197 protein-coding genes, 10 tRNA genes, 1 pseudogene and 1 riboswitch (2 of these 209 running past the window's edge) are annotated in these 230,686 nt (G+C 58.6%); of the genes and pseudogenes, 117 read left to right on the forward strand and 91 right to left on the reverse strand.

The features are described from left to right. A protein-coding gene (gene glrR / locus AR456_RS03420) for a two-component system response regulator GlrR (RefSeq protein WP_021819949.1) crosses the window boundary here: on the forward strand, nucleotides 1–1,165 show its 3' portion. Its footprint begins 227 nt before the window's first position; only the last 1,165 of its 1,392 coding nucleotides appear in the window; its start codon lies beyond the left edge, outside the window; the stop codon is at nucleotides 1,163–1,165. Here glrR and xseA read toward each other — a convergent pair. The 5 genes from xseA to AR456_RS03445 all read right to left on the reverse strand — a co-directional run bounded on the left by xseA (nucleotide 1,128) and on the right by AR456_RS03445 (nucleotide 6,731). Next, on the reverse strand, nucleotides 1,128–2,486 hold the full coding sequence (xseA, locus tag AR456_RS03425) for an exodeoxyribonuclease VII large subunit (protein ID WP_021819950.1): 1,359 nt from the start codon (nucleotides 2,484–2,486) through the stop codon (nucleotides 1,128–1,130). The genes glrR and xseA overlap by 38 nt on opposite strands. A gap of 110 nt (nucleotides 2,487–2,596) precedes the next feature. Then, nucleotides 2,597–3,670, reverse strand: a complete 1,074-nt coding sequence (locus tag AR456_RS03430; protein WP_021819951.1) for an AbrB family transcriptional regulator — start codon at nucleotides 3,668–3,670, stop codon at nucleotides 2,597–2,599. Between the two features lie 94 nt (nucleotides 3,671–3,764). Beyond that, nucleotides 3,765–5,270 carry a tripartite tricarboxylate transporter permease gene (locus tag AR456_RS03435; RefSeq protein ID WP_021819952.1) on the reverse strand — a complete coding sequence of 502 codons (1,506 nt, stop codon included), beginning with the start codon at nucleotides 5,268–5,270 and terminating at the stop codon, nucleotides 3,765–3,767. Nucleotides 5,271–5,298: 28 nt separating this feature from the next. After that, nucleotides 5,299–5,751, reverse strand: a complete 453-nt coding sequence (locus tag AR456_RS03440) for a tripartite tricarboxylate transporter TctB family protein (protein WP_021819953.1) — start codon at nucleotides 5,749–5,751, stop codon at nucleotides 5,299–5,301. Next, nucleotides 5,748–6,731, reverse strand: coding sequence for a Bug family tripartite tricarboxylate transporter substrate binding protein (locus AR456_RS03445; protein ID WP_021819954.1), 984 nt, complete (start codon nucleotides 6,729–6,731; stop codon nucleotides 5,748–5,750). The genes AR456_RS03440 and AR456_RS03445 overlap by 4 nt, the downstream gene beginning before the upstream one ends. Nucleotides 6,732–6,955: 224 nt before the next feature. Here AR456_RS03445 and AR456_RS03450 point away from each other — a divergent pair, with 224 nt between their 5' ends. The 6 genes from AR456_RS03450 (at nucleotide 6,956) to AR456_RS03475 (ending at nucleotide 14,526) form a co-directional block, all read left to right on the forward strand. Beyond that, the gene (locus AR456_RS03450) at nucleotides 6,956–7,624 is read left to right on the forward strand and encodes a response regulator (protein ID WP_021819955.1); all 669 of its coding nucleotides are present in this window, start codon (nucleotides 6,956–6,958) and stop codon (nucleotides 7,622–7,624) included. Continuing rightward, nucleotides 7,621–9,042 carry a sensor histidine kinase gene (locus AR456_RS03455; RefSeq protein WP_021819956.1) on the forward strand — a complete coding sequence of 474 codons (1,422 nt, stop codon included), beginning with the start codon at nucleotides 7,621–7,623 and terminating at the stop codon, nucleotides 9,040–9,042. Before AR456_RS03450 ends, AR456_RS03455 begins: the two co-directional genes overlap by 4 nt. Beyond that, a complete protein-coding gene (locus AR456_RS03460) occupies nucleotides 9,039–10,112 on the forward strand; it encodes an ABC transporter substrate-binding protein (protein ID WP_021819957.1) in 1,074 nt (357 codons plus the stop codon). Before AR456_RS03455 ends, AR456_RS03460 begins: the two co-directional genes overlap by 4 nt. A gap of 149 nt (nucleotides 10,113–10,261) precedes the next feature. Continuing rightward, nucleotides 10,262–11,731 carry an IMP dehydrogenase gene (gene guaB, locus AR456_RS03465; RefSeq protein ID WP_021819958.1) on the forward strand — a complete coding sequence of 490 codons (1,470 nt, stop codon included), beginning with the start codon at nucleotides 10,262–10,264 and terminating at the stop codon, nucleotides 11,729–11,731. A gap of 126 nt (nucleotides 11,732–11,857) precedes the next feature. Then, complete coding sequence (gene guaA / locus AR456_RS03470; protein WP_021819959.1) at nucleotides 11,858–13,435, forward strand: glutamine-hydrolyzing GMP synthase; 1,578 nt, start codon at nucleotides 11,858–11,860, stop codon at nucleotides 13,433–13,435. 566 nt (nucleotides 13,436–14,001) lie between these two features. Then, nucleotides 14,002–14,526 (forward strand): helix-turn-helix transcriptional regulator, encoded by a 525-nt coding sequence (locus tag AR456_RS03475; protein ID WP_021819960.1) that lies wholly within the window; start codon nucleotides 14,002–14,004, stop codon nucleotides 14,524–14,526. Nucleotides 14,527–14,806: 280 nt separating this feature from the next. Here AR456_RS03475 and AR456_RS03480 read toward each other — a convergent pair whose 3' ends face one another. Continuing rightward, nucleotides 14,807–15,199 (reverse strand): RidA family protein, encoded by a 393-nt coding sequence (locus tag AR456_RS03480; RefSeq protein ID WP_021819961.1) that lies wholly within the window; start codon nucleotides 15,197–15,199, stop codon nucleotides 14,807–14,809. On the opposite strand from AR456_RS03480, the gene AR456_RS03485 reads away from it, so the two are divergent. Then, nucleotides 15,198–16,223 carry a LysR family transcriptional regulator gene (locus AR456_RS03485; protein WP_236995534.1) on the forward strand — a complete coding sequence of 342 codons (1,026 nt, stop codon included), beginning with the start codon at nucleotides 15,198–15,200 and terminating at the stop codon, nucleotides 16,221–16,223. The genes AR456_RS03480 and AR456_RS03485 overlap by 2 nt on opposite strands. Nucleotides 16,224–16,698: 475 nt before the next feature. On the opposite strand, the gene AR456_RS03495 is transcribed toward AR456_RS03485, so the two are convergent. Both AR456_RS03495 and AR456_RS03500 read right to left on the reverse strand, forming a co-directional pair. Continuing rightward, nucleotides 16,699–17,307: a histidine phosphatase family protein gene (locus AR456_RS03495; protein WP_031208394.1), complete on the reverse strand. Its 609-nt coding sequence runs from the start codon at nucleotides 17,305–17,307 to the stop codon at nucleotides 16,699–16,701. 52 nt (nucleotides 17,308–17,359) lie between these two features. Then, nucleotides 17,360–18,847, reverse strand: coding sequence for an SLC13 family permease (locus AR456_RS03500; RefSeq protein WP_031208397.1), 1,488 nt, complete (start codon nucleotides 18,845–18,847; stop codon nucleotides 17,360–17,362). Nucleotides 18,848–19,658: 811 nt separating this feature from the next. Here AR456_RS03500 and AR456_RS03505 point away from each other — a divergent pair. The 3 genes from AR456_RS03505 to AR456_RS03515 all read left to right on the forward strand — a co-directional run bounded on the left by AR456_RS03505 (nucleotide 19,659) and on the right by AR456_RS03515 (nucleotide 22,784). After that, the gene (locus AR456_RS03505) at nucleotides 19,659–20,567 is read left to right on the forward strand and encodes a LysR family transcriptional regulator (RefSeq protein ID WP_021819966.1); all 909 of its coding nucleotides are present in this window, start codon (nucleotides 19,659–19,661) and stop codon (nucleotides 20,565–20,567) included. 229 nt (nucleotides 20,568–20,796) lie between these two features. Then, nucleotides 20,797–21,474, forward strand: coding sequence for a response regulator (locus AR456_RS03510; RefSeq protein ID WP_021819967.1), 678 nt, complete (start codon nucleotides 20,797–20,799; stop codon nucleotides 21,472–21,474). Next, entirely contained in the window at nucleotides 21,471–22,784 is a 1,314-nt protein-coding gene (locus AR456_RS03515; RefSeq protein ID WP_021819968.1) for a sensor histidine kinase, read from the forward strand. Before AR456_RS03510 ends, AR456_RS03515 begins: the two co-directional genes overlap by 4 nt. A 12-nt stretch (nucleotides 22,785–22,796) precedes the next feature. Here AR456_RS03515 and dsbG read toward each other — a convergent pair whose 3' ends face one another. From dsbG to dsbD, 3 genes are read right to left on the reverse strand one after another with little or no spacing between them, the layout of a single operon-like run. After that, nucleotides 22,797–23,576: a thiol:disulfide interchange protein DsbG gene (dsbG, locus tag AR456_RS03520; protein WP_021819969.1), complete on the reverse strand. Its 780-nt coding sequence runs from the start codon at nucleotides 23,574–23,576 to the stop codon at nucleotides 22,797–22,799. 27 nt (nucleotides 23,577–23,603) lie between these two features. After that, complete coding sequence (locus AR456_RS03525; RefSeq protein WP_021819970.1) at nucleotides 23,604–24,425, reverse strand: redoxin family protein; 822 nt, start codon at nucleotides 24,423–24,425, stop codon at nucleotides 23,604–23,606. A 3-nt stretch (nucleotides 24,426–24,428) separates the two neighbouring features. Continuing rightward, nucleotides 24,429–26,351, reverse strand: coding sequence for a protein-disulfide reductase DsbD (gene dsbD, locus AR456_RS03530; protein ID WP_021819971.1), 1,923 nt, complete (start codon nucleotides 26,349–26,351; stop codon nucleotides 24,429–24,431). Between the two features lie 289 nt (nucleotides 26,352–26,640). Between dsbD and AR456_RS03535 the strand changes: the two genes are divergently transcribed. The 4 genes from AR456_RS03535 (at nucleotide 26,641) to AR456_RS21445 (ending at nucleotide 29,332) form a co-directional block, all read left to right on the forward strand. After that, a complete protein-coding gene (locus AR456_RS03535) occupies nucleotides 26,641–27,861 on the forward strand; it encodes an MFS transporter (protein ID WP_021819972.1) in 1,221 nt (406 codons plus the stop codon). A gap of 8 nt (nucleotides 27,862–27,869) precedes the next feature. Next, nucleotides 27,870–28,256 carry an NUDIX domain-containing protein gene (locus tag AR456_RS03540; RefSeq protein WP_021819973.1) on the forward strand — a complete coding sequence of 129 codons (387 nt, stop codon included), beginning with the start codon at nucleotides 27,870–27,872 and terminating at the stop codon, nucleotides 28,254–28,256. Between the two features lie 224 nt (nucleotides 28,257–28,480). Then, on the forward strand, nucleotides 28,481–28,948 hold the full coding sequence (gene bfr / locus AR456_RS03545) for a bacterioferritin (RefSeq protein ID WP_021819974.1): 468 nt from the start codon (nucleotides 28,481–28,483) through the stop codon (nucleotides 28,946–28,948). A 51-nt stretch (nucleotides 28,949–28,999) separates the two neighbouring features. Continuing rightward, complete coding sequence (locus tag AR456_RS21445; RefSeq protein ID WP_021819975.1) at nucleotides 29,000–29,332, forward strand: hypothetical protein; 333 nt, start codon at nucleotides 29,000–29,002, stop codon at nucleotides 29,330–29,332. Here AR456_RS21445 and AR456_RS03555 read toward each other — a convergent pair. Together AR456_RS03555 and AR456_RS03560 are read right to left on the reverse strand one after the other, a co-directional pair. Next, on the reverse strand, nucleotides 29,288–29,866 hold the full coding sequence (locus AR456_RS03555) for an AAA family ATPase (RefSeq protein ID WP_021819976.1): 579 nt from the start codon (nucleotides 29,864–29,866) through the stop codon (nucleotides 29,288–29,290). The two genes, AR456_RS21445 and AR456_RS03555, sit on opposite strands and share 45 nt — an antisense overlap. Next, nucleotides 29,863–30,156 (reverse strand): hypothetical protein, encoded by a 294-nt coding sequence (locus AR456_RS03560; RefSeq protein WP_021819977.1) that lies wholly within the window; start codon nucleotides 30,154–30,156, stop codon nucleotides 29,863–29,865. The genes AR456_RS03555 and AR456_RS03560 overlap by 4 nt, the downstream gene beginning before the upstream one ends. 154 nt (nucleotides 30,157–30,310) lie before the next feature. Here AR456_RS03560 and AR456_RS03565 point away from each other — a divergent pair, with 154 nt between their 5' ends. Further along, complete coding sequence (locus AR456_RS03565) at nucleotides 30,311–31,090, forward strand: AraC family transcriptional regulator (RefSeq protein WP_021819978.1); 780 nt, start codon at nucleotides 30,311–30,313, stop codon at nucleotides 31,088–31,090. A gap of 261 nt (nucleotides 31,091–31,351) precedes the next feature. Here AR456_RS03565 and AR456_RS03570 read toward each other — a convergent pair whose 3' ends face one another. Both AR456_RS03570 and AR456_RS03575 read right to left on the reverse strand, forming a co-directional pair. Then, nucleotides 31,352–31,918, reverse strand: coding sequence for a putative glycolipid-binding domain-containing protein (locus AR456_RS03570; protein ID WP_021819979.1), 567 nt, complete (start codon nucleotides 31,916–31,918; stop codon nucleotides 31,352–31,354). Between the two features lie 63 nt (nucleotides 31,919–31,981). After that, entirely contained in the window at nucleotides 31,982–32,287 is a 306-nt protein-coding gene (locus AR456_RS03575; RefSeq protein WP_021819980.1) for a hypothetical protein, read from the reverse strand. A 431-nt stretch (nucleotides 32,288–32,718) separates the two neighbouring features. Between AR456_RS03575 and AR456_RS03585 the strand changes: the two genes are divergently transcribed. Further along, the gene (locus AR456_RS03585) at nucleotides 32,719–33,162 is read left to right on the forward strand and encodes a DUF4399 domain-containing protein (protein WP_051995770.1); all 444 of its coding nucleotides are present in this window, start codon (nucleotides 32,719–32,721) and stop codon (nucleotides 33,160–33,162) included. 47 nt (nucleotides 33,163–33,209) lie between these two features. Further along, nucleotides 33,210–33,971: an META domain-containing protein gene (locus AR456_RS03590; RefSeq protein WP_081694696.1), complete on the forward strand. Its 762-nt coding sequence runs from the start codon at nucleotides 33,210–33,212 to the stop codon at nucleotides 33,969–33,971. Nucleotides 33,972–34,029: 58 nt separating this feature from the next. On the opposite strand, the gene AR456_RS03595 is transcribed toward AR456_RS03590, so the two are convergent. Together AR456_RS03595 and AR456_RS03600 are read right to left on the reverse strand one after the other, a co-directional pair. After that, nucleotides 34,030–35,187, reverse strand: coding sequence for a GGDEF domain-containing protein (locus AR456_RS03595; RefSeq protein ID WP_021819984.1), 1,158 nt, complete (start codon nucleotides 35,185–35,187; stop codon nucleotides 34,030–34,032). A 470-nt stretch (nucleotides 35,188–35,657) separates the two neighbouring features. After that, nucleotides 35,658–36,377: a YebC/PmpR family DNA-binding transcriptional regulator gene (locus AR456_RS03600; protein WP_021819985.1), complete on the reverse strand. Its 720-nt coding sequence runs from the start codon at nucleotides 36,375–36,377 to the stop codon at nucleotides 35,658–35,660. Between the two features lie 688 nt (nucleotides 36,378–37,065). Here AR456_RS03600 and AR456_RS03605 point away from each other — a divergent pair. Together AR456_RS03605 and AR456_RS03610 are read left to right on the forward strand one after the other, a co-directional pair. Continuing rightward, a complete protein-coding gene (locus AR456_RS03605) occupies nucleotides 37,066–40,110 on the forward strand; it encodes a bifunctional diguanylate cyclase/phosphodiesterase (RefSeq protein ID WP_021819986.1) in 3,045 nt (1,014 codons plus the stop codon). A 168-nt stretch (nucleotides 40,111–40,278) separates the two neighbouring features. Beyond that, nucleotides 40,279–40,593: an antibiotic biosynthesis monooxygenase family protein gene (locus AR456_RS03610; protein ID WP_031208414.1), complete on the forward strand. Its 315-nt coding sequence runs from the start codon at nucleotides 40,279–40,281 to the stop codon at nucleotides 40,591–40,593. Nucleotides 40,594–40,644: 51 nt separating this feature from the next. Here the strand turns inward: AR456_RS03610 and AR456_RS03615 are convergent, their stop codons facing one another. Beyond that, nucleotides 40,645–41,469, reverse strand: coding sequence for an acyl-CoA thioesterase (locus tag AR456_RS03615; RefSeq protein WP_021819988.1), 825 nt, complete (start codon nucleotides 41,467–41,469; stop codon nucleotides 40,645–40,647). A 210-nt stretch (nucleotides 41,470–41,679) separates the two neighbouring features. On the opposite strand from AR456_RS03615, the gene tadA reads away from it, so the two are divergent. After that, a complete protein-coding gene (tadA, locus tag AR456_RS03620; protein ID WP_021819989.1) occupies nucleotides 41,680–42,138 on the forward strand; it encodes a tRNA adenosine(34) deaminase TadA in 459 nt (152 codons plus the stop codon). Between the two features lie 19 nt (nucleotides 42,139–42,157). Here the strand turns inward: tadA and AR456_RS03625 are convergent, their stop codons facing one another. Beyond that, on the reverse strand, nucleotides 42,158–44,140 hold the full coding sequence (locus tag AR456_RS03625; RefSeq protein ID WP_021819990.1) for a diguanylate cyclase: 1,983 nt from the start codon (nucleotides 44,138–44,140) through the stop codon (nucleotides 42,158–42,160). Between the two features lie 12 nt (nucleotides 44,141–44,152). Then, nucleotides 44,153–45,610, reverse strand: a complete 1,458-nt coding sequence (gene mltF, locus AR456_RS03630; RefSeq protein ID WP_021819991.1) for a membrane-bound lytic murein transglycosylase MltF — start codon at nucleotides 45,608–45,610, stop codon at nucleotides 44,153–44,155. Nucleotides 45,611–45,770: 160 nt separating this feature from the next. Here mltF and purL point away from each other — a divergent pair, with 160 nt between their 5' ends. Further along, nucleotides 45,771–49,688 carry a phosphoribosylformylglycinamidine synthase gene (gene purL, locus AR456_RS03635; RefSeq protein ID WP_021819992.1) on the forward strand — a complete coding sequence of 1,306 codons (3,918 nt, stop codon included), beginning with the start codon at nucleotides 45,771–45,773 and terminating at the stop codon, nucleotides 49,686–49,688. Between the two features lie 120 nt (nucleotides 49,689–49,808). Here the strand turns inward: purL and AR456_RS20820 are convergent. Further along, nucleotides 49,809–49,992: pseudogene (locus AR456_RS20820) on the reverse strand (BCCT family transporter); the annotation flags it as partial. A 128-nt stretch (nucleotides 49,993–50,120) separates the two neighbouring features. On the opposite strand from AR456_RS20820, the gene AR456_RS03640 reads away from it, so the two are divergent. The 8 genes from AR456_RS03640 to nadA all read left to right on the forward strand — a co-directional run bounded on the left by AR456_RS03640 (nucleotide 50,121) and on the right by nadA (nucleotide 57,800). Further along, entirely contained in the window at nucleotides 50,121–50,918 is a 798-nt protein-coding gene (locus AR456_RS03640) for a crotonase/enoyl-CoA hydratase family protein (protein WP_021819994.1), read from the forward strand. Between the two features lie 195 nt (nucleotides 50,919–51,113). Next, nucleotides 51,114–52,967, forward strand: coding sequence for a DNA repair helicase RadD (locus AR456_RS03645; RefSeq protein ID WP_051995786.1), 1,854 nt, complete (start codon nucleotides 51,114–51,116; stop codon nucleotides 52,965–52,967). A 238-nt stretch (nucleotides 52,968–53,205) separates the two neighbouring features. Then, nucleotides 53,206–54,240, forward strand: a complete 1,035-nt coding sequence (locus AR456_RS03650; RefSeq protein WP_236995567.1) for a segregation and condensation protein A — start codon at nucleotides 53,206–53,208, stop codon at nucleotides 54,238–54,240. Beyond that, nucleotides 54,237–55,244: an SMC-Scp complex subunit ScpB gene (gene scpB, locus AR456_RS03655; RefSeq protein ID WP_021819997.1), complete on the forward strand. Its 1,008-nt coding sequence runs from the start codon at nucleotides 54,237–54,239 to the stop codon at nucleotides 55,242–55,244. The genes AR456_RS03650 and scpB overlap by 4 nt, the downstream gene beginning before the upstream one ends. Then, entirely contained in the window at nucleotides 55,241–56,092 is an 852-nt protein-coding gene (rluB, locus tag AR456_RS03660; RefSeq protein WP_021819998.1) for a 23S rRNA pseudouridine(2605) synthase RluB, read from the forward strand. The genes scpB and rluB overlap by 4 nt, the downstream gene beginning before the upstream one ends. 104 nt (nucleotides 56,093–56,196) lie before the next feature. Beyond that, a tRNA-Lys gene (locus tag AR456_RS03665) sits at nucleotides 56,197–56,272 on the forward strand. Between the two features lie 46 nt (nucleotides 56,273–56,318). Further along, a tRNA-Lys gene (locus AR456_RS03670) sits at nucleotides 56,319–56,394 on the forward strand. A gap of 377 nt (nucleotides 56,395–56,771) precedes the next feature. Further along, a complete protein-coding gene (gene nadA / locus AR456_RS03675; RefSeq protein ID WP_035588756.1) occupies nucleotides 56,772–57,800 on the forward strand; it encodes a quinolinate synthase NadA in 1,029 nt (342 codons plus the stop codon). Between the two features lie 78 nt (nucleotides 57,801–57,878). Here nadA and AR456_RS03680 read toward each other — a convergent pair whose 3' ends face one another. Continuing rightward, complete coding sequence (locus AR456_RS03680) at nucleotides 57,879–58,415, reverse strand: DinB family protein (protein ID WP_021820000.1); 537 nt, start codon at nucleotides 58,413–58,415, stop codon at nucleotides 57,879–57,881. Beyond that, nucleotides 58,412–59,953 (reverse strand): M48 family metalloprotease, encoded by a 1,542-nt coding sequence (locus AR456_RS03685; RefSeq protein WP_021820001.1) that lies wholly within the window; start codon nucleotides 59,951–59,953, stop codon nucleotides 58,412–58,414. The genes AR456_RS03680 and AR456_RS03685 overlap by 4 nt, the downstream gene beginning before the upstream one ends. Before the next feature lie 380 nt (nucleotides 59,954–60,333). Between AR456_RS03685 and AR456_RS03690 the strand changes: the two genes are divergently transcribed. Together AR456_RS03690 and AR456_RS03695 are read left to right on the forward strand one after the other, a co-directional pair. Continuing rightward, nucleotides 60,334–60,582, forward strand: coding sequence for a sulfurtransferase TusA family protein (locus AR456_RS03690; protein WP_031208427.1), 249 nt, complete (start codon nucleotides 60,334–60,336; stop codon nucleotides 60,580–60,582). Next, nucleotides 60,579–61,670, forward strand: a complete 1,092-nt coding sequence (locus tag AR456_RS03695) for an AI-2E family transporter (protein ID WP_021820003.1) — start codon at nucleotides 60,579–60,581, stop codon at nucleotides 61,668–61,670. The genes AR456_RS03690 and AR456_RS03695 overlap by 4 nt, the downstream gene beginning before the upstream one ends. 50 nt (nucleotides 61,671–61,720) lie before the next feature. Here AR456_RS03695 and AR456_RS03700 read toward each other — a convergent pair whose 3' ends face one another. Beyond that, complete coding sequence (locus AR456_RS03700; protein WP_021820004.1) at nucleotides 61,721–62,215, reverse strand: peroxiredoxin; 495 nt, start codon at nucleotides 62,213–62,215, stop codon at nucleotides 61,721–61,723. Nucleotides 62,216–62,506: 291 nt separating this feature from the next. Between AR456_RS03700 and dapA the strand changes: the two genes are divergently transcribed. From dapA to purC, 4 genes are read left to right on the forward strand one after another with little or no spacing between them, the layout of a single operon-like run. Then, nucleotides 62,507–63,391 (forward strand): 4-hydroxy-tetrahydrodipicolinate synthase, encoded by an 885-nt coding sequence (gene dapA / locus AR456_RS03705; protein ID WP_021820005.1) that lies wholly within the window; start codon nucleotides 62,507–62,509, stop codon nucleotides 63,389–63,391. A 52-nt stretch (nucleotides 63,392–63,443) separates the two neighbouring features. Continuing rightward, entirely contained in the window at nucleotides 63,444–64,409 is a 966-nt protein-coding gene (locus AR456_RS03710) for a hypothetical protein (RefSeq protein WP_031208429.1), read from the forward strand. 37 nt (nucleotides 64,410–64,446) lie between these two features. After that, nucleotides 64,447–65,241, forward strand: coding sequence for an MBL fold metallo-hydrolase (locus AR456_RS03715; RefSeq protein ID WP_021820007.1), 795 nt, complete (start codon nucleotides 64,447–64,449; stop codon nucleotides 65,239–65,241). Between the two features lie 34 nt (nucleotides 65,242–65,275). Further along, nucleotides 65,276–65,989 (forward strand): phosphoribosylaminoimidazolesuccinocarboxamide synthase, encoded by a 714-nt coding sequence (purC, locus tag AR456_RS03720; protein WP_021820008.1) that lies wholly within the window; start codon nucleotides 65,276–65,278, stop codon nucleotides 65,987–65,989. A 340-nt stretch (nucleotides 65,990–66,329) separates the two neighbouring features. Here the strand turns inward: purC and tsaA are convergent, their stop codons facing one another. Further along, nucleotides 66,330–67,061: a tRNA (N6-threonylcarbamoyladenosine(37)-N6)-methyltransferase TrmO gene (gene tsaA, locus AR456_RS03725; protein ID WP_021820009.1), complete on the reverse strand. Its 732-nt coding sequence runs from the start codon at nucleotides 67,059–67,061 to the stop codon at nucleotides 66,330–66,332. 182 nt (nucleotides 67,062–67,243) lie between these two features. Here tsaA and AR456_RS03730 point away from each other — a divergent pair, with 182 nt between their 5' ends. After that, nucleotides 67,244–67,771 carry a GNAT family N-acetyltransferase gene (locus tag AR456_RS03730; RefSeq protein ID WP_021820011.1) on the forward strand — a complete coding sequence of 176 codons (528 nt, stop codon included), beginning with the start codon at nucleotides 67,244–67,246 and terminating at the stop codon, nucleotides 67,769–67,771. Nucleotides 67,772–67,927: 156 nt separating this feature from the next. Here AR456_RS03730 and nadC read toward each other — a convergent pair whose 3' ends face one another. Then, nucleotides 67,928–68,791, reverse strand: coding sequence for a carboxylating nicotinate-nucleotide diphosphorylase (gene nadC / locus AR456_RS03735; RefSeq protein ID WP_031208430.1), 864 nt, complete (start codon nucleotides 68,789–68,791; stop codon nucleotides 67,928–67,930). Between the two features lie 192 nt (nucleotides 68,792–68,983). On the opposite strand from nadC, the gene ampD reads away from it, so the two are divergent. The 6 genes from ampD to AR456_RS03765 all read left to right on the forward strand — a co-directional run bounded on the left by ampD (nucleotide 68,984) and on the right by AR456_RS03765 (nucleotide 77,198). Continuing rightward, nucleotides 68,984–69,550: a 1,6-anhydro-N-acetylmuramyl-L-alanine amidase AmpD gene (gene ampD / locus AR456_RS03740; protein ID WP_021820013.1), complete on the forward strand. Its 567-nt coding sequence runs from the start codon at nucleotides 68,984–68,986 to the stop codon at nucleotides 69,548–69,550. Nucleotides 69,551–69,908: 358 nt separating this feature from the next. After that, nucleotides 69,909–72,581, forward strand: coding sequence for a pyruvate dehydrogenase (acetyl-transferring), homodimeric type (gene aceE / locus AR456_RS03745; RefSeq protein WP_021820014.1), 2,673 nt, complete (start codon nucleotides 69,909–69,911; stop codon nucleotides 72,579–72,581). Between the two features lie 76 nt (nucleotides 72,582–72,657). Continuing rightward, the gene (gene aceF / locus AR456_RS03750) at nucleotides 72,658–74,658 is read left to right on the forward strand and encodes a pyruvate dehydrogenase complex dihydrolipoyllysine-residue acetyltransferase (protein WP_021820015.1); all 2,001 of its coding nucleotides are present in this window, start codon (nucleotides 72,658–72,660) and stop codon (nucleotides 74,656–74,658) included. Between the two features lie 291 nt (nucleotides 74,659–74,949). Beyond that, the gene (gene adk / locus AR456_RS03755; RefSeq protein WP_021820016.1) at nucleotides 74,950–75,606 is read left to right on the forward strand and encodes an adenylate kinase; all 657 of its coding nucleotides are present in this window, start codon (nucleotides 74,950–74,952) and stop codon (nucleotides 75,604–75,606) included. Between the two features lie 126 nt (nucleotides 75,607–75,732). After that, complete coding sequence (tsaB, locus tag AR456_RS03760) at nucleotides 75,733–76,449, forward strand: tRNA (adenosine(37)-N6)-threonylcarbamoyltransferase complex dimerization subunit type 1 TsaB (protein ID WP_021820017.1); 717 nt, start codon at nucleotides 75,733–75,735, stop codon at nucleotides 76,447–76,449. Next, the gene (locus tag AR456_RS03765) at nucleotides 76,446–77,198 is read left to right on the forward strand and encodes a class I SAM-dependent methyltransferase (RefSeq protein WP_031208431.1); all 753 of its coding nucleotides are present in this window, start codon (nucleotides 76,446–76,448) and stop codon (nucleotides 77,196–77,198) included. The genes tsaB and AR456_RS03765 overlap by 4 nt, the downstream gene beginning before the upstream one ends. A gap of 346 nt (nucleotides 77,199–77,544) precedes the next feature. Here the strand turns inward: AR456_RS03765 and plsB are convergent, their stop codons facing one another. Further along, nucleotides 77,545–80,058 carry a glycerol-3-phosphate 1-O-acyltransferase PlsB gene (plsB, locus tag AR456_RS03770; RefSeq protein ID WP_236995536.1) on the reverse strand — a complete coding sequence of 838 codons (2,514 nt, stop codon included), beginning with the start codon at nucleotides 80,056–80,058 and terminating at the stop codon, nucleotides 77,545–77,547. 40 nt (nucleotides 80,059–80,098) lie between these two features. On the opposite strand from plsB, the gene AR456_RS03775 reads away from it, so the two are divergent. Then, nucleotides 80,099–81,244 (forward strand): phospholipase D-like domain-containing protein, encoded by a 1,146-nt coding sequence (locus tag AR456_RS03775; protein WP_236995537.1) that lies wholly within the window; start codon nucleotides 80,099–80,101, stop codon nucleotides 81,242–81,244. Here the strand turns inward: AR456_RS03775 and AR456_RS21210 are convergent. Both AR456_RS21210 and AR456_RS03780 read right to left on the reverse strand, forming a co-directional pair. Beyond that, the gene (locus AR456_RS21210; RefSeq protein ID WP_156405779.1) at nucleotides 81,192–81,509 is read right to left on the reverse strand and encodes a hypothetical protein; all 318 of its coding nucleotides are present in this window, start codon (nucleotides 81,507–81,509) and stop codon (nucleotides 81,192–81,194) included. The two genes, AR456_RS03775 and AR456_RS21210, sit on opposite strands and share 53 nt — an antisense overlap. Next, on the reverse strand, nucleotides 81,484–82,155 hold the full coding sequence (locus AR456_RS03780) for a YecA/YgfB family protein (RefSeq protein WP_031208433.1): 672 nt from the start codon (nucleotides 82,153–82,155) through the stop codon (nucleotides 81,484–81,486). Before AR456_RS03780 ends, AR456_RS21210 begins: the two co-directional genes overlap by 26 nt. Nucleotides 82,156–82,286: 131 nt before the next feature. Between AR456_RS03780 and AR456_RS03785 the strand changes: the two genes are divergently transcribed. From AR456_RS03785 to AR456_RS03795, 3 genes are all read left to right on the forward strand, one after another. Continuing rightward, nucleotides 82,287–82,808 carry a SprT family zinc-dependent metalloprotease gene (locus AR456_RS03785; protein WP_236995538.1) on the forward strand — a complete coding sequence of 174 codons (522 nt, stop codon included), beginning with the start codon at nucleotides 82,287–82,289 and terminating at the stop codon, nucleotides 82,806–82,808. Nucleotides 82,809–83,046: 238 nt separating this feature from the next. Further along, nucleotides 83,047–84,996: an acetate--CoA ligase gene (acs, locus tag AR456_RS03790; protein ID WP_031208434.1), complete on the forward strand. Its 1,950-nt coding sequence runs from the start codon at nucleotides 83,047–83,049 to the stop codon at nucleotides 84,994–84,996. Nucleotides 84,997–85,183: 187 nt separating this feature from the next. Continuing rightward, on the forward strand, nucleotides 85,184–85,846 hold the full coding sequence (locus AR456_RS03795) for a response regulator (protein WP_021820024.1): 663 nt from the start codon (nucleotides 85,184–85,186) through the stop codon (nucleotides 85,844–85,846). Between the two features lie 11 nt (nucleotides 85,847–85,857). Here AR456_RS03795 and AR456_RS03800 read toward each other — a convergent pair whose 3' ends face one another. Further along, the gene (locus AR456_RS03800; RefSeq protein ID WP_021820025.1) at nucleotides 85,858–86,814 is read right to left on the reverse strand and encodes a LysR family transcriptional regulator; all 957 of its coding nucleotides are present in this window, start codon (nucleotides 86,812–86,814) and stop codon (nucleotides 85,858–85,860) included. A gap of 210 nt (nucleotides 86,815–87,024) precedes the next feature. Here AR456_RS03800 and AR456_RS03805 point away from each other — a divergent pair, with 210 nt between their 5' ends. Together AR456_RS03805 and AR456_RS03810 are read left to right on the forward strand one after the other, a co-directional pair. Beyond that, nucleotides 87,025–88,521, forward strand: a complete 1,497-nt coding sequence (locus tag AR456_RS03805) for a CoA-acylating methylmalonate-semialdehyde dehydrogenase (RefSeq protein ID WP_021820026.1) — start codon at nucleotides 87,025–87,027, stop codon at nucleotides 88,519–88,521. A 380-nt stretch (nucleotides 88,522–88,901) separates the two neighbouring features. Further along, nucleotides 88,902–89,004, forward strand: a riboswitch (TPP riboswitch). Next, nucleotides 88,995–90,383: a sodium:solute symporter family transporter gene (locus AR456_RS03810; protein ID WP_021820027.1), complete on the forward strand. Its 1,389-nt coding sequence runs from the start codon at nucleotides 88,995–88,997 to the stop codon at nucleotides 90,381–90,383. Its footprint overlaps the riboswitch before it by 10 nt. Before the next feature lie 30 nt (nucleotides 90,384–90,413). Here the strand turns inward: AR456_RS03810 and AR456_RS03815 are convergent, their stop codons facing one another. Further along, nucleotides 90,414–91,079: a hypothetical protein gene (locus AR456_RS03815; protein ID WP_021820028.1), complete on the reverse strand. Its 666-nt coding sequence runs from the start codon at nucleotides 91,077–91,079 to the stop codon at nucleotides 90,414–90,416. Nucleotides 91,080–91,215: 136 nt separating this feature from the next. Then, on the reverse strand, nucleotides 91,216–91,500 hold the full coding sequence (locus tag AR456_RS21740; RefSeq protein ID WP_081694699.1) for an XRE family transcriptional regulator: 285 nt from the start codon (nucleotides 91,498–91,500) through the stop codon (nucleotides 91,216–91,218). Between the two features lie 279 nt (nucleotides 91,501–91,779). On the opposite strand from AR456_RS21740, the gene AR456_RS03825 reads away from it, so the two are divergent. The 5 genes from AR456_RS03825 to AR456_RS03845 all read left to right on the forward strand — a co-directional run bounded on the left by AR456_RS03825 (nucleotide 91,780) and on the right by AR456_RS03845 (nucleotide 98,556). Next, complete coding sequence (locus AR456_RS03825; protein WP_021820030.1) at nucleotides 91,780–93,204, forward strand: APC family permease; 1,425 nt, start codon at nucleotides 91,780–91,782, stop codon at nucleotides 93,202–93,204. A gap of 182 nt (nucleotides 93,205–93,386) precedes the next feature. After that, nucleotides 93,387–94,589: an L-2-hydroxyglutarate oxidase gene (gene lhgO, locus AR456_RS03830; protein WP_021820031.1), complete on the forward strand. Its 1,203-nt coding sequence runs from the start codon at nucleotides 93,387–93,389 to the stop codon at nucleotides 94,587–94,589. Nucleotides 94,590–94,882: 293 nt separating this feature from the next. Beyond that, nucleotides 94,883–95,845 (forward strand): TAXI family TRAP transporter solute-binding subunit, encoded by a 963-nt coding sequence (locus AR456_RS03835; RefSeq protein ID WP_031208435.1) that lies wholly within the window; start codon nucleotides 94,883–94,885, stop codon nucleotides 95,843–95,845. After that, nucleotides 95,845–96,498, forward strand: coding sequence for a DUF1850 domain-containing protein (locus tag AR456_RS03840; protein WP_021820034.1), 654 nt, complete (start codon nucleotides 95,845–95,847; stop codon nucleotides 96,496–96,498). Before AR456_RS03835 ends, AR456_RS03840 begins: the two co-directional genes overlap by 1 nt. Before the next feature lie 51 nt (nucleotides 96,499–96,549). Further along, on the forward strand, nucleotides 96,550–98,556 hold the full coding sequence (locus tag AR456_RS03845; protein WP_021820035.1) for a TRAP transporter permease: 2,007 nt from the start codon (nucleotides 96,550–96,552) through the stop codon (nucleotides 98,554–98,556). An 89-nt stretch (nucleotides 98,557–98,645) separates the two neighbouring features. Here AR456_RS03845 and AR456_RS03850 read toward each other — a convergent pair whose 3' ends face one another. Continuing rightward, entirely contained in the window at nucleotides 98,646–99,323 is a 678-nt protein-coding gene (locus AR456_RS03850) for a YbaY family lipoprotein (RefSeq protein ID WP_021820036.1), read from the reverse strand. Nucleotides 99,324–99,577: 254 nt separating this feature from the next. On the opposite strand from AR456_RS03850, the gene purE reads away from it, so the two are divergent. Both purE and AR456_RS03860 read left to right on the forward strand, forming a co-directional pair. Beyond that, nucleotides 99,578–100,084 carry a 5-(carboxyamino)imidazole ribonucleotide mutase gene (gene purE, locus AR456_RS03855; protein WP_021820037.1) on the forward strand — a complete coding sequence of 169 codons (507 nt, stop codon included), beginning with the start codon at nucleotides 99,578–99,580 and terminating at the stop codon, nucleotides 100,082–100,084. Nucleotides 100,085–100,104: 20 nt separating this feature from the next. After that, nucleotides 100,105–101,223 carry a 5-(carboxyamino)imidazole ribonucleotide synthase gene (locus tag AR456_RS03860; protein WP_021820038.1) on the forward strand — a complete coding sequence of 373 codons (1,119 nt, stop codon included), beginning with the start codon at nucleotides 100,105–100,107 and terminating at the stop codon, nucleotides 101,221–101,223. A 197-nt stretch (nucleotides 101,224–101,420) separates the two neighbouring features. Here the strand turns inward: AR456_RS03860 and AR456_RS03865 are convergent, their stop codons facing one another. After that, complete coding sequence (locus AR456_RS03865; RefSeq protein ID WP_021820039.1) at nucleotides 101,421–102,419, reverse strand: YeiH family protein; 999 nt, start codon at nucleotides 102,417–102,419, stop codon at nucleotides 101,421–101,423. 98 nt (nucleotides 102,420–102,517) lie between these two features. Here AR456_RS03865 and AR456_RS03870 point away from each other — a divergent pair, with 98 nt between their 5' ends. Further along, on the forward strand, nucleotides 102,518–103,429 hold the full coding sequence (locus AR456_RS03870) for a LysR substrate-binding domain-containing protein (protein ID WP_021820040.1): 912 nt from the start codon (nucleotides 102,518–102,520) through the stop codon (nucleotides 103,427–103,429). Nucleotides 103,430–103,564: 135 nt separating this feature from the next. Here the strand turns inward: AR456_RS03870 and AR456_RS03875 are convergent, their stop codons facing one another. After that, nucleotides 103,565–104,368 (reverse strand): TraX family protein, encoded by an 804-nt coding sequence (locus AR456_RS03875; RefSeq protein ID WP_021820041.1) that lies wholly within the window; start codon nucleotides 104,366–104,368, stop codon nucleotides 103,565–103,567. Nucleotides 104,369–104,459: 91 nt separating this feature from the next. Here AR456_RS03875 and AR456_RS03880 point away from each other — a divergent pair, with 91 nt between their 5' ends. The 8 genes from AR456_RS03880 to AR456_RS03915 all read left to right on the forward strand — a co-directional run bounded on the left by AR456_RS03880 (nucleotide 104,460) and on the right by AR456_RS03915 (nucleotide 113,817). Continuing rightward, nucleotides 104,460–105,422 carry a LysR family transcriptional regulator gene (locus AR456_RS03880; protein WP_021820042.1) on the forward strand — a complete coding sequence of 321 codons (963 nt, stop codon included), beginning with the start codon at nucleotides 104,460–104,462 and terminating at the stop codon, nucleotides 105,420–105,422. 239 nt (nucleotides 105,423–105,661) lie between these two features. After that, entirely contained in the window at nucleotides 105,662–106,204 is a 543-nt protein-coding gene (locus AR456_RS03885; RefSeq protein WP_021820043.1) for a TRAP transporter small permease subunit, read from the forward strand. Further along, nucleotides 106,201–107,523, forward strand: coding sequence for a TRAP transporter large permease (locus AR456_RS03890; protein ID WP_021820044.1), 1,323 nt, complete (start codon nucleotides 106,201–106,203; stop codon nucleotides 107,521–107,523). Before AR456_RS03885 ends, AR456_RS03890 begins: the two co-directional genes overlap by 4 nt. Before the next feature lie 219 nt (nucleotides 107,524–107,742). After that, complete coding sequence (locus tag AR456_RS03895; RefSeq protein WP_021820045.1) at nucleotides 107,743–108,801, forward strand: TRAP transporter substrate-binding protein; 1,059 nt, start codon at nucleotides 107,743–107,745, stop codon at nucleotides 108,799–108,801. Nucleotides 108,802–108,921: 120 nt separating this feature from the next. Further along, complete coding sequence (locus AR456_RS03900; RefSeq protein ID WP_021820046.1) at nucleotides 108,922–110,301, forward strand: glutamine synthetase family protein; 1,380 nt, start codon at nucleotides 108,922–108,924, stop codon at nucleotides 110,299–110,301. Between the two features lie 84 nt (nucleotides 110,302–110,385). Further along, entirely contained in the window at nucleotides 110,386–111,771 is a 1,386-nt protein-coding gene (locus AR456_RS03905) for an aldehyde dehydrogenase family protein (RefSeq protein ID WP_031208441.1), read from the forward strand. Nucleotides 111,772–111,778: 7 nt separating this feature from the next. Further along, on the forward strand, nucleotides 111,779–112,957 hold the full coding sequence (locus AR456_RS03910) for an iron-containing alcohol dehydrogenase (protein WP_021820048.1): 1,179 nt from the start codon (nucleotides 111,779–111,781) through the stop codon (nucleotides 112,955–112,957). 107 nt (nucleotides 112,958–113,064) lie between these two features. Then, complete coding sequence (locus tag AR456_RS03915) at nucleotides 113,065–113,817, forward strand: glutamine amidotransferase-related protein (protein ID WP_021820049.1); 753 nt, start codon at nucleotides 113,065–113,067, stop codon at nucleotides 113,815–113,817. A 2-nt stretch (nucleotides 113,818–113,819) separates the two neighbouring features. Here the strand turns inward: AR456_RS03915 and AR456_RS03920 are convergent, their stop codons facing one another. Next, nucleotides 113,820–116,018, reverse strand: a complete 2,199-nt coding sequence (locus AR456_RS03920) for a heavy metal translocating P-type ATPase (RefSeq protein WP_216635837.1) — start codon at nucleotides 116,016–116,018, stop codon at nucleotides 113,820–113,822. Nucleotides 116,019–116,120: 102 nt separating this feature from the next. Between AR456_RS03920 and cadR the strand changes: the two genes are divergently transcribed. Then, nucleotides 116,121–116,570 carry a Cd(II)/Pb(II)-responsive transcriptional regulator gene (gene cadR / locus AR456_RS03925; RefSeq protein ID WP_021820051.1) on the forward strand — a complete coding sequence of 150 codons (450 nt, stop codon included), beginning with the start codon at nucleotides 116,121–116,123 and terminating at the stop codon, nucleotides 116,568–116,570. Nucleotides 116,571–116,611: 41 nt separating this feature from the next. On the opposite strand, the gene msrA is transcribed toward cadR, so the two are convergent. The 9 genes from msrA to AR456_RS03975 form a co-directional block, all read right to left on the reverse strand. Then, nucleotides 116,612–117,112, reverse strand: a complete 501-nt coding sequence (msrA, locus tag AR456_RS03930; RefSeq protein ID WP_021820052.1) for a peptide-methionine (S)-S-oxide reductase MsrA — start codon at nucleotides 117,110–117,112, stop codon at nucleotides 116,612–116,614. A gap of 2 nt (nucleotides 117,113–117,114) precedes the next feature. After that, nucleotides 117,115–117,561 carry a peptide-methionine (R)-S-oxide reductase MsrB gene (gene msrB / locus AR456_RS03935; protein ID WP_021820053.1) on the reverse strand — a complete coding sequence of 149 codons (447 nt, stop codon included), beginning with the start codon at nucleotides 117,559–117,561 and terminating at the stop codon, nucleotides 117,115–117,117. Nucleotides 117,562–117,890: 329 nt separating this feature from the next. Continuing rightward, nucleotides 117,891–118,658 (reverse strand): transporter substrate-binding domain-containing protein, encoded by a 768-nt coding sequence (locus AR456_RS03945; protein ID WP_021820055.1) that lies wholly within the window; start codon nucleotides 118,656–118,658, stop codon nucleotides 117,891–117,893. 136 nt (nucleotides 118,659–118,794) lie between these two features. After that, a complete protein-coding gene (locus tag AR456_RS03950) occupies nucleotides 118,795–119,523 on the reverse strand; it encodes an ABC transporter permease (protein WP_021820056.1) in 729 nt (242 codons plus the stop codon). Further along, nucleotides 119,523–120,230, reverse strand: a complete 708-nt coding sequence (locus tag AR456_RS03955) for an ABC transporter permease (RefSeq protein ID WP_021820057.1) — start codon at nucleotides 120,228–120,230, stop codon at nucleotides 119,523–119,525. Before AR456_RS03955 ends, AR456_RS03950 begins: the two co-directional genes overlap by 1 nt. Nucleotides 120,231–120,251: 21 nt before the next feature. After that, nucleotides 120,252–121,022 carry an ABC transporter ATP-binding protein gene (locus tag AR456_RS03960; protein ID WP_021820058.1) on the reverse strand — a complete coding sequence of 257 codons (771 nt, stop codon included), beginning with the start codon at nucleotides 121,020–121,022 and terminating at the stop codon, nucleotides 120,252–120,254. A 262-nt stretch (nucleotides 121,023–121,284) separates the two neighbouring features. After that, nucleotides 121,285–122,313 carry a succinylglutamate desuccinylase gene (locus AR456_RS03965; protein ID WP_021820059.1) on the reverse strand — a complete coding sequence of 343 codons (1,029 nt, stop codon included), beginning with the start codon at nucleotides 122,311–122,313 and terminating at the stop codon, nucleotides 121,285–121,287. Nucleotides 122,314–122,549: 236 nt separating this feature from the next. Next, nucleotides 122,550–123,629 (reverse strand): SMP-30/gluconolactonase/LRE family protein, encoded by a 1,080-nt coding sequence (locus tag AR456_RS03970; protein ID WP_021820060.1) that lies wholly within the window; start codon nucleotides 123,627–123,629, stop codon nucleotides 122,550–122,552. Nucleotides 123,630–123,770: 141 nt separating this feature from the next. Continuing rightward, nucleotides 123,771–124,334, reverse strand: a complete 564-nt coding sequence (locus AR456_RS03975; RefSeq protein ID WP_021820061.1) for a lipocalin family protein — start codon at nucleotides 124,332–124,334, stop codon at nucleotides 123,771–123,773. Between the two features lie 149 nt (nucleotides 124,335–124,483). Here AR456_RS03975 and AR456_RS03980 point away from each other — a divergent pair, with 149 nt between their 5' ends. Further along, on the forward strand, nucleotides 124,484–125,356 hold the full coding sequence (locus AR456_RS03980) for a class I SAM-dependent methyltransferase (RefSeq protein WP_021820062.1): 873 nt from the start codon (nucleotides 124,484–124,486) through the stop codon (nucleotides 125,354–125,356). Nucleotides 125,357–125,489: 133 nt separating this feature from the next. Here the strand turns inward: AR456_RS03980 and AR456_RS03985 are convergent, their stop codons facing one another. After that, entirely contained in the window at nucleotides 125,490–126,566 is a 1,077-nt protein-coding gene (locus AR456_RS03985) for a tartrate dehydrogenase (protein ID WP_021820063.1), read from the reverse strand. Between the two features lie 153 nt (nucleotides 126,567–126,719). On the opposite strand from AR456_RS03985, the gene AR456_RS03990 reads away from it, so the two are divergent. Further along, entirely contained in the window at nucleotides 126,720–127,628 is a 909-nt protein-coding gene (locus tag AR456_RS03990; protein ID WP_021820064.1) for a LysR family transcriptional regulator, read from the forward strand. Nucleotides 127,629–127,836: 208 nt separating this feature from the next. Continuing rightward, nucleotides 127,837–129,159: a glycosyltransferase gene (locus AR456_RS03995; protein WP_021820065.1), complete on the forward strand. Its 1,323-nt coding sequence runs from the start codon at nucleotides 127,837–127,839 to the stop codon at nucleotides 129,157–129,159. A gap of 8 nt (nucleotides 129,160–129,167) precedes the next feature. On the opposite strand, the gene AR456_RS04000 is transcribed toward AR456_RS03995, so the two are convergent. The 4 genes from AR456_RS04000 to AR456_RS04015 form a co-directional block, all read right to left on the reverse strand. Continuing rightward, nucleotides 129,168–129,932 carry a TVP38/TMEM64 family protein gene (locus AR456_RS04000; protein WP_081694701.1) on the reverse strand — a complete coding sequence of 255 codons (765 nt, stop codon included), beginning with the start codon at nucleotides 129,930–129,932 and terminating at the stop codon, nucleotides 129,168–129,170. 102 nt (nucleotides 129,933–130,034) lie between these two features. Beyond that, on the reverse strand, nucleotides 130,035–130,856 hold the full coding sequence (locus AR456_RS04005) for a M90 family metallopeptidase (protein WP_021820067.1): 822 nt from the start codon (nucleotides 130,854–130,856) through the stop codon (nucleotides 130,035–130,037). Next, entirely contained in the window at nucleotides 130,856–132,430 is a 1,575-nt protein-coding gene (locus AR456_RS04010) for a bifunctional GNAT family N-acetyltransferase/carbon-nitrogen hydrolase family protein (RefSeq protein ID WP_021820068.1), read from the reverse strand. The genes AR456_RS04005 and AR456_RS04010 overlap by 1 nt, the downstream gene beginning before the upstream one ends. A gap of 131 nt (nucleotides 132,431–132,561) precedes the next feature. After that, nucleotides 132,562–133,467 carry a DMT family transporter gene (locus AR456_RS04015; RefSeq protein WP_021820069.1) on the reverse strand — a complete coding sequence of 302 codons (906 nt, stop codon included), beginning with the start codon at nucleotides 133,465–133,467 and terminating at the stop codon, nucleotides 132,562–132,564. 280 nt (nucleotides 133,468–133,747) lie between these two features. Here AR456_RS04015 and AR456_RS04020 point away from each other — a divergent pair, with 280 nt between their 5' ends. After that, nucleotides 133,748–134,893 carry a DUF3541 domain-containing protein gene (locus AR456_RS04020; protein WP_021820070.1) on the forward strand — a complete coding sequence of 382 codons (1,146 nt, stop codon included), beginning with the start codon at nucleotides 133,748–133,750 and terminating at the stop codon, nucleotides 134,891–134,893. Here the strand turns inward: AR456_RS04020 and AR456_RS20830 are convergent. The 5 genes from AR456_RS20830 to nhaD form a co-directional block, all read right to left on the reverse strand. Continuing rightward, nucleotides 134,793–135,641 (reverse strand): PEP-CTERM/exosortase system-associated acyltransferase, encoded by an 849-nt coding sequence (locus AR456_RS20830; RefSeq protein ID WP_081694702.1) that lies wholly within the window; start codon nucleotides 135,639–135,641, stop codon nucleotides 134,793–134,795. The genes AR456_RS04020 and AR456_RS20830 overlap by 101 nt on opposite strands. 233 nt (nucleotides 135,642–135,874) lie before the next feature. Beyond that, on the reverse strand, nucleotides 135,875–138,706 hold the full coding sequence (locus AR456_RS04030) for a bifunctional diguanylate cyclase/phosphodiesterase (RefSeq protein WP_021820073.1): 2,832 nt from the start codon (nucleotides 138,704–138,706) through the stop codon (nucleotides 135,875–135,877). Further along, nucleotides 138,706–139,815: a porin family protein gene (locus tag AR456_RS04035; RefSeq protein WP_236995540.1), complete on the reverse strand. Its 1,110-nt coding sequence runs from the start codon at nucleotides 139,813–139,815 to the stop codon at nucleotides 138,706–138,708. The genes AR456_RS04030 and AR456_RS04035 overlap by 1 nt, the downstream gene beginning before the upstream one ends. 67 nt (nucleotides 139,816–139,882) lie before the next feature. Next, nucleotides 139,883–140,341, reverse strand: a complete 459-nt coding sequence (locus AR456_RS04040) for a type 2 periplasmic-binding domain-containing protein (RefSeq protein WP_021820075.1) — start codon at nucleotides 140,339–140,341, stop codon at nucleotides 139,883–139,885. Between the two features lie 321 nt (nucleotides 140,342–140,662). Continuing rightward, complete coding sequence (gene nhaD / locus AR456_RS04045) at nucleotides 140,663–142,063, reverse strand: sodium:proton antiporter NhaD (RefSeq protein ID WP_417935333.1); 1,401 nt, start codon at nucleotides 142,061–142,063, stop codon at nucleotides 140,663–140,665. A 346-nt stretch (nucleotides 142,064–142,409) separates the two neighbouring features. Between nhaD and AR456_RS04050 the strand changes: the two genes are divergently transcribed. Then, nucleotides 142,410–143,120 carry a DUF3581 family protein gene (locus AR456_RS04050; RefSeq protein WP_021820077.1) on the forward strand — a complete coding sequence of 237 codons (711 nt, stop codon included), beginning with the start codon at nucleotides 142,410–142,412 and terminating at the stop codon, nucleotides 143,118–143,120. A 145-nt stretch (nucleotides 143,121–143,265) separates the two neighbouring features. Here the strand turns inward: AR456_RS04050 and chrA are convergent, their stop codons facing one another. The 11 genes from chrA to dctP all read right to left on the reverse strand — a co-directional run bounded on the left by chrA (nucleotide 143,266) and on the right by dctP (nucleotide 162,404). Further along, on the reverse strand, nucleotides 143,266–144,456 hold the full coding sequence (chrA, locus tag AR456_RS04055) for a chromate efflux transporter (RefSeq protein ID WP_021820078.1): 1,191 nt from the start codon (nucleotides 144,454–144,456) through the stop codon (nucleotides 143,266–143,268). Between the two features lie 149 nt (nucleotides 144,457–144,605). Next, the gene (gene recD / locus AR456_RS04060) at nucleotides 144,606–146,675 is read right to left on the reverse strand and encodes an exodeoxyribonuclease V subunit alpha (protein ID WP_021820079.1); all 2,070 of its coding nucleotides are present in this window, start codon (nucleotides 146,673–146,675) and stop codon (nucleotides 144,606–144,608) included. Beyond that, complete coding sequence (gene recB / locus AR456_RS04065) at nucleotides 146,672–150,538, reverse strand: exodeoxyribonuclease V subunit beta (protein WP_021820080.1); 3,867 nt, start codon at nucleotides 150,536–150,538, stop codon at nucleotides 146,672–146,674. Before recB ends, recD begins: the two co-directional genes overlap by 4 nt. Further along, a complete protein-coding gene (gene recC / locus AR456_RS04070) occupies nucleotides 150,535–154,170 on the reverse strand; it encodes an exodeoxyribonuclease V subunit gamma (protein ID WP_021820081.1) in 3,636 nt (1,211 codons plus the stop codon). Before recC ends, recB begins: the two co-directional genes overlap by 4 nt. Nucleotides 154,171–154,259: 89 nt before the next feature. Beyond that, entirely contained in the window at nucleotides 154,260–154,796 is a 537-nt protein-coding gene (locus AR456_RS21720) for a methylated-DNA--[protein]-cysteine S-methyltransferase (protein ID WP_269465164.1), read from the reverse strand. After that, entirely contained in the window at nucleotides 154,771–156,180 is a 1,410-nt protein-coding gene (locus AR456_RS04080) for a DNA-3-methyladenine glycosylase 2 family protein (RefSeq protein WP_021820083.1), read from the reverse strand. Before AR456_RS04080 ends, AR456_RS21720 begins: the two co-directional genes overlap by 26 nt. Nucleotides 156,181–156,363: 183 nt before the next feature. Continuing rightward, entirely contained in the window at nucleotides 156,364–157,887 is a 1,524-nt protein-coding gene (locus tag AR456_RS04085) for a malonate--CoA ligase (protein ID WP_021820085.1), read from the reverse strand. After that, nucleotides 157,884–159,239 (reverse strand): malonyl-CoA decarboxylase, encoded by a 1,356-nt coding sequence (locus AR456_RS04090; RefSeq protein ID WP_021820086.1) that lies wholly within the window; start codon nucleotides 159,237–159,239, stop codon nucleotides 157,884–157,886. Before AR456_RS04090 ends, AR456_RS04085 begins: the two co-directional genes overlap by 4 nt. 70 nt (nucleotides 159,240–159,309) lie before the next feature. Continuing rightward, nucleotides 159,310–160,659: a TRAP transporter large permease gene (locus AR456_RS04095; RefSeq protein WP_021820087.1), complete on the reverse strand. Its 1,350-nt coding sequence runs from the start codon at nucleotides 160,657–160,659 to the stop codon at nucleotides 159,310–159,312. Further along, nucleotides 160,659–161,261 (reverse strand): TRAP transporter small permease, encoded by a 603-nt coding sequence (locus AR456_RS04100; RefSeq protein WP_202903955.1) that lies wholly within the window; start codon nucleotides 161,259–161,261, stop codon nucleotides 160,659–160,661. Before AR456_RS04100 ends, AR456_RS04095 begins: the two co-directional genes overlap by 1 nt. A gap of 93 nt (nucleotides 161,262–161,354) precedes the next feature. Then, on the reverse strand, nucleotides 161,355–162,404 hold the full coding sequence (gene dctP / locus AR456_RS04105; protein WP_021820089.1) for a TRAP transporter substrate-binding protein DctP: 1,050 nt from the start codon (nucleotides 162,402–162,404) through the stop codon (nucleotides 161,355–161,357). Nucleotides 162,405–162,788: 384 nt separating this feature from the next. Here dctP and AR456_RS04110 point away from each other — a divergent pair, with 384 nt between their 5' ends. Both AR456_RS04110 and AR456_RS04115 read left to right on the forward strand, forming a co-directional pair. After that, the gene (locus tag AR456_RS04110; protein ID WP_021820090.1) at nucleotides 162,789–163,469 is read left to right on the forward strand and encodes a GntR family transcriptional regulator; all 681 of its coding nucleotides are present in this window, start codon (nucleotides 162,789–162,791) and stop codon (nucleotides 163,467–163,469) included. A 162-nt stretch (nucleotides 163,470–163,631) separates the two neighbouring features. Next, complete coding sequence (locus AR456_RS04115; RefSeq protein ID WP_021820091.1) at nucleotides 163,632–165,119, forward strand: protein adenylyltransferase SelO; 1,488 nt, start codon at nucleotides 163,632–163,634, stop codon at nucleotides 165,117–165,119. 94 nt (nucleotides 165,120–165,213) lie between these two features. On the opposite strand, the gene AR456_RS04120 is transcribed toward AR456_RS04115, so the two are convergent. Then, a complete protein-coding gene (locus tag AR456_RS04120) occupies nucleotides 165,214–169,158 on the reverse strand; it encodes a hybrid sensor histidine kinase/response regulator (RefSeq protein WP_021820092.1) in 3,945 nt (1,314 codons plus the stop codon). Nucleotides 169,159–169,554: 396 nt separating this feature from the next. On the opposite strand from AR456_RS04120, the gene AR456_RS04125 reads away from it, so the two are divergent. From AR456_RS04125 to ttcA, 6 genes are all read left to right on the forward strand, one after another. Continuing rightward, nucleotides 169,555–169,812 carry a DUF4212 domain-containing protein gene (locus AR456_RS04125; RefSeq protein WP_021820093.1) on the forward strand — a complete coding sequence of 86 codons (258 nt, stop codon included), beginning with the start codon at nucleotides 169,555–169,557 and terminating at the stop codon, nucleotides 169,810–169,812. A gap of 37 nt (nucleotides 169,813–169,849) precedes the next feature. After that, nucleotides 169,850–171,646: a sodium:solute symporter family protein gene (locus AR456_RS04130; RefSeq protein ID WP_021820094.1), complete on the forward strand. Its 1,797-nt coding sequence runs from the start codon at nucleotides 169,850–169,852 to the stop codon at nucleotides 171,644–171,646. A gap of 54 nt (nucleotides 171,647–171,700) precedes the next feature. Then, complete coding sequence (locus AR456_RS04135; RefSeq protein WP_021820095.1) at nucleotides 171,701–173,545, forward strand: putative nucleotidyltransferase substrate binding domain-containing protein; 1,845 nt, start codon at nucleotides 171,701–171,703, stop codon at nucleotides 173,543–173,545. Between the two features lie 40 nt (nucleotides 173,546–173,585). Then, a complete protein-coding gene (locus tag AR456_RS04140; RefSeq protein WP_021820096.1) occupies nucleotides 173,586–174,221 on the forward strand; it encodes a 3'-5' exonuclease in 636 nt (211 codons plus the stop codon). Beyond that, entirely contained in the window at nucleotides 174,218–174,457 is a 240-nt protein-coding gene (locus AR456_RS04145) for a hypothetical protein (RefSeq protein WP_021820097.1), read from the forward strand. Before AR456_RS04140 ends, AR456_RS04145 begins: the two co-directional genes overlap by 4 nt. 198 nt (nucleotides 174,458–174,655) lie before the next feature. Then, a complete protein-coding gene (gene ttcA / locus AR456_RS04150; protein ID WP_031208467.1) occupies nucleotides 174,656–175,558 on the forward strand; it encodes a tRNA 2-thiocytidine(32) synthetase TtcA in 903 nt (300 codons plus the stop codon). 205 nt (nucleotides 175,559–175,763) lie between these two features. On the opposite strand, the gene fnr is transcribed toward ttcA, so the two are convergent. The 10 genes from fnr to ccoN all read right to left on the reverse strand — a co-directional run bounded on the left by fnr (nucleotide 175,764) and on the right by ccoN (nucleotide 185,268). Continuing rightward, nucleotides 175,764–176,501: a fumarate/nitrate reduction transcriptional regulator Fnr gene (gene fnr, locus AR456_RS04155; protein WP_031208468.1), complete on the reverse strand. Its 738-nt coding sequence runs from the start codon at nucleotides 176,499–176,501 to the stop codon at nucleotides 175,764–175,766. Between the two features lie 157 nt (nucleotides 176,502–176,658). Beyond that, nucleotides 176,659–177,345, reverse strand: a complete 687-nt coding sequence (locus AR456_RS04160) for a sulfite exporter TauE/SafE family protein (protein WP_021820100.1) — start codon at nucleotides 177,343–177,345, stop codon at nucleotides 176,659–176,661. Beyond that, the gene (gene ccoS, locus AR456_RS04165; protein WP_021820101.1) at nucleotides 177,342–177,566 is read right to left on the reverse strand and encodes a cbb3-type cytochrome oxidase assembly protein CcoS; all 225 of its coding nucleotides are present in this window, start codon (nucleotides 177,564–177,566) and stop codon (nucleotides 177,342–177,344) included. Before ccoS ends, AR456_RS04160 begins: the two co-directional genes overlap by 4 nt. Beyond that, nucleotides 177,563–180,019: a heavy metal translocating P-type ATPase gene (locus AR456_RS04170; protein ID WP_335337926.1), complete on the reverse strand. Its 2,457-nt coding sequence runs from the start codon at nucleotides 180,017–180,019 to the stop codon at nucleotides 177,563–177,565. Before AR456_RS04170 ends, ccoS begins: the two co-directional genes overlap by 4 nt. Nucleotides 180,020–180,027: 8 nt before the next feature. After that, complete coding sequence (locus AR456_RS04175) at nucleotides 180,028–180,555, reverse strand: FixH family protein (protein ID WP_021820103.1); 528 nt, start codon at nucleotides 180,553–180,555, stop codon at nucleotides 180,028–180,030. Beyond that, nucleotides 180,555–181,982 (reverse strand): cytochrome c oxidase accessory protein CcoG, encoded by a 1,428-nt coding sequence (ccoG, locus tag AR456_RS04180; RefSeq protein WP_021820104.1) that lies wholly within the window; start codon nucleotides 181,980–181,982, stop codon nucleotides 180,555–180,557. Before ccoG ends, AR456_RS04175 begins: the two co-directional genes overlap by 1 nt. Nucleotides 181,983–182,005: 23 nt before the next feature. Continuing rightward, nucleotides 182,006–182,965 carry a cytochrome-c oxidase, cbb3-type subunit III gene (gene ccoP / locus AR456_RS04185; protein ID WP_021820105.1) on the reverse strand — a complete coding sequence of 320 codons (960 nt, stop codon included), beginning with the start codon at nucleotides 182,963–182,965 and terminating at the stop codon, nucleotides 182,006–182,008. Next, nucleotides 182,962–183,201: a CcoQ/FixQ family Cbb3-type cytochrome c oxidase assembly chaperone gene (locus AR456_RS04190; protein ID WP_021820106.1), complete on the reverse strand. Its 240-nt coding sequence runs from the start codon at nucleotides 183,199–183,201 to the stop codon at nucleotides 182,962–182,964. The genes ccoP and AR456_RS04190 overlap by 4 nt, the downstream gene beginning before the upstream one ends. Before the next feature lie 2 nt (nucleotides 183,202–183,203). Next, complete coding sequence (ccoO, locus tag AR456_RS04195; protein ID WP_021820107.1) at nucleotides 183,204–183,821, reverse strand: cytochrome-c oxidase, cbb3-type subunit II; 618 nt, start codon at nucleotides 183,819–183,821, stop codon at nucleotides 183,204–183,206. 22 nt (nucleotides 183,822–183,843) lie between these two features. Continuing rightward, nucleotides 183,844–185,268: a cytochrome-c oxidase, cbb3-type subunit I gene (gene ccoN / locus AR456_RS04200; protein ID WP_021820108.1), complete on the reverse strand. Its 1,425-nt coding sequence runs from the start codon at nucleotides 185,266–185,268 to the stop codon at nucleotides 183,844–183,846. A gap of 167 nt (nucleotides 185,269–185,435) precedes the next feature. Here ccoN and AR456_RS04205 point away from each other — a divergent pair, with 167 nt between their 5' ends. The 10 genes from AR456_RS04205 to AR456_RS04250 all read left to right on the forward strand — a co-directional run bounded on the left by AR456_RS04205 (nucleotide 185,436) and on the right by AR456_RS04250 (nucleotide 194,600). Next, nucleotides 185,436–186,158 (forward strand): alpha/beta family hydrolase, encoded by a 723-nt coding sequence (locus AR456_RS04205; RefSeq protein WP_051995771.1) that lies wholly within the window; start codon nucleotides 185,436–185,438, stop codon nucleotides 186,156–186,158. Nucleotides 186,159–186,367: 209 nt separating this feature from the next. After that, nucleotides 186,368–186,443: transfer RNA gene (locus AR456_RS04210), tRNA-Val, on the forward strand. 44 nt (nucleotides 186,444–186,487) lie between these two features. Further along, nucleotides 186,488–186,564: transfer RNA gene (locus tag AR456_RS04215), tRNA-Asp, on the forward strand. 28 nt (nucleotides 186,565–186,592) lie between these two features. Next, nucleotides 186,593–186,669, forward strand: a tRNA-Asp gene (locus AR456_RS04220). Nucleotides 186,670–186,728: 59 nt separating this feature from the next. After that, a tRNA-Val gene (locus tag AR456_RS04225) sits at nucleotides 186,729–186,805 on the forward strand. 3 nt (nucleotides 186,806–186,808) lie between these two features. Further along, a tRNA-Asp gene (locus tag AR456_RS04230) sits at nucleotides 186,809–186,885 on the forward strand. A 349-nt stretch (nucleotides 186,886–187,234) separates the two neighbouring features. Beyond that, entirely contained in the window at nucleotides 187,235–189,256 is a 2,022-nt protein-coding gene (locus tag AR456_RS04235; protein ID WP_031208474.1) for an NADPH-dependent 2,4-dienoyl-CoA reductase, read from the forward strand. A 437-nt stretch (nucleotides 189,257–189,693) separates the two neighbouring features. Continuing rightward, complete coding sequence (locus tag AR456_RS04240) at nucleotides 189,694–191,616, forward strand: PrkA family serine protein kinase (RefSeq protein ID WP_021820111.1); 1,923 nt, start codon at nucleotides 189,694–189,696, stop codon at nucleotides 191,614–191,616. Nucleotides 191,617–191,680: 64 nt separating this feature from the next. Then, complete coding sequence (locus AR456_RS04245; RefSeq protein ID WP_021820112.1) at nucleotides 191,681–192,964, forward strand: YeaH/YhbH family protein; 1,284 nt, start codon at nucleotides 191,681–191,683, stop codon at nucleotides 192,962–192,964. A 67-nt stretch (nucleotides 192,965–193,031) separates the two neighbouring features. Next, nucleotides 193,032–194,600, forward strand: a complete 1,569-nt coding sequence (locus AR456_RS04250) for a SpoVR family protein (RefSeq protein WP_021820113.1) — start codon at nucleotides 193,032–193,034, stop codon at nucleotides 194,598–194,600. Nucleotides 194,601–194,724: 124 nt separating this feature from the next. Here AR456_RS04250 and AR456_RS04255 read toward each other — a convergent pair whose 3' ends face one another. Beyond that, a complete protein-coding gene (locus AR456_RS04255) occupies nucleotides 194,725–195,057 on the reverse strand; it encodes a high-potential iron-sulfur protein (RefSeq protein ID WP_021820114.1) in 333 nt (110 codons plus the stop codon). A 277-nt stretch (nucleotides 195,058–195,334) separates the two neighbouring features. Between AR456_RS04255 and AR456_RS04260 the strand changes: the two genes are divergently transcribed. After that, nucleotides 195,335–195,610: an Lrp/AsnC family transcriptional regulator gene (locus AR456_RS04260; protein WP_021820115.1), complete on the forward strand. Its 276-nt coding sequence runs from the start codon at nucleotides 195,335–195,337 to the stop codon at nucleotides 195,608–195,610. Nucleotides 195,611–195,749: 139 nt separating this feature from the next. Then, nucleotides 195,750–196,634 carry a DNA/RNA non-specific endonuclease gene (locus AR456_RS04265; protein ID WP_021820116.1) on the forward strand — a complete coding sequence of 295 codons (885 nt, stop codon included), beginning with the start codon at nucleotides 195,750–195,752 and terminating at the stop codon, nucleotides 196,632–196,634. A 180-nt stretch (nucleotides 196,635–196,814) separates the two neighbouring features. On the opposite strand, the gene AR456_RS04270 is transcribed toward AR456_RS04265, so the two are convergent. The 3 genes from AR456_RS04270 to AR456_RS04280 all read right to left on the reverse strand — a co-directional run bounded on the left by AR456_RS04270 (nucleotide 196,815) and on the right by AR456_RS04280 (nucleotide 197,234). Then, a tRNA-Leu gene (locus tag AR456_RS04270) sits at nucleotides 196,815–196,901 on the reverse strand. Nucleotides 196,902–196,940: 39 nt separating this feature from the next. Continuing rightward, a tRNA-Leu gene (locus AR456_RS04275) sits at nucleotides 196,941–197,027 on the reverse strand. Between the two features lie 120 nt (nucleotides 197,028–197,147). Continuing rightward, nucleotides 197,148–197,234: transfer RNA gene (locus AR456_RS04280), tRNA-Leu, on the reverse strand. Between the two features lie 276 nt (nucleotides 197,235–197,510). Between AR456_RS04280 and rnr the strand changes: the two genes are divergently transcribed. From rnr to hemH, 10 genes are all read left to right on the forward strand, one after another. Next, a complete protein-coding gene (rnr, locus tag AR456_RS04285) occupies nucleotides 197,511–200,009 on the forward strand; it encodes a ribonuclease R (RefSeq protein WP_021820117.1) in 2,499 nt (832 codons plus the stop codon). 44 nt (nucleotides 200,010–200,053) lie between these two features. Continuing rightward, a complete protein-coding gene (gene rlmB, locus AR456_RS04290; protein ID WP_257721109.1) occupies nucleotides 200,054–200,815 on the forward strand; it encodes a 23S rRNA (guanosine(2251)-2'-O)-methyltransferase RlmB in 762 nt (253 codons plus the stop codon). A 239-nt stretch (nucleotides 200,816–201,054) separates the two neighbouring features. Next, nucleotides 201,055–201,429 (forward strand): 30S ribosomal protein S6, encoded by a 375-nt coding sequence (gene rpsF, locus AR456_RS04295; RefSeq protein ID WP_021820119.1) that lies wholly within the window; start codon nucleotides 201,055–201,057, stop codon nucleotides 201,427–201,429. A 32-nt stretch (nucleotides 201,430–201,461) separates the two neighbouring features. Then, nucleotides 201,462–201,689, forward strand: a complete 228-nt coding sequence (gene rpsR, locus AR456_RS04300; RefSeq protein ID WP_021820120.1) for a 30S ribosomal protein S18 — start codon at nucleotides 201,462–201,464, stop codon at nucleotides 201,687–201,689. Nucleotides 201,690–201,699: 10 nt separating this feature from the next. Further along, nucleotides 201,700–202,560 carry a hypothetical protein gene (locus tag AR456_RS04305; protein ID WP_021820121.1) on the forward strand — a complete coding sequence of 287 codons (861 nt, stop codon included), beginning with the start codon at nucleotides 201,700–201,702 and terminating at the stop codon, nucleotides 202,558–202,560. Between the two features lie 15 nt (nucleotides 202,561–202,575). After that, a complete protein-coding gene (rplI, locus tag AR456_RS04310; RefSeq protein ID WP_021820122.1) occupies nucleotides 202,576–203,022 on the forward strand; it encodes a 50S ribosomal protein L9 in 447 nt (148 codons plus the stop codon). 151 nt (nucleotides 203,023–203,173) lie between these two features. After that, complete coding sequence (gene dnaB, locus AR456_RS04315; protein WP_021820123.1) at nucleotides 203,174–204,562, forward strand: replicative DNA helicase; 1,389 nt, start codon at nucleotides 203,174–203,176, stop codon at nucleotides 204,560–204,562. A 72-nt stretch (nucleotides 204,563–204,634) separates the two neighbouring features. After that, on the forward strand, nucleotides 204,635–204,928 hold the full coding sequence (locus AR456_RS04320) for a hypothetical protein (RefSeq protein WP_021820124.1): 294 nt from the start codon (nucleotides 204,635–204,637) through the stop codon (nucleotides 204,926–204,928). A 291-nt stretch (nucleotides 204,929–205,219) separates the two neighbouring features. Next, complete coding sequence (locus tag AR456_RS04325; RefSeq protein WP_031208478.1) at nucleotides 205,220–205,522, forward strand: DUF6482 family protein; 303 nt, start codon at nucleotides 205,220–205,222, stop codon at nucleotides 205,520–205,522. Nucleotides 205,523–205,858: 336 nt separating this feature from the next. Then, nucleotides 205,859–206,998, forward strand: a complete 1,140-nt coding sequence (gene hemH / locus AR456_RS04330) for a ferrochelatase (protein WP_021820126.1) — start codon at nucleotides 205,859–205,861, stop codon at nucleotides 206,996–206,998. Nucleotides 206,999–207,079: 81 nt separating this feature from the next. Here the strand turns inward: hemH and AR456_RS04335 are convergent, their stop codons facing one another. From AR456_RS04335 to AR456_RS04360, 6 genes are read right to left on the reverse strand one after another with little or no spacing between them, the layout of a single operon-like run. Next, on the reverse strand, nucleotides 207,080–207,466 hold the full coding sequence (locus tag AR456_RS04335) for a Na+/H+ antiporter subunit G (RefSeq protein ID WP_021820127.1): 387 nt from the start codon (nucleotides 207,464–207,466) through the stop codon (nucleotides 207,080–207,082). Between the two features lie 18 nt (nucleotides 207,467–207,484). Continuing rightward, complete coding sequence (locus AR456_RS04340) at nucleotides 207,485–207,754, reverse strand: K+/H+ antiporter subunit F (RefSeq protein WP_021820128.1); 270 nt, start codon at nucleotides 207,752–207,754, stop codon at nucleotides 207,485–207,487. Continuing rightward, entirely contained in the window at nucleotides 207,748–208,245 is a 498-nt protein-coding gene (locus AR456_RS04345) for a Na+/H+ antiporter subunit E (protein WP_021820129.1), read from the reverse strand. The genes AR456_RS04340 and AR456_RS04345 overlap by 7 nt, the downstream gene beginning before the upstream one ends. A gap of 28 nt (nucleotides 208,246–208,273) precedes the next feature. Then, complete coding sequence (locus AR456_RS04350) at nucleotides 208,274–209,779, reverse strand: monovalent cation/H+ antiporter subunit D (protein ID WP_021820130.1); 1,506 nt, start codon at nucleotides 209,777–209,779, stop codon at nucleotides 208,274–208,276. Next, nucleotides 209,776–210,120: a Na+/H+ antiporter subunit C gene (locus tag AR456_RS04355; protein WP_021820131.1), complete on the reverse strand. Its 345-nt coding sequence runs from the start codon at nucleotides 210,118–210,120 to the stop codon at nucleotides 209,776–209,778. The genes AR456_RS04350 and AR456_RS04355 overlap by 4 nt, the downstream gene beginning before the upstream one ends. Before the next feature lies 1 nt (nucleotide 210,121). Beyond that, nucleotides 210,122–212,968 carry a monovalent cation/H+ antiporter subunit A gene (locus AR456_RS04360; RefSeq protein ID WP_021820132.1) on the reverse strand — a complete coding sequence of 949 codons (2,847 nt, stop codon included), beginning with the start codon at nucleotides 212,966–212,968 and terminating at the stop codon, nucleotides 210,122–210,124. Nucleotides 212,969–213,247: 279 nt separating this feature from the next. Between AR456_RS04360 and AR456_RS04365 the strand changes: the two genes are divergently transcribed. Together AR456_RS04365 and rloA3 are read left to right on the forward strand one after the other, a co-directional pair. Then, nucleotides 213,248–214,519: a lytic murein transglycosylase gene (locus tag AR456_RS04365; RefSeq protein ID WP_021820133.1), complete on the forward strand. Its 1,272-nt coding sequence runs from the start codon at nucleotides 213,248–213,250 to the stop codon at nucleotides 214,517–214,519. Nucleotides 214,520–214,621: 102 nt separating this feature from the next. Further along, nucleotides 214,622–215,260 carry a retropepsin-like aspartic peptidase RloA3 gene (gene rloA3, locus AR456_RS04370; RefSeq protein WP_021820134.1) on the forward strand — a complete coding sequence of 213 codons (639 nt, stop codon included), beginning with the start codon at nucleotides 214,622–214,624 and terminating at the stop codon, nucleotides 215,258–215,260. Nucleotides 215,261–215,378: 118 nt separating this feature from the next. Here rloA3 and AR456_RS04375 read toward each other — a convergent pair whose 3' ends face one another. Then, nucleotides 215,379–216,092, reverse strand: coding sequence for a 16S rRNA (uracil(1498)-N(3))-methyltransferase (locus AR456_RS04375; protein ID WP_031208484.1), 714 nt, complete (start codon nucleotides 216,090–216,092; stop codon nucleotides 215,379–215,381). Nucleotides 216,093–216,193: 101 nt separating this feature from the next. On the opposite strand from AR456_RS04375, the gene phaR reads away from it, so the two are divergent. The 6 genes from phaR to coq7 all read left to right on the forward strand — a co-directional run bounded on the left by phaR (nucleotide 216,194) and on the right by coq7 (nucleotide 220,792). Next, the gene (gene phaR / locus AR456_RS04380) at nucleotides 216,194–216,652 is read left to right on the forward strand and encodes a polyhydroxyalkanoate synthesis repressor PhaR (protein WP_021820136.1); all 459 of its coding nucleotides are present in this window, start codon (nucleotides 216,194–216,196) and stop codon (nucleotides 216,650–216,652) included. Between the two features lie 75 nt (nucleotides 216,653–216,727). After that, nucleotides 216,728–218,014, forward strand: a complete 1,287-nt coding sequence (purD, locus tag AR456_RS04385; RefSeq protein WP_021820137.1) for a phosphoribosylamine--glycine ligase — start codon at nucleotides 216,728–216,730, stop codon at nucleotides 218,012–218,014. A 171-nt stretch (nucleotides 218,015–218,185) separates the two neighbouring features. After that, on the forward strand, nucleotides 218,186–218,620 hold the full coding sequence (locus AR456_RS04390) for an acyl-CoA thioesterase (protein WP_021820138.1): 435 nt from the start codon (nucleotides 218,186–218,188) through the stop codon (nucleotides 218,618–218,620). Continuing rightward, nucleotides 218,620–219,492, forward strand: a complete 873-nt coding sequence (locus tag AR456_RS04395) for a phosphoribulokinase (protein ID WP_021820139.1) — start codon at nucleotides 218,620–218,622, stop codon at nucleotides 219,490–219,492. The genes AR456_RS04390 and AR456_RS04395 overlap by 1 nt, the downstream gene beginning before the upstream one ends. Before the next feature lie 147 nt (nucleotides 219,493–219,639). Next, a complete protein-coding gene (locus tag AR456_RS04400; RefSeq protein ID WP_021820140.1) occupies nucleotides 219,640–219,981 on the forward strand; it encodes a histidine triad nucleotide-binding protein in 342 nt (113 codons plus the stop codon). 166 nt (nucleotides 219,982–220,147) lie between these two features. Then, a complete protein-coding gene (gene coq7 / locus AR456_RS04405; protein WP_021820141.1) occupies nucleotides 220,148–220,792 on the forward strand; it encodes a 2-polyprenyl-3-methyl-6-methoxy-1,4-benzoquinone monooxygenase in 645 nt (214 codons plus the stop codon). Between the two features lie 184 nt (nucleotides 220,793–220,976). Here the strand turns inward: coq7 and AR456_RS04410 are convergent, their stop codons facing one another. The 3 genes from AR456_RS04410 to AR456_RS04420 form a co-directional block, all read right to left on the reverse strand. After that, nucleotides 220,977–221,396, reverse strand: a complete 420-nt coding sequence (locus AR456_RS04410; protein WP_021820142.1) for an OsmC family protein — start codon at nucleotides 221,394–221,396, stop codon at nucleotides 220,977–220,979. Nucleotides 221,397–221,506: 110 nt separating this feature from the next. Next, the gene (murU, locus tag AR456_RS04415; RefSeq protein ID WP_021820143.1) at nucleotides 221,507–222,172 is read right to left on the reverse strand and encodes an N-acetylmuramate alpha-1-phosphate uridylyltransferase MurU; all 666 of its coding nucleotides are present in this window, start codon (nucleotides 222,170–222,172) and stop codon (nucleotides 221,507–221,509) included. Further along, entirely contained in the window at nucleotides 222,169–223,200 is a 1,032-nt protein-coding gene (locus tag AR456_RS04420) for an aminoglycoside phosphotransferase family protein (protein WP_021820144.1), read from the reverse strand. The genes murU and AR456_RS04420 overlap by 4 nt, the downstream gene beginning before the upstream one ends. A 182-nt stretch (nucleotides 223,201–223,382) precedes the next feature. Between AR456_RS04420 and AR456_RS04425 the strand changes: the two genes are divergently transcribed. The 8 genes from AR456_RS04425 to AR456_RS04460 all read left to right on the forward strand — a co-directional run. Beyond that, nucleotides 223,383–225,845, forward strand: a complete 2,463-nt coding sequence (locus AR456_RS04425; protein ID WP_021820145.1) for an LPS-assembly protein LptD — start codon at nucleotides 223,383–223,385, stop codon at nucleotides 225,843–225,845. A 23-nt stretch (nucleotides 225,846–225,868) separates the two neighbouring features. Beyond that, on the forward strand, nucleotides 225,869–226,510 hold the full coding sequence (locus AR456_RS04430; RefSeq protein ID WP_021820146.1) for a SurA N-terminal domain-containing protein: 642 nt from the start codon (nucleotides 225,869–225,871) through the stop codon (nucleotides 226,508–226,510). After that, nucleotides 226,510–227,526 carry a 4-hydroxythreonine-4-phosphate dehydrogenase PdxA gene (gene pdxA / locus AR456_RS04435; RefSeq protein ID WP_021820147.1) on the forward strand — a complete coding sequence of 339 codons (1,017 nt, stop codon included), beginning with the start codon at nucleotides 226,510–226,512 and terminating at the stop codon, nucleotides 227,524–227,526. The genes AR456_RS04430 and pdxA overlap by 1 nt, the downstream gene beginning before the upstream one ends. Before the next feature lie 76 nt (nucleotides 227,527–227,602). Further along, nucleotides 227,603–228,418: a 16S rRNA (adenine(1518)-N(6)/adenine(1519)-N(6))-dimethyltransferase RsmA gene (rsmA, locus tag AR456_RS04440; protein WP_021820148.1), complete on the forward strand. Its 816-nt coding sequence runs from the start codon at nucleotides 227,603–227,605 to the stop codon at nucleotides 228,416–228,418. After that, nucleotides 228,415–228,804 carry a Co2+/Mg2+ efflux protein ApaG gene (gene apaG, locus AR456_RS04445; RefSeq protein ID WP_021820149.1) on the forward strand — a complete coding sequence of 130 codons (390 nt, stop codon included), beginning with the start codon at nucleotides 228,415–228,417 and terminating at the stop codon, nucleotides 228,802–228,804. The genes rsmA and apaG overlap by 4 nt, the downstream gene beginning before the upstream one ends. Nucleotides 228,805–228,842: 38 nt before the next feature. Continuing rightward, a complete protein-coding gene (locus AR456_RS04450) occupies nucleotides 228,843–229,658 on the forward strand; it encodes a symmetrical bis(5'-nucleosyl)-tetraphosphatase (RefSeq protein ID WP_021820150.1) in 816 nt (271 codons plus the stop codon). A 57-nt stretch (nucleotides 229,659–229,715) separates the two neighbouring features. Beyond that, the gene (gene glpE / locus AR456_RS04455) at nucleotides 229,716–230,054 is read left to right on the forward strand and encodes a thiosulfate sulfurtransferase GlpE (protein WP_021820151.1); all 339 of its coding nucleotides are present in this window, start codon (nucleotides 229,716–229,718) and stop codon (nucleotides 230,052–230,054) included. A 3-nt stretch (nucleotides 230,055–230,057) separates the two neighbouring features. Beyond that, nucleotides 230,058–230,686, forward strand: the 5' portion of a protein-coding gene (locus tag AR456_RS04460; RefSeq protein WP_021820152.1) for a tRNA nucleotidyltransferase/poly(A) polymerase-related protein. 487 nt of this gene lie beyond the right edge of the window; 629 of the gene's 1,116 nt are visible here — the first part of the coding sequence; the start codon lies at nucleotides 230,058–230,060; the stop codon falls past the right edge of the window.

Here is a 230,686-nt window from a genome sequence, read left to right on the forward strand (position 1 = left end):
TCAAGAGATTCAGCGCCGTATGCCGGGCCTTCCTGTCATCATTCTGACTGCTCATGGGTCGATTCCCGATGCAGTCAGCGCCACCCGTCAGGGAGTTTTCAGCTTCTTGACCAAGCCGGTGGATCGCGACGAGCTGTTCAGTGCCATCGACGATGCTCTGTCGCACCTGTCCGGTAATGGTGAGGGTGATGACAGCTGGCGAGAAGACATCATCACGCGTAGTCCAGAGATGGAACGCATCCTCGAACAGGCACGCATGGTGGCGGGTTCTGATGTCAGCGTACTGGTTACCGGGCCTTCCGGTTCCGGTAAGGAGTTGCTGGCCAACGCCATTCACAAGGCCAGTTCACGGTCCGATAAGCCTTTTGTCGCCATCAACTGCGGTGCATTACCGGAGCAGTTGCTGGAAAGCGAACTGTTTGGTCATGCGCGTGGGGCCTTTACCGGAGCCATCAGTGAGCATGGTGGCCTGTTCCAGGCAGCTGACGGCGGTACGCTGTTCCTCGACGAGATCGGTGATATGCCGTTGGCGTTGCAGGTCAAATTGCTACGTGTGTTGCAGGAGCGTCAGGTGCGTCCATTGGGTTCGACATCATCGATACCGGTGGATGTTCGGATACTCTCGGCGACCCATCGTGACCTCGACCAGGCCATGCACGAGGGAGAGTTCCGCGAGGATCTGTACTACCGCCTCAATGTCGTCAACCTCAAGCTGCCGCCGCTCAAGGACCGTGCCGAGGACGTGCCGCTGTTGGTCAAGCACCTGGTGGCTCAGGCGGCCTCGCGTCACAAGCCGTTCGTCAAGGGCTTCTCGCCGGAAGCACTCAACCTGCTGGCGACCAGCGCCTGGCCTGGTAATGTGCGTCAGTTGGTCAACGTGGTCGAGCAGTGCGTGGCACTATCCAGCGCGCCAATGATTCCCGAAGCGTTGGTCGCGCAGGCACTGGCGGCGGAGGATAGCGCGCTACCGACGTTCAATGACGCACGTGCCGGATTCGAGCGCAGTTATCTGGTCAAGGTGTTGAAGATCACCGAAGGCAATGTCACTCAAGCAGCGCGTATTGCTGGACGTAATCGCACCGACTTCTACAAGCTGCTGTCACGTCATGAGCTGGAGCCTTCGGCCTTCAAGCCTGGCGCTCAGGCGGGGGCGATACCGCACTGACAGATAGCGTCACTTCACCCTCACCAAGACGTGCGGTGAGGGTTTCTCCCGGCCGAGTCTGGTCCGCCTTGCGGATCACTCGGCCGTTTTCGTTGCTGAGGATCGCATAGCCGCGCCCGAGGACCGACAGCGGACTGACAGCCTGCAATTCACGCATGCGGGAACTGAATTGTTCGCGATGGCGCTGCAGGTCCGAGCGCTGTGCGGCGAGGAGCCGCTGGGTCAGACGACGATGGTTATGACGTGCCTGAAGTAACTCAGCGCTCGGGGAGCGTAATGTCAGGCGTCGAGCAAGATCCTTATGGTGCCGCTGATGATTGCCGAGCGAACTGTGCAATGCCCGAGCGAGGCGCTGTTGTAGCTGTTCGAGGGTGTCACGTTGGCGTTGCAGTCCTTCGCCAGGATGGCGCAGGCGTAGTCGCAGATGATCGAGACGCTGGGCCTGTTGGCCGAGCTGATGCTGCTGGATGCGCGACAGGCGTTGGGTGAGTTGTTGGAGACGCTGGCTCAGCTCCTGGGCTGAAGGCACCAGACGCTCGGCGGCTGCAGAGGGCGTCGGTGCACTGGCATCTGCAGCCAGGTCGGCAAGACTGGTATCCACTTCATGGCCGATGGCTGCCATCACCGGTAAGCGTGAGTAGTGAATCGCGCGTGTCAGGTGTTCGTCGTTGAAGGCCCACAGGTCTTCAAGGCTGCCTCCGCCACGCGTGATCAATACCACATCGCGCTCGGGGTCCAGTGATGTCTGGCGATTGAGCAGCCCCAGAGCGGCGATGATCGCCGGGGCGGCTTCAGCACCCTGCACCGGTACTGGAATCAGCGTCACCTGCGCCAGAGGCCAGCGCTTGCCGAGCACGGCAAGGACATCGCGAATCGCTGCGCCAGTTGCTGAGCTCAATACCAACAGGTGACGGGGAGGAAAGGCAAGGGAACGTTGGTTGGTGAACATGCCCTGTTCGCTGAGGCGAGTCTTGAGCGCCTCGAGCGCCACCAGAAGGGCGCCGATGCCGGCGGCCTGCACGGCTTCGGCAATCAACTGATAGTCGCCGCGAGGCTCGAACAGTGACACTCGGCCACGCACTCGTACCAGGTCTCCGTCGCGCATCGGCGTGGAGACGAAACGCGCCTGGTTGCGGAACAACACACTGCGTACCTGGGCACGGTCATCCTTGAGCGTGAAGTAGACGTGCCCGGAGGCCGGGCGCGACACTCCGGAGAGTTCGCCCTCGACCCAGCAGTCGCCGAGGTCGGCTTCCAGAGCCCGACGTGCCCCACGGTTCAGATCACTGACCGAGAGTATCTGTGGCGATGTATCGCTCATGCAGGCAAATCCCGTACATCGGTTCAAGCCCGCAGCCTACCACGATATTCGGCACAGGTCGGTCGTCAGGCCGCACTGGTATCGCCGCGACCGGGCAATGTGAAGGTGGTTTAGCGTGCCAGATAGCGGCGTGCGATGCCCAGCAGCAGCGGCAGCGCCAGAATCAATACGGTGATACGCAGCAGATGGTGAGAAGTGACGAAGGCTGGCTCGATATTGAGCGATAGTGCCACCAGGCTGAGTTCCGGCGCCCCACCCGGCATATAGGCCAGCAATGCCGCGGCCATCGAGTACCCCGTCAACAAGTGGCCCAGCCAGGCGGCCAGTACAGCCAGCGCGGTCAGCATCAGCGCCTGGATGATGGCGAGCCCCAGCTGGCGGGCCATGTCACGCAGCGCTACGCCGACAAAGCGCACTCCAACCGAAGTGCCGATGATCACCTGGGCCAGCGCCACCAACAAAGGCGGAAGGGCAGCGTGGGTTATGCCACTGAAGTGCAACAGCGATGACACCAGCGCCGGTCCAAACAGCAGGCGATTGGGCAATCGCAACAGGCGACCGACCCAGACCCCGAGAGCCGCTGCGGCAATCAGCCAGCCGATATCCTCGAGCGCAGGAATGGCTAGCCACTGAGTGGCCGAGGCGGCATTGCTGTTGACCAGGTCGATGTGGCCGATGGCGCTCAGAATCGGTGGGATCGCCAACAGCAACACCAGGATACGCACCGCATGACTGATACCCACTGCGCGTATGTCTGCGCCTGACTCGTGAGCCATCAACAGCAACACCGAGAGTCCCCCGGGAGCGCCGGAGTAGAGCGCCGTGTCCAGCGACTGTCCGGCTACCCGCCACGAGAACCATACTGCTACCACCATCATGATGGCAGTGGCGGCCAGCATGATCGCCAGACTCTGTACCCAGCCAGCGAGATCGCCTGACAGATCCGGGGTGAAGGCCGATCCCAGCATGACACCGATGATGACCAGTACCCCCTGGCGCGCTTTCCCGGGAGAGCCGAGTCGAATTCCTGACAGGCTGGTCAGCGTCGTGGCAATCATCGCGCCGAGCAGCCACGGCAACGGCAGGTGACAGAACCAGGCAATACTGCCTCCGATGACGCCCAGGGCTAGAGTCGGGAGATAACGCAATAGTCCGTGGGCGGCGCTCGGTGAAGGCAGGTTCATTGTGGCTCCATTTGAATAATGAATGACAGAGCTCCCGGAGGAACCCTGTCAGCAGGTCTGCCGGGAGTCGAGGCTCCCGGCATGGCAAGTGCCATCAGCTGGCGCGGGAAACGTATTTCGCCTTGATGCGACCCATCAGCCAGGGCAATACCAGCAAGGCCACTGCGGCGATCCATAGCCCCAGGGAGATTCCCGACTGCCAGAGGATACTGGTATCGCCACCACTGATGGCCAGGGCACGACGCAGATTTTCCTCCATCAAACCGCCCAGCACATAGCCGAGAATCACCGGCGCCAGTGAAAATCCGAGTTTGCGCAGCAGATAGCCGAAGATACCGATGATCAGCATCAAATAGATGGCCGTCAAATCGGAGTGCAGCTGATAGACGCCGACGAAGGAAAGGATGGCAATCGCAGGGATCAATACCCAGCGTGGAATCGTCAGCACGCGTGCGAAGAGCCCCGCTAGTGGCAGATTCAGCGCCAGCAGTACGATGTTACCGATGTACAGCGAGGCAATCAGACCTCCTGCGACTTCGGGGTTCTCGCTGAACATCATCGGCCCGGGCGTGATGTTGTAGAGCATCAGCGCACCGAGCAATACCGCAGTGGTGCCGGAACCTGGAATGCCGAGTGTCAGCATCGGTACAAATGAGCCAGCAGCGGAGGCGTTATTGGCCGCTTCCGGTGCCGCCAGACCTCGCCAGTCCCCCTTGCCGAAGGTCCCGTCACGATCGCTCAGGCGCTTTTCGGTGGTGTAGGAAACCGCACCTGCCACCGAGGCACCGGTACCCGGCAGTACACCGATGATGAAGCCCAGCAGGCCGGAGCGCAGCATGGTCCACTTGCACAGCATGATTTCCTTCATGCCGACGAACACCCGGCCGAGAGGCGGTAGCTCGGAATCGCCATCCTTGCGGTTGGCATGTTCGAGCATCAGCAGTATCTCACTGATTGCGAACAGACCGATGATCATTACCACGAAATCGATACCATCATAGAGCTCGGGCATATCGAAGGTGAAGCGCATTACTCCGGTGCCGGAGTCGACACCGACGGTGGCAATCAGCACCCCCAGTACAGCACCGATGGCGGTCTTGACCGGGTCCTTGCCCATCATCACCGACATCGACGAGAAGGCAAATACCATCAAGGCGAAGAACTCGGCCGGCCCGAACAGTACTGCGGTGCGAGCCAGCAGCGGAGCGAATAGCGTCAGCCCGAGAATGGCAATGGTGGCACCAACAAACGAACTGACTGCAGACAGCCCGAGTGCTGGTCCGGCCAGGCCCTTCTTCGCCAGCGGGTGACCATCCAGAGTCGTCATTACGGCTCCGGCATCGCCGGGAACATTGAGCAGAATGCTCGACATGCGTCCGCCGTATTCAGCACCGGTATAGATGCCGGCAAGCATTATCAGCGCGGATTCCGCTGGCAGCCCGAGGGTGTAGGCCAGTGGCATCAGAATGGCGATGCCGTTGATCGGGCCGATTCCAGGTAGCGCGCCGAACAGGGTGCCGAGTAGTGCGCCGAGGAAGGCCAGACCGAGGTTGAGTGGCGTAAGAGCAACGCCGAAGCCATCAATCAGAAAATCGAACATATCAGTATCTCCTTGCCTGGCAGGCTGTTCAGCCGAACCAGCTGCCGCCCGGCAGGGTGATGCCAAGGCCCATGGTGAAAAGCCAATAGCTGCCGATGGCCATCAGCACGCCGGTGATGACGGCCTTGAGCCAACTGGCCGAGAACAGGCGTGCAAGTGCGGCGATTACCAGACCGGAACTGATCAGGTAGCCGAGCCGTTGAAACAGCAGCGCATAGAGCAGCAGCAGCCCCAGTACGGCGAGCAACTTCACCGCCACCCAGGGAGACGGCCATTCGCCGTTCTCACCGGGGCGTATCAACAGCACCAGCGACAGTATCGAGAGCAGAATGGCCAGCCCGATAGGGAAGGCTCTCGGCCCTACCGGGTCATAACTGAACGGTACTTCGAGAGATAGCGCCTGGCTGGCGATGAACGCCGCCAGGCCGATCAGGGCGATGGCCAGGCCGCGATCCGCGGCCCGGTTGTCGAACAAGCTCATTTTGTCAGACCTACTTCCTGCGCCAGGCCCTTGAACTGAGTGACCTGTTGTTTGACGTAGCTGTCGAACTCGTCACCGAACAATGCCATCGGGAACAGGCCCTGGGCTTCACGCAGATCGGCAAATGAGTCGGACTCGGAAAGCTTCTGGAGGCGTTCACTCCAGGCGTTGTAGGCCTCGTCGCTGACTTCGGGACCCATGTAGTACCCGCGCCAGATCGGCCATGTCACGTCATATCCCTGTTCCGCAGCGGTGGGGATGTCGGCATAGGGTCCGCCGACACGCTCCTCGGACAGTGCGGCGAGGACGCGGATGTCACCGCTCTCAAGCTGGGAACGCAGTTCTGACAGATCGCCGGTGAAGACCTGAATATGATTGCCGAGTAGGGCTGCCAGCGATTCGCCGCCACCCTCGAAGGCTACATAGCGCAGCGAGCGCGGATCGATGTCAGCCGCACGAGCCGTCAGCGCAGCCTTCATCCAGTCCTGACTGCCGACAGTGCCGCCGGCGCCCAAGGCTACTGAGCTCGGATCTTCCTTGAGTGCATTCATCAGTTCATCAAGGTTCTGCCAGGGGGCATCGGCTTTAACGACAATGGCACCATAGTCAACACCGATGGCGCCGAGCCAACGCACCTCGTCGGCGTCATACTGGCCGAACTTGCCCAGCGCCAGATTGACGGCCGCGCCGGTACTGGCGGCGACGATCAGATTGGGATCGTCGGTACGTACGCCATTGATGTGGTTGTAGGCGACCGCGCCGATACCACCCGGCATGTAGGTCACCAGCATCGGGTCTTCGATCAGGCCGGCTTCCAGCAGACCATTGGCAGCGAGTCGGCAGGTAAGGTCATAGCCGCCGCCGGGCTTGGCCGGTGCAATGCACTCGTTGTTGTCAGCGGCTTGAACGCTACTGGAAAGCAGTAGGCTGCCGAGCAGGACGCTACCGAGTGCCAGCGATAGTGATGTATAGGGTTTCATGGCAGGCTCCTTGAAGACTTATTGTTATCGGTGATGGGTTATGGCTATTGCGAGTTGCCGGTTTTACGACAGACTCGATGCTAGTGGGTGGACCTTTCATCAACCTGTCATCAAACGCGGATGCGGCTGCTACTTTAGTCGCATGACGTAGGGCTCAAGGGCTTTTATGCCGGGTTTTGCAACGATGCTGGTGAAGGATTCCGTGAGAAGCTGATGAGGAACTTATGAGATTGCTGCTGGTAGAGGACGACGCGCTGATCTCGCGTTCGCTGGAGCAGGCATTGACGCGTCTCGGCAACAGCGTGGACGTCTTCGACAGCTGCCGCGGAGCGCACGCCGCCTTGCAGGGGACCGCCTTCGATCTAGTGGTGCTCGATCTGGGATTGCCGGATGGCGATGGTCTGTCGCTACTCGAGGGGCTGCGCCGTCAGGGCGATATGACGCCGGTATTGGTGCTTACCGCGCGTGATGGGCTGGATGACCGTGTCCGCGGGCTCGACCTCGGTGCCGATGACTATCTCGCCAAGCCATTTCAACTGGCCGAACTGGAAGCGCGTGTTCGCGCGTTGTTGCGTCGCAGTCAGCAACGTTCGGACAACTGTCTGAGTCTGGGCTGCCTGCGCTTCGATCCAGCCACTGGTAGTACCTGGCTCGATGATGATCTCCTCGATCTTCCCCATCGTGAACGCCTGTTGCTCGAAAGCCTGTTGCTGCATACCGGTAATATCGCGCCGCGCGAGATTCTCGAGAATCGCCTGTTTGGTTTTGGTGAAGTGGGAACCAATGCTCTCGAGGTCTATATCAGCCGGCTACGCAAGCGGCTCAAGCAATCCGGGCTACATATCCGCACTTTCCGCGGGCTCGGCTATCGCCTCGAGGAGGACGGCGAGTGATCACTGTCACTCGTTCGATCAAGTGGCGCATGGCCCTGTGGTTATTGATCAGTGTGCTCGGGCTTGGCGCGCTGCTGATGCTGGAAGCCTGGCAGAGCAGCCGACAGGCCGCCGAACGAGCCTTCGATGCACAGTTGGCGGCCGCGGCACTGACCATCAGCGAAGCCGTGCAATGGCGTGACGGTGTACCCGAAGTGATCATTCCTCCCGCGGCGCTGCAGATTCTGGCGACCTCCAGTGAAGAGCGGGTCTTCTATGCGGTGCTGGATGCCGATGGCCGACAATTGTCGAGTAATTGGCCACAGTCGCCGGTACCCGAGGCGTTGCAGACAAGGCTTGGCGAGTCGCGCAGTACAGATCCTGTTGTGGTCGATCAGTCATCGGCCAACGGTCGCTTGCGTCTCTACGGGCGCGAGGTTTCTTCGGCGGGGTGGGTCGATCAGCAACCGGTACAGGTATGGGTTGGCCATACCTTGAGTGGACGCGAGCAGTTGAGTGGGGCGCTGTTCCGGCAAGCGGTATCGCGTTTTCTGGCCATGGTGGTGCTTGCCGGAGTGTTGATGGCATTGACCATACGTTATGTGCTGGCGCCTCTGCGGCGTTTGCGCCACCAATTGCGTCTGCGTGATGCGGACGACATGCGCCCACTGGAAGCCCAGGTGCCGCGCGAGATCCGTGAACTGGCGGAAACGCTGAACCACCTGTTTGCGCGGCAGCGACAGGGACGTGAGGACCTGCTGCGCTTCACCGCAGATGCCAGCCACCAGCTCAAGACACCGCTGGCGGGCCTCCAGACCACCAGTGAGCTGGCGCTGCGCAGCGATGACCCAGCCCGCTGGCGCGAGGCCCTCGACCAGGTTCACGATAGCGCCGCGCGTACCAGTCGTCTGGCTGGGCAGTTGTTGTCGCTGGCACGCCTGCGTCATATCCAGGGTGACTCCCGACAGACGCCTCTCGAACTGACGGCGTTGGTGCGTGAGGTTGCGCTGGACTGGGCAGGGCGCGAGCAGGCGCGACATCATGATCTTGGTCTGGAGCCATTGCCGCCATCACCGGTGATGGTGGTGGCCGAGGATTGGGCGTTGCGTGAGTTGCTCGGCAACCTGCTCGATAATGCGCTGCACTATACGCCCGCCGGCAGTCATATCTCATTGAAGATGTATTGCGAGGGCAACGAAGTCTGTCTGGCGGTGCAGGATGATGGACCTGGCGTTGCTGCCGAGGCGCTGGAAAGATTATCTCAGCCATTCGAACGAGGAGGGCGTCAGGACACCGAGGGGTCCGGACTGGGGCTGGCCATTGTCGAAACCATTGCCCAGCGTCTTGGTGGACGGATCAGGATCACCAATCAGGTGCCTACGGGTCTGAGTGTAGCGCTGTGGTTGCCAGGCGACCGCATGGCGAAGGAGCAGGGATGACAGTACCGGACTTGATGCGCTGTGGCGTACTGCTGCTGGTTGCACTGGCATGCGACAGCGCGGTGGCCGAGGAGTCGAGAAGCGACGTGACTCCACTGGTGATCTCCGCAGCGCTGGACGAGGATGTCTTCACGCCGTTGCTGGATGCGTTTCAGGCAGCATATCCACTGATCGAAGTCGACTTCCGTGAGGGTTCGACGCTGGAGGTCGATAACAGTGTCAGTGCGGACTCGCCGGCGCCGGATGTGGTCATCAGTTCCGCGATGCCCCTGCAGATGGCACGGGTCAACGATGGTTGGGCGAGACGCATCGACTCTCCTCAGGCCCGTATGTGGCCGGATTGGGCCAAGTGGCGTAACGAAGTGTTCGGCTTTACCTTCGAACCGATCGTGATGGCCTATCGATTGGACCTGGCGCGTCACATGTTGCCACCCCAGAAGCATGCTGATCTGCACCGGTTGTTGACGTCTCACGCCGATCTGCTGCGTGGTCGTGTCACCACCTATACTCCCCAGGCCAGTGCCATTGGCTATGCGTTGGCACAACAGGATGCCCGATACTCCACCAGGTTCTGGGAACTGGTTGCCGCCATGGGCCAATTGGACGCCAGCCTCGAGAATGATACTCGAAGTATGCTGGAAGGCATTGAAGAAGGGCGCTACTGGCTGGGTTACAACCTGATCGGCTCCTATGCTATGGCCTATGCCCAGCACCACCCCGACGTCATCGTTCAGGTGCCCATGGACTACTCGCTGGTGATGATGCGCATGGCATTTGTGCACCGTGATGCCGAGCATCCCGAAGCCGCTGAAACCTTCGTCAATTTTCTGCTCAGTCAGGACGGGCAGCATGTGCTGGCAGGGCAGACGCCATTGTTCAGCCCGCTGACCGATATGGCAGGGCCGTGGACTGCCAAACGCCTGCGCGATCAGGTCGGCGAACACCTCTATCCGATCCCACTGGACGCCACGCTACTGGCCTTTGTCGATCCCGCGCGACGTGAAGTGTTCATGCGCCAGTGGCAGGAGACTTTCGTCTTGCCCGAGCAGACGTCGGAAGCGACGCCCTGAAAGCGAGTGGCGGTGAATCCAGCCACTGCGGGAGTGGAGCGGTGAATGCAAGATGGATGGTTCGGCACATTGCCAGAAAACGGCAAAAAACGTTATAATGGGCGATTAACTTCTTCCCTCCCTCACCAGCTCAGTGGGTGTTGCCGATTATGCTACGTATGGCCCAAGAAGCGCTTACGTTTGACGACGTATTGCTCGTTCCCGGCTACTCCGAAGTTCTGCCCAAGGATGTCAGCCTCCGGACCCGCCTGACCCGAGACCTCTTCCTCAATATCCCCCTCGCTTCCGCTGCCATGGATACTGTCACCGAAGCTCGTCTGGCCATCGCCATGGCGCAGGAAGGTGGCATCGGCATCATCCACAAGAGCATGAGTATTGCTCAACAGGCCGCCGAAGTGCGCAAGGTCAAGAAGCACGAGAGTGTTATCGTCAAGGACCCGGTAACTGTCGGGCCCAACGCCAAGCTGGCTGACCTGCTGTCGATGGCGAAGGAGCACGGTTTCTCTGGTTTCCCTGTCGTAGAGGGCGAATTGCTGGTGGGGCTGGTGACCGAGCGTGACATGCGCTTCCAGCCCAATCACGGCGATAGCGTAGCCGACATCATGACGCCGCGTGAGCGCCTGGTGACAGTAGCGGAAGGTACGCCTCTGGATGTCATCAAAGGCAAGATGCAGGAGCACCGTATCGAGAAGATGCTGGTGGTCAATGAGGCCTTCCATCTGCGTGGCCTGGTGACCTTCCAGGACATCGAGAAGGCACGTACCTTCCCCAGCGCCGCCAAGGACGCCGATGGGCGTCTGCTGGTCGGTGCTGCTGTCGGTACTGGTCCGGAAACCCCGGATCGCATCGCGGCGCTGGCTGAGGCAGGCGTCGATGCCATTGTTGTCGATACCGCCCATGGCCATTCCCGCGGCGTGATCGAGCGTGTGCGCTGGGCCAAGGAAAACTATCCGCAGATCCAGGTCATCGGCGGCAATATTGCCACCGCAGCAGCAGCCCGTGCGCTGGCGGAAGCTGGCGCGGATGCGGTCAAGGTGGGTATCGGCCCCGGTTCAATCTGCACCACTCGTATCGTCGCCGGTGTCGGCGTGCCGCAGATCACCGCGGTATCCAACGTCGCCGAGGCGCTCAAGGAATTCGACATTCCATTGATCGCCGACGGTGGTGTGCGCTTCTCCGGTGATATCGCCAAGGCCGTTGCCGCGGGTGCCAGCTGCATCATGGTTGGTGGTCTGCTGGCCGGTACCGAGGAAGCACCTGGTGAGGTCGAACTGTTTCAGGGTCGTACCTACAAGGCCTACCGTGGCATGGGCTCGATGGGGGCTATGTCACAGACCCAGGGCTCCAGTGACCGTTACTTCCAGGACAAGGATGACGGTGTCGAGAAACTGGTACCGGAAGGCATCGAAGGCCGCGTTCCCTACAAGGGCATGATGAGCGCCATCGTTCACCAGCTGATGGGCGGTCTGCGTGCTTCCATGGGCTACACCGGCTGCTCCAGTGTGGATGAGATGCGTACCATTCCGGAGTTCGTCAAGATCACCGGTGCCGGGTTCAACGAGTCCCACGTTCACGACGTTCAGATCACCAAGGAAGCGCCGAACTATCGTGTTGGCTAAGTAAGCAACGCGCTGGCTGTGGCTGCCGTAGCAGATACTCCGAGCTGGAAGCGGCGATTCCGCTTCCAGCTTTTCGCTTCTGGTCCTTCTCTTGCTGGTCCTTCATTATCAATAGGGTAATCCTTCATGAGCGACATTCACGCCCACAAGATCCTGATTCTCGATTTTGGCTCCCAGTACACCCAGTTGATTGCCCGTCGTGTCCGTGAAATCGGTGTCTATTCCGAGGTTCGCGCCTTCGATATCACCGAGGAAGAGATTCGCGAGTATCGACCCAATGGCATCATCCTCGCCGGTGGTCCGGAGTCGGTGACCGAGCTGGACTCCCCGCGTGCTCCCGAGTGCGTATTCGAGATGGGCCTGCCGATTCTCGGCATCTGTTACGGCATGCAGACCATGGCCGAGCAGCTCGGCGGTAAGGTCGCTGGCTCCAACAAGCGCGAATTCGGTTACGCTCAAATCCGTCTCGACTCCGAGAATGCACTGTTCAAGGACATCAAGGATCACGTCGATGCCGAGACCGGCAAGGGCCTGCTCGATGTGTGGATGAGCCACGGTGACAAGGTGGCCGAAGCGCCGGCAGCCTTCACCGTAACGGCCTCCACGCCAAGCTGCCCGATTGCCGCGATGAGCTGGGAAGAGAAGCGATTCTACGGTGTGCAGTTCCACCCGGAAGTCACCCACACCCTGCAGGGCCAGCGGATTCTCGAGCACTTCGTGGTCGATATCTGCCAGAGCGAATGCAACTGGACACCGGCGCAGATCATCGAGGACCAGGTAAATCGCGTTCGCGAGCAGGTTGGCGATCGTCATGTGCTGCTGGGGCTTTCCGGCGGCGTCGACTCTTCGGTGGTTGCAGCCTTGTTGCACAAGGCCATCGGCGACCAGTTGACCTGTGTGTTCGTCGACAACGGCCTGTTGCGCAAGAACGAAGGCGACCAGGTGATGGAAACCTTCGCTCAGCACATGGGCGTGCGCGTGATTCGCTCCGATTCCGAAAAGCTGTTCCTCGACAAGCTGGCTGGCGTCAGTGACCCGGAGCAGAAGCGCAAGGTGATCGGTAACACCTTTATCGAAGTATTCGATGAAGAGTCGTCGAAGATCGACGGCGTTGAATTCCTCGCCCAGGGCACCATCTACCCCGACGTGATCGAGTCCGCCGCCTCCAAGACCGGCAAGGCGCATGTGATCAAGTCGCACCACAACGTCGGCGGCCTGCCCGAGGACATGAAGCTCAAGCTGGTCGAACCACTTCGTGAGCTGTTCAAGGACGAAGTCCGCAAGCTCGGCCTCGAGCTCGGCCTGCCGTACGACATGGTCTATCGTCACCCGTTCCCGGGACCGGGTCTGGGCGTGCGTATCCTCGGCGAGGTCAAGAAGGAATACGCCGATATCCTGCGCGAAGCCGATGCCATCTTCATCGAGGAACTGCACGCCTCCGGTTGGTACCACAAGACCAGCCAGGCCTTCGCCGTCTTCCTGCCGGTGAAGTCCGTCGGCGTAGTAGGAGACGGTCGCCGTTACGAATGGGTCATCGCCCTGCGCGCCGTCGAGACCATCGACTTCATGACAGCTCGTTGGGCACATCTGCCTTACGAACTGCTGGAGAAGGTCTCCAACCGCATCATCAATGAATTGTCTGGCGTATCACGCGTCACTTACGACGTATCAAGCAAGCCGCCTGCGACCATTGAGTGGGAATGATCAGCATGCGCTGACAGCATAGCTGTCCAGGAAAGCCGCTGGTGAGTGATCGCCAGCGGCTTTTTCGTGGGCGATGGAGTGCGATACGTTCAGGTCAACCGGTGGAAAGCGCCTGGTGGTTATCTGCTGTAACGCGTGTGGCGATCACGCCTGCCAGAGGCTTTCGCTAGAGGTATAGAGAGTCCTGCGGAATAGGTTTTGCCATAGGTGCAAATGTAAAGCTTTGGACTTTTCGACCGATGGTTGTCAATTGACAACCATCGGCTCTGTTCTCATACTACTGGAGGGAATCAATGTCTCGCCCTGCCCATTCCAGAAAGGAGATTGAGGAAGCCTTGAAGTATGCAGAGGCTCAGGGGTGGCGCATTGAAGTGGGTGGGAGTCATGCCTGGGGCAGAATCTACTGCCCATACAATGACAATGAATGTCGTTGTGGCGAGTTTTGCATCGCGAGTGTATGGAGTACGCCGAAAAATCCCGGTAATCACGCTCGGGCACTTCGCAGGGTGGTGGACAGGTGCTCCACTCACAAGCGCCAGAGTGAGACAGAACCGGAGGACTGAGCCATGGAATACATTTTTACGCTTAAATACCAGTTGGCCGATCACGACAGTGATCTGGATACACTGGTGGAGCGCCTGGGAGCTGCCGGTTGTGATGACGCTCTGGTGGGCATCGGCCAGCCAGGCAGGCTAGCGTTGGAGTTCGCTCGCGAGGCGGTCGATGCGGATGAAGCGGTACTCAGTGCCATGTCCGATGTCAAGAGTGTGGTTCCTTCCGCCCGTTTGATCGAAGCTTCGCCGGACCTTGTTGGCTTGACCGATGTGGCGGATATCGTTGGCGTTTCTCGACAGGCGATGCGCAAATTGATGCTCGCCCATCGAGCGACGTTTCCCGTGCCGGTTCACGAAGGTAGCGCCTCGATCTGGCATCTCGCAGAGGTGCTTGACTGGCTCAAGGCGCGAGGGAGCTACCAGATTGATGCTGGCGTACTGGAAGTGGCGAAAGTGACACTGGCGGTGAATATCGCCAAGGAAGCGATTCGTCATCCGTTGCGCGGCTCCAGTAGTGTGGAACTGTTAACCGCATAGCCAACCGCTCAGTCGTTTTGGTAGCGGATCGTACGGGCGACACCTGGTCTCACATCCTGTCCCCAGCAGGGGCGCTTCCGTGTCGAGCGTGTCGCTTGCGCTTCTCGATCCCGACCTCCACTTTCTCTAGATTCCACTTCCTCCAGATTCCACGCACCACACGTCGAGGTAGCGATGTGGGGGGCTCCACGGCGCTCCATGCCGTGGTTCGTTGTTTCGGCCAGGGGCACAATCCAGTACAACTGCTGCCGCCGATTTCCAAGCCCTGGCCGAGGGATACTCATCCAGGAATACGGGCGATGACCTTGATCTCGAAGTCGAATCCTGCAAGCCAGTTGACGCCGATCGCCGTCCAGTTCGGGTACGGCTCCTCCGGGAAAACCTCGCTTTTAACCGTCATGATCGTGTCGAACTGATTTTGAGGATCGGTATGAAAGGTCGTTACATCGACAATATCGTCGAGCCCGCATCCACCCGCCAGTAGAGTCGCCTCGAGATTGGTGAAGGCCAGACGGACTTGAGACTCAAAGTCCGGCTCGGGTGAGCCATCGCTGCGGCTGCCGACCTGTCCGGACACGAACAGGAGGTCACCTGATCTGATTGCTGCGGAATAGGAATGTGCTGCATAGAGTTCATGCCGGTCGGCGGGGAAAACAGCGTCACGTGCGCTCATGTTGATGCTCCTTGTGCTGGATGGACTCAAGCACTCTAGTCATCAAGTCTGTTTGGATAAACTGTCAAAATCATGCATTACTGTTTTCATAATCGAAACAATTACTGAAGGCGGCGACATGGACAGATTTGATGGTATGCGAGCATTTGTCCGGGTGGTTGAGGCTGGTAGCTTTACCAAGGCAGCCGAAAGCCTGGGCATGAGCCGCACCAAGGTGACTCAACTGGTGCAGCAGCTGGAGGCGCACTTGCGTATCAAGTTGCTCAACCGCACGACACGGCAAGTGAACGTCACAACGGATGGCGCTGCTTATTATGAGCGGGTGGTGCGGCTGCTGGCCGAGCTGGACGACATTGAAAGCAACCTGCCAGGTGCCTCCATGGTGCCGCGTGGTCTGCTGCGTGTGGATGTACCTAGCCCTTTCGCCAACATAATCCTGGTGCCAGCGCTGCCCGCGTTCCACACTCGTTTCCCGGATATCCAGCTCGATATAGGGGCGAGCGACCGTAAGGTCGATGTGATTGGCGAGGGCGTCGACTGCGTGGTACGCGGAGGTGAAATCAAGGATGGCTCGCTGGTGGCGCGCCATATTGGCGACCTGCAGTTGGCTGTGTATGCTGCACCGTCCTATCTGATGCAGGCAGGCACTCCTTCCCACCCGGATGATTTGCGCGATTCCAACCATCGCATTGTCCACTACCGCTGGGAAAACGGGCTGCCATATGCGATGTACAAGGGCGGCGAGAGTGTGAAGATCGGGGGGCACTATGTGCTGACGATCGATGATGGAAATGCCTATTTGACTGCCGGGCTGTCCGGACTTGGCGTATTGTGGTTACCGGAGTACATGGCGAGAGAACACGTTGCCAAAGGCACGCTGGTGCAGCTGTTCACTGACTGGCGGATCGAGCCGATGCCTCTCTACGTGGCATATCCGCCCAACCGCTATGTCCGCAAGCCGCTTCGGGTGTTCATCGACTGGGTTCTCGAACTGATGGAGTGGCATGCATCAGGCGCGAGCTAGTTTCCATAGCAGGGCAGAGCCATCACTTCATCGACTTCCAGGGGGGTAGTGAACAAGAACTCTGGTGACTATTGGCTGTTGTCCAGGTGGCCGGATGACATAGGCGCTGGCGGACGGGGTGTGTGGTTTGTCATGATCGGAACCAGCGCGCCGGAGACCACATGTGCATGGGGTAGGCAAGCAGACAGGTAGCCGATCTCGAGCCAACGCCAAAGACCACGGTCGCGTGGCCCGCATTGTTGGTCTCATCTCCACCCAGAACCTTCACGCCTCTGGCCTTTGCAAAGACCAACCAGGTTTTCGCCGTATAGGCATTCATCCTGATCTGTTTTCGCTGATAATTGTGCAGATAATGCAGCATGACTGCCTGAAAAAGCCGCTGGTGAGTGATCGCCAGCGGCTTTTTCGTGGGATGAGCATGGAAGCTCGGGGCTGCCCTTCCATGCTTTATGCCTACCTATCGCGGGGCCTCTACCTAATCCGCCGCTTCTGTATCGGGGGCAAAGGCGCCGATGTTGTAGGCCTCCAGGCGAGGCGGCAGAGAAGGGTCTTCGTCATTGAAGTCGAGGATGGTCAGTGTGCCGGGCGTGACTGGCAGAAGTTGCTCGGGCTTCAGGCCGAGAAAGCCATATACGGCGGCGCGGACAACACCGCTGTGCACGATGGCCAGCAGATCGCCTTTACCTGCTGCAACCCGTGAACTCAGGGTGGTGATGATCCGGCTGACAAAATCGCTCCAGGCTTCTCCTCCTTTCGGAACATAAAGCCCTGCTCGCCATTGGTGATACAGGTCTGGATGTTCCGCCATAAGATCGTCTTTCCGCAATCCTGTCCATGTTCCCATGTTCAGCTCTCTCAGTTGTGCATCCAACTGAGGCTCGTCGTAACCGATCAGCCTGGCTGTCTCCTGCACTCTCCCCAGGTCCGATGCCACCACACGCTGAGGAGCGAGTGTCTGGAGCGTTGAGATGATTGCCTTCGCCTGCTCAATACCTCGGGGGGACAGGGGCGAGTCGTCATGGCCCTGCAGGCGCTTCTCCATGTTCCAGAGGGTTTCTCCATGGCGCAACAATATTAGTCTCATATGAATTATCTTCCTGAAATATTGAGTTCAAGGTTGCTGGGCGTGTTGTTGGTTAAAGTCCGTAGCCAAGTACCTGGAACCAGGTGAATACGGAGATTGAAATCAAGGTGGCACCAATGGCGCACGTGATGATCCCGTACATCAGCTGTTGCAATACCGTGAAGTACCCTGTGGAGAAGTAGAGCGTATTGACCTTCGAATGCGGTGGCAGGGTGATCGTATACGTCAGCGTGAAGGAGGCCGCCAGAGCCAGTGTTACCGGGTCCATGCCGAGCGACTTCGCCAGGGCGATAAAGGCGGGAATCAATATGATGGTTCGAACCGTTTTGGAGGTGAAGATCATATGGCTGAATACGCTTATGAAGATCACCACGACGTAGACCATGGAATGATTCATGCTATCAAGGCCCAGCCCGTAGACCACCTTGTTGATCAGCCACTGCGCACCACCGGTGGATTCCAGCGCATTACCAGCAGCATAGGCTCCAGCTGCAAAGATCATCAGGTCCCATTTGATGTTGGCTTCTTTCCAGGTCAGCAAGCCTATATGCGGCATCAAACAAAGGATGGCGGCAATCACGGCAGTGGCATAAATCGATAGCGAGAACCCGCCGAACCATGCCTCCTGATAGTCTCCCGTCGCCCAGGAAAGGGCGGTGAAGAAGAAAATCATCATTGCCTTGCGCTCGTCTCTGGAAATCTTGCCAAGCGCATGCAGCTGTTCACTGAGCTTTGTGGTGGCTTCCTCGAACCCTGCCTCATTGCGGAAGTTGAAAATCTTCAGGCCGACGAGGAAGGTCAGCATCATGGTGATCATCGCCGTCGGCATGCCAGCCAGCAGCCAGTCCATATAGCCGATCTGGCCAGTCGTCTGCTCTTCAATGAACTTGACCGCAATGATATTGGCGGCGGTACCGGTCATGACGCCCGACGTTGCCAATGCATCCGACTGAACACCGAGAAGCATCATCAGTTTGCCGAAATTACTTTCCCCGGGAATGGCGCGATACATTTCCAGCAGAATGATGCACAGCGGCACCATCAGGCTGGCACGTGCGGTCGTTGAGGGAATGATGAAGGCGATGGCAAAGTTGACGACAATAAGAATGAATAGCGTGCGTGTGGGCGTACCGCCAAACTGGTTCAGCATCCACAGGGCGAAACGACGCGCGAGGTTGGATTTAACCATCGCCGAGGTAAGCACGAAAGCTGATACCATCAGCCAGATGACGTTGAACCCCAATGTGCCAAAGGCCGTATCATCCTCTACCGTATTGGTCAGGATCAGGGCAACAATCGCCATCATCGAGGTGAGATAAATCGGGATCGACCCCGATACCCAAAGCGTCAGTGCAGTGGCGAATATCGCCAGTGACTTTTGTCCATTGGGCTCCATGCCTTCGGGTGTTGGCATGAAATACAATAGACCGAATACGGCGATTGCGAAAAATACGCCGTATTTCTGCAGGAAGGTCTTGGGTTTTTTCGTCTCTGGTGGCACGGGAGTGGTTCCCGTTGACTCCTTTGTATCCTCTATCATGATTATTCTCTACTTTATAAAAAGTTGGAATTATTATGGTTTTCTCGATGCTTGATACCGCACAACGAGAGCCTGAGGCTTTTACTTGATCTGGCGAATATGTAAAAGCCTATCGATTACCTGATCCACTCTGGTCAGTGGTTTCATGTGTATTTTCATCCAGGATTTATTCTTGAATCCAATCCATTATTTTTTTTAACAATATAAAATTATGTTATGTGTTATCGTCAGTTGAACTATCTATATTGGACGCTGTGATCAGTCTCGCAGTGGCTACCGGCCGAGTGATCGACAGGGCATGGATGCAGAAGCTGCGCCCAGCAGCTGATGGTTCCGCCACGGCATAGTATTTGGCACGGCATGGTACTCGAGACGGCATAGTACTCGGCACGGCATAGTACTCGGCACGGCATAGTACTCGACACGACATAGTATTTGGCACGGCATCTATTTTCCACGGCATAGTATTCGGCACTTATTGCTGACCCGAAGACGCACCGCCAGCCAGGTCGTAATCGGCCGCTTGATGGCCAGCGTCGCCTCCCTTGTGTTCAGCAGTGTCGAGGTGTCCACTGGATACGCTATCGCCCGAGGCAAAAGGGCTTGCTGAGGGGCATCGGTTCGCCATCGTTTCATATAAGCCAATGGCTGTACGGAAGGATGCTGTATATCCTGGTCAGACAGGGCAGCTAGAATATCAGCGTTTCGTCAGAAGCACCGTCATCAGCAGTCGTTGGATTGGGATGGCAATGCTGTTGGAGGAGTGAATGACCTTTCAGCAGGATATCGTGCGTTGCAGGAGGATGGGGACATGAATATTGTGCAGTTGAAAACCTTTCTGGTGCTGGCGGAATGCCTGAATGTCACCGAAACCTCCGTGCGTATGAACTGCACCCAGCCTGCTGTCAGTGCCAGAATCCGCAATCTCGAGGAAGAGTGCAATGTGCTACTCTTTGACAGGATAGGCAAACGGGTTTACCTGACGAAACAAGGCGCTGTGTTTCGTGATTATGTGAAGAATGCGGTAGATATTCTGCAGACTGCCACTGATCACCTTAAGCAGATGGATGATCCGCTTTCTGGCTGTGTAAAGTTTGGTGCCACCAATTTTATCGGTACGTATTTTTTGCCGCCGTTTCTTGGTTTATATCGCAGGGATTACCCAAACATAAGCTTTGAGGTTAATATCTCTTGTTCGAGTGACATACTCGGAAGATTGGAAGACAATTCGGTTGAATTTGTGGTGCTGTCCGATCAGATATCGATCGATGAGAGTCGCTATCATGTTCAGAATATCTGTGATGACGAGATGATTCTGGTGGTTGCGCCTGACCACCCCCTCGCAGAAAGTCAGCAGTGCACAGTTGATGAGCTGGAAAACTATAACTTTCTCTTGAAGGGAGATGGTTCGTCGACTCATGGGTTTGTCCTGGAAAAGATTCATGCCATGGGCGGGAGGCTGGGCTCGGTAATGCATATCTCCAGTACGGAAGCCATCAAGCAGGGCGTGATGTATGGACTTGGCATATCCTTCCTGTCCAGGTTTACGGTCAGCCACGAAATGGAAACGGCAAGATTGTGTGAAGTACCGCTGGAGTCTGTGTGCTTCAAAAGGAAGATTCGCTTTATCTATCGCGAAGAAAAGCGCCTTTCTGCGCCATCCGAGCGTTTCCTCGCAACGCTGTTGGAGAGCATGATGGCTGAGTCTCCCCGGAAATAGCGAAGAGCAAGGCGGGGCCTTGAGTCGAAGCGGCTTCCGGGCTACGCGAACCATGCTCGCTCTGGTTTCCTGTGCTGTTGGACCGAGCGGGGAGTGGCTGCGTGAATCTCAATGCTGCTGCAGGGCTGGGTGCGACATGAAGGTTGGCGCTCATCCTCGCTTAATCAACGAGGATGATACTGGTCGTCGTCTTTCTGCTGGACGGGTGTGATGTTGTGAGCTTGATGTTATGAGAATACTGCTCGTTGAGGATGATGCACTGGTCGCGGCGGGGATCGAGGCTGGGCTGGCGTTGAGTGACTTCGTGGTTGATGGTGTGACGACACTGGACGCCGCTCGAAGTGCGTTGACGACGATCGATTATGATGCGGTGATCCTCGATCGGCGCCTGCCCGATGGTGATGGACTGACGCTGCTCACTCAGTGGCGGCGTGCCGGAGTTGCCACACCGGTGCTGATGCTTACGGCGAAGGATGCCGTGGCCAGTCGCGTCGAGGGGCTGCAGGGCGGCGCCGATGATTATCTCGTCAAACCCTTCGATCTCGATGAGCTGATTGCGCGGTTGCAGGCCCTGCTGCGCCGGGTTGCGGGCCAGGTGGATCGCGCTATTCATCACGGGCGTATCGCCTTCGATCCGATCGACCGCAGCGTGAGCCTGGATGGCCAGCCCGTGGTGCTGGTGCGCCGCGAGCTGATGCTGCTTGAGGCGTTGATTCGTGCCCGCGGGCGGATTCTGAGTACGGACCAGTTGAAGGACCGCCTGTACGGTATCGACGATGAGGTCGAGAGCAATGCGCTCAATGTGCATATCTACCAACTGCGTCGCAAACTCGGGCGTGATGTGATCGAAACCGTCCGGGGTCTGGGGTATCGCCTCGGCGCTGTCAGCAAGGAACCTTCAGCATGAGCTTGCGCCTGCGACTCGTTGCCACGTTGGGCATCACTCTGGTGCTGTTGTGGGGCGTCATGGCCGCGTGGTTGATGCGCGATGTCTCGACACAGATCGAACGTTCGCTGGATCAGCGCCTGACACAGTCGGCACACATGGTGGCGGGACTGTTGAGGAATGTGCCTGCCTCGGCGCTTGGTGGCGGCGATGCAACACCGGCCATCCCGTCGCCGGAGGGGGTGGCGTGCCGGGTCTCGTCGTTGCGGGGCCAGGTGATTGCCGGGACCCACCCGGAGCTGAACGAGGTGCTCAAGGCCGGTGGCGAGGGCTACAGCTATCGCGATCACAACGGCCAGCGCTGGCGTGTCTATACGCTGATCGATGACGACAAGCGCATCAGTGTGGCGGACAGGGTGCGTGAGCGGGAATCGCTGATGTCTCAGATGCGCCGCGCTGCGCTCTATCCTTTCCTGTTTGCGCTGGTGGGGAGTCTCATTGTCCTGTGGTGGGGCGTGACGCGTGGGCTCTTGCCGTTGTCCCGGCTGCAGCGGCGGCTCTCCGGGCGTGACGATGGCGATCTTTCGCCGTTGCCGGTGTGTGGTCTGCCCAGCGAGGTTCGGCCACTGATCGATGGCTTCAATACATTGTTGGGACGCACCGAGCGCATGCTCGAGATGGAGCAGCGCTTCACCGACGATGCCGCGCATGAATTACGTACCCCGCTGACCGCAATTCGCACCCATCTGCAGATTGCCGGTCGCGTCGAGGGCGACCGACGCCGGCAGGCGATACAGCATGCCGAACTCGGCGTGGAGCGCTTGACCAGAACCCTCGATCAGTTGCTGATGCTGGCGCGGATGGAGAGTGAGGAGGTGGCCCGCGGCAAGCTCGAGCCCGTTACCATCGGCGAGGCACTCGAAGCGGCGATGAACGAGACCGCCAGCAGTGAACGCTGTTGCGTGAACGGCGTGAACACTGAAGTACGTGCCGCGGTTTCGGGGGCGCTGTTGATAACGGCGCTGCGCAACCTGCTCGAGAATGCCATGCGCCATGGTGCGCCCGGTGGCGTGATCGACATCGACATTCATTCGGATGCCGACAGCTTGAGCATCGCGATCGCCAGCCAGGGGGAGACCATTCCACCCGAACGTCTGGCGCGGCTGGCGGAACGCTTTCTGCGTGGCAGCCATCCACAGGGTAGCGGTCTGGGGCTGTCGATTGTCGAAGCCATCGTCACCCGTGCCGGTGGCCGCATGACGATGGTTTCAGGCAATGGCGTCGGGCTGCAGGTGACGCTCCAGTTTCCCGCCACCCTCAGCGTCAGCTGAGGCGTTTACCGCTCAGGGAGCCTCACTGCCGGTGATCGCACGCAATTGATCCGGCCTGGGCGCGCCCATGACGCGGTGAACGCCGTCGTCATCGCGATAGAAGGTCACGGGGGTGGCGTAGAGCTGGGCATCGCGCATCAGTTGCGTGTTCTCGTTGGCCCATTGTTCGCTTTGAGCATTACCCTCATTGTTCGGCATGGCATCGCTGCGATAGTGCTCAGCGATGGCGGCACTCGGATCGTCGGCGGCGAGCAATGCAGCGGCTTTCTGAAGGCTATCTGCCTTGAGAATCCCCACCATCAGATGGCGGACCTGCACCTCTCCGCTTTCCACCCAGGGTTGTATGTCTTCCCAGAACTTACGGCAGTACGGGCAGTTGGGGTCGCTGAAGGTATAGACGATGCGTGGCGCATCGGCATCGCCGTCGCGTACCCAGTGGTGATCGGCCATCTGCTGCCACAGTTGCGTATTCTTCTCGCCGTATACGATCCGTTCCAGGGTCGCCGAGGCTATGTTCTGCCCCTGAGCATCGATCAGCGTACCAAGCACTGCATGCTCACCATCCGGCGTGAGGTAGGCGGCAACCGGCTGGCCATTGATGCTGGCGGCATAGCCCTTGAGTCCACCGGGGGCGTCGAATTCGCCATGAATCGTCACGCCCTCCTGTTCGATCTGCTGGATGGGCGCCGGCCATTCCTGCGCCAGCGCCGGTAGGCTTGCCGCCAGCGTGAGGCCGGCGGTGATCGCGAGGGCGGTCTTGAAGGGTGTGGCTACAGGTTTTCTGGCTTGCATGGTGATCATCTCCTTGGGGAAAGGGCGTCATTGCAGACGTTCGAGGCTGCGATCCAGAGTGGCGCGGGACAGCTCACCGAAGTGGCTGTCGACGAGGTTGCCGTCGGCGTCGTAGTAGAGCGTGGTGGGCATGGCCACGGCACCGACCTGCTGGCCGAAGCTCATGTGCGGGTCTTGATACAGATGCTGGAGCGTGAGCGACTCCCGTTCGAGAAAGGTGGCGATGCTGCTGGCGCTTTCGCCCTGATTGACGAAGACGAAGGTGACGTCATCGAGCTGCTGCTGCGCCTGTTCGAGCATCGGCATCTCGCGGCGACATGGTGGACACCAACTGGCCCACAGGTTGACGACCATCGGTTGCCCGGTTTCCTGCTGCAGGCGCGGCAGGGACACCTCGGCACTGTCGAGCGTGATCAGAGGTGTTGCGGGAAGAGATGCACCGCGTGGCATCATCAGGGTCAGTGCGCCTGCCGTCAGCGACCAGGCCAGGGCCCCCGCGAGCATGGCCATGCCGAGTGGGCGCCGCTCGCAGGGGTGACGCCAGAGGCGCCATCCCAGATAGCTCAGTGCTGCGACCAGCCCGGCAAGAGGCTCGAAGCCGCGGTCACGAATATCGAACCAGGACCACAGCGAGTCATAACTGTCCCAGTAGCAGGCAATGAAGATGATTCGTGCGCTGATGATGCCGATCAGCAGGGCGTTGAACAGGCTGTCGCCGATGCGTATCTTCCGCTTGCGGCCGACCCAGGTACCCACCAACAGGGCGGTGAGCATCGCCAGTACCAGCAGTAACTGGCCGAGGCTCACGCCCATTGAGCCAAGGGCGATACTGCGATCCAACAGATTCATCGATCAGCCCTCCGTCGCTGTGTCGGAGGCCTGTCTGGCCCGGGTGTAGCGCTGCAGGAAGTCCTCGGCACTCAGTTCACCAATGATGCGCTCGCTGCGAACTTCCTCGCCGTCCGGCCCGAACCACATCAGGGTCGGTGGGCCAACCACGCCGAAGTGCTGCATGATCGCCTTGTCATCTGCGTCATAGTCCGTCACGTCAACACTCAGGCGTTGCACATCCTGTAGTTCGGCCTGCACACCAGGGTCGCCGAACACCTCGTGTTTGATGACTTCGCACGAGACACACCACTCGGCGGTGAACTCGACCAGCGTCATCCGGCCATTGCTGGACTGTGGGGCAACGCGGCTCTGCAGTGTGGCGAGGTCATCGATCGTGTCGAACGACAGGGTCTGAGGGGCTGCAGCGCTGGAAGCAGCAATGCCTGGCGTATATACGGCCAACGGACGCAACGGATCATTGCCGCCACCAGCGGCACCGATCAGTACCAGGCTGCTCCACAGTCCGATGACCAGAGCGCTGGCCGTGGCGAGCTGGGAGAGAACTCCGTCTTTGGCGATGCTCCGGGCAAGAAAGCGCAGGGCGACGGCAAGGCCAAGCCCCACTGCGCCCCACAGACCAAGGACGATGGCATCGGGAAGGATGCGGGCGACGAACCAGATTGCCATGCCCAGCAGCACAAAGCCGAAGAAACCTCTGACGCGGGCCATCCAGGCGCCGGGTCTGGGCAACAGGTGTCCACCGACGGTGCCGATCAATACCAGCGGAGCCCCCATGCCCAGGCCCAGAGCCAGCAGTGCGGCGCCACCCAGCCAGGGATCGCCGGTTTCGGCAATGAACAGTAGTCCTCCTGCCAGCGGTGCAGTCATGCAAGGACCAACCAGTACTGCCGATATCACGCCCATCAGCGCGACACCCTTGAGTCGTCCTCCGCGCTGTCGGGCCATCCAGCTATCCAGGCGCTGGCGCAAGGCATTCGGCAGCTCCAGGTTGAATACGCCGAACATCGCCAGGGCGAGAAGCACGAACAGGGCCGAGAACAGGCCGATGAACCAGACATTCTGAAACAGCATCTGCAGGTTGGCGCCGGCCATGGCGGCGGCGACGCCCAGTAGTGCGTAGGTGATGGCCATGGGTAGAACATAGGCGAGCGAAAGCACAAACCCCGTCGTCCATCGCCGCTGCCCTTGCCGCTGCTGCTGTCCCATGATCAGGCTCGACAGGATCGGGATCATCGGCAGCACGCAGGGCGTGAAGGTGAGCAACAGGCCCATGCCGAAGAAGGCTGCCAGCGTCCAGAACCTGTCGCCTTCGGCAAGCTGTGCGGCGAGGCGCTGGTCGTCAGCCAGATTCTCGCCAGCGGAAGCGGGAGCTGTGGTCGCGTTGGCTGTGTTGGTATCTGCTGGGGCGGATGGTGCAGAAGTCTCCGGGCCGGATGCTATGCTGTTCGGTTTGTCGCCGAGACCACTGTTCAAACCGCTGTTGGGATCGCTATCGAGATCGAAGGTGCGTGTCTGCGGTGGGTAACAGAGCCCGGCATCGGCACAGCCCTGCCAGCTCAGCGTGACCTGGTCGCTGCCCTCAAGTTGTGTCGTCATGTTGAGGGCGTAGCGATACACCTCGGAGCGGCCGAAGTATTCGTCCTCGATCACCTCTCCCTCGGGGAGGTCAAGCGTCAGTTGCTGGCCATCGGTCTCGGCATTCAGGCTGTGACGATAGAGGTAGTAACCGGGGGCAATCTCCCAATCGACCGCCAACTGCCGACCGTCCTGGCTCAATGTCGGCTGGAATGCCTGTTCGGGCGACAGGAAGTCCTGCTGCTGCCCGAAGAAGTTCTGGGCCGAGGCAACGCTGACAACGACCAGCGCGCCGATCATCAATGCCGATGACACAAGGCTGCGTTGCCATCTCTGTCTTGCTCGCATTCCTGCTCTCCTGAATAAGCTGACGCGCTAGCGTCGCTCGCCAGGATGAGCTGAAGATGAAGTCGGCATGTCGTTGCGTGGATGATCCGAGGCAACTGTGCGAACCCGCGAAAAAGGGAATAAATTCCTTTCTGGAATGAACTTTATGAAATATATGAATTATTGTTATTCCTGGATTGTTTTTATACTCGAGACTGATCGGCGAGGGCGCTGACGTTTGCGATATGTCGGGCCCTTGCGGAGTTTCTATCGTTTGGGATTTCTATCGCTTCTATCAGCCGAGGCAACGATGACGGAATCGTCAACAGCATGGAAGGTCAATCTGTGGGTGAGTGGCTCGGGGTCGTTCATCAATATCGTCGCCATGACCATCATGTTGCCGTTTCTGCCGCGTTACCTGGAGACGCTGGGCAGCTATTCCGAGGGTGAGACCTATATCTGGTCGAGCCTGATCTATTCCGCGACCTTTATCACTGCTGCCTTGTTCGCGCCGCTGTGGGGGCGGCTGTCGGATCGTTATGGGTGCCGGATCAACCTGATCCGCGCCAGCATCGGCATGTTCATCTGCATGACGCTGATGGGGCTGGCGACCAGTGCCGAACAGATGCTGGTGCTGCGTCTGCTGGTGGGTGTGGCGGGTGGCTATACGTCGGGGGCGACCATCCTGATGATCAGGGAGGCACCCGAGGCTCGGGTCGGGTATGCCCAGGGCGTGTTGTCGGCCTGCATCCTCGCGGGCAGTCTGATGGGACCAGTGCTGGGCGGCTTTCTGTCGGCCTGGGTTGGCATGCGCGAGGCGTTGCTGATTACCGGCGGCATGATTCTGCTCAATGTACTGGCCACGGGACTACTGATCCGCGAAAGCCATGTGCCAGGCTCGGTGACCAGCACCGCCAAGCGTCGTGTGCCGCTGAGCGCTGGGGTGTGGGTGTTGTTGATGGCCACTTCGGGCGTGGTGGTGGCCAACCTGTCCATCAAGCCGATCATCTACAACATCGTCAGTGGGGTTAACCACGCTCCTCTGCAGGCCACGGCGGCGGCGGGTATTGTGTTGTCGGCGACGGCGCTGGGTTGCCTGCTGTCGTCGTTGTGGCTGGGATCACTGGCGGATCGTTATGGTGCCCCACGCGTGGCCATGTATGGCCTGGTGCTTGGTGCATTGCTGATCATTCCCCAGGCATTGGCCACTGATGTGTATGTACTGACCCTGCTGCGCTTTGCCATGGGGTTGGCGTTGGGCGGCGTGTTGCCTTGCCTGAAAGCTGCGCTCAAGCATGCCTATAGCGATGTCGCCAGCCTGGGGCGGGTGATGGGGCTCTCGACATCATTTCAGTATCTCGGCCAGGTGGTCGGACCGCTGACGGGTGGCATTGTGGCAGCCACCTGGGGCAGTGCTCACGTATTCCATGTGACGGCGATAGTGGCATTGGCATGTGCGCTGCTTATTGCTGTTGAGAGGAGCTATTCCCGAAAGTCGCTCGTATCCGAGAAAACAGATAGCTGCTTATAAGGAGGTCCATGTTTCCTGTATCGATAAAAGGAGTATTGTTGTTGCCATCCTCGGAGGTGGTACTGGCTCTCAATGATCGTGACGAGTGGGAGCTACCGGGCGGGCGTATCGAGGTAGGAGAGGGTTCTGAGCTGTGCCTTGCAAGGGAGTTCAGAGAAGAACTCAGCGTAGATGTTGAGGTCAGTGCGATTATCGACACCTATCTGTTCGAGGTGATCCCGGCCAGATATGTGTTCATCGCCACTTACGGTTGCCATCTGATGGGCCACTTCAAGCCACTGGTGAGTCATGAGCACCAGAGAATCGCGACATTCCCGGTCGATGAGTTACCCACGAACCTTCCTGCTGGCTACGCGAAATCCATTCAGGCATGGCGATCCATGTCCTCTGAGTAGGGTATTAGGCTCTGCTAAGCTAGTTCTGGCTTCGCGGTCTAGATTCGCGGTATGAATCACCCAAGTGCTTGTCCAGAAGGGATTCGTCGAGATGGAAATTTAATGCGAATCGTACGCATGGTGTTTTCAACTTATTGAATTTATTGAAAAATTTGATATGTTGATGACTTGGCTATAGGATGTCCATCAAGTTTTTTACCATCCACCTTGATGGAAGCATTCATATGCAAGGCAAGCAGCAGATCATCGATGCCCTGAACGGGCTGCTGGCAGCGGAGCTCGCTGCCATGGACCAGTACTTCATCCATTCCGAAATGTACGCCGACATGGGCCTGAGCAAGCTCTACGAACGCATTGCCCATGAGTTCGATGACGAGAAAGGGCATGCCAAGGTGCTGATCGAACGCATCCTGTTCCTTGAAGGCAAGCCCGATATTCGTGCTCGCACCGAAGTGCGCGTTGGCGAGGACATCGAGGAGATGCTGGGCTTCGATCTGCAGCTCGAATACGAAGTGCGTGACGCTCTGAAAGATGCCATCGCCCTGTGTGAGCAGGAGAAGGACTATCAGACCCGGACCGTGCTGATGCCGTTGCTGACCGATACCGAGGAAGACCATGCCTACTGGCTGGAGCAGCAGCTGCGTCTGATCAAGATGCTGGGCATGCCCAACTACATGCAGGCCCAGATGTAGTTGACCTCGTTTCTAGAGGGCTGAAGACAATGCCGCCATGATGGAAACATCATGGCGGCATTGTTGTTTGAGGCATTGTTGTTTGAGGCATTGTTGTTTGAGGCATTGCTGCATCAAGCGATGGCTGGCCCACTGCATTACGAGATCATGCTCGCCGGCTGGCTGCCCCAGCCTTCACGTCCTCATGAGCGGGTTAATGTCGGCGAGTCATGGTGGAGTAGGCCATCCCGCTGGCGGGTAGCCGCTCGGACGAAGGCGGTGGGGTCCTGGCTCGGTATCCGCCTGGCGTCGCTATGGATCGGGCGCATTCCCGATCGTATTCATGCCGGGGTTTACCTGTTATTGCTGATGGTGGTGCTGGCGGTGATGATCATCAGGCACTGAACCGATTCGGGCCTTCACGAAGGCGGCGCGTTCGCTGACGCTGCTCAGTGGCAGGGGGATCAGTTCGTAATCCAGGCTGGTATAGGTGCTGACCATGGCCTGATAGGTTGCCTCAGCTTCCGTAGCATCCTGCCGACGTTGCTGGTCGTGGGTGAAGATATCCGGCCAGTGAGGAGCGATGAATACCTGCCGATTGTAGCGGTAGCGCTGAGCGGCACGATGGACGTGAGGAGGGACGGGCAGCCCGCATAAGGTCAGGTATCCGATAACGTCCGGTATGCCACGATCAACAATAATAGGGCCTGGCATGGCGCGAGCTTCCCTGTGCGAGCGAAGCTCCCAGCCCAGCATCAGTTGAGCAAATGCCTCGCGATCGGCCCATGGTAGTGCCTGCCCTTCGATACTGACCTGGTCCTGGATGATTGCTCGGCCTGCCTCGGGCATGTATGGCATGCCCTCACGCGCCAGTGCAGCAATCAGACTACTCTTGCCGGAACCTGGGCCGCCAGTAATCACGAAGATATGTTCGCTCATCGCTTGTCCTTGCATGTTGCTGTGTGGTCCAGAGGAGAGAGGGCGTTCTCGACCAGTCGGGCGAGGGTAGCATCGCGAATCGCGAACACCTCGAACAGGCCCAGGGCCTGCAAGGCCGGTAGTAAACCGAGAATGTCGCGTTCGGCGCGGGCGTGTTTTTCGGCATCCGTGGACGCATCGCTCAGGATGCGGGCGTTGGCCAGAAAGGCACCGACGCTGCCCTTGCGGATCGTGACGCCACGGCGTTCGACCTGTTGCTGATCATCGGCAAGAATATCTTCGGCGCGCATGGTGTTTTCTCCTGTGACGGTGATGTGTTGTGGCACTTGTGTTGTGGCACTTGTGTTGTGGCACGGGAATAGCGGTTGTCTTGCTGCATCGTATCTGTCTATCGATGGCGTATGTGCGGTATAAAAGCCATTCAATAACGTTTTGGCGCCATATATGGCTTTCCACTGGATTTCTCTCGACACGGCTTCCTCATCTGATGGCCCGCCACTGGTGGCAGTGGCTGGGCAGTCCAATGCGGTGCGTGACACTGGCCGCCATCGGCATGCGCGAGGTCAGTTACTCGGTGCCCAGAAGGGCCTGTTGTCGGTTGGTGTCGGCAGTGATCGCTGGGTGGTGCCTGCTACCCATGCTGTCTGGGTGCCTCCAGGCATCGATCATGAGCTTCGCTCGCATGGCCCTTTCAATGGCTGGAGTCTGTACGTTGCAGCGGCACATTGTGAGGAGCTTCCCGCTCAAGCCTGTGTTCTGGAGATATCAGGATTGCTGTATGAGGCGACGGCTCGCGCAGCAAGTTGGCAAGGAGGTGGCCTGGGTGATGTGGAGCTGCGGCTGGCGAGCGTGATCCTCGATGAAATTCGCACATCGCCGCAAGCAGAGCTGGGACTACCGATGCCTCATGATGCCCGTTTGCAGAAGATTGCCCAGGCGCTGTCGGATCAGCCCGGTGATACCCGGCATATGGAGGCCTGGGCTGACTGGGTGGGCGTCGCTCCGCGCACACTGACACGTCGCTTCGTTGCCGAGACCGGCTTTACCTTCACCGCGTGGCGGCAACGGGTGCGTCTGTTGAAGGCGTTGGAGTGGCTGGCCGATGGTAGGGCGGTCACTGCTGTTGCTCTGGATCTCGGCCATGACAATGTCAGCGCGTTTATTGCCTTGTTTCGTCGCACTTTTGGCGTTACGCCGGGACATTACCAAAGCCTGATGCGCTGAGGTCGTGGTTATAAATGGATCGACGGCTGTACATGCTACGAGTGTGAGGAAAGTCCGTCGGGTCCCTCTATTCAGACCGATGAAGTGCAGGAGATCTCGGTGCCTGGCGTCTTCGCCTGCGGTGATGCGGCGTGCATGGCCGGCAACGTAACTCTCGCCGTGGGTGATGGTGCCCAGACGAGGATCTCCGCACATCGTCGACTGGTAGTTGCCTGATCAGCAAGCAGGTGCGCATGCGGTGCAGCCATTCCAGTAGCTTTATCATGGCACGGCCTCGAAGAGTCCTTCATAACGGGTGACGAGGCCATCATTATCCAGCTGCAACCTGGCCTCGAATCCGCAGGCGATACCTTCATCAATATAGCGCCAATTGCCCTTTCTCAAGTATTGATAGCGTTGACGGGAAGGCTGAATGTCCAGCGTATCGGCATCAATGAACAGGGCTGTGATTGCTGCACTGTCGCGTAGTTGGGGAATTAGGTGCGGAATTAGTTGAGGAATCAGTTGCTGAATGGCAACCGAGTTGCAGAATGGTGATACCGACAGGTCAATTTCCTCGCATGACGCCAGTTCCCTGCGGTGGCAACCATTGATCCACCAGCCATCAGCATGACGCTCGATATGCAACTGCTGTGAGGATGGTCGCAGCCGCTGCAAACTCAGATGTCGGGTACGCCATTGACGATCAAGGTGCCACTGATAACAGAGCGTAAGCGGACTCTTGCCAAAAGTGGCAACGGTTGAGGTAGCACGATATCCCCGGATGCTTCGTTCCAGTTCGAGAGTCTCGAGGCCGGGCTCATCCAGTCGACGCCATCGATAGATCATGATCGATCCTGTGGTCAGCCCCTGACGTTGGACATCAAGGGCTGGCCAGCTTTCGCGACTCAGTCAGGATTCACTGTCGAAAAGTTCGGATTTGGCTTCACGCATGACATCTTCACAAGCCGCCTGTTGGGCGAGAGTTGTCATCAGTCCCTGGGATAGGGTGAAGCCCTTGGCCAGGCAGGTATCTATTTCATCCCGGCTGAGGTCAGGTTGTACGTTGAGCGCTAGTGCCAGAGTACGAGTATTACCATCGAGCCGATCGGCCAGACTGCGAAGGTACCATGCCAGACGTTCCTGCCAGCGTGCTGTAGAAGGCGCACTTTCGCTGACATTGAGTGTGCAGCGCCATTGAGGTCTGTAAACCTTCATGGGACTTCCCTCCATTGGTCTCGCGTGGTGTGTAGTATCCTCGTTGTGCTCGGGTGTGATGCCCTGTGGTTCATGGTGTTGCTGATGTGCATGGGACAGCCCACGACATCTCTACTCATACATGTCCAGCGCGGCAGGCAGCCCTCGAAAGTGGGGGGAAAGAGCCATGCCGTTACTGGGATATATATGCACGGAGCCGATACAAAATACAAGTTGCTATCGGTCGAAACTCCCCTGGTAAAGCGCCTCCTGGTAGAGCGTAGCCTGTTCCTGGCCAGGGAAGGGTTTGAAGTGTAGCTGATCTCGTTGACTCAGGCCGCGGGTGAAAGAAGAGGCGTTGCTCTTGCCTGTGCGTCCATCTCTGTTGTTACACTCAAGGTCCGTTGCGCTGGCTGGCGCAGTGAACTCATGGCTCATATGGAGGTGCCATCATGACGTTGACCACAAGGATAATTCCGGTGTTGCTGGGTGCTGCGCTGACATTGCCCGCCGTGACACAAGCGGCAGATCTGGAGCGCCTGTCGGCTCCCGAGGAAGCTCGGGTGTATTTCATCTCGCCTGAAGATGGCGATACCGTTTCGAGTCCAGTGACTGTGCGCATGGGGCTTGAAGGCATGGGTGTCGCACCAGCAGGTGCCGAAATCGGTGAAACCGGGCACCACCACTTGTTGATTGATACCGCACTGGATGAAGTCGACCTGTCGGCACCATTACCGGCGACTGACAACATGGTCCACTTTGGCGGCGGGCAGACCGAAACCAGCATTGAGCTGGAGCCGGGCGAGCACCAGTTGCAGTTGCTGTTCAATGACTACCGACATGTCAGTTTTGATCCGCCGCTGGCATCAGACGTCATCACAATTACCGTGGAATAGATGGCTGCGTCAGGTGTTGGCTGGGCCAGCGGATCAAGAGCAACAGGATGAAAGGGATGATTCGGCTGGCCGGCCTGGCGGTGGTTTTGCCATTGCTGGCAGGTTGTATGCCTGGTTCGAGCGAAGGCGACGATAGCGCTCTGGGTCAGCTTCCTGCCAGCTTTCGCGGTCATTTTCCGTGCGAGGATTGCAAGGAGATACGCGAAGAGTTGGCGCTGTTCGATGACGGCGCCTTGTTGCTGAAGCGTGTCTATCTCGGGCCGGGAGAGACCCGGCGTGATGTTATTCGAGGGAGCTGGCAATCACGCCATGCACGCCAGTTGTCGTTGCTCAATGAACATGGTGAAGAGGTCGCTCGTTGGCAGCTTGCCGACAACGGCGATCTGGTAATGAACTCGTCTGCGCAGGACAAGGATGAGTCACGTCTGGCGCGGTTACCGCAGTATGTTGGTGAACCGCTGGAAGATCGCTATTGGCGTGTGCTGGAGATTGATGGCCAGCCAGTGGATGTCAGCGATGCATTCACGCGCGAACCCCACCTGGTATTGCATTCCAGTGAGTTACGTATCGCCGGCAGCAACGGCTGTAACCCTCTGATGGGCAGCTATCGGCTGAGTGACGGGCAGCATATCGATTTCGAGCAGATGGCTTCGACACGCGGTGCCTGTGCACCGGATGTGATGGCGGTGGCTGAGGCGTTCGAGAAGGTACTGCTTGCCACAGCCAGCTGGCGGATACTGGCGGACCATCTTGAACTGCATAACGATGCCGGCGAGGTACTGGCCAGCTTCGAGGTTGTCCACCTGTAGTTCGACACTGGTCGTTACCGGGGATGGTTGTGGCCCTGGATGACGGGTGGCCAGGAGTTCATGGATGCTGGTCCTGCTGGTGGTCGCCATCCTCGAACATGTCATCCTGATGTCCGTATTCAGCCTGCCCTCGCCTTGATTCAACATGCTGGCAGATAATGCGATCACGCCCTTCGGCCTTGGCGCGATACAGCAGGTGATCGGCACGATTGATGACCACATCATAGGGAATGCCGGGTGGCAGGTTGGTGACCCCCATGCTTATGGTCAGCGGGATCTGCTCTCCGTGGTGCTGTGTGGGATTATCATGCAGGTACTGTCGGAAGCTCTCCATGACCGGCATGATCTTCTTGACGCTGGTTCCGGGAAAGATCAGCAGAAACTCCTCTCCTCCCCAACGACAGAGCACATCCGAGCTGCGAAAGTGCCTGGTCAACATGTCTGATATTTGAACCAGACAGGCATCGCCGACCTTGTGTCCGTAGCGGTCATTGATTTGCTTGAAATGATCGATGTCCAACAGCGCGATGCTGCATGGCGATTTGTTGCGCTGTTGCTGTATGGAAACCTGGCGCAGGTAGTCACTGGAAAAACGGCGATTGAACAGTCCGGTCAGCGAATCACGGGTTGCCATAGTGGTCAGGCTGCGTTCCTGCATCTCGTAGACACAGCGCACCAGCATGGCGAACAGAACCATTGCTGATAACGCCACACTGAGATTGAGTGTGGCGGCAATGGAAGGCAGGTTGGAGCCGCTGGGAAGTGGTAGTAGCGAGTCCGGTAGGCGCTCGAGTGCCAGAAATTCCAGCATGCCCAGAAAGCCGATCAGCAGCGACCGCCACTTGGGCATGTTCGGGCTCAGGGTAACCAGACAGGAAAGTGGCAACAGGTAGTAGTGGAAACCGGCAGCAGTGCCCAACGTGACAGTGACGATGCCTGCATGGGTATAGGCCTCGATGCTGATCAGATAGATAGCCTGGTTATGGTTGCCTCGGAGGTTGGCCAGCAGCGCACCCAGCCACATGAGTACCCCGCCAACATTGAGCCAGGCAAGGCCTGGGTGGTCATAGGCGAGGAACAGGAAGATGAAACAGAGATGGGCGATGGCGCCGATCACACTCGCCCAATGGATCAGGAAGAACTTGCGATAGTTCTGACTGTGGACCCGGTGTGGCTTACCTTGGGAAATATGGGCAGTAAATGAAGGCTCTCGCATGCATGGTCGCTCCGGTGGTGACTGGCCCTGTTTCGATCCGTCAGGAGGAGTACGCTCCTCGGGCGATACAGACTTCATGCCATGGCACTGATTCCATGAGCCGAGTATCAAGGTTAGATAATATACATCAAGTATAGGAACAGTCGGTCGACATCAGAAACTCAGCAGGGCAGGCGTTGCCGGGGGAACCGCCGATATCATGCAAGCGGTGCAACTCGATGCGGACGCTATCGAGAAAATGCTCAGTTGCACAGTCGGTTGTTTACGGAAGACCATGTGGATTACGGGAGAACTAGTTGATTACGGAAGAACTAGTTGATTACGGAAGAATGGGTGGTCAACTGAAAAATTGAGTGGAAGACGGCAGGTGCGGATTCTGCGCCTGTATGGCAGCAAACCACCAGTCCAGAGTCTGCCCGGGGCCGATCATCGGACAACCGGGCAGGGGCGCATTTCTGTTGATCTCTTGATCAGGACAGTTCGGCGCTATGGTAAACGTTCTGTACATCGTCCAGTTCGTTGAGCATGTCCAGCAGCTTCTCGAACAGCGCGATATCATCGCCTTCGACAGGCGTTGTTGCTTGAGGAAGGTATTGGATTTCCTCGATCTCGAGGTCGATATCGCTGAAAGCATCGTGCAGTGCCTGACGCGTTTTGGCGAAGTCGGTCGGCGGAGCAAAGACGGTAATCTGACCATTTTCGCTTTCGATGTCGGTGACATCAACTTCCGCTTCCATCAAGGCTTCCAGTACTGCTTCCTCATCTTCACCGGCGAAGGCAAAAATCGCGAGGTGGTCGAACATGTGGCTGACACTTCCGGGAGTGCCGATCTTGCTCTTGGTCTTGGTAAAGCAGGCTCGTACATCGCCGAAGGTGCGGTTGGGGTTATCGGTCAAGCACTCAACGATCACCATGGCGTTACCGGGGCCAAAACCCTCGTAGCGTGCTGCGGCATAGTCTTCACCGCCAACACCCGCGGCTTTCTCCAGCGCCTTTTCGATCACGTGAGAGGGAACTTGATCCTTCTTGGCACGATCCAGCAGACCACGCAGGGAAAGGTTGCCGTTGGGATCGCTCCCGCCTGCTTTGGCGCAGACATAGATCTCGCGACCGTATTTGCTGTACACCTTGGTCTTGGCGGCGGCCGTCTTGGCCATGGATTCCTTGCGGTTCTGGAAGGCCCTACCCATTGCATCATCCTGTAGCGTAGAAACACGAGACAGAATTCTACGAAACACAGCCGGGAGCGAACAGCGTTATTTCCTTCCAGTCCCCGGAAAATGCCGCTGATATCGACGAAAGTGTGACCTCCGGGGGGGATTTCTCTATCGAGAGCTCAGTCTCTTCTGCCGCTTGTACGTCGCCGGGCGGCCCCAAGCTGGCCGTGCCGATATTGATCGGCAGCAATCCTGTGTTGGAATGGTAAGGTAAGCTTGGGCTCTTCTTCGCTGTATTGTCTGTGGGAGCTGTCTGTGGAAGCTGCCTGTGGGACGGCGGTCTCCGCTATGTTGTGAAGAAACCTTCAGGAAGGATGCAGGAACGATAGGCGCGATGGGTGTTATCCGGCACCTGGATCTCGGGGAGAGCCGAAAGACCACTGTCGTTGGGCGTTGCTTATAGTGCTCGTCGCTCTCAAGGCTCATTGTTCTCGAACGAGCGTGGGAAATGACCGATTCATGGTGTCGCCGCAGACATGGCTGGGTGATGGCAATATCGTGGTGTGGAAACTGTCGGAAGTAGCGCTTCTGAAAAAAAACGCCTGGAGTCGATGTAGGTCAACATATGAAGTATGTATATAGCTACTTCGCTCGGTAACCGGTTTCGGAGAAGGCGATGACTATCTTGCTGAGTCATTTGGGCTGCCCATGAGGAGTCGCTATGCCCACAGGCAATAACACGACTACCTCGATATCGAGGCGATATCGGCAGGCTGTTCTGTTGTATGGGCTATCGCTGTTGTTGCTGGTCGTGGGGCTCTCCTGGGTTATTCGTGCCCAGTACCTGGCCGAACTGCAGGCTGCCGAGCAGCGCCTCAGTGCCAAATCGGCGTTGATGGTTGAACTGATCGAGAGCACCTTTTCCACCAGCAGTCAGTCTCTGCTTGGGCTGGCCGATATGTTGGACTCCACTGCTGGCGGCCCATTGCCGGGGCATGCGGCACTTAGTGAGCTATTGAACAAGCGCAATAGCACGCTGCCCTACATTGACGATCTGATCATCACCGATTTAACCGGCCGCATCGTGGCGCGTTCGGCGCCTCGGCTCGGCCAACCGCTGTCGATACACCAGTTCGATATCTATCGGAACCTGCAGCGGGCTGAGGATGGATTCGTGGTATCACCGGTTTACTGGGCCAGTAGTGCCGAAGGCTATCGTATATTGATTGCGCGTTGGCTGAAGGATGGTAGCGGCCAGATCAGGGCCGCGGGCCTGGCGCGCCTGACTCCGGTGATGCTGAGTAACCTGCTGGGTGAGCTGGATCTGGTCGATGGTGAAAGTATCGCCATCGTCGATGAAAAGGCGCAACTGGTTGCGCGCCTCCCCGAGTCAAACTTCGCGCTGGGCGACGTGATCAATGGTCCAGATACCGCGCTCTACGTGAATGAAGAAGCCGCCACGACCCGTTTTATGGAGTATTCGCCGATTGACGGGGATCTGCGTTTGTATGTCTCCATGCGAGCCGGAAACCTGCCTCTGTGGGTGGTGCTGGGGCAGGGCATCCATGAATTGGTGATGGGCCTGGTGATACGCCTGTGGCCTCTGGTGTTTACAGGCCTGCTGCTGGCACTGATGGGGATGATATTGCTGCGGCATCTGTTTGCACAATGGCGTATAGAGCAGGCACTGCGTAGTGAAGTGGTTGAACGACAGAGGGCCGAGCAGGAGGCGCAGAGCGGTGAGGCGCATTTGCAGACATTGATGAACTCGATGCAGGATTTGATCCTTGTTCTGACTGTCGAGGGCCGTTTCACCTACGTCCACGCTGGCAATGAGTCACAGTTGTTGGCGCCTCCCGCCGAAATGATCGGCATGCACTATTCTGATCTGCTTCCTGAACATATCTGTGAACGTGTCGATGCGACTTTTCGGCAGGTATTGCAGGCAGGTTCACCACAGCGCGTCGACTATCGTCTCGAATTCGATGAGTCTCCAGCCTGGTTCTCCGCATTGTTGAGTCCAGTGCTCGATTCCGAGGGGAAAATCGATGCGGTGCTGGTCGTTGTCCGTGATGTTACCGAAGACCGCGACCAACAGGTTCAATTGAGCATTGCTGCCACCGCTTTCGAAACTCATCTCGGCATGATGATCACCGATGAGCATGGCGTCATTCTCAAGGTCAACCGAACGTTTACAGAAATTACCGGGTACAGCGAAGATGAAGTACGAGGGCGGAACCCACGTATGCTCAGCGCAGGTCGGCACGACGGCGATTTCTACCGACGGCTATGGGAGCAGGTCAGTCGTCATGGCTCATGGCAGGGGGAAATCTGGAATCGTCGCAAGAATAATCAGGTCTATCCGCAGTGGCTGACGATCAGTGCTGTGCGCGATGCCAACGACAACCTTACCCACTACGTTGGCACTCTCAGCGACATCACTGAACGCAAGGCCGCAGAGCGCGAAATCCACCAGCTTGCCTTCTATGATCCGCTTACCGGGCTACCCAATCGGCGTCTAATGCTCAACCGTCTCGAGGAAGCGCTCGCGAGCGGTGAGCAAAAAGAACAGTACGGCGCCATGCTGTTCCTTGATGTGGACAACTTCAAGCAGATCAACGACAGCCTTGGCCATCATGGCGGTGACGATATCCTGCAGGCTGCTGCGGAGCGTATGGAGTCCGTCTTGCGTGACGGTGATACGTTGGCCCGGCTGGGAGGCGATGAATTTGTTGCTGTGCTGCGTGATTGCGGCAGAGACCCACGCGCTGTGGTGGAAGTTGTGCAGGATATTGCCCAGCAGATGCTGGGAGCGTTGGGCATGCCCTTTGTTCGCCATCAACAGCCCCTACTCCTGACCGCGAGTATCGGTATTACGCTGTTCCATGGCCGAACCTCGACAGATGAGCTGCTGCGTCAGGCAGACATGGCACTTTTTCAGGCCAAGTCACTCGGTACCAACCAGGTGTGTTTCTTTGATCCAGAGCTTCAGGCACGCCTGCAAGAGCGTACCCAGTTGGAAAACGATCTTGGTCAGGCATTGGAGGAGCGACAGCTGTTCCTGGTCTATCAATGTCAGGTCGATGAACATGGCGATACCGTCGGCGCTGAAGCATTACTGCGTTGGCGACACCCTGAGCGTGGTCTGGTGTCTCCGGCGGAGTTCATACCTCTGGCGGAGTCGCGTCAGCTGATTCACAAGATCGGCCTCTGGGTGATCGAGTCGGCTTGTGAGGTGCTGGTTAAATGGGCACAGCAACCAGCGCTTGCTGACCTGACGTTGTCGGTCAATGTCAGCCCTCTCCAGTTCCAGGCGCTGGCTTTTGTCGATCAGGTACGGGAGATTCTGAGCCGGACTCGGGCACCTGCGCATCGGCTCAAGCTGGAAGTGACCGAATCGCTGTTTGTCGATGATCGCGATGACATCTGCCTGATGATGGAGGAACTGAAGAACCTCGGCGTCACCTTCTCACTCGACGACTTCGGTACCGGGTACTCTTCGTTGGCGTACCTGAAACGGCTGCCTCTGGATCAACTCAAGATCGACCAATCCTTTGTGCGTGACCTGCTCGAGAGCTCGACCAGCTCAGCTATCGTCGCCAGTACCATCGCCCTGGCGCATAGTCTTGATCTGGATGTGATTGCTGAAGGCGTGGAACGAGAAGACCAGCGTGCCTGGTTGCTGGAGCATGGTTGCCGACGCTTTCAGGGCTATCTATTCGGCACACCAGCAACCCTCGATGAAGGTGACCTTATCCAGCGCTGAGCCGGGTAGTTACGAGCAGCTCGAGTTGGAAGTCGGAAGATTCGAGCATGACAGCCAGTGGAGGAGCATTGACTGATGTCGCAGGACAGGCTTGAGGAGAGCACTGTAGAGGAGAGTGCTGTAGAGAAGAGCTCGGAAGGGGAGAGTTCTGCATCAGTGGCCGATGGGCTGGCCCGAACACCGCAGCCACCTTATTACGCGGTGATCTTTACGTCGCTCAAGGCCGAATACGGTCACGGCTATGCTGAGATGGCAGAGCGTATGCTGGAGCTGGCAGCCCAACAGCCGGGATTTCTCGGCGTGGAATCGGCTCGGGAGCAGCTGGGGATCACCGTTTCCTACTGGGCCAGCCGCGAAGCGATTGCTGCCTGGAAGGCCAATATCGAACATCGCGAAGCGCAACGCCTTGGTCGCGAACGCTGGTACAGCGCCTTTCGTACCCGCATCTGCCGGGTCGAACGTGAGTATGGCATGAGCGGGTAGCGGATGGCCGGGAGAGTCCGGCCAACCGGGATTGAGGCTAGTGGTGTGCGTTCAGTCGGCTGCCGGGCGGTTGCGCAGGCGAGTCAGGCCTTCCTGAGCACTGGAGGCGACCAACTGACCCTGGCGGTTGTAGATGCTGCCGCGTGCCAGGCCACGGGCGCCACCCGCCCAGGGACTATCCATGTCGTACAGCAGCCAGTCGTTGACGGTGACGTCATGATGGAACCACAGCGAATGGTCGAGACTGGCGATCTGCAGTTGCGGGTCGCCGAAGCGAATGCCGTGTGGTACCAGTGACGTTGTCAGTAGATTGAAGTCTGAACTGTAGGCCAGCAGATAGCGGTGTAGAGCCGGATGGTCGGGGAGTTCGCCATTGAGTCGGAACCAGAGGCGCTTGCGGGCAGGTTGTCCAGGCTCGGCGCTGTCCTCAAGGTGCAGAAATTCGATGGGATGACCAGCAAAGCGACGAATCAGGCTTTCATCATCCAGCGCTTCCGGCATCTCCAGCTCGGGCATTTGTGCTTGATGGGCGAAGCCGTCCTCTTGCCCATGGAAGGAAGCGCTACAGAAGAAGATCGGGCGGCCTTTCTGGATGGCGGTGATGCGACGGGTGGTGAAGCTGCCGCCATCACGCACGCGATCGACTTGATAGACCACCGGCATGCTGGCGTCGCCGGGGCGCAGAAAATAACCGTGCAGCGAGTGAACCTGGCGCTGTTCCGGAACGGTCTGGGTCGCGGCTGACAACGCTTGCCCCAGCACCTGACCACCAAACAACTGAGGTAGCCCCAGATCCTGGCTGCGGCCTCTGAACAGGTTTTCCTCGAGCATTTCCAGGCCGAGTAGATCGACCAACCCGTTGAGGGCGTCCGACATTGGGGTATCCTCCTGGTGGGGTATCTGTCAGGTTCGCACGATATCTTGAGCATGGCTTCCGTGTGTCATGCCGGCCGGTGGCTGGATGAGGCACAGTGTTGCTCAACCACGGATGGGTGCAACATATCGGTAGCATTGCCTACCAGGCTATCATACGGACGTTTCAGTCATTATACGTGGGTTTCAACACTTGCTGGGGAGTCGTCAACCTTGCGCAGCGATGAATTCTATATGCACCGCGCGTTGGAGCTTGCCCAACAGGCGGCCGACGCCGGTGAAGTGCCGGTCGGTGCAATAGTGGTGGATGCAGCCGGTGAGATCATCGGCCAGGGCATCAATGCACCGATTGCGCAGAATGATCCCAGCGCTCATGCCGAGGTCCAGGCCTTGCGCGATGCCGGCTCGCGTCTCGGCAATTATCGTCTCGAGCAATGCACGCTGTTTGTCACCCTTGAGCCCTGCATGATGTGCAGTGGTGCGATCGTTCACGCTCGGCTCAAGCGGGTCGTCTATGGTGCGGCAGAGCCTCGGACCGGCATGGTGGAATCGAAGGCCAACCTGCTTGCACAGCCATGGCATTTTCATCAGGTTGAAGTATGTGGAGGTGTGCTTGCCAGTCGGGCCTCGCGATTGCTCAAGAACTTCTTTGCCGAGCGGCGACAGGGATAGATAAGGCTCGCTGATCTGATCAGTGACTTGAAGCGAGGTCGTCCGTGGCCAGCTCCACCCGGTTGCGGCCATTGCGTTTGGCTTCGTAGAGGGCCAGGTCGGCCTGATGGAGCAGGTCTGCGACCACCAGAGTTCCGCTCTTGTACACTGCCACCCCGATGCTGATGGTAATTGGGCGGCCATCGGCGTGTTCGAGCCCCGAGTTGAACACACCTTCACGCAACAGCTCGGCGATTGCCAAGCCTCGGTCCTGATTGGTATTCGGCAGCATCACTACGAATTCTTCTCCACCATAGCGTGCAAACATGCCATCCCCCGGCGTCAATTGCTGCCCCAGTTTGGCGAGGTGGACCAGGGCGTGATCGCCCGCCTGGTGGCCCAACTGGTCATTGACCGACTTGAAATGGTCGATGTCGCACAGCAATACACACAGGGGAGTCTGTTCGGCGTAGGCTTCGATAGTGTTCATGAAGTGGCGGCGATTCGGGGCGCCGGTCAGTTCATCGTGGCGTGCCAACCATTCGACTTCGCTCTGCAACTGAGTACGTTTGCGTACCTCGCGGCGCAGCTCCTCATTGGAGCGGTTTACAGAGCGGTGCTGCAGGGCCATCTGGTGGCGGCCGAACAGCACCAGGTAGAGGAGGTAAGCGAGCACCAGGCCAACCGTGAGGCTCACAGAAGGCTGCCGGGAACGCTCGCTCAACAGCAGTTCGCGATTCGGCTGAGCGATAAGAGTGAGGGTGGTATGGCCGAATACCACGTCACTTTCCACTCGCCAGGGACCTGGCTGACCGAGTACCTGCCACTCCTTGAGTGGCTCATCATCATTCCACAGCCCCAGATAGAGGCGCTGCTTATCAAAAAGTCCTTCATGATAGAGGGTGTCCGCCATCAGCGGCAGACCGACAACCATCGCCGCAACCCCCATCGGAGAGCCGTCCTGATAGGAGTTGATTGGCAGGTAATAGATCAGACCAGGAACGTTCTGCAGTAACGGCATGACGCCTGTCTGCTCTTCGGAGCGTTGTTCGAGGGCGCGTTGCAGCACCTCGATATTGGGTCGCTGTGTTTCCAGCACCTTCATGCCGACAAGGCCCATGTTGGCGGGATCCTGTGGATAGACATAGGATATTTCACCACTCTGCGTGACATAGCTGATGTTGAGAAAGTAGCGGAAATCCCGGTAGTAGCGCTCGGCCTGAGTGCTCCACTCACGCTCCTGTGGGGGGCGTCCGAGAATGCCCCAGAAATCGGCAAAACGTCGCATGGCGGTCAGGTGGGCATGGACCTCGGTACTGAGGCGCTCAGCCATGCGCTGGTAGCGGACATCGACGCTCTGGCGCAGCTTGGCGTCAGCGAGACTGCTCTGTTGGTACCAGAAGGCGATGGTCAGCACAGCGAGGATGGCGGAGGGCCACAGGGCGCGAGTCAAACTGCTGCGAGTGTGTCGCCATCCCTGGACGACGCCGATGAATTGGGCCAGCAGCAATAGTGCAATCAACGATACGGTATAGGTGCTGCCACTGCGGACCAGGGGCGCAAAGCCATTGCCGGTTACTTGCAGGCCGACATTGGTCAGCAGGAGCAACGCGGCCAGCGTCTGTAGGAGTGGGGCTCCGAGGTTGGCGCGGGTGCGTGCCAACAGACTTAGCGTCAGCGTGATCAGCGCGGCCAGTTCGAGTCCGGGAGGGCGCCAGTCGTCGATATTACTGCCCGATATCAACTGCTCTGCCCAGAGGTTGAATGAGGATACGGAAATCCAGTGCTCGGGAATCAGATAGCTGGCGAGCATGATGCCAAGCACCAACAGCAGTGGCAGCGTAGTTACCAGTGACAGACGTGTACCACGCCCGTACCACAGGACCTGACACAAGGCGAGCGCAAAGCTGGTGATCCAACTGGCATGGAATCCCTGATACTTGATGGAAACGGGCTCGATGACGAGGCCCATAAAGGCAAGTAGTGTAGAGAGCAGACTGATTAGAAAAGCGGCTCGAATCATCCCCGTACCTGGTTATGGCTTGGGAGGAACGACCTCAAAGGTCTCGTTCTCCGGGTGGTTGGCCAGTCTGGCGTTCAGTTGATGGAATTGTTGTTGACTGCGGTCAACATAATCAAGAACTTCCAGGTAACGGCGAATGTTGCGCACGTAGATCACCGGCTCCCCACCCCGTGCATAGCCGTGGCGAGTTCTGCTATGCCACTCACTTTCCTGAAGAAGCGGCAGGGCGTCGCGGACATCGTCCCACAGATTCGGGTTGCCACCACGTTTGCGGGTAATATCGCGAGCATCGTACAAGTGGCCAAGGCCGACATTATAGGCCGCCAGAGCCATGAATAGCCGATCCTCACCAGTGATGTCTTCCGGCAGACGTTGCTCGATACTGCGCAGGTAGCGAGCGCCACCCTCGATACTTTCGGCGGGATCCAGACGGTCCGCGACGCCGACTTCATCAGCCGTAGCATTGGTCAGCATCATCATGCCGCGAACGCCGGTCGGTGATGTTGCGGTCGGGTTCCAGTGCGATTCCTGGTAGCCGATGGCAGCCAGCAGCTTCCAGTCGAAATGCTCGCGTCGGGCGGCTTCGCGGAACAGGGCGTCATAGCGTGGAAGGCGCTGATGGACATGCTGGATGAAAACACGCGCGCCGACATACTCGAGATAATCATCATGCCCGAAGTAACGGTCGATCAATTGATCGAGTTCGCCGCTGGTCTTGAGGTCATCGAAAAAGGCATTGGCGGCACGTATCAGCCCCAATCCCTGATTGGAGGGGAAAGCCCAGGCCATGGATAGCGGATCGCCAACCTTGAAGCCATCCTCGACCTCGGGAAAGAACAGACGGTTGAGGCGAAACTGATGCTCGAAGATCACCGCAGCATCGAGTTCGCCGTCCTCGATACGCCGCAGCAGTGCTGCCGCCTCCAGGTCACTGGCTTCCTTCCAGCCTAACCCTGGTTGTTGTTGCTGCAGTTCGTGCATGACGCGGCTGATACCCGTTCCACGCAGGATGCCGATCTGCAGGCCGACGAGATCGTCGATATGACGGGGGGGAGGCAGGGAGCGTCGGTAGACCACGATCGGCTGCATCGGCATGATCGCACGCGAGTACATCAGCTCCGGGTCGTCAGGGTCCAGCGGCAGGGCAGCGGCACCAATATCGCCTTCCTGGCGGACAGCATCGAGTACCGAGGGCACAAAATGATCGTCATTGAGATCCAGACTGACACCCAGATAGTCGGCAAAGCGGCGCATCAACTGATACTCGAACCCAGTTGGACCATGGCGGCCCTCATAGTAGGTCAAGGGAGTATTACGCGTATGAATGGTAATGAAGTCGCGTGACTTGACGCCCTCCAGAGCCTTGCCTGGCAGGGGCGTCGGGTCGATCGGCCATAGAGCCAATGCCATGCCCGTAAGGGTCAGCGCGATACGCCGCCAGCGCTGAATGAGAGGAGATGCGGTCGTCATGGACCCCTTGTCGTCAATGACAAAGTCGACACCTTACCCAGCGGATGGCTGACTGTCATCTCATGCCGATTTCTCGACTCGCCTGTTTCCAGTATCATGTGTCGTCTTCGTCGCTCGTCGCGGCCCATCTTCCATCGCTGAAATTCAGAGGCTCCAGGCTATGCTCGAACTGCGAGGTGCGCCCGCTCTATCTGCCTTCCGCCATGCCAGGCTGCTGGCCACCCTGCGTGAATCCGTGCCCGAAATCGATACTTTGTACGCTGAGTATGTGCATTTTGCGGACGTGGATGGCGATCTTGATGCTGCTGAACTGTCTCTGCTGGAGCAGTTGCTGGACTACGGTCCCGCTCGAGAGTCGTCGTCGACAGACGGAATGCTGTTGCTGGTTGTGCCACGGATCGGAACGCAATCGCCCTGGTCCTCCAAGGCGACGGATATTGCACATAACTGCGGCCTGACCCGGATCAATCGGCTGGAACGCGGTATCGCCTGGCGCGTAGGTGTGCGCGGCTCGTTGAAGGAGTCGCACTTCGAGGCGATTGTGGCAGCGCTGCATGATCGTATGACGGAAAGCGTGCTCAGCAACAGTACCGATGCCGCACAGCTGTTTGTCCATCGTGATCCCGCGCCACTGGGACAGGTGGATATTCTGGGTGGTGGTCGCAAGGCGCTGGAAATGGCCAACGACCAACTGGGGCTGGCGCTGGCCGAGGACGAGATCGACTATCTGGTCGATGCCTTTGCTGGATTGGGCCGTAATCCCTCCGATGTCGAGCTGATGATGTTCGCTCAGGCGAACTCGGAGCATTGCCGACACAAGATTTTCAATGCCGATTGGGTGATCGACGGTGAAGCGCAGACGCATTCGCTGTTCAAGATGATCAAGAACACCTATCAGGCATCACCGAACAACATCCTCTCGGCATATAGCGACAATGCTGCAGTAATCGCCGGTTCCGAGGCGCGTCGTTTCTTCCCTACACCGCTGACCGGCAAGCAGGATGAACGCGCTACCTACGGTGGTGATGTCGAGCCTATCCATATTCTTACCAAGGTCGAGACCCATAACCATCCTACGGCGATTGCCCCGCACCCCGGCGCGGCTACCGGTGCCGGTGGTGAAATTCGTGATGAGGGCGCGACCGGTATCGGCGGCAAACCCAAGGCGGGGTTGACTGGTTTCACCGTGTCCAACCTGCGAATTCCCGAGTTTGTTCAGCCCTGGGAAGCCTTCGATTATGGCAAGCCCGAACGTATCGTCACTGCCCTGGACATCATGCTTGAGGGGCCGATTGGTGGTGCCGCCTTCAACAATGAGTTTGGCCGCCCCAACCTGACCGGGTATTTCCGTACTTATGAGCAGGATGCCGTGGGTGCCAACGGCATCGAGCGTCGTGGCTATCACAAGCCGGTAATGGTTGCAGGTGGTTATGGCAACATCCGTGAGAACCATGTTGCCAAGGGCACGATTCCCGTCGGCGGCAAGCTGATCGTGATGGGCGGTCCGGCGATGCTGATCGGCCTTGGTGGTGGTGCTGCATCCTCGATGGCCTCGGGTGCTTCCAGTGCCGATCTGGACTTTGCCTCGGTACAGCGCGATAACCCCGAAATCGAACGTCGTGCGCAGGAAGTCATTGATCGCTGCTGGTCACTGGGTGACAACAACCCGATCTGCTTCATCCATGATGTGGGAGCAGGTGGTCTGTCCAATGCCTTGCCCGAACTGGTCAAGGATGGTGAGCGCGGTGGCCTTTTCCAACTGCGTGATGTGCCCAATGCCGAGCCGGGCATGAGCCCGCTGGAAATCTGGTGCAACGAAGCCCAGGAGCGCTACGTGCTGGCGGTGGCGCCGGAGCAGTTGGAGATCTTCGATTCACTTTGTCAGCGTGAGCGTTGCCCCTACGCGGTGGTTGGCGAGGCCCGTGAGGCTCATCACCTGGAAGTCGTAGATGGCCATTTCGACAGCAAACCGGTAGATCTGCCGATGAGCGTGCTGTTCGGCAAGCCGCCGAAGATGCAGCGCGAGTTCCAGCGTCAGCAACTGGAGCTGCCGGGAGTGATGCTCGATAATCTCGACCTGCGCGAGGCGCTGGATCGGGTATTGCGTCTGCCAACCGTAGCCTCGAAGAGTTTCCTGATCACCATCGGTGACCGTTCGATCACCGGTATGGTGGCTCGCGACCAGATGGTCGGCCCCTGGCAGGTGCCGGTGGCTGATGTTGCAGTGACCACGGCGAGCTTCGACACCCATGCTGGTGAGGCCATGGCGATGGGTGAGCGTGCCCCGGTGGCGCTGATCGATCCTGCGGCCAGTGCGCGGCTGGCGGTCGCTGAGGCAATCACCAACATGGCTGCGGCACCGATTGCTGATATCAGCGACATCAAGATGTCTGCCAACTGGATGAGCGCTGCCGATCATCCCGGCGAGAACCAGGCACTTTACGATGCAGTACATGCCGTGGGCATGGAGTTGTGCCCGGCACTGGGGATTGCGATTCCAGTCGGCAAGGACTCGATGTCGATGCGTACCGCCTGGCAGGACGAAGGCGAAGACAAATCGGTCACCTCTCCGATGACGCTCAACATCACCGGCTTCGCTCCGGTGGTTGACGCGATGCGTACTTTGACACCACAGATTGACCTGTCCCGTGATGAGAGTGATCTGCTGCTGATCGATCTCGGCGGCGGTCGTAATCGTCTCGGTGGCTCGGCACTGGCTCAGGTCTATGGTCAGGTCGGCAATGAATGCCCCGATGTCGATGACCCTGAGGATATCAAGGCTTTCTTCAGTGTTATCCAGGGCCTCAATGCCGATGGCAAGTTGTTGGCCTACCACGATCGCAGCGATGGCGGCCTGCTGGTGACACTGCTGGAGATGGCCTTCGCGGGGCGTGCTGGTCTCGAGATCAAGCTGGACTGGTTGGTAGATGAAGCTGCTGATGCCTTCAATGCGTTGTTCAGTGAGGAGCTGGGTGCAGTCATCCAGGTCAATCGTGTGGATACCGAGGAAGTGCTGGCGCAGTTTGCCGCTGCCGGTATCGAGACCTGTGGTGTCATTGCACGCCCGCGTTACGATGATCAGATTCGTGTCACGTTGTTCGAAGACCCTCTGCTCGAGACGACCCGTCAGCTGACCCAGCGTAGCTGGTCGGAAACCAGCTATCGTCTGCAGGCGCTGCGTGACAATGCCGACTGCGCCAAGAACGAGTTTGATAACCTCCTCGATACTCGCGACCCGGGACTTTCGGCAACCACCAGCTTCGACGTTGATGACGACATCACGGCACCCTTCGTCAACGTCGCGCGTCCGCGTGCCGCCATCCTGCGTGAGCAGGGGGTCAATGGTCATCTGGAAATGGCCTGGGCCTTCGACAAGGCAGGGTTCGAAGCGGTTGACGTGCACATGAGCGATATCCTCACTGGTCGAGTCAGCCTTGACGAGTTCAAGGGCCTGGCGGCCTGTGGTGGCTTCTCCTACGGCGATGTTCTCGGCGCAGGCGGTGGCTGGGCGCGCTCGGTGTTGTTCAATTCTCGGGCACGCGAACAATTTGCGGACTTCTTTGCCCGTGATGACAGCTTCTCCCTTGGGGTGTGCAACGGTTGTCAGATGTTGTCGCAGCTCAAGGAACTGATTCCCGGGGCCGAGAACTGGCCGCGCTTTGTGCGTAACGAATCGGAGCAGTTCGAGGCGCGTGTAGCGATGGTCAATGTCGAGAAGTCGCCGTCGATCCTGCTGGCAGGCATGGAAGGCTCTCGTCTGCCGATTGCCGTGGCGCATGGCGAAGGTCGTGCCGAGTTCCGTGATAGTGCGCACCTGCGCAGTATGCAGAGTTCCGGGCAGGTAGCGTTGCGCTATACCGACAACTATGGTCAGAGCACCACGCGTTACCCGGCCAACCCCAATGGCTCGCCGTCAGGGATTACCGGCCTGACCACTCCGGATGGTCGTGTGACTGTCATGATGCCGCATCCGGAGCGGGTAGTGCGTGCGGTGACCAACTCCTGGCGCCCAGCGGAGTGGCAGCAGGATGGCGCCTGGCTGCGTTTGTTCCGCAATGCGCGGGTATGGCTGGGCTAAGCTAAACCAGGCGTGGTTATCTGCCGCAGAAATGCTGCTGCTGTCAACGAAAACGCCGCCCCTCGGGGCGGCGTTTTCTTTTGGGGCAAGAGGGTTACCAGCATACTGACGCTCATTGCTTCAGCGTCGTGCCAAGTGTGCTTCGCGTGGCTCCGACAGCGAACCCTTGATGATTGTGTAGCAGGCAGAGGAGTACAAGGGTAAAGGGCAAACCCGTTGCCACTGTGGCTGCCTGGAGCCCACCAGGACCACCGCCCAGCAGCAATGCAATGGCGATGGCGCCCTCGATGATGCATTGGAAGATGCAGAGGTCCGACCGTGAAGTAGCGCAATATGGCTTCCCCACCCTGGAGGCGCAGTCGGCTTTGCTCTAGTGTGAATAGGTTACTCTTTACGTATCAATCCTATGCTTTTGCCTGTGGAGTTCGCCATATGCCTGCCACAACAAGGACCTTTCACGACCGACTGCAGGTGGTGCTGGAGGACCACGTCGCGGAAGTGACCCTGCAACGCGCCGACCGCCATAACGCCATGGATTCACCGATGATCGATGCGCTACTCGAGGCACAGACGTGGCTGGGAGAGCAGGTCGGGGTGCGAGCAGTGGTGCTGTGTGGTGATGGCGAGAGCTTCTGTTCCGGACTGGATGTCGCCGGCATCGTATCCAGCCCCGAGCGTGTCGCCTGGTTGCTGACCTCCGATGGCACCAGTATGAATCCAGCCCAGCGTCTGGCTCTGGGGTGGCGCAATCTGTCGGCGCCCGTCGTCGCTGCGCTACACGGCCATGTTTACGGGGCTGGATTGCAGATGGCACTGGCCGCTGATATCCGTATCATTCACCCCGACGCCAACCTGGCGTTGCCGGAAATCGAATGGGGCCTGATGGCGGACATGGGCATTACCGTTACCTCGGCCGCCCTGCGCCAGGATGTGATCCGTGACCTGATGCTGACCGGCCGCCACATGAGCGGTGAAGAAGCGGTAATTCTGGGGCTGGCCAGCCGGTTGGACGATGAGCCGTTGCTGGCGGCCTCTGAGCTGGCTCAGGCCATTGCTCGCCGCTCGCCAAGGGCGGTAGCTGCGGCACGTCGTTTGTTGCGCGAAGCACCGGAACTCAGCGAGTCGCAGCGGTTGGCACGAGAGGCAGAATTGCAGCGAAATCTGCTGGGCGGTCCCGAACAACGTGAGGCGACGCGGGCCAGATTGGAAGGGCGGCCGCCCCGTTTCTAGGCCTTGCCTGAAGAACTTCTGCGCATACTCAGACGGCGTTGAAACAGTCCTCAAATGCTCATTTACTCGCTTTTAAACTGCGCGTTTTTGTCCTGTTTTTCCTTGTCTGAGGATCACACGCCGGTTGTTGGACAACCTCTTGTTATCAGGAAAATCCAGGCAAGTCCTGTGAATTGTTGAGGCTATTTGAACAAGATGCTTTCCACCGCTGATCACCCTCCGGTGGCGACTGCTCATGTGTCGCCGCCGAGTCTGCGTCCGTATCAGCGTGAGGCGGTGGCACGAGTTGTGGAGTACTTCCGCGGCAGTGATGCGCCGGCGGTGGTGGTGTTGCCCACCGGTAGCGGCAAGTCATTGGTGATTGCCGAGCTGGCGCGCCTGGCTCGGGGGCGGGTGCTGGTGCTGGCGCATGTGCGTGAGTTGGTCGAGCAGAACCATGCCAAGTATCTCGCCTATGGTCTCGAGGCTGATATCTTCAGTGCCGGCCTGGGTCGCAGGGAGAGTTCGCGCCAGGTGGTGTTCGGTTCGGTGCAGTCGGTGGTTCGTCATCTGGGCACTGTCAGTGATACCGAGTCTGCGCACGGGCCTTTCACGCTGCTGGTGATCGATGAATGTCATCGAGTGTCACTGGAAGAGGACTCCAGCTATCGGCGTGTGATCGAGCACCTACGTCAGCACAATCCACACCTCAAGGTGCTGGGACTGACCGCCACGCCTTACCGCCTGGGGCAGGGCTTCATCTATCAGCAGCATTATCACGGCATGGTGCGCGGTGACGAGAATTGCTTCTTCGCTGCCTGCGTGTTCGAGCAACCATTACGCCTGATGGTGCGACAGGGCTATCTCGCCCAGCCGCTCAAGGTGGATGCTGCTGTAGAGCGCTATGATTTCTCGTTGGTAGCTCCCGGCAGCAGCGGCTTGTTCCGGGAAGAGGAACTCAACCGAGTCGTTGCCGGAAGTCGCGCGACGCCCGGCATAATCGCTGAAGTGATCGAGCGGGCTCGTGAGCGCTGTGGAGTAATGATCTTCGCTGCCACTGTTGCCCATGCCGAGGAGGTTCTCGGCTACCTGCCTGCCGAGCAAGCGGCATTGGTTACCGGTGACACTGTCAGCGAGGAGCGAACACGCTTGATCGAGGCGTTCAAGGCGCGCCATATCAAGTATCTGGTCAATGTCTCGGTGCTGACGACCGGTTTTGATGCACCGCATGTCGATCTGATCGCGATTCTGCGGCCCACCGAGTCAGTAGGCCTCTATCAACAGATCGTTGGCCGTGGGCTGCGTCTGGCGGAAGGCAAGCAGGATTGCCTGATTCTCGACTATGCCGGCAACCCCTGGGACCTGTATGCCCCGGAGGTAGGCTCTCCACGCCCGAACTCGGACAGTGAACCGGTACAGGTCGAGTGTCCTGCCTGCGGCCATGCCAACCTGTTCTGGGGCAAGCGCGATGGTGAGGTGATCATCGAGCACTATGGGCGCCGTTGCCAGGGGCTGGTTGATGCATGGGGAGCGAATGATCAGCACGAGGCAGTCGGTGCGCCTGGCGTGGCGCGACAGCAGTGCAGCTTTCGTTTCCGCTTCAAGACCTGTGGCGAGTGTGGTGCCGAGAATGATATCGCGGCGCGCCGTTGCCATGGTTGTCAGGTGTTGCTGGTGGATGCCGATGACAAGCTGCGTGATGCGCTGAAGCTCAAGGATGCCCGGGTGTTGCGCGTTTCCGGGATGCAACTTGAGGCCGGCGTCAATGGTCGAGGCCTGCCTCGCTTGAAGGTTACCTATCATGATGAGGATGGCACGACGTTGAGCGAGTGGTTTGCGCTGGAGACTGCGGCCCAGCGGCGTGCCTTTGCCGCGGCGTTTCTGCGTCATCATGTGCGGGCACCTGGCGTCAGTTGGTCTCCAACCACTGCACAGCAGGTCTGCGATGAGCAATGGCGTCTGCGTGCCCCTGATTTTGTCGTTGGCCGGCGCGTCGGACGCCACTGGCAGATCCGCGAGAAGCTGTTCGACTACGCGGGACGTTATCGCAAGGCGGACAGCGCGGGCTGACTCGGAGTGTGAGACTCGATGTGCCGTGGGGATGCACATGGTCAGCGGCACAAGGGGTTGGTAAACTGCCCGATTGATTTCAGCCCGCTGGCCACCTATGCACTGGCCATTCATGCATCAGGGAGAGCGCGACTGCGTGAGCGATTCGCCGACGACTGACCAGCCCGTAGGGCATGAGTCCACTGAAGATGCGGTTGCTTCGACGGCGGAGCAGGGTACTGATGTGTCGGATGCCACAGTGGATGTCTCCACTGAGCAGGCCAGCGATGCCAATACCGATGCGCAATCGCAGGTGCTGGGGCGGATTTTCGATGAGCCGATCACCGAGCTGCCCGAGGACCTGTACATTCCCCCCGAGGCATTGCGGGTCTTTCTCGAGGCCTTCGAAGGACCTCTCGACCTGTTGTTGTATCTGATTCGTCGCCAGAACCTGGACATTCTCACCATCAATGTGGCCGCCATTACCCATCAGTACATCGAGTATGTCGAGCTGATGAAGGCAATGGAGATCGAACTGGCTGGGGAATATCTGCTGATGGCAGCGATGCTCGCCGAGATCAAGTCGCGAACCTTGCTGCCGCGCCCGCCCCGCAGCGACGAGGATGGCGAGGAAGAGGATCCACGTGCTGAGTTGATTCGTCGCCTGCAGGAGTACGAGCAGCTCAAGATTGCTGCCGAAGCGCTGGCGGACCTGCCACGTATTGGTCGCGATTGGTTTCCGGCGCGGGCCGGTCTGCCGCCGCTGGAGTCGCGAGTTATCCACCCCGACGTGGAGCTTGAAGAGCTGCTGGGTGCTCTGGCAGGTATCCTGCATCGTGCTGAGCTCAATCGCGCCCACCATATCGAGGGTGAGGTGCTGTCGACCCGCGAGCGTATGCTGGCGATCATGGAGCTGTTGCATCATGAGCGTTACACGCCTTTCGAAGCGTTGTTCACCTTCGAGGAAGGTCGCGCCGGTGTCATCGTAACCTTCATGGCTATTCTGGAATTGGCCAAGGAGGCGATGATCGAGATTGTGCAGAACGAGCCATTGTCGCCGATTCATGTCCGCGCCAGGCTGGCCGAGGATACACAAGGCCCGGAGGATGAGGTGTTCGAGTTGGAGGGCGAAAGTGCCTTCGATGACGACCCGTCGATGACACAGTTCGACAGCGAGCTGGAGAACGAGACGACCAGGGAGCTGGCCAGCGGAGATAGCGGCTGGGCCGAAGGCGACTCGAGCGAAGCGGCACTGGACGAGGATCGTCAGTCTGAGGGAGACGAACGCGGATGAGCGTGATGGAAGCACCGGATGCTTTGGATGACATCCTGGAAGCTGCGCTGTTGGCGGCCGGTGAACCATTGGGTCTGGATCGCCTGGAGGTCCTGTTCGACGACCATGAGCGTCCTCCGCGCAAGGCCATGCGTGAAGCTATCGAACGCCTGGCTGAGCGGCATGTGCGTGGTGCCATGGAGCTGATCGAGACCGCATCAGGCTACCAGCTACGCATTCGCCCGCGGTTGGCCAACTGGGTTTCTCGCCTGTGGGATGAGCGGCCGCAGCGCTACTCGAGAGCGCTGCTGGAAACCCTGGCGTTGATCGCCTATCGCCAGCCGGTCACGCGTGGTGATATCGAGGACGTGCGTGGTGTCGCCGTCAGCGGTTCGATCATGCGCACCTTGCTGGATCGTGGCTGGGTGCGGGTAGTGGGGCATCGCGATGTGCCCGGGCGCCCCGCGGTCTATGCGACGACGCGCAGCTTCCTCGATGATTTCGGGCTCAAGACACTGGACGAATTGCCGCCCATGCATGAACTCAAACAGTTCGAGACGTTCGAACTGGAGGAAGATATGCCGCCGCCTCCATCACCGTTGCTGGAACAGGCCGACGAGGACGGTGAGCCGCATCAGGAAACAGAAGCGGCTGAACACACCGAGGGCAAATCGCGCAGCCTGGACGATGAGCTCGGAGAATTGCCCGAGGTTCCGGATATCGATCTGGTTGGCTCACCTACTGGCGATGGTCCAAGTTCGAGTGATGACGGCCGCGCTGGTGAAAGCCGGATGGATGACGGTCAGCACATGGAAGACCCGAATTCAGAACAGTCGAATCGAAGTGATCATGATGAGACCCCCGAGGCCAGGAGCGCCGAGGATGACCACGCCGGGATGGCGTCGCAGCGGGAAGGATTGAGCTTTGCTGATCTCGAGGTTCGCCTTTCCGAAAGGGCTCGCAGCCGCGTCGACGATGATGCTGCTCCGAGCGAAGCCCCCAATGACAGTGAGAAAGACCAATGAGTAATACCAGTGAGAAGCTGCAGAAGGTTCTGGCCCGTACCGGTTTGGGTTCGCGTCGCGAGATGGAAGCGGCCATCGCCGATGGCCGCGTCAAGGTCAATGGCAAGGTCGCGACACTGGGTGACCGTATCGAGGCGCGTGACTCGGTAACCTTCGATGACCGTCCGGTGGCCTTGCGTACTGCCGAGGAAGTGCCGCGTCGGGTGATCATGTACAACAAGCCGGAAGGCGAACTGTGCACCCGCAAGGATCCGGAAGGCCGTCGTACCGTATTCGACCGGTTGCCGCGCCTCAAGGGGGAGCGCTGGATTGCCATCGGTCGTCTGGACATCAATACCAGTGGTCTGTTGCTGTTCACTACTGACGGTGAATTGGCCAACCGTCTGATGCATCCCTCCACTCAGGTCGAGCGCGAATATGCGGTCCGTGTGATGGGTGAGGTCAAGCGTGAGCATATCGTCGCGATGGTGGATGGTGTGATGCTTGAGGATGGTCCCGCTCGCTTCAGCGACGTCCAGGAGTTCGGTGGCGAGGGGATCAATACCTGGTTCCATGTGGTCATCATGGAAGGCCGGAACCGCGAGGTTCGTCGCCTGTGGGAGTCTCAGGGGCTGACAGTCAGCCGACTCAAGCGAGTGCGGTACGGCAATATCTTCCTCGACAAGCGTGCTCGTGCCGGAGAGTGGGTTGAACTCAGCCAGGATGAGATCGACGATCTGGCAGGTACCGCTGGTATGGAAGCGCGCAAGGTGCCTGAACTGACACCGGATGAGAAGAACCGTTGGAGCCGCGACAAGAACAAGCGTCGTCCTGTACAAACCATGAAGAAGACTCGTAACAAGCGCTAGACGGTAAGCGCCAGCGGCTCGAATTCCCGGTATTTGAACAAGTTTTTCGAAAAAGTTCTTGCGCTGTACCGGGTCAATCCGTATTATCTGCACCCGTTCGGTAAGGGTCGTTAGCTCAGTTGGTAGAGCAGTTGGCTTTTAACCAATTGGTCGTAGGTTCGAATCCTACACGACCCACCATCCGAACCTGTACATGGCGCTGGCGACTCTCTGTCGTGTCATGATTGGGTCGTTAGCTCAGTTGGTAGAGCAGTTGGCTTTTAACCAATTGGTCGTAGGTTCGAATCCTACACGACCCACCAGATTCAAGGCCTCGTCCTCCGGGACGGGGCCTTTTCTGTATGCTGGCTACGAGCTACGAGCTACGAGCTACGAGCTACGAGCTACGAGCGGGTCGGCTGTGTTTGCTCGCGGCAAACGGCAGTGGGAAAGCGAAGTTTCATGATACTCTCCTCAGTCCATCTTGAGTGGTGGTTGAATCTCTCGCAGCCTGACGTCATTATCCTGTTATGTTCATCTGCTAGCTCAATTCGCCGCTGCAAGGTGGATTGCGGTAGAATGGTGATGCCCGCCGCTGCGGAAGACGCTCTGGCGGGACTGGCGTGCCGATCAACGGAGCGTTGAGGCGGTACTGGCCCTCTCGCAGGGGGATTCCCTGCTGGTCACAGTGGTAGACACGATGACAATCATGACATCTCGGGCCGAGATCAGAGAGCATCTCGCCCGCCCCTATTGCCCTACGCGTATTCCTGCCGAAGATGCGGCGCACGTTGATGAGATCAAGCGTCTTCTCGTCGAGCAGAATGCCGTGCTGGTTGCACACTACTACACCGACGACGCCATCCAGCAACTCGCTGAGGAAACCGGTGGTTGTGTGGCTGACTCGTTGGAAATGGCGCGTTTCGGTGCCCGGCATGAAGCCTCTACGCTGGTGGTCGCCGGCGTGCGCTTCATGGGAGAAACCGCCAAGATCCTGTCCCCGGAAAAGCGTGTACTGATGCCGACCCTCGAAGCGACATGCTCGCTGGATGTCGGCTGTCCGGCGGATGAGTTCGCTGCTTTCTGCGATGCGCATCCGGATCGCACGGTGGTGGTCTACGCCAACACCTCCGCGGCGGTGAAGGCGCGTGCAGATTGGGTGGTAACTTCCTCCATCGCTGTGGAAGTGATCGAGCACCTGCAGGCGAAAGGCGAGAAGATCCTGTGGGCCCCGGACAAGCACCTGGGTGGCTACATCCAGAAGAAGACCGGTGCCGACATGCTGTTGTGGGATGGTGCCTGTATCGTCCATGAGGAGTTCAAGTCGAAGGGCGTTGAAGACCTCAAGTCGGTGTATCCCGATGCGGCGGTGCTGGTACATCCGGAGTCACCTGAGTCGGTGGTATCGCTGGCTGATGTGGCCGGTTCCACTTCCCAGTTGATCAAGGCGGCGAAGGAGCTTCCCAACCACGAGTTGATCGTGGCCACAGATCGCGGCATCTTCTTCAAGATGCAGCAGGCAGTGCCCGACAAGATTCTGTTCGAGGCCCCGACCGCCGGTAACGGAGCGACTTGCCGCAGCTGTGCACACTGCCCGTGGATGGCGATGAATGCCCTCGATAATCTGGCGGGAGCGCTGCGCGAGGGAAGCGGCGAGATTCACGTCAGCGATGAGTTGCGTCACCAGGCCCTCAAGCCCTTGACCCGAATGCTTGAGTTCCAGGCCTGACTGCCCCCTCAGAATCAACACCGCCCGCAGACTCTGCGGGCGGTGTTGGTTCCGGGGCAAGCTCGTAGCCGTTTCCAATCAATGACTTTCGGGAATCAGAGGCAGCAGGTCGGTGACACCGATATCGATACCGGCCTGATACAGCAGGGTGGAGAGTTGCCCACGATGATGCGTCTGGTGGTTGAAGAAGTGCATGACGAGGCTCCCGTATTGCCGAGTGGCCGGTACTCCCATGGTGTTGCGGTACTCAAGAGTGTCGTCGAGGTCGCTGTCCGAGAGTTGTGCGGCCCAGTTGACAATTTTCTCGTCCAACCAGGTTCGGTGACTATGCAATGCGTCGAAGTCCTCGAACAGTCTCTGGTCCAGGCGGGCCGGTGAGGGCAATGCCAGCACTTCTGTCAGAGGTCCTGAGCTATGGGGATGGCAGGCAAAACGCTTGAGCCAGATGGTGTCACCCACCACCAGGTGGTTCAGGGTGCCCATGATGGAGCGGAAATAGGCACCGCGATCCATGTTCAGCTCTTCGGTGGGCAGGCGGGCTGCAGCATCAAGGATCCTGAGATTCATCCATTGGCTATAGTACGCCAGTAGTTTGAAGTGCTCCGTGAGGCTCATCGGAATTTCTCCATCGTCTCGCGATAGTCTCGAAAGTCCTCCTGCCTTTCACGAATGCGGATTTCGGCGTTGAGGTCGCTGGTCCGTCTTGCCACCTGCTCAGCTACTTCCAACTGCCGAATTGCGCGATCAATATCGCCATTGAGCTGCATCTGCTCGGCACGTGCGAGGTGTCCCCAGGCTTCATGGCCACTGTGCCCAGCAGCTTCGGACAGCAGCGAGAATACCGCAGGATCTTCGGGACGTAGGCGAGCGAGATTGGAGAGAAGGTTCCAGGCACGATCTGGGTCACGTTGCAGTAGAGCTTCGCCGAGTAACAGCGAGGTCGGGGCGTAGCCCGGCATCAGGCGCAACTGGCGGTCAGCACGTAGAATGGCATCATCCACTCGACCATTGTCGAGCGCCAACTGCACCGCTGTGGCGGGGAGGATGGCGATGTCGGGGTGGGCATTGCTCAAGTCATCGATGGTTGCCAGGGCGCTATCGATATCTCCACGCTGGGCGTCGATCAGTGCCTGGAGGTAGCGCTGAGCGTCCTCTGGAGCATTGTCCTGACGCATGATGGCCTGAGCCTGGCCTGCGTCACGCGAGTGAATGGCCTTCAGTGCGCGGGCACGCACAAGGTGGTACTCCAGGCTATCGCCGCGTAGTGTGCCGGTGGCGATCTGGTTGGCTCGATCCTGAGCATCACTGATGCGCTGTTCGGTGATGGGGTGGGTGAGCAGGAAGTCGGGAGGAGCGTCGCCCTGCAGGCTCATCATGCGCTGCATCGAGCGGAACATATCGATCATCGCTTGAGGGTCATAACCGGCGTTGGCCATGGCCCGTAGACCAACACGATCGGCTTCTTCTTCATAGCGTCTTGAGTAGCGCAGTTGGTCCTGGATCATCGCAGCCTGAGTGCCTGCCATGGCGGCGATTCCCGCATCACCCGCACCGCTGGCGGCCAATACCAGGCCGGCCAGCATCGCCGCCATGGCCGGCACCTGAGTTTGCTCGGCTCGTTGTTGGCTGCGCGCATAATGGCGCTGTGAAAGGTGCCCTAATTCGTGTGCCATGACGGATGCAACTTCGGCCTCGTCGTGGCCAAATGCAAATAGTCCCGCATTGACACCGATCACTCCTCCCGGAACGGCAAAGGCGTTGAGTGAGGCGTTGGCGACCAGCACTACTGCGGTGTTGATTCCAGCGAGGTCACTGTAGGGAATCAGGCGTGAGACCAGGCCTTCGACATAACTCTGGGCAATGGGGTCGCGCCATTCCGGGACATGGGCGCGGAACTGGCGTAACCAGGCGCGTCCAAGGCGCGTCTCCTCACCACTGATGGCGTTGCTGCCGGTCGACATCAATGACGGTAACTCGAAGGTCCTGGGAGAGTCCTGATAGGATTGCTTCAGGTACGACTGATCCAGCTCAGGTTGAGCCTGATCGGGTTGCAACCGGTACTGAGCCTGGCCCTGGGATGCCGGAACCATGCCAAGCAGAACAACCAGCGCCAGGCTACCGGCAGTGGGGCGCTTCAGAGATCGTTCAAGCATCGCAGTCCTCATGGACAGTGTGACTCACGTAGAGAGTTCCAGCGGCACCTTGCAGCAGGTGAGCTCCCATATATCCGCTGAGACATTGATTCCACCACAAAAGTGCCTTTAAATCCTCGCTGTTGCCTCGCCAGCATAGGGGCTTTCAGTGCATCATGCCGGAAGCGGTGGCAAGGTGACACCCAGGAGGGGGCTTGTTCGTACCTGGTATGGCAACATCGCCAGCGACTCTTCTGAAATACTCAGCGGCTCTGAAATACCCAGCGGTTCTGAAATATAATGGACGTGTGAAATATCGCATCAGGACCTTCCCGTCACAGGAGGTCGATCGGGCGATCCGCTTTCTTCTTACTCGATACAGCATTCTCGATGGAGAAATCATGGCAGTGCAACCGGACGATGTGCTAGACGCCTGCGGGCTACCCTGTCCGCTCCCGCTGCTCAAGGCTAAGCAGGCGCTGGCGCGCCTGGTCCCTGGTCAGCTGCTCGAGGTCAGGGCGACCGATGCTGGTTCCTGGCGAGACTTTGCAACTTTCGCAGAGCATAGCGACCATATCCTCGAGAACCGCGAACAGCGCGGTGAGACTTATCACTATTGGTTGCGCAAGGCAGGGACGACGGATACATGACGCTGCGCAAGGTTGTAAGCCGCTGGATTGATCACTACCTGTCCGATGAGGAAGCGCTGCTGCTGCTGGTGCTGCTGGTTGTTGGATTTGCCACGGTGATCTGGCTGGGCAAGATGCTTGCGCCCTTCCTGACGGCGCTGGTGATTGCCTTTCTGTTGCAGGGCGCGGTGAATGCCATGACCCGGCGTAAAGTGCCGCATCTGGTGGCAGTGTTCACTGTCTACCTGGCGTTCATCAGCGTGATGTTGGCGTTGGCGCTGGTGCTTGTGCCCTTGATCTGGAACCAGATGGCCAGTCTGGTCCAGGAGGCTCCACGCATGTTTGCCAGTGGGCAGCGAATGCTGGATGAACTCCAGGCGAGGTATCCGCAGTTCATTACTCCGGATCTGGTCCAGCACTGGATCGGTGTGCTCAGCCAGGAAGCCACCCAGCTCAGTCAGCGTATCGTTACTCTGTCGCTGGCATCGCTGGGCAATGTGTTGAGCTTGATTGTCTATCTGGTACTGGTGCCGATACTGGTCTTCTTCCTGCTCAAGGACCGCGAGCGTCTGACCGGCTTTCTGGGGTCACTGTTGCCGGCGCGGCGTGAGTTGATGACTCGGGTGTGGAAGGAGATGGATGGCCAGATCGCCAACTATGTGCGTGGCAAGGCTATCGAAATCGTGATTGTCGGCGTGGTGTCCTTCTTTACCTTCATGTTCTTCGGGCTGCCGTATTCGGCATTGCTGGCGGTGGTGGTCGGCCTTTCCGTGCTGGTGCCCTATATCGGTGCAGCAGTGGCGACGCTTCCTGTGGCAGCTGTTGCCGGCTTCCACTTCGGTCTCGGTGACCAGTTCCTGTATGTATTGGTGGCCTATGGCGTGCTTCAGGCCCTCGATGGCAATGTTCTGGTCCCGGTGTTGTTTTCCGAGGCAGTTAACCTGCACCCCGTCTCGATCATTCTCGCGGTACTGTTCTTCGGTGGGATATGGGGATTCTGGGGCGTGTTTTTCGCCATCCCGCTGGCGACGCTGCTCAAGGCTCTGGTCTACGCCTGGCCACGTGGCATCAAGCAGCGCAGCATGGCGAAATTGCCAGAAGGTCCCTGACAGCATGATGCCCGGCCTTGTATCGGGCATCATGCTGTCAGGGGGCAGGGCTACTCTCCGCGATGCAGCGCCTGGGCGGCTGCAAGGACTTCCTCGACATGTCCCTTGACCTTCACCTTGCGCCATTCCTGAGCCAGGTGCCCTGCGCTATCGATCAGGAAGGTGCTGCGTTCGATGCCCAGGTGCTCCTTGCCATAGAGCTTCTTGAGTTTGATGACATCGAATAGCTGGCATACGGCCTCTTCCTTGTCGGTGACCAGCTCGAAATTGAAGCCCTGCTTGTCCTTGAAGTTCTGTTGAGCCTTGAGCCCATCGCGGGAAACACCCAGAATCACGGTATTGGCTGCGTCAAAGTGGGCCTTGTTGTCGCGAAAATCTCCGCCCTCGGTTGTACAGCCTGGCGTACTGGCCTTTGGGTAGAAGTAAATCACTACCTGCTTGCCACGCAGCTCCGACAGGCTGATCTGTCGATCACCCGTCACGGTGGCGGTAAAATCCTTGATGGGACTGCCAACAACGGGTGGGGCACCGGTTTCTGTAGGCATGACGACTCCTTGGCGGATATTTTGGGGTGTGCGGTTACGCGCTCGCGGTTCACGATTACACGCAAGGTCGGTGGTGATGTAAAGGCTGGTCAATCAGGGCTGGCACGCTCCGTGCACGTATTTGTTGAATGTTTGCGGCCTCTCGGCTGTACAGCCTATGACAGCCTGAGTACCATTTGTTGCCTGGCCTTGGCAATGCGTGCATGAGGCTGGACACCCAGACCATGAATCATTACGTGTGGAGCGGCACTCGCACTGCATCTGCAAGGACAATCGAGAGGAATAACGAGGATGATCACGGGAAGTATCGTCGCGCTGGCGACACCAATGAAGGCCAATGGTGATATCGATTGGGACGTGCTGCGAAAACTGGTGGCCTTCCATCTCGATAACGGTACTGATGCCATCGTCGCGGCTGGCACTACCGGCGAACCGACCACCATGTCCTTCGCAGAGCACTTCGATGTGATTCGCACCGTAGTGGAGGAGGTCGATGGCCGTATTCCGGTGATTGCCGGTACTGGCTCGAACAACACCACCGAAGCTATCGAGTTGACCCGTTATGCCCGTGAAGTCGGTGCTGACTACTGCCTGACTGTTGCACCCTATTACAACAAGCCGACCCAGGAAGGCTTGTTTCAGCATTTCAAGGCGATTGCCGAGGCGAGCGACCTGCCGGTGATCCTGTACAATGTGCCCGGTCGTACATGCTCGGACATTTACAACGAGACGGTGCTGCGCCTTGCCGAAGTCGACAATATCATTGGTCTCAAGGATGCCACCGGCAATCTGGAGCGCGCTGAAGATCTGATCGCGCGCCTCAAGGGCAGTGATTTCATGCTGTATTCCGGTGACGATGCGACAGCTTGTGACTTCATGTTGATGGGCGGTCATGGAAATATCTCGGTGACTGCCAACGTGGCACCCAAGGCCATGCATGAGTTGTGCGTTGCGGCCGTGGCCGGTGAGCACGAGAAGGCTCACCAGATCAATACGCGTCTGGTGCCGTTGCACACCAACCTCGGCATCGAGGCGAACCCTATTCCGGTGAAGTGGGCACTGCATCGTATGGGGATCATCGATACCGGTATTCGTCTGCCGTTGACGTGGCTGTCCGAGAAGTATCATTCCACCATCAGCGAAGCGCTTCAGCTGGCAGGCCTGATCGAGGAATAGGGATTCCCGGGCCTTGATGAAGTGGATCAAATCAATCAACCAAGGTGGACGCATGAATTCTGCGCTGAAAGGATTGCCGTTGGCGGTGATGGCAGCTGTGGCCCTGGCGGGGTGTGCCAGAGAAGGGCATTTTGATGATCGAAACGAAGAATATGTCGACTCGCGCCTGAGCACGCCGCTGACACTTCCTGACAGCCGTGACGCCAGAGGCTATCGCGATATCATGCCGGTGCCGCAGGTATCTGGTGAGTTCTACGCCCGTGAAGAAGGCTTCGAGGCTCCCGTGCCGCAGAGTCTCTCGGCCACTACGGCGGTCCAGGCGGGCGGTGTTGCCGTGCGTGAAACCGACGACGACAGCTGGTTGGTGGTTGGTGCTGAGCCTGCCGTGGTCTGGCCGGAACTGGAGCGTTTCGTCTCCCAGCGTGGCCTGTCAGTGACCCAAAGTGATTCTGCGCGTGGTCTGATCCAGACAGCGGATGCTGATCTGACGTTGCGCTCTGGTTTGCGTGCCGGCACCAGTGAGATTCGCTGCGACACCGGCGGCCAGATCAATAGCCTGTGCTTGAACTCTCTACAACGCCATTTCGAGGCGCGCAGTGCCTCGGCCAGTATCGCTTCGGGAGCGCAGCAGTCCGCGCCTGGAGCAGCAACTGTCGACTATCGGCGTCAGGGTGACAACTGGGTCATGGTGGTGCCGGTCGATATCGACCGAGCCTATGCCGAGATCAACTACCAGTTGGCCAACAATTTCGAGATGCAGGATCGTCGTGAGTTGGTTTCCACTGATGCGGCGAGCAGAAGCTTTGTGCTTGATTACATCACCGAGAGTGATCGTACCCGTGGCCTGATCGACTCGATCACTTCCTTTGAGCTGGGAGAGTCAATGCGTCGCATCGAGTTGAGCCTGGCACCACAAGGGTCGGCTAGTGTTGCCGCGGTACGTAGCCTCGACGATGAGCCGCTGTCAGCTGATGATCAGCGTGAGCTTCTCGAACGAGTCGCGGCCCTGTTGCTGTAATGTCTGCAAAGGTGTGCTCTGACGGCGCTGAAAAAGAATGAACTCGCGAGACATCACACCTGGCTCAGGGTTGCGTTTTGCTTCGCTAGGTAGCGGCAGCAAGGGTAACGCAACCCTGATCTGCGATGGCGAAACTCGGCTGCTGGTGGACTGTGGCTTTACGCTGAAGGAAGCCGAACAGCGTCTGGCCCGGCTGGGACTGCATGCGCGCCAGTTGAGTGCCATCCTGGTGACTCATGAGCATGGTGACCATGTACGTGGTGTTGGTGCCATGGCGCGACGCTATGATCTTCCGGTGTACCTGACACCTGGCACCTGGTTGTCGGGAAAGTTGGGTCGTTTGGCTCGGCGTCACTGGATCACGCCTCAGGCAACCTTCGCCATCAATGGTATCGAGATTGAACCGATCACGGTGCCTCATGATGCTCGCGAGCCTGTGCAGTTCTGTATTGGTGCCCGCCAGCGGCGGTTGGGACTGCTGACCGACCTCGGCTATGCCAGCGCGCATGTGTGTCAGACTTTCAGTGGCTGCGACGCGCTGCTGCTGGAGTGCAATCATGATCGCAGAATGCTGGCAGAAGGCCCTTATCCGCCCAGCCTCAAGAGGCGTGTTGGCGGTAATTGGGGGCATCTGGCCAATGTTCAGGCGGCTGAGTTGTTGCCGCGCCTGGGCCTTGATCGGTTACAGCACATCGTCTGCTCGCATCTCTCCGAACAAAACAATCGCCCCGAGCTGGCACTGGAGGCATTGACGCCTCTGCTCGACGGCGACGATTCTCGCCTGACCGTGGCCGCCCAGGATGATGGCCTGGATTGGCAGGTGATTCATTGACCTATTGATATCCGTTTCGCCTGTGGAGGCTCCCATGGAAAAGCGTCAAGAACTCTATGCCGGCAAGGCAAAATCCGTCTATGCCACTGATGATCCCGACCGTCTGGTATTGCACTTCCGCGATGACACCAGCGCCTTTGACGGCGAACGCATGGAATCGCTGGCGCGCAAGGGCATGGTCAATAACCGCTTCAATGCCTTCATCATGGGCAAGCTGGAAGAAGCGGGAATTCCTACCCATGTCGAAGGGCTGCTGTCCGACACCGAGTGTCTGGTCAAGAAGCTCGATATGATTCCTGTCGAGTGCGTGGTACGTAACGTCGCCGCCGGTGGCCTGGTCAAGCGCCTCGGTGTGCAGGAAGGTCAGGAGCTTACGCCACCCACCTTCGAGCTGTTTCTCAAGAATGATCAGTTGCACGACCCGATGATCAACGAGTCGCTGGCGGTCACCTTTGGCTGGGCGACTGCCGAGCAACTTGCCGAAATGAAGGCGCTGACCTACCGCGTAAACGACGTGCTCAAGCGACTGTTTGCCGACGGTGGTCTGCTGCTGGTGGATTACAAGCTGGAGTTTGGTCTGTTCAATGGTCAGATCGTGCTGGGGGACGAGTTCTCACCTGACGGTTGCCGCCTGTGGGACGCGGAGACTCGTGAGAAGCTTGATAAGGACCGTTTCCGTCAGGGGCTCGGTGGCGTGATCGAAGCCTACGAGGAAGTAGGGCGCCGTATCGGTGTGGAGTTCAAGTAGCCGGGGATCCACTGAATAATTCCATCCGTGGAATCATTCAGTGATACCAGCCGACAACAAGTGATGGGTTGGTTCATATTTTCAATGACTTGCAGCCGCCAGAAGGCGGGCAAGCATTGAAAATGCCTGGTGCGCCCCTGCACCAGCGGGATGCTCTGAGTTGATCAGATCACCCCTGACTCTTCCCGCCGAATTCGTTGTGCCGTTGGCCTGCCTTTACCTTGCCTGAACGCGAGGTGGTGGCAGGCCTTCTGCTTTTCCCGCTTCACTATTGCCTTAGGCACTGACAGCCTCCAGGCTCCAGCCATCGGTTCGAAGGTATTGCTCTCGTGTACGCTACTCACGTGGAGCGAGGCTCTATGGCTTCGACCTGCAGTACGACATTCTGTCCTGCATCGAGTGCCCGGAAGCGGACATTGATATCGCGTAGGTAGACACCGTACAAGCGGGAGTCATTACTCCGCCCGCGGTAGGCAGGCCTTGGGTCCTGGGCCAATACGCCCTCGATCAGACGGCGCAGGCTATCGCCATCCGCACGTAGCGCCAGGCTGTTCAGCGCCTGACTGGAAAAGGCGACCTGGATCAGCTCAGGGGCCTGAGGCGCAAATCCGGTGCGTGCTTCGGGGCGAGCTTCCGCCCAGGGGAGGTAGGGTTTGATATCGACCACAGGAGTGCCATGCACCAGATCGGCGCCACGTAGTGTCAGCGTTACACCGTCGTGGGTTGAAATATTGATCAGCTCCACCAGCGATAGGCCAAGACGGTTGGGGCGATGGGTGCTGCGACTGGCGAATACTCCTATTCGAGCATTCCCACCTAATCTGGGCGGGCGTACCAACGGTTTCCAATCCAGCGGGCTAAGATGAAAGATGAAGGTCAGCCATAGGTGGCTGAAACCCTCCAGACCACGCACTGCCAGTGGGTCATTGTAAGGTTCGATCAGCCGTAGTTGAGCAATGGTTTCCGTGATTAACCCAGGCTGCCGCGGCACGCCAAACTTGTCGGGGAAATCGCTGGCAATCGTGCCAATCGGAGTGATCGGGAAACTCGTGTCATGACGGGCTGCTGACATGGGCTATCTCGTGATCCTTGGGTGTCTGTTCCGGATGATGATGGCCGGTGAAATGACGATGTTTGGATTGTGCTGGGGCGAATCGCAGGCAGGTTGGATGCAGCTGTTGACGAGAGAGTGTCAGTCGGTGGATCCTGCTCGCCGCGTTTACCGAGCGTGATCATCCTTCGCGAGAGAGCTCCATGTCATACTCACAGCAAGACTCACTATTGTCGCCGTTGCGCAAGGCTCAGTCACGTTTGCTCTATCGTCAGGGCCGAGCCAGGGATGCTGCTGATCAGGCTGAAGTCTTCCATCACGCGGTGATGCAGGGTGCCAGTCAACATTATTCATTGGCGCAACGCGAGGCCTGGGCTGGCGCACTGCCCCGCGATGGCAGTGCGTGGCTGGCGCGCCAGGCACTGTATACCACCCTGGTAGCCGAGTGTGATGGACGTTGTGTAGGGTTTCTCGAACTGGATGCGACGCGTGCCCACATCGTCACCCTTTACGTCTGGCCATCGTTGGGTGGAAGAGGGATCGGCATGCAATTGCTGGAGCTGGCCGAGAGCCAATTGCGTGATGCAGGCATGCGCCGAGTTATCATCGAGGCCAGCCTGTGCCTCGCCGACAGTCTGGCCCACCGAGGTTGGAAGAGCCACGGCGAAGAGTGGGTCGAGCGTGCCGGAGAGCGGCTTCCACGGCACAGTATGAGCAAGGGTTTACACTGAGCTACGAGCCGCTCGAGCGGTAAGCGGTAAGTTATAAGCGGTAAGTAGCCCCGGTAGCGGCGAGCTTCGAGCACGCTGCGCTTGAGCTTGAACCCCGAACCTGAAGCGACCTCCAACTGTTGGACGATTCGTAGCCCGAGGCTCCTGGCCCGTAGCTTATGTCCTGTTGTCTTCCTGCACCTCAATCACTCGCATCGAAAGGTCGATGGCCTTGACGTCTTTGGTGAGGGCGCCGCTGGAGATGAAATGAACACCGGTCGAGGCGATGGCCTTGAGCGTGCTTTCATCAACGTTGCCCGAGGCCTCCAGCTTGACACGGCCAGCGACGCGCTCGACGGCGGTACGCATGTCGTCCAGTGAGAAGTTGTCGAGCATGATCATGTCCGCTTCAGCGGCCAGCGCCTGTTCGAGTTCATCGAAGTTCTCTACCTCAACTTCCACCGTCAGATCTCGAGCGATGCTACGCGCTTCCTTGACTGCCGCTTCGATGGACCCGCAGGCGGTGATGTGGTTTTCCTTGATCAGGAAGGCATCGTACAGACCAATACGATGATTGGTGCCACCACCACAGGCCACGGCATACTTCTGAGCCACTCTCAGGCCCGGCAGGGTCTTGCGAGTGTCGAGTAGTTGCACACCGGTGCCTTCCAGCTGGTCAACGAAGTGACGAGTGCGCGTCGCTGTGGCGGAGAGCGTCTGCAGCAGATTGAGTGCCGCGCGCTCTCCGGTCAGTAGGCTACGTGCAGCCCCCTCAAGCTCGAGAAACGGCTGGTCTGGCTCAATGCGGTCACCATCGGCGGCATGCCAGGTCAGGGCCACGCGAGGGTCGAGGCGACGAAACAACTCATCAACCCAGGCCACGCCACACAGAATGGCGGGTTCGCGGCTGATGACACGAGCGCGGCTTACCTGAGACTCGGGGATCAGTTGGGCAGTGATGTCCACTGGGCCAACGTCCTCGGCCAGCAGGCGAGCGGCACAGTTGCGAATGTCTTCGGCGAGGGCGTCATGAAAGTCCATGCGGTAAGCTGTCCTATGCGGCGTTAAGGCACCTTTGATCAAGGTGCCATTATAGGCTGTCGTGGGTACTGGCGTCAGTGGTTTGTAGCCGTCGTTGGCTTGTTCCAGGAGCATCTTGTCTCGATAGTACCTGTTCAGCATAACGGATACCGGTACATCGAACTCATAAGGTCGTGGCAGGAGAGGGTAGTGATGAAGTGTAGAGAAGGTTGGCTCGACAACGTGCGGAGAGTGGTCTCGCCTAATGTCAATGAGCGGCCGGAAGGCGAGGTCTCGGCCGTGGTGCTGCACTCCATCAGCCTGCCGCCAGGGCAGTTCGGGGGCGACTATATCGAAAGGCTGTTTACCAATCAGCTCGATCCGCAGGCACATCCATATTTTACCTCGATTGCCGGTCTTGAGGTATCCGCGCACGTTCTGGTGCGTCGGGATGGCGAGTGTGTGCAGTTTGCCCCCTTTGAGGCTCGCGCCTGGCATGCTGGGCGTTCGCATTGGCACGATGGGCATACCTTGCGGCGGGAACTCAATGACTTTGCCGTGGGTGTCGAGCTTGAAGGTGATGAGGTAACTCCCTATACAGCAGCGCAGTACCGTAGTCTGGCTGCGGTACTGCATGCGTTGTTTGACGCCTATCCGGCAATCAATCCAGCGCGTATCACCAGTCACGCACGAGTTGCACCGCTACGCAAGACGGACCCGGGTCCTGCTTTCGACTGGGCGTATCTCCGACACTGTATGTGTCAATGCACCGATTCGTGATTCGTGACGGCTCAAAAGGTGAAACGGCACAGGGCAATTTGTTACACCAGATCAAACGTTGGTTTGTTTACAAGTTGCTGACTTCCGTTGGATATCGTGAGGGAAAGCGCTCTAACTCGTTGTGCTGCGGTGCAATATAGGTATCTTGAAAAATATTTCCATGTCTGGTTGAATTGGCACCTCAGGGACTTCTACGGTATCTTTCTGCCAGTTCTAGCCCTATTGATACGAAAAGTTCGTAAAATTACTACATGCCTGACGTTGCGCTGCGGTTCGAGGAAAGTGATCCTTTCCCCGCGCGCCCACTGGCCTCGTTTGCGGGGCTGTGACCCCTCATCGTCATTCGGAGAGACGTTCTATGAGTCTTGGTACAAGAGAAGATCTCGATCCGGTCGAAACCCAGGAATGGTTGGACTCCCTGGAATCTGTGCTGGATCGTGAGGGCGAGGATCGTGCCCGGTACCTGATGACGCGGCTGGCTGATCGCTATCGCCGCGATGGTATGCAGGTGCCCTTCTCGGTCACGACCCCGCACCGCAATACCATTCCGGTGCACAACGAGGCCCCGATGCCGGGCGATCTCTTCATGGAGCGTCGCATTCGCTCCTTGATTCGCTACAACGCCATCGCTCAAGTCATTCGTAACAACCGCGCCAACCCCGGACTGGGGGGGCACATCGCCAGCTTCATGTCTGCGGCGACCCTCTACGATGTAGGTTTCAACCACTTCTTCCGTGCTCCCAATGGCGACTTCGAAGGCGATCTGGTCTATATCCAGGGCCATGTGGCGCCGGGTATCTATGCGCGTGCCTATCTCGAAGGACGCCTGACCGAAGAGCAGATGGACAAGTACCGTCAGGAAGTGGACGGTGATGGTCTTTCCTCTTATCCGCACCCGTGGTTGATGCCGGACTTCTGGCAGTTCCCGACGGTCTCCATGGGTCTTGGTCCGATCCAGGCGATCTACCAGGCCCACGTCATGAAGTACCTGAACGCGCGTGAGCTGCATGATATGCAGGACCGCAAGATCTGGTGCTTCATGGGTGACGGCGAGTGTGACGAGCCGGAATCGCTGGGTGCGATCCACCTTGCCAGCCGCGAGAAGCTCGATAACCTGATCTTCGTCGTCAACTGCAACCTGCAGCGTCTTGATGGCCCGGTGCGTGGCAACTCCCGTGTCATGGACGAACTGGAAGGCGTGTTCCGTGGTGCCGGTTGGAACGTGCTCAAGGTGGTCTGGGGCCGCCTGTGGGATCCGCTGTTCGAGAAGGACAAGAAGGGCGTCCTGCAGAAGCGCATGGACGAAGCCGTCGACGGTGAGTACCAGAACTACAAGGCCAATGGTGGCGCGTATACCCGCGAGCACTTCTTCGGTAAATACCCGGAGACCGCCGAGCTGGTCAAGGACATGTCCGATGAGGACATCTGGAAGCTCAACCGTGGTGGCCACGATCCGTTCAAGGTCTATGCGGCTTACCATCAGGCAACGACCAACGCCAACGGCCGTCCGACGGTGATCCTGGCGCACACGGTCAAGGGCTATGGTATGGGTGGTGGTGATGGTGAGGCTGCCAACGAGGCTCACCAGGTCAAGACCATGGAACTCGAGGCGCTCAAGCGCTTCCGTGACCGCTTTGGCATCCCGATCTCCGACGAACAGCTCAAGGATGTGCCGTACTACAAGCCGGAGGATGACTCCCCGGAAATGAAGTACATGCACCTCCAGCGTGAGCGTCTGGGTGGTTACCTGCCATCGCGTCGCAGTGACTTCGAGGCGCTGGAAATTCCGGCACTCGACGATAAGACTTTTGCCTCCCAGACCGGTGGTTCCAAGGGACGTGAAGTTTCTACCACCATGGCCTTCGTGCGTATTCTCAACGGTCTGGTGAAGGACAAGAAGATCGGCAAGCAGGTGGTTCCGATCATCCCTGATGAGGCGCGTACCTTCGGTATGGAGGGCATGTTCCGTCAGTTGGGTATCTATACCTCTGAAGGTCAGAAGTATGAGCCCATGGATAAGGGCCAGATCATGTTCTACCGCGAGGATCAGAAAGGTCAGATCCTCGAGGAAGGCATCACCGAGGCGGGTGCCATGTCAGCCTGGATGGCGGCAGCGACCTCGTACTCGAACAATAACTGCACGCTGTTGCCGTTCTATATCTACTACTCGATGTTCGGTTTCCAGCGTATCGGTGACCTGGCCTGGGCGGCGGGTGATCTTCAGGCTCGCGGCTTCCTGGTCGGTGGTACTGCCGGTCGGACCACACTCAACGGTGAAGGTCTGCAGCACCAGGATGGTCACAGTCTGCTGCAGGCGGCAATGATCCCCAACTGCCGCACCTACGATCCGACTTACGCCCATGAGGTTGCCGTCATCGTCCAGGATGGCCTGAAGCGTATGTTCTCCGACAAGGAAAACTGCTTCTATTACCTGACGGTGATGAACGAGAACTACGAGCAGCCTGAGCTGGAAAATATTCCGGCCGAAGATATCGTCAAGGGCATGTACTTGCTCCGCGAGACTGACGGCAAGAAGGGCCATGTCCAGCTGTTGGGCTCCGGCACTATCCTGCGTGAAGTCGAAGCGGCCGCCACAATGCTCGCCGAGGATTGGGGGGTCGGTTCCGACATCTGGAGCGTGACCAGCTTCAATGAGCTGCGCCGCGAAGCGCTGACCCTGGATCGTCAGGCGTTCATCAATCCTGAAGCTGAACCGGGCAAGCCGCACGTCACCAGGTGTCTGGAAGGCCGCAAGGGACCGGCGATTGCCTCTACCGATTACATGAAGCTGTACGCTGATCAGGTTCGTGCCTGGGTGCCGACCGACTATCATGTGTTGGGTACCGATGGTTATGGTCGCTCTGACACCCGCGAGAAGCTGCGTTCGTTCTTCGAGGTGGATCGTTACTTCGTCACCGTGGCCGCGCTCAAGGCGCTGGCGGATCGTGGCGAGATCGACCGCAAGGTTGTGGCCGACGCGCTCAAGAAGTACGGCATCGATCCCAACAAGCCGAACCCGCTTGAGGTGTAAGGCATCGGCCGAATGATTCGGTGGCACGGCGGGCCGGTGAGGCCCGCCCCCGTCAAGCATTTGAAGGAGCGCGACCTTGAGTAGCGAAATCATCAAAGTACCCGACATCGGTGGTGATACCGGTGTGGAGATCATTGAAGTGGCGGTGTCGGTCGGTGATGTCATCGAGCCGGAAGACACGCTGATCACTCTCGAATCCGACAAGGCCAGCATGGACGTTCCTGCACCGAAGGGTGGCAAGGTGGTCAAGGTGCTGGTCAAGGAAGGCGACACGGTTTCCGAAGGCGACGACATCGTCGAACTGGAAGTGGAGGGCGCGGGTGATGCCGAGCCGGCTGCGGCGGACGAAGCTGAGCCCGAAGCTGCTGAGCCCGAAGCTGCTGAGCAGGACGAGCCTGGTGCCAGTCCATCGCAGGCCGCATCCTCCGGTGGCAGTCAGACGGTCGAGATCAAGGTGCCCGATCTTGGTGGTTCCAGTGATGTCGAGATCATCGAGATCCCGGTCAGTGAAGGCGACGATGTCGCGGAAGAAGACACCTTGATCACCCTGGAGTCCGACAAGGCCTCCATGGATGTGCCCAGCCCCCATTCCGGCAAGCTGGTCAGCCTGTCGCTGAAGGTAGGCGATACTGTGTCTGAAGGCGATGTCATCGGCACTATGGAAATTGCCGGTGAGGGTGGCGAAGCGGCCCCTGCGCCTGCCGAACAGCCAGCAGCGGCTCAAGCGGCTGAGGCTGAGCAGGATGATCAGGATGATGACGAGGGAGAGGAGGCTGCCGAAGGCGGTCGCCAGGAAATTCGCGTCCCTGACTTGTCCGGCTCCAGTGATGTGCCGATCATCGAGATGGCGGTGGCCGTTGGCGACGAGATAGATGTTGAGGATGCGCTGATCACTCTGGAGTCTGACAAGGCTTCCATGGATATACCGAGCCCGTTCAAGGGCAAGGTTGTTGAGCTGGCCGTCAAGGAAGGCGATACCGTCTCCGAGGGCGACCTGATCGGCTATGTCGAAGTGGCTGGCGCAGCACCGAAGAAGAAGGCGGCGAAGAAGGAATCGGCGCCAACTTCCCAGCAGACCGCTGCTCCGCAAGCTGAGGCTCCCACTCAGCAGGCTCCAGCCCAGCAGAGTCAGGCTGCGGCGACCGGCACACCGGGCAAGAACGTTCATGCCGGACCGGCGGTACGCATGCTGGCCCGTGAACTCGGCGTCGATCTGAGCCTGGTGACTCCGACGGGTCCCAAGGGTCGCGTGCTCAAGGATGACGTACACAACTACGTCAAACAGGTCATGTCTGGCCAGGCCAGTGCTCCCAAGGCGGCTGCGCCTGCTGCGGGTGGTTCCGGTATTCCGCCGATCCCGGATCAGGACTTCAGCCAGTTCGGCGAGATCGAAGAGAAGCCGATGGGCCGCCTGCTCAAGATGGGCGCGCAGAACCTGCACCGCAGCTGGGTCAATATCCCGCATGTGACGCAGTTCGACGATGCTGATATCACTGAGCTGGAAGCCTTCCGCAAGTCGATGAAGGCCGAGGCTGAGGCTCAGGGTGCCAAGCTCACTCCGCTGCCATTCATGATCAAGGCCTGTGCTTACGCGCTGCAGAAGTACCCGCAGTTCAACGTCAGTCTCAAGGCCGACGGCGAGACCATCGTGCACAAGAAGTACATCCATATCGGTATTGCGGTCGATACCCCGGATGGTCTGATGGTGCCGGTGATTCGCAACGCGGACCAGAAGTCACTGATCGATCTGGCCAAGGAATCGGTCGAACTGGCGAAGAAGGCGCAGACCAAGAAGCTCAAGCGTGACGAGATGACCGGTGGCTGTTTCACCATCTCTAGCCTGGGCTCCATCGGTGGTACTGCCTTCACGCCGATCGTCAATCCGCCTGAAGTGGCTATCCTTGGCGTGTCCAAGGCGTCCATGAAGCCGGTTTGGGATGGTGCTGCCTTCCAGCCGCGCCTGATGATGCCGCTGTGCCTGTCCTACGACCACCGTGCGGTGAATGGCGCCGACGCGGCTCGTTTCACCACGTTGCTGGGACAGTTGCTGGGTGATGTACGACGCCTGTTGCTGTGAAGCAGCGCTCACAGGCATGAAAAACGGCGCCGAAAGGCGCCGTTTTTCGTTGGGAGTCATGTGCTCGTCAGGCGCTGTTTCTCCCTTCGTCGACACGCCATGATGACACTTGTGTTACTGCGTGACCAAAGTGCTATATGTTGGTTAATGCTCTGATATTAAAATAGATTTAATGACTGCTGGATGCCTGCGACAAATTGGCTCGGTTGTGTCGTCATGGTGGCACGGGTATTGTTCGGCATATCTCTTTCTTCATTTTGACATTTTTCCAAATTTCGAGGAGCTTTACTGATGCGTTTGATCCTTTTGGGCGCGCCAGGTGCCGGCAAGGGTACTCAGGCCCGCTTCATCTGCGAGCGCTATGGAATCCCACAGATTTCCACCGGTGATATGCTGCGTGCTGCGGTCAAGGAAGGAAGCGAACTTGGCCTCAAGGTCAAGGAGATCATGACCACTGGCGGTCTGGTGTCCGATGACATCATCATCGCCCTGGTCAAGGAGCGTATCGCTCAGCCGGATTGCGCTAAAGGCTTCCTGTTTGATGGTTTCCCGCGGACCATCCCTCAGGCCGACGCCATGAAGGACGGCGGCGTGAAGATTGATCACGTGTTGGAGATTGCAGTCGACGACGAAGAAATTGTCGGTCGCCTGTCAGGCCGTCGTTGCCACCCGGCTTCCGGACGTGTCTATCACATCGAGCACAATCCGCCGAAGGAAGCAGGCAAGGATGACATCACTGGTGAAGCGCTGATCCAGCGCGAAGACGACTGCGAGAGCACCATTCGCCATCGCCTGTCGGTCTATCATGAGCAGACCGAGCCGTTGGTGGGGTACTACAAGGATTGGGCGGCTGAGGATGCCGACCAGGCGCCACGCTATCATCGCGTGGAAGGTGTTGGTAGCGTCGAGAACATCACCTCTCAGGTGCTTGCTGCTCTGGAAGGTTGAGCTCCCACTGTCGAGACCCTGGATCGTCGAGAGCCGGGATCGTCGAGAGTACGACATGTGGCCCGCCCCAAGGTGGGCCACGGTCGTTTATAATGCGCGCACATTTTTTCTACAGGCGAGTTGGTCATGTCTCTGGTTCTTGCTCTGGATGCTTCTTCCAGCGCCTGCTCAGCCTCGCTGCTGCGGCGCAGTGCCGATGGTGATGAGCTGGTATCGCGTTATGCGCTGACGCCTCGCGAGCACACTCGCCGTCTGATGCCGATGATCGATGAGGTGTTGGCGGAGGCAGGGGTAGGCCCCTCGCAGTTGGATGCGGTGGCCTATGGCCATGGTCCGGGGTCGTTTACCGGCCTGCGGATTGCCGCTGGCGTTGCTCAGGGCCTGGCCTATGGGCTGGAGCGCCCTCTGATCGGTGTCTCGACGCTTCAGGCGTTGGCACTTGGCGGCCATCTCCGACATCGTTTCCGCTATATCTTCACCGCTCTGGATGCGCGCATGGGCGAAGTCTATGCGGCTGCCTGGCGTATCGAGAATGAACGTCCCGTCGCCCTGATGGCCGAAGCGGTGCTGCCGCCGGAGCGTCTGCAGTTACCTCGTGAGCACGAGGATCATGATTGGGTGGGCCTCGGTTCAGGATGGGGGCTGTGGGATGGCGTGCCCGCCGAAATTCAGGCGGCGCTGGGGCTCTGTGTGACCGATATCGAACCTCAGGCCTGCGACATGGTGATTCTTGCTGCCGATGCCTTCGAGGCAGGTGACCACCAGCGTCCGCATGATGCTCAGCCGGTCTACCTGCGCGACCAGGTTGCATGGAAGAAGATGGCGGAGAAGAAGCCGCAGTGAGTGTCGTTATAGGCGAGGGGCTGGAGGCGGTGGCACAGCGCTATGGCATTTCCAGAGCCTGTGTCGATACAACCTGTCTGCAGCTGTATCGTGATGATCAGGGCTGTCTGGCGCTGGGTGGTGAGCCTGCTGAGTTCGGTAAGCCGCTGGTGGTGGATTTCGTTGGCGGACGAGTCGGTCATCGGCGTCGCTTTGGCGGCGGCAGAGGGCAGTTGGTCGCTCGTGCCTGCGGCTTGGGTAAAGGTGTGACACCGTCGGTCGTCGATGCTACTGCCGGGCTGGGGCGTGATGCCTTTGTGCTGGCCAGTCTGGGGGCCGAGGTGCTGTTGATCGAACGGGTGGCGCCAATTGCCGCCTTGCTCGAGGACGGACTATTGCGTGCACAGGCCGCTGCCGAAGTGGCCGAGATCGTTGCACGCATGCGGCTGCGTCACGGCGACAGCAGCCGCGAACTGGAGGCCATCGTTGCCGATAGTGGCCTTGTCCCTCAAGTGATCCATCTGGACCCGATGTTTCCTCACCGCGACAAGTCGGCGCTGGTGAAAAAGGAAATGCGTCTGTTCCGCGAATTGGCTGGCGATGACGATGATGCCCCTCGCTTGCTGGAAGCCGCACTTGACGTTGCCACGCATCGAGTGGTGGTCAAGCGTCCACGCAAGGCACCGCCCATCGAGGGACCAGAGCCACGCCATCGGCTGGAGGAAAAGACCAGCCGCTACGATATCTATGTGCACCGGAGTTTGAGGTGAGCAAAGAGCTGTAAGTTATAAGAGGGAAGGGAACAGAGGGAAGGGAACAGAGGGAAGGGAACAGAGGGAAGAGAACAGAGGGAAGAGAACAGAGGGAAGAGAACAGAACAGAACAGAACAGAACAGAACGGATTGTAGCTTGACAGCCTCCTTCCCGATTTGCAGTCTGTCTTCCTTCTTCCTTCTTCCTTCTTCCTTCTTCCTTCTTCCTTCTTCCTTCTTCCTTCTTCCTTCTTCCTTCTTCCTTCTTCCTTCTTCCTTCTTCCTTCTTCCTTCTTCCTTCTTCCTTCTTCCTTCTTCCTTCTTCCTTCTTCCTTCTTCCTTCTTCCTTCTTCCTTCTTCCTTCTTACGCCTTCTCCTGCGGCCCCGTCACCGCCGCCAGTCGCCGCTGGAGAGAGGCGTCGAGAAGTTGCATGGCGTTGGATGCGGCATGCTGCAAGTCGCTGCCGAACACCAGTTGCTGCTCTTCCTCCCATACCCATCCGTCGGCGATCAGACTATCGACCAGGCTCTCGAACAGACGGAGGTCAAAGAATTCCGGTGCGGCGCGACCGCTCAACAGGGCCAGACGCTCGGCCAGCGAGCGCGAGCGCTGGCACAGTTCATCACGCGACAGGCTGCCGGAGGGTGAGGCCAGCAAGGTGTCGACCAGCAGGGTGTTGCGCTCCAGCGAGGGCTGAATCATCTGGCCGAGCAGACGTAGTCGCTCGCGAGCCTCGAGGCTGTTGCAAGGCTGGTACTGGCCGGATTGCTCGGTCAGCAACTCTACAGCGACCAGGTGTTCGACAATCCGTATCAGTTGTTGACGTAGATCATCGCCGACAGGGACCGCCAGCTCCCTTGCCAGCATTGGCCATAGCGGGCTGAGCAGGTTGGTCAGTTCGTCGATGCTACGGGTGTCGTAACTGCGGAAGCTGAAGGCGACCAGCGCCGGCAGCGCAAAGAGATGCAGGACGTTGTTGCGGTACCAGCCAAGCAACGCTGCCTGGGAGGCATCGGCGGTGATGATTTCGCCCAACGACTGCTCTCGGCGATCTATCATGCCCAGCGTCACCACCTGGTCGATCCAGGCGTCGGCATTGCCTTCCGGTAGGGTGGGGCCGGGCCTGGAGGGTGTTGGTGAAATCAACGAGCAGAGCAGGTCCAACTGCCCCTTGAGCATGCCGTACTCCAGCGCTCGGTGGGGAGTCGCCAGCAGTGCCAGACCTACCAGGTTGACTGGGTTGAGTGCCGCCACAGCATTGATGCGTTGGCAGAGGCTCTGGCCCAGCTCGAATACAGCGTCCTTGAGCCAATCAGGACGCTGGTCATTTTCCTGACGCCATTGGGGCTGCTGTGCATCGAGGAAACTGGCGATATTCAGCGGTTCACCGATGTTCACCGATACGCGACCATACTCTTCACGCAGCCGGCCGAGCACTTTCAACAGGCCGAGTGGTGTTTCCCTGTGCTTGCGTCCTCCGCCAAGTTCGCGTTGGTAACTAGCATTCTCGAGAATACGCTCGTAGCCGATATAGATCGGCACGAAGACCACAGAACGTGCATGTTGCTGCTGGGTGCGCAGGAAGGAACGCAGCGTCATCGACAGCATGCCGGGGCGCGGTGGCAGCATACGGCCACTGCGTGAACGACCGCCTTCGATGAAGTATTCCATCGAATAACCGCCGGCCAGAAGGCGATGCAGATATTCGTTGAAGACCGCACCATAGAGGCGATTATCGCGGAAGCTGCGGCGCAGGAAGAAGGCACCGCCGCGGCGTAGTACCGGGCCGACGACCGGCATGTCCAGATTGCGCCCGGCGGCAATGTGCGGTGGCATCAGGCCATCACGGAACAATACATAGGACAGCAGTAGGTAATCGATATGGCTGCGATGGCAGGGGACATAGACCAGGGTGCTGTCGCCGGCCAGCTGTTTGACTCGCTCAAGGCCGGTGACATCCACTCCGTCGTAGAGACGGTTCCATAGCCGTCGTAGAGCGCTGGCCATGAAGCGCAGTACCGGGTAAGTCATGTTGGAAGCAATCTCGTTGCCATAGCGTCGTGCGCGACGCTGCAGACGCGGGAGTTTGCCATGACTGCGTTCGTTCGGGGTGCTCTGCAGTTCGCTGATGGTATGGCGAACTTCTGGGCTGCTCACCACCCCTTCGATCAATGTACTGCGGTGGGAGAGGTCGGGTCCGAGAACGCGAGTTCTGACGCGACGAAAATGCACCCGCAGCAGGCGTGCTACCTTGCGATTGGTCAGCTCCGGTTCGCGATCATCGAGGATATCGGCCAGCTGTAGCGGCGCACCGAACTGGATTTCGACATCTCGTCCATTGACCATTACCGACAGTGCACGCCTCAAACGTCCCGTCAATTGCCAGTTATCTGCCGCGAGCAGATGCCAGAAGCCAAACTCCTTGCCCGGTGCTCGTCCCCAGAACACACTGACCGGAACGATCTGGACGTTTTCGTTGGCGGCAATCAGCTCGGTAAAAGGAGCAACCACCGCCGGACGACCGGGCCACCGACGCAAGCGGCGAGCAGGCAGCGCCACACATCGAGCTACGCTAACCTGATCAACAGAGAGACGTCCTTCCGCGGCAGGCATCTGGTGCTGGCGAGTGTAGTTCTCGAGCAATAGAGCATCACTCAAAGCCGGCCTCGGCAGAACATAGATGGTCGGCAGACTCGGGTCGAGGTGCAGATCTGCTACTTCGGGCTCTGCAAGACGAATCTCCGTCCATGCAGAAAGTAGGTGACGCAAGGGCGCGCGAAACAGGCCAGGCATGAAGAATCCGTGCAGATGAACGTGTGCTGGTTGTTCGGGGGTAAGCCAGCGCCGATGTAATGTCGCCAGTATAACGGGCATCATGCAGGTGGTCAGTGTTTCCTCTCAAGGAAGTAGACACCAGGTGAATAGTAAACGGAGTTCTGTGGTCGGACGTGCCAGTGCCCAATGGAGAGATGGCAATCGTGTGGTGCTGTTGCCGGAGTCCAGATGCTTTCTTCCAGCACTGTTCGAGGCGTTGGAGGAAGCGCGTGAGAGCATCCTGATTGAACTCTATCTAATGGAATCGGGACAACTGGCAGACCGCCTTGTCGATGCGCTACTGGTTGCAGTACAGCGCGGTGTGTCGGTGTATCTGCTGCTGGATGGATTCGGCTCCATGAAGTTGGGAAACACCGAACGCCAGCGTTTGGTTCAAGGCGGTGTCTGGTTACGTGATTTCAACCCATTGGGCTGGCACTCGCTGGCACGTAATGTCAGCCGAGATCATCGCAAACTGGTGGTCATTGATCGGCGCATTGCCTTCACCGGTGGCTTCGGCGCTGTCGATGAGTTTCTCGAGGCCTGGTTCGAGGTGGCAATCAAGATTGAAGGCCCTGTCGTGGCGGACTGGATACGGCTATTCCGTAATGTCTGGCAGTCGCCGTTGACGCGTGGCGCGCAGGCAGCTCCACCGCTTGCAGAACCGAGCGAGATTTCGGCTTTGCCCGGTGGTTCCCGAGGTCGTGCTATCTGGGGCCAGGGGTATCGCTTTCAGGCAATACGCTTGTCTCTGCAGGATCGTATCACTGGCGCAGAGCGTCGACTGTGGATGTGTACACCTTATTTCGTACCAACGCTAAAGCTACGTTGGCGCCTGCAGCGGGCGGCAAGACGCGGTATCGATGTCCGTCTGCTGGTCCCGGGGGACACTCACGACCACCCTGGCGTACGCTATGCCGGACAGCGCTTCTACTCGCGTTTATTGCGGGCAGGGGTGCGCATTCATGAATTCCAGCCCAGCTTCATCCATGCCAAGTTCGTGCTGGCCGATGACTGGAGCAGCCTCGGTTCCTGTAACTTCGACCACTGGAGTCTGCAGTGGAACCTTGAGGCCAATCAGGAAGTGGAATGCGCCGTTTTTGCGAGTGAAGTACATCAGCTCTTCGAGCGCAATTTTGCCATGAGCAAAGAGATTCACCTGTCGGAGTGGCAGGCGCGCCCCTGGTGGCAGAAGGTCAGAACCTGGCTATACGGCACATTGGATAGCTGGGTGACAAGGTTGAGGTGAGCCGAAAGTTGCAAGAGAACAGAGGGAAGAGGTCAGAGGGAAGAGAACAGGTCTTGACCGTCCCTTTCTCGGCTCGCAGCCTGTCTTCCTTCTTCCTTCTTCCTTCTTCCTTCTTCCTTCTTCCTTCTTCCTTCTTCCTTCTTCCTTCTTCCTTCTTCCTTCTTCCTTCTTCCTTCTTCCTTCTTCCTTCTTCCTTCTTCCTTCTTCCTTCTTCCTTCTTCCTTCTTCCTTCTTCCTTCTTACCTGCGTTTCTCCCCCTTACCACTTTTCCCTTTCCCACCCTTGCCGACAGGACGCTTGGGGCGTGGTTTGGGTTTGGCAGTATCGGGTGGCACTCGGTAGTGGAGGTAGAGATCGAGTACCAGTTCCGGGAGCTGGGCGACGAAGCTTTCCATGCGTTGTGTGTCGCGGCCCATATCAGCCATCTCTGGTTCGTCGTCGAACAGCGCGGAGAGCAACATGAACGGCAGCAGGAGTGTTGCCGAGGTCTCCTCGTCGCCTTCAAACCAGGCGGGTTCGTCGAGGAATACGCCTTCCATGAAGCCGGCACACCAATCGCCAATCGGAGTTTCCTCCGCAGCAACACCGTCCAGCGTCAGTTCGAAGGGTAATTCCGGCAAACCGCCAGCCTCGAGCACGTCGATGGCGTTGCGGCGTAGTTGCTCCAACAGGCCGAGGATGGTCTCGCGTTCCTGGTCATTGGCGAACTCGGGGGTGCCATGGAACAGTTCGGCAATCCAACTGGTAGCCGGCACTTCGCGAGGGGCGACAGCGAGCGCCACAAGGAAACCGTGGGCTCCAATCAGGTCCAGCGCATCTTCGCCGGCGCGCTCGTGAAGAAAGTCATCCAGCAGATCCATACCTTCATCATCAAGCAGAGGCTGGGGCAGCGGCGTATCGGAGTCGGACATGGTGCGCTCGCAGGAATCGGCAATCGGGGAAAGAAACGAGGGTGGCGAACAGCCAGTGGCCACCGTAACATGATGGCGCATTGTAGCATTGCCACCCTCCCGCGTGCCCAGCGATTGCCATGACACCAGCCTTGCCATCCCCTGATCGAGACGTCACCGCGCAACTGGACCTGCCGCAGTTGCAGGCACTGGTACGGCAGCGGGTCACCGATGCCATGGCCCTGTGCCACTCGCTGTATCCCGATCTGCCGATACCGGCTATATGGTTTGATCTACGCGGCAAGTGTGCCGGGCAGGCGCATTTCGGACGCGGCGGATTACGTTTCAATCCAGCGCTGCTTGCAGACAATCGCATGGAGTTTCTGGTCGAGGTGGTGCCCCATGAGGTCGCTCATTGGCTGGTATGGCACCTGGAGGATGGGCCGTCATTTCGCCCGCATGGCCGTGAGTGGCAGACCATCATGGTGAAATTGTTTGGGTTGGTGCCCAGCGTCACGCATGAGTTTGATACTCGACGTGCCAGTCCCGCTCCCCATGTTTATCGCTGTGACTGCCAGGAGCATCACTTCTCGGCGCGACGACATGCCAATGCTCGCAATGGCCGAGAGTATCGTTGTCGGCGTTGCCGTGGTCGTCTACGGCATAGCGGGTGAAGTCATGGTATGGAACTGTATCGGCCGGTGGCTTGCGAATTTTCTGCTACAACGTGCTGGAACAGGAAGAAATAAATATCTAAGTCTTTGTTACAAAAAAGAAAAATACTCATACCAATGTCTAAGGGGATTCCCTCGGTAGGCGACGTTATGCTGGGGGTCGTCTTTATGGTGCCGGTCGTGCATGGTTGACGGTCGGCAGACATGTTTCGAAGGCTACTCCAAGGACAACTGCACCATGAGCGATCATCCCCACGTTTATCCTGTTTCTGATGACGTTGCCAGCAAGGCATGGGCTGACAAGGCCACCTACCGAAAGCTCTACCAGCAGTCAGTGGAGGATCCACAGGGTTTCTGGAAGGAGCAGGCAGCGCGTCTCGACTGGATCAAGGCACCCAGGACCATCAAGAACACTTCCTATGCCAGCGGCAATGTCGACATTCGCTGGTTCGAGGATGGCACGCTCAATGTCAGCGCCAATTGCCTGGATCGACATCTAGCGACTCGCGGTGATCAGACGGCCATCATCTGGGAAGGCGATGACCCCAATGAATCGGCTCATATCACCTACCGTGAGCTGTATGAGCGTACCTGTCAGCTGGCTAATGCGCTGAAATCCCTGGGGGTAAAGAAGGGCGATACCGTCACCCTGTACATGCCGATGATCCCTGAAGCCGCCATGGCCATGCTGGCTTGTGCGCGTCTCGGTGCAGTGCACTCGGTGGTCTTCGGTGGCTTCTCTCCCGATGCGCTCGCGCAGCGCGTCAAGGATGCGGCTTCACGCGTTGTTATTACCGCTGATGAGTCGGTGCGCGGTGGTAAGCAGGTTCCGCTCAAGGACAACGTGGATGCTGCTCTGACGCGTGATGGCACTGACGTGGCCGAGACGGTGCTGGTGGTCAAGCGCACCGGCGGCGACATCGAGTGGAACGAAGGCCGCGATGTCTGGTATCACGAATTGGTCGATGGTCAGTCTACCGACTGCCCGGCAGAAGAGGTCAATGCCGAGGATCCATTGTTCATCCTCTATACCTCCGGGTCTACCGGGACTCCCAAGGGGCTCAAGCATACCTCTGGTGGTTATCTCGCCTATGCCAGTCTGACGCATCAATATGTGTTCGATTATCGTGACGCCGAGGTCTATTGGTGTACGGCGGATGTGGGCTGGATTACCGGCCACAGCTACATTGTCTACGGGCCACTGGCCAATGGTGCCACCACCCTGATGTTCGAGGGTGTGCCCAGTTATCCGACCCATGGACGTATGGGCGATATCGTCGACAAGCATCAGGTCAGCATTCTGTATACGGCGCCGACTGCGGTGCGTGCGTTGATGGCACATGGCGACAATGTCATGGACTCCAGCAAGCGCGACAGCCTGCGTTTGCTGGGCTCGGTTGGTGAGCCGATCAACCCCGAGGCCTGGGAGTGGTACCACCGGGTGATCGGTAACGGAAAATGCCCGATCGTTGATACCTGGTGGCAGACCGAGACGGGCGGCATCATGATCACGCCGCTGCCCGGCGCCACTGATCTCAAGCCTGGCTCGGCAACACTACCGTTTTTCGGTGTGCAGCCGGCACTGGTCGACAATGAGGGGAATCTGCTCGAGGGGGCCGCCGATGGCAACCTGGTGATTCTCGATGCCTGGCCGGGGCAGGCCCGTTCGATCTGGGGGAATCACGAACGTTTTGTTCAGACGTATTTCTCCACCTATGAAGGCATGTACTTCACAGGAGACGGCTGCCGACGTGACGAGGATGGCTACTACTGGATCACAGGCCGTGTCGATGACGTGCTCAATGTTTCCGGGCACCGTATGGGCACTGCCGAGATCGAATCCTCGCTGGTGGCACATGACGCCGTGGCTGAAGCCGCAGTGGTCGGCTTCCCGCACGACATCAAGGGGCAGGGTATCTATATCTATGTGACCCTGACCGATGAGGTCGAGCCGAGCGAGGAATTGCGCAAGGAGCTGACGCAGTGGGTGCGCAAGGACATCGGTCCGATTGCCTCACCGGATCATATCCAGTGGGCGCCAAGCCTGCCCAAGACTCGCTCCGGCAAGATCATGCGCCGCATCCTGCGCAAGATTGCGGCCAACGAATGTGATGGCCTGGGCGATACCAGTACTTTGGCTGATCCATCGGTAGTCGATGATCTGATCGAGCATCGCGCGATCCGCTGATCTCTCGTCAGAACTCGCAATCCAGCGCCGGCCTTGGGGTCGGCGCTGTTTTTTGTGGCTGGCGTTGACTACGATCCCTCTTCTAGTCTTGGGAAGCTGCCACCCATGGGGTAACATGCTGTCAAACAAGAGTCTTGCGTTGCGGCGTGTGGCCTGTATCGCTGCATCGGAATCCGGAGGAGAATCCATGGCCTTTGCCCAGAAATTCATCGTCGCCGATGACCATCCGCTGTTCCGTGCTGCTTTGACTCAAGCACTGCGACAGTTGGCTCCTCAGGCCGAAATTGTCGAAGCTGACACTATGGAAGCGACTACCGAAGTCGTGACCCGTCATCCCGATGCCGACCTGATCCTGCTTGATCTACACATGCCGGGAGCGCATGGCTTTTCCGGCCTGATACAACTGCGCGGGCAAACACCGGACATTCCGGTTGCGGTCGTCTCCGGGAGTGATGAAGTACATGTTGTGCGCCGTGCCATTGACTACGGTGCGTCAGGCTTTATTCCCAAATCGTCGTCGTTGGCGTTGATAGCCGAGGCGGTAGGGGAAATTCTCGAGGGTGAGGTGTGGTTACCTGAGGAGATGGCCGATGCGCTTGGTGATGCTGATGAAGAAGACACACGTTTTGCCGAGGCTATTGCATCTCTGACACCTCAGCAGTTTCGTGTCCTCAACATGCTGACAGAAGGCTTGCTCAACAAGCAGATAGCCTACGAACTGAATGTGTCTGAAGCTACTATCAAGGCACATGTCACCGCCATTCTTCGCAAGTTGGGTGTGCATTCACGTACCCAGGCTGTGATTGCCGCGCAGAAGCTCGAGGTGGAACCCCCGCGCGTGGAATCCTGAATCGAGGTAGATCAAGGCCCTGTCGTCGATTCGGTCGGCAGGGTTAATTGATCATGAATGCCCATCAGAAAGTTCTGGTTGATGGCCAGCGCTTCGCGTAGGAAATCCCATACCAATCGAACTCTGGAAAGCTGTCGTTGCTCCTGACGCGCAGTAATCCAGAACGCCCGCACTACATCGACTTCATTCTCCAGTATCGCTTGCAACTGTGGGCGCTCGGCACACATGAAACACGGCAGGATACCCAGTCCGGCACCGCTGAGAGTAGCACTGAGCTGAGTGGTGACGCTGGTGCTGCGCATGGTGAAATGCGCGCGGTGACCTTGCTGAGCCTCACTGCCCAGTAGAGGATCGAGGTAGTTGAGCTGGTCGCTGAAGATCAAGTCATCGACATAGCCGATCAGGCGGTGTTGGCTCAGCTCGCCAAGTTGCTGCGGCAGGCCGTGGCGTTCCGCATAAGGCCGGCTGGCATACAGCCTGAGGCGATAGTCACAGAGGTGAGAGGTGACCAGACTGGGATTGCTGGGGCGCTCAATGGTGATCGCCAGGTCCGCTTCATGACGATTGAGGTTCACCATACGTGGCAGTGTCAGCAGGTCCAGGGTCACGCCGGGATGTCGCTCGGCAAAGGCCGTGAGCAGGGGAGCGACGACCCAGGTACCGAATCCTTCGGTGACGCCCAGTCGCACCTGTCCTTCGAGCTTCATATTCTGGTTGGCCAGACTATCCACTGCCTCATCGGCATGCTGAGCCATCAGCTCGACGTGAGCCTTGAGGCGTACACCCGCTTCGGTGAGTCGATAACCATGGGTGCTGCGCTCGAATAGCTGCGTGTTCAGGCGTTGTTCGAAACGGCGGGTGCGTCGCGACAGCGTAGAGTGATCAAGCTCCAGGCGTCGGGCGGCATCGGCCAACCGTGAGTGTCGCGTCACTTCGAGAAATATCTGCATATCCTGCCAGTCGAGCATGAAATCTCCGGTAGCAGCGGTTGTGCATGAGTGCACAAGCAGTGTGCCTGGCAGGGCATTGTTTCACCATCCGACCTCTGGCTAGACTCCTGTCATTCAGCGGCCGTGCTGATCTGCACGCGGCGGCGCCTGCGGTCGAAACGCTGTCTATGCTGATGGTAATGCGATCAGCACATCAAACACGACAATGACAATTATCGGAGTACGTTCATGTCCATTCGTGAAATTTCCATGATCATCGATGGTGCGGCTGTCACCTCCAGCAGTGGCGAGTGGCGTGATGTGGTCAATCCCGCGACGCAACAGGTCGTCGCTCGGGTGCCATTCTGTAGCCTCGATGAAGTCGATCGCGCGATTGACAGCGCCCGTGACGCCTTTGTCAGCTGGCGCAAGGTACCGCTGGCGAAACGTATGCGTATCATGCTCAAGCTCCAGGCGCTGGTTCGCGAGCATACCGGCGAACTGGCGGCACTGATCAGTGAAGAGCACGGAAAGACACTGCCCGATGCCGAAGGCGAAGTGGGCAGAGGCCTGGAAGTCATTGAACACGCCTGCTCGATTACTTCGCTGCAGATGGGGGAAGTGGCCGAGAATGCTGCCAGCGAGGTAGATGTCTATACCCTCAATCAACCGCTGGGAGTCGGAGCGGGGATCACTGCCTTCAATTTCCCGGTGATGTTGCCCTGCTTCATGTTCCCGATGGCAATTGCTACCGGCAACTGCTTCGTGCTCAAGCCCTCCGAGCAGGACCCCAGTTCGACCATGCGTCTGGTGGAATTGGCGTTGGAGGCTGGTGTGCCTGCGGGTGTGCTCAACGTGGTGCATGGTGGACCCGAGGTTGCCAATCGGCTCTGCGAGCACCCGGATATCAAGGCAGTATCGTTCATCGGCTCGACCCAGGTGGGTACTCAGATCTATCGTCGTGCCGGTGAGACCGGCAAGCGTTGCCAGGCAATGATGGGCGCCAAGAACCATTGCGTGGTCATGCCGGATGCCAATCGCAGCCAGTCGATCAATAATCTGCTCGGCTCGGCGTTTGGTGCGGCAGGGCAGCGTTGCATGGCGAACTCAGTGGTGGTGCTGGTCGGCGAGGCTCGCCAGTGGTTGGAAGACATCGTCGCTGGAGCGCAGGGTATGAAAGTGGGGCCAGGTACTGATCGACAAGCAGATCTGGGACCGTTGGTGTCACCCCAGGCGAAGGCGCGGGTCGAATCGTTGATCGCTGATGGCGAGCGCGAAGGTGCGAAACTACTGGTGGATGGGCGCAACTGTAAGGTCGAGGGATATCCAGAGGGCAACTTCGTTGGCCCGACAGTGTTTTCCGGCGTGACTGCCGACATGACTGTCTATCGTGAGGAGATCTTCGGGCCGGTACTCTGTGTGGTGGAAGTCGAGACGCTGGATGAAGCGATTGCTTTCATCAATGCCAACCCCAATGGCAATGGCACGTCGATCTTTACCAGCTCCGGATGGGTAGCGCGGCGTTTCGAGACCCATATCGATGTTGGTCAGGTCGGTATCAACGTACCGATCCCGGTGCCGGTGGCATGGTTCAGTTTCACGGGATCGCGGGGCTCGAAACTGGGCGACCTGGGCCCCAACGGCAAGCAGGCCATCCAGTTCTGGACCCAGACCAAGACAGTCACTGCTCGCTGGTTCGAACCGGAGAATGTCTCCAGCGGCATCAATAGCACGATATCGTTGTGAGCGACGAGCGACGAGCCGTGTGGGTTGTAAGAGGTGAGAGGTGAGAGGTGAGAAGTAAGAGGTGAGAAGTAAGAGGTGAGAAGTAAGAGGTGAGAAGTAAGAGGTGAGAAGCAAGAAATGAGAAGCAGGAAGTAAGAAAGTCACCCCGCTCCGCGGCTTTTACCTGTGAGCCAAGGAGCGGCACTGCAAAGCTCGAGGCTCGTAGCTCTCGGCTGGTGATGGTAGCATCGACGGGCGGTTTCATTATGTCTGCCCGGCGTTTGACACAGGTGGGCAGATATACCAGAAACGCTGTCTGGTGTGTTCGACAAGAACCGTCGAGATGTATGCCTCCAGGCATATGAATTCATGCTTATGCATGGAGTGAACTGACAATTCGATTCTGTCGCCAGGGGAGTCCCGAAGGGACTGAGAAAGCCACCGTGCTGACCCTGGAACCTGATCCGGTTGATACCGGCGGAGGAAGAGCGACCATGACCTACTTGACGATAGCCGTCCTTGGGGCGGCTTTGCTTGGTTTTATCCTGCTTGGGTTGGCAGCCCGCCGCCCGGAAACCCGGGCCGATGATTATCTGACCGCGCGCAATAGCCAGTCATCAACCACCTTGGCGTTATCCTTTGTCGCGTCTGGCATGGGCGCCTGGATACTATTCGCGCCTCCTGAAATCGGTGCCTTTGTCGGCCCGTTGGCAGTAGCCGGTTATGCGGTCGGTTCCGCGCTGCCATTCATTGTGCTGGGGCTGTTCGGTCCTGCAATCCGCCGGCGTCTGCCACAGGGACGCAGCATTGCCGAATTCGCTCAGGATTGTCACGGTGCCGTTGTTCAGCGCTGTGTCGCGTTTATCTCCATTCTCTATATGGCCTGCTTCCTGGCTGCCGAGTTGACGGCCATTGGTGCCATTACTGAGCTGTTGTCGGAAGTGCCTGGGGTCTGGGTCATTCTGGCGGTGGCGCTATCGACGCTGTGCTACACCACGATCGGCGGCTTGCGTGCCAGCCTTGCCACCGACCGTTGGCAGGCGCTGTTGCTGATCATGCTGCTGGTTATCGTTGTCGGAGTCGTGTGGCGCAGCGGTCTACCGACACCGGCAGTGACTGAGTCCTGGTCGTCAGCACCGCCGGAGGCAGCCCTGTCGGTGGCTTTGACGCTGGTGATTGCGGTCACCGCCGCTAACCTCTTTCATCAGGGCTATTGGCAGCGTCTGTGGGCCGCGCGTGATGATCGCTCTCTGGTGCGAGGTGCCTGGCTGGGGGGCGGTATCACGGTTGTGGTGGTGGCAGTGGTTGGTGCGTTGGGCATGTGGGCGGCTGTGGCAGGACTGGAACTGGGGAGCCCGCCGATTCCCTTCTTTGCCTTGCTTTCGGCGGCACCGGCCTGGCTGGCGTTGTTGGCGTTGGTGCTGGCAGTGACCCTGGTCGCTTCCAGTGTCGATACATTGCAGAACGGGCTGGCATCACTGCTGGTGTCCAGTAGCGGCTCGAACCGCATGTCGTTGACGGCTGCCCGCTGGATCACCGTTCTGGTCATGTTGCCGGTGGTACTGGTGGCGCTGCAGGGCGTATCAGTGTTGCGCCTGTTCCTGATTGCGGACCTGTTGTGTGCCGCCATCGTCGTACCGGTCATGCTCGGGCTCTGGGCTCGTATGGTGCCTGCTGCAGCCATGGCGGGAGGTGCTGCGGGACTCGTGGCGACCATCGTGCCGGGATGGCTGGCACATGGATCGCCACAGGCAGGGTTGCTGGCCGCCAGTTTCCCCGATGGCATCCCGACGTTGGCGCCTTTCGTCTATGCACTGCTGATCTCGACACTGGTCAGCATCGGTGTGGCATTGTTGAGCAAAGGGCAGCCGAAGGAAGCTTGATGCTGCCGCCCTGGTGCTGCTCTTGCAGTATTACTGCACCACGGAGCGCAACAGGTCCTGCAGGCCACCGCTCTGGCTGGGTAGTGCGAAGGTGGCCGGGGCCGGGGTTGCCGAGGACAGCGAGGACACCTCGAAACGGTCGCCGAAGCGCAGGATACCCATGCCGCGTTCGCGGAGCGTGGCGGCGACCGGGTCCGCATGTCCGGTCAGAACCTGCTGATAGCGATCGAATACGCCAAGCAGTTCCTGAGCGGGTTGCTCGGCGCTCAGGACCAGACGGTCCTGACGGACTTCGCCATCACTATTGACCCAGTCGAGTTGATACACCTCTCCCAGAATACCCGCCACGGTTTGGGTTTCCCCTGTGGCGGTCAGTGAGTTCACGCTCTGCGCCTGGTAGCTGCCTAATTGAGAGCTATCAGCACCGCCCAACTGACTGAGCATGGACTGCACGTCGCGGATGCCGAGTACAACGGTCTGACCGCTGATATTGGCGACGACGTGGCCCTTGCCATCGCGCATCAGCAGGTAGCCTCGGGCGGCGTGTTCCGGGAAGTCCACGCGCAACTGGTCACCCGCCCAGCGCGCAACCACGGCGCTGTTGGGGTCGCCATCACCATCGACAAGTGTTGCCTGGCCATCGGCGAAAGCCGCCAGTGGCAGGCTGGCCAGAAGGGCAATAAGAATGCGGCGCATGGGAGAACTCCTGTAAGGGTGGTCAGCTATGGGCAAGCAGACGCCCAACAGCGCCCGATGATCGATGATCATCGGGCAGCACGATAAAGGCATGAGCACATGCTTGTTGAGCGACGGCGCTACTCAGCAACCGGGCTCAGGAAGGCGAAGCCTGTCCGCTGTCTATGATCCGGCGGATGGCTTGAAGTTCATCACAGGTAAAATGTTCGAGTTTTCCCGCCAGGAGGTCGCTGATCTTTTGCATCGGGATGCCAGCGCGGCGGGCAATCTCACGACTACCGAGATCGGATACGGCGATCAGCCGTGTAACTATGCGCATTAGGCGAGTGCGTTGTTCCAGGTCCCTGACATCGAGGTCAGGGCATCGTCGAGGAGGCGGTTCGAGAGCGTCTGCTCGAGACGAGGAATATGCGGTACTCATGGTGCTCCAAAGGGCGATTTTGACACCTACAGCATGCAACCTTTTGCAACCTTTCGCTAGTCCTGATTTGCTCGTTTTGTGCCATATTTCTTGCGCCTTGTGTGAAGTACTGAATCTACGGCAGTTTCATGCCGAAGCATGCTGAATGGGACATCAGGCCACGATGAAAAACGTCGATACTCCTTGTTTCTGTATGATATTTTGAATTTCAGACATAACAACAACAGGCTCACCTGCTTCTCACTGGATAGAGAGCAAGAGTTCAAGGAGGTAACCGATATGAGCGACACCTCACGTCCTTCGGAATTGACTCGGGTGCTGGCGCGAACAGACGTGTTGGCGCTGGCCTTCGGGGCCATGATCGGTTGGGGGTGGATTGTAATGACCGGCAACTGGATCGTTTCGGCTGGCAGTGTCGGTGCCATGTCGGCTTTCCTGCTTGGTGGTCTGGTGATCGTGCTGGTTGGGCTGACCTATGCCGAGCTGGCCTCTGCCATGCCTCAGGTTGGGGGAGAGCACGTCTACAGTTACCGGGCCATGGGCCACTTTGCTTCCTTTCTGTGTACCTGGGCCATTGTGTTGGGCTATGTCAGTGTGGTGGCCTTCGAAGCGGTGGCACTACCAACGGTGGTCGAGTACCTGTTTCCGTCCTATGCGGTGGGTCATATGTGGACCATCGCCGATTGGGACGTCAAGGCGACCTGGGTGGCAGTGGGCATGGCGGGCTCGATCATCATGACACTGATCAACTATGTCGGTGTGCGTACAGCGGCATTGGTCCAGAAGGTCGTTACGTTGTTGATTCTTGTGGTCGGTGTGATGTTCATTTCCGGGGCCTTGTTCGAAGGAGAGCTGGGAACCTTGCAACCCCTGTTCCATGCCGAGAACGGCGTAGTAGGCGGGATCATGCTGGTGATCATCATGGTGCCGTTCATGTTTGTCGGCTTCGATGTGATTCCGCAGGCGGCTGAGGAGATCAATCTGCCGTTTCGCGAGATCGGTCGGGTGCTGATGGTGTCGGTTATCCTCGCGGTATTCTGGTACGCGCTGATCATTTTCGGCACTTCACTGATGCTGTCCCCCAAGGCCCTGGCCAACAGTGATCTGGCGGTGCCTGATGCCATGCAGGCGGTCTTCCAGGCGCCCTGGGCGGGCAAGCTGATGGTACTGGCGGGTATTGCCGGTATCCTGACCAGTTGGAATGCCTTTTATATTGGCGGTTCCCGCGCCATCTATGCGTTGGCGCATTGCGGTATGCTACCGGCCTTTCTCGGCAAGCTGCATCCGCGCCATCGGACGCCGGTCAATGCCATCCTGCTGATCGGCATTCTCTCCAGCTTGGCGCCATTGCTGGGGCGTTCCGCGATGGTCTGGCTGGTTGTCGCCGGAGGGCTTGGTATTGTCATCGCCTATCTGTTTGTTTCGTTGTCTTTCGTCATTCTGCGTCGCCGAGAACCCGACCTGGAGCGGCCATTCCGTGTGCGCCATCCGCGTCTGGTCGGTTGGTCAGCAGTGCTCCTGTCGCTGGCGCTGATTGGTCTGTATATGCCCGGTAGTCCTTCGGCCCTCAAGCCCATCGAGTGGGCCCTGTTTGCTGGCTGGATGGCGTTGGGTCTGGGCTTGTACCTCTGGTCACGACAGCGTTACGGCACCGATTTCAGTGCACGTCAGATGCGACGTGAGGTGCGTGCAGGGCAGAAGTGAATAGCGGGATGAGGTCTGCTCGACTAGCGAAGGAGTAGTGGCGCTGCTCTGTGCGTTGATTGGCTCAAGGCCACTGGTCTGAGTTATAGATGGGGGGCGGGTAATGAATTGTTCATGAGCCGCCTGCAAGCTATCCCGCCGCTGGGGCGGAGCCTGTGGTCGGATCAACAACGAGTATTTCAATGTACGATTTCATCATTATTGGCGGTGGTATTCTCGGGATGTCCACCGCCATGCAATTGAAACGGGCCTACCCTGAAAAGCGCATGCTGTTGCTGGAGAAGGAGCAGGGGCCTGCTCGCCATCAGAGTGGTCACAACAGTGGTGTTATCCATGCGGGTGTCTACTACACCCCCGGTAGCCTGAAAGCGCAATTCTGTCTTGAGGGCAACCGTGCCACCAAGGCCTTCTGTGATGAGCATGCGATTCCCTATGAAAGTTGCGGCAAGTTGCTGGTGGCGACCAATCCCCTCGAAGTTGAGCGCATGCAGGCGCTGTGGGATCGCACTGCAGCCAATGGCCTGGAGCGCGAGTGGCTGAGTGCAGAGCAGTTGGCTGAGCGAGAGCCGAATATTGCAGGTGTCGGTGCGATCTTCGTGCCGTCCAGTGGCATCGTTGATTATTCCCTGGTCACGCAGGCCATGGCCGAGGAGTTCGAGCGTCAGGGTGGAGTGATTCGCTATGGCGAGGCGGTCTCCTCGCTTGAGGAACGCCGTCAGGAGGTGCTGGTGACGACGTCGAGTGAGACTCATTCGACGCGTTATCTCGTGACCTGTGCCGGGCTGATGGCCGACCGGATCATCCGCATGCTGGGACAGGCACCGGGCTTCACCATCTGTCCGTTCCGAGGTGAGTACTACCGCCTTGCTGACCAGCACAGTCAGATCGTCAATCATCTGATCTATCCGATTCCCGATCCCAGCATGCCATTCCTCGGCGTGCATCTGACTCGCATGATCGATGGTAGTGTGACAGTGGGCCCCAATGCGGTTCTGGCATTGGCTCGAGAGGGCTATCGGCGTCGCGATGTATCGCCCCGAGACCTGGCGGGCATGGTCACTCATCCGGGGTTGCTCAAGGTCTTGTGGCGCCATCTGAAACCTGGCATGCACGAGATGAAGAACTCGCTGTCGCGTCGTGGCTATCTCGATGAAGTGCGCAGGTATTGCCCGAGTCTTGAGCTGGAGGATCTCGAGCCCTGGCCTGCCGGGGTGCGGGCGCAGGCGGTTTCGCGTGATGGAAAACTGGTCGATGACTTTCTGTTCGTCAACACACCACGAACCGTTAATGTCGGTAATGCGCCCTCTCCGGCAGCGACATCGGCCATTCCCATCGGTGCGCATATCGTTGGCAAGGTGCGAGAGCAAGTCGAGAGACAGGTGTGAAAACCGGTAGCGTTGCATTGACTCAGCGTCGAAAGGGCAAATGTGGCAACGCATCCAGGCACTTGCTAGCTTGCAGGAGCGAATGACGTTCGATAAACATGGAGGGGAGCAGGCTGACTCATGTGGTCTTGAGTCAGCAAGCCCTGGAGCTGGTTTTCGGTACCGAACTGGCGACAAGGGAAATGACCAACCTCAGACATCCAACTACGTATCATGTTGATGGCTGATACATTGAGTACGCCCACAAGGCCAACGACCAACAACAAGTCCCCAGGTCGGGACGGAGGAAACACATGCGAGCTATAAAAATAGCAGTGGCAGCGTCACTATTGCTCTCAGCGCAGGCGGCGGTAGCCCAGCAACAGATTTCCATTGCCACCGGCGGCACCGGTGGTACCTATTACCCCTATGGTGGTGGTCTCGCTGAGCTGATCAAGAACCATATCGAAGGTTATGATGCCGTGGCCGAGGTCACTGGCGCGTCGGTGGAGAACATGGGGCTGGTGTGGCGCGGTGATTCCGACCTCGCGTTGGCGCTCGCTGACACCGTGTATCAGGGCTATACCGGGACCGGTGACTTCGAAGGCCGCCAGCTCGACAACATTCGCGCCATCGCCTCGATCTATCCCAACGCCGTACAGATCGTGACCATGGCCGATTCCGGTATCGATTCTCTGGACGACCTGGCCGGCAAGGTGGTTTCCGTCGGAGCCCCGGGCAGCGGCACCGAGCTCAATGCCCGGGCGATTCTCGAGTCCAACGGCCTGACCTATGACGACTTCGATGCTCGTCGCCTCAACTTCAATGAGACCGCTGATGCGCTGCGTGATGGCGACATCGATGTCGGTTTCTGGAGTGTTGGTCCGCCCACCAGCTCGATCCTCAACCTTGCAACGACTAGTGACGTGCGCCTGATCGGCCTGACCGATGAGGAAATGACCAATGCTCGCGAAGAGGAACCGGTGTTCGCTCCCTATGAGCTGGCTACGGGTCTCTATGAGGGTATGGAGGAGCCAGTACAGACGGTCGGCGTACCTAATGTGCTGATTACCAGCAGTGAGATGGATGAAGAGCTGGCGTATCAGGTCACCAAGGCGCTGTTCGAGCATACCGATGAGCTGATTGCGATTCACCCGGCGGCCAACGATACCACGGTGAAATTCTCGGTGGATTCAACGCCGATTCCGTTCCATGCCGGTGCATTGCGCTATTACGAAGAAGCGGGCGCAGAGATTCAGGACAAGCAGCGTCCTTGATGCGTAAGTTCGGAAACTCGAAGTATTTGCTGGGGCGGGCCATCAGGCCCGCCCTGGTTGCGCTGGGGATGGGAACTCTGTCTGGAATCGCCATGCTGCCAGTTTCCGCACAGGTGTCTCACGCTGCATGGTTGCAGGTTACTGCTGAGGATGGCGTTGCCCTGATCAGTGTTCCAATGCCCGAAGGCGCAGGCTGGTGTCTCGCCTGGAACCATTCGGTGGAGGGGTTCGAGGTACTGGATTGCTATCGTAACGTCAGCGATAACATGGTGCTGGAGCGCAGCCATCTCCCGGACTTTGCCGCCGGACTGGACCACGTGCTCGGACGTGGCCGTCAGGTATCGGATGGGGAAGATGGTTACTGGATCGAAGATATTGACGAGCCAGTGCCCGGCAATCGCTATCGCCTGCGCGTTGGAGCCATGCGTGTCGATCATCGCCTGGTCAGTCGTGGCCAGCCGATGCTGGAGACGCTGATCGAGCATGCCCGCGAGACCTGCGGTGATTCGTTGCCGGCATCGCTTCCGGCTGCCGAGACGCCGATCAGCATCAGTGAATTGGCAGCCAATCAGGCGGTGACGGTGGCGTTGGTTCCCTGTGCTTTCGAAAACATTCAGGACGGCGAGAAAATTCAATGCTGCCCCTCACAATAATCATGGCTTGCGGCCGGAATTGTTCCGTATCACAAGCCGGGAGGACCCTTGATGAGTGATACCCCCAGTTCTGCTGTTGTGCCGGGTAACGAAGCCAATCACTCGCGCCTGATACTCTGGGCCATCACGCTGGTGGCGGTGGCACTGTCCCTGTTCCAGTTGTATTCCGCAGGCATCACGCCTCTCGGGCTGTTTTATCAGCGTAGTATCCACCTTGCGCTGATCATGATGCTGGCGTTCCTGATGTACCCGCTGATGGGACCACATCGTGATCGCGGCATCATTGGTGGTGCAATTGATCTGGCGTTCTTCTGTGGTGCGGTCCTGACCGGCGGCTACCTGGCTCTGAACCTCGACGAGATCTTCTCGCGTGCCGGTTTCTGGAGTGAGACGGATATCACGGTCGGGATCATCGCCACGGTCACCGTTCTCGAGGCCAGTCGTCGCGCTGTGGGACTCGGCATGACCATCATAGGCCTTGTCGGCATCATGTATGCCTTCGCCGGTCCTCGCGGTGAGCTTCCCTGGTTGGGGGAGTGGATGCCCGGCATCCTGCAGCATCGCGGCTATAATCTCGATCGCCTGGTTGGCCAGCTTTACCTGGGCCAGGAGGGAATCTTCGGCCTGCCAATGGGGGTCGCTGCGACCTATATCTTCATCTTTGTATTGTTTGGTGCTTTCCTCGAGATCACCGGGGCTGGCAAGTTCTTCATTGATCTGGCTTATGCGGCAACAGGGCGTCAGCGTGGTGGTCCGGCAAAGGCGGCGGTGCTTGCCTCGGCGGGCATGGGCTCGATTTCCGGTAGCGCCATTGCCAATGTGGTGACGACGGGCGCCTTTACCATTCCGTTGATGAAGCGTCTTGGCTACAAGCCACATCAGGCTGGTGGTATCGAGGCGGCAGCCTCGACGGGTGGTCAGATCATGCCGCCGCTGATGGGGGCGGGTGCCTTTCTGATCGCTGAATACACTCGGGTACCGTACGTCGAGATCGTCAAGGTCAGCATCCTGCCGGCGTTCATGTACTTCTCCACGGTTTACCTGTTCGTGCATATCATTGCGCTCAAGCAGGGCATGCAAGGCATGGCGAAGGATGAACTGCCGCAGATGAGCGATGTGCTCAGGAATGGCTGGCACTTCCTGCTGCCATTGGTGGTGTTGGTATGGTTGCTGATGATGAACATGTCGCCGATGCGGGTTGGCTACTACGCCATCGTCTGCATGCTATTGGTGGCCGTGTTGCGCTTTGCGGTGTGGTTCCTGTTCGTGGCTCCGAAGGCGGAAGGGCAGCCGGTGACCGCTGAACGACTTATGCTGGCCTGCCGCAATGGTCTGCTCAAATTTGTCGAGGGGCTTGAGTTGGGCGCGCGCAATGCAGTGGCCGTTACCATGGCCTGTGCCGTGGCCGGTATCATCGTTGGGGTGGTCGGTCTGACTGGGCTGGGGCTCAAGTTTTCGGCCATGATGTTGGCCTTTTCTGGTGGCCACCTGTTGCTGGCGCTGGTCATGGTATTGCTGGCCAGCCTGGTGCTGGGCATGGGGCTGCCGGTGACTGCCAGCTATATCGTACTGATCGTGCTGGTCGGTCCGGCGTTGGCCAATGAGTTCGGGGTGCCGTTGCTGGTCGCTCACCTGGTGGTGTTCTGGTACTCCCAGGATTCCAATGTGACGCCACCGATTGCTCTGGCAGGTTTCGCTGGCGCGGCGATTGCTGGCTCGAAACCGATGGAAACCAGTTTCCAGTCGTGGAAGTTTGCCAAGGGCTTGTATCTGGTACCGCTGTTCATGGTCTACAACCCGGAGATCATCATCGGCGGACCGACTGTGATCGTGATCTGGAAAGGCATTACCGGGCTGCTGGCATTGGGGGCCTTTGCGGCGGTACTGGAAGGTTACCTGTTCACTCGCCTGCCCAATTGGCAGCGTCTACTGTTGTTGCCGGCCATTGTCGGTGTGTTCACGCCATCACTGATCTATGACGTTGGCGGTGCGGCAGTGATGCTGGCAGTCATCATGCTCAACTGGTGGTCGTCACGCAGTAGAGCCGAACCCGCCTGACACGGGGGAAGATGAACTGAAAAACGCAAACAGCCCATGCCAATCACGGCATGGGCTGTTTGCGTATGCGAGTGGCGAGGATCAGAGAATCATGATTGCGGAGACTCGACGCTGTCTTCAGGGGCGGCTTCCGCGGCTTCGGCCGCGCTGGGCTCCTGAATATCATCCACTTCTTCGCTGACGGCCTCGGGGTTGGCCGATTCGACAACTTCCTGCTCGGCGGCATTTGGCTCGTCACCACTGGACAGCAACTGTTCCTGGGCTTGTTGCAGGCTTGCTGTTTTCACTGAACCATCCGGGCCGACCGGATGCAGGATCACGGTGATGGGAGCCTGATCCGAATCGTTGCCGACCTTGACCAGGTTGGCGTCGGTGGTCGTCCACAACAGGTTGCCATCTTCATCATGAATCTGCGCACGCACTCCATGGGCATGGTTGACCACCACATCGTCGGCAGAGTAGGCGAGAGTGAAGTCAGTCGGTGCCAATTGCTCCACATCAATGGATTTCTCGACAATAAGCTTCGCTGGGGCATCGGCAAGCGAAACGTCACTCAGACTCAAGGTGACCTCGGCGTCTTCCGGTAGCGCTTCGCCACTCTCGGTAAAGCTCAGGGTGCCGGAAATAGTCTGCTGGTTGGCCATAGCGGCCTGTTGCGTGTCGTCCTGGCCACTGTCGGCATTGGCCGTGTCGCCATCCCCATCATTGCAGCCCGCCAGTGCCAGCCCGGAGCTCAATGCGACTATCAGCAACAGGGAGCGTTTCATGGTCTTTCTCCTGATTCAGTTGGCGGTGTAGAACGATTACCCGCCGGGTATTCATCGGCCTCTTTCGGGACAGGTGATGTACTGTGGCAGAGGACTCTGCAACAAGCATGCATCAGTTTGTCGCGATATGGAGACGGGGTACATTTGTGGTGAGGTATACACCCCCTGGCTCTGCTAGACTATGCGGTTTCCCGATCGTTCACTTATTACGGCAAAATAATTGCCGTTGAATCGTTGTTCTCGAGGAGCTGTAGATGTCGTCAAGCCACCCATCACCTCGCGTTGGTGTGATCATGGGATCCAAATCCGATTGGCCGGTCATGGAGCATGCTGCGGCCATGCTGGAACGTCTTGGTGTGGACTACGAAACCCGGGTGGTATCGGCCCATCGTACACCAGACCTGCTGTTCGACTACGCGAAGAGCGCCGCCGAGCGAGGCATTCAGGTGATCATCGCCGGAGCCGGCGGAGCAGCACACCTGCCAGGTATGGTGGCTTCCCAGACCGCGGTGCCGGTGCTTGGTGTGCCGGTCGAGTCAAAGGCACTCAAGGGGCTGGATTCGTTACTGTCCATCGTCCAGATGCCTGGCGGCGTGGCGGTCGGTACCCTGGCGATCGGCAAGGCGGGCGCCACCAATGCGGGTCTGCTGGCTGCGCAGATCATCGGTACCAGTGATGTGACGGTACGCGAGGCGGTGGAAGCCTTCCGCGCCGAGCAGACTCGAAACGTGCTCGATAATCCGGATCCGAGTCAGGCTTGAGTAGCAATGAGGAACAGGACATGAAGATAGGCGTGCTCGGCGCGGGGCAACTCGGACGCATGCTGGCTCTGGCCGGTTATCCGTTGGCCAACCGCTTTACCTTTCTGGATACCACAGGACATCCCAGCGTTGGTATCGGTGATGTCATGATCGATACTGATCAGCGGCACCTCGATAGCTTTCTGGCGAGTGTCGACCTGGTGACCTACGAATTTGAGCATCTTCCGGTATCACTGGTGCAGGCCATTGAGGCCGAGCGTCCGGTGTACCCCTCCAGTGAGGCTATTCGGGTGTGCCAGAACCGTGCCGAGGAGAAGGCGCTTTTCGATCGCCTATCGATTCCCACGCCAGCCTATCGGCTGGTGGAGAGTGCCGAGGCTCTGGAAGCGGCAGCCCGTGAACTGGGCACGCCAGTGGTCGCCAAGTCGGTCACTGAAGGCTATGACGGCAAGGGCCAGGCGGTGCTGCGTGACCCGACAGATGCCGCTGAGGCCTGGCAACGGATCAACCATCCACGTCTGATCGTCGAGTCCTTTGTCGATTTCGTGCGAGAAGTCTCGATCATTGCCGTGCGTGGTCAGGACGGCCAGGTGGTGTTCTATCCCATGGCCGAGAATGTCCACGTGGATGGCATCCTACGCTATTCACTGGCGCCGATGCCGGATCTGGACGAGGCGGTTCAGCATTGTGCCGATGGCTATATACGCGCATTGCTCGATGAGCTGGACTACGTTGGGGTACTGACGCTGGAGCTATTCCAGTGCGCCGATGGCAGTCTGCTGGCCAACGAGATGGCTCCGCGTGTGCATAACTCGGGCCATTGGACCATGGATGGCGCAGTAACCAGCCAGTTCGAGAATCATCTGCGTGCGATCCAGGGGCTGCCGCTGGGCGATACCGAAGCGCTGGCACCGACCTGTATGGTCAACGTGATTGGTCGCGAACCCGACTCGGCCGAAGTGCTGGCGATCAAGCATGCGCACCTGCATCGCTACGACAAGAGCGAACGTGCCGGTCGCAAGCTCGGTCATATCAATCTGGTCGCTGACAACCATGCCGAGCTGCTCGACAAGGTGCGCGCCTGCGCAGCGCTGGTGCCGGATGCGCCTGAGGTACGCTTCAGCTTCGAAAGGGGATAAAGCGCTACAGCTTCAAGAGGGAAGAAGGAAGTAAGGAAGAGGGGAGAGGGCAGAGTTATAAGCTGTAAGTTATAAGCGGTAAGTGCCCCCTGACCCCCGGCTTCTGCCCGTACTCCACGGGTTGGCACTGGACTACTCAGGGTCTGCAGCTCGGACTCACGGCTTCCGGTTACGGTTTTCCTCTTTCCTCTTCCTTCTTACACGCCCATCAACAGCCAGCTCGCTGCGCCACCACCGACCATCAACAGTACAAACAGGATCAGCGCCAGTACGAAGGGTTGCCAACCGAGCGCCTTGAGGCGCTCGATGCGGGTGCCGATCCCTAGCGCAGCCATGGCCATGGTCAGTGATAACTGTCCCAGATTGACCAGACCGTCGTGGACCACTCCCGGCATTGCTACCAGGCTGTTGACGCCGATCATGACGATGAAGCCCAGTGCAAACCAGGGAATTACCAGCTTTGTCCGGCCGTGTTCTGCTGTTTCCGGGACGTGATGACGCAGCCACCATTGGCCGACGATCAGCAGGAAGGGCACCAGCATCATGACCCGCATCAGTTTGACGATCACCGCATTGGTCAGCGCCGCAGGCCCCACGGCATCCCCAGCAGCGACGACCTGAGCAACCTCGTGAATGGTGGCACCGATATAGATACCGAACAGTTGCTCATCGACGCCCAGCCAGGCATGAAGCAGTGGATAGGCCAGCATCGCAACCGAGCCGAACAACACCACGGTAGCGACCGCCATCGAGGCTGCAGCAGGCTTCGAACGAATGGTTGATTCAGTCGCCAGTACAGCAGCGGCACCGCATATGGCGCTACCGGCGCTGGTCAGCAAGGTGGTTTCCGGGTCCATGCCCAGTACTCGCGTTCCCACCAGATAACCGACAATCAACACCGTGGTGATCACCAGTGCATCCAGCACCACCACCCGTGGACCGAGTTCAAAGACCTGGTGGAAGGTCAGTGACAGGCCGAACAGCACGATGCCTCCGCGCAGCAACCAGCGAGTCGCAAAGTTGAGACCTGAATCGGTGTGGGTCAACCATCGCTGGAGCGGCAGGTTGCCGACAATGATGCCGAGCAGCAACGCGAACACCAGCGGACTGATACCCAGTGGCTCGAACATTGGCAAGTGGGCGAGAGCGGTTCCGCCGAGGGTGAGCAGTGCGCACAATACCAGGCCTTGCCACATGATGATGATCCTTGTCGAATTGCATGCTTGGCAGTCTAGAGTTGTTTATGCTGTAAAGTTATCAGCAAATAACGAAACCCTAATTCGGTAAAACCGATATGCGATCTCACATCACGCTGCGTCAGTTGGAAGTCTTCGTTGCCGTGGCTCGACTGGGGACGGTCATTGCCGCTGCAGACCGGCTCAGCCTGTCGCAATCGGCGACCAGCCAGGCGTTGTCAGACCTCGAGCGGCAACTTGGCGTGGTGCTGTTCGAACGTCCGGGCCGGCGATTGACGCTCAATGACCTCGGTCACCAATTACTCCCCAGAGCGGAGCAGATGCTGGATCAACTGCAGGAGTTTGTCGTTGCGGCACGTGAGCCGGATGATGCCCTGCAAGGCAAGTTGGTGATTGCTGCCAGCGCTACCATTGGTACCTACCTGTTGCCTCCGCTAGCCGGGAAGTTCGGTGGCCTGCATCCGGCAGTCGATCTACGCCTGCGGCTACGTAATACCGGTGAAGTGATTGCCGATATCCAGCGTTTCGAGGCGGATCTCGGGTTGATCGAGGGGCGCTGTCACGAGCCGGGGTTGGCCAGTGAAGCCTGGTGTGAGGATCGTATGCAGATTGTCTGTGCGCCAGATCATCCGTTGGCCGAGGGGGGAGCCATCGATGACGAGGGGCTCAATCGCGAGAGCTGGATTCTGCGCGAGCCCGGTTCTGGCTCGCGAGAAGTGCTGGAGGCGGCGGTGTTGCCAAGGGTTACGCGATTAAGGGTAAGAATGGAGTTGGGGCAGCACGAGGCGATCAAGCAGGCCGTTGCTGCGGGACTCGGCCTGGGATGCTTGTCTCACCTCAGTGTACGTGGCGAGCTGCAGCGTGGTGAGCTCAAGGCGCTGTCACATGACCTGCCGCTGACTCGGCATTTCTCACTGGTATGGCACCCGGGCCGCTATCGCAGCCCGGTATGGCAGGCCTTCAAGGTATTCCTGCTCGAGCAGGATACGACGAAGCCAGACGCAAGGTGATGACAGCCAGCACCGGGCTTCAAGCACGCTACTCTTGCACCGAGCCCCCCTCTGCCAGGCTTTTGTCCATGAGCGATGGAGCGACACTGGTCAGCTCGTAGCTCGTAGCTCGTAGCTCGTAGCTCGTAGCCAATATTACGGATAGGCCGCGCGTCCCAGGTACAGCAGAATGGCGGCGATGACGGCGAAATGAGCGGGGTACCAGGCCAGCCACATGCGTCGCGGCATCTTCCATTGCACATTGGGCACCAGGCTACAGGCACCGGCAGCCAACGCCAGCACAGTCAGGGTTGTGATCACGGTGATCGACTTGGCCATCTCGGAGCTGTTCATCATCCCTGCCAGCAGCAACACGGGCAGTGCTGCCAACAAGGCGCCGAGACGCTGCAGCGGTGAGTTGCCGCCGCGCTGAATCTGACCAATGGCCAGCGTGTAAAGCGGTACCAACAGTAATCCTTCGTGGCCATACTCGAACCAGAAGCCAGCCACGTACCAGGCGGCGATGACGCCAAATGTTTCCAGTGACAGTCGGACGAGGCCAAGCTCGCCGCGGGCCGTGCGTTGCGCGACCTGCTCCAGCCAGTGTCCGGCCATCAGGCCCAGCGCTAGAGTGAAACAGATGTTGAGCTGGAATATCGCTTCGCGTGGCATCAACTGATAGGGCAGTTGGGCCACCAGACCAATGACCATGATCCTGCGCGCATAACGCAGCGGATCACGGGTGTTGAACAGTCCATGCCAGGCGACCATGCCAGCAAACAGCGGGAAGGCGATGCGTCCGATACTGCTGTCGACCCAGCCCATTCCCCACGCATCGGTGGCCAGGTAGCGAGCAACATGGTCAAACGTCATGGTGATCAGTGCCAACCACTGCCCCCAACCCGTCCATGCTGAAGAGGGGCGCAGACGTTGCGCCTGTGTAGCAGTGGCATGATTCATCAAGGACTCCCGGATATTCCAATCGCCAGATAGACTGATCTGGCGGCCATGAGTTCAACGACGAGAACAATAATGACAAGAAGGTAACAGTATGCGTAATGGATTTGGCTTTGACCTGCGCAGCATGGAGATCTTCGTCGAGACACTTGAACGTGGTAGCCAGAGTGCTGCAGCAGATCATCTGGGGCTGACACAGTCTTCTGTATCCCACTGTCTGGCGACTCTCGAGGAAGCCCTGGGCCTGGCGTTGTTCGAGAGGCGATCACGTCCCCTCGAACCCACCAGCGCGGGTCGCTTCTTCTATGACCGCGCTCGCCGCTTGCTCAGCGATGCCCGAGACACGCGACGCGAATTGATCTGCGGTGCCTTCGGTCAGTTGCACCAGATGCGTCTGGCGCTGGTCGATTCGCTGGCCACCGCCGTCGGTCGTCCGCTGATCGAGGTCATTCGGCGTCATACACGGGATTATACCCTGACCACCGGACTATCCCATATGCATGGGCATTCTCTGTTGACCCGGCACGTCGATGTGATCATTTCCGATGACCGGCTGGAGAATTACGACGGGCTGGAGCGTCATGCTGTACTGCGAGAGCCCTTTGTTCTGGTATTGCCGCGCGATTGGCAGGGGCCGGCCAATAATCTGCGTTGGTTGTCACGCCAGTTGGAGTTCATTCGCTATGTGCCTCACTCGTTGATCGGTCAGGCTATCGAGCGGCACCTACGCCTGGCGAACGTCGAGCTGTCGGCGCGGATCCATCTCGACAATACCTGTGCGCTACTCAAGACGGTCAGTGATGGCACGGGATTTACCATCACCACACCTCTGTGTCTTTATCAGGCAGGACTCGATCACCTTCAGGTGCGGGTAGAACCGCTGCCGGTCGCGCCGCTTGAACGTGAGCTGACACTGGTGGCGAGGCGTGATGAACTGGGCGGACTGCCATCGCAACTGGCTCGAGATGCACGGCGCCTGCTGCGTGGCGCTTTTGTCGAGGAACTGGAGACGTACTTGCCCTGGATGGTGCCACAGCTATCGCTGAGTGATGGGTAACGAGCCGTGATGACACTACCTGCATCACGCCATACTGCGCTCGTAGCTCGTAGCTCGTAGCTCGTAGCTCGTAGCTCGTCGCTGGTAGCTTGTAGCTTGTAGCTTGTAGCTGCCCTATTTCGGTGCAGTATCGATTTTATCGATAGCGGCACTCGCGTTGAAATCGATGCAAATGGCGGTTTCGTTACGCTTGAACCAAGACTCAGGTAAATCCGCCAGGTCTTCGGGGAGAGCCGTATATGCCGGCAGCGATACGCCTCTATGTGCGCTATGTCGATCGCTTCAATCGTCGCGTCGGCCGTATTGTCATGTACCTGATCTTCATCATGATCGGAGTGTTGCTGTATTCCTCGGTGTCACGCACCGTGCTGGATCAGCCACTGCTGTGGAGCGTCGAGGTTTCACAGTTTCTGATGGTGGCCTATTTTCTGCTCGGCGGCGCCTACTCGATGCAGCTTGGTGACCACGTGCGCATGGACCTGTTCTACACCCGATGGTCTGTGCGTACTCGGGCCTGGGTTGATGTCTTTACCATCCTGTTGTTGATCTTCTTCCTCGTAGTGCTGATGGCTGGCGGTATATCCAGCACCAGCTATGCCATCAAGTATGGTGAAACCAACTACTCCTCCTGGGCACCGCCGCTGGCGCCAATCAAGGCGATCATGACCTTCGGCGTGCTGCTGATGTTGCTGCAGAGCATCTCGACGTTGTTCAAGGATATTGCGCGGCTGCGCGGTGAGCGCCTTGACGGAGATGACCTCGACGAGGAGCAGCCGTCATGAACTATGAAATGATCGCGCTGACCATGTTCTCCTCGATGATGGTGCTGTTGCTCACCGGTCAACGGGTGTTCGGCATGATCGGCTTTGTCGGTGCCGCTGCGGCCCTGGCGCTGTGGGGGAACGGCGGCATGGAGATGCCGTTCAGCGCCAGTATTCAGTTGATGAACTGGTATCCGCTGTTGACGCTGCCGCTGTTCATCTTCATGGGCTACATGCTGTCCGAGTCGGGCATTGCCTCCGAACTTTACGAGATGTTCCACGTCTGGATGGGCAACCTTCGCGGTGGACTGGCCGTGGGCACCATCGGGTTGATGGTGGTGGTTTCGGCGATGAATGGCCTGAGTGTTGCGGGGATGGCTATCGGCGCGACCATTGCGCTACCGGAGCTGTTACGTCGTGGATATGACAAGGTCATGGTGACCGGTGTCATCCAGGCGGGCAGCTCGCTGGGCATTCTGGTACCGCCCAGTGTGGTGCTGGTGCTCTACGGCATGATCGCCCGGCAGCCGGTCAGTCAGTTGTGGTTGGCCGGCGCCATTCCGGGGCTGATCCTCGCGGGTATGTTTGTCCTCTATATCGTTGTCCGCTGCCGTATTCAGCCGAGTCTGGGGCCCGTACTCCCTGAGCAGGAGCGCAATCTGCCGTTGAGCGAGAAGCTCGCGCTGTTGCGTGCCGGCATCATGCCGTTGGCGATCTTCTTCTGCATGACTGGGCTGTTCGTGATGGGCGTGACCAGCCTGGTAGAGAGTGCTGCCGTAGGCGCGACAGCGGCGACCATTGCCGCAGCGGCCAAGCGTCGGCTGACGCTGGCGGTCATCGAGACCACGGTGCGCAGAACACTGGGCATCACCTGCATGTTCATGTGGATCATTCTTGCGGCGCTGTGTTTTGGCGCCGTATTCGATGGTCTTGGCGCCGTGCGTGCCATTGAATCGGTATTTCTTGATCGTCTGGGTCTCAGTCCGTGGCAGATACTGGTGATGATGCAGTTGTCCTACATCCTGCTGGGCATGTTTCTCGACGACACCGCCATGCTGGTGATTGTGGCACCCCTCTACGTACCGCTGGTCATCAGCCTCGGCTTCGATCCGATCTGGTATGGCGTGCTCTATACCATCACCGTGCAGATCGCTTATATGACGCCGCCGTTCGGGTACAACCTGTTCCTGATGCGCGCCATGGCACCGCCCGAGGTCAGTCTGGCGGATATCTACCGTAGCGTGTGGCCCTTTGTCGGCATCATGCTGCTGGGACTGGCATTGATCACGACATTCCCGCAGCTGGCGCTGTGGCTACCGGAATTGGTGCGTGATTATTGATTACTGACAACGAGGTCGTAGCTACCGGTTTGCAGCTACCGGTTTACAGCTACCGGTTTACAGCTACTGGTGAGTGATTACTGGGCAGGAAACGTGGCGCTCCCGCTGCGCTTCCGTGCAGTGAAAGGGATCGCTGAGCGAGGCCGCAGGGCTTGCTGGCGACCATGAATGTTTGATGCAGATAACTCGTACAACATAAGAACCTGCAAGGAGACTGTCATGACCAATCGCCGCGATTTTCTCAAGAAAGCCGGGCTGGCAACTGCAGCCACGGTAGGAGCGACGAGCATTTCGGCACCTTATGTTCACGCCCAGTCGAAGACACCGATTCGCTGGCGACTCCAGACCTATGCTGGTCCCGCTCTGGCGGAACATGTCATCAAACCGTCGATTGATGCCTTCAACAAGGCGGCCAATGGCGAAATGGAGATCGAGCTGTACTTCTCCGACCAGTTGGTGCCCACCGGAGAGCTGTTCCGGGCCATGCAGCGAGGCACCATCGACGCGGTGCAGAGCGACGATGACTCGATCAATGCGCCAGTGGATGTCTCGGTGTTCGGTGGCTACTTTCCCTTTGCCTCGCGTTATAGCCTGGATGTACCGACATTGTTCAACCATTACGGCCTCAAGGAAATCTGGGAAGAGGCATATGGAGAAATTGAAGGGGTCACCTGGCTGGGTTCCGGGTCCTGGGATCCCTGCAACTTCGTTACCCGCGAGCCGATTCGCAGTATCGAGGACCTCAAGGGCAAGCGTGTGTTTACCTTCCCCACGGCCGGACGTTTTCTGAGTCGCTTCGGGGTGGTGCCGGTCACCTTGCCCTGGGAAGATATCGAAGTCGCGATGCAGACTCGCGAGCTTGATGGTATCGCCTGGGCGGGGATCACCGAGGCCTATACCGTGGGCTGGGCGGATGTTTCCAGCTACTACCTGACCAACAATATCTCTGGAGCCTGGGCAGGATCCTATTTCGCCAATAGTGAGCGCTGGGATGAACTGCCGGATCATCTCAAGACCCTGTTCCGTATGTGTATGGACAGTTCCCACTACTATCGTCAGCACTGGTACTGGTGGGGCGAGGCCCACTACCGCACTAAAGGTGGCAAGCTCGAGCTGACCTCGATTCCCGAAGCCGAGTGGCAGACCATTGAAGACGAGGCGTTATCGTTCTGGGATGAGATTGCCGAGCAGAGCGAGCGCAACGCGCGGGTGGTGCAGATCCTCAAGGATTATCGCTCCACCATGCAGAATGCTGGCCCTCCGTACCGCTACTCCTGATGAGCAACACGATGGCGCCGTCTGCGGATGGCGCCATCGTGAAAGCAGAGTCGAGGCCCGGAGATGGGCTCGGGAGCTGATGTGAATTCAGTAGCTGGTGTGAATTCGGGAGACAAGCATATGGCGCAACTCAATCCACGGGATGTGCGTAACGTCGAGGACGCCCGGCGTATCGTCGAACAACGCGGGCTAAGCCACGTCAAGGTCGGAATGTTCGACCTCGATGGCGTCATGGTTGGCAAGTATATGCAGCGCGACAAGTTCTTCTCGGCACTGGAAGGCGGCTTCGCTTTCTGCGATGTGGTGCTGGGCTGGGACAGCAAGGATGAACTCTACGACAACACTCGCTTCACTGGCTGGCATACCGGGTACCCTGACGCCAGCCTGCGCATTCTGCCGGACAGCTGTCGCGATTTGAGCCTCGAAGGCGACATGCTGTTGTTTCTGGCGGAGTTCACCGACCGTGCTGAACGGATTTGTCCACGAGGTCTGTTGCGTCGGGTGCTGGCTCGGGCTGAGACCATGGGCTTCAGCGTCAAGGGCGCGCTGGAGTACGAGTTCTTCATGTTTCAGGAAACGCCTGAGTCGGTACGCGAGAAGGGTTTTCGCCATCTGCGCCCACTGACGCCGGACATGATGGGTTACTCGATGCTCAGAAGCTCGGTACACGCCGAGCTCTACCATGAGTTGCTGGCTTTGTCGCAGTCGATGGATTTCCCCATCGAGGGGTTGCACACCGAAACCGGGCCGGGGGTACTGGAAGCCGCGCTAGGGGTCGACGAGGCGCTCGCTGCTGGTGACAAGGCGGCACTGTTCAAGACCTTCACCAAGGTCTGGGCACAGCGCCGAGGGTTGATGGCGACCTTCATGGCTAAATGGTCACCGGATTATCCTGGCCAGAGCGGCCATATCCACCTGTCACTCTGTGACCGAGATAGCGGTGCCTCGGCCTTCTACGATGGCTCGGCCGAGCACGGCATGAGCCGCATCCAGCGTCAGTTTGTGGCAGGACAGCAGCGTTTGATGCCCGAGTTTCTGGCGATGTTCGCGCCGACTATCAACAGCTATACCCGTCTGATTCCCGGATTCTGGGCGCCAACCGATGCCACCTGGGGAGTCGAGAACCGTACCACGGCGCTGCGAGTGATACCGGGCAGTGCCAAGGCCCAGCGTGTCGAGTATCGCTTGGGTAGTGCCGATGCCAACCCTTATCTGGCGCTGGCTGCGGCCATTGGTGCCGGGCTGCACGGCATCGAACAGAGCTGGGAACCGGACGAGCCAGTGACCGGGAATGCCTATGAGGTCGAGCATCCAGCGCACCAGGCCTTGCCTCGCACGCTATGGGATGCCGCGCAGCGGCTCAAGGCCTCGAGTTCTGCACGGACGCTGTTCGGTGATGAATTCGTCGAGCATTACGCGGCGACACGCGAGTGGGAAGAGCGTCAGTTCCGACGACATATCACGGATTGGGAGTTGGATCGTTACTTCGAAATCATCTAACGGCCCCCTTTCTGTCACCGATATCGGTGCAACTGATCAGGAGCCGCGAACACCGCACACCGTGCGTGTTGCCGGGAGAGGAAGATGGTAATGCAGCAGACAATTTCTCCAGTGGATGGATCAGTCTACGTGGAGCGAGAGCTGGCCGACGTCGGGACAATTGAATTGGCCCTGGGCCGTGCAGTAGCTGCACAACGCGCCTGGCGTGAGGTATCGGTCGCAGACCGGTGCCGGTATTGCGCGGCGATGGTCGATGCCTTTGTCGCGCGTCGTGATGCGTTGAGCGAAGAACTCAGCTGGCAGATGGGGCGGCCGATTAGTCAGGCCGGAGGGGAGATTGGTGGCTTCGAGGAGCGTGCACGCACCATGATTCGCCTTGCCGAGTCGGCGTTGGCACCGATCTCGTTGGCGAACAAACCCGGGTTCACGCGTTACATCACTCGCGAGCCGCTGGGGGTGTCGTTGATCGTGGCACCGTGGAATTTCCCTTTCATGACCGCGGTGAATGCCGTGGTACCGGCGATCCTCGCCGGCAATGCGGTAATTCTCAAACACTCTGCCCAGACACCATTGTGTGCCGAACGCATGGCTGAAGCCTTTGACGCGGCAGGACTTCCCGAAGGGGTATTCCAGTTTCTGCATATGAGCCACAGCGCAACGGAGGCATTGATACGCGACCCGCGTATTGACCATGTGTCCTTTACCGGCTCGGTGGCCGGCGGCGAGATGGTCGAGCGCAATGCCCAGGGGCGCTTCATCGCCACCGCCCTGGAACTGGGTGGCAAGGATCCGGCTTATATCCGTGCCGATGTCGATCTCGATGCGGCGGTGGATGGAGTGATGGACGGCGCCTTCTTCAACTCGGGGCAGAGTTGCTGTGGTATCGAACGCATCTATGTCCACCGGGATATTCATGATGCCTTTGTCGAACGTGCCGTGGACTGGCTGCGGCAACTCAGGCTGGGAAACCCAACCGACCCAACCACAACGCTGGGACCGCTGGTCAAACCCGCAGCGGCAGATTTCGTGCGTGGCCAGATCGAGGAGGCGGTTGCGGCAGGAGCACGGGCCTGGATCGACCCCGGTGATTACCCATTGTCGGTACCGGGGAGTGCCTACCTGGCACCACAGTTACTGACCGGCGTCGACCATTCGATGCGGGTGATGCATGAAGAGAGCTTCGGGCCAGTGGTTGGTATCATGCCTGTTGTAGATGATGACAGCGCGGTGGCGTTGATGAATGACAGTGAATTCGGCCTGACAGCCGCGGTATTCACCCGTGATCTCGAGGTAGGCGAAGCTCTGGCACGACGCCTGCAGGCCGGCACCGTCTTCACCAATCGCTGCGACTATCTTGACCCGGAACTGGCCTGGACAGGTATCAAGCAGTCGGGACGTGGCTGCTCGTTGTCACGCCTTGGTTTCGACACCCTGACCCGCCCCAAATCCTTCCATCTCAAACACGCCTGAGGTGATCATGAGTGATATCTCCTGTTACGCCACCAACTGGAACTATCCGTCGTCGATCCTCTGCGGAGCTGGCCGTATTACCGAGCTGGCGGATCAATGCCGCGAACTGGGTATGGCATCGCCATTGCTGGTGACGGACCCTGGGCTGGCGGCCTTGCCGATGCTCGGCGATGTGATCGAGCAGTGCCGTGAGCGAGGCGTCACCGTAGCAGTATTCAGCAATATCAAGGGCAACCCCACCGGAGCCAATGTGATCGACGGCGTCGAGGTCTTCCGGCGTGGCGGCCATGACGGCGTGATCGCTTTCGGTGGCGGCTCGGGACTGGATGCTGCCAAGGCCATTGCCTTGATGGCCAACCAACGCGAAGGTCTGTCGCTGTGGTCTCTCGAGGATGTGGGTGACAACTGGAAGAATGCTGACGCCGGCGCTATCGTCCCGGTCGTGGCGGTGCCGACCACAGCGGGCACTGGTTCGGAGGTCGGGCGTGCATCGGTGATCACCGACGATAGTGCCCACGTAAAGCGAATCATCTTCCACCCAGGCATGGTACCGGCGCGGGTCATCCTCGACCCAACCCTGACCGTAGGCCTGCCCCCTGCGGTGACCGCAGCTACGGGCATGGACGCGCTGTCTCATTGCCTTGAGGCGTGGTGCGCTCCCACCTACCATCCCATGGCCGAAGGTATCGCCGTCGAGGGCATGCGCCGGGTGCGTGATTACCTACCACGCGCCTGGCACGATGGAGAAGACCTCGAGGCGCGACTCAATATGTTGGTCGCCTCGAGCATGGGGGCTACCGCTTTCCAGCGTGGTCTGGGCGCCATGCATGCATTGGCGCATCCGTTGGGTGCGTTGTTCGACGCCCATCACGGCACGCTCAACGCGATCCTGATGCCCTATGTGCTCAAGGCCAACGAACGGGCCATTGGTGAGCAGATGGTACGCCTGGGGCGTTATCTCGATCTGCGTCAGCCCGGTACTGGAGCAGTGATCGACTGGGTGTTGGATATGCGCGAGCGCCTGCAGATTCCGCATGCTTTGAGTGCGTTGGGTATCGATGACAACCAGGCCGAGAAGGTCGGTGAGATGGCAGTTGCTGACCCTTCTTCAGCAACCAACCCGATTGCCTTTGACGCAGATGGCTATCGCGATATCTTTCTTGCGGCACTCAACGCAAGGCTATAGGGGAGACGCTGATCAACTATCTGCACCGTTCAATCGCATTCTGGCCTGAGCCATGGATGTGCTGTATTGAGTAACCTTTTTCAATAGACCCGGGCTGGGAGGCGGATATGCGAATTGGCTTGCTGCAGTGTGATGATGTTGCCGAGGAACTGCGCGACCGCCATGGCAACTATCCGCAGATGTTTGCTGATCTGTTGGGCAGGGCGGCTGTGCAGCAAGGGATTGAACTGGAATGGCAGGTATGGCGCTGCCTGGACGGTGATATTCCCGAGGATGTTGATGCTGTGGATGCCTGGCTGACGACGGGCTCGAAGTTCGGTGTCAATGATGGCCTGGCATGGGTGGAGAAGCTGGAGGGCTTTGTCCGCCAGCTATGGGTCGCAGGAAAACCCCTGGTCGGCATCTGTTTCGGCCATCAACTGATTGCCCGCGCGCTGGGCGGCGAAGTGATCCAGAGCCCGAAGGGCTGGGGGGTGGGCCTCTCGTTCAACCAGGTCAGTGAACAGCAAGCATGGATGACGCCTTCCAGCCATGCGCTTGATCTGTTGGTCAGCCATCAGGACCAGGTCACCAGGCTACCCGACAATACTCGGGTGCTGGGCGGTAGTCCGTTCTGCCCCAATTACCTGATTCAGGCCGGTGACTGCTTTCTGGGCGTTCAGGGACACCCGGAGTTCAGTCCTGAGTACTCCCGTGATCTCATGCAGCTGCGGCGATCCCTGGTGGGGGATGCCCGCGTTCGCGAGGGGCTGGCCTCTCTCTCGTCAGAGATCAATGATGATCTCATGGCACTCTGGATCCTGGCGTTCATGCGCGAGGCCATTGCCCGCCAGCAAGAGGCGGGCAATGGGCGTGTCTGACGTCATCTGGCGTGGCGCAGGATCCGCAGCCCATTACCCACTACCAGCAGGCTGGCGCCCATGTCGGCGAAGACTGCCATCCATAGCGTCGCGTGGCCGGTCAGGGCGAGGGCCAGAAACACCACTTTGATCCCGATGGCCAGGCCAATATTCTGGAGCAGTAGGCGTCGTGTGGCCCTCGACAGTTCCACCAGTTGCGCCAACTTGCCGAGGTCATCATCCATCAAGGCAATGTCGGCAGTTTCGATGGCGACATCGCTGCCGGCGACTCCCATGGCGATGCCGAGGTCGGCACGCGCGAGGGCGGGTGCATCGTTGATGCCATCGCCGACCATGGCAGTGGTCATGTGACGCGATTGTCGATCCAGATAATCGAGCTTGTCTTCGGGCAGCAGCTCGGCGCGCGCCTCATCGATCCCCAGTTCCGCGGCAATGGCTTCGACGCGAGGTGCGGTGTCGCCACTGAGGATGCTGATCTTGAGTCCCAGAGCGTGCAGGCGATCGATGGCCTGCTGACTGGTAGCGCGTAGAGCATCGGTGATGCGGAAGGCTGCCAGTAGTTCGTCACCACGCCCCAGCCACAGGTTTGATTGGTTCTCGCTGCTATCAAGTGCTGCTTTTTCAAGTGCTATACCGTGCTCCCTTGCCAGGCGCGCATTGCCCAGCCATAGCGTCTGTTGCTGATATAGACCGACCATGCCACGCCCGCTGCGCTCCTCGACCTGTTCAAGCTCAGAGAGCGGGCTGCCCTCCAGATGGGCGGCGACCGCCATCGACATGGGATGGTTGGAGCTGCTGGCAAGGGACAGGGCGAGGCTGGCGCACTGTTCACGAGAGACGTTGCCCAGTGTCTGCCAGTCACCGACTTCGGGCCTGCCCGCAGTCAGGGTTCCGGTCTTGTCGAGTACCACATGCGTCAGCCGCTGGGCCTGTTCCAGGAAAGCACCGCCCTTGATCAGAATCCCCTGGCGTGCCGCCGCAGCGAGCCCACTGACGATGGTCACAGGCGTCGAGATCACCAGCGCACAGGGGCAGGCAATCACCAGCAGCACCAGCGCGCGATATACGCCATCTAACCAGGGACCGAGTCCCAGCAATGGCCAGCCGACCGCCGTCAGAAGTGCAAGAACGAAGACGGCTGGCGTATAGATGGCAGCGAAGCGATCAATCAACTGCTGGGTTGGTGCCCGCCGCGCCTGGGCTTGTTCCACAGCGTGAATGATGCGTGCCAGGGTGGTGTCGGAAGCGATGCGTGTCGTACGATATTCCAGCTCGCCGGTAAGATTGATGCTACCGGCATGCACCTGGTCGCCGGGTTGCTTGTCACGTGGCAGGCTTTCGCCGGTGATGGCTGATTCGTCGAGTGATGGATAACCACGAGTGATTTCACCGTCCAGCGCCAGTCGCTCGCCAGCGCGTGTACGTAGTAGGTCTCCGGGTTGGACGAGCTCTGCATCGATCTCGCGCCATTCACCATCCGGCTGTTGTACTCGGGCACGGGGCGGCGCCAGGTCAAGCAGGCCGCGAATGGCTTGCCGGGCGCGGCTCAGTGAGCGTGCTTCGATATGTTCGGAAACCGTGAACAGTACCAGCACCATCGCTGCTTCGGCCCAGTGGCCGATCAACAAGGCGCCGGTAACCGCAACACTCATCAAGGCGTTGATATTGAGGTTGCCCTGGCGGATGGCAATGAAGCCCTTGCGCCAGGTATCGAGCCCGACCAACGCGATGGCCGCCAGCGCTAATATGGCGAGTCCCCATTCGGGAACTTGACCGGTCCATCCGAGCAGCTCTGCCGCCAATGCCATACCGCCGGCGATGATCAGCTTCAGCCAGGGAAATGCAGGCTGTTCTGGGGCCTCCTTCACGTCACGCTCGGCCCGTGGACTCATGCCCGCCTGGCGGATACGAGTGAAAACTGCGGTGGTGTCGATGCCGTTGTGCAGGATTTCCAGGCGACGATCGATGAACTGGAAATGCATTTCGACGATGCCCGGCAGGTCATCGAGAGCCTTGCGTAACTGACGTTCCTCACTCGGGCAGCACAGTTCGTCGATGATCAGTGCCAGGCGCTGTACATTGCTCTCGCCGGTGCTGGTGTTCTCGGCCGAGCTGGAGGACTGTGACGCGCAGCAGCTGCCGCACGAGTTTCGAGCAGTGTTGGTGAGCTCTTCCGAGGATGAAGTATGGCTGGGCATCATCAATCTCCATTTGCGTTGGCTGATTGAATGACACACCCTGTAGTGACTATAGAGTCAAGCCCTTGCCAGGCATGACCAGTAGCAGACGCAGAGGAGTGACAGATGAAGATTGGAGAATTGGCCAGTCGCACCGGCTGTTCGGTGGAAACACTGCGCTATTACGAGCGGGAAGGGATATTGCCGGAACCGGCGCGTAGTGCCGGTAACTATCGCCTCTACGGTGAGGTGCATGCCGAACGTGTCGATTTCATCCGTCACTGTCGCGCCCTCGACATGACTCTCGACGAGGTACGCACGCTACTCGGACTGCATGATCATCCTGAGCAGCCCTGTGACGAGGCAAATGCCTTGATCGAAGAACATCTCGAGCATGTCGCGCTGCGCATTGACCAGCTTCAGCGTCTGGAACATCAATTGCTGGCATTGCGCCAACGCTGTGCCGGACATGGCACCACGGCGGAATGCGGCATTCTGCAGGAACTGGCGCAACCGGTGAAGGATCGCGCCGTGGCGGAGCCGCATGTGCCGGGGACTCACGACGTTCGTAATTGAATCGCAACCTGAAGGTCAGAGCCCCGGCGTGTTGGGGTCAATCAATGACTGGACGGTAGCACCCAGTCCTTGCGCGGGAAGTGGCAGGTATAGCCGTTGGGCAGGTGCTGCAGGTAGTCCTGATGCTCTGGCTCTGCCTCCCAGAAGTCTCCGACCGGCTCGACCTCGGTCACCACCTTGCCGGGCCACAGGCCTGAAGCATCGACATCGGCGATGGTACGCAACGCTTCCTCACGTTGTGCATCGTTGACGTAGTAGATCGCTGAGCGATAGGACATGCCTCTGTCATTCCCCTGGCGATTGATGGTGCTCGGGTCGTGAATCTGGAAAAAGTATTCCAGCAGGCGACGGTAGCTGATCACCTCGGGGTCGAACAGGATCTCGATGCCCTCTGCATGGGTACCATGATTGCGGTAGGTCGCATTGGGCACATCTCCGCCAGTATAGCCAACCCGCGTGCTGTCCACTCCGGGCAGTTGGCGAATCAGTTCCTGCATGCCCCAGAAGCATCCTCCCGCCAATACAGCGCGCTCCAGTGCCATTGTCATACCTCCTCGACTTGATTCAGATATTCACCATAGCCCTCGGCTTCCATCTCTTCGCGATGAATGAAGCGCAGAGAGGCGGAATTGATGCAGTAACGCAGTCCACCATGCTCCTGAGGGCCATCAGCAAAGACGTGACCGAGATGACTGTCACCATGGGTTGAACGAACCTCGGTACGAACCATGCCATGTGACGAATCACGTAGTTCATTCACATAAGCCGGCTCAATGGGCTTGGTGAAGCTCGGCCAGCCACAGCCTGACTCATACTTGTCCGATGATGCGAACAGTGGCTCGCCCGACACAATGTCGACGTAGATTCCGGGTTCCGTATTGTGCAGCAGCTTGCCGGTACCAGGACGTTCGGTGCCACTTTCCTGAGTAACTCGGTACTGTTCCTGGTCCAGACGGGCAATTGCCTCGGGGGACTTGTCGTAGCGCTTCATGGGCTCTCCTGGTGATAGGTGAAGGTAGAGCAGATGGCAGCATCGCCTTGTGCTGCACATATGAGTCGTTAGCGCTCAGTAAATCCTTACGACTCAATTCGTCAGACCTTCACATCGTTGGCTGTTGAGGGCGTTCCCATGACGATATAAGTGGGGGCAAGGGAGAGAAAATCAAAGGTAGCGATGCGTTGCCGCAGCATCAGGGGAGGGAGAAAAGCAACGGCGCCGGTAATAACCGGCGCCGAATGCAGAACGAGTGTGTGCAGGGAGACGACAGCGCACCTGATCATTGACAACAGGCACTATGCAACCACCTGTTCAACAGCGAATCACTCGCTGAAGTAGCGCTGGAAGATCTCGTCGTAGGTACCATTTTCCTTGAGGGTCGCCAGTGCCTGGTTGAAGGCATCCGCCAGTTCCTGATCACGCTTGCGGAAGGCCATGCCGAAGCCGTCACCGAAGTACTCCTTGGGTTCGGTGATCTGCTCGCCTACCACCTTGTATTCACCGGACTCGCTGTCCAGCAGGGTCGATTTACCCACCGGATAATCGAGGAAACCGATGTCGACACGATCAGCATCCATGTCGAGGACCAGGTCGTCGGCGGTGCCGTACCGCTTGATCTCAGCGACGTCGCCGTACAGGTCAGTCACATAGTTGTCCTGCAGAGTGCCGCGCTGGACACCAATGGTCAGGCCGTCGAGGTTGCTTTCGTCGGGGGTTGCCATCTCGAGATCCGCCGGAGCGAACCAGGCAGAAGGCGGCGTGAAGTACGGCTCGCTGAACAGCACATGCTCGCGGCGTTCGTCATTGATGGTCATCGACGACATGATGGCGTCGTACTTGCGCGCAGCGAGGCCGGGGATGATACCGTCCCACGCCTGCACGACCCACTCGCACTGGATACCGATCTCGGCGCACATGGCGTTGCCCAGGTCGATATCGAAGCCGGTCAGCTCGCCTTCGGGGGTCCGGTATTCCATGGGCTCGTAGGGGACATCGACGCCGATACGGATATCACGAACCTCAGCCTGGGCGGTAGAAGCCAGAATGGCGGTGCCAAGCAACCCTGCAGTGAATAGTTTGCGTAATGTCATATGGGGAAAACCCTTGTTGTTGATGGAGCGTCAGCGGGACGCATCCCATTCACCATAGCGAATGGGATGGCCCTGCGGAAGAGGGAAACCAATCATATCGGACGTTGGTTTCCAACGGTTGTTTGACGTTGGTGTTTCATTCACTCGCTGGTCTTAGATGGGCCAGCAGACGTTTCTCGAGATATCTGAATAGATACAGGATAGCGAACGTCAGGCACAGATAGATGCCGGCGACCCATAGATAGGGCTCAAAAGGAGCATAGGTACGGGTCACGATAAAACGCGCGGCACCGGTCAGGTCCATGATCGTCACCACACTGGCCACGGCGCTGGCGTGCAGCATGAAGATCACCTCATTGCCATAGGCGGGCAGGGCACGTCGGAAGGCACTGGGCAGGACGATGCGCCGCATACGCAGCCAGTAACCCATGCCATAGGCCTTGGCTGCCTCGATCTCGCCGCGCGGGGTGTTCTTGATCGCGCCACGGAAGATCTCGGTGGTGTAGGCCGCGGTATTGAGCGTGAAGGCGACCAGCGCCCAGACGTGAGCCTGGTCTACAGCATCCCAGTATTCCCAACCCCTGAATGTGTCGATGCTCGGCAGCCCATAGTAGATCAGATAGAGCTGTACCAGCAGCGGTGTACCGCGGAACACATAGGTATAGGCATAGATCGGCAGGCTGACCCAGCGATGTTTCGAACTGCGCCCGATAGCCAGTGGCACGGCAAGGATCAGGCCGATGACCAGCGAGGCGAACACCAGCTGCACGGTGGTCACCAGACCTTCACCGTAACGAGACAGGTTATCGACAGAGAGGATGGTGTGATCGGCCAGCGCGGCCTGAAAGGTACTGAGCCATTCCATCAGTCTTCTCCTCCCACAAAGCCGGTGTCATAGCGCTCCTGCAGGCGGCTGAAGCCCCATTCGGAGACACTGGCAATCGCCAGGTAAACCAGCGCCACGATGCCGAGAAACAGGAACGGCTGGTGGGTCTGCTTGGAGGCTTCCTCGGCGACACGCACCATATCAGTCAGGCCGATCACCGAGACCAATGCCGTGGTCTTGAGCAGTACCATCCAGTTGTTGGACAGGCCGGGCAGGGCATGGCGCATCATCTGCGGGAAGCGAACGCGGCGAAATACCTGACCGTGGCTCATGCCGTAGGCACGCCCGGCCTCTATCTGGCCGCGATCCACTGCAAGAAAAGCGCCGCGGAAGGTCTCGCCCATGTAAGCGCCGAAGATCAAGCCAATGGTGATCACACCGGCGATGAAGGAGTTGATCTCGATATACAGATCCCAGCCATACAGCGCATAGAGCAGGTCGGTGATCTTGTTGAGGCCAATCTGTGCGCCGAAGAACAGCAGAAACATCATCACCAGATCGGGCACACCACGAATTATGGTGGTGTAGAGCGTGGCGATACTGTGTAGCACGCGGCTGCGTGACATCTTGGCGCTGGCGGTGAGCAGGCCCAGCAGCAGTGCCAGCAGCAGCGAGAGTACGGCCACCGTGATGGTAACCAGCGCACCCTCGAATAGACGCGGAGCGTATTGCAACAGGTCGGTCATGGCAGTCTCCTTGCCGCGAAATCAGCGATTGGGGGCGAGGAATTGCTTGAGTCGCGAGGAGCTCGGATTACCCAGCACCTGGTCTGGCGGTCCGGCTTCCTCGACCTCTCCCTGGTGCAGATAGATGACTTGAGTGGATACATCACGAGCGAAGGCCATCTCGTGAGTCACCACGATCATGGTTCGACCTTCCTCGGCAAGATCACGCATGACCTTGAGCACATCTCCGACCAGTTCGGGATCGAGGGCTGAAGTGGGCTCATCGAACAGCATTACTTCCGGGTCCATCGCCAGTGCACGGGCGATGGCCCCACGCTGCTGCTGACCACCTGACATCTGTGCCGGGTAGTAGTTGGCACGCTCGGCCAGGCCAACCCGATCGAGTAACTCCATGGCATGCTGAATGGCGACCGATTTGGGTTTTCCCAGCACCTGAATGGGTGCTTCGATGATGTTCTCCAGCAGGGTCATGTGTGACCACAGATTGAAGTTCTGGAATACCATCGATAGTTTGGCGCGCATGCGCACCACTTGTTTCCAGTCGGAGGGCTCGTAGCCGTGCCGAGTCTTCTTGAAGGTAATCGGTTCGCCATGAACGATGATCTCGCCGGCGTCGGGTTGCTCCAGCAGGTTCATGCAGCGCAGGAAGGTGCTCTTGCCCGAACCGGATGAGCCAATCAGTGTGATGACGTCACCCTTCTGGGCTTGCAGTGACAGACCCTTGAGTACGTGGTTGTCACCAAAGCTCTTGTGGATATTGCGCACTTCCAGCGGAATGGGGGTATCAGCCATGAATCGGGCTCCAGATCAGATCGGTTCACCAGGTAAGTAAACCGCTAAGCGCAGGCTGGCGCGAAAAGGGGGGGATTCTAGCAGGCTTGTCGCGGTGCAACACCGCGTCGCGGGAAGTGTCTTGTTAGACTTTTGTCTAATGAGAGATGTCTGGTTATCATTATAGCTCTCCAACTTGTTGTTATTAAAAAAAGTTATTAAAAACCATTATTGGAAGATGTTATCAACAGCCGCTGATCGTGGTCATTGATGCAACAGGGCATCACTCGGTGATTTCGATATCCTGGCTTTCCGGCGTTGTGGGTTGATGAATCAGTTGCGTCGGTTCTACCAATAGTGCGGCGCGGGCACCGAGTTCGACATTGGCATTGGGGAATACCACCCGTAGTGGAGTGTTCCCGACGATGGTGGCACCGGTCGAGGCATCTTCGGCGACGGTTTCACCACAGCCGAACTCGGTAAAGTTGGGGGTATCATCGGCGAAGCACAGGCGGAAGTCCTTGCTTTCGCGGAACACCTCAACCGCGACCTGAAAGCCGATCAGCTCTTGACCATCGCCCGCCTCAGGCCGCGCACCTGCGATCAAGGCATCGAGCATAGCCCCCATCTGCTTGAGGCTGCTGAGGTCATTGTGACCGAACGGCAAGGCCTTGCCGAGTTCGAAGGTAAAGGCCTGGGCCTGATGGTAATGCTTGCTGTAGTGCGAGAACGTCCAGCTATGCTGATGTTGCTTGAGCGCAGCCTGGATACCCGCACCGGCTAGCCAGTGCCACTGTTTTTCGTCTGTCGCGGACTCCGCGAACGGGTCGACCACAAAGCGTGGATACTGGCTGTCACGAATCGCCGTATGCAGATCGTAATGCAGCCTGGGTAGGCCGTGGTGCTGTGCGTAGAAGTGATCCACGGCTCTCATCAGCTCGCGGGCACGATCCGCTTCATCGCCCGACAGGTCGAGCTCACGCTTGAACAGACGATTGAGATTGGTCTCGATGAAGCGCGTGCCACGCCGAATAGCTTCCAGATTGCCGAGAATGACCAACACCGGAGCACCGAGTTGGTTCAACCCTGCCTCAAGGCGCGCCAGACTCTCGCCCAACAATTCGATGGGAGCGGTCTCGTTGCCATGAATACCGACTGAAATCACCGTGGCTCGAGCATCGACACTGACCTGATCGGGAGTCAGGTGAAGAATGCCGGGACCGACGATAGTGTAGCGTCCACCCTCAAGCACGCCCTGACGATGTTGTGGTGTCCCTTGATCGAGACTGAGGGTCAGCCAATCAGCGAGCATCTTGACCTCGCGAAGGGAATGCCGCGGCTTTATCAATCACTGTCATTATGGTGTCTCCTGATCCTGCCGGCTCGTTCTCACAATATCTGTGGGATGGTATGCCTGCACGGTAGTGAGATCACCATCCAGCCTGAATCCGCCAGCCACAAGTGGCAGCGTCGAACTGGTGAAAGCGTCAGGTGAGAAAATGAAAGGTTGAGACTCGACGGCTGAGCCGCCGAGCCGAAGACCTGGCGTCAAGCACCGCGGGTATTGGTATAGAGGGTGTAGATGGACTGACTCGCCGTCATCAACAAGCGATTACGGTCCTCACCGACGAAACAGACATTGGCGCATACCTCGGGCAGCAGAATGCGCCCGATCAGCGTCCCGTCTGGACTGAAGATGGTAACGCCATCAATGCCTTCACCTCCTGATGTACCTACCCACAGGTTACCGTCCTGATCGCAGGTCAGGCCGTCATAGCCTTCTTCACGGCTTTCTACCAGGCGCGCGGGGTCAGTCAATGACTTGCCATCTTCACCCAGTGTGAAGCGGGTAATGGTGGCGGGTTCATTCGGATGGTGAGAAGGGGCTGTATCGGCAATATAGACGCTGCGCTTGTCTGGGCCCAGGGCGATACCGTTGGGTTTGAACAGCTCCGTGGTCAACACCAGCGGTTCGTCCATGCCGTCTTCCCAGTAGTAGACCGCGGTTTCCAGCTCCAGCTCACGCTCTGCGCCTTCATAGTCAAAGTGCGCGCCATAGCCCGGGTCGGTGAAGATGATGCCACCGCTTGCCAGGCAAATCAGATCATTGGGTGCATTGAGTGGCTTACCATCGTAACGTTCGGCAAGCACACTGAGACTACCGTCCCACTCGTAGCGCACTACTCGGGCGGGAGAATGCTCGCAAGCCACCAGACGGCCCTGGGCATCGAAGGCGTTGCCGTTGGAGTGCCCAACCTTGTGGCGTAGGACACTGACTTCGCCAGTGCTCTCATCCCAACGCATCTGCAGAGCGCGTGGGATATCGCTGAATACTGCATAACGACCGACGGCATTCCAGGCCGGGCCTTCCAGCCATAGACCGCCTGTCCACTGACGCTCCAGCGGAGTGTTGAACAGCACATACTTCTTGAAGCGGTCATCGATGACCTGCCAGGCATTATCGGGATAGCGTGAAGGCGCAGCGGAGTGTGCAAAGACGCCGGGCACCGCCGCCATGGCCGTCAAGGCGGCAGAAGCAGTGAGAAACTGGCGTCTTGCGAGGGGCATGGAATGCGTGTCGGTGGAGTGGTTATTGTTGGGCTGGTTATTGTCGGACTGGCTGTTCATGGCACTGTTCTTCCCTGGCTGATGGATAAGAGTCGGGGCGACAGTCTCAGGGTATGTAGTATCCATGATTTTGTATGTTATACATTTTGCCGATGTCACCAGCGCCAGTCATTCAGTGATCGGTGGCGACGACTCAAGCTATCAAGTTCGGTCAGGCAACACAGAGCAGGCCTCTCCCTGTTCAACATCCAGCAGTTGCTCCACTGGAAAGTCGAGGTTGCGAGCGCGCTCGACGAGCTGCTGGCGAGTATCCATATCCAGCTGTGGGGTGCGAGACAGAATCCATAGATAGTCCCGATCCGGACCGGTGACCAGTGACCACTGCCCCTGTTCGTCCAGGGCCAGGATGTTGTAGCTGGCGTAGAAGGGGCCAAAGAAGCTGACTTTCAGCCGCCCTTCATTGGCATCGCCCAGCGGATAGGCCTTGCCTTCGGCCACATCGATCTCACCATTCTCCAGATTGACGCCACGATTGATGACACGCACACCGCCGTCCTCGCGTAGGGAATAATCTGCGGTCACACAGTCAAGGCCTTCCTCGAAGGAATGGTCGAATCGGGCGATCTCGTACCAGCGGCCGAGATAGTCATCGAGGACAAAATCATTGATTGGCTGGGTTCCCTTGGGAATACCCGTGCAGGATGCCAGCGTGATGGTTGCGAGCAATGCCATACCTGAACGCCAGAGCAGGGTGGAGTTGGTCATCAGGAATCCTTGCTGTGGGGGAGGATATCGCCGCCGATAGGTGCACGGCCGGAGTGTGATGCCGATAATAAGCATGTACAACAATAGTATGCCGGAGATTCTCGGGAAACCAGGCCATACATTGAACGAAAATAATGGCGAGGGAATGCATGAGTGAGCAAGACAGCAATAGCACCGCCGGCGTGGATCGGCATTATGTGGCAGATGACCCGCAATCACTTGTGGCACGCCTGCGTGATGCTTTTATTGACGCTGGTCTTTCCCCTGACCGGCTGACACCGGCGCAGATTGCCGGGATCGACCAACTGCATCTCGGCGGACGCGGGGCCAGTCGCAGCCTATTGGCGTTGGCAGATCTGACGGACATCTCGCGGGTGTTGGATGTGGGCTGTGGCACTGGCGGCGCCAGTCGCATGCTGGCAGCAGAGTTGCGGTGCCAGGTGCAGGGTGTCGACATCACGCCCGCTTTTATCGAGGTGGCGCGTTGGCTGAGCCAGGCGTGTGGACTTGCTGACCAGACCGAATTTCTGTGCGCAGACGCTGCCGAACTGCCGGTGCGATCCAGCAGTATCGCAGTGGTGTGGTGCCAGCATGCGCTGCTCAATATGCCCGACCGCGACGCGGTGCTGAGTGAATGGCGGCGAGTACTGACCTCGAGTGGTCTGGTATTGCTGCATGAAGTGGTGTCTGGGGAGAACACTGAACCCTTGACGCTACCGGTCCCCTGGGCACGACAACCTGAGCATAGCTGCCTTGAGTCACAGCAGGAGCTCGAGCAGCGACTGCGGAGCGCAGGCTTCCAACTGCGAACACTGATCGATGTGACGGACCAGGCGCTGGCCTGGCGGAGCCACCACGGTAGGCGTGAACAGCAGGAAAAAGCCGTTGAGCGCCCAGCATTACCCGGCGCCCAACTGCTGTTTGGAGAAGACTTCATCGCCATGGGGCGAAACCTGCAGGCCAACCTGGCTGATGATCGCGTCCGCGTTATTCAGGGGGTGTGGGAGAAGGGCAAGGGATAAGAGGAAAGGGCGGAGAGGGAAGAGGTGGTGAGTACACCACCTACAAGAGTGTCCCGTTTCATTGGGCCATGACAAACACTACCGGAGACTGTCTTTCTGTCTTCTGCCCTCTTCCCTCTGTCTTCTACCCCTGTTACCCCTTCTCGATTCGCTCGCTGATGGCTTGTCCCAGACTGGCGGTGGTGCCGGTGCCGCCGACATCTGGTGTCACTACATTGCTGTCGGCTTCCTCGAGAACTGCCTCGATAGCGGCGAGGATCGCATCGCCGGCGTCCTTGTGGCCGAGATGTTCGAGCATCATTGCGCCAGACCAGATTTGACCAATCGGATTGGCGATGCCCTTGCCGGCAATATCCGGGGCGCTGCCATGTACCGGCTCAAACAGGCTGGGGAATTTTCCTTCAGGATTGATGTTGGCCGAAGGGGCGACGCCGATGGTGCCGGTACAGGCTGGGCCGAGGTCGGAGAGGATATCGCCGAACAGGTTGCTGGCAACGACAACGTCAAACCAATCGGGGTGCATCACGAAGTTGGCGGTGAGGATGTCGATATGGAACTTGTCGACGCTGACTTCCGGGTATTGTTCGGACATTTCGGCGACGCGCTTGTCCCACCAGGGCATGGTAATGGCGATGCCATTGGACTTGGTGGCCGAAGTCAGTTTCTGGCGCGGGCGCTGTTGGGCCAGCTCGAAGGCATATTTCAGTACCCTGTCGACGCCATGGCGGGTCATGACCGTTTCCTGAATGACCACTTCACGTTCAGTGCCTTCAAACATGGTGCCACCGACACTGGAATACTCACCCTCGGTGTTCTCGCGCACCACATAGAAATCGATATCACCGGGCACTCGGTTCGCCAGCGGGCTCTTGATGCCGGGCAACAGGCGACAGGGGCGCAGGTTGACGTACTGGTCGAACTCGCGCCGGAATTTGAGCAGCGAGCCCCACAGCGAAATATGGTCTGGCACCTTTTCCGGCCAGCCGATAGCTCCATAGTAGATGGCATCGAACTCGATCAGCGTCTGGTGCCAGTCATCCGGTAGCATCTTGCCGTGTTCCAGATAGTAGTCGCAGCAGGCGAAATCGAAGTGGGTCAGTTCGATATCGATATTGAAGCGACGTGCGGTGGCTTCCAGAGCGCGTACGCCTTCTGGCATGACTTCGGTGCCAATACCATCACCTGCCAGTACTGCAATGCGATACGTCATAGCCGGGCTCCTGAGGCTGTTTGTTGAGATCAGTTGTGGGTTGTGAGTGGTGCCGTGAGTGCTGCAAGGCATTCTGACTGGCAGTCTAGCGCTTTACCGGAACTTGATAATCGGCGTAAGGTTCAAATCATTGTTTCCTTTAGGTGGATAATGATGGCGTCTCTCGATGATCTAGCCTTCTTCCGTCAGTTGGCCAAGGCCGGGAACCTGACCGCTACTGCGCGTGATCTAGGGCTCTCTGTCTCGGCAGTAAGCAAGCGACTCAAACAACTCGAGGCGCGTCTGGGAGTAGAGCTGGCGACACGTACGACTCGCCGTCTGACGCTGACTGCGGAAGGCGAACGTTACCTGGTGCGCGGCAGCGAACTACTCGAGGAACTCGCCGAACTGGAGGAGGGCCTCGGTGTGGATCGCGAAGCGCTCGCCGGCCCTCTGCGCATCAATGCCACCTTCGGTTTCGGGCGGCGACATATTGCACCGCTGCTGTCTGAATTCTGTCTGTTGCATCCGGCGATCGAAGCCTCGTTGGAGCTGTCCAACTTCCCTGAACCACTGGTCGATGGTGTGGATTTGGGTATCCGTATTGGCCAACCTCCGGATTCGCGCTTGATCGCGCGACGGCTGTTGGCCAATCGGCGCGTACTGTGTGCCGCACCGAGTTACCTTGAACAGCACTCGGCGCCGATACTTCCACAAGACCTGGTGCGCCACGCTTGCCTGGTGCTGCGCGAGAACGACAGTGACTATACTCAGTGGAGATTCGTCAATGTTGATACTGGGCAGGAAGCCTCGGTCAAGGTCTCTGGACGTCTGGCCAGTAACGATGGAGAAGTGATCAAGCATCTCGCGCTGGAGGGCCACGGCTTGATGTTGCGCTCATCATGGGATGTCCACCAGGAGTTGGCGAGGGGGAGTCTGAAAGCTCTGTTGCCGGGGTGGCGTGGAGTACGTGCCGACTTCTTTGCTGTCTATCCCCAGCGACGCCATATTCCGGCTCGCCTGCGTGTTTTCGTGGATTTTCTGATGGCTCGTCTGGGTGAGCGAGTTCCTGATATATCGTGAACGGACAGAAGCGCTACGAATCGAGCCGTTTGCGGTCACTTGTATCGCGGCGGCACAGAACCCTCCCCTGGTGGATGGGCGGTTATGGTGTGCAGGTGTATGATCCGCTGTCAGGATCTGGGTTGGCACCCGGTCGAGATTCTGAACACCATCTGCCCGACAAGGGCAGTCCACTCACCAGGCCCGGCATAAGGAGACTTGAACGACCGTGAATGTGTTGATGTTCACCAACACCTATCTGCCGATTGTCGGCGGGGTCAGCGAGTCGGTTCAGCGTCTCAAGCGGCAGCTGCAGCAGGCGGGGCATCAGGTACTGATAGTGGCCCCGCGCCTGGAAGGGCAGCCGAAGCATGAGTGCGATGTGGTCCGGGTTGCGGCACTGCAGCAGTTCAACGGTAGCGATTTCTCGATACCGGTGCCGATTCCCGGCCAACTGTTCGACGCCATCGAGGCCTTCGAGCCGGATATCGTGCACTCGCATCATCCGTTCCTGCTCGGTGATACTGCTGCCCGAGCTGCGGATACCTACGGCCTGCCGCTGGTGTTTACCCACCATACCCTCTATGAGCATTACACCCACTATGTACCGGGGGATTCGTCACGCATGCAACGCTTTGCCGTGGCTCTGGCGACCCAGTACACCTGGCTATGTGATGAGGTGATTGCGCCGAGCGAGAGCATCCGAGATCTGTTGACGACGCGTGCTGCCAATCCGGACGTTTCCGTAGTGCCCAGTGGGGTAGACACCGCATGCTTTGCTATCGGCGACGGTCTTTACTGGCGCCACCAACTGGCAATTCCCGAACAGGCACGTGTCATCGGGCATCTTGGACGCCTCGCGCGTGAGAAGAATCTGGTGTTTCTGACTCACGCGGTGTGTATGGCGCTGCAGCAGGACCCCGAGAGCTGGTGGCTGCTGGTTGGGCAAGGTGACGCGCGGGCGGAGATGGAAGAGATTGCAACCCAGTATGGTGTGATCGAACGGGTTCGCTTCACGGGTCGACTCCAGGGACAGGAGCTTATCGATGCGTACCATGCCATGGATATCTTTGCCTTTGCTTCCTGTAGCGAGACTCAGGGAATGGTGATTGCCGAAGCCATGGCCACCGGGTTGCCGGTGGTGGCGCTGGACGCTCCCGGCGTACGCGAGGTTGTTGTGGATGGCCGCAATGGCCGCCTGTTGCAGCACCCAGATCCGGCGGCCTTCGCCCAGGCCTTGCTGGAGTGCATGGGTAGCGAGCAGGTAGCGGTGATGCGCGAGGCGGCACTGACGACCGCCGCGGCATACGATGAAGCGCGTTGCGCCCAGCTCTGTCTAGGTGTCTATCGCCTGGCGATTGCCCACGGTGGTCCCTTTACCCACGCCGATGACGGTGGTTGGGAGCGTGTCCGCAATCGTCTGGGGGCGGAGTGGCACATGATCTGCCATCGCGGCCGCCTGCTGCGCCACCTGGTGCGTGATCAATGGCGTGAGGACAGGCCTTCGTGGTGGCCCGGTAAACGCGACGAGACCGAGCTGCACGGTGATTGAGTCTCGCCTCAGCGCCGGCGGCTGCGGGAGGTGCTGTTCTCGGAGGTGCTGTTCTCGAAGGAGTTGTTCTCGGAGGTGGCGTGCCGAGCAGGTGCGCGTAGGCGCTTGCGTCGATCAGCCCACAACTTGAGCGCGGCAAGCACCGCGATACCTATCACCAGGCCCCCGAGGGCATAGAGAATATCCGTCTTGCTGTCGGCGGTGATCAGTTGGCCCAATTGACTGCCCAGCAGTGTCACGCCTGCCAATCCCGGTACGATACCGATGATCGATCCGAGCATGTAATCACCGAAGGGAAGCCGAAAAGCTCCCGCCATCATGTTGGTCAGCGTGAAAGGCGCCAGTGGCAGCAGGTTGACCAGCGTCATGGTGCGTATACCGCGCCCGGACAGATAGCGCGTCAAGCCATGCAGGCGCTTTCCGCCATAGCGCAGCAGGGCATCACGACCGATTCTACGCCCCACCCACCAGTTCAACACAGAGGCACTCAGGGTTCCTGCCAGTGCATAACCGAACCCCCACCAGGGGCCGAAGATCAGTCCGGTTGCCGCCACCAGCAGACTCAAGGGAAACATGACCAGCGACAGTCCTGCATAGACCATCATCACCACCAGCACTGCCCAGGGCTCGTCACGCCAGACCAGGCTACCCCTGGCAAGGGCCAGCAGCGCATCCACCGTCAGTACATCGTGCATGGCCAGCCACTGCCACATCACACCAAACATGGTCAGTGTCAGCAATATGACTGCGGGAATTATCCAGCGTCTTGTCATGAAGAAGCCCTTGTAGAAAATCTGGTCATGAAGCGCTCCGTTGTCATGAACCCCTCTGCTGATAAAGGACTGCTGATAAAGGACTGCTGGTCGTAAGGAAGCTTACGTAGTGGAACTTCCCCACCCCTCTGGATGCTGATGCCAGTCATGCGGAGTTTGATGAAAGTAGCGGCAGAGCAGGGAATATAGACCGGGGTAAGCTTCACGCAATTGGAGCGGAGTCGTGAAGAAATGTTCGCAGCAGACCGCGAAACATTCGCCGGGGTGGCTCGCGGCATAGTCGTCGATGGGCGTTGGTTGGCCGTTATCGAGGCGAGCATGCAGATCGTCCCAGGTGGTCATGAATTCTCGGTACCAGTCCTGGGGGGAGATATCCGCCGGTAGTGGCGGGAAGCCATCCGCATCCATTGAATTACCCATGTCCAGTTTGTGGGCGAACTCGTGGATCACCACATTGAAGCCATCCAGCCTGCCGCTGGCGATGACATCCGGTAATGCCAACACCACGGGGCCTTGATGGAAGGTCTCGCCTGCACGTTGATCAACAAATTGGTGCACCACTCCAGCATCATCGATTTCCTCGACCTCGCGGCGAATGACATCCGGCAGAATCAGAATTTCGTGAACATTGGCCAGGGCGTCATGGTGCTCACTATCGCTCCAGCCCAGGCTCAGCAGACAGGCCTGGGCGGCGATGGCAAGACGTTGGGCATCGTCCAGTGCGGCAGGTGCGAGGTTGGCATGCAGACTCAAATGCTTGTCATGCAGAAATTGCCAGGCACGATGCCCCAGACGCGATTGCTGTGGCTCAGGGAGTTGCGCCAGCAATGGGTAACGCTGGCAGGCCTGATGCCAGGCTGCCTCGGGAAACGGATGGCGGGCGCAGAAACGTTGCGCCCGCCAGTGTTTAAAGCTTTCCCACACTAGCTATCTTCCGAATCAAGCGAGCCCAGTTTGTGTGACCAATCGCGTAGACGCAGATCAAACAGATCCTTGCGGCGATCCTTGAGGTTGGTCACTGAGCCTTCATTGCGAACGATGGTCAGCCGTGACAGATCAAGATCGGAGAACATGATCATCTCGGTATTGGGGGTCGTTTCGGCCATCACCGCATCGTGAGGGAAGGCGAAATCGGAGGGAGAGAACACTGAGGACTGGGCGTATTGAATATCCAGGTTCTCGATGGATGGCACGTTGCCGACACTGCCGCACAACACGACATAGCACTCGTTTTCGATAGCACGTGCCTGGGCACAGTGACGCACGCGCAGATAGCCGTTCTTGGTATCGGTCCAGAAGGGAACGAACAGCATATCCATGTCCTGATCAGCGAGCAGACGGCCGAGTTCGGGGAACTCTACGTCATAGCAGATCAAGATGCCGATACGACCAGCGTCGGTATCGAAGACCTGCAATGCCTCACCACCCTCGATCATCCAGTCGCGACGTTCCTGGGGTGTGACGTGCAATTTTGCCTGGCGTTCAACAGACCCATCACGATGGCACAGATAGGCAACGTTGTAGAGTCGCCCGTTTTCGCCTACCTCGACCATCGATCCGGCAATGATGTTGATGTTGTAGGCGACTGCCATGCGTGACATCTCGGACTTGAAGCGCTCGGTAAACCCGGCGAGAAAGCGGATCGCAGCAATCTGATCCTGTTGATCTGCACGCTCCTGGAGACCCATCAGCGGCGCATTGAACAACTCCGGGAACACTGCAAAATCACTCTGGTAATCGGCCAGCGCATCGACGAAGTATTCGACCTGTTGCAGCACTGCCTCGACTGACGCAAATTCGCGCATCTGCCACTGCACCGCACCCACTCGCACCTGAGTTGGGCGGCTCTCGAGCATCAGTTCGGCAGGCTCATAGAGAATGTTGTTCCATTCCAGCAGGGTCGCATAGCCCTGAGACTTCTCGTCTTCGGGCAGATACTTGCGCAACAGGCGCTTGACCTGAAAATCGTTGGCCAGTTGGAAGGAAAGGATCGGATCGTGCAGCTCCTTGCGCGCCACCTTGTCAATGTACTCGGTGGGTGACATCTCGTCTGCCACCAGGTGGTACTCGGGGATACGTCCGCCAGCAAGAATCGCCTTGAGGTTGAGTTGACGACAGACTTCCTTGCGGGCCTCGTAAAGCCTTCGGCCCAGGCGGTAGCCTCGGTACTCGGGGTCGATCAGTACATCGATGCCGTACATGGAATCGCCATCACTGGCGTTCTGGATGGTCTCACGCTGACCGATCAAGTCGTCATAACGGTGTGGGTTGGAGAACTGTTCATAATCGACTTGCGCCGTCAGTGCCACGCCTATCAATTTGCCATCGTCTTCGATGACGATCTGGCCGTCGGGAAATTCATTGATCAGCCGGTCGATGGTGAGCTTCGGCCAGGCGCCGCCGATATCGTGATAGACCCGATCCATCAGCGGCTTGAGCTGAGGGTAGTCATCGGTGGTCAAATTACGAAGATTAAGCTGCAGATCATCGATTGGCATGGGGCGAATTCCTCCTTCTGAGGCGGCAAAGTCTATCATGATCCTGCCGCGTGGCAGGGCCGGCAGCGGCGACTCCCGCATTTCGGCAAAGTCGCATAAGAGCACGTAGGGCGGGGTCGGAACCGCATCGGCTAGCGTGTGTAGCGACAGGAACCTGTGTCAACCAGCGGCCGGTTGACCAACTGTGCCAACAGCACCCCGCACAGTACCAGCAGGCCTCCGCTGAAATGGTACGTCGCGAGTCGCTCGTCGAGCCAAAGCATGGCAATCAGCGCACTGAAGACAGGCATCAGATTGATGAAGATGCTCGAGCGGCTGGCGCCGATATGTCGGATGGCGGTCATCCACAGATAGGTGGTGATGATCGAGGCTGGGATGCCGGCATAGGCAATCAGACCGATATTGTCCGAACTGATCGGTGTCATTGGTCCCGATAGGTAGCCCGGCAGCAGGAACAACGTGGCGAAGACCGCCTGCATGTACAGCATGACCCAGGCAGAAATCGACATGGCCCAGCGCTTGAGCATTACCCCATACAGGGCATAACAGATCGCTGCGATCACCATCAGGCCATCACCGGTTGCTACATCAAGGCGGGTCAAGGCACCGGGATTGCCACGACTGAGTAGCCACATAACGCCTATCAGCGCGACGATGCCGCCGCTGATGCCGCCCCAGGTGGGTGCCTCACGCAGCACCAGAGCACTCAGCAGGATCGTCAGCAGCGGCACCATGGCTGCCAGAATCCCCATGTTGGTGGCACTTGTGGTAGCAGCAGCCATATAGGCCAGCCCTTGCCACAGCGCCATACCGAGTAGCCCGAGTACTGCCAGACGCCACCATTGACGGCGAATCTCATTGCGTTCCCGCCAGACCCTGGGTAGCACGCAAGGCGTCAACACCAGTAGTGCCAACACCCAACGCAGAAAGGCGATACTGCTGGGTGCAATGGTGCCTACGGTCAGTTGATTGATGGTCATGTTGCCGGACCAGATCAGCACCGCGCCGAGAGGTGCCAGTAAAGCAAGTGGTGGCATCGAGACATCCCTGTAGCCATGGAAGAACCAGCGACCATCATAATCCGAGCTATGAGCTATGAGCTATGAGCTATGAGCTATGAGCTATGAGCTATGAGCTATGAGCTATGAGCTATAGGTTGTAGGCGAGGCTCGCTGCTTGCGGTCTACCGACAATTCCGCTTTGCCTCTTCAGTAGTTCCCTGGCGGCAGTTCGTGCTGATTATCGTATTCTTCAGTAGTGGTCCATATTCGAATCATACGAGCCAATACAACAATATTCGCCGGGAGTCAGGTAACGATGGAGTACATTCGGAAGGCTTCGCGTCCAATCTGGAAGGTAGCGCTGGTTGCCTTGTTGTTGACGAGCTTGCCAGTGGGGCAAGTGCTTGCCGGTACTGGATCTGCCGCTCCACAGACTGTAGAAGCTGTACAGGATGATCCTTATCAGCAGGCTGCAGCGGAAATACGGGCTATCTATGAGGCGCACCTGGACACTCTCTCCGACGACAAGCAGCGCCATTACGGGCAACGCCTCTGGCGGCTGACCGGGGACGCCGACTACCTGGCTCTCAATGAAGCTTATGGTAAGCAACTGATGGCAGAGCTGGCGGATTACGATGCTGCTGTTCATAGCGAAGAAGGCATTACCGAGCGCAATCAGCAACTGCTCGAATCCTATGCTACGGATTCAGAAAAGAACCGCCTCCGCCGCGCCATGTTCAGCGAGCGGCCCGAGATGTTGCTGCCGACTCGATTACTGTTTCGTCTCGCGCAGGCCCACTACCACGGTTTGCTGGACAAGATATCTCCACAAGGATTGGCACGACTGGAAGCTGCAGTGATGTCTGTGGATTGGCAGGCCTTCCTGACCGATCCTGATGTTCTCTCGATCTATGCTGCTCAAGTGGCAAATGATGTCGCCTTTCTTCATCAGTTGGGACTGGTCGACCTGCGTAGCGATGTTATGCATGCGTTCCAGAAGCTCTATCCTGAAGAGCGTATTGCCACTCTGTCACACGCGGAATACCGTAACTGGTTGTATGGCATGACGCATATCGTGATCGCCTACAGCCACTACTATCAGCGTCTGGTGCCTGAGAGTGAGGTGTCATGGATCATTGATGCCTTCCAACGTGAAGGGCCAGGCCTGGTGGACTCCGTCAAGGAAGATATTCTGGCAGAAATCGCCTTGTCTATGCAGCTGGCAGGTCGTGAAGACCTGCCATTGGTTGATATGATTCGCGATCATCTTCTTGAAGTGCGTGATGCCGAAATTGGCATTATTCCCGGTGATGATGGTGATCTGAGCCTGAGTGATGGTGAACATCGAAATGTGCTGGCTATCATGGTGCTTGGCTGGAGTGGCCAGCTGACTCCCGGGCCTGATCTCGGTGATTGGTGGCAAACCGGACGTTTCGAAAATAGGCCTGTGGTAACTCCCTGAGTTGCTGGTTCAGCTGACGCTCAATGTGTTGATAAAGCTCATTGAGGTCACCAATCATATCTTGAGACGCTTGCTGATTATCGATGTAGAAGGTTCCACGAGTACCACAGTAGTCGATCATTGTACTGACGCGCTGGAAGTGAAACCCGGATAATGACAGTAGGCGAGGAAGGGACGATTCCATCAGCGCAAAGATATGGCGACGTTCACTGAGTGTTACCAGTGCGTGGGAACAGAGAAACAGAGCAATGACAATCAGCGAGAAGGTTCGGCGTTGGTCACTGCTGAACTGCCGTGTAGGTAGCCTGGCTTCCGCATTCTCGACAGCAGGCACCACACGGGAGCGAAAGTGCCTTGAAATGACGAGTCTCGATATTTCACAGACCTGATGCTCCGGCAAGTGCAAAGGATGGAGCTCAGGAGCTGTGAACAGATGGCCGGTGCTATGTATCAACGGCAGAAGGTTCTCGGGATCATCCGATGGAAAGACCAGGCGAACGTAGCCCGCTGTCAAACCACTCTCTCGGTGTTCGATCAGGCAGTGTAGCGCGCGGCCATCGAAGATATCCTGCTCCAGAGCAAGGTGTTGATCTGCGCCAAGGTCATAGTTCAGCTCACGAAGGAATACTTCGTAGCGCAGTTCATGCGCACGCTGAAGCTGTTCATCGGTATGAGCGATGATAATGCGGAAATCGTCGATGAACCTGGCCAGCAACACCCGCTTTCGGGACTGGGTGTCTGCACACATGAGCTACAGGTCCCTGATGACTATGAGACATGCTGTGTGGGAATGGGGTCGTCGAGACTCTGCGTCAACGTGGAGTCGGTAACTGGTGTTGATTGTGGTAATAGAGGACATCTGCTGATCCTTCCCTGAGCGTTATTCTGGCTTCGTCCATTTTTACACTGGTGTGCAGGAATCATGTTACAGGACGAAATTTTTTATAGTGGTAGCTACTATCAGCGAAAACTTCTGCGATGTTAAGTCTTCACCGGATCAAAGCCGAAGACTTCCTTGATTGGTTCTGGTCGGCCAAGGTGATAGCCCTGTCCGTACTCGATGCCGTAGGACGCCAACAGCGGGATCAACGATTCCTGATCAACAAATTCGGCCACTGCCTGCTTGCCGAAGCCGGAAGCGATATCCGCTACCGCCTTGACGATCACGCGGCTATCCGGGCTGATCGACAGGCTGCGAATGAACGAGCCATCGATCTTGATGTAATCCACCGGTAGCTGACCAAGATAGTGGAAGCTACTGAAGCCAACCCCAAAATCATCCAGTGCCGTTCTGCAACCGATATCGCGCATGCTCTGCAGTACGCCTCGCGCCGTGGCGAAGTCAGTGACGGCAGCCGTCTCGGTAACCTCGAGAATCAGGTTGTGTGGGTCCGCACCACTCTGGAGTAGCTCCGTCGAGAGATATTGTTTCAACCCTTCGTCATGCAATGACTGCCCCGATAGGTTGACGGCCAGACTGGTACCCTCGAGACGAGCCAGGGCACGGACGCATTTGTTGAGTACCCAACGATCGATGGCAACGATCTGTCCGCTTTTCTCGGCCACGGGAATGAAACGAGAAGGGGGTATGAGGTTCTGGTTGTCGTCACGCATGCGCAGCAACACCTCGTAATGGCGAATGCTGCGATCCTGAAGGTAGACGATGGGTTGTACCATCAACTCGAAGCTGTCGTTTTCCAGCGCATTGCGAATACGTTCAACCCAATAGACCCGCTCGTTGAGTTCGTTACGGGCATTTTCCAACGTCGACAACAGGTGCCAACGTTGAACGCTGCTGGCCTTGGCCTTGTACATCGCCACATCGGCGCTGGCCATCAGGTCTGCGGGTGTTGAGCCATGCGCAGGGAACTGGACCAGGCCGATACTGGCGCTGACACGATGGCGGCGCCCTTCGGCAACGAAACCCAGGCCATCCAGCAATTGGTTGATATGGAGGGCCATGCGTATGGCTTGTTCGCTGTCGATTCCGATCAGCATCAGCGCAAATTCATCACCGCCGAGGCGCGCGATGATGCTGCGGTGTGCGTACTCCTGCTGAAGCAGTCGCGCTACGGTGTGCAGCATGCGGTCGCCGACGTGGTGGCCGCTGAGCTCGTTGACTTCCTTGAACTGGTCGAGATCCAGCAGCATGACGATACCCTGGTCGCCACGCACCAGAGCCTTGTTGAGCGAATCCTGGAAGAAGCGACGGTTGTAGAGTTCCGTCAAGGGGTCACGTTCGGCCAGCCAGGTCAGACGCGCTTCGGCTGCCTTGCGTTCGGTGATGTCGAGGCCTACGGAAATACGTGCCTGGCTGTTTGTGTCGGAGGAGGGCAATGGACTGTGATACCAGATAATCGTCCGTGTCGTGCCATCGGCGGCAACCAATAGACGTTCTTCCTGGCTTTGGATACGACTCTGGCCGCTGAGTTGGGGGGCTTCGTCGGCTTCGAAAACATCATCGAAGCGCCGACCGAGTAGTGCTTTTTCGGGACAGTCCATCTGGGTTTCGAGGTGGGCATTGACCATATCAATGCGGCCTTCGCTATCCTGGGTCACGATAAATACCTGAGCGGTATCGATCAGGTTGCTGATGAAGTCGCGCTCACGAGCGAGGTCGTCAACACGCTCGGCGAGCTCATCGCCTCGTTGTTGGACCTGTTGATGCAGGACATCGAGCTGATCCGCGAGCGCCAGAGTTGTGCCTTCGAGGATGTCGATTTCGTCGGAGAGCCTCTGTGGGCGGTGGACCAGGGCTTCACGAGCTTTCTCGAAACCGCCAGTAGCCAACGGTGGCAACACGGCCGCTACACGGCGAAGCCGAGACATAGGGCGTAGCAGGATAGCCAGTAGCAACAATTCTGCCGATAGCCAACCAAACAGACTGACAAGAATCTGGGTGCGTGTATCGAGTCGAATCGCGTTGACCTGGGCGGTGATATCCGACATCAGTACGAAGTAGGCATTGGGGCTGTGGTCAGCGGATGTCGCCACCGGCACTGCAGACACCTCCAGCTCATGCCCATCAAGTGACAGCCGCAGAGGGGTTTTGACAAGAGATTGTAGAGGGCTGGTAGCTGCGGCTTCGTGCAGCACTGCCAGACTGACCCCTTGATTGGTGATTGCCAGGAGCTTGGCTTGCCAGGCATCGAGGTAGCGCTCCTCGTCACTTGCCGCATCGCTGTGAACCACCAGTGCGACGTCGCTGGTCGAGATGTCACGTGCCTGACGTGTCACATCCGCCAGGGAGCGCGACAGCATCACGACACCAGCACTATCTCCGTCGTCCAATACCGGCACGATGGCATACTGACGGCAGGAATGCCCACAGCGTAATGATACCAATGGTCGCTCGAGCTGTGCCACGCGAGCGACCCAGCCTGCCAGAATGCGTGGATCTGTCTGTTGATCGGTACCCAGTGAGAGACGTAGATCCCCTGTGGTGTCATATACCTTGACCTCGTCGAGACCTGCCTCGAGCTGCAGGGAAGGCCATTGGGATGCCAGTGCTGCGGAGATCATGATGTCGTTGTCGGAGGTCAGTGCAGGCCCCAGGTCAGGGGATGATGAGACCAGCCCCGCCAACTGCAGTAGGCCGTCCTCGGCACGCATCAGCGCGAAGTTCAATTCGCGTTGCTGACGCTCAACCTGTTCCTGGCGGGCCTCGTTGAACTGGCGAGTAAGGTTGGAATGAGACAGATAGGTGAACAGCACGGCAGTAGTGACAAGCAACAGGCTTGATAGCAGCACCACTCGCCAGGTCAGACTGAGTCGGGGGCGTGCGTGTGGAGGTCGAACCTGCTGTGTATCCATTAGAACCTCAAAGACATCTGCAGCAGCCACATATCCCAGCGCTTTGATGTTTCATTTGGGTCTGGGTTGTCTTCGCTCGGCAGCCAGCCGGTGCCGTCGACATTGTGGTACTCGCCAGACAGCATCAGGTTGGGATGGGGTTGCCACTGCAGGCCCAGAGTCACATCATCGGCGAATTGCGAGTAGGCAGGGCCGCGTCCCGACGCTTCGTATTTGCTGCCGTCGCGGTCATCACGGTTGTTGACCAGGCTGTCATAGCGGATCATCCATTGCCAGTCGTCCATGAAGCGACGGGTGTATTGAACGTACCAACTCTCGCCCTTGTTGTGTTGATCAGGGAAGGCGTTGAACCCGCGCAGCTCGACATCGCGCAGGGCATATTCGGCCGTCAGGCTCCAGTATTCCGCGTTGTATTGCGCGGAAAGAATCCATGGTTGAAAGGCGAGTTTGCCATCTCCTGGTGTCTGGCCGGGAGAGTCGTAATCAGCATGGACTGAAGCTGCACTCAGTGCGACCACTACCCGGCCGCCATCATGTTCGTAGCGGATCTGTCCAATGGCTGAGGTATCGGGTTCGAAACCGCCCGGAAGATCCTCCAGGCCCACGGCATATGCGACATCATCGTCGACTTGAGCCTGACCAGCGCCAAACTGGGTGCGTAGCACACCGTTGTCGAGGCGCTCCTCGTAGTACACGGATACCCCATCGGCGGCCAGTGCCAGAGAACGCGTGCGGTCGAAGTAGATGGATTGTGGCAACAGGATGCTCGGGCGTGTGAAAGCGACGTCCCGGGTCTGATTGTAGAAGCCGAAGGGATTCTTGAAGCGCCCGAACTGAGCGCCAATGGTGCGATTCCGCTGATTCACCATCTGCCAGTCGAGCACGCCATAGTCGAGTCGGAGCGAGCCGTCGTCGCCTTCACCGGCGCGGCGGCTCAGCACCTGAGCGGCCACCAGCAGGTGCTCACTTGGGCGTATCGAGGCATTCACTCCCAGCTCGGTGTAGCCCCAGCTTCCGTTGCCATCACTGCTGGAACCAAAGAAGTTGTTATTGTCGGTGACGATATAGGCCTGACTTAGAAAGCCGTGTACCTGCAGCGTATCCATCATGCTGCTTTCTGCCAGGGCCGGCGAAGAGCCCATCAGGCAAACTAACCCCAGGCAGCGTCCACCGAGCCTATTCCATGGTGATAACTTGGACGCGTTCATCCAGATACTCCCTTGCGATGTAGCCTATGGAGCCCGCAGTGGAGGCAACCTCCACAAGCATCTGCTGTTGAGTACGTACCCGGTGTGGTGCTTGCCCCGTGCCCGAAAACACCATTCGATCCCAGGCCAGTTGCAACTGGTGAGGGTATACAGAGAGCCACTCCTTTACGAAGGTGGCATGTATTGAATTGTCGTTGGGCAACACAAACACCTGAGCCGATTGGCCATCGGGCCAGGCCCGTTGGCGCATGGCAAAGATGGCACGCAACGAGTCACGATCCATGTGACGGACAGTAACGTCGGGGTGGGCGATAACCACGATGTCTTGAGCACCAGGCTCCTGAGCAGAAGCAGGCTCATGACCTGACCAGCCCAGCACGGAGACCAGACATAACGATAGAAGGACCCTCGCGGCCAGATGGCGCATCAACAAACAACCTCCGATAGGCTGAAGAGATGATGACAACCTGGCTCAATATAGGCGGTTTGCGGCGTTGAAATGCTCATGTTGGCACCTGTCTCCACCTGACCCGGTGAGTCTCCTGTTACGCACCTGGAGGGGCCCTGCACAAAGTGCTCCCTCGTTCATTTCAAGTGAATGCTGCACAGAGGCTCAAGCCTTCCTCGAACATGCTGTTCGAATACAAGCTTATCCTAAGGTAATGCTTTTGTGGGAAATGAGCAGCAAGAATGATCAACGATGCCAGTGACAGCATGAGCTGTCACTGGCAATTCAGGGGGATGTTGGTCAGGGAGTGACGAAACTGGCCTGGTTGATCCATAGATGGGTGGCAACACTGGCTGCGTAGCCCACCGCAATGATGGGTGCCCAACGCAGGTGACCGAAGAAGGTGTAGTAGCCGCGAGCCTGGCCCATGAGGGCAACTCCGGCAGCGGAGCCGATTGACAGTAGGCTACCGCCTACGCCAGCAGTCAGAGTGATCAGTAGCCAGTGACCATGGGACATCTCAGGCTCCATGGTCAGTACAGCAAACATCACGGGAATGTTGTCGACTACTGCGGAGATGAGACCCAGGGCGATATTGGCCCAGGTAGCATCCCACTGTGTGTACATGATGTCGGACAGCAGCCCCAGATAGCCCATGAAGCCGAGTCCGCCGACACACATCACTACGCCGTAGAAGAACAACAAGGTATCCCACTCGGCGCGCGCGACGCGATTGAAGACATCGAAGGGCACCACGCTGCCCAATTGTTCGAGGCGTTTCCAATCACCGCGCTGTGTGTAATGGGTGCGTTTGCGGTCGAGTGAGCGCGGCAGGCTGCGGCGCAGGTAGAAGCCGAAGAACTGTAGATAGCCCAGGCCCGTCATCATGCCCAGCACCGGCGGCAAGTGCAGCAGGCTGTGGCAGGCTACGGCAGTCGCCACCGTCAACAGGAACAACAGAATGATACGGCGTGCACCACGCTTGAGGTCGACGTTGTCTTCCTGGCTGTCAGGGACGCGATTACGAATGGCCAGGCTCATGACCACTGCCGGTACCAGGAAGTTGACCACTGCAGGTATCAGCAGGCTGAAGAATTCCTGGAAGTGAATCAGTCCTGCCTGCCAGACCATCAATGTGGTGATATCGCCGAACGGGCTGAACGCACCGCCGGCATTGGCGGCCACGACAATATTGATACAGGCGAGGTTGATGAAGCGCTTGTCACCCTCGGCGACCTTGGTGATGACCGCACACATCAGCAGTGCAGTGGTCAGGTTGTCGGCAATCGGCGAGATGCAGAACGCCAACACCCCAGTTATCCAGAACAGGGTGCGGTAGCTGAAGCCCTTGCGTACCATCCATGAGCGAAGGGCATCAAAGACACGGCGTTCCTCCATGGCATTGATGTAGGTCATGGCCACCAACAGGAACAGCATCAGCTCCGAGAATTCCAGCAGGGTGGCATGAAAGGCATGTTCAGCGTCATCGGGGAGGCCCGATTGCACGTATACCCAGCCGATCAGTCCCCAGATGATCCCTGCCGCGACCAGCACGGGTTTGGACTTGCGCATATGCAGCTTTTCTTCCGCCATGACCAGTGCATAGGCCAGCACGAAGATGGCAAGAGCGAAAAATCCGACACTGGAACCTGTAAGGTCGAGCTCACCGGTGACAGCATGAATATTGCTACTTGCCAGCATGCTGGTGAGAGCAATGATCAGCAGCACTGGCCAGCGTCGCTGAAGCTGGCCGTGGGGCGTCGTATTGTTGATTGTCAGCATGACGTCCGAATCCTGAAACAGTGAATGAGAAAGGTTTGAAATCGAGCTCGAGACTATCACAGCGTTTTGCGCTGCAATATGCTGTAAAAGGCGCAAGAGATACCGCCTTTGGTAGGGGACGCATGACTGGAAAACTGTGGTTGGGGTGGGTAATTTGTCCTTGTCATGAAGCCGGTCTGCTCAAGGAGCGCTTTTCTGTGGCATTATTTGTTCCCGGGGTTGCCCAGAGGCTCCCTCGTCATTGATCCAGCAAGGCGGTTGCTACATGTTTCTTGATGAATTTCATACCTGTGTCGATGACCGTGTGGTGGTTTCTGCCGACCAGGCCAGCCGCTTCGCCAAGAGCATTGCGGGTGATTTCAATCCGATTCATACCCCGGGGGCACGGCGCTTCTGTGTGCCGGGCGATCTTCTGTTCGCTTTGACGCTCGCTCGTTTCGGTCTCTCCCAACATATGAGTTTCAGGTTTCTCGCCATGGTGGGGGCCGATCGTCCACTAACCTTCGCTGAGCACGAGGATGGTGTGGTACGGGTGCACGACGATGATGGGAAGTGTTATCTGGAAGTCGAGCGCAGGGGAGATATCACTCATGATGTTTCAGTTGTGGAAGGTTTTACGCGCTGTTATGTGGCCTTTTCCGGCAAGAATTTCCCTCACTATCTCAAGCCGCTGATGCAGCAGCAGGGCGTGATGTTCAATCCACGCCGTCCGCTGGTGATCTATGACAGTATGGGCTTCTCTCTGGATCGTCTGGATGCTGTTGCCCCGAGCCTGGTGCTTTCTGACTCGCAGTTGACGGTGATCGGCAAGCGAGGTGATGTGGCGCTGGAATTTGCCATCGCGGCGGATGATCAGCCAATCGGTGTCGGAGCCAAGAAGCTGGTTGTCAGCGGTCTCTGTACCTATGACGATGAGGCGATGGAAGATATCGTCAGCGAATTCTACCGTCTGCGCGCAGAGCACACTGAAGCCTGATGTTCAGCCGGCGATATTCGCCAGGCCGTGTTTGTCAGCCCGTGTTTGCCAGCCCGTGCTGCGGGTCCTGACTATTCAGGTTCCCAGTATTCGGACTTTGTTTATTCAGTGCTGTCCAGAGATGTCTACGCCTGGTCATTCGGCGTTAAAACAGGCCTCGAAGGAGGCCGATGGAGATGCCTGCCAATACAATAAGCCAGGCAGGCTGGCGCCAGACGACCACAATCACGAAGCCTGCCACGACCAGCGCGAAGTCCTCTGCTGAGCTCACTGCCGAGCGCCATACCGGGTCATGGAAGGCTACTGCGAGTAGTCCGACAACCGTGGCGTTGGCTCCCCGCATGGCCGCTTGTAGAGCGCGCATATGGCGTAGTCGTTGCCAGTGAGGCAGTAGGCCTACGACCAGCAAGGCACCGGGAAGGAAAATCGCCACCAGCATCAGCAGTGCGGTCGCTATGCCTCCACCTTCGGCCACCATGCCCAGCCAGGCGGCGAAGGTGAACAGGGGACCGGGCACCGCCTGAGCTGCCCCATACCCCGCGAGAAAATCCTGTTCCGACACCCAACCTGGCGCCACCATCGCGGTTTCCAGCAAGGGTAGAACGACATGCCCGCCTCCGAATACCAACGCGCCACTGCGATAGGTGGCATCCGTTAGCCCCAACCAATTGGCGCTCCAGGCCTGGTGCAGTAGGGGGAGGCCGACCAGTAGAGCTACGAAGGCCACCAGCGCAATCAGTGAAGTGCGACGCGAGATCTGTATGTCGAAGGAATGACGGTCCTGTTGCTCTGCGTCCGACTGACACAGCAGTACACCGGCGAGGGCGCCAACGGTGATGGCCACCAGGTGCCCTACCGCACCACCAATCAGTACAACAAGCATGACCGCTACGGCGGCGAGTGATGCCCGTCGGGCATCGGGACACAGATTACGTGCCATGCCCAGCAATGCCTGAGCCACGATCACCACTGCGACCAGTTTCAATGCATCGGTCAGCGAGGTGACCAGAGGTCCTTCCAGACTGGAAGCGCCTGCAGCGACCACCATCAGCAGTAGTGCCGAGGGTAGGGTAAAGGCAAGCCAGGCCGCAAAAGCGCCGCTTAGTCCGCCACGTATCAAGCCAATCGCCAGGCCTACCTGGCTACTCGCTGGCCCTGGCAGAAACTGACAAAGCGCGACCAATTCGGCGTAGCTGGCATCGTCCAGCCACTGGCGACGAATGACAAAGGCATGCCGAAAGTAACCGAGATGGGCTACCGGGCCACCAAAGGATGTCAGTCCCAGTCCCAGAAAGGTCAGGAATATCTCGGTGATTGGTGTCCGGGTGCTATGCATCTGATCCTCTCGGTGACACGCAACGTGTGTGCCACATCCTGGTGGCTTGTCATGACATTGGCATGTCACATGCCGCCATGTGTACCGTCGTGTCCTGAACACCGAAGCCTGCTCGCTGGCCCATACCATCGATGGTGTTGTAGCGGCCGTTACTGTGGCGTCTGTAGCCCGCTGATCCGCATGACTCGCTGCATCACTGCCTGGTCCAGGACTCTAGCGGGCCCGGTCTCCACCAGACTCAACCAGCGCCTGGCGCGGGTAATACCGGTGTAGATCAATTCGCGGGTCAGAATGGGGCTGGAGGCCTCGGGCAGGATCAGCGCGGTATGATCGAACTCCGATCCCTGAGACTTGTGGACGGTCATCGCGAAGACCGTTTCCACATCGCGCAGCCGAGCGGGCAGTACCCAACGGATACGATCACTACCATCGCCAGCAGCAAAGGCGACTCGCAGAGTCGTCTGGTGTGGGTTCTCGGGATGTGGGCGGGCAAGGGTGATACCGATATCACCGTTCATCAGGCCGAGGCCGTAGTCATTGCGCGTGACCAGCACCGGTCTGCCGGCAAACCAGCGATCTCCGTCGATGTCGGCGAGCCACTGAGGCAGCCAACCGCTGCTTGCCAGGGCGCGGGTGATACGCTGGTTCAAACCCTCGATCCCCCAACGGCCACGGCGCAGTGCACACAGCACCTGAAAGCTGCCGTGAGCGTCAAGAACGGCTCTCGCCCAGCTATCCCACTGTTCATCTTCGGCGTGGTGAGCGGGGCGTTGGTCATTCATGACTCCCAGATAGTGGCTGTAGCCACGGGCGCCGCTTGTGGGGAAGGCGCTTGCCAGGCCCTCTACCGCGAGACGCTCAAGGCGTTGGTCGTCGGCATCCAGACGCTGGCTGGAGAGATCTCCATAGCCATGACCAAGCACCTTGCGGGTTGCGTCCGGGTCGCCGGAATTGATCGCACTGGCCAGTTGGCCGATGCCACTGTTGGCGTCGAAGCGGTGGCTGACACGCAACATTGTCACCGCCTGGTCGAGCGCGTTACCGGTATCATCGATGCAGCAATCCGGCAGGTCCTGCCCACTGGCCTCGGCCAGCCAGCGACGCGTGGCTTCCCGGTAATGACCACCCTCGGCTCGCTGGCATAGATCGCCGAGTACCGATCCTGCTTCCACCGAGGCCAACTGATCCTTGTCGCCCAACAGCACCAGGCGTGCTTCGCTCGGTAGCGCCTCCAGCATTGCTGCCATCAGCTCGACATCAACCATCGACGCCTCATCGACCACCAGTACATCAAGCGGCAACGGATTATTGGCGTTGTGGCGCAGGCGTCGTGTATCTGGCCGAGAGCCCAATAAACGATGCAGGGTAACGACCTGGCTGGGGATGGCCTCGCGCAATGTTTGCGGGTCCTGGTCGAGGCTGTTGAGGTCGAGGCGCTCAAGTTGCGCGGCAATCGACGCATTGAGGCGCGCTGCAGCCTTGCCGGTGGGAGCGGCGAGGCGAATTCGCAATGCACGGCCGGAGGTGTCCAGGGCTTGACTCTGCAGCAGTGCCAATAGTTTGACCACGGTGGTGGTCTTGCCGGTGCCAGGTCCGCCGGTGATCACCGCAAACGCGGACCTGGCGGCCAGCGCGCAGGCCAGGCGTTGCCAATCGAGGTCTGCGCCGGCGGGGAACAGGCTGTCGATTATTGGACGCAAAGAGGCTGCCGGTAGTGGCTCGGCCTGCAGGCGAATGCCGATGTAATGGCGAATGCTTTGCTCATGCTGCCAGTAGCGGCGCAGATAGAGTCGTGTATCGGCACCGTTGCCTACCGCTACCAATGGCGATTCACCGTCGCCACTCTGCACCAGTTCGGGGTGATGGAGTGCCGCGGACCAGTGCTCGCCACTCAAACCGTCGAGGACCATGCTGGGTAACGGCGGTGGGTCTTCTCGATCATCACCTTCTGGGGGGAGAGACAGTGCGAGATCGGGTGCGGCCAGGGTCTGCCCCAATGCCAGGCAAAGATGGCCTCGACCGAGCTGATGGCTGGCGAGGGCGGCGGCCAGCAACAACAATGCAGATGCATCCGGACATTCACGGCTGAGGAACTCGGTGAAGGCGCGGTCGATGGCGCGTAGCCAGCCGCGCTCGACCCAGCGCGTCAGTAGCGTCATCAACGCTTCGCGGTCGTCAAGCACTCTCTGGAGATCGACGGAGGACAGGCGTTGACTCATGACAGGGCTCCGTCAGGGCGAGTGGCTCCACGAAACAGAGCATCCAGTGCATTGATGAAGTTCTCGCTCGGGCATTCGGCATGTACGCCTCGGCTGTCTGAGGTGGTGCCGCGCAGGAAGACGTAGACGGCGCCACCGAGATGCTGCGAGGGGCTGTAGTCGGCCATGCGTGACTTGAGCAGTCGATGCACTGCCAGCAGGTAGAGGGCGTACTGCACGTCATAGCGCTTGGCCAACACCGCTTCGCGCATTCGCTTGACGCTGTAGTCCTGGTCGTGATCTCCCAGATGATTGGACTTCCAGTCGAGAACGTAGAAACGTCCCGAATGCTCGACCACCAGATCGATGAAGCCCTTGAGCATGCCGTTGAGCGTATCCGGTTCGAGGCGGGGCCTTGCATGGCCGGGCAGCAGATGCTGACACACCAGGTCATCCAGCCGCCGCACATCCACGCTGTGGCTGGCTAGCCAGAATTCAAGCTCCACCTGATAGTGATGCGCTTCGAGTTGCCCAAGACACATCTGGTTAGCGTCCGGCAGTGGCAGCTCGGTAGTCAGCAGCTCGTCCAGCCACTGACGCAACGAAGGTTGCCAGGCGTCCCAGCCACGCAGCCGGGTACGTCTCGCCAGCATGTCGTCAAGTTCCGAGGAACTGGCCGTCATAGCGAATCCGTGCTCTCCAGCCCACTCCAGCAGACCATGCAGAAAGGTACCGGCGGCTGGACCGCGAGGAAAGCGGTGCAGCGTGCCGGGGCTCCGAGGCTCTGGCTGGGTGGCGATATCCACCGGTTCACTGGCCAGCTCTCGGGTATTGGCCTCCTGGGGCGTGGTGGGTTCATTGCCTGGCTGCACCAGCCTCATGTCGGCGTCATCAGCAACGACGAGGGGAGCGGTTTCTGTACTCTCGGCATCGAGCAGCAACTGCTGTTGCGAAGCGAGAGAAGGTTGGCGCAGTGTGCCCAGCTGCAATGCTGAGTAACTGGCGATCCACCAATGTTCCCGAGCGGAACGCAATGGGACTCTTGCCGCGTGCAATTCCGCTGCCGCGGGACGGGTGTCGATACGGATGTCGGTAACGACAGGCAGGGGCTGCACGTCGATACCGGATTCCTCGCTGGCCAGTCGCTCCAATGCCCTGGTCAGTTGATCCGGGGCCAGTTCCGCGCCTCCCGCCAGTAGATAGCCGATGGCGCTGTGCTCGAGCTCCTTGAGCGGCGCCAATCCCATCCAGGTGGCATGCCGGGCGCGAGTCATGGCCACATAGAGCTTGCGCAGATCCTCGGCGAGACGCTCTGTCTCCGCGTGGGCGATGATCTCGTCATCGACACTCAGTGCCAACTGACGGCGGGTACCATCGTGCCACCACAGTGGCACATCACTGGCCTGGGTACGACGATGACTGGCGATGAAGGGCAGAAACACCAGCGGGTACTCGAGTCCCTTGGACTTGTGGATGGTGACCACCTGCACCAGGTCGGCATCGCTTTCCAGACGCAGGCGATGGCTATCATCGCCGGACGCTTCGTTGTGACGAGCCTCGGCGATATGGCGAATCAGTGCATGCTCGCCATCCAGTTCCAGGCTGACCTTCTGCAGCAGTTCGCCGAGATGCAGCAGGTCCGTCAGTTGTCGTTCCCCGTCGTTGTCATCCGCCAGCAGGCGTGCGGGAACATCGAAGTCGTTCATCAGGCGGTGCAACATGGGCAGCACGCCCTGACGTCGCCAGCGTTGGCGGTAATCACGGAACTGCAATACGCGGCTTTCCCAGGCCAGTTCGTCCTGGTCCGGGCCACCGGCCAGCCGGTCGAGGTCGGCCAGACTCAGGCCGAGGCTCGGGGAGGCCAGTGCCGAACGTAGTGCGCTGCCATCATCCGGGTGGCTGACAGCACGCAGCCAGCGCTCGATTTCCAGGGCCGCAGGGCTGGCGAATACACCATCCTTGTCCGATAGATAGACACTTCGAACACCGCGCCGCGCCAGTGCCTGGCGGATGGCGCGGGCTTCTCCGGCATTGTTGACCAGTACTGCGAGATCTCCCGGACGGAGTGGGCGAAAGTGGTCGTCAAGTTGTTGCAGGCCGCTGAACCCGGCGTCACCCCGCTCGGCGGCCTGCAACAGCTCGACCATATGGCTGGCGCAGGCCACGGCCATGCGTTCGCGATACTGCCCCTTGCTCAGCACTGTCTCGCTGTCATGGTGCCAGATGGTCAATGCCGGTAGCGCATGATGTTGCTGGTCGGAGCCACGTTGTGTGAGCACTTCATCGCGACCACGCGCGCCGACTTCGATGAAGGGGATAGGATTGTCATCCGCACTTTTGCCATCCACGCTATCGCTGTTGACGCCACGAAACAGAAAGGCGCCGCGTGGATAGCTTTCCGCTTGCAGGAAACAGCGATTGACCGCCGTTACCATGCCACGGCTGGAACGGAAATTGGTGGTCAAGGTGGCGTGGCGGCCAGCGGTGTCGCGTCTCGCCTGCAGATAGGTATGAATATCGGCACCGCGGAAGGCATAGATGGCCTGCTTGGGGTCGCCGATCAATAGCAGGCTGCAACGTTCGTCGTCACCAATGTCATCAGCACTTTCTGCTTCACCGAGCCGATAGACCTGCTGAAAGATGCGGTACTGGGTCGGGTCGGTATCCTGAAACTCATCGACCATGGCGACCGGGAACTGTCGGCGAATGCGTGTTGCGAGGCGGTCTTCGCTATCGCCATTCAAGGCGTGATCGAGATGGGTGAGTAGGTCATCCGGACCGATCTCGGCACGCTTGAGCTGGGCCTGATGGCGCCGCTGGGCCATCCAGTGCACTGCATGTCGTACCAGGCCAGGCCAGGCACGGGGCAGTGCCTGCAGTTGTGCGGGCAGGGCTTCGAGGGCATGCAGCGCCGGGTGATCCAGTGGCTCGCCACTTTTCCAGATTTCCGCCATGCCCGAGGGGCTGAGTCGCGCCCAGGCGGCGTCACTGAGGGTAGGGTGCTCCAGTTGCGGGTCGTTGGCCCAGCTGCGTAATGCGTCGAGCCAGTTGGTGCGATTGCGAGCGTTGAGTTTCTGGCCCGCAAAGGCCTTGCGGCCTGCGGCTTCCTCCAGAGCTTCGCTGAGTTCCTCGACCCACTGTGGCCAGCCGGCCTTGATGTCGCTGAGGGCACGACAGCGCTCACGCTCGACCTCTGCCAACGTCTCCTGCGGTGGAGGGGCATCGCCCAGCGCTTCAGCGTGGGCAAGAAACCTGCTCAGGGCCTGGTGGAGCTCTTCCGGGGTTCGCCAGTGTTGGGTGATCTGCTCCAGACTCTCGATGTCCAGTGGATAGAGGAAGGTTCGCCAGTAATCCCTGGCCACTTCCATTTCCAGTTCACTCTGATCGGTCTCGAGCGCCAGTGAGAACAGACTGCCGCTGTCAAAGGCATGTTCACCGAGCATGCGATGACACCAGGCGTGGATCGTCGAGATCGCCGCTTCATCCATCCACTCGGCGGCCAGTTGCAGTCGGCGACCACAGGCTGGCCATTGGTCCTCGGGCCATTGGGTACGCAGGCGTACCAGCGGGTTGTTCTCATCGCCTGGTTCGGCGAGCAGGAATAGTTCGGCGGCTTCCACAAGGCGTGCCCGGATGCGATCGCGCAGCTCCATGGTCGCCGCGTTGGTGAAGGTCACCACGAGAATTTCCGGCGGCGTCAACGGGCGCGGAAAGGCCGCCTTGTCATTGGCGTCGCGGGGACCGAGCACCAGCCGTACATAAAGTAGGGCGAGGGTGAAGGTCTTGCCGGTGCCGGCACTGGCTTCGATCAGGCGATGGCCATCCAGTTCGAGACTCAACGGATCCAGCGCAATGACGGGGAGCGTTGCTGATGCGTCAGTCATGAGCGGCTGTCCCCCGAGCGTGATGACTTGTCAGGAGTACCGGATTGTAGATGGCGACTGAGAGCGCCGTAGAACAGCTCGGCCAGCTCAGCGAAGTGCAGGCCCTGGGTATGGAGCAGCGCCTGGGGGTCTGGCCACTGGCGTTGGAGGTACAGATTGCGCTGGTATTCGCCGGGCTGGAAGGCGCTGCCGATCAGGGTACGGAGCACTTCATTGATGGCCTTCTCGTCGCTTGCTTCAAACTGGCCGGACAGCCAGCGCTGCATGGCCGCCGGTGTCCCCCCGCGGCGTAGCCAGCCGAAGGCGCTGTCGCGGGCCAGTGGTAATGGCTGACTCAAGGCAAGGCGATAACACTCGGCAATATTGTCGAGTAACTCACGGGCCTCGGCCTCGGGCATCGGCAGCAGACTGCCGTTGCCGGTGCGTGACAACAGCCGTGTAGTGGTCGGTCCTATACACAGCTGAGCCACCAGGTGAGTCAGCCAGGGGCGTAGCCAATGTTTCCAGTTGTAGCGGCTCTGGCGCACCAGGCTGGAGGTGCTCAACACCACTCGGCAGTGCTCACCGTTGTCGTTTTCGCGCAGTTCATCGATAGCATCCTCGATGACCAGTCCAGACAGTTCCAGGCTGAAGGGTGTCGGCGATTGATGAGCATGAGGCCAGGCGCTGAGTGTTTCCTCGTAGAGAGTAAACAACTCATCCATCGGCTCACTCAAGTCACGTCGCATACGTTCGGCGAAGCCGCCCAGCGCCAGACGACCTTCCGACATCAGGCGATCGAGGGTAGCAGCCAGCGCTGGTTGACGAGCTTGGCCCGCATCGATGGCACGGCGTTGAGCGTCGATCAACGCATCCTGAAGTTGCCAGTGCTCCAGGCCGTCAAGGGCAAAGGGCTCATGGTCCTGGCGACCGCTGTCGGGTAGTTGCAACTGAACGCCGAGGCGTTGCTGAAAGAAAGCCGCGACAGGATCTTCCAGCACTCGTGACAGGGTTGCCAACGGCAGTGGGGCGGCGGGCTGCCATTCTCCACCCGGCAACTCATCCGCTGGCAGCTCATCCTGCGGCTGTTCATCATGAAAGTGTGTTTCGGGCTCATCATGCACCCGGCGCCATTCGTGAGCGTAACTGAATAGCCGAGGGTTGCCCGAAAAGTAGCGTGGACTGAAGGCGGTCAGCGGGTGTTCAACAGTCAACTGTGCCAACAGTGCTTCGCCACTGCGAGTATCGTGGCCCTCTGTGCCGACGGGGTGCCAGCCGTGTGCGAGGTGATCGCGTAGCTGGCCGACCAATACCGATGGCGGCCTTTCACTGTTGTCGTGAATGCTGCGTCCGACCCAACTGATTGCCAGGCGTTCGCGTGCCGACAGCAGGGCCTCGAGAAACAGGTAGCGGTCATCCTCGCGGCGCGAGCGGTCGCCTGGGCGATAGTCATGACCCATGAGGTCGAAATCCTGAGGCACGTGAGTGCGCGGATAGTCGCCGTCATTCATGCCCAGCAACCAGACATGGCGGAAGGGAATCGCTCGCATCGGCATCAGGGTGGCGATGTTTACCGCTCCGGCAAGGAAACGCTGTGACAGGTTGCGCTGATCGAGCGCGGCTAACCACTGTTCACGCACCACTGTCAGCGGAATGGCTTCATCGAAGCCTGCTTCCTGTGCGGCTTCCTGCCATTCCTCCAGCGCCTGGTCGAGGCGCCCGAGCAAGGCGCTATCGGCGTCATCCACGGCTACCAGGCAGTCATCGAGCAGGGCCCTGAGTCTTTGACACCACTGACTGACATCGGTTGGTTCGCTGAGCTGGTGCCAGTGATGCTCCAGGGTCTCCACCAGTTGTACCAGTGGGCCAGCAAGCGCTGCGTCGAGGCCGCCGATATCCTCATAGGGAGCAATATCGTGCCAACCAGAAGTGCTGTTGCCCACGGCATAACCCAGCAATATCCGCTTGAGGCCGAAGGACCAGGTGTTCTGTTCCAGACCGCCAGGCAGGTCGAGGCTGGCACGTTGGCCAGCATCCAGGCCCCAGCGAATGCCGGCACCCGCCACCCAGCGTTCGATCATCGGCAGATCCAACTCGTCGATTCCGAAACGTTGACGAATCCCCGGTACTTCGAGCAGGTCCATCAGATTACTGACCGATAACCTGAGTTCGGGAAGCCGCATCAGGATTTCCACGGCAATGGCCAGTGGCTGTCGGTGGCGGCTCTGCTGATCAGAAACCGTAAACGGGATATAGCGTGGATCGTCAGGTTCGAGGCGACCGAAAACCGCAGTCACTGCGGCGGCGTAGGTGTCGACATCCGGGACCATCACCAGAATATCGCGAGGCTTCAGGCTTGGGTCTGTACTGTATGCATCCAGCAACTGATCGTGGAGAATCTCGACTTCGCGCAGCGGGCCATGAGCCATATGGAAGGTCAGTGACTGGTCGTCAACGGCAACGCCAGGCCATTGCTCGCGTGTTTCCGCAAGTGGCCGCAGGGCGCGAATGTCGTCCTGTAGCTGATGAAGTAACCGCTGTTGGCCGTCGGCATTGGCATGTGGCTCGAACAGGTCGATGCGCAGTGCCTCACGCTCGAATATCTCGGCATAGCGCTGGTGTTCGTCGAACTCGTCGAGCAGTCGCAGGTAGTCGCGGCCCTGTTTGCCCCAGGCGGCGAGTAGCGGGTGAGCGTGGAGATGCATCTCGCTGTCGTCGAGGTTCAGAGGCATCCCCGGACGCTGCTGCTGGCGGCGGCGTGCCGCGCGCAGCAGGTCGCGGTGTTCGATGATATCCGCCCAATAGAACTCGCAGGGATTATGCACAAACAGCACTACCTGGCTGAGGCGCGAGATGGCCGCGAGTGCTTCCAGAGTCTGGTTGGGGAGTGAGGAAATGCCGAAGACCACGACTCGACGAGGGAGCGCCGCCGGTCGTTGCTCTGGCGTCAGCGACCGACAGGCTTCAACAAAGCGTTGATGAACACCGGAGCGGCTTGAGGCAATCCCGGCGTCACCGATGTCGTCACGTAGCGCTCGCCACAATATGGCTTGCCAGCGCTGATCGTCGTCCAGCGGTCGGGCGTTGCCGCGTGCATCGATCAAGACGTCATCGTGTTCGGACCAGGCCTCCAGCCAATCGCCGCGGTAGACCTGGTACTGGTCGAAAAGGTCGGCCAGTCGCTCCGCCAACTGATGCCGCTTGCGTTGGTCTGTATCGTCCTCGAGAAAACGGCGTAACGGGGCAAAGGCAGTGTCCTGCAGCAGTGGCGGCAATAACCGCATCAGACGCCAGGTCAGGCGCGACTTGTCGAAGGGCGAGGTCGGGGGCACTGAGCCTGGACCGTCCAGTTCGGTGAGCAGCGTGCGGTAGGCCTGCCACAGAAAGCGCGCCGGGAGCGTGACATCGAGGGCTGCGGCAATACCGCAACCACCGTCCTCAGGGTCGGCGGCCAGCGCCAGCTTGAGCCACTGGCTGATGCCGTTGCTCTGTACCAGCAGCACTTCATTCTCCAGAGGAGAAAGTGGATGGCGGCTCAGCCATTCAATCGCCAGTTCGCGTAGAGATTCAAGGCGATTGCCATGGACCACCATGAACCCCGGGGTCAGGGGATTCGTCGTGGGGCTATCAGTGGTGGGGGGTGCCTGCACCATGCTCGATCCTTGCGGTCAGCTTGCTGTCTGCATGGTGCCGCAAAGCGTCGCGGCGTGGAAGGTAAAGCCGCGAGCTCGTCAGGCCCACGTCAGCCCGGCTGCAACTCCAGTGGCACCTCCTGGGCCTCGAAGGCCAGCAGCCATTGTTTGCGGCCAATACCACCGGCATAGCCGGTCAAACTGCCGTCGCTGCCGATCACGCGGTGGCAGGGAACAATGACGGCTATCGGGTTGCGACCATTGGCGGAGCCGATGGCACGTTGTGCGCCCTTGCGCCCGAGTGACTCGGCAAGCTCGCTGTAGCTGCGCGTCTCTCCGTAGGGAATGCGGGTCAGAGCCTGCCATACCTGACGCTGGAAGTCGGTGCCTGACGCATCCAATGCCAGTTCGAAGTCGTGGCGTTGCCCTGCGAAATACTCTTGCAACTGAGCATGACAAGCCTCGGTCTGGGCATTGGGGCGGTGCGGGATCTGGCTGGCCTGCTCTTCATTCATGAAATCGAGTCGAGCGATGCCGCGAGATGTTGCGCCGATCACCAGCGTACCAAGTGCTTCGTGCGCAGGAGGGCGAAAGCATTGCAGGCCTTCAAGCGTCAGCCAGTCATTGCGTTTCATGCGGTCTTTCATCTTCAAGACTCCACAGTTGCATCAGAAGATAGCTGCGCCATGGGGCGGCCTGTTCGGCATCCAGATCGGGCCATTGTTTCAGGGCACGGCGCAGTCCAGCATCGCCCGTCAGCCATACGTCGGGGTTGGAATCGCCACGTAGACGAGCATAGTCACGTGTCCAGGGGCCGATGCCGCTGACGTTCAGAAAGTCATGGTTACCCTCCAGGCTGGCTCTGGCAACATCGATCAAGGTCTGACGACGCCTACCCGGCATACCGAGAAAGGTCAGGTCACTGCCGGCTATCGCCTCGGCACCGGGGAAGTGTCGGCCGTTGGCCGGCGCTGGTTGCCCCAACGCATTGACCAACTGCTGAGTGAGACGCCGCGCAGCGATAAGGCTGACCTGTTGGCCGAGAACCGCACGAATCATGGCTTCAAAGGGAGACCAGGTACCCGGCAGGCGAAGTCCGTTCAGTAACGGCAAGTGAGTTTGGTTGGTAGCCAGGTGCTGCTCGATGAGCTCGCAATCGGCATCCAGATCCAGTATGCGGCGGATATTGGCGACCACCGGCGCCAGCTGACGCAGATCATCCAGTGCCAGTTCGACACGAAAGGCGTGCCGCTGTGGCTGGTGATGGGCGGTGAAGTGTCCGCTGGTCCCGGCCCACAGGAAGTGTCGGCCAACGGCGTTTTCCTCGACCCATTCCAATCCCGCTATGGCGCGTTTGCGCATGAAGTTCCGGTAGGTCTGCCAGGCGTAGGGCGGACGATAGCTCAAGGTCAGTTGCATCGACTGCTGGGTATCCTTGTTATCGGCATGTTGTCGCCGAATATCTCTGGGGGCGAGACCAATGCGTTGCCGGAAGGTGTCATTGAAGCGTCGTACGCTGGAAAAGCCGCTGGCAAAGGCGATCTGAGTGATGGGCAGGCGCGTCTGGTGCAACAGCTGTTTGGCGAACAGGCACTGACGGTGCAGCGCGTAGGCCTTGGGCGATACGCCGAAGCGACGCTGAAACAGGCCACGTAGGTGACGCTCTCCGATGCCCAGCCGGTCGGCAAGTTGTGTCATGTTGCCCGTGCTCAGCGCGCCTTCGTCAATCAGGCGGAGTGCTCGTCTCAGGGTCGTGTCGGTGCCTTGCCAGGCGGGGGAGCCTGGCGCACTGTCGGGGCGGCAGCGCAGACAGGGGCGAAAGCCTGCCGAGGCCGCTTCCAGCGCACTGGCGTAGTAACGCACATTCCGCTCATGTGGCGCTGGCGCAGGACAGATGGGACGGCAGTAGATGCCGGTGGTCACCACAGCGACGAAGAATCTGCCGTCGAACCTGGCGTCGCGTGCCATGCGCGCCACACGGCAATGCTCGGGATCGAGGCTCGGGGGCATGGCAGGCGTGGTGATGGGCATGGCCGATTCCGTATCCGCTGTGAATCCTGTCGATTACATGCAGTGTATCCTGAGCAGAGTGAAAAACTGGCCGGAAACGGAACTGGATAGTCAGTGGCAGGAGCAAATGGTGATGGGCTACGAAAGATGCACTACCGGGCGCCCTGAGTATGCTGCTCGAGAAGCCCGGTAGCGAGAGTGGTGTTACTGATATGTCGTCTGGAACTGCTGGCGAAGCTGATTCTTCTGCACCTTGCCCATGGTATTGCGCGGCAGGCTGTCGACGAAGAACACGCGCTTGGGCTGTTTGTATTTGGCCAGCTTGTCCTTGAGTGCGGTGATGATGGCTTCTTCCTCGAGTACTGCACCCTGGTGAGGGACGACGACGGCGGTGACGCCTTCGCCGAAATCCGGGTGAGGCAGGCCGATAACCGCAGATTCCACCACGCCGTCCAGTTCGTCGATATGGCTTTCCACTTCCTTGGGGTAGACGTTGTAACCGCCAGAAATCACCAGGTCCTTGTCACGCCCGACGATCTGCACATAACCCCGGTCGTCGATCAGGGCGAGGTCGCCGGTGATGAAGAAACCATCATCGAGAAGTTCTTCACGCGTCTTCTCGGGCATTCGCCAGTAGCCCTTGAACACGTTGGGTCCGCGTACCTCAAGCATGCCGATCTCGCCCTGAGCCAGAGGAGTATGATCGTCGCTATCTCGCGAGGTGATACGCACTTCGACGCCCGGCAGCGGCATGCCCACGGTGCCTGCTATGCGATCTCCTGCATAGGGATTCGAGGTGTTCATATTGGTCTCGGTCATGCCATAGCGTTCGAGAATGGCATGACCCGTTGCGGCCTCGAAAGCTTGATGGGTTTCGGCGGTCAGTGGTGCGGAACCCGATGTGAACAGGCGCATGTTGGCACAGGCCTCGCGTGTCAAGCGAGGGTCCTTCAGCAGTCGGGTATAGAAAGTCGGCACACCCATCATCGTGGTGCCTTCAGCGAGCTCCTCGAAGATCTCATCGGCGTCGAAGCGTGATAGAAAGCGCATGCTGGCGCCGGCCATCAGGATCACATTGCAGGCCACGAACAGACCGTGAGTGTGGAAGATCGGCAGAGCATGAATCAGTCGGTCCTGCTCGGTGAAACGCCAGGCTTCCTGGAGGGTGGCAGCATTGGACCCCAGATTATGGTGGGTGAGCATGGCTCCCTTGGAACGCCCGGTGGTGCCTGAGGTATAGAGAATCGCGGCGAGATCGTCACCATCGCGCTGGAGCACTTCGGTGACTGGGGTTGTCTGGGCGGCGGTTTCCATCAGGCTGCCATCGGCGGTGGTACCGAGGCTGGCGACGCGAATATCACCGCAATCGGCTGCGACCGCACGGGCTGCTTCGACAGCCGCAGGGCGGCAGACGAACAGCGCAGGTTCTGCATCACCGAGGAAGTAACGTATCTCTTCACTGGTGTAGCCGGTGTTGAGCGGCAGATAGACACCACCGACCTTGAGGCAGGCCAGATACAACAGGATGGCCTCGGGGCTCTTGTCGACCTGTACGGCGACACGGTCCCCGGGCTGGACGCCCATCTCGCGGAGGGCTCCAGCAAGCTGTGCGCTGGTGGTCAGGGCATCGGCATGGCTGTAGTGGCGGCCTTCGCGGGTGGTGATGAAAGGGGCATTCCCGCGTTCAGCCATGCGCTCGGCAAAGGTAGCGAAGAGGTTGTGATTCATGTGACAGGATCTCCCTTGAGAAACTTGCGTGCTCGGCGCCTCAGGTCGCGCACGGCAGACGAGCACACCACCTTGCCGTCGGTGGTATATCGCTCATGATTGCGTTCAATATCGTCGGGAACATACAGATAGTTGACCATCAGCCCGAGGCCGTTGCCGAGCCCCTTGGCAGAGGTGTCACCCAGCCAGTTGACGCGATGTAGTTCGGCGCCGTTGCCGAGGTGGAAACGTGCTACGGCATTGAGCGGCAGACCACGGTCGTTGCGTATCCGGGAAAGGTAATGCGCGGCGAGTGGACGGATGTAGTCGCCGAGCGATCCCGTCGTTTCGCTATTGGTATGCCAGTCCGATTGGTCGAGGGCCGCCAGGCCGGCGATCGTCTCATCATCAAGCAGGCTGTCATCCTGGCGTCGCTGTTGGTCCAACCAACTGCGAAAACCGGGAACCGGCGATAGGGTGACGAAGTTCTTCAGGCCCGGCAGTTCCTTCTTGAGTTCCTGGACGACCTGTTTGATCAGAAAGTTGCCGAAGGAGATGCCGCGCAGGCCTGTCTGGCAGTTGCTGATACCGAAAAAGGCGGCACTGTCGGCGTCTTCAGCATCGATGGCCTGGTGGTTGGCATCGAGGATCGGCTGAATGCGCTCGGGCATGCCGCGTGTCAGAGCCACCTCGACAAAGATCAGTGGCTCATCGCCGATAGCGGGGTGAAAGAAGGCGAAGCAGCGTCGATCACGAGCATCGAGACGGCGGCGCAGGTCGTTCCAATCGCATATCTCATGGACCGCTTCATAACGGATGACCTTTTCGAGAATCGCCGCTGGAGTATTCCAGTCGATACGCTTGAGGACCAGAAAGCCGCGATTGAACCAGGAAGTGAAAAGGTGAGAGAAGTCGGCATCCAGTGCTGCCAACTCCGGCATTTCGGAGAGTCGAGAAAGCAGATCCTCACGCATGCGCACCAGTGCGTAGGTTCCACCGGCCGTGAGGTTGAGGCGTCTCAGAAGCTCCTGTCGCTCTGGTTCACAGGCCTCGAACAGCAGTTGCAACTCGTTGTTGCCGCGCGATTCGTGATAGGCCCGCCAGGCGTCGTCGATGCGTTCGGGGTCGGCGGCAAAGTCGGCGGTCAGACACTGGAAGAACAGGGACTTCTGTTCCTCATCCAGGCTTTGGTAGCCGGCCAGTGAACGACCCGCCAGCGCGATGCTCGAGGCTTCGCCGTCGCTCTCGAGCACCTGGCGACAGGCGTCGATCACCTGCTCATGGTGCACGGGGCGACCATCACTGCGTCGCCAGGGAAGCGCATCGCGCTGGGTGATGCTGCTGAATAGCTCCTGGAGAAAACTGATATTCACTAGCGCGTTACTCCTGTGCTGGCGAAAGCACGTTGCGGCAGCCGAGAAGCTCGGCCTGTGTCGTTCGAGATCAACCACCAGTGCCCATGATCAGGTCCGGCAACCAGGTGGCGATGCTGGGGAACATGCACAGCAGCACAATGCCGAGCACCATGCACAGTGCATAGGGCAGGCTGCCGAGCAGAATATCGCGTAGTGCAATGTCGGGAGCGATGCCCTTGATGATGAAGAGATTGAGTCCCACCGGCGGGGTGATCAGGCCGATCTCCAGGTTGATGGTCAGAATCACAGCGAACCAGTAGGGATCAAAATTGGCCGCAAGAATGATCGGCAACAGAATCGGAGCCGTCATCACGATCACTGCTACTGGAGGCAGGAAGAAGCCCGCGATCAGCAGGAACAGGTTGATGATCCCCATCAGCACCCAGCGATTGACCTCGAGCCCGGCAATGGCTTCTGCCACTGTCTGGGTAATGAACAGTGAGGACAGCGCGTAGGCGAAAATTTCTGCACAGGCGATGATCAACATGATCATCACGCTCTCGCGCAATGCATCACGCATGATGGTGGTCAGTGGTTTCAGCTGCCACATGCGATAGACGATGATAGCCAGTGCCAGACACAGGAAAGCACCGGCTCCTGCGGCTTCAGAGGGTGTTGCGACACCGCCGTAGAGCGCGAACAGAATCAGGCTCACCACGACCAGAAACGGTAGGACTCGGATCAGTGCCTTGAGATTCTGGTCGAGGTTCTCGCGAACATTTTCCCGGAGCTGTTCGGCGGCCTCGGTGACCGGGTTGGGGCTGTGATAGCCGCCGGCCAGACGGCAGGCGAGCAGCGTCCAGGCCATGAACAGCAGTGCCAGCATCACACCGGGTACGGCACCGGCGATGAACAGTCGTCCAATGGAGGTTTCGGTGGAAATACCATAGACGATCATGGTCACGGACGGCGGAATCAGGATGCCAAGGGTACCGCCTGCTGCCACACAGCCAGCGGCGACACCATCTGGATATCCGCGTTTGCGCATCTCGGGGATCCCGAGTTTACCGATGGCAGCGCTGGTGGCTGGTGAGGAGCCGGAGAGTGCGGCGAATATCGAGCAGGCGCCGATATTGGAGATCGCCAATCCGCCGGGCACACGTCCCAGCCATAGGTCCAGCGAGCGATACAGGTCACGTCCTGTGGGCGAGGAGGCGACAGCCGCGCCCATCAGTATGAACATCGGAATGGCGACGAAACCGAAGGAGGCGAGGCTAGCGAAGAAGGTCTCGCCGAAGTAGGTCAGCTCGATCATGCCGCGATTCATGACCAGCGCGGCGAGGGCTACACCGCCTAACGCGAAGGCGATCGGTGTGCCGATGGCCATCAATATGAACAATGCGATGACGATCAGGATGCCACTGGTAACAGGATCCATCAGTCTTGCCCTCCTGCTGTGGCGGATTCCGGCGTTGCTGGCGCGGATTTCAGTGATGTCAGAATGATGGCCAGATATTGCGCCACCAGTAATGTGGTGCCCAGTGCCAGAGGTACCAGCGCTGGCCACAGTGGTGGGTTCCATACCGTGCCGGTGGTCCAGCTACCGTGCCAGGCCTCGAGTAGATACAGCCAGGCGCCGTAGGCGAGAGCAACGCAGAACGCCAGTCCGGCCAACGATGCAACAAGTTGCATGGCATGGCGTAGCCGTCCCTGCAGCGCATCGGGAAGGACCGTGACGGCAACGTGGCCACCACTCAGCAGCACCCAGGGCGAGCCGAGCAGCATCGCTGCCGTGATCGAGAAGGTCGCGAACTCAGTTTGCCAGGTGGTACTTTCACCGATCACATAGCGAGTGAAGATCATATGGCAGACCGCCAGTACACCGATCAGCAGTGCCAATGCTGCGATGATGGCGACCCAGATCGACAGTCGGTCCATAGCTCGGCAATAGAGATCCGTCAGTCGCGCCCAACCGCTGGGCTGCTGTTGCTTTGACGAGTGAGATGCTCCATCTGCCGAGTGACGAGGGGAGTGCGGCATCGGGCCTCCGAAATCCGTGGTGACTCAGGATTACCCACCACAAGAGAGTCCCCGCCCGGTTCGATGTCGGGCAGGGACTTGCTCGGGTAGGAATTACTCCACGGCCATGGCCGCATCGATCAAGGCCTGGCCGTTCTCGACATTCTCGGCAAAGCTCTTGTAGGCGCTGCCTTTTGCGACTTCCAGCCAGGCGTCATAGTCCTCCGATGACATCTGTACTACCTCGACGCCATTCTCGGTAAAGACATCGATCATTTTCTGGTCCAGACCCACGGCCTGCTCGGCGAAATATTGTTCCGCCTTTTCACCGGCAGCAGTCAACGCCTGTTGTTGCTCTTCGTTGAGACGGCTCCAGCTGCGCTCGGAGATCAAGATTGGTTCATACATGAACCACAGGGCGTTCTCCCCCGGAGGTGTCAGGCAGCTGACCTGCTCGTAGATGCGGTAGGAGACGAACGAGCCGGACGATGTATTGGCGGCATCCAACACACCGGTCTGCATCGCGGTATAGATTTCCGAGGAAGGCATCGATGAGATCGAGGCACCGGCCGTTGCCAGCATCTCATCGAAGGCCGGGCCCGCCGCACGCATGGTCTGGCCCTGCACGGTATCTGGTGAGGTGATGCACTGCTTGCTTGAGGCAAAGCCGCCGGCCAACCAGGCGTCCGCCAGTACACGAGCACCGGCGTCATTGATGACCTGCTTGATCATGCCCATGAACTCGGAATCATTGAGCCGTTGGGCCCTCTCATGGTTGCGCACCAGGCCCGGCATCAAGGTTGCCGAGAACTCGGGGTGACGTCCGCTGGCATAGTCCAGGGGTAGGGCTGTCATATCGAGGCGTCCCTGCACCAGCGCCCCCCATTGCTCCTTGGCCTTGAACAACGACTGTCCTGGGTAGACCTGTAGTTCAAGGTCGACATCGGCTGCCTCGACTTCCCTGGCCATCAACTGGACCATTTCGTCGCGCACATCGCCCTGACCGCCAGGAAATTGATGGGAGACGCGCATTACGGTGGCAGCACTGGCGAGGGAGGACGTCAACAGGACCGCAGCGGTGAGGGCTACAGTGAGGGCTGGGCGAGTGTGGGCTGTGCGAGTGAGAGCGGAGAGATTGACGGTGGGGAGAGTGAGGCGTTTCATGGCGAGACTCCTGATCGGTAATTGTTGTTGTCGGAACTGACTGTTCTGGTTGCAGGATGTTTATAACGACAGGCTAGTTGTTGTGGTGGAAGCCTGGCTTCTGATGCCTGTGGATAATGTGAGTTTAGCGACATGCCGTTGAGCTGCAGCATGATGAGGTTCTGATATGCATCATCGTTGCTGATGTATACTTCAATAGATGCTGGGCATATCAGTGTCAAATGACAGCATGTTAGACAATGGTGGTGAACACCCTGTCTGCTGGGGCCCGAACAGGATGTACAATGGGGCAGAGATGACCCATTGCGGAAACGGCAACTCTCGCAACCCAGCCAGTAACGCGCTGAACTCGCAACACCACACTGGAGGCAAAAGGGGGAGGCAATGAAAAAGCCATCCAACGCCCAGCGGCTCAGAGATTCGCTCGAGGATGACATCATCAACGGTCGACGGGTGCCTGGCGAACGTCTCGACCCGGAAGAGCTCTGCCGTGTCTATGGTGTTTCACGCACGCCTGTACGTGAGGCGATCCAGCAACTGGTTGCCAGTGGTCTGGTCACCGTTTCTCCCAAGAAGGGGACCTTCGTCGCCCGTGTTGGTCTTGATCAATTGATCGAGATGTTCGAAGTCATGGCCGAGTTGGAGGGCATGTGTGGCCGGCTGGCGGCGCGGCGTATCACTACCGATGAACTCGCGGAGTTGGAGGAGGCTTATGAGCGCTGTCGGGTGGCGGCTGAGGCTGGTAATAGCGACGAGTACTATTACGAGAATGAAGGTTTCCACGCTTGCATCTATGCCGCCAGTCACAATACCTTCCTTGCCGCCGAGGCAACGTCGCTGAAGCAGCGCCTCAAACCTTACAGGCGTCTGCAGTTGCAGGTTCGTAGCCGTATGCAAAGTTCGCTGGATGAACACGCTCGCATACTGGCGGCCATTGAACAGGGCGACGCCGAAGCATCAGAACAAGGGCTGCGTGACCATGTGCTGATCCAGGGTGAGCGATTCAGCGATTTTGTCTCCAGCGTGCGCGAAATGGAACGGCGCGCCGAGGCCGCAACAGGATGACAGGGATGCTCTGATCATCTCTTTCTGAAGAGAGCGGAGTTTCCCGCTGGTGTAGGGACGCACCAGGCATTGAAAATGGGAGTCAGTGCATCACTTGTTATGGGCTGACGCGCCTGAATGATTCCATGGATGGAAGCATTCAGTGGAACCACAGGAGTTTCCATGTTTCCCCGCTTTCATCAACGCTACCTGGCACTGCCCCAGCGTATGCGTGCCGAGTGCCAACCTACACCGGTGGCAGAGCCGCGTGTTGTGGCTTTCAATCATGCGCTGGCCGAGGCACTGGGCTTCGATCGTGAAGCTTTCAATGCTGAGCAGGCGGCACAGATCCTGTCCGGCAACCAGGTCCCAGAGGGTGTTACCCCTGTGGCAGCAGCCTATGCCGGGCATCAATTCGGCAATTTTGTCCCGCAACTGGGTGATGGCCGAGCGCTGTTGCTGGGTGAGTTGTCCCATCAGGATGGTGCTCTGCGCGAAGTGCAGCTCAAGGGCGCCGGGCGTACGCCGTTCTCGCGGGGTGGCGATGGACGTGCACCGCTGGGGCCGGTGTTGCGTGAGTACCTGGTGTCCGAGGCGATGTTCGCATTGGGTGTGCCGACCACTCGGGCTCTGGCAGCGGTAACCACCGGAGAGCGGGTATATCGTCAGCCGCCCGAGCCGGGCGCAGTGCTGACGCGTGTCGCCAGCAGTCATCTGCGGGTCGGCACCTTCCAGTACTTTGCGTCGCGCAATGATGTCGAAGCGGTCAAGCTGCTGGTTGAACTGGCGATCGAACGCCATTATCCGGAGCTGGCTGGGTTACCCGAAGACGAGCAGGCCATGGCGTTGTTGGATGCGGTGATTGGTCGTCAGGCGAATCTGGTGGCCCGTTGGAAGGGACTGGGCTTCATTCATGGGGTGATGAATACCGACAACTGTGCGATTTCCGGTGAAACCATCGACTACGGGCCATGTGCCTTCATGGATAGCTATCATCCGGAGACGGTGTTCAGCTCTATAGATGAGCGCGGGCGTTATGCCTGGGTCAATCAGCCGGTGATCGCTCAGTGGAACCTGGCGCGTTTTGCCAAGACTCTGTTGGCGTTGATGGATACGGATCAACAGCGTGCCATCGAGCGGGCGACGGCAGCCATCGAAGGCTTCAGTGACCGTCATGAGCAGGCATGGAGCGATGTATTGCGCAGCAAACTGGGGCTGACCCGCGACGCAGAACCAGAGGACGGGAGTGATCTGGCGCTGGGAGAAAAGTGGCTCGAGGTCATGGCAGCCGGCAAGGTCGACTTCACGCTGAGCTTCGGTGAGCTGGTGGCTGCGGTCGAGCCGGGTGCTGATGAGACGCCCCTGCATCAACGCTTCAATTCCAGTGACGCGCTCGATGCCTGGCTATCGCGCTGGCGGGAAAGGCTGCATGCAGAAGGCCAGAGCAGCGAGGTACTGCGTTCAAGGATCGAATCGGCCAATCCGCTGGTGATCCCGCGCAATCATCTGGTCGAGCGGGCCATTCGCGCCGCTGCAGATCAGCAGGATTTTGGCCCATTCGAGACGCTGCTGGCTGCAGTGACCCAGCCCTGGACATCACCCGAGGATCAGAGCCTGCTGCAACCGCCCTTATCGAACGAGCGCGTGTTGCGAACCTTCTGCGGTACTTGAGTGGCTGTGGTGCCTGAATGAAAGAACCGGACGCCGAGGCGTCCGGTTTTGCGTTTCATGAAAGCTACTGAGGTGCTGTCTACAGAGGTGCTATCTATTGAGGTGCTCTGCTGGCCTGTAGCGTACGCGTCAGCAAGGCACGTAGAGCGGCAGGGCGCACTGGTTTGAGCAGCAGTTGGTATCCTCCTCGCTTGACCTCTTCGGCCACTTCTTCTGTGCGATCTGCGGTGATGACGATACCCGGAACAGCACCAGTGAAGCGCTCGCTCAAGGCATCCAATGCCATCATCCCGGTCACCTCATTGTCGAGGTGGTAGTCAGCGAGAATCGCGTCCGGATCGCTGTCGAGATGGCGCAGTACCGATTTCGCACCACCGATGGTGGTGGCAGTGAAAACCTCGCAGCCCCATCCAGACAGCATGGCCTTCATGCCCTCGAGAATCAGTGATTCGTTGTCGATGCACAGGATGCGGCGCCCGGCCAGTTTGTTGCCGGCGCGGCGCGGGGAGCGCTCTTCCTCCCTGGCCGTTTCCGCCTGGGCCGCTACGCGCGGCACACTGACCGAGAACACCGTGCCGATGTCCAACCATGAGCGGACCTGAATAGGATGGTCGAGAACACGACTCATGCGGTCGGCGATCGAGAGTCCCAGACCCAGGCCTTTCTCGCTTTCCTTGTGACGCGATGCCTGGTCTAGTCGCCGGAATTCCTGGAAGATTTCCGACTGCTTGGCCTCGGGGATGCCCGGGCCACTGTCCCAGACTTCAATCAGGATTCGATCTCCTCGACGGCGGACACCCAGTAGCACGAGACCTTCCTGGGTATAGCGGATGGCATTGGACAGGAAGTTCTGGATGATTCGACGCAGCATCTGAGCATCGCTGTCGACCCATAATGAGGTACCGACCACCTTGAGATCCAGGCCATGGTCCTCGGCCATTACCGCAAACTGCGCCTGTAATGGTCGGATTATCTCGTTGAGTGCGAAATGGCTGCGTCTCGGCGTCAGAGCCCCGGCATCCAGCTTGGAAATATCCAGCAGCGTGCTCAGTAATTCCTCGGCGGACTGCAGTGAGCTGTCGATATGGCCGATGGTACGCTTCATGTCCTCGGCTTCCATCTGCTGGGACAAGGCAGACGTGAATAGACGTGCGGCATTGAGCGGTTGCAACAGGTCATGGCTGGCCGCGGCAAGGAAGCGGGTCTTGGAGGCATTGGCGTCCTCGGCAACCTGCTTGGCCTGGCGTAACGCCTGCTCGGCTTCGGCACGTACTCGGTTTTCCTGACGCAACGCTGCGTTGGCTTCGGATAGCGCCTGGGTGCGCTCACGTACACGCTCCTCAAGGGTTTCATTGGTTTCCTTGAGGGCGATCTCGGCGCGGCGACGTTCCGTGATGTCCTGGTAGAGCGAGAAGAAACCGAGTATCGCGCCGCTGTCACCGAAGTGAGGCGTGTAGGTGACCAGCATGTAGCGGAGACCTTCCTGCGGCAGAGTCAGGGATACCTCGAAACTGACCCGCTCGCCGGTTAGAGTGCGCTCGATCCATGGCGTGCGTGCACTGGCCATATCGATGGACATCACATCGTTGATGCGCTTTCCGATTACCGCATTGCGGTCGATGTCGAAGGCCTGTTCGTAGGCTCGGTTGGTAAACAGGTAGCGGCAATCCCTGTCGAAATAGGCAATCAATGCCGGCACGTTGTCGGTGTAGATGCGGATGTTGTTTTCCGAGCGGATCAGCGCTTCCTCGGTGCGCTTCTGCTGAGTGATGTCCTGGTAGGTGTAGACGAAGCCGCCGCCAGGCATCGGGTTGCCCTGGACCTCGAGCACACTTCCGTCCTGGCGATAGCGAACATAGCGGTGCGGTTGCCCCTCGCGGATATTGTCGAGCAGCAGTTGGACGTGTTCCTCCGGGTCGCCTGGGCCGTATTCACCATTGTGGGCGTTGTAGCGGAAGATCCGGTCGATGGGCGCACCGACGCGAATCAGGTGGTCGGGAAAGCGGAACAGCTCCAGATAGCGTTGATTCCAGACCACCAGGCGCAGGTTCTGGTCGACCACGCTGATGCCCTGATTGATGTTCTCGATCGTGGCCTGCAGCAGAGCACGGTTGAACTCAAGAACCTGTGAAGCTTCGTCGACGATCGAGATGACATCGGAAATTCCGATGCCACGTCCCTGCAGCGCCGAGTTGACCACGATTCGCGCCGATGAAGCGCCGAGTACCGAAGCGAGGAAGCGTTCGGTGAACTGGATGACGTCAATCGACGCCCGGGTGCTGTCCTCCAGCGCCTTGCCATTGCGGCGTGCATAGTCATTGAAGGCACGCTCGACCTGGTTGGCGCTGAGAAAACGCTGGCAGAGCACCTTGAGGTCACCGACGGTGGTGGCGCCGGTCCAGGGCCGGTTGACCGACGTCTGGCGGGTTTCGACGCTGTCCACGAACAGTGAGGCCTGGATGCGCTCGACCACGCGCTGAGGGGTGATCTGCGAAATGAAAATATAGGCGAAGAGGTTGGCGCCCAGCGACAGCATCACCCCGTGGGTAAAGCTGTCGCCGATGTGCAGGCCGAACAGCGAGGTCGGCGATAGCCAGGCGACCTCCATGGGCCCGCCCGCCAGCCAGCTGGATGGCAGTACACCGGCATTGATCATCGCTGGCAGTAGCAGAGTATAGGCCCAGATCGCGAAGCCGGCATTCATGCCGACGATGACCCCCAGTCGGTTGCCACGCTTCCAGTACAGGCCTCCGATCAGTGCCGGGGCAAACTGAGCCGCGGCGGCAAACGACAGCATGCCGATCGATGCCAGTGAAGTGAATTCACCGATCAATTGATAGAAGCCATAGGCCATGGCCAGAATCACGACGATGGTAATGCGTCGAGCACGCAGTACCAGACGGCCATAGTCGCGAGCCTTGGTATCGAACCAGCGTAGCCGGAACAGTGCAGGGATCACGATCTCGTTGGAGATCATGATCGATACCGCCACCGCGGCGACGATCACCATCCCCGTGGCAGCGGAGAAGCCGCCGATGAAGGTCAGTAGTGCCAGCCAGCTCTGGCCGGCGGCAATCGGTAGCGACAGCACGTAGGTATCCGGCGAAACATCACTGCCGGCAAACACCGTCAGCCCAGCGGCTGCCAGTGGCAGTACAAAGAAGGCAAACAGCACCAGATAGAGTGGGAACAACCAGCGTGCTCGAGTGGCATCATCGCGATGGGTGTTCTCGACCACCGTGACATGAAACTGCCGCGGCAGGCAGAGAATCGCCAGCATCGCGAGTAGGGTCTGTGCCCAGAAGCTCTGGCCGAAGTCCTGCTGTGCCAATTGACGCTGCAACTCAAGTTGAGCATCCGCGGTGGCCAGCAGATCACCGAGGCCGTCAAACATGCCCCAGGTGACATAGATCCCGAGGGTCAGGAAGGCCAGTAGTTTGATCAATGACTCGAAGGCCACTGCATGAATCAGGCCTTCGTGGTGCTCGGTGGCGTCGGTATGGCGGGTGCCGAAAAGTATCGCAAAGATAGCCATGACAATGGCGACATAGAAGGCAGTGTCACCAAACAGCGGCGCCCGTGTGATATCGGAGGCGTTGGTCAGCACCGTGAATGACGTCGAGACCGCCTTCAATTGAAGTGCAATGTAGGGGAGGGTGCCAATCAGAGCCACCAGGCTGGCAAAGGCCGCCAATGACTGGGTCTTGCCGTAACGCGAGGCAATGAAGTCGGCGATCGAGGTCACGTTCTGGTGCTTGGCGACACGCACCATCTTGGCCAGCACTGGCCAGAACAGCAGCAGTGTCAATATCGGGCCTACGAAAATGCTGGCAAATGACCAACCCGAGGTTGCCGCCTGACCAACGGCGCCGTGAAAGGTCCAGGACGTGCAGTAGATAGCCAGCGCCAGGCTGTACACCAACGGGCGTCGCTGACTTGAGCCCCGGTGCCGGGCACGGCGATCACCGCGCCATGCGATGGCGAAGAGCACCGCGATGTACAAGAGTGAGACAAGTATCAGCATCCAACCGGCAAACATGGCCACCTCCTCGACGTCAGCCGCCATTCTAGGGCATTGGCGGCTGACCAGGCAGGGGGGATTGCCAGTTTGTTGGAAGTCGAGCAAAGAGTGGGCAACGGATGCTTTTATGGGAAAACCGGCGTAAAGGAGCTGAGGATTGCGAAGATGTTGTCGGGAGGAATACGACTAACGTGGATTGCACCTTTGTCGCGATAGACCATCGGATGATATTCTGTGACTATGTGTAACATTATGAATTTAAACAAATATTTGTTTATGTGTTGCGGTGCATTTATTGCTTTCGACTAAAGTTCTCGTTATGCATATGTCGCCTTTTGACTAGGCTGTTTTTGAGCTTACCGCCGACATCATGGCGGAATCTGGCGTTTAAACCATCGTTCTGAGGGCGGCCTTATGTTGGACAAGAGTGCGCAGGCTTACTGGAAACGAAATGTCAGAATCATTCTCGGCTGTCTAGCCGTATGGTTCATCGTGTCCTATGGCTTCGGCATCCTGTTGGTGGATGTGCTCAATAATATTCGCTTCTTTGGCTTCAAACTTGGCTTCTGGTTTGCACAGCAGGGATCGATCTTTGTCTTTATCGGGCTGATCATCTTCTATGCATGGAAGATGAACAAACTCGATGAGGAATTCGACGTACACGAGCAGTAAGCCCGAACAATAACGTCAACCAACGGGAAGCATTTCCATGGATGTACAATTCCTGACTTATCTCTTCGTCGGTGCGTCCTTCGTGCTCTATATCGGTATCGCGATATGGTCACGAGCGGGATCCACCAAGGACTTCTATGTAGCAGGCGGTGGTGTACCACCGGCGGCCAATGGCATGGCAACAGCGGCAGACTGGATGTCTGCGGCCTCGTTCATTTCCATGGCTGGCTTGATTGCCTACCAGGGCTATGATGCCTCGGTCTACCTGATGGGCTGGACTGGCGGCTATGTGATGTTGGCAATGCTGCTGGCTCCTTATCTGCGCAAGTTCGGTAAGTTTACCGTGCCGGATTTCATCGGTGACCGGTACTACTCGAATGTTGCGCGTACCGTCGCAGTGATCTGTGTGATCTTCGTATCCTTTACCTATGTCGCAGGCCAGATGCGCGGTACCGGTATTGTATTCGCTCGATTCCTCGAAGTTGACGTCAATATAGGCGTCGTTATCGGTATGGTTATTGTCTTCTTCTACGCCGTGCTGGGCGGCATGAAGGGCATCACCTATACCCAGGTGGCGCAGTATTGTGTGTTGATTACTGCCTTCATTGTGCCTGCGGTGTTCCTGTCGATCATGATGACTGGCCATGTCCTGCCGCAAACCGGCCTTGGCGCCACCTTTGTCGATGCAGCCGGCAACGATAGTGGCCAGTACATTCTCGATCGCCTCGATGGCTTGCTTGATGAGTTGGGGATTACGCCTTACACCGATGGCAGCCAGCCGATGATCAATGTGTTCTTCATCACCGCGGCCTTGATGTGTGGTACCGCGGGCCTACCGCACGTCATCGTGCGTTTCTTCACGGTGCCACGTGTCCGTGATGCGCGTATCAGTGCCGGTTGGGCGTTGATCTTCATCGCGTTGCTCTACACCACTGCTCCGGCGGTGGGGGTGTTTGCGCGGACCAATATCATCGAGACGGTCAACAACAACGCCTATGAAGAGATTCCCGGTTGGTTCAAGAGCTGGGAAAACGTCGGGCTGATCGGTTGGTTGGACAAGAACGATGATGGTCGTGTGCAGATGGGCGCGGGTGACCCCTTCAGCGGCAAGCCGGAGTTCCAGTCAGGTCCGCTGGAAACCGATGGCGAGCGAGGTGAGCATGGCCAGCGCATTGTTACCAATACACCTACCGAGGGCGACAATGAGGTTTATGTCGACCGCGATATCATTGTACTGGCCAACCCGGAAATTGGTGGTCTACCGGCCTGGGTAGTGGCGTTGATGGCTGCTGGTGGCGTGGCAGCTGCACTCTCCACCGCGGCCGGACTGTTGCTGGTGATTTCAGCGGCAATCTCTCATGACCTGATCAAGAAGCAGATCAATCCCCATCTCAGTGAGCGGGGTGAGCTGATTGCGGCGCGCAGCGCAGCGGCTGTTGCGGTAGTGATTGCCGGTTACTTTGGTATCAACCCGCCAGGCTTTGTGGCGCAGGTGGTGGCCTTCGCCTTTGGCCTCGCAGCGTCGTCGTTCTTCCCGGCGATACTGATGGGGATCTTCGACAAGCGCATGAACCGCGAAGGGGCGATTGTCGGCATGATCGTCGGCCTGTCCTTCACCTTCTGCTACATCGTCTACACCAAATTCATCAATACCGACCCGTCAATCTGGTGGTTCGGCATCTCGCCGGAGGGTATCGGTACTCTGGGCATGCTCCTGCACTTTGTGGTCGCCTTTGTGGTATCGCGTGCCACCAAGGCTCCGCCCGCGGAAATCCAGGAACTGGTCGAGAGCGTGCGTGTACCGCGAGGAGCGGGAGTCGCTCACTCGCATTGATGATGGAGTGGTATGTGCCCCCGGCCATGGCCGGGGGCATTTCAGGAGCCGGTAATGGTTGATCTTGATATGTCGGAGCCACCGTTCTCGCTGTTGGATGACAGCGCACGGGAACGTGTGTGTGCCGGGCTTGATCTGGCGTATTTCGCTCGCGACACGATCATCCTTGATGCCGGACAGCCCGGCGAGTTCGTCTTTGTCATTCACAAGGGTGAAGTCGCGGAGCTGGAACCCAATGCAACTGCCGAGGGCGCACGTATCGGTCACTACACCGATGGCGACTTGTTCGGTGCCATCAGCGTTCTCAACGGTAGCAGCCGTTATCGGTTCATCGCTGAGCAGGAAAGTCTCTGTTATCTGATGCCTGCGCAGTTGTTCCGGTCGCTGTGTGATAGTCAACCGGCCTTTGCCGAGTACTTCCACAACCGGATTGTCGAGAAGACACGGTTGATGAGTCAGCGGCGTAGCCAGCAGGATGCTAGCCTGGCGGGATTCATGATGGCCAGAGTCAGTGAGTGCCAGCGTGAGCCTCTAGTGGTAGCGGACACGACCACTATCGGTGAGGCGGTGCGCCTACTCCGGGAGCGTCAGGCCGACAGCCTGCTGGTCGAACTGAAGGAAGAGCAAGGGGATGACGTCCACGGCAGGAACCGTTATGGCATGGTCACCCGCACGGACATGCTTGAGGCATTGGTGCTTGAAGGATATGGCAGCGAAGGGCTGCTGAGTGGGGTGGCCAGTCGCGAGCTGGTGGAGGTGGATGCGCAGCAGTATCTGTTTGAAGCGCTGATCGAGATGACTCAGCACAAGGTAGAGCGCGTCGTGGTCTGGAATGGCGAGCAACTGGCCGGCATTGTCGAGCTGACCGATGTGCTGAGTTTCTTTTCCAGTCGCAGTTATATGATCAGCCTGCAGGTGGAGCAGGCAAGCAATCTCGATGAGTTGCAGGAAGCCAGTCAACGCATGCCGGATATGGTCGACTCGTTGATGGCTCAAGGGGTACGCATGCGTTTTGCCATGAGCATGCTGGCTGCGCTTAACGGTCGTATCATCCGCAAGGCCTGGGATTTCAGCATGACGCAACCCGCGCGAGATGCCTCCTGCTTGCTGTTGTTGGGGAGTGAGGGGCGAGGAGAGCAGGTGGCGCGCACCGACCAGGACAACGCTCTGATCCTGGCGGATGGTATCGACTGGCCGAGCCTCGCCGATGATTCCACTCACTTCACGAATGTATTGGCTCGACTGGGTTACCCACACTGCACCGGTAATATCATGATTTCCAACCCGCAGTGGGTCGGAACTCTGGATCAGTGGCAGCAGCGGATTCGTAGTTGGGTTGCCAAGTCAGAAGCCGATCACCTGATGCGGCTGTCGATTCTGTTCGACGCCTGTGGTGTTGCCGGTAATACAGATCTGGGTGAGCGCTTGCGCGACATCCTGATCACCGAGACGCTGGGCAATGAGGTGTTGTTGAGTCATTTTGCCCGTGCCGTGCTGCGCTTCTCGACACCGCTGACGATGTTCGGCTCCGTGAAGCGCCCGGAGCACGGTATCGACTTGAAGAAGGGTGGTGTCTTTCCCATCGTGCATGGCGTGCGCACTCTGGCCATGGAGCGTGGAATACGTGCGACCTCAACCCTCGAGCGTCTCGAGGCGTTGGTCGACGATGGTCGTGTGGCACGTAGGGATGCCGATGACCTGGGGGAAGCCTTGCAGGTATTCAGTGAGTTGCGCTGGCGAGCCGGTGGCAGTGTGCCGGAGGTCAGTGGTGAGCGTGCCAATCGTGTGGTGGTGCAGTCCTTGTCATCGTTGGAACGGGATCTGTTGCGTGAGGCTCTGCATATTGTCAGGGAATTCAAGGGGCGTCTGTCGCACCGCTACCACCTGGAGTATGCATGAGTGTCGCGCAGACCCGCATGGAAGAAGGAGTTGATCAGGAATGAATACCATGTTGCGAGCGATTAGACGTGTAGCCGACCGTCGTCGTCAGGCTCAGGGCGATTATGGCTGGTTGTTCAACCCCTATACCGGTAATGAAATGGTATCACTGGATTGTGAGACCACCGGGCTCGATACCAGATCCGCGGAATTGGTGTCTATTGCTGCGGTGCGCATTCGCGATGACCGAGTGTTGACCAGCGAATCGCTTGATCTACGTCTGGCTCGGCCTGGATCGCTGAACGGAGATTCGATTTGCGTCCACCGACTGCGAGGCACTGATCTTGAAGGTGGGCTGGTCGTGGACGAAGCGCTGTCACGGTTACTCGATTTCATCGGTAATCGCCCACTGGTGGGCTGGTGTATTGGCTATGATCTGGCAATTCTCGATCGCTACTTGAAGGAGCTGCTTGGGTTTGCCTTGCCCAACGCGACCATTGATGTGGCTCAGGAGTATCGTCGTCAGTTGCGCCGTAGTCATCCTGATGTGGTGGCGCGGCCGGAGTTTGAGCGGGTTGCTGAGCGTCTGGGAGTGCCGGTCATGGGGCGGCATACCGCGTTGGGAGATGCGGTCACCACCGCCTTGATGCATTTACGCCTGCAGAGTGGCGCGCTTGAGGAGTACAGCGGATCATGAGTCTTCATCTGGTTTTCTCCTGGCTGGAGCCTGTGCTGTTGGTCAGTGGGTTGCTGATGGTGTTGGTGGCCTATATGCAATATGTCCGGCGTACCCGTGATCTGTGGGCGGTGGTCAAGTTCTGGGAGCGCCGACTGACCATGACCGGTCGCGAGTTTGCCTGGCAACGCAGTGGGATTCTGGTATTGCTGTTGGGTGTGCTGGTCCGTTATCTATTGATTCTGCAGGTCCTGTAGCGCCGATGTCCCTGTTCAGACGGCAGGCTGAATTTTCTGCTCGCGGGCGACCAGACGCCGGGTTGATGGGGCTCCATGCGCAGCCATCTCTCGGCAGTCTCCTGAAGGTCCACGAACAGTGGTCTGGCGGCTTGGGGAGGCCTGCCATGCAATGCTAGAATGTCGGCCCCATCCGTTCAGCCGTGTATTGCAATGACCATGTCGCCCGCCATTTCTGTTGATCCGACGCCTGCCTCCAGTGTGGAACATGAGGCGGAGGATATCTGCTCGCTGGCCAGAGAAAAACGCGAATTCAACAAGTTGCAGAAGCGGCTGCGGCGTCTCACCGGCAATGCCATCATTGATTACGGCATGATTCAGGAAGGTGACAAGGTCATGGTATGCCTGTCTGGAGGCAAGGACAGCTACACCATGCTTGAGATCCTGCGCAGCCTGCAGCGTAACGCGCCGATCAACTTCTCGCTGGTGGCGGTCAATCTCGACCAGAAACAGCCCGGTTTTCCCGAGCATGTGCTGCCGGAGTACCTTGAGGGTATTGGTGTCGATTACCATATTCTCGAGAAGGACACCTATTCGGTAGTCAAGGAGAAGACCCCCGAGGGCAAGACGACCTGTGCGCTATGCTCACGGCTGCGGCGTGGCTCTCTGTACGGTTTTGCCGAGGAGATCGGGGCAACCAAGATCGCGCTGGGCCATCACCGCGAAGACATTCTCGAGACGCTATTTCTCAACATGTTCTTTGGTGGCAGCCTGAAGTCCATGCCACCCAAACTGCTTTCCGATGATGGCAAGAACATTGTGATCCGGCCCTTGGCCTATTGTCGTGAGGCAGATATCGCCGCATACGCCGAACAAATGGGCTTTCCAATCATTCCCTGTAATCTGTGTGGTTCGCAGCCCAACCTGCAGCGTCAGGTGGTCAAGGAAATGCTGGCTGAATGGGAGTCCAAGCACCCTGGCCGTCTCGAGAGCATGTTCAAGGCGGTGACCAATGTGGCGCCATCACAACTGGCGGATCGCAACCTGTTTGACTTCGAAGGCCTCGAGGGCGAGCAGGCGCGTAGGCAACGTAATCGCATCGATGTAGTTGACGCAGGCTGAGCCTCGTCAACATCAGCGGGGTCATCACGGCATTACATTCGAACGCCATCGGCAGCGCATCCAGCAGTGTTCCCGATGGCGTTCTTGTTCATGACAGCCTTGAGCGATTGAAACAGCCCTGAGCGATTGAAACAGCCCTGAGCGATTGAAACAGCCCTGAGCGATTGAAACAGCCCTGAGCGATTAACAGCCCCGAGCGGTCGAGTCAGTCGGCCGTGGTTTCGGTGTCGGCGAGGTTGGTCAAGGCACCCATGTCGAGAATGTTGACTTCGCGACCGGAAACCGAGACCAGTTCCTGCTGTTGAAAGCGTCCCAGGATACGGCTGACGGTTTCCACCGCCAACCCCAGGTGGTTGCCGATGTCGGACCGCGACATCGATAGGCGGAAGCTGAACGGCGAGTAGCCACGGCGGCGGAAGCGGTCCGACAGGCCAAGGAAGAAGCAGGCCAGGCGTTGATCCGCGGTCTTGCGGGACAGCAACTGCAACATGCGATGGTCATGACGCAGTTCCTTGCTCATGGTACGGAACAACTGAGCACGCAGGTCTGGCAGGATCTGTGACAGGGCATCCAGCCGGTCGAAGGGGATCTCACAGACCGTGGTGGTTTCGAGTGCAACCACGCTACCTGAATAGAAACCATCATCGATCCCGTCGAGGCCGATCAATTCGCTGGGCAGGAAGAAGTTGGTCAGTTGGGCTTCGCCGCTGCCTTCGGTAATGATCTGTTTGAGGCTTCCGGAGCGAACCGCGTAGACACTGGTGAAGCGGTCTCCCTGATCGATCAGGCGGGTGCCTTTCTTGATCGGTGGGTGGCGCCGGATGATGGCGTCAAAACGCTCCATGTCTGCAGTATCAAGAGCGAGTGGCAGACACAGAGAACTGAGACTGCAGGATTCACATCGCGTTTCCTGCGGCATAGGGGGGCGTCGCTCCTGGGCCATGGCACACATTGGTAGCTCCTGTGAATCGGCGATCGGTGGAATACGCCGAAAATAAGCTTTTAATTACTTCAGCACCTTATAATCAATATTATACCCTGCCAATCAGGGGATAATCGTCGGTTACCTCTTTTGACGGTGAAATTACTGGATCACTACCTCAACTCTGTTGAGTCACTATCAACTGCCAGATCGCCAACGCGATGACCAGTAAGGCTGCCAACCACCGTGTTGCCCGTGAATTCAGCAGGCGCCGAATCTGGTCTGCGGCGACGCCGGTGACCAGTAGCGCCGGCAGGGTGCCGGTGCCAAACGCCAGCATCAGCATGGCGCCCTGACTGGGAGTGGCCGTTGCCAGACTCCAGCTCAGCATTGAGTAGACCAACCCGCAGGGCAGCCATCCCCAGAGGGCGCCCAACAGTATGGCCTGGTGTGGCCGTGTTACCGGCAGCAATGCGCGTCCGACTGGCTCCAGGTACCTCCAGTAGCGTTTCCCGAGTGCCTCGATGTGTCGCAGGCCCTTCCAGATATCGGCGATATACAGTGCCATCAAGCACAGCATCAGGCTCGACATCCACTGCAGGACGGTGCGCACGCCTGGCGCCAGACCGACCAGCGCACCAAGCCCTGCGACGATGGCCCCGGCCAACGCATAGCTGGTGATGCGCCCGGCATTGTAGCCCAGCAACAGGGCTGCCATGCGTGATGGGCGTCGCATGCTGGGCGGGACGGCAAAGGTAAGGGCGCTCATGATGCCTCCACACATGCCGACACAGTGAGCGCCGCCCAGGAGTCCGAAGACAAAGGCCGCAGCCAGTGGAGGGAGGTCGAGTCCCGTCGGGTTCATGGCTGGTCTCGCCGCTTGCTTGATGACGGTGGCTCCAGCAGGTCGGAGGAGCTGTGTTCATCCGACTGTCGGCGGCAAGTGTCATCGTCATCGAACAAGATGCGCCAGGCGGGTCCCTCGAGGTCCTCAAACTGATCGTGCTTGACGGCCCAGAAGAATGCCCAGACCGCCAGGCTCAATAGCATCAATGACAGCGGGATCAGCAGATAGAGAATATTCATCGGCTTGTGCCTGGCGTGTTCCGCGACTGCATTCTACGCCCTTGCCTTGCTCCGAGCCGTAGGGAATTTCCGATAACCAGTAACGAACTGGCTGACATGCCGATCACTGCCAGCCAGGGAGGTACCAGGCCCGCTATTGCCAACGGCAGGGCAATGACGTTGTAGAGTGTCGCCCAGCTCAGGTTCTGACGGATGATGCGTTGCGTTGTGCGAGCAACATCAATGGCTTCGGTGATGCCGCCGAGCTTTTCTCCAAGCAGCAGAATATCGGCGTGACTACGTGCGAGATCACTGGCGCCGGGCATGGCAATAGCCAGGTCGGCACCGGCCAGCACGGCAATGTCGTTGATGCCATCACCGACCATGGCTACACGTTGGTTCTGCTGCTGCAATGTGCGCACATGATCGAGTTTGTCCTGAGGTAGCGCCGCGCCTCGCCATTGGCAGACACCAAGCCGTCTCGCCATACTTGCCACACTGGATATGCGATCGCCGGAGAGAATCTCCACGCTGAGGCCTGCGTCGCGTAAATGCTGAAGTGTTGTCGCCGTATCAGCACGGATGTCGTCTTCGACTCCTAGCCAGGCCATGGGCTTGCCTGCGCGTGCCAATAGCAGCCAATTGGCATCTGAGGGTGGCTGCAGGTCGTGATCAGCGGCTGCGAAGTCAGCACGTCCGATACGCCACTCTGTCCCCAGACACTGTGCCTGAACCCCTTGTCCTGGATGATTGCGGATATCACTGGCCCTTACCGTGTCATTGCGCCAGGGCCGAAAGGCGCGAGCGATAGGGTGCTCCGAAGCGGACTCGAGTGCGGCTGCAACAGTCAGTAGTTGGTGGTTGTCCAGCGTGGCCGTGGCCGGGATTATCCGGCAGTCGCCAAGTACCATCTGTCCTTGGGTCAGGGTTCCTGTCTTGTCGAACACCACCCGATCAATACTGGCGAGCACCTCCAGCGCGTCACCGCGAGTGACCAGTACCCCAGCGCGACGTAGGCGGCCGTGAGCCACGGTCAACGAAATGGGCGTGGCCAGTGCCAGCGCGCAGGGACAGGTGACGACCAGCACCGACAGCGTCACCCACAAGCTACGAGCGGGATCGATTTGCCACCAGATGGCGGCGACCGCGGCACTGATCAACAGCAGTCCGAGGATGAAATGATGCGCCACACGCTCGACAGCGCGAGCGAGACGAGGGCGTTCAGCAAAGGCACGGTCGGAGAGGTCGATGATGCTTGCCACCCTTGTTGCATGGCCGGCTCGAGTGACGCTCAACTCAAGGGGTGTGTCTACCACGAGGCTTCCTGCATGGATGATGTCGCCTCGTGCTCTGGAGGCAGGAACTGATTCGCCACTGAGCATCGACTCATCAACACTGGCGTAGGGTGACAGCAGCGTGCCATCCGCGGGCACCTGCGCACCGGCGAGTACTCGCACTCGGTCGCCTGCCATGAGTTCGGTGGCGGGAATGACTTGTTCATGATGCTGGTCGTCTAGACGCAGCGCGGCATCGGGGATAGTGCCACTCAGGGCGTTGCCGATTCGACCGTGATGGTGACGAGTGCGAGCTTCGATGTAGCGCCCGAACAGCAGGAAGAAAGTGAACATGCAGACTGAATCGAAGTACATGTCTCCACGTTGGCTGACCACGGACCACAGGCTGGCAATATAGGCGCCGCCGATAGCTACAGCCACGGGTACATCCATGCCGAGTACTCGGCTACGAATGTCTCGCCAGGCACCGCCGAAGAACGGTTGCGCCGAATACAGCACGACGGAGGTTGTCAGAGCCACGGCCAGCCAGGCAAACAGGCGTTCGAAGTTGTGACTGAGATCGCCAGGTACCGCGACATAGTGAGGGATGGAGAACATCAGCACCTGCATCATGCCGACCGCAGCGATAATCAGGCGTCGCACCATTCGACGCGATTGGTGCTTGAGTCGCTGCTGTGCCTCATCGGGAGACCAGGGTTGGGATGGGTAGCCGATGGCGGCCAGCTCAGCCAACAGTCGGGATAGTGCGACGCTGGCGGGTCGCCAGCTCAGACGCAGGCGGTGTTCACTCAGATTGATGGCGCTGGAGATAACGCCCTCGATGGCATTGAGGCGATGTTCGATAAGCCAGGCGCAGGCAGCGCAGGTGATGCCATCAACGGCGAAGGTGGCAATGCTTTCGTCGTTGTCCTGCCCCTGGTCCGTACGCACAAATCGCGCTTGAAGGACAGGATCGTCAAACAGCTGCCAGCGTCGCGTATCGAGGGGGGCATTGATCGGGCGCTCTGGCGTAGCAGTACGCAGTTGATAGTAACGGCCCAGCCCACCGTCGATGATGGCCTGAGCCACTGCGAGGCAACCAGGGCAGCATAGTGGCTGAGTCAGTCCATTGAGCTCCAGTGACCAGCGATTGTCACCGTCAACCGCTGAGCCACAGTGATAGCAGGAAGTTGCCATCATTGGTGGCCTTACAGCCCCGGCGTCAGGTGGACGCTGGTATCAAGTGGGAAGGTGGCTTCTCCAGTGAGCCGCCATGCGGCATCATTACCGGCTTGTGGCTGTAGTTGCAGGTAGCGGCGGTAGCGCAGATTGCGATCGAGCACACCGACATAGTGGTTATCGCGGGTATGCCTCAGCAACAGCTCACGATCGCGGTCACCATCGCTGGGGAATATCAGGCGCAAATGAAGGGTTTCAGGACGTTCTTCACCTGCGAGACGTACCATCACATCACCGGTAGTGGCATCAATGCGCAACTGTGCGGCTAGTCCCAGCGTTGCGGCATGCTGTTGTTTCTTCAATTGTGCATTGATGGCAAGCCCGTCGCGGTAGTAGTCCTCGGGCACTGATCCGTCGAAGTAGCGGATCGACAAGGTCAGGTAGATCAGGCTGAAGGTCACCGACGACAACAGCAGAGTGATCAGGAACCAGGGCCAGAATTGGCGGTACCAGGGCGGAACGCTCCGAGATGGAGACGTTGGTAATGTTGAACTCATCAGTGAATGGCTCCCATGAAGCGACTTTCACGCGTGATGGCGATGTCATCGGTATCCTCGGCGCTTACCGTGATCCGGATATCACTGCTGGGCTGTGTCAGCAGTCCTGGTGCAACGGTCAATGTCATGACCCGTTGTCGTGATGAATTGGCAGGAACCGCGATCTGTCTGACATCACTCTTGATACCGTCGATGCCGTTCACCGAGATGCGATAGCGATGGTCGCGGCTGTCCAGGTTGCGCACGGTGATGATGGATGTGTTGGCAATGCTGCCGTCGGTAAGTGTCTGGAACAGTTGGCCGCGTTCGCGTTGGATATCCACATCCAGCGGCGTACGGTCGGCGATGGAGTGAACGAACAGCACACTCATCACGGTTAGTGCCGCGAGGTAGCCCAGTAGCCGTGGACGCAGCAGTCGGGAGGGGTGGCCTTCCTGAGTATTCTCGGTGGTGTAGCGTACCAGGCCTCGTGGATACCCCAGCTTGTCCATCACGCTATCGCAGGCATCGATGCACGCTGCGCAGCTGATGCACTGGGCTTGCAGCCCGTCACGGATGTCGATTCCGGTCGGACAGACCTGAACACATAGCTGACAGTCTATGCAGTGACCGAGAGACAGCGTATCCGGGTCCTGGTGAGGACGACGGGCTCCACGCGGTTCGCCGCGCTGCTGGTCATAGGAAACAATCAGGGTGTCACGGTCGAACATCACCGACTGGAAACGTGCGTAGGGGCACATGTAAATGCATACCTGTTCACGTAGCCAGCCGGCATTGAGATAGGTGAACAGCAGCAACACGCCAATCCAGAACCACGCCCAGCCATGGGCCTGCAACAGCAACAGGTCACGGATCAATGCTTCGACTGGCGTAAAGTAGCCGACGAAGGTCACGCCGGTGATCAGGGCGATCAGCAGCCAGGTGACATGCTTGGCGCTCTTGCGCCACAGTTTGTCGAGATTCCAGGCGCGCTGATCGAGCTTGATACGTTGATGACGGGAGCCTTCGATGCGGTGTTCTACCCAGATGAAAAGTAGCGTCCAGACACTCTGAGGACAGGCATAGCCACACCACACCCGTCCGGCGAACACAGTGATGAAGAACAGTCCGAACGCACAGATGATCAGCAGCCAGCAGAGCAGCATGAACTCCTGAGGGTAGAAGGTGACGGCGAAGAGATGGAACTCGCGTCCGGGTAGATCAAACCAGACGGCCGGTCGACTACCCCAGGATAACCAGGGCAACAGCAGGTAACCGAGCATCAATACCCAGTTGGCAATACGTCGCAGGCGCTGGAACGCTCCCTTGAACTCGCGCACATGGATATGCCGACGACGTTGGTAGAGGCTGTGCGAGATACCTGCGTCGGGGATGTGCTGCTGGACGCTCTCGTGAGAGACGTCATGGATCGGAATCCTGTCGTTCATGATGGACTCAGGCCGTGTTCATTTCATTCCTGCCCGGGACTGGACGGGGCGCGTTCCTGCTGGTGACCGAGGCTGTAGACATAGGCGGCGACCAGGTGAACCCGCTCCTCACCGATCCACCTGGCCTGGGCGGGCATCTTCCCGTTGCGGCCGTGGCGCAGAGTCTGGCGTACGGAGTCGGCAACACTCTGACCGGGCGCTTGATAGAGCCAGGTTTCATCGGTCAGATCGGGCGCTCCCAGTGCCTGATTCCCGGTGCCATCAGGGCTATGGCAGCCCACACATGTCGAGGCGAAGACGGTCTCTCCCTGGCTGGCACGCTGTTTATCCTCGGCAACGCCGGACAGCGACAACACGAACTGGGTAACGTCCTCGATGCCTTCCTCTCCGAGTTGCTGCCAGGCAGGCATCATACCGCTGCGTCCCTTCTCGATGGTATGAGTGATGGCTGCAGGGTCGCCGCCATATAGCCAGTCGCTATCGGTCAGGTTGGGGAAGCCATAACCGCCACGCGCACTGGTGCCGTGACAGATGGCACAGTTGTTGAGAAATATGCGCTCGGCGACCTGCATGGCCTCAGCATCTTGAGCCAGTTCGGGAATGGGGACTTGCTGGTATTGCTCGAAGATCGGCGTGAAGCGTTCGTCAGCGGCTGTGACCTCCTTTTCCCACTGGGCCTCCTGACTCCAGCCGAGCAGGCCGGAGAAGTTGCCGAGGCCCGGGTACAGTGCGAGGTAGGACAAGGCGAAGATCACGGTGGCGATGTAGAGCAGGAACCACCAGCGAGGTAGCGGGTTGTCGTACTCGGCGATACCGTCGGCCATATGGCCGGTGGTATCGACGTTGCCGTCACTGTCCGGCGCCTTGTCGGTGCTGCGATTGACGTACAGCAACCAGAACGCGAACGCGATGGAGCCCAGCGTAATGATGATGATCCAGCTGCTCCAGAAGCCGGAGAGGTCGTCGCCCCATAGCGTAGTCATTTGCTCCCACCTCCCTCGTGCTTGAGGAGACCTGAGTCATGAGGGCCGGCTTTTGACGGGCTCTGCGCGATGCATTGGGGAAATGATCTCGCCACCAGTTCGTCATCAGCGAAGGGCAACTGGGCGGCTTCATCAAAGTCTGCCTTGCGTCGCCTTGACCAGGCCCAGGCGATGAGCCCGAGAAAGGCGATCAGCAGAATGGCAGTCACGATTCCGCGAAAGGTTCCGATATCCATGGTTATTCCCTGACTGTCGATCGAGGCAGTACGGTGCCGAGTTGTTGCAGATAGGCGACCAGTGCCGTGATCTCCTGCTCGCCCTTGACGTCCTCGCTGGCGCTGGCAATCTGCTCATCGGTATAGGGCACACCAAGTTTGCGCAGAGCCTGCATTCTGGCGGGTGTATCCTTGCCATCGACAAGGTTATCGAACAGCCAGGGATAGGCTGGCATGATCGACTCGGGAACGACGTCACGGGGGTTGTAGAGGTGGGCGCGATGCCAGTCGTCACTGTAGCGGGCGCCCACCCGGGCGAGGTCCGGCCCAGTACGCTTGGAGCCCCACAGGAAGTTGTGTTCGTAGATGGATTCACCCGCCACGCTGTAGTGGCCATAGCGCTCGGTTTCGGCGCGGAACGGGCGAATCATCTGCGAGTGGCAGCCCACGCAGCCTTCACGGCGATAGATGACTCGACCCTCAAGCTCCAGCGCCGAGAGCGGTTCGAGCCCCTCCACCGGCTCGGTGGTCTGTTTCTGGAAGAACAGCGGCACGATCTCCGCCAGTCCACCAAGGCTGATCACGACCAGTACCAGCACTGCCAGCAGGCCGACATTCCTTTCAATGATCTCGTGTCTCATCGGTCGTTGTTTCCCTGTTGGCTCAAGCGGTCTGCGGCACGGGCTGGTACCGAGTGACAGGGCGTCTGACAGTCATGTACACGTTGGCGGCCATGACCCACATACCAATCAGCCAGAACATCCCTCCGATCATGCGCACGATATAGCCGGGCCCGCTGGCCTCTATCGATTCGATGAAGGTGTACATCAAGGTGCCGTCGGGGTTGATGGCTCGCCACATCAGGCCCTGCAGGATGCCGTTGACCCACATTGCAGCGATGTAGAGCACGGTACCGACAGTTGCCAGCCAGAAGTGCACTGCGATGAGCTTGACCGAGTACATTTCGCTGAGCCCGTACAGACGCGGAATCATGTGATACAGGGAGCCGATGGTGATCATTGCCACCCAGCCGAGCGCGCCGGCGTGGACATGACCAATGGTCCAGTCGGTGTAGTGGGACAGCGCATTGACGGTCTTGACCGCCATCATTGGACCTTCAAAGGTCGACATGCCATAGAACGACAGCGCGACGACGAGGAAGCGCAGCGTTGGGTCGGTTCGCAGCTTATGCCAGGCCCCGGAGAGGGTCATCATGCCGTTGATCATGCCGCCCCAGGAAGGAGCGAGCAGGATGATCGACATCGCCATCCCCAGCGATTGGGCCCAATTGGGCAGTGCAGTGTAGTGCAGGTGGTGGGGGCCGGCCCACATGTAGACCATGATCAGCGCCCAGAAGTGAACAATGGACAGGCGATAGGAGTAGACCGGGCGCTCGGCCTGCTTGGGCACGAAGTAATACATCATGCCGAGGAAGCCTGCAGTGAGGAAGAAGCCAACCGCATTGTGGCCGTACCACCACTGCACCATGGCGTCGATTGCACCGGAATACAGGGAAATCGAGTAGCTGGCGGTGACCGGAAGAGCGGCGCTATTGACGATGTGCAGTACCGCTACCGTTAGAATGAAAGCTGCGAAGAACCAGTTGGCGACATAGATATGTGAGGTTCGACGGTGTTTGATGGTGCCGAGGAAAACAATGGCGTAGGTGACCCAGACCACGGCGAGCAGAATGTCGATGGGCCACTCGAGCTCAGCGTATTCCTTGACTGCAGTGAAGCCCATGGGGAGGGTAATGATCGCGCTGACGATCACCGCCTGGTAGCCCCAGAAAGTGAAGACCGCCAACCCGTCGCTGACCAGGCGCACCTGACAGGTACGCTGCACCACGTAGTAGGAGGTCGCGAACAGGGCGCATCCGCCGAAGGCAAAAATCACAATATTGGTGTGCAGGGGGCGCAGCCGACCAAAGCTTGTCCACGGCAGACCAAGGTTGAGCTCTGGCCACACGAGTTGGGCAGCCAGCAGAAGCCCAACGCTCATGCCCACTATGCCCCATACCACGGTCATGATCGCGAACTGCCGAACCACCTTGTAGTTGTAGGTTGGGTGTTGCAATGCTGTGCTCATGATTCGCTTTCCATCGAACGCTTATCGAGGATAATTTCCTCTGGTTACAGTGCTTTGCTAGCTAGTTGTGCTGATGATGTCGCTTGGCAATCCGTAAGACTGTATCCCAAATTTATCTAAAACTGTATACATTAGCCAATGTTTCATGAATATCTGGGTAGCTGCTGATGGCGAACAGACAATGGGTTTCAATTTCACTGGACGATCTTGGCGACCGGTGTCGGCAGGGAATGGAAGGGTGTTGGCAGGTAGGGGAGTTGGGGCTTGTTACTTTAGCCGGCCCCTGCACGGACCGTACTCTGCTGATGGCTCACGGTGCCGGTGCTGGACATGACTCGGCCTTCCTCACTGCCTGGCGAAGCGCTCTGGCAATACAGGGCATACAGACCCTGTCGCTGGAGTTTGCCTATATGCGCCAGATGCGTGAGGAAGGCCGCCGCCGGCCTCCTCCGAGAGTGAGTGGGCTATGTGAGGAGTTCCGGCGCTGGAGTGATGTTCTATCGGATTTGATACCTGGCGAGCTATGGCTCGGTGGAAAATCAATGGGTGGGCGCGTGGCCAGCATGGTGGCAGCTCACTCATCGACGCCACCATCGGTGCCGGGACTGGTATTGGTCGGTTATCCCTTTCACCCTGTCGGCAAGCCTGAGCGTCTGCGTCTGGATCATTGGCCACAATTGCGTTGTCCGACCCTGGTATTGCAAGGCGAGCGTGATCCTTTTGGAACACGTGAGGAAGTCGAGGGTTATACGCTGGGTGAGAGTGCGGAAGTCCAGTGGCTAGAGGATGGTGATCATGATTGGGTGCCACGCAAGGCCAGTGGCTATACCCAAAAGCAACTGGTTGAGGCAGCGGCAGAAACTACTGGCCAATTCATTCTGCGTGTGTAGAATACCACGCTGCTGTTTACAGCGGGCGTGTCCAGAAGTGGTAATAAATATACGGCATTTGAGGTTTAGTGCTGGAAGTCAGCAAGTCTGAGTACTTCCGCACAAGTAGATGAATGTCGGCGACTTTTTGGGACATGGATGAACGCGGAATTTTAAAAAAACGCGTTGACATCTCAGCCCGGCTCTGTAGAATGCAGCGCCATGTGACCGGGTGGTTAGCTCAGTTGGGAGAGCACCAGCCTTACAAGCTGGGGGTCACAGGTTCGAACCCTGTACCACCCACCATTCACGCCAGTGATGGTAATGGGCACATAGAGATTGATGTAAGTGGACCGGTAGTTCAGTTGGTTAGAATGCCGGCCTGTCACGCCGGAGGTCGCGGGTTCGAGTCCCGTCCGGTCCGCCATCATCAAGCCTCGATCTGTCATATCAGCGGACCGGTAGTTCAGTTGGTTAGAATGCCGGCCTGTCACGCCGGAGGTCGCGGGTTCGAGTCCCGTCCGGTCCGCCATGATGACACGCCTCTCGACGGTAGGCTGATAATCGTCAATTCAGTTTGAGTTTATGTGCGGGTGATTAGCTCAGTTGGTTAGAGCACCAGCCTCACATGCTGGGGGTCACTGGTTCGAATCCGGTATCACCCACCATGCGGACCGGTAGTTCAGTTGGTTAGAATGCCGGCCTGTCACGCCGGAGGTCGCGGGTTCGAGTCCCGTCCGGTCCGCCATAGCTCTGCTCGAACTCAAAAGTGTGAAATCAAAAGTCCGAGAGTAGTATTTTCGGCAGAAATTGCAACCCGATGCCCAAGGCATCGGGTTTTTTCGTATGGCTGGGTGTGAGCTACGAGCTACGAGCTACGAGCTACGAGCTGTCAGTCCGCCCGCGGTGGTGAGGTTTGCATGACGAACGCCATGCCTGGGCTCTTCTCTTTCCTCTTTCCTCTTTCCTCTTTCCTCTTTCCTCTGGCATCGTGATCTAGACTATCATACAGTTGTTTGAAATCGCTTCGGCTGATGCGGCGCTATGCTGCATGCATGGCTTGAGCCGATAACAATACTCTTGATATCCGTCGAGGAATCACCGTGACTGCCTCCTATCCGCACCTGTTTCGCCCCCTTCGGCTGGGGCATCTCGAACTGCCCAATCGTGTCCTGATGGGGTCCATGCATACCAACCTGGAGGAAGCGCCCAATGGCTTTGCTCGTCTGGCGGAATTCTATGCTGAGCGGGCTCGGCAGGGGGTGGCGCTGATCGTGACGGGGGGCATTGCTCCCAATGCCGAGGGAGCAGTATTCAAGGGCGCAGCGACACTGACCAATGAACAACAGCTCGACGAGCATCGTCAGGTGGTAGAGGCGGTTCATCGAGAGGGCTCGCATATCTGTCTTCAGATACTGCATGCTGGACGCTATGCCTATTCCCCGGAGCTGGTTGCGCCGTCGCCGATTCAGGCACCCATCAATCCGTCCAGGCCGCGAGAGTTGACTGCAGCTGAAGTCGAGCAGCACATCGAAGATTATGTGCGCTGCGCCCGCCTGGCTCAGGCGGCAGGTTATGACGGCGTCGAGGTGATGGGCTCTGAAGGCTATCTGATCAATCAGTTCATATGCCTGCGTACCAATCATCGCGAGGATGAGTGGGGTGGTGAGTTTGCCAACCGCATCCGCTTTGCTGTCGAGATCGTACGCCGAATTCGTGAGGCGACGGGCAGCCGGTTCTTGATTATCTTCCGCTTGTCGATGATTGATCTTGTGGAGGGTGGCAGCACTGCGGAAGAGGTACTGGAGCTGGGGCGTGCCATGGAGGCAGCTGGTGCTGATGTCATCAATACCGGGATCGGCTGGCATGAGGCTCGCGTGCCGACCATCGTTACCAGTGTGCCGCGTGCCGCTTTCACTGAAGTATCTCGGCGCATGCGTGAAGCGATAAGCCTGCCCTTGATTACCACCAATCGAATCAACATGCCGGATGTCGCCGAGCGTGTGCTGGCAGAAGGGCATGCTGACATGGTTTCCATGGCAAGGCCCTTTCTTGCTGATCCGGCATGGATTGCCAAGGCGCAACAGGACCGCAGCGATGAGATCAATACCTGCATTGCCTGCAACCAGGCCTGTCTCGACCACACCTTTCAAGGCAAATTGACCTCTTGTCTGGTTAATCCGCAGGCCTGTCATGAAACGGAGTTGGTGATCGAACCCGCAAGCCAGGCGAAGCGTGTGGCGGTAGTTGGGGGTGGTCCGGCAGGCATGGCAACCGCAGTGACTGCCGCACAACGGGGTCTTCGCGTGACGTTGTTCGAGCGCCGCGGAGAGCTTGGTGGGCAGTTCAATCTGGCACGGCGTATTCCCGGCAAGGAAGAGTTCGATGAAACCATGCGTTATTTCCGGGTCATGCTTGAGCGCAGCGGTGTAGAAGTGCGTCTGAACACAGACGCCGATGTCGAGACCTTGAAGGACTTCGAGCGTGTGGTGCTGGCCAGCGGTGTTGTGCCGCGCGAGCTATCGATTCCCGGTGCGGACCATGCATCGGTACTCAGCTATGCCGAAGCAATCATTGAGCCTCAGCGAGTGGGGGCGCGTGTAGCACTCATTGGTGCTGGCGGGATCGGTTTCGATGTTGCCGAGCTGCTTACGCATCGGGCGCCGTCCGGTGATCCGCTCGAACACTGGTGTGACCAGTGGGGGGTCGATCTCGCGGTGTCCAGCGCAGGTGGCCTGAAGCCGCCGCATCTACCGACTGCGGCGCGGCAGGTTTACCTGCTTCAGCGCAAGGCATCGCGTCTGGGAAAGGGGTTGGGAACGACCACCGGATGGGTGCATCGCGCTTCCCTGCGTCAGCATGGGGTAGAGATGCTGGCGGGCTGTGAATATCAGCGTATTGACGATGATGGGTTGCATCTGACCGTGGAGGGAGAGCCGAGGCGACTCGATGTGGACACCATCGTGATCTGTGCCGGGCAGGAGTCCGTGCGTGAGTTGGTTGAACCGTTGATGAAAGCTGGAGTTGCCGTTGATGTCGTGGGGGGTGCCGACAGGGCTGCTGAGTTGGATGCGCGGCGGGCGATTGATCAGGGAACGCGGGTGGCAGCAGGGTTGTAACTTTTCTGTGCCGTATCGCCAAATGATTGCCGGTGCCGAGGATGGTTGGCGGGGAGCTTTACATGTCACGCTGCAGGCGCCCATTGTAGAAGAGTCACAGGTGAGGTGGTCGACAGGGCGGTGGGCGCCAGAGTTCGTGAGGCGAGACTCTTCGGCGTCTGGTGACGTCGAGAAGTCGCGGGGAAGCACCTATTCTACAGGAGGGAGTGCCGGTACCTGCTCCGGCTGACGAGCGGGTCTTCCGTTGAAGAATCCAGTGTCGATGATGAAACGCATCTGCGGTCTAGAGTTCTTATAGGTAAGGGGGCTGGCGTTGAAACATAGCATCGCATTTATCTAATGCTGTTCTACGCTGAAGATACCCTCCCGGCGAAAAGGCGATGGCTCGATTCTTGTGGTTTCGCTGACTCCGGGTCCCGGGCATACAGGAGGCATCGATGAGTATCTTTGATCACGTGCAGAACCGTTTCGCTCGCGTTCAGCAGGAAGAAATGTCCCTGCAGGAGTATCTCGAACTCTGCCGTCAGGACCCTTCCGCCTATGCCAGTGCGGCTGAGCGCATGCTCGAGGCGATCGGTAAGCCTGAGGTGATTGATACCGCCAAGGATCCCAGGCTGGCTCGGATCTTTTCCAACAAGGTGATTCGCCGTTATCCGGCATTCGGCGAGTTTCATGGAATGGAGGAGGCGATCGAGCAGATCGTGTCCTATTTCCGTCATGCCGCGCAGGGGTTGGAAGAGAAGAAGCAGATTCTCTACCTGTTGGGGCCGGTAGGGGGGGGTAAGTCGTCGCTGGCTGAGCGGCTCAAGTTATTGATGGAGTATATTCCCTTCTATGCGATCAAGGGGTCACCGGTCCATGAGTCGCCACTGGGGCTGTTCTCACCGGAAGAAGATGGCGAGCTGCTCGAGAAGGAGTACGGCATTCCCGGGCGCTACCTGCGCAGTGTGATGTCGCCATGGGCGGCCAAGCGCCTGCAGGAAGCCGAGGGAGATATTTCCCAGTTTCGGGTGGTGCGACTGTATCCATCGCGCCTCAATCAGATTGCCCTCGCGAAGACGGAGCCTGGTGACGAGAATAACCAGGATATCTCCTCTCTGGTCGGCAAGGTGGATATCCGCCAATTGGAGCTGTATTCCCAGGATGATCCCGATGCCTACAGCTTCTCTGGCGGGCTATGCCGGGCCAACCAGGGGTTGATGGAATTCGTCGAGATGTTCAAGGCGCCGATCAAGGTTCTGCATCCCCTGCTGACCGCGACCCAGGAAGGCAACTACAACCCCACGGAAGGCATGGGAGCGATTCCCTTCGATGGTGTTGTGTTGGCGCACTCCAATGAGAGCGAGTGGCAGGCGTTCCGCAATAACCGCAACAATGAGGCGTTTCTTGACCGGGTGTATATCGTCAAGGTGCCGTACTGCCTGCGGGTCAGTGAAGAAATCAATATCTACAGGAAGTTGCTTGAGCATTCGTCGCTCAACCAGGCACCCTGCGCCCCGGATACGCTGCGCATGCTGGCGCAGTTCTCGGTGCTGTCGCGTCTCAAGGAGCCGGAAAATTCCAGTGTCTATTCCAAGATGCGTGTCTACGACGGTGAAAACCTCAAGGATACCGATCCCAAGGCCAAGTCGATTCAGGAGTATCGTGATGGTGCCGGAGTTGATGAGGGCATGGATGGCCTGTCGACCCGCTTCGCCTTCAAGATCCTGTCCAAGGTCTTCAACTTCGATAATCATGAGATAGCTGCCAACCCAGTGCACCTGCTCTATGTGCTGGAGCAGCGTCTTGAGCAGGAGCAGCTACCCAAGGAAACCTTCGAGCGCTACCTGCGCTATATCAAGGAGTTTCTGGCGCCGCGTTATGTCGATTTCATTGGCAAGGAGATTCAGACCGCCTATCTCGAGTCCTATTCCGAATACGGGCAGAATATCTTCGACCGTTATGTGACCTACGCAGATTTCTGGATTCAGGATCAGGAATATCGCGATCCGGAAACCGGTGAGCTGTTCGATCGCCAGTCACTCAACGAGGAGCTTGAGAAGATCGAGAAGCCGGCAGGTATCTCGAATCCCAAGGACTTCCGTCATGAGGTGGTCAACTTTGTACTTCGTGCGCGGGCACAGAACAATGGTATGAATCCGGGGTGGCAGTCCTACGAGAAGTTGCGTGGAGTCATCGAACACAAGATGTTCGCCAATACCGAGGAGTTGTTGCCGGTCATCTCGTTCAATGCCAAGGCATCGTCGGCGGATCTCAGGAAGCACGAGGATTTCGTTGCGCGCATGGTCGAACGTGGTTATACCGAGAAGCAGGTGCGGCTGCTGTCGGAGTGGTATCTGCGGGTGCGCAAGTCACAGTAGGGCGTGACCGGTTGGGGCGGATTGTTCCGCCCCCTGGATGCACACTGCAGGCAGAGGAGGTCACATGACCTACTTCATTGATCGGCGAGCCAACGCAAAGAACAAGAGTGCCGTCAATCGACAGCGCTTTCTGGATCGTTATCGCACTCATATCAAGCGTTCGGTGGAGGAGGCGGTGAATCGCCGCTCGATCACGGATATGGAGCGAGGTGAAAAGATCTCGATCCCCAGCCGTGATATCTCCGAGCCGGTATTCCAGCATGGTTCCGGTGGGCGCCGTTCGATCATTGCGCCCGGAAACCGTGAGTTTCAGGAAGGCGATAGGCTGCGTCGCCCCGGCGGTGGCGGGGGTGGGGACGGTAGTGGTGAGGGTGGCGCTTCCAACCAGGGTGAGGGCATGGATGAATTTGCCTTTACCTTGACCCGTGAGGAGTTCCTCGAATTTGTCTTCGATGGTCTGGAGTTGCCGCATCTCGAGCGCAAGCCGTTGGTCGATGTCGAGGAGGTGCGTCCGGTGCGGGCGGGGGTGTCACGCGATGGTGTCCCGGCGCGAATCAATATCGTGCGCTCGATGCGTGAGGCGCATGCCCGGCGTATTGCCATGCGCGCCCCGATCCGACGTGCACTGCGTGAGGCCCAGCAGGCGCTGGCCGCAGAAGAGCGAAAGGATCCAGTACTGCGCAATCCGGCCCGCATTCAGGAGTTGAAGGATGAGATCGAGCGGCTCGAGAAGCGGCTCGAAGCGGTGCCTTTCATCGACACCTATGACCTGCGCTATAACCACCTGATCAACCAGCCCCAGCCCTCGAGCAAGGCAGTGATGTTCTGCGTAATGGATGTTTCCGGCTCCATGACGCAGGCACACAAGGACATTGCCAAGCGGTTCTTCCTGTTGCTTTACCTGTTCCTTGAGCGCAGTTACGAGCGTGTCGAGTTGGTTTTTGTGCGCCATCATACTGCTGCGCGAGAAGTCGATGAGGAGGAGTTCTTCTACTCTCGGGAGACTGGCGGCACCATCGTCTCCAGTGCGCTGACGCTGGTCGACGAGATCATCGACAAGCGTTACCCGCCCACGCAATGGAATCTCTATGTGGCTCAGGCCTCGGATGGTGACAACTGGGATGATGACTCGGTCAACTGTCGTGAGCTGCTGACTGGGTCGTTGATGTCGAGACTGCAGTACTTCACCTATGTCGAGATTACTCCCCATGCGCATCAAGCGCTGTGGGAAGAGTATGAGCGGGTTGAAGCCGCTTACCCTGATCGCTTTGCCATGCGGCAGATCATCGAGCCGGGAGACATCTATCCGGTGTTCAGGGAGTTGTTCAAGCGACGTGCAGACGCTTGAACCGTGATGCCCTGGTGCGCACATTGATGGCGAATTTCCTGCACGACGGGAACAGGAGGATGGTTCCATGAGCAGTCTTGCCCGGCGCCACACAGCGCCCATCGCTTCCGGATCCGACTGGAGTTTTGACATCCTCACCGAGTATGAGACCGAAATTGCTCGGTTGGCGGATGAGTATCGTCTCGATACCTATCCCAACCAGATCGAGGTCATCACCACCGAGCAGATGATGGACGCCTACGCAAGTGTTGGAATGCCGGTGGGCTACCATCACTGGTCCTTCGGCAAGCAGTTTCTGGCCACCGAACAGGCCTATCGACGTGGCCAGATGGGGTTGGCCTATGAGTTGGTGATCAACTCCGATCCCTGTATTGCCTATCTGATGGAAGAAAACACCCTGATGATGCAGGTGCTGGTCATGGCTCATGCCTGCTATGGCCACAATTCCTTCTTCAAGGGCAACTATCTGTTCCGAACCTGGACCGATGCTTCATCGATCGTCGATTACCTGGTGTTCGCCCGCAAGTACCTCGGTGAGTGTGAAGAGCGTTATGGTGTCCAGGCGGTAGAGCAGCTGTTGGATGCCTGTCATGCACTGCAGAACTACGGCGTCGATCGCTACAAGCGCCCCTCTCCGGTGTCCGCTGAAGAGGAGGCGCGGCGACAGAAGGAGCGCGAGGATTACCTGCAGGCGCAGGTGAATACACTGTGGCGGACCATACCGGGGGCAATATCCGGAGATGCGTCAACGCCGGCGGCATCCGAGGAGGATCCGCTGGGATTGCACGAGGGTGGGCGTTATCCTCCCGAGCCCCAGGAAAACCTACTGTACTTCATCGAGAAGAATGCGCCGCTGCTGATGCCCTGGCAGCGTGAAGTGGTGCGCATCGTGCGCAAACTGGCGCAGTACTTCTATCCGCAGCGCCAGACGCAGGTGATGAATGAAGGCTGGGCAACCTTCTGGCATTATACGCTGATGAATCGGCTGTTTGATGATGGTGCGGTGGACGAGGGGCTGATGCTGGAGTTCCTTCAGTCGCACACGGCGGTGGTCAGTCAACCGGCTTTCGATAGCCCATACTTCAACGGCATCAATCCCTATGCGTTGGGTTTTGCCATATTCACCGATCTGCGGCGAATCTGTGAGAACCCGGAAGACGAGGATCGCGAATGGTTCCCGGACATTGCCGGTAGCGATTGGCGTGAGACGCTCAACTTCGCCATGCGCAACTTCAAGGATGAATCCTTTATCCAGCAGTTCCTGTCACCGAGGGTGATTCGCGAACTCAAGCTGTTCCAGGTCGTCGACGATGACCATGAAGAGATGCTGGAAGTGGCGGCCATCCATGATGAGCGTGGCTATCACCGCATTCGGGAGGCACTGTCGACGCAGTACGCGCTGTCAGTACGTGAACCCAACATCCAGGTCTATGAGGCCGATATACGCGGCGATCGCTCATTGACCCTGCGCCACGTTCAGGATCAGCGGCGGCCGCTGGCGCGTAGTGTCTACCCGGTGATGCGCCACCTTCACCAGTTATGGGGTTTTCCGATCAACCTTGAGTCCATCGATGGCGATGAGGTAATGCGGCGCTACCACTGGCCATTGCCGGATAGTGAAGAAAGTTCATCCTGATATTCGTCGTTGAGGCGTGTCCTCAAGGCGTGTCTTGACGACGTGTGCTGGGGGCATGTCCTGGAAATCGTGTCCTGGAAACCGTGTCCTGAAAACCATGCCCTGAAAACCATGCCCTCGAAATCTAGTTGCCGGCGACCCAGGACTGGCACCAGCCTGCTGCTGCTACGCTGTTTTGCGGAAACAGTTGGCAGGCCTGGGTTTCAGTGTTGTAGAACATGCAGTTGCTGCAGTTTTCTCCCTCTGACCAGTCGGCGTTGTCCTCGGCATCGCTGGCTTTCTCGACGTACCCCAGCGCTTTTGCTTGAGTGCTGTTTTCATCAAGACGGGGCAGGTCACGTGCCTGCGCCCCGATTGACAGTACTGCGCTACCCAAAGGCAGAGCAGCCAGGCCGATAAGGCTCTGGCGCAGAAATTTGCGCCGACTGTAGTGGGGCGGTTCATTGCTGCGGGTCATGGGGTTTCCTCGCTCTTGCTGGTCGGTATGGCAGCTCGTGGTTGCAATGATCGGTAGTCAAGGTTGCCGGTGCTCTGGCGGCACTTGTCCAATAGGCTAACCGAGCTTCCTGTGGAAGGCGACCTGCCTGGTCGATCGCCGGCTCGATTACTGCCGTCGACGGGGCTGCGCTGATATACTTCGGCATGACAACAGTCGGGCGCGACAACAACTCGAGGGCGGGCTGCTGCTTCGGTGGAACCGGTGCTCAGCGATACCCTGTAGAAGGAGCGAGAACATGCAGAATGCGGTGATTCTGATCAATACCGAGAAAGGTCAAGTCAAGGCGGTGGCCGAGCGTCTCGCCGATGTCGATGGTATCAGTGAGGTGTACTCCACCTGTGGTCGTTATGATCTGGTGGCAATTGCTCGTACCCGCGACTTCGAGAGCCTTGCCGAGCTGGTGACCGAGCGTCTCAACTCCGTCGAGGGAGTTGCCGATACCGAAACTCTCAACGCCATGCAGGTGCATTCGCGGCATGATCTCGAAACGATGTTCTCGCTCGGCTGGTGAGTCAGCCTGTTGGCGTGGAGTTCGTTGGCGTGGAGTTCGTTGGCCTTGAGTTTGTTGAGGTTGAGCTCGCGGAAATCGAAGTTGTGCGGTCCTGCTGTTGCGGTCCGGTTGTCTGCCCGTTGTTGAGAGTCTTTTACGGATGAGCCTTGATCTCTCCCTGTCGCGTATTCTGCCGCGACCACGTACCTTGTTGCTGAGCCTGGTTCTGGCGGTGGCTGGCGTAGTGCTCTGGCACAGCACCGAGCAGCAATATCGCGAGCGCCTGAGCTGGATGGGGGTCACCGAGTGGCAGCAACCCAGCGCCCAGACCTTTACCCGTGTATTGCGCAATGACGGCTACCTGGTGGGGTGGTCTGATTTCCGTGTTGGTGCCTTGTGGGCCAGCTATACCCTGCAGGATCGTGGTGATGTGAATATCGGGCCGCGCCCGGACTTTGACGCCGATTGGCGTACGCTGTGGCCTGTCAGCACCAGCAGCTATAGCGGCAGTGGATATGATCGCGGCCACCTGGCACCGAACTATGCCATGGCCGTGAATGGTGGTGAGGCGGCGCAGCAGGACAGCTTCCTGATGAGCAACATGTTACCGCAGCGACCGAAGCTCAATCGTCAGCTCTGGCAGCGTCTCGAAGCGGTGGTGATGGATCATTTTCTGCCGCGCTTCGGCCGCCTGCAGGTGATCACTGGCCCCATCTACGCACCAATGGAGTGGGCGAGTGTAGAGAGCTGGACGCGTCTCGCGCTGGATCGCGTCGGTTTCATCGAGATTCCGCAGAGCTTCTACAAGATTGTCGTTGTGCCGGGAGAAACGCCGCGGGCGGTTGCTTTCATCATGCCTCAGGATGTGCAGGGTGACGAACCCTTGAGTGACTACCTGGTCAGTATTGATGAGGTGGAGCGGCGTACCGGGCTGAACTTCATGCCGTCTCTGCCGCCTGCGGTCGAGTCGGCCTGGGAAGCCACGGCAGGGGTTGGCGACTGGAATCTGTCGAAGGTCTCGCAGCTGCCGGCGCGTTTCAACTGATGACGGTGGCGGTGGTGTTTGCCGCTGCCGATCTGTACTGGCGGGTGCGGAAGTCGGAAGCGTGCTGGGACCAGAAACGAAAAAACCGCGTCGATGCGCGGTCTCTTGATGGCCTTTCGACCTGATCTGTTGCTCTACTCAACAGGCAATTTCTGTCGCTGTTGATTGTTGGCTCTGACATGGTGCCCAGGAGAGGACTTGAACCTCCACGTCCATAAGGACACTAGCACCTGAAGCTAGCGCGTCTACCAATTCCGCCACCTGGGCATGTCATGAGCTGTTCTGTCAGTGGTTGTCGTGATCGTATGGTGCCCAGGAGAGGACTTGAACCTCCACGTCCATAAGGACACTAGCACCTGAAGCTAGCGCGTCTACCAATTCCGCCACCTGGGCGAACACGAACCATCTGCACTGACAAAGAGCGTGACGGCTAACTGATTATCTCAGAATGCAGCTGATGTTTTCAGGGCAGCTGATGTTTTCAGAGTAGTCGTCGTGATCCCGAGGGATCAATGGTGCCCAGAAGAGGACTTGAACCTCCACGTCCATAAGGACACTAGCACCTGAAGCTAGCGCGTCTACCAATTCCGCCATCTGGGCAAGTGGCGCGTATCTTACCGAATCCGCAGAAGAATGCAAGCTTTTGCGACGCGAATCTGTGGGTGGCGAACCGGTGGATATCCAGAGGGTAGAGTCGGGTTACGGAGCTCTGGCTGTGCAGTAAGCATGCCTTTTTGAAGTCGTTATATTTGGGTGTGGTCCTCTCCAGCGCTATACTTCGCGCATGACAAGTGAAATCAACGTAAAGAACATCTGCTCGCGCCTGGGTGCCGGCGCCCAGTTGCCGTCTCCGACCCCGTCAAGGATGCATGCCGCATGACTCACTGGACGCTCGACAGCGACCTCCACGCCAGCCGCGAAGCTCACAAGTACGATAAGCCCGCCCCCTCCCGCGAATATCTGATGCAGCGTCTCGAGGACATCGGTACGCCAATCTCCCATGAGGAGATGAGCGATCAGCTTGGCCTGACCGATGAAGACCTGCGTGAAGCGGTTCGCCGTAGGTTGGGCGCAATGGAGCGTGATGGGCAGGTATTGCGCAATCGTCGCGGTGCCTTTGCTTTGATCGACAAGCTCGACCTGATCAAGGGCAGAGTACTGGGGCATCGCGATGGCTTTGGTTTTCTGTTGCGTGATGATGGCAAGAAACCTGACCTGGTGATGCCGCCGCGTCAGATGCGCCGTGTTTTCCACGGCGATCACGTATTGGTTCGGGTCAGTGGCCGAGATCGGCGCGGGCGTGACGAAGCGACAGTCGTCGAAGTATTGGCACGCAATACCCAGACCATTGTCGGCGTCTACCGTGCCAATACGCCGGAATTTGGTGTGTTGATTCCGGAGAACAGCCGAGTGACTCAGGAAGTGATGATTCCCCACAGCGCACGAGCTGGCGCTGAGGATGGGCAGGTGGTGTCAGCGCGCATCGTCAAGCAGCCGGAGACGCGTTCGCAGCCAGTGGGAGAAATCATTGAGGTGCTGGGGGAGCGTATGGACCCGGGCATGGAAATCGATATCGCGCTGCGTAGCTATGAGATTCCTGCGGAGTTTCCGTTGGATGTCGCCGACCAGATCTCCAGCATGTCTGCCGAGGTGGCAGAGGAGGACAAGCTGCACCGTGTCGACCTGCGCGACACGCCGCTGGTCACCATCGATGACGAAAGCGCCAAGGATTTCGATGATGCTGTCTGTGCCTACAAGACACGCTCAGGCAGTTGGAAGTTGTTGGTAGCGATTGCCGATGTCTCTCATTATGTGCGGCCCGGTACACCGCTGGATAGTGAGGCGCTGTCGCGAGGCAACTCGGTGTATTTCCCGGGACAGGTGGTTCCGATGTTGCCGGAGCTGCTGTCCAACGGCCTGTGCTCGCTGAACCCGGGAGTTGACCGTCTGGCACTGGTCTGTGAGATGAATATCTCGAAGAGCGGTGCGATCAGCCGTTATCGCTTCTATGAAGCCGTGTTCCGTTCTCACGCACGTCTCACTTACAACAAGGTGTCGTCGATCCTGCAGGACGATGGTGAAGAGGGAGATGCACTGCGCGAGGAATACAAGTCGCTGGTGCCCTCACTCAAGAACCTGTATAGCCTGTACAAGCTGCTGCGCGAGGCGCGTACCGAGCGTGGCGCGATTGATTTCGAGACCACTGAAACGGCGATCATCTTCAATGATGAGCGCAAGATCGAGAAGATCGTCCCGCGCTCACGCAACGATGCCCACAAGATCATCGAAGAGTGCATGCTGGCAGCCAATGTGGCGACCGCGCGCTTCCTCGACAAGCATGATCTGCCGGCGCTGTATCGTATTCACGAACGACCCTCACCGGAGCGTCTCGACAAGTTACGCCTGTTCCTCAATGAAATTGGCCTGTCGGTAGGCGGTGGTGATGAGCCTACGCCTCAGGACTATCAGGAGTTGGCCGAGGTCATTCGTGAGCGTGATGATGCCGATATCATCCAGACGGTGATGCTGCGCTCGATGAGTCAGGCGGTTTACTCGCCACACAATGAAGGGCACTTTGGTCTGGCGTACCCGGCCTATGCGCATTTCACGTCTCCGATTCGGCGTTATCCCGATTTGCTGGTGCACCGAGCCATTCGCTCGGTTATCCGCGGGCCCCGGCAGACCAATACGGTTTTGCGCGCCGACGGAGCACCGGTTGAGCCACCGAGCAAGTGGTGCCCCTATACCTTCGAGCAGATGCTTGAGCTGGGTGAGCATTGCTCGATGACCGAGCGGCGCGCCGATGATGCTACCCGCGACGTCGAGGATTGGCTCAAGTGCGAGTTCATGTCCGACAAGCTGGGTGAGACCTACGAAGGCACCATCGCCTCGGTCACTCAGTTTGGTATCTTCGTGCGCCTTGATGAGGTGTATGTCGAAGGTCTGGTGCATGTGACCTCGTTGCCTTCCGACTATTACCACTATGAGCCGGAGAAGCATCGCCTCAAGGGCGAGCGCTCAGGGACCAGCTATCGTCTCGGTGATGGTGTGACGGTGCAGGTGGCGCGTGTCGACCTTGATGACCGCAAGATCGATTTCGAGATGCTCTCGGATCAGCCGCGTCCTCGTCGGGCGCCGCGTAAACGCCGTGGCGGTGGGACGGGAGCAGGTGGCGGTAAGCCAGCGTCAGACCGGAAGCAGGGCAAGGCTGCCAGATCCAGCAAGTCGGGCAAGGCCGGCGATAGTCAGCCTCATCGTCAGTCGAAAAAGACTCCGGGCGGTACTGCCAACGATAGTGCTGTGAAGGAACGTGCTGGCAAGGAAGGCGGCAAGGAAGGCGGCAAGAGCGGCAGACGCCGTCGTAACAGGAGATAAGAGTGGCCAGCAAGGGAAAAACTCAACGCCGCCGGAGTGGCGGATTGGCCACTCCAAATGGGCTGGATAGTGTGTTTGGCGTACATGCGGTGAAAGCCATGCTGGAGCGTGGTGAGTCGCCGCATGAGATGTGGGTCCAGGAAGGGGATGCTGGGCGTCGCCTTGCCGAATTGATCGATACCGCCCGTAGTCGTGGTGCGCGTCTGAAGGCCGTGCCGCGGGACGAGCTCGACCGGCTGTCTCAGGGCGCTTCGCATCAGGGCATCATTGCCTTCTGTCCGCCGCTTGCGCCGGCGAGCGAAGAGTCGCTGTGGCTTCAACTCAGGGCATGGCCGCACGACACGCCTCCGCTGTTGCTGATTCTCGACGGAGTCACTGATGTGCACAACATGGGTGCCTGTCTGCGTAGTGCGGATGCCGCCGGTGTTCATGGAGTGATCATGCCGAAGGATCGTTCGGCATCACTCAATGCCACGGTGCGCAAGGTTGCCTGTGGTGCTGCCGAGAGCGTGCCGGTCTACCAGGTCACCAATCTGGCCCGGGCCATGGAGCGTCTCAAGGAGCTCGGAGTGTGGATCACCGGTACCGCAGGTGACGCCGATCACAGCCTGTTCGAGGTTGATTTCAGCGGACCCACCGCGCTGGTGATGGGCGCCGAAGGCAAGGGTATGCGGCGTTTGACGCGCGAAGCCTGTGATCGGTTGGTCAAGCTGCCGATGGCAGGGCAGGTATCGAGCCTCAATGTCTCGGTGGCAGCGGGTGTCTGTTTGTTCGAGGTAGTGCGTCAGCGCACGTCGACATTGTAACAACCTGGTGGGGGAGCGCCTGGGATGAACGCCAGAGGCTTTCGTATCAGGCCTCGTTGCCCGGCCCGGAGCCTTGGGCCGGTTGATGAGTGCCTTGCGAGGCAGTTGCTGCTCCTGTAGAATCCTTGCGCCCGTATGTACCATACGGACTACACGTTATTTGACTATCACTCCTTGCTTCCCCCGGCGCCGCGTATTCAGCGGTCCTCGAGGAAGCTGCCAAACCGAAAGGAGAATCCATGCGTCACTACGAGATCGTTTTCATGGTCCATCCGGACCAGAGTGAGCAGGTTCCGGCCATGGTCGAGCGCTACACCAGCATCGTGACCGAAAATGGCGGTACTGTTCATCGTCTCGAGGATTGGGGCCGTCGTCACCTGGCTTACCCGATCAACAAGATCCACAAGGCTCACTACGTGCTGATGAATGTTGAAGCCCAGGGCGAGACTCTCGAGGAAATCGAGAACATCTTCCGCTTCAACGATGCCATCATTCGTAGCCTGGTGGTGCGCTGCAAGGAAGCCATCACCGAAGCGTCTCCGATGATGAAGCCGACCGAAGAGAAGCGTGCTCGTCGCGAAGAAAGACCGCGTCCTGAAGCTGAATCTGCCTAAGTCACTCATCGCACGTTTACAGGAGTCTACCCATGGCACGTTTTTTCCGTCGCCGTAAGTTTTGCCGTTTCACCGCTGAAGGCGTGAAGCAGATCGACTACAAGGATCTGGACACGCTCAAGGCCTACATCACCGAGACTGGCAAGATCGTTCCCAGCCGTATCACCGGAACCAAAGCCCGTTACCAGCGCCAGCTGTCTACCGCTGTCAAGCGCGCTCGCTACCTGGCTCTGCTGCCCTACACCGACAGCCACCAGTAAGATTCAGCCTATGCTGCCCATCGCCCGCTGGTCGATGAAGGGAACGCCACAGGCCGCTGCCGTGGTGTTGCTGACGTCCGTCGCACCATTCTTGATGGTGTTCTGGTTCGGTTCGGCAATCGTCGCATTGGTGGCGTTACGGCGGGGCCTGAGCAATTGCCTTCCGGTAGCCGCCGCTTCGTTGGTCCCTGCCGTCTGGTGGTGGACTCAAGGGGAGCCGGTACCGCTGGTGACGACCTTGCTGGCAATGCTGATGGCCACTGTGTTGCGCTCACGCATTCGCTGGAGCGAGGCGCTGGTGGCCGGCGCTCTGGGAGGCATTGTACTGGCCCAGTTGGGTGTCTATGCCTCAGGGCTCGACATCAGCCTGGTGCTGGAGCAAATGCACCAGGCCTGGCCCGATTATGCAAGCATGATCGACCAGATGGCTGCCGAGTATGGGGTCAGTTCGCAGCAGATGCTGACGGAGTTGATCGTTGTAGTCCGAGCCTGTGCGGCGCCGACTCTTGCCGTGCTGGCTTTGATTCTGGCGCGTGCCTGGCAGTCGGGACTGTACAACCCTGGCGGCTTTCGTGAAGAGTTCCATGCCCTGCGCCTGAACTCGCGCGAACTACTGTTGCTGGTGGCGGTACTGGCAGTGGGTTACATGACAGCTCACGGCGAAGTGGCTTATCTAGCCGCTCTGCCGATCCTGATGGCTGGTATAGGTTTGATACACGGTGTGGTTGGACGTAAGGGAATGAACGGGGTGTGGTTGGTCGCGTTCTACGTGATGCTGATCATCCTCCAGCCCATGATTCTCATCGTGCTGGTTGTGGCCATGCTCGACACCCTGTTGGATATCCGCAGGCGTCTGGGTCACGACAACTGACAAGAGGTTTACGAGATGGAAGTCATTCTGCTCGACAATATTGGTAAGCTGGGCGGTCTGGGTGACCAGGTCACCGTCAAGCCTGGTTACGGTCGTAACTACCTGGTGCCCTACGGTCTTGCCGTGCCGGCTACCAAGGACAACGTTGCTGCTTTTGAAGCACAGCGTGCCGAGCTCGAAGCGCAAGCCGCTGAGCGCAAGGCAACTGCTGAAGCTCGCGCTGAGCAGCTCAACGACATCGAACTGTCTCTGGTCGCCAAGGCCGGTGATGAAGGCAAGCTGTTCGGCTCCATCGGTCCGCGTGACCTGGCTGAAGCCGTTTCCAGTGCCGGAATCGAAGTCGCCAAGAGCGAAGTGCGCATGCCGGAAGGTCCGATTCGTCAGACTGGCGAATACGACATCGTCCTGCACCTGCACGCCGAAGTCGACGCGACCATTCGCGTGGTGGTTGTGGCCGAGTAATCGCCCACTGTCCACTGAGACGCGGGAAGGAGTTTCTCCTTCCCGCGTTTTTTTGTGCGCGTTCTCGGCGATCGGAGAGCGGGCATGATGCTCGCGGCTCGCGACTTATGCGTTAGAATGACGGGGCTCGAATCAGCCGAGGTGTGCGTGCATGAGTGAAGTTCAGGAGATTGACCGGGAAGCGGCGGCGCTCAAGGTCCCTCCGCATTCCGTGGAAGCCGAGCAGTCGGTGCTTGGTGGCCTGATGCTCGACAATCAGGCCTGGGACGGCGTTTCCGAGCGCTTGTCCGCTGGTGATTTCTATCGCTATGAACATCGCTTGATATTCAATGTCATGGTCGGGCTGGCGGAAGGCAGCCAGCCACTGGATGTCATCACGCTTTCCGAGGCTCTCGAAGCGCGAGATCAGCTGGATAGTGTCGGAGGTCTGGCCTATCTGGCGGAGCTGGCACGCAATACGCCGTCGGCGAGCAATATTCGCGCCTATGCCGATATCGTGCGTGAGCGAGCGACGCTGCGTAAGCTGATCGAGGCGGCCAGCCATATCGCTGATAGTGCCTTCAGCCCCAGTGGTCGTCCTTCCGATGAACTGGTCAATGAGGCTGAGCGCCTGGTCTTCCAGATCAGCGAGGACCGCCCCAAGGCGGGTGGCCCGATCGGCATGAGCGAGCTGTTGACCAAAGCCGTTGATCGCATCGACGAGCTGTTCAACATGAAAGGCCAGATGACGGGGTTGTCCACAGGCTTCCGTGATCTGGATGATATGACCTCGGGCTTGCAGCCATCCGATCTGGTCATCGTTGCTGGTCGTCCGTCGATGGGTAAGACGACCTTCGCCATGAACCTGGTCGAGCATGCGGTGATATCCAGTGACAAGCCGGTGGTGGTGTTCTCGATGGAGATGCCTGCTGAGTCAATCATGCTGCGCATGCTGTCATCGTTGGGGCGTATTGATCAGACGCGGGTACGTAATGGTCAGCTCGAGGATGAGGATTGGCCTCGCCTGACCTCAGCCGTCAACCTGCTCAAGGACAAGCAGTTGTTCATCGATGACACGGCGGCGCTGTCACCCAATGAAATGCGCTCGAGGATGCGGCGTATCGTCCGTGAGCACGGCGGTATTTCCCTGGTCATGATCGATTACCTGCAGTTGATGCAGATCCCCGGTTTCTCTGAAAACCGGACCGGCGAGATATCCGAGATATCGCGCTCGCTCAAGGGGCTGGCCAAGGAGTTTGGCTGTCCGGTGGTGGCGCTGTCGCAGCTCAACCGCTCACTTGAGCAACGTCCCAACAAGCGTCCCGTGATGTCGGACCTGCGTGAATCCGGCGCCATCGAGCAGGACGCCGACTTGATTGGCTTCGTCTATCGCGATGAGGTCTACAATCCGGATAACCCCGACAATCAGGGGCTGGCGGAATTCATCATCGGCAAGCAGCGTAATGGTCCGATCGGTACTGTACATATGGCATTCATCGGCAAGTACACCCGCTTCGAGGATCTGGCGCCTGATGCCTATGTCGATGGCTTTGGTGAATAGACCGCGTAGCGGATGACATCACGACTGTTGCCGAATTCTTTTGTTACCCAATCTAGTGGAGGCATATATACCATGGCAGGCGGATTTCGACGCGGTAACCGGCGGCGTGCCCCGAAGCTGGAAGCGCGCGGCGTTTTGACATCGGTGGAGCGTGAAGGCCCGTTCAAGGAATGGCTCGGTATGCCGGATCTTTATCGTTATCAACTGGTGGTTGATGGGGAGTCCTACAGCTACCAGACCGAGGATGCAGAACTGCCGGTGGCGGTAGGCGATCGTGTAGTGTTTCGCTACAAGGAAACCAAGGCTGGCAACTGGGTGGATCGTAATTCATTGGGCAAGGCTATCGACCCTTCCGAGTATCAGTAACCTACTGACTACCCGAAACCTTCCGATTTTCTGAGCCCGGCCATTCGGCCGGGCTCTTCTCACTTCATATGCAGGTCAGGTGATTCCTCGGTAACTTGCTGAATTCTATTCTTTATCAGCATGTATTCACCAGCCTGGAACCTGTTGTCCCGCTATCAGTCCCATGAATATTCGTCACGTCATCATTCTGTCACCTGCAATCGCCAGGCTGTAAGATGATTGGTGCTGTCCACTGGTAAGTGGACATCACGGATGAACAATTGGAAATGGACAAAAGAGGTGAAATATATGTTGGAACTACAAGAGCTCAAGACCTTTGTGGAACGACACGATAACTTCGAGATTCGTGTCATCAGTCATGCCGGTAATCGTTTCTACCAGGTGGAACTGGAAGATGTCGAGGGGCAGCGACATGTTATCGGTCGCCGCGGCAAGCCGGTGCTGTTCCGTTCGCTCGATGATGTGTATCTGGAATTGAAGCGTGCTGACATTCATCGGGCCTACCTGGTGCATCATGTAGCCAATGACGAGGTCGTTGGTCGTGAGGCGCACTATCATCAGCCACTGACATCACGTACTCCGTTGGTCTTCTAGGCCGACTTCAGGTAGGTCACCCTCCGAGCTACAGGCGGTATCGCCGCTTTTTCTGTTCAAAGCCGTTATGCGGTTCTTCAATACAAGCCCCTGGCAATGGTCGCCAGGGCATCGGGCGCGGGACTTGCGGCCGGTGCTTGTGCTTCATCCTTCTCCGATAGCCTTGCTCTACCATCCGTCAACTGCGACGTGAAGGGGGCGGCTGTGTCGTCTGCATAGTGCAATGGCAGCAATAGCCGAACTTCATTCGAGTCAGCCAGGTCCCGGTGGTAATCTTTACGGTGTTTGTTGTTTTTGCTGTGACTTTCCTTCTCGTCAAGTGAGGTACCCGATTCGATGGCCCACCTGGACACTGCACCGTTGCACTCCACTCCCCCTGGCGAAACTACCGGCGAGGGCCGGCCTGAACATGCGCCTGAGGACCATCCGGCAGTCCGCTCCGCGCGTGTAGGAGTTCTGATCGCCAATCTCGGTACTCCAGACAATACTGACTACTGGTCAGTGCGGCGCTACCTCAGTGAATTCCTGTCGGATCAGCGTGTGGTCGATTATCCGCGCTGGTTGTGGCAGCCATTGTTGCAACTGGTCATTCTCAGTCGGCGCCCTTTCATCTCTGGAGAGGCCTATCGCAGCGTCTGGAACCGGGAGCAGAATGAAAGCCCATTGCTGACGACGACACGCCAGCAGGCCAATAAGCTGGCGGCGACGCTGGAGTCTCGTTTTGGAGAAGGTGTCGCAGTGGCTTATGGCATGCGTTACGGCAACCCCTCTACCGACAGTGCAGTGCGCGAACTTCAGGCTCGGGGCTGTCAGCGTATTCTATTCTTTCCGCTCTACCCGCAGTATGCATCACCGACCACTGCTACCGCTTGTGATCAGTTCTTTCGCTCCCTGATGAAGCTCAAATGGCAGCCAGCGGCACGCACCGTACCGGCCTATTTCGAGCATGAAAGCTATATGCGCGCCCTGGCGGCCTCGGTGCGCGATGCGTTAGGCGAAAATGGTCTGGATGACGAAGGTCTGGGCGATAATCAGCCAGTAGCGAAAGATGCCGCTCCGTCGGTGTTGGTGGCGTCCTATCATGGGGTGCCGAAGCGTTTCCTGCGTGATGGAGATCCGTACTACTGCCAATGCTGCAAGACCTCACGCTTGCTGGCCGAAGCTCTGGGGCTCGATGAGCAACGCCTCGTTACCACGTTTCAGTCAAAGTTCGGCCCCGAGGAGTGGGTCGGTCCGGCGACAGTGGATAAAGTGGCTGAACTGGCACGGGCTGGCCACCGTCATATCGCGGTACTGTCACCGGCATTTGCCACGGATTGTGTCGAAACGCTGGAGGAAATCCAGCAGGAGATTCGCGATAGTTTCATGGCGGCAGGCGGGGAACGCTTCACCTATATTCCCTGCCTCAATGATCGCGATGACCATATTACAGCGCTGGCCGATATTGCTGCCGGGGAGTTGGCAGGCTGGTTGTAGAGCGGAACGGCTACTTGTGATGCACCATGCCGCCCATTCGGGCGGCATGGTCGTTTCTGCGGGCTGGTATTCTGCGTCCGGTCACTCTCGGTTGGGCGAGTGCATTACAGGGCTTTCAGCCTGGTCCTCTTCCTGTAGCTCTATCGGCTTGCCTCGCGTCTTGTTGAGATACTTCAAACGCTGGTGTAGACCCGTCTTGGCCAGTAGGTGAGCGCTCACCGGGGCGGTAATGAACAGGAAGATAGTAATCAGCAACTCCTGCAGATGAAGGCCGTTGCCGATGACGCTGAAATAGATCATCGATGCGATCAGAATACAGCCAATTCCCAGTGTCGTGGCCTTGGTGGGGCCATGCAGGCGCATGAAGAAATCACGCAGGTGCGCCATCCCCAGTGAGCCGATGAAAGCAAACAGACCGCCGGCAATCAGTAGCACGGAAATCAGCCCTTCGAGAAATACATAGAACATAGCTCGATTCCGCTCCGGTTATTCGATGATATCGCCGCGCAGTAAGTACTTGCACACGGCAACGGTGCTGATGAAGCCAAGCATGGCGATCAGCAGAGCCGCCTCGAAGTAGGTTTTGGTGCCCATCCATATTCCCATCACAATGATCAGGGCGATGGAATTCACGTACATGGTATCGAGAGCCAGAATGCGATCCGGCATGCTTGGGCCAACGGTCAGGCGATAGAGGTTCAGCAGCAGCGCTAATCCAACCAGCGTCGCGCTGACGGTGATAGCGATGTCTAGCATTCGAAGATCTCCTTCAGTGGCATCTCATAGCGCTCACGAATGGTACGGATCAGCGTCTCGTCGTCTTCCACGTCCAGTGCATGAATCAGCAGGGTCTTGCCGTCCATGCGCACATTGGCTGATACCGTTCCCGGAGTCAGAGTGATGGTGCTGGCGAGCACCGTGATGGCGAACTTCTTCTCGAGGGTCAGTGGGTACTCGATAAAATGCGGCCGCGTGCGTCGCCACGGATTGATGATGATCCAGGCGACCTGCAGGTTGGCAATGATGATGTCGCCAACGACGCGCAGGAAGAAACGCAACAACTTGAAGCCATTGCTGATATTCGGCTGCACGTCCCAGAATCTCTGGGTCAGCAGTGGGATGACGATTGCCAGAGTCCCACCCAGCAGCAGGTGGCCCACAGAAAGGTCATTGACCAGCAACAGCCACACAATCAGCAGCAGTACCGAGAGCACGGGTGTCGGCAACCAGCGTTGTGCACGAATCATCGGGCGTCTCCCCTGAGTGGATGTGAAATCATGATGCATCCTCTTTGGGTGTCAGTAGTGCCTCGATCATTACAGATGGTTCGCTCAACTGAGTGGCTGCGTCGTCAGTGTACTGAGTGACCGGCCCTGCCAGCACGACCAGTAACGGCGACGCGGCCAGCAGCCAGCAGGTGCCCGCCCATTTCCAGCGCGACAGTCGGTCGTCGTTGTCGTCACTTTCCTGGCTGCGCCAGAACAGAGTAGACCCCGCACGCGACAGCGCTATCAGCGCGCACAGTCCACTACCGAGCAGCAGCGGCCACAGCCACAGCCGTTGGCTGCCTTCTCCGGCCGTCATCAACAGTACCTTACCCAAGGCTCCGGACAGGGGTGGCAGGCCCGCCACAGTCATGGCTCCGACCAGGAACAGCAGGGCAGTTATCAGGCCTGGAGCGCGCCCTTTGACCAGGCGAGTGCCGGCTTTGCCACGTTGAAGGCCGACCATTTCAGCGAGCAGGAATAGTCCGCCAGTCGCCAGGGTGGTGTGTACGAGATAGAACAACAAGGCCGAGATGGCGGCTGGTGAGCGCATACCCACTCCGGCCAGCAAGGTCCCCACCGAGACCAGCACCAGGTAGGCAACCAGCATGCGCAGGTCGCGTGCGGCCAGCACACCGATACCGCCGGCGGCGAGCGTGGCGAGGCCAAGCCACCATACCCAGGGTTGTTCCAGCGCTTCCAGCGGACCGGAGCCATCGCCGAAGATCAGTAGGTACACACGCAGGATGGCGTAGACACCGATCTTGGTCATGACGGCAAACAGCGCGGCGACTGGAGGCGGGGCCGCGGCATAGGCGCGAGGCAGCCAGAAATACAGCGGCAGAATGGCGGCCTTGAGACCGAACACCACCAACAGCAGCAGTGCTCCGGCAATCACCAGACCGCTGCGTTCAGGGTCCAACTGGCTGACCGCGGCGGCCATATCGGCCATATTGAGGGTGCCGGTTGCACCGTACAGCATGCCGACAGCGAACAGGAATAGCGCTGACCCGGCAAGATTGAGCACCGCATAGTGAACGGCTGACTGGATGCGAGATTTACCGCCGCCATGAAGTAGCAGGGCATAGGAGGCCAGCAGCAATACCTCGAAGAACACGAACAGGTTGAACAAGTCTCCGGTCAGGAAGGCGCCATTGATGCCCATCAGCTGTAGCTGAAACAGGCCATGGAAGTTGCTGCCCTTCTCATCATCGCCACCACAGGCGAAGACCACACAGCCGACCGCCAGCAATGCTGTAACCAGTACCATCAGTGCCGATAGTCGATCCAGCACCATGACGATACCGAATGGTGGCTGCCAGTTGCCAAGCGCGTAGTACTGTACGCTGCCGGAGTCGGCCTCGCGTACCAGCAGGAAACTGACCAACAGCAGGGCCAGAGTGGCAACCAGGCTCAGGAAGCGCTTGAAGGTCGCATTGCCATTGCGAGGCAGCAGTAGCACCACGGCAGCTGCCAGCGGCAGCACGACGGGAAGGACAATCAAATGCGACATCATCGGCGCTCCTCCCTCTCTTCAGCCCTGCGGCCATCCACGTGGTCATTGCCCATGTCGCCACGGGCACGCATTGCCAGGATGACGGCAAAAGCCGTCATGGCGAAACCAATCACGATCGCTGTCAGCACCAGGGCCTGGGGGAGGGGGTCTCCATAGCGGCCAGGACCATCGATGATGGCTGCGGCATTGGAAGTCAGACCGCCCATCGAGAACAGAAACAGATTGACGGCATAGGACAGTAGTGTCAGTCCAACAACCACCGGAAAGGTTCGGCCGCGCAGCATCAGGTACAGGCCGCTGGCACTCAACACTCCAGTGGTGATGGCGTAGAGCATTTCCATATCAAGTGATCTCCTTGCCGTCGCGCATATCTTCTACACGGTGTAGGCCTTTCTCGATGACCTCTGGGTCATCCTTGGCCGGTCGATGTGAAGTGGTGACCTTGCCGAGGTTGGCCAGAATCATCAGCGTTGCCCCTACCACGGCGAGGTAAACGCCCAGGTCAAACAGCAGGGCGGTGGCCAGTTCGATATCGCCGACCAGCGGAATGTGGAAGTGACCATAGGACGAGGTCAGGAACGGAGCATCGAACAACCAACTGCCAAGTCCCGTCAGAGTTGCCACGCCTACGCCGAGGATTGCCACCGGCTGATAGGGGAAGGCGAGGCGTTGTTGCGTCCATTCGACGCCTCGCGCCATGTAGATCAGGATCAGCGCTACGGCAGTAATCAGGCCGGCGATAAAACCTCCCCCTGGCAGGTTATGGCCGCGCAGGAAGATGAATACCGACACCAGCAGTGCCAATGGCAATATGGTCTGAGAGACTGTCAGCAGCAGCATGGGGTAGCGGTCTGGACACCAGATACGCCCCTCGCTGTCACTGTGTGGCATGAACAGGCGTAGGCGATTGAGCAGTTTGTAGATTGCCAGCCCGGCAATCGCCAGCACAGTGATCTCACCGAGAGTATCAAAGCCACGGAAGTCGACCAGAATCACGTTGACCACATTGTGTCCGCCGCCTCCGGGAACGCTGTTGTCGAGGAAGAACTGCGAAATGCTGGGAGTATCCCGTGTCAGTACCGCATAGTTCAGCGTTGCCACGACGATTCCCAGACTGCTGCAAAGCAGAATATCGCGCAGAGTCCGCAGTGGGCTGGACTCAGTTGGTGTGCGCTGAGGCAGGAAGAACAGCGCCAGCATAAGCAGGATCATGGTCACCACCTCAACCGACAATTGGGTCAGTGCGAGATCCGGCGCCGAGAAGCGCGCAAAGGTCAGCGATACGACCAGGCCGACCACTGACAGCATCAGCAGCGACACCAGACGATAGCGATGGGTCACGGCGGTACCAATGGCGGTAAACATCAGCAGTACGGCGCCGAGCAGCAGTACGCCATCCAGCGGTTGGTTGCCCTTGCTTCCGGTAAGCTCTCCCAGCTGTGACAGACCAATACCGGCCATCAACAGAGCAGCGGTAAGCAGCAGTGCCATGAAGCGTTGCAACGAGGCGTTGTCGAGGAAGTCGGTAGTGGCCTCGGCACGTTTGGCAATGTTCTGCATGCCTCGCTCGAAGATCAGGCTGGCATCCTGAACGGGGAACTGACGCACGAAACGGCGTACATGGCGGTGCCCAACGTACACCAGGATGCCGGCAACGGTGGCCACCGCGCTCATCGCCAGCGGCAGGTTGAAGCCGTGCCAGATCGCCAGATGGAAGTCGAGGGGCTGTTGCAGGACAGCAGCAACGGCTGGCACGAGTATCCAGTTGGTCACGGCTGGAAACAGGCCGACGACGATACAGAGGATGGCCAGCAGCTCGGCCGGAGCACGCATCAGGTGCGGGGGCTCATGGGGCTCCCTGGGCGGTGCATGCCGGGCTTCGGCGAAGAATACGGCATGTACGAGGCGAACCGAGTAGGCGACCGACAGAATGCCACCGATGGTTGCCAATATCGGCAGTACCAGGCTGATCCCTCCGAGAACCTGAGTGTCGACAGTAGCAGTGAAGAACATTTCCTTGGAGATGAAGCCATTGAACAACGGAATCCCCGCCATGGCGGCTCCGGCGATGCTCATCACCAGGCAGGTAATCGGCATGGCCTTCGCCAACTTGCCGAGGCGTGACAGGTCGCGCGTGCCGGCTTCATGGTCGATGATGCCCGAGCACATGAACAGTGCGGCCTTGAAGGCAGCATGGTTGAGGATGTGCAGTAACGCAGCGAGTACTGCCACCGGACTGCCGATGCCCAGCAATACCGTGATCAAGCCCAGATGGCTGACAGTGGAAAAGGCCAGGATGCCCTTGAGGTCGGCCTTGATCAATGCGAACCAGGCTGCATAGACCATGGTAATGATGCCGGCACTTGCCACCAGCGCGGACCATAGTTCGTTGCCGGCCAGCGCAGGATGCAGTCGGGCCATCAGAAAGATACCGGCCTTGACCATGGTTGCTGAGTGAAGATATGCAGATACCGGCGTCGGCGCGGCCATGGCATGTGGCAGCCAGAAGTGGAACGGAAACTGTGCTGACTTTGTGAAGGCGCCCAACAACACCAGCACCAGCATCAACGGAAAGAGAGGGTCTGCGGCGATCACTTCTCTGCTGTCGAGCACGACCTGCATATCGAGACTGCCGGCCATATCTCCCAGCAACAGCAGACCGGCCAGCAGCGCCAGGCCGCCGGCACCGGTCACCGTCATTGCCATCCTTGCACCCTTGCGTGCTTCGGAGCGATGCGACCAGAAGCCGATCAGCAGGAAGGAGGAAAGGCTGGTCATTTCCCAGAATATCCACATGACCAGAAGATTATCGGCCATTACGATACCGACCATCGAGGCCATGAACAGGATCAGGAAGGCATAGAAGCGTGCATGCTTTTCATGGGCTTCGAGATAGTAGTGTGCGTAGAGAATGATCAGCAGACCGATGCCCAGAATCAGCACATTGAACATCAATGACAGGCCATCAAGACGGAACGCCAGGTCCAGTCCGATCTGTGGTATCCAATCGATGGAAACGCGAGGGATATCGCCAGCATTGATGTCCGGCAGGGCGGCAAGTGACATGGCCAGTGCTATGGCCGGCAATATCGCAGTGGCTAGTGTGCACTGAGGCCGTGATCGTTTGGCCACCAATGCTGGAACAAGCACACCCAATAAGGGCAGCAAGGGGATCCAGAACAAAGTCATCAGTTGGTCATCCTGCGCGGTCCGTGAACGTGGTTGATATCGCGAAAGGCTGAGAGTTGCCGTCTCGGGCGCTCGCGTTGGCTGCCTTCCAGGTTGGGCTGCTCTCCCATTATTGCGGCCTCACTTTACCCGAAAGATGTAGGCGGCGTCCCCCCTGGGACGTTTTATCGCTGATGGTAATGGCTTGTGTGTACTGTCAGCCATACGGGAGAATCTGGTATCAATTCGCCAGCTGAGTCATCATGCGGGCAAACTTGACAGCCAAGGAATGCTTTCGCCATGTTGATGCGTTTACTGCTCCCCACTGTATTATTGCTGCCGCTTCTAGGTTGCCAGACCACGACTGCCGCCGCGCCTGCATCCGACCAATCCACTGTGTCGTCTTCTGCAGAGCCTGCAACCGACAGTACGACGCAGGCTCCGGTACCTCAGGCCAGTAGTTTCGAGGAATGGTTGGCGGGTTTCCGTCGTGAGGCGCTGGCTGAAGGCATCGATGCGGCCACTGTTGACCGTGCTCTCGATGGCTTGCGCTTCCGTCCCCGAGTGATTGAGCTGGATGGCTCTCAGCCGGAGTTCGTGCGCCCGATCTGGGAGTACCTCGATACTGCCGTGTCCGATGCACGTATAAGCCAGGGACGAGACAAGCTGGCCGCGAACCGCAGTGCTGTCGATGCCGCCGCCCGCGACTATGGTGTGCCGGGGGAAGTGCTGGTGGCAATCTGGGGAATCGAGAGCAACTATGGCCAGAATTTTGGTGACTTCTCGACTCTCGAGTCGCTGGCGACGCTGGGTTATGAAGGCAGGCGTCATGAATTTGCCCGTTCGGAGTTGTTGGCTGCTCTGCGTATCATCGAAGCTGGTGATATTGCCCCTGAACGCATGAAGGGCTCATGGGCAGGTGCCATGGGGCACACTCAGTTCATGCCTTCCAGCTTCGTGGAGTATGCTCGTGATGGCGACGGTGATGGCCGGCGCGATATCTGGGCCAGCATCCCTGACGTCATGGCTTCGACGGCCAACTATCTCGATCGAGCCGGGTGGCGTGAAGGAGAGCCCTGGGGAGTGGAAGTTGAACTGCCGAACGGCTTTGACTATAGCCAGACGGAGATCACCGTACGCCATGGCTCGGCACAGTGGGCCGATCAGGGAGTCGTGGCGTTGGGCGGAGGCGCATTGCCGAATTTCGCCGAGGCATCGGTGATTACTCCGGCTGGTGCACGTGGTCCAGCGTTCCTGGTGGGTCCAAACTTCCGTGCTATCCTGCGCTACAACAATGCCACCAGCTATGCGCTGGCGGTGGCCAAGCTGAGCGACCGTATCGCTGGACGCTCCGGCATTCAAGCGAGCTGGCCACGCGATGAGCAGCCTTTGTCTCGCAGCCAGGTGCGCGAGATGCAGACGCAATTGAATGCGCAGGGTTATGACGTGGGAACACCGGATGGCATTACCGGTCCCAATACCCGCGCGGGGCTCAGAGCCTGGCAGAACGCGCAAGGGCTGGTGCCGGACGGCTTCGCCACCGTGCACGTGTTGCAACAGTTGCAGCGCTGAGACCACTCTTCCCGCGATGGCTTCTGGCCCGCGGTTATCAACAGCTGACAGCAGCTCGTCCGCCTGCTGGTGACAGGCGGCGATTGACGATGAGGATCACCGATGATCGTGAGCAGAGTCTCTCTTGTCCGAGCCTTCAGGTTGGCCCCATTGGCGTTCGCGCTCTTGCCGCTTGCAGGTGTTGTCCCGGCTGTAGCCGCCGATGATCAGAGTGATCCGGAGGTCTTCGGTTGGGTTGAGAAGGCCACGCTTGAGCCCTGGGATATCGAGATCAAGGCCAAGCTGGATAGTGGGGCGCTGACGTCATCCCTTGATGCGCGTGATATCGAGCGTTTCGAAAAGGATGGCGAACCCTGGGTGCGCTTTGCTCTTGAACTGAAAGATGAGGCGACCGGGGAAGATTTCCGCAAGGAACTGGAGCGGCCTCTATACCGTGATATGGCGGTGCGTGGCGCTGGTGGCCGAGACGAACGATTGGTGGTTCTGCTCAAGGTCTGTCTAGGCGATACCATTCACGAGGAGCAATTCAGCCTGCGCAATCGTGAAGACATGATCTATCCGCTATTGCTTGGGCGACGCACCATCGGTGAGCTGGGGCTATTGGATGTCAATGGAACCTTCCTCACTCAACCGAGCTGCACCGCTGATTCTCCGGTGATCGAGCACGAGAGCGAAGGTGAGTACGGCACCAATCGTTCCGATGGTGAGGATGACGAGGACGAGGACGACACTGACGGCTAGTGCGGTGCCATCCACGAAGGTATCCATGAAGGTTCCATCAGGGCCTGGCGATAGCAGTGTCGTCAGGCCCTTGTTGTTTGTGCTGCGCCTGGCTGTGGGTGGATTGAGCGCGGATGCGTCAGAACAGGCGTGACAGCAGGGCGGTGACGGCTGTTTCCACACGCAGAATGCGCGGCCCCAGGTGTATCCCTTCGCAACCGGCGTCAAGCATGCGTTCAACTTCCCAGTCGATGAAGCCACCTTCCGGGCCGATCAGCAGCACGCTATCGCTGTTGATGCCGCGGGGACACTCGGTCGGCATGCCAGGGTGCGCCAACAGACCACGGCGTTGCTGCAGTAACTCCGGCAGACGGTCCTCGACAAAAGGACGAAAGCCTCGGGCGGTGTCGACGATGGGCATTACGGTATCGCGCGCCTGCTCCAGACCGAGAACCAGGTGTTGATGGATCTTCGCTGGGTCGAGTTCAGGTGATTGCCAGTAGCTCTTCTCCACGCGCTTGCTGTGCAGCAGTGTTAGACGTTTGACTCCCAGCGATGTGGCATGCTCCAGGCTTCTGGCCAGCATCCTTGGACGCGGCAGGGCGAGGATCAAGTGGACCGGTAGCGGTGCAGGAGGTGGTTGGTCGAGTGCCGAGATATCGAAGCAGGCTTCATGCTCGCTCAGCGACAGCAGTTTTCCTTTGCCCAGACAGCCATTCTCGATGCCCAGGGTCATGGTGTCTCCGACCCTGGCGCGATGAACCTGGCGCAGATGTATCAGACGACGCGGGTCTGTAACCCTTGCCAGGCCGGCTTCGGCGGTGTCTTCGGAGGCGAGCATTATCAGATTCATGTGTCCTCGTATGCGGGATTGTCTTGCAAGGGGCGTGTCGCGGTGCAAAATGGATACAAGCGGGAGCTTTTGGCTTCTCTCATAATTCAAGGAGCAGCACTGTGCGCGTAATTCGCAAGTATGCCAACCGTCGGCTCTATGATACCGAACAGAGCCGTTATGTGACGCTCGAGGATCTGCGCAGCCTGATTCTCGAGGAAGTGCCCTTTCGCGTCGAGGATGCCAAGAGCGGAGAGGATCTGACGCGCACGATTCTGTTGTCGATCATCATCGAGCAGGAACAGGCGGACGGAGAGGCGGAGGTCTTTTCCAATGACCTGCTTGAGCAACTGATCCGTGTCTATGCCATGTCACAGCCACTGCCACTCGCACGCTATCTGGAACAGGGTACACGCCTGATGCTCGAGCAGCAGAAACGGATGCAGGATCAGTGGCAGCAGGCCATGCGCCACTCGCCCATGGACTTGATGCGTGAACTGGCGGAGGAGAATATGCGCTTCTGGCAGAACACCATCATGCATGCGGGGCAGAACAAGGATGACGACGATAAGTCATCCTGAGGCCAGGCTGCGGCGTAGGGAGGCTTTTTCTGCCATAATGCCGCCTCATTTGTCACTCGAAAGGTAGTTGAGCGGATGAAGGTCCTGATCATCGGCGGCGGAGGCCGCGAACACGCCCTGGCCTGGAAGGTTGCCCAGTCGACTCGTGTCAACGAGGTATTCGTTGCCCCCGGCAATGCTGGAACGGCGCTCGAGCCTGCCTTGACCAACATCGACATCGCGGTGTCTGACCTGGATGCGCTGGTCGAGTTCGCGCGCAGCAATTCTATTGATCTGACCATCGTCGGGCCAGAGGCGCCGCTGGTCGAAGGGGTTGTTGATCGCTTCAATGAAGCCGGCTTGAATATCTTTGGCCCCAGTCAGGCGGCTGCTCAACTGGAAGGCTCCAAGGCCTTCACCAAGGATTTCCTGGCGCGTCATGCCATCCCCACCGCCGAGTACGGTACTTTTACCGCGGTTGAGCCGGCGCTGGCCTGGTTGGCCGAAAAGGGCGCGCCGATAGTAATAAAGGCCGATGGTCTAGCCGCCGGGAAAGGTGTGATTGTAGCCATGACCGAGGCGGAGGCCGAGGCGGCAATTCGCGATATGCTGGAAGCCAATGCCTTTGGCGACGCTGGCGCGCGAGTGGTGATCGAGGAATACCTCGAAGGTGAAGAAGCCAGTTTTATCGTGATGGTCGATGGCGAGACGGTGTTGCCGATGGCGACCAGTCAGGACCACAAGCGTGTTGGTGAAGGAGATACCGGCCCCAACACCGGAGGCATGGGAGCATACTCGCCGGCACCGGTGGTGACCGATGATGTTCATCGCCGCATCATGGATGAAGTCATCATGCCCACCGTGCGTGGCATGGCGGCGGAAGGCAATTCCTATACCGGCTTCCTGTATGCAGGCTTGATGATTGAAGCTGACGGTCGGCCGCGAGTTATCGAATACAACTGCCGCTTTGGTGATCCGGAAACCCAGCCGATCATGATGCGCCTGGAAAGTGACCTCGCCGAGCTGTGTCTGGCTGCTGCGCAAGGTTGCCTGGAGGGACACGACTGCCAGTGGAACCCGAAGCCGGCGATTGGCGTGGTCATGGCCGCTCAGGGGTACCCCGGCAGCTACCCGAAGGGCGATGCCATCCAGGGCATCGAGGCTGCCAATGCGTTGGGGTGCAAGGTGTTCCATGCGGGTACACAGCAGCAGGGCGATGAGCTGGTAACTGCGGGTGGACGCGTGCTTTGCGTGACAGCCCTGGGGGACGACCTGGCTCAGGCGCGCCAGAGAGCCTACAAGGGCGTGGAGTCGGTAACCTTTGCTGGCGCCTATTGGCGCAATGATATTGCCCATCGAGCCATGGCGCGCGAATCCTCCTGACGTCCGGCTTCGGTAGCGGGGCCCATCAGGGCTCCGCTCCACCATTCCCTATCCGGCGCCCCTGACCCAGATAACATCAACCTGAGAGGCAAGGTATTCAGGTTGACTGGCGGTTGTCCTGCGCTGCACCTCAGGACGAGTCGCCTGACAACAATGAATCAAGGAGCGAGCATGGAGCGCGTGAGACTCGAGTTTCCCGAGGATGCCATTGTGCATCAGCACCCTCTTTCGGTGCGCATCACCGATATGAACTATGGACACCACCTGGGGCACGATGCAGTCATTTCATTGATGCATGAAGCGCGTGCCTGCGCCCTGGCCCACTGCGGCATGAGTGAAGGTGACATGGGAGGTTATCCTTGTATCGCAGCCGACCTTGCTGTCCAGTACCAGGCGGAGGCGCACTGGCCTGACCCGCTTGTGGTAGATACCGCGATTCCGGAGCCCGGAAGCAGGGTTATCACTGTATTTCATCGTATTCGCCGTGAGCGCGACAGCCGTGTTGTCGCCACGGCACGAGTCAACCTGATGTTGGTGGACCCTGCCGCTGGTCGGCCAGTGATGGTGCCGGAGGCGGTCTTTTCCGCACTTCGGGGGAGGCGCTGATGTCACGCGAATATCCGATCATTTCGGTAACCGGCTCCTCCGGGGCGGGAACCACGACGGTCAAACGGACCTTCGAGCGTATGTTTGCGCGCGAGGATGTTCATGCCGCTTTTGTCGACGGTGATGCCTTTCACCGCTATACCCGTCAGGAGTTGGCGCGGATCTTCAACGAAGAACCCGAACGCAAGGATGAGCTGTCACACTTTGCTGTTGAGGCCAACCTGCTCGATCGTCTCGGTGACCTGTTTCAGGAGTATGGTGAAAGTGGCACCGGAACCTTCCGTCACTATATCCATGCTGAAGACAAGAAGATGATCGAGGCTGGCCAACAGGTCGGCACTTTCACTGAGTGGCAGCCGTTGCCCACCGGGACCGATCTGTTGTTCTACGAAGGCTTGCATGGCGGGTTGGTGACCAGCGATGTGGATATCGCGCGGCACGTTGACCTGTTGGTCGGGGTGGCTCCGACCATGAACCTCGAGTGGATCCAGAAGATCGACCGCGATATGCACGCACGTGGCTATACGCAGGAAGCAGTGTTGGATACCATCCTCGGGCGCATGGACGACTATGTGCGTTATATCCTGCCGCAGTTCTCGCGTACCCACATCAACTTCCAGCGTGTTCCGACCGTCGATACCTCGAACCCTTTCGAAGTTCAGGATATCCCGACCGATGCCGAGTCCTTTGTGGTGATTCGCTTCCGTGATCCGGCGACCGTGGATTTCCCCTATCTGTTGTCGATGATCCATGATGCCTTCATGAGCCGGCCGCATACTCTGGTGGTCCCCGGCGCTCGCCTGTCATTGGCGATGGAGTTGATCCTCGGGCCGTTGGTCAGGCATCTGCTGGCTCAGAGAAGATTCCGTTAGGCTTGGGCTGCGACCCTGCTCGGCCGTGCAGCGGTTTGAGTAGACACCTTGCTTCTCGCTCGGCGGTGGGGTGTCATGCTGTTGGACGAATGCCGCTGTCACTATTGTGTTACTGGACTATTGCGTTACTAGACTATGGAGCCTGCCATGGATTGCCTGTTCTGCAAGATCATCAACCGCGAGATACCTGCCGATATCGTCTACGAGGATGAGCAGGTACTGGCCTTCAATGATATCGACCCGAAGGCGCCGACGCATATGCTGGTGATCCCGAAGAAGCATATCCCGACACTGAATGACATTGCCGAGGAGGACCTGGCATTGGTCGGTCGACTGCCGTATGTTGCCGCCAATCTGGCTCGCGACAAGGGCTTCGCCGAAGATGGCTTTCGAGTGGTGATGAATTGCAATGAAGATGGTGGCCAGACCGTCTATCATATCCATATGCATGTGATGGGCGGTCGTCGCTTCACTTGGCCGGCTGGCTAGTCGGCGCTCAGCGGACCTCGGTCCGAGCCCTTCAAGCGTTCGACGCATCCATGCATTCCGGCGCCGCCTGTAGCCCTCAGGCGGCGCTTTCGCGAGCACACGTCGGACGTTTCCTGGCGGTGTCCTCTCGGGCTAGAATGGTGTGGTCATCGAAAAGGAGCGCACCATGTCTCGCACCCTCAGCCGAGCCGATCAACTGATCCACCAGTTTGATAATGTTCTGCGTACGCTTGTACCAGGCGCGGCCACCGCGTCACGGCCATCTCCGGCCAGTTCGGATATCGTGGATGCCGAGATGAGTGTGGAAGAGCGTGAGTATGCGGCGGGATTGATGCGCATCAATCATACCGGGGAAGTCTGTGCCCAGGCGCTCTATCAGGGCCAGGGCCTGACCGCCAGGTTGCCGGATGTGCGGGAGCAGATGGAAGAAGCTGCCCAGGAAGAGATAGACCACCTGGCCTGGTGTGATGCACGTCTCACCGAGCTCGATGCACGCACCAGTCTGCTCAATCCACTCTTCTATACGGCCTCCTTTGGCATGGGGGCGCTGGCTGGGGCAATAGGAGATCGTATCAGTCTGGGTTTTGTGGCGGCCACTGAAGAGCAGGTCGGCAGACATCTGGACGAGCATCTCGAGACTCTGCCAGCGGGTGACCAGCGCTCACGCGCGGTATTGCGGCAGATGGCCATCGATGAAGCCCATCATGCTCAACAGGCACTGGAGGCCGGCGGTGCCCGCTTCCCGGGACCGGTCAAGGCGGGCATGACGCTGATGTCGAAGGTAATGACCAGCAGCGTCTATCGTATCTAGGTCCTGTACGAAAAGTGCCTGCGCTTGTTCATGCTGTGTTGGAATCAATCTCAAAATGCTCATTTACACCCTGTAAACTCCGCTTTTTCGACCGATTCCGCCTTGCCTGATCATCGCTCGCCGATTTTTCGAACAGAACCAGGTATTGGCCACGGGCGGTGAGCTGCCCGTGGCTGATCTCGTGTCAGCTTTCGACGATGGTGAAGGAGTGGGTCACGTCGACACCGCCCTTGGCCAGCATGATCGAGGCGCTGCAGTATTTGTCGGCGGATAGCTCAACGGCGCGCTGTACCTGCTTTTCCTTGAGGCCCTTGCCGGTCACCGTGAAATGCACGTGAATCTTCGTGAATACGCTTGGCACGGCGTCGGCACGTTCGGCTTCTATACTGGCCACGCAGTCTTCCACCGGGGCGCGGGATTTCTCGAGAATATCCAGCACATCGAAGGACGTGCAGGCACCCAATCCCATCAGCAGCATCTCCATCGGGCGCGGACCGGTGTTACGGCCACCGTGATCCGGCGGTCCATCAATCACCACACTGTGCCCGCTACCGGTTTCAGCGACGAACTGGCGACCGTCGGTCCATTTGACACTGGCTTTCATGAGAGTCGTTTCCTTATTGCTTTCAGGAGAGGGCAGACGTTATCGCCCGGCTCGAAATCGGCCTGTTGTCGGCCTGTGGTGATGCAGCATATCAGTTACGTCATTCCTGCTCAGCCGTGGCGCAACTGCTGGTCAAGCTCATGCAGCCGCTCGGGGGTGCCGACATCGACCCACTGTCCGCGATGGTGCTGCCCTGAAACCCTTTGCGCTGCCATTGCCTGACGCAGCAACGGCGCCAATGGATAGCAGTGGGTGGGAAGGTCGTCGACCAGTTGTGGGTTGAGTACTGCCATGCCCGCGTAGGTCAGGCGTGGCTCGCCATCGTCATGGACGCGACCTGCATTATCGAGCCGGAAGTCCCCCGTGATGTGCTGCGGCGGGTTGTCCACCAATACCAGGTGAGCGAGATCATTGCCTAATGCTGGAAGCGCTTCCAGCGCAATATCACTCCATGTATCGCCATTGATCAGAATAAAGGGGGCGTCTCCAAGCAACGAGCGAGCGTGAGCGATGCCGCCGGCAGTTTCCAGAGGCTCGCCTTCTCGACTGAAGGCGATATCCAGCCCCCACTGTTGGCCACTTCCCAGCGCTGCAATGATCTGATCGGCACGGTAGCTGACATTGATGACAACCTCGCGGATACCACTGGCAGCGATACGCTCCAGGTGATGCACGATCAGCGGTTTACCGGCAACGGGTAGCAACGGCTTGGGGCAGCTATCCGTCAGTGGGCGCATACGGGTGCCGAATCCGGCGGCAAGAATCATCGCTTTCACATCGAGACTCCTGCCGCGGTGAGCTTCTGCATCAAGGCCGGGCGCAGTTGACGGGAGACCCAGTGGCGGAACGGGTTATGGCCATTCAGCCCTGCCAGACTGTCCTCGAGATGGTCAAGGAAGTGCGGTAGGCGCGCCAGGTATCCTTCTCGGGTGTCGCGCAGGGTTAGTCGGCAGAATATGCCCAACACCTTGAGTGAGCGCTGAGCCGCCATGGCATTGACCTGGGCAAGAAAAGTGGCGTCGTCACAGGCAGCATCCAGGCGCCGATCGTCAATGGCGCGCTGACGGAAAGCCTCGATCCAGTGTGCGCGTCTGGTGGTCGAGAAGCGACGATACCGGCCGTGCAGTAACGAAATGAGGTCATAGCTGATCGGGCCCGCCAGGGCATCCTGAAAGTCGATCAAATACAATTCGCCAGCGTGCTCCATCAGGTTCATGGCGTCGTAGTCGCGGTGCACGGCAACCACCGGCTGGGTCAATGCGGTATCCATCAATGCCAGGCGTAGCTCGTCCCAGCCGGGTGGTGGTGCCATGTTCAGCCATTGGCCGAGACACCACTCGGGGAACAGGTCCAGCTCACGAGCCAGAGCATTACGGTCGTAGGGGGGCAATATGCTCGGATCTGCACGATTCTGAAGCGTGTCGATCAATGCCAGGGCGCGCTCGAAATGGGCGTTGGTTGTACGGTCATCGGCGTTGTCCAGCGCGAGGTGCAGGGGGGCATCGCCGAGGTCCTCGAGCTCGACAAACCCGGCTTCGGCATCACTGGCATATACCTCGGGCACCGGCAGCCCCACCTGGCGCCAGGCGTGGGCGATGGTCACGAAGGGACGAATGTCTTCCTGAGGGGGAGGCGCATCCATCAACATCCGTGTATTACCCTCAAGGTATAGACGGTAGTAACGGCGAAAGCTGGCGTCCCCCGCAGCCAGGCTCAGGGAGCTGCGTTGGCCGCTGTGATCATGACGAGCGGAGGCCCATTGCTGCAGGCGTTCGAGTCGAGTGAGCGTATCGGCCTGAGGCATGGCGGAAAACTTCTCCTGAATACGGTTTTGAGCGGTGTGCAGTTGACGCTCTCACGCCCTGACCGCATGCTGTTGGTTGATTGTCTGCAGCAGTAAAATGATGTGCAGTTGTAGCGACTCGCGTTACAGCAAGGCTGCGGCCTGTATAATACCGATTCACCCCGCCGAGGACAGCGTGAAACATGGCCAAGCGCGAAGCATGGATGGCCCTGGCAGGCCTTGCCACCACCAGCATGATCAGTGTTCCCGTGTGGGCAGAGCCTCCGCAGCCTCTCCCTGCGAGCCAGCTTGACTGGGTGCCCTGGGGAACTGATCGACCCGCAGGCGAAGTCTGTGGTGGTTACTATCTACAGCCTGAGTATCGTCTGGCACGACCGGTGGAAGGTAATGTCAGTAGTGAGTCCGATACCGCCAACTATGGCGCGGAAGGCGATACCATCCTCCAGGGGGAGGTGCTGCTGCGCAAGGGCGATACTCAGCTTGAAGCGCCTCGCGTGCAAGTCCCTCCGGAACGTGACGTAGCGAATATCAATGGGCCGGTTACGCTGCGTGACCAGGGCCTACTGGTGCGTGGTGATGATGCTCAGGTCTCGCTGAAGAACGATGAAGCCAGCATCAACAGTGCCCACTATGTGGCTCATGAAAGCCGAATTCGTGGTGATGCCGTGCAGCTCGAGCGAATCACCGCTGATGAGTTTCGTCTGCATGAGGCGAGCTTCACCACTTGTGCGCCGGGAGACAGCACCTGGCGGCTGATCGGCAATCAAGTCGATATCAACCGTGCCGCGGGTTATGGGACTGCACGCCATGCACGTCTCGAGATCGCCGATGTGCCGGTATTCTACTGGCCATGGGTCCGTTTTCCCATTGATGATCGACGCCAGAGTGGCTTCCTGTGGCCAGCATTGAGTGGCTCCGACGGTGCCCTGGACTTCGAGCAACCCTATTACCTGAATCTCGCGCCCAACTATGACGCTACGATTTCGCCGCGTTGGGTCGGCGACAGTGGCGTGTTGTTCGGTGCTGAGTTTCGTTACCTGACTCCCAACGCCCGGGGCACGGTGGCGGGCGCTTACCTGGCAGATGACCAGAGTGCTGGTGAGGATGATGGCAACACCGAGTTGGAGGAGGGCGATGATCGCTGGTACTTCGATTACAGCCATCAAGGCCGGTTGAGCAAGCGCGTGCCTTATCGGTTGCGCTACGGTGCTGCCAGCGATGGTGCCTACTTCGATGATTTCGGGCGCACGTTCGGCGAGTCGAGTACAGATAACATGCCGCGCCTGGCGCGGATCGACTACCGCGGTGATGTCTGGAAGTTACAGGCCAGGGCTCAGGGTTACCAGGTGATGGATGACCCACTCAACGAGAAGGACAAGCCGTTCTATCGTTTGCCGAGCCTCGATGCCAGGGCGCGTTGGTCCCAGGACACCGGGCTGTATCAGGAGTGGAATTCCAATCTGACCTACTTCTGGCGGGATATCGAAGGCGACGAGAATGGTCGCTATAACTTCAATGGCACTACGCGGCGGATTCCGATCACCGAAGCGGCCAACGGAATGCGCTTGAGCCTGTCGCCGGCGTTCGGTTATCGCTACGATCCAGGTTGGGGTTTCTTCAAGCCCCGTGTCGCTCTGCACCACACCCAGTATGACCTTGACTACCAGGACCGGATTACGGATCGCAGCGATACACCCAGTATCACCGTACCGGTGAGTAGCATCGATACTGGGCTGGTGTTCGAGCGCGATGTGGATCTTGGTGGCAGTGCCTTCATGCAGACGCTTGAACCGCGGCTCAACTATGCCTACGTGCCGGCCGAGGACCAGTCGGAGTTCCCGGATTTCGATACCGCCGAGCAGTCATTTTCCTGGAATCAGTTGTGGTCGCCTTATCGCTTCAGTGGTGGTGATCGCATTGGCGATCTCAATCGTTTCTCTTATGGTGTCGAGAGCCGCTTCCTCGAGGACGAGTCAGGACGCGAGCGCTTCTCCGTCGGTATTGGCCAGTCCGCCTATTTCGAAGACCGTAATATCGATATGCAAGGCGATCCGGATACTCTGCCGAGTGATGAGGACTCCTTCGATTATTACGAAGCCACCCGTGATCGCTCTCCGTGGGTGACGCGGATCAACTGGCAAGTTACCGATAACTGGAAGACCCGCTGGCAGTGGCTGTACGACGATTACCTCGACCGTACCGAAAGCACTTCGGTCGGCCTGCAGTGGCGTGGCGATGCAGGGCATGTAGTGAACCTCGGCTATCGTTGGCGGATCGAAGGCTTCGATGCTGTGGAAGACGCGGAGGATAGGCTCAACTACAACCGCGAGGAGTATGATCTGTCGTTTGCCCTGAAAGCGACGGACAACTTCGATGTCATCGGTCGCCTGTTGTACGACCACACCAACGATCGCGCTCTGGATCAGATGGCAGGTGTGCAGTGGAACGACTGCTGTTATGGTGTGCAGCTGGTCTGGCGGGAGTGGATTGATGATGAGGACACCGCCAACAATATCGAGGATGACACCACTGATCGTGGCTTCTTCCTGCGCTTCGTGCTGAAGGGATTGGGCGGCGTTGGTGGCGAAGCCGATAGTTACTTCGAATCTGCGATTCCGGGCTATCGTTCAGCCCGACTCGAGTAATTCTGTATAGAGGATGTTTCAAGATGCGTAGCCGATACATTGCTACTCTGGTGCTGGCTGTCTGCATGGGCCTCACTTCTCTGACGGCCGCGGCTCAGGACGGCTATCGCCAGTCATTGGATCGAATCGTTGCCGTGGTCAATGACGATGCGATCATGCAGTCCCAGTTGGATGAGCGCGTGACACAGGCACAATCTCGTCTGCAGTCTCAGAGTGTCGACCTACCGCCACAGGAGCAACTGCGCGAGCAGATTCTCGAGCGCATGATTGTCGAACAGATCGAACTCCAGCGAGCGGAGCGCCTGAATCTGAGTGTCGATGATACCGAACTCAATCAACAGGTACGTGCGGTGGCTGACCAGAACAATATGACGGTAGAGCAATTTGCCGACATGTTGGAAAGTCAGGGCTTGAGTCTGAACTCTGTGCGTGAGCAGATCCGCCACGAAATACTGATCCTCAAGGTGCAGCAGGCCGAGGTATCCAGCCGCATCAATATTTCCGAGGCCGAAGTCAACCGTTTCCTGCAGCAGCAAGGCGCAGGTGCTACGCGCGATCAGGCACGTCAGGCCATTTTTCAACAGAAGGCGGGTGATGAGTTGGAGAAGTGGATGCAGGAAATCCGCGGTGAGGCCTTTGTTGATAATCGTCTGAACGAGGGGTAATGCAAGCTCCTCTGGTTATCACCACCGGTGAGCCTGCTGGCATCGGGCCGGAGTTGGTACTGATGCTCGCCGCGCGGCAGGCAGTGGATTGGGTTGCCATTGGTGACCCGCAAATGCTGCGTGATCGAGCACGGCAGATTGGACTCGCTGTCGAACTGTTGGAACTCTCTCCTGGCGATCCCTTGCCTGAACCATGCTCGGGGCGGCTGCCAGTATGGCCTGTTGCGCTGCATGCAGAGTGTTGGCCCGGCCGGGTCAACGCCGCCAATGGCGCCTATGTACTTGAACTTCTGGATCTGGCCGTGGCCGCCTGTCTCGATGGGCATGCCAGTGCCATGGTCACTGCACCATTACATAAAGGCGTCATTCGTGAGGCCGGCAACGACCACTTCATCGGGCATACCGAATATCTTCGTGATGCGTGCGGTGTCGATGAGGTGGTCATGATGCTGGCCACCGACAGTGCATTGCATGGGCAAGTCGAAAATCAACGGCAGGCACTTCGTGTCGCGTTGGCTACCACGCATCTTCCACTCAAGGATGTGGCTGCTGCCATTGAAGCTTGCTCTCTTGAGCGCGTGCTGCGAATTCTCGCCGCGGACCTCCAGCGTTGGTTCGCTGTCACTGCTCCGCGTATTGCTGTGTGTGGACTCAATCCGCATGCTGGAGAGGATGGGCACCTCGGGCGCGAAGAAATCGAGATCATCACTCCCGTGCTTGAGCGTCTGCGTAGTGAGGGGATGGAGCTCGAAGGCCCATTGCCCGCCGATACTCTATTCACACCACGACATCTGGAGGGAGTGGATGCGGTATTGGCCATGTATCATGATCAGGGTTTGCCGGTGCTCAAGTACGCCGGTTTTGGTCGTGCGGCCAACATCACCCTGGGACTCCCCTTGATTCGAACCTCAGTGGATCACGGTACAGCGCTGGATCTAGCGGGTTCCGGACAGGCGGACCCGAGTAGCCTTGGCGTGGCCATTGCACTGGCCGCCGACATGGTTGGTAGCCGCTGAGACAGCTTTGTGATGGGCTAGCATCACACCGCCTGATTGTAGTGTTCTCCAGCTTTCATCTTTAAAGGATATTGGTATGGCATCCCGCCCTACGGCGCACCGGGCTCGCAAGCGTTTCGGTCAAAACTTCCTGCGTGACCCAGGTATCATTTCCCGTATTGTCAGAGCTATCGGAGCGCGTCCCGGGGATAGAGTTGTAGAGATCGGACCGGGTCAGGGGGCGCTGACGGAGCCGCTGCTTGCAAGCACCGAGGGTAGTCTGGAGGTCATCGAGCTGGATCGTGATCTGATTCCCGGGTTGCGCGTGCAGTTCTTTCGTCACGAGAACTTCGTGATCCATGAAGGCGATGCGCTGAAGATGGATTACCTCGCACTGCGCGGAGAAGGCCAGCCATTGCGCGTTGTCGGTAACTTGCCCTACAACATCTCCACGCCGTTGATTTCCCATTTACTGCGCGCCGGTGATGCAGTTCAGGACATGCACTTCATGTTGCAGAAGGAAGTGGTCGACCGCCTTGCGGCACCGCCGGGTGGTAGTGATCGTGGGCGCTTGTCGGTACTGGCGCAGTATTTCTGTGATGTGGAGTCGCTGTTTGTGGTGCCGCCAGAGGCTTTTGTGCCCCAGCCGAAGGTTGACTCTGCCATTGTGCGCATGACACCACGTGCCTCACGGAGTCTCGATGCCAGCGATGAAGCCCTGTTGTTTGATGTGGTGCGTGAAGCCTTTGGTCAGCGCCGCAAGACGCTACGCAACAATCTCAAGGGGCGTATTAGCGGTGAGGCGCTGGAGGCATTGGGCATCGATCCCGGCCGCCGTCCTCAAACGCTGACAGTCGATGAATTCGTGATCATTGCCAATGCCATTGTCGTGGGTGGGGAGGGCAAGGCATGAGCGAACATTCTCCGGAACCGGATGTGCGCGTTGATGTGGAGCCCAGCTATCGCGAGGAGGAATCCTCGCCGCTTGAGAACCGTTATGTATTCAGCTACACGGTAACGGTCCACAACCACTCTGCACGTAACGTGCAGCTGATGGCGCGCCACTGGAAGATTACCCAGTCCAGCGGTCAGGTTCAGGAAGTGCGTGGCAAAGGGGTTGTAGGCAAGCAGCCGATGATCGGGCCCGGCCAGACCTTTCGTTACACCAGTCGCGCTATCATTGATGGACCTGTGGGATTCATGGAGGGTGGCTATACCTGTGTTGATACTGCTAGCCAGCGCCCTTTTGAGGTCGATATCAAGATGTTTCGGCTGGCCACACCCAACCAGATTCACTGAACTTCCCGTACGTCCTTGATTCAAGATGTGGAGTAGATATGGCGACCTATGCAATTGGTGATCTGCAGGGATGTCATGCCGAGTTTGTCGAACTGCTTGATCGGCTGAGCTTCGATCCGCGCCGCGACCAACTCTGGTTGGCGGGCGATCTGGTCAACCGCGGTCCAGAGTCGTTGGCCTGTCTGCGGGAGGTCATGGCGCTGGGTAACGCCGCCGAGGTAGTGCTCGGCAATCACGACCTTCATCTGCTGGCCGTGGCGCGTGGTGGTGCCAGGCTCAAGCGCCGCGATACCCTTGAGGATATTCTGCAGGCGGCAGACACTAATGCGCTGCTGGACTGGTTGCAGTCGCGCAGCTTGCTGGTTCGTCAGGGAGAGTGGCTGATGAGTCATGCCGGCATCCCTCCACAGTGGTCGATTGAGCAGGCTGAGCAGCGTGCGGGTGAGGTCGAGGCCGCTCTGTGCAGCGAGTTTTCCGGTAGTTTTCTTGAGCAGATGTATGGAAATCGACCACGCCGCTTCAAGCCGAAGCTGGAAGGTGTCGACCGCCTGCGGGCTATCGTCAACACTTTGACGCGAATGCGTTTCATCGACGCCGAAGGGCGCCTCGATTTTGATGCCAAGGAGGGGCTGGACTGCGCTCCAGCGGGCTATGCCGCCTGGTTCCAGTATCCGCGTGATGATAACCCACTACTGCTGTTTGGACATTGGGCGGCCCTGGCAGGGACCACGCCCGGCAGCCGTGTGCGTGCCGAAGCCCTGGATACGGGCTGCGTCTGGGGTGATAGCCTGACAGCGCTGAATCTGGATACCGGACAACGGATCAGCGTCCCGAGTCACCAGACCGTGTCCTGAGAGGCGGATTGACCGGACTGATGGGGACCTTTCAAGCGATGACCAACGAGAAGCTCAATGACAACTGACAGCTCTTTCTCGCACCTTGATATTGCCACCCTGGCCACCTGGCTGGATGGTGAACGGGTGCTGACACTCGTAGATATTCGCGACCCAATGAGTTTTGCTCAAGGACATATTCCCGGCAGTCGACATCTCGACAATGACGGTGTTGGTGCTCTGCTCGAGGAAACTCCGCGCGAATCCACCATGGTCGTGGTCTGCTACCATGGCCACTCCAGCCAGCAGGCGGCCACCTGGTTGTCGGCTCAGGGCTATAGCGACGTCTACAGCCTGGATGGCGGATTCACCGAATGGCAACATCAATTGCCGTCGCGTGTAGCGACCCAGAGCTGATGCATGACCATGCGTGATCCCTGTGATGGGCTCGAGGTATATCGCGTTGGCGGTGCGGTTCGTGATGAGCTGCTGGGCTGGCCGGTCAAGGATACCGACTGGGTGGTCGTCGGCGCGACACCGCAGGACATGCAGCGTCGGGGATTTCGTCCGGTAGGGCGTGACTTCCCTGTGTTCCTGCATCCACAGAGCCAGGAGGAGTATGCTCTGGCGCGTACCGAACGAAAATCCGGGCATGGTTATACCGGCTTTATCGTGCATGCCAGCCCGGAAGTGACGCTCGAGGAAGATCTGGCCCGCCGCGACCTGACGATCAACGCTATGGCTCGTTCGGCTGATGGCCGCCTGATTGATCCGTTCGATGGATTGGCCGATCTCGAAGCTCGCCTGCTGCGCCATGTCAGTCCCGCCTTTATCGAAGACCCGTTGAGAGTCCTGCGTACCGCGCGCTTTGTGGCCCGTTATAGTGGGCTGGGCTTTCGTGTAGCGGCGGACACCCGTGAACTGATGGCGCAACTGGTTTCCAGCGGCGAAGTGGCTCACCTGGTGGCCGAGCGAGTCTGGACGGAAGCCGAAAAGGCGCTTGGCGAACCGCATCCCGCTGCGTTCTTCCATGAGCTGGCCCAGTGCCG

It is taken from the genome of Halomonas huangheensis (assembly GCF_001431725.1).
Taxonomy (GTDB): domain Bacteria; phylum Pseudomonadota; class Gammaproteobacteria; order Pseudomonadales; family Halomonadaceae; genus Halomonas; species Halomonas huangheensis.

Bases quoted from the DNA above. Each gene is read 5' to 3' on its own strand.
- AR456_RS03505 (WP_021819966.1), top strand. From the start codon at position 19,659: ATGAATATTGTGCAGTTGAAAACCTTTCTGGTGCTGGCGGAATGCCTG.
- nadC (WP_031208430.1), bottom strand. From the start codon at position 68,791: ATGGACTTTCATGACGCCCTCGCCGAAGACATTCGCAACTGTGCCGCT.
- cadR (WP_021820051.1), top strand. From the start codon at position 116,121: ATGAAGATTGGAGAATTGGCCAGTCGCACCGGCTGTTCGGTGGAAACA.
- AR456_RS03440 (WP_021819953.1), bottom strand. From the start codon at position 5,751: ATGAGCTTGTTCGACAACCGGGCCGCGGATCGCGGCCTGGCCATCGCC.
- dctP (WP_021820089.1), bottom strand. From the start codon at position 162,404: ATGAAACGCCTCACTCTCCCCACCGTCAATCTCTCCGCTCTCACTCGC.
- AR456_RS04375 (WP_031208484.1), bottom strand. From the start codon at position 216,092: ATGAATCTGATAATGCTCGCCTCCGAAGACACCGCCGAAGCCGGCCTG.
- AR456_RS04145 (WP_021820097.1), top strand. From the start codon at position 174,218: ATGAGTCTTCATCTGGTTTTCTCCTGGCTGGAGCCTGTGCTGTTGGTC.
- AR456_RS04345 (WP_021820129.1), bottom strand. From the start codon at position 208,245: ATGATTCGTGCACAACGCTGGTTGCCGACACCCGTGCTCTCGGTACTG.
- purD (WP_021820137.1), top strand. From the start codon at position 216,728: ATGAAGGTCCTGATCATCGGCGGCGGAGGCCGCGAACACGCCCTGGCC.
- AR456_RS03540 (WP_021819973.1), top strand. From the start codon at position 27,870: ATGTTTCCTGTATCGATAAAAGGAGTATTGTTGTTGCCATCCTCGGAG.
- AR456_RS03780 (WP_031208433.1), bottom strand. From the start codon at position 82,155: ATGTCCGACTCCGATACGCCGCTGCCCCAGCCTCTGCTTGATGATGAA.
- rsmA (WP_021820148.1), top strand. From the start codon at position 227,603: ATGGCATCCCGCCCTACGGCGCACCGGGCTCGCAAGCGTTTCGGTCAA.
- AR456_RS03805 (WP_021820026.1), top strand. From the start codon at position 87,025: ATGTCCATTCGTGAAATTTCCATGATCATCGATGGTGCGGCTGTCACC.
- AR456_RS03510 (WP_021819967.1), top strand. From the start codon at position 20,797: ATGAGAATACTGCTCGTTGAGGATGATGCACTGGTCGCGGCGGGGATC.
- rpsR (WP_021820120.1), top strand. From the start codon at position 201,462: ATGGCACGTTTTTTCCGTCGCCGTAAGTTTTGCCGTTTCACCGCTGAA.
- AR456_RS04340 (WP_021820128.1), bottom strand. From the start codon at position 207,754: ATGCTAGACATCGCTATCACCGTCAGCGCGACGCTGGTTGGATTAGCG.
- AR456_RS03895 (WP_021820045.1), top strand. From the start codon at position 107,743: ATGACCAATCGCCGCGATTTTCTCAAGAAAGCCGGGCTGGCAACTGCA.
- ccoG (WP_021820104.1), bottom strand. From the start codon at position 181,982: ATGAACGACAGGATTCCGATCCATGACGTCTCTCACGAGAGCGTCCAG.
- ccoS (WP_021820101.1), bottom strand. From the start codon at position 177,566: ATGAATATTCTCTATCTGCTGATCCCGCTGTCATTGATGCTATTGAGC.
- AR456_RS21720 (WP_269465164.1), bottom strand. From the start codon at position 154,796: ATGAAAGACCGCATGAAACGCAATGACTGGCTGACGCTTGAAGGCCTG.
- AR456_RS04355 (WP_021820131.1), bottom strand. From the start codon at position 210,120: ATGGAAATGCTCTACGCCATCACCACTGGAGTGTTGAGTGCCAGCGGC.
- AR456_RS03615 (WP_021819988.1), bottom strand. From the start codon at position 41,469: ATGTCGGACGCCCTCAACGGGTTGGTCGATCTACTCGGCCTGGAAATG.
- AR456_RS03640 (WP_021819994.1), top strand. From the start codon at position 50,121: ATGCCTGCCACAACAAGGACCTTTCACGACCGACTGCAGGTGGTGCTG.
- AR456_RS03700 (WP_021820004.1), bottom strand. From the start codon at position 62,215: ATGCCTACAGAAACCGGTGCCCCACCCGTTGTTGGCAGTCCCATCAAG.
- AR456_RS03680 (WP_021820000.1), bottom strand. From the start codon at position 58,415: ATGAGCCTCACGGAGCACTTCAAACTACTGGCGTACTATAGCCAATGG.
- AR456_RS03555 (WP_021819976.1), bottom strand. From the start codon at position 29,866: ATGAGCGAACATATCTTCGTGATTACTGGCGGCCCAGGTTCCGGCAAG.
- rloA3 (WP_021820134.1), top strand. From the start codon at position 214,622: ATGATCGTGAGCAGAGTCTCTCTTGTCCGAGCCTTCAGGTTGGCCCCA.
- AR456_RS20830 (WP_081694702.1), bottom strand. From the start codon at position 135,641: ATGTGTGCAGACACCCAGTCCCGAAAGCGGGTGTTGCTGGCCAGGTTC.
- AR456_RS04250 (WP_021820113.1), top strand. From the start codon at position 193,032: ATGAGCAGTCTTGCCCGGCGCCACACAGCGCCCATCGCTTCCGGATCC.
- AR456_RS03645 (WP_051995786.1), top strand. From the start codon at position 51,114: ATGCTTTCCACCGCTGATCACCCTCCGGTGGCGACTGCTCATGTGTCG.
- AR456_RS04110 (WP_021820090.1), top strand. From the start codon at position 162,789: ATGAAAAAGCCATCCAACGCCCAGCGGCTCAGAGATTCGCTCGAGGAT.
- AR456_RS21740 (WP_081694699.1), bottom strand. From the start codon at position 91,500: ATGAGTACCGCATATTCCTCGTCTCGAGCAGACGCTCTCGAACCGCCT.
- AR456_RS03450 (WP_021819955.1), top strand. From the start codon at position 6,956: ATGAGATTGCTGCTGGTAGAGGACGACGCGCTGATCTCGCGTTCGCTG.
- AR456_RS03460 (WP_021819957.1), top strand. From the start codon at position 9,039: ATGACAGTACCGGACTTGATGCGCTGTGGCGTACTGCTGCTGGTTGCA.
- AR456_RS03445 (WP_021819954.1), bottom strand. From the start codon at position 6,731: ATGAAACCCTATACATCACTATCGCTGGCACTCGGTAGCGTCCTGCTC.
- purC (WP_021820008.1), top strand. From the start codon at position 65,276: ATGGAAAAGCGTCAAGAACTCTATGCCGGCAAGGCAAAATCCGTCTAT.
- AR456_RS03695 (WP_021820003.1), top strand. From the start codon at position 60,579: ATGACGCTGCGCAAGGTTGTAAGCCGCTGGATTGATCACTACCTGTCC.
- AR456_RS04030 (WP_021820073.1), bottom strand. From the start codon at position 138,706: ATGGATACACAGCAGGTTCGACCTCCACACGCACGCCCCCGACTCAGT.
- rnr (WP_021820117.1), top strand. From the start codon at position 197,511: ATGACTCACTGGACGCTCGACAGCGACCTCCACGCCAGCCGCGAAGCT.
- AR456_RS03795 (WP_021820024.1), top strand. From the start codon at position 85,184: ATGGCCTTTGCCCAGAAATTCATCGTCGCCGATGACCATCCGCTGTTC.
- AR456_RS03525 (WP_021819970.1), bottom strand. From the start codon at position 24,425: ATGAATCTGTTGGATCGCAGTATCGCCCTTGGCTCAATGGGCGTGAGC.
- AR456_RS04305 (WP_021820121.1), top strand. From the start codon at position 201,700: ATGCTGCCCATCGCCCGCTGGTCGATGAAGGGAACGCCACAGGCCGCT.
- ccoO (WP_021820107.1), bottom strand. From the start codon at position 183,821: ATGAGACACGAGATCATTGAAAGGAATGTCGGCCTGCTGGCAGTGCTG.
- ccoP (WP_021820105.1), bottom strand. From the start codon at position 182,965: ATGACTACGCTATGGGGCGACGACCTCTCCGGCTTCTGGAGCAGCTGG.
- AR456_RS03690 (WP_031208427.1), top strand. From the start codon at position 60,334: ATGGCAGTGCAACCGGACGATGTGCTAGACGCCTGCGGGCTACCCTGT.
- scpB (WP_021819997.1), top strand. From the start codon at position 54,237: ATGAGCGTGATGGAAGCACCGGATGCTTTGGATGACATCCTGGAAGCT.
- dapA (WP_021820005.1), top strand. From the start codon at position 62,507: ATGATCACGGGAAGTATCGTCGCGCTGGCGACACCAATGAAGGCCAAT.
- AR456_RS03870 (WP_021820040.1), top strand. From the start codon at position 102,518: ATGCGATCTCACATCACGCTGCGTCAGTTGGAAGTCTTCGTTGCCGTG.
- AR456_RS03875 (WP_021820041.1), bottom strand. From the start codon at position 104,368: ATGAATCATGCCACTGCTACACAGGCGCAACGTCTGCGCCCCTCTTCA.
- AR456_RS04015 (WP_021820069.1), bottom strand. From the start codon at position 133,467: ATGCCACCACTTGCTTTACTGGCACCTCTCGGCGCGGTGCTGATCTGG.
- AR456_RS04130 (WP_021820094.1), top strand. From the start codon at position 169,850: ATGGATGTACAATTCCTGACTTATCTCTTCGTCGGTGCGTCCTTCGTG.
- adk (WP_021820016.1), top strand. From the start codon at position 74,950: ATGCGTTTGATCCTTTTGGGCGCGCCAGGTGCCGGCAAGGGTACTCAG.
- AR456_RS03590 (WP_081694696.1), top strand. From the start codon at position 33,210: ATGAAAGGGATGATTCGGCTGGCCGGCCTGGCGGTGGTTTTGCCATTG.
- AR456_RS04035 (WP_236995540.1), bottom strand. From the start codon at position 139,815: ATGATGGATACGCTGCAGGTACACGGCTTTCTAAGTCAGGCCTATATC.
- pdxA (WP_021820147.1), top strand. From the start codon at position 226,510: ATGCAAGCTCCTCTGGTTATCACCACCGGTGAGCCTGCTGGCATCGGG.
- rpsF (WP_021820119.1), top strand. From the start codon at position 201,055: ATGCGTCACTACGAGATCGTTTTCATGGTCCATCCGGACCAGAGTGAG.
- AR456_RS04260 (WP_021820115.1), top strand. From the start codon at position 195,335: ATGCAGAATGCGGTGATTCTGATCAATACCGAGAAAGGTCAAGTCAAG.
- AR456_RS03810 (WP_021820027.1), top strand. From the start codon at position 88,995: ATGACCTACTTGACGATAGCCGTCCTTGGGGCGGCTTTGCTTGGTTTT.
- AR456_RS03435 (WP_021819952.1), bottom strand. From the start codon at position 5,270: ATGTTCGATTTTCTGATTGATGGCTTCGGCGTTGCTCTTACGCCACTC.
- AR456_RS04080 (WP_021820083.1), bottom strand. From the start codon at position 156,180: ATGCCCATCACCACGCCTGCCATGCCCCCGAGCCTCGATCCCGAGCAT.
- AR456_RS04175 (WP_021820103.1), bottom strand. From the start codon at position 180,555: ATGAGTTCAACATTACCAACGTCTCCATCTCGGAGCGTTCCGCCCTGG.
- AR456_RS03970 (WP_021820060.1), bottom strand. From the start codon at position 123,629: ATGAACAGCCAGTCCGACAATAACCAGCCCAACAATAACCACTCCACC.
- AR456_RS03880 (WP_021820042.1), top strand. From the start codon at position 104,460: ATGCGTAATGGATTTGGCTTTGACCTGCGCAGCATGGAGATCTTCGTC.
- guaB (WP_021819958.1), top strand. From the start codon at position 10,262: ATGCTACGTATGGCCCAAGAAGCGCTTACGTTTGACGACGTATTGCTC.
- rluB (WP_021819998.1), top strand. From the start codon at position 55,241: ATGAGTAATACCAGTGAGAAGCTGCAGAAGGTTCTGGCCCGTACCGGT.
- AR456_RS03910 (WP_021820048.1), top strand. From the start codon at position 111,779: ATGAGTGATATCTCCTGTTACGCCACCAACTGGAACTATCCGTCGTCG.
- AR456_RS21445 (WP_021819975.1), top strand. From the start codon at position 29,000: ATGGCGGCATTGTTGTTTGAGGCATTGTTGTTTGAGGCATTGTTGTTT.
- AR456_RS04000 (WP_081694701.1), bottom strand. From the start codon at position 129,932: ATGACAAGACGCTGGATAATTCCCGCAGTCATATTGCTGACACTGACC.
- AR456_RS03955 (WP_021820057.1), bottom strand. From the start codon at position 120,230: ATGACCGACCTGTTGCAATACGCTCCGCGTCTATTCGAGGGTGCGCTG.
- purL (WP_021819992.1), top strand. From the start codon at position 45,771: ATGCTCGAACTGCGAGGTGCGCCCGCTCTATCTGCCTTCCGCCATGCC.
- AR456_RS03575 (WP_021819980.1), bottom strand. From the start codon at position 32,287: ATGAAGGTTTACAGACCTCAATGGCGCTGCACACTCAATGTCAGCGAA.
- AR456_RS03835 (WP_031208435.1), top strand. From the start codon at position 94,883: ATGCGAGCTATAAAAATAGCAGTGGCAGCGTCACTATTGCTCTCAGCG.
- AR456_RS03890 (WP_021820044.1), top strand. From the start codon at position 106,201: ATGAACTATGAAATGATCGCGCTGACCATGTTCTCCTCGATGATGGTG.
- AR456_RS04115 (WP_021820091.1), top strand. From the start codon at position 163,632: ATGTTTCCCCGCTTTCATCAACGCTACCTGGCACTGCCCCAGCGTATG.
- lhgO (WP_021820031.1), top strand. From the start codon at position 93,387: ATGTACGATTTCATCATTATTGGCGGTGGTATTCTCGGGATGTCCACC.
- AR456_RS03595 (WP_021819984.1), bottom strand. From the start codon at position 35,187: ATGCGAGAGCCTTCATTTACTGCCCATATTTCCCAAGGTAAGCCACAC.
- nhaD (WP_417935333.1), bottom strand. From the start codon at position 142,063: ATGCTGGCAAGTAGCAATATTCATGCTGTCACCGGTGAGCTCGACCTT.
- apaG (WP_021820149.1), top strand. From the start codon at position 228,415: ATGAGCGAACATTCTCCGGAACCGGATGTGCGCGTTGATGTGGAGCCC.
- tsaA (WP_021820009.1), bottom strand. From the start codon at position 67,061: ATGTCAGCAGCCCGTCATGACACGAGTTTCCCGATCACTCCGATTGGC.
- AR456_RS04395 (WP_021820139.1), top strand. From the start codon at position 218,620: ATGTCACGCGAATATCCGATCATTTCGGTAACCGGCTCCTCCGGGGCG.
- guaA (WP_021819959.1), top strand. From the start codon at position 11,858: ATGAGCGACATTCACGCCCACAAGATCCTGATTCTCGATTTTGGCTCC.
- dsbG (WP_021819969.1), bottom strand. From the start codon at position 23,576: ATGCAAGCCAGAAAACCTGTAGCCACACCCTTCAAGACCGCCCTCGCG.
- AR456_RS03865 (WP_021820039.1), bottom strand. From the start codon at position 102,419: ATGTGGCAAGGCCTGGTATTGTGCGCACTGCTCACCCTCGGCGGAACC.
- AR456_RS04050 (WP_021820077.1), top strand. From the start codon at position 142,410: ATGTTTCTTGATGAATTTCATACCTGTGTCGATGACCGTGTGGTGGTT.
- recD (WP_021820079.1), bottom strand. From the start codon at position 146,675: ATGAGTCAACGCCTGTCCTCCGTCGATCTCCAGAGAGTGCTTGACGAC.
- AR456_RS03495 (WP_031208394.1), bottom strand. From the start codon at position 17,307: ATGAGACTAATATTGTTGCGCCATGGAGAAACCCTCTGGAACATGGAG.
- AR456_RS04335 (WP_021820127.1), bottom strand. From the start codon at position 207,466: ATGTTCTATGTATTTCTCGAAGGGCTGATTTCCGTGCTACTGATTGCC.
- AR456_RS04160 (WP_021820100.1), bottom strand. From the start codon at position 177,345: ATGAACCCGACGGGACTCGACCTCCCTCCACTGGCTGCGGCCTTTGTC.
- AR456_RS04320 (WP_021820124.1), top strand. From the start codon at position 204,635: ATGGCAGGCGGATTTCGACGCGGTAACCGGCGGCGTGCCCCGAAGCTG.
- ccoN (WP_021820108.1), bottom strand. From the start codon at position 185,268: ATGAGCACAGCATTGCAACACCCAACCTACAACTACAAGGTGGTTCGG.
- AR456_RS04410 (WP_021820142.1), bottom strand. From the start codon at position 221,396: ATGAAAGCCAGTGTCAAATGGACCGACGGTCGCCAGTTCGTCGCTGAA.
- AR456_RS04170 (WP_335337926.1), bottom strand. From the start codon at position 180,019: ATGATGGCAACTTCCTGCTATCACTGTGGCTCAGCGGTTGACGGTGAC.
- AR456_RS03845 (WP_021820035.1), top strand. From the start codon at position 96,550: ATGAGTGATACCCCCAGTTCTGCTGTTGTGCCGGGTAACGAAGCCAAT.
- AR456_RS03485 (WP_236995534.1), top strand. From the start codon at position 15,198: ATGTTGATGCTCCTTGTGCTGGATGGACTCAAGCACTCTAGTCATCAA.
- AR456_RS03625 (WP_021819990.1), bottom strand. From the start codon at position 44,140: ATGATTCGAGCCGCTTTTCTAATCAGTCTGCTCTCTACACTACTTGCC.
- AR456_RS03480 (WP_021819961.1), bottom strand. From the start codon at position 15,199: ATGAGCGCACGTGACGCTGTTTTCCCCGCCGACCGGCATGAACTCTAT.
- glpE (WP_021820151.1), top strand. From the start codon at position 229,716: ATGACAACTGACAGCTCTTTCTCGCACCTTGATATTGCCACCCTGGCC.
- AR456_RS03500 (WP_031208397.1), bottom strand. From the start codon at position 18,847: ATGATAGAGGATACAAAGGAGTCAACGGGAACCACTCCCGTGCCACCA.
- AR456_RS03840 (WP_021820034.1), top strand. From the start codon at position 95,845: ATGCGTAAGTTCGGAAACTCGAAGTATTTGCTGGGGCGGGCCATCAGG.
- AR456_RS03980 (WP_021820062.1), top strand. From the start codon at position 124,484: ATGAGTGAGCAAGACAGCAATAGCACCGCCGGCGTGGATCGGCATTAT.
- AR456_RS03990 (WP_021820064.1), top strand. From the start codon at position 126,720: ATGGCGTCTCTCGATGATCTAGCCTTCTTCCGTCAGTTGGCCAAGGCC.
- mltF (WP_021819991.1), bottom strand. From the start codon at position 45,610: ATGACGACCGCATCTCCTCTCATTCAGCGCTGGCGGCGTATCGCGCTG.
- AR456_RS04085 (WP_021820085.1), bottom strand. From the start codon at position 157,887: ATGAATCACAACCTCTTCGCTACCTTTGCCGAGCGCATGGCTGAACGC.
- AR456_RS03685 (WP_021820001.1), bottom strand. From the start codon at position 59,953: ATGCTTGAACGATCTCTGAAGCGCCCCACTGCCGGTAGCCTGGCGCTG.
- AR456_RS04240 (WP_021820111.1), top strand. From the start codon at position 189,694: ATGAGTATCTTTGATCACGTGCAGAACCGTTTCGCTCGCGTTCAGCAG.
- ttcA (WP_031208467.1), top strand. From the start codon at position 174,656: ATGTCGCCCGCCATTTCTGTTGATCCGACGCCTGCCTCCAGTGTGGAA.
- AR456_RS04140 (WP_021820096.1), top strand. From the start codon at position 173,586: ATGAATACCATGTTGCGAGCGATTAGACGTGTAGCCGACCGTCGTCGT.
- AR456_RS03570 (WP_021819979.1), bottom strand. From the start codon at position 31,918: ATGATCTATCGATGGCGTCGACTGGATGAGCCCGGCCTCGAGACTCTC.
- AR456_RS03710 (WP_031208429.1), top strand. From the start codon at position 63,444: ATGAATTCTGCGCTGAAAGGATTGCCGTTGGCGGTGATGGCAGCTGTG.
- AR456_RS03900 (WP_021820046.1), top strand. From the start codon at position 108,922: ATGGCGCAACTCAATCCACGGGATGTGCGTAACGTCGAGGACGCCCGG.
- AR456_RS04365 (WP_021820133.1), top strand. From the start codon at position 213,248: ATGTTGATGCGTTTACTGCTCCCCACTGTATTATTGCTGCCGCTTCTA.
- AR456_RS03565 (WP_021819978.1), top strand. From the start codon at position 30,311: ATGGCTTTCCACTGGATTTCTCTCGACACGGCTTCCTCATCTGATGGC.
- AR456_RS04425 (WP_021820145.1), top strand. From the start codon at position 223,383: ATGGCCAAGCGCGAAGCATGGATGGCCCTGGCAGGCCTTGCCACCACC.
- recC (WP_021820081.1), bottom strand. From the start codon at position 154,170: ATGGTGCAGGCACCCCCCACCACTGATAGCCCCACGACGAATCCCCTG.
- AR456_RS03905 (WP_031208441.1), top strand. From the start codon at position 110,386: ATGGTAATGCAGCAGACAATTTCTCCAGTGGATGGATCAGTCTACGTG.
- recB (WP_021820080.1), bottom strand. From the start codon at position 150,538: ATGACTGACGCATCAGCAACGCTCCCCGTCATTGCGCTGGATCCGTTG.
- AR456_RS04190 (WP_021820106.1), bottom strand. From the start codon at position 183,201: ATGGATATCGGAACCTTTCGCGGAATCGTGACTGCCATTCTGCTGATC.
- fnr (WP_031208468.1), bottom strand. From the start codon at position 176,501: ATGGCCCAGGAGCGACGCCCCCCTATGCCGCAGGAAACGCGATGTGAA.
- AR456_RS03850 (WP_021820036.1), bottom strand. From the start codon at position 99,323: ATGAAACGCTCCCTGTTGCTGATAGTCGCATTGAGCTCCGGGCTGGCA.
- AR456_RS04010 (WP_021820068.1), bottom strand. From the start codon at position 132,430: ATGCCAATCGATGATCTGCAGCTTAATCTTCGTAATTTGACCACCGAT.
- AR456_RS04255 (WP_021820114.1), bottom strand. From the start codon at position 195,057: ATGACCCGCAGCAATGAACCGCCCCACTACAGTCGGCGCAAATTTCTG.
- xseA (WP_021819950.1), bottom strand. From the start codon at position 2,486: ATGAGCGATACATCGCCACAGATACTCTCGGTCAGTGATCTGAACCGT.
- aceE (WP_021820014.1), top strand. From the start codon at position 69,909: ATGAGTCTTGGTACAAGAGAAGATCTCGATCCGGTCGAAACCCAGGAA.
- AR456_RS03985 (WP_021820063.1), bottom strand. From the start codon at position 126,566: ATGACGTATCGCATTGCAGTACTGGCAGGTGATGGTATTGGCACCGAA.
- AR456_RS04135 (WP_021820095.1), top strand. From the start codon at position 171,701: ATGGTTGATCTTGATATGTCGGAGCCACCGTTCTCGCTGTTGGATGAC.
- AR456_RS04420 (WP_021820144.1), bottom strand. From the start codon at position 223,200: ATGCCTCAGGCCGATACGCTCACTCGACTCGAACGCCTGCAGCAATGG.
- AR456_RS04040 (WP_021820075.1), bottom strand. From the start codon at position 140,341: ATGCGCCATCTGGCCGCGAGGGTCCTTCTATCGTTATGTCTGGTCTCC.
- AR456_RS03605 (WP_021819986.1), top strand. From the start codon at position 37,066: ATGCCCACAGGCAATAACACGACTACCTCGATATCGAGGCGATATCGG.
- AR456_RS03975 (WP_021820061.1), bottom strand. From the start codon at position 124,334: ATGACCAACTCCACCCTGCTCTGGCGTTCAGGTATGGCATTGCTCGCA.
- AR456_RS03920 (WP_216635837.1), bottom strand. From the start codon at position 116,018: ATGATGCCCAGCCATACTTCATCCTCGGAAGAGCTCACCAACACTGCT.
- nadA (WP_035588756.1), top strand. From the start codon at position 56,772: ATGACAATCATGACATCTCGGGCCGAGATCAGAGAGCATCTCGCCCGC.
- AR456_RS04245 (WP_021820112.1), top strand. From the start codon at position 191,681: ATGACCTACTTCATTGATCGGCGAGCCAACGCAAAGAACAAGAGTGCC.
- plsB (WP_236995536.1), bottom strand. From the start codon at position 80,058: ATGATGCCCGTTATACTGGCGACATTACATCGGCGCTGGCTTACCCCC.
- purE (WP_021820037.1), top strand. From the start codon at position 99,578: ATGTCGTCAAGCCACCCATCACCTCGCGTTGGTGTGATCATGGGATCC.
- AR456_RS04120 (WP_021820092.1), bottom strand. From the start codon at position 169,158: ATGTTTGCCGGTTGGATGCTGATACTTGTCTCACTCTTGTACATCGCG.
- AR456_RS04205 (WP_051995771.1), top strand. From the start codon at position 185,436: ATGGCGAACAGACAATGGGTTTCAATTTCACTGGACGATCTTGGCGAC.
- msrA (WP_021820052.1), bottom strand. From the start codon at position 117,112: ATGGCACTGGAGCGCGCTGTATTGGCGGGAGGATGCTTCTGGGGCATG.
- msrB (WP_021820053.1), bottom strand. From the start codon at position 117,561: ATGAAGCGCTACGACAAGTCCCCCGAGGCAATTGCCCGTCTGGACCAG.
- AR456_RS03430 (WP_021819951.1), bottom strand. From the start codon at position 3,670: ATGAACCTGCCTTCACCGAGCGCCGCCCACGGACTATTGCGTTATCTC.
- AR456_RS03960 (WP_021820058.1), bottom strand. From the start codon at position 121,022: ATGGCTGATACCCCCATTCCGCTGGAAGTGCGCAATATCCACAAGAGC.
- AR456_RS03515 (WP_021819968.1), top strand. From the start codon at position 21,471: ATGAGCTTGCGCCTGCGACTCGTTGCCACGTTGGGCATCACTCTGGTG.
- AR456_RS04390 (WP_021820138.1), top strand. From the start codon at position 218,186: ATGGAGCGCGTGAGACTCGAGTTTCCCGAGGATGCCATTGTGCATCAG.
- chrA (WP_021820078.1), bottom strand. From the start codon at position 144,456: ATGCATAGCACCCGGACACCAATCACCGAGATATTCCTGACCTTTCTG.
- dnaB (WP_021820123.1), top strand. From the start codon at position 203,174: ATGAGTGAAGTTCAGGAGATTGACCGGGAAGCGGCGGCGCTCAAGGTC.
- AR456_RS04450 (WP_021820150.1), top strand. From the start codon at position 228,843: ATGGCGACCTATGCAATTGGTGATCTGCAGGGATGTCATGCCGAGTTT.
- AR456_RS04430 (WP_021820146.1), top strand. From the start codon at position 225,869: ATGCGTAGCCGATACATTGCTACTCTGGTGCTGGCTGTCTGCATGGGC.
- tsaB (WP_021820017.1), top strand. From the start codon at position 75,733: ATGTCTCTGGTTCTTGCTCTGGATGCTTCTTCCAGCGCCTGCTCAGCC.
- AR456_RS03915 (WP_021820049.1), top strand. From the start codon at position 113,065: ATGCGAATTGGCTTGCTGCAGTGTGATGATGTTGCCGAGGAACTGCGC.
- AR456_RS04360 (WP_021820132.1), bottom strand. From the start codon at position 212,968: ATGACTTTGTTCTGGATCCCCTTGCTGCCCTTATTGGGTGTGCTTGTT.
- AR456_RS03860 (WP_021820038.1), top strand. From the start codon at position 100,105: ATGAAGATAGGCGTGCTCGGCGCGGGGCAACTCGGACGCATGCTGGCT.
- AR456_RS03535 (WP_021819972.1), top strand. From the start codon at position 26,641: ATGACGGAATCGTCAACAGCATGGAAGGTCAATCTGTGGGTGAGTGGC.
- AR456_RS03825 (WP_021820030.1), top strand. From the start codon at position 91,780: ATGAGCGACACCTCACGTCCTTCGGAATTGACTCGGGTGCTGGCGCGA.
- AR456_RS03475 (WP_021819960.1), top strand. From the start codon at position 14,002: ATGGAATACATTTTTACGCTTAAATACCAGTTGGCCGATCACGACAGT.
- AR456_RS04100 (WP_202903955.1), bottom strand. From the start codon at position 161,261: ATGCCGCACTCCCCTCGTCACTCGGCAGATGGAGCATCTCACTCGTCA.
- AR456_RS04095 (WP_021820087.1), bottom strand. From the start codon at position 160,659: ATGGATCCTGTTACCAGTGGCATCCTGATCGTCATCGCATTGTTCATA.
- AR456_RS03560 (WP_021819977.1), bottom strand. From the start codon at position 30,156: ATGCGCGCCGAAGATATTCTTGCCGATGATCAGCAACAGGTCGAACGC.
- AR456_RS03945 (WP_021820055.1), bottom strand. From the start codon at position 118,658: ATGACATTACGCAAACTATTCACTGCAGGGTTGCTTGGCACCGCCATT.
- AR456_RS03950 (WP_021820056.1), bottom strand. From the start codon at position 119,523: ATGGAATGGCTCAGTACCTTTCAGGCCGCGCTGGCCGATCACACCATC.
- AR456_RS04350 (WP_021820130.1), bottom strand. From the start codon at position 209,779: ATGATGTCGCATTTGATTGTCCTTCCCGTCGTGCTGCCGCTGGCAGCT.
- AR456_RS03600 (WP_021819985.1), bottom strand. From the start codon at position 36,377: ATGGGTAGGGCCTTCCAGAACCGCAAGGAATCCATGGCCAAGACGGCC.
- AR456_RS03885 (WP_021820043.1), top strand. From the start codon at position 105,662: ATGCCGGCAGCGATACGCCTCTATGTGCGCTATGTCGATCGCTTCAAT.
- AR456_RS04400 (WP_021820140.1), top strand. From the start codon at position 219,640: ATGGATTGCCTGTTCTGCAAGATCATCAACCGCGAGATACCTGCCGAT.
- AR456_RS03800 (WP_021820025.1), bottom strand. From the start codon at position 86,814: ATGCTCGACTGGCAGGATATGCAGATATTTCTCGAAGTGACGCGACAC.
- AR456_RS04265 (WP_021820116.1), top strand. From the start codon at position 195,750: ATGAGCCTTGATCTCTCCCTGTCGCGTATTCTGCCGCGACCACGTACC.
- AR456_RS03730 (WP_021820011.1), top strand. From the start codon at position 67,244: ATGTCATACTCACAGCAAGACTCACTATTGTCGCCGTTGCGCAAGGCT.
- hemH (WP_021820126.1), top strand. From the start codon at position 205,859: ATGGCCCACCTGGACACTGCACCGTTGCACTCCACTCCCCCTGGCGAA.
- bfr (WP_021819974.1), top strand. From the start codon at position 28,481: ATGCAAGGCAAGCAGCAGATCATCGATGCCCTGAACGGGCTGCTGGCA.
- ampD (WP_021820013.1), top strand. From the start codon at position 68,984: ATGAAGTGTAGAGAAGGTTGGCTCGACAACGTGCGGAGAGTGGTCTCG.
- dsbD (WP_021819971.1), bottom strand. From the start codon at position 26,351: ATGCGAGCAAGACAGAGATGGCAACGCAGCCTTGTGTCATCGGCATTG.
- acs (WP_031208434.1), top strand. From the start codon at position 83,047: ATGAGCGATCATCCCCACGTTTATCCTGTTTCTGATGACGTTGCCAGC.
- AR456_RS04125 (WP_021820093.1), top strand. From the start codon at position 169,555: ATGTTGGACAAGAGTGCGCAGGCTTACTGGAAACGAAATGTCAGAATC.
- AR456_RS03585 (WP_051995770.1), top strand. From the start codon at position 32,719: ATGACGTTGACCACAAGGATAATTCCGGTGTTGCTGGGTGCTGCGCTG.
- AR456_RS03815 (WP_021820028.1), bottom strand. From the start codon at position 91,079: ATGCGCCGCATTCTTATTGCCCTTCTGGCCAGCCTGCCACTGGCGGCT.
- AR456_RS04020 (WP_021820070.1), top strand. From the start codon at position 133,748: ATGGAGTACATTCGGAAGGCTTCGCGTCCAATCTGGAAGGTAGCGCTG.
- coq7 (WP_021820141.1), top strand. From the start codon at position 220,148: ATGTCTCGCACCCTCAGCCGAGCCGATCAACTGATCCACCAGTTTGAT.
- AR456_RS03965 (WP_021820059.1), bottom strand. From the start codon at position 122,313: ATGCTCGCTGATTGGCTGACCCTCAGTCTCGATCAAGGGACACCACAA.
- rplI (WP_021820122.1), top strand. From the start codon at position 202,576: ATGGAAGTCATTCTGCTCGACAATATTGGTAAGCTGGGCGGTCTGGGT.
- AR456_RS03715 (WP_021820007.1), top strand. From the start codon at position 64,447: ATGAACTCGCGAGACATCACACCTGGCTCAGGGTTGCGTTTTGCTTCG.